Consider the following 223,240-nt stretch of genomic DNA (forward strand, 5'->3'; position numbering starts at 1 on the left):
GGGCGGGAGGAACGCCGGCGATCTCGTCGTAGATGGCTTTATAGGCGTCCGGCGTCGGTGCGATGCGGCGCGTTGCCAGGCGCCGGAAGGCTTCGCGGGCAATGTCGGCGGGATTCTGGCCGGTGCCGGCCGGCGGGGACGAGATGGACATGGCTGTCAAGACACGGAATGCTGGTGAGCGACATGATAAGCAGCTTCTTTGCCAACCATCAATTAAAAAACAGCAACAAACTGTGTTATTTCTGTACTTCTACAACAGATGTCATCCCACCAACCCGTTGCGGATGGCGTAATGGGTCAATTCCGCACTGTTCTTGAGCTTCATCTTCGCCAGCAGCCGGGCCCGGTATTCGCTCACCGTCTTCACCGACAGCGACAGTTGGCGCGCGATGTCGCTGACCGTCATCCCGGAGGCGATCATGGTCAGGGTCTGGTATTCGCGGTCGGACAAGGTGTCGTGCAGCGGCGCCTCGTGGTCTTCGCCGACCTGGGCCGCCAGGGTCTGGGCCAGCGCGGCGCTCACGTACTTCTGGCCGGCGGCCACCTGGCGGATTGCGGTGACCAGCTCGCGCGGGGCGCTCTGCTTGGTCATGTAACCGGCCGCGCCGGCCTTGAGCGAGCGGATCGCGTACTGGTCCTCGCGGTGCATCGACAGCATCAGCACCGCCAGCTCGGGCCGGTCCTTCTTGATCTGCTTGAGCACGTCGATCCCGTTGCGGTCGGGCAGGGAGATGTCGAGCAGCATCACGTGCGGCCGCGCCTTGCCGACCAGCTTGACGGCATCGAGCCCGGTTTCGGCCTCGCCCGCGACGATGATGTCGCGCTGCTCGGCCAGGATCTGCTTCAGGCCCTCGCGCACGATCGCATGGTCGTCGGCGATGAATACCCGGATTGTTGCCTTGTCACTCATTGTTCTGTTGCCAGCCTGGTCTTGATAGTCACCATCGTGCCACCTCCGGGCGCGGACGACAAGCTCAGCGTTCCCCCGAAAGCCTTGGCGCGCTCGCTCATGCTGTGCAGGCCGAAGGAATGCGGCTTGAGGCGGTCGGCCGGGTGGATGCCGCGTCCGTTGTCGCAGATCGTCAGGGTCAGGTGGGCGCGCTGGGGCCGCAGCGTCACCGTCACCCGGGTCGCGTGGGCATGCTTGGCGATGTTGGTCAGCGCTTCCTGGAAGATGCGGAACAGGGCGGTGGCGTGGTCGTCGTCGAGCAGGAGTTCCTCCCCCTCGTCCAGGGGGCCGCGGAAGATGCAGACGATGCCCATCTGCTTCTCGAATTCGCGCGCCTGCCACTCCAGCGCGGCCACGATGCCGAGGTCGAGCATCGTGGGACGCAGGTCGAGCGAGATGCGGTGCACCGCCTCGATCGTGCGGTCGACCAGGTCGTCGAGGTAGTCGGCCTTTTCCAGCAGGGCCGGCTGGTTGTCGGGCAGGCGCGCGGCCAGCATGGCCAGCGCCATCTTGATGGCCGTGAGGTTGCCGCCGAGGTCGTCGTGGATCTCGCGCGCGATGCGCGCCCGTTCCTGTTCCTTGACCTGCTCGATGTGGTCGGTCAGTTCGGCCAGCCGGGCGCGCGAACGCATGCTTGCTTCCTGTTCCTCCTTGCTGGCGCTGATGTTGGTCATGATGCCGTCCCACTGCACCGCGCCGCCGTCGACGGGATGCGGGGTGGCGCGCAGGTTGATCCACTTGACGTCCTTCCAGGCGTCGATCCAGATCCGGCCTTCCCAGTTCCAGGCGCTCATGGCGGCACTGGACGCCGCCATCGATTCCTGCCATCCCTTGCGGTCTTCAGGCAGGATCAGGCGCTCGAACAGGCTGGCGTCGCGCTGCAGCGCCAAGACGGACAGGCCGAGCAGGGCGGCGCAGCCCTCGCTCAGCCAGGGGAAATCCTGGCGCCCGTCCGGATGCAGCACGAACTGGAACACCAGTCCCGGGGTATTGCGCACGATGGCGTCGAAGCGCGCCTGCGACTGGGCCAGCGCCTGCGCGGACGCCTGTTCCAGGCTGAGGTCGTCGGCAATCGCCAGCAGCAGCGAACGGCCGTCGCGCACGATGCGCAGGAAACACAGCCGCACCGGATAGCTGCTGCCGTCGAGACGCCGCAAGCGGGTGCGCAGGCTGACCTGGGCGCCGACTTCCTCGCCCAGCCCGGCCAGCAGCTCGCCCAGCGTGGCGCGGTCGAGGCCGGGCGCCAGGGCGTAGGCGTCCATCGCCTGCAGCGTGGCCGCGTCCATGCCCAGATTCAGGCGCGCGGCCTGGTTGGCGTCGATCACCCGCAGGGTGACAGCGTCGAGCAAGTAGATTTCGGAAGCGGCCGCCTGCATTTCGGCGGCCAGGGCAAGGATGGGACTCATGGAAGTTCGGTCTCTGTCTTGTCTTGGCGGCGCGCCTGTTCGCGCGCCTGGAAGCGTGACCTGACGCGGGTCTTGAGGCGGCGCAGCACGCGCGCCAGGTGGCTGGGCTGGCGTCCGGCATGGCGCAGCAGCCGGCGCAGGCGGCGCCGCGCATCCGCCATGGCCGCGCGCACCCGGCGCCAGAAGCCGCTGGCGAGTAGCGCCGCCAGCAGGCGGTCTTTGAGCCGCAGGAAGCCGCCGTGCCAGCGCGCGAACCAGGCGAGGGTGAGCAGGGTGGGCAGGGTCAGCACGTAGATGCGCGCCACCACCACGGCGCCCCCCAGCTTGGCGGCCACGAAGCCGGCCAGGCCGGCCAGCGCATGGCCGTGGGCGATGGCGAACAGGGCGAGCAGCTTGACCGGCAGGAGCAGCAGTCCGGGCAGCACGAAGGCGCACAGGGCGGCCCAGGCCGGCAGGGCGCCCACGCGCGCCTCGAGCCGGCGCAGCGGCGGCCAGGCCGCCATGCGTGCGGCGGCACGGCTGCCGACATCCCAGGTCCAGGCCTCGGCGAGCAGCACCAGCGCCGCCAGCTGGACCAGGGGCGCGAGCAGCCGGGATCGTGCGTGTGCTCGTTTCATGGAGTACATGATACGGGAAGCGTGAGCCGGCGGCGGCGCTTGCCGTTACAATAAGCTGATGAATAAGGCATTCGTAAAAGAGTCCGACAACGACGATGACGACGCCGAGGCGTTGGCGCTGGCCCAGGCGATTCCCGCCGGGGCCAAGAACTACATCACCCCGGCCGGCTATGCGGCCATCAAGGACGAGCTGCTGCAGCTGATCGACGTCGACCGCCCCGAGGTGGTGAGGGTGGTGCACTGGGCCGCCTCGAACGGCGACCGCTCGGAGAACGGCGACTACATCTACGGCAAGCGCCGCCTGCGCGAGATCGACCGCCGCATCCGCTTCCTCACCAAGCGCATGGATTCGGCCTTCGTGGTCGACCCCAGCGTGCATCATGGCAACGACCAGGTCTTCTTCGGCGCCACCGTCACCTACCTCAACAGGGCGGGCGAGGAGCATACCGTGACCATCGTCGGGGTCGACGAGCTCGACCCGCTGCGCGGCAAGATCAGCTGGGTCTCGCCGGTGGCGCGTGCGCTGACCAAGGCGCGCGAGGGCGATGTCATCACGCTGCAGACGCCGCTCGGAACCGACGAGCTCGAGATTCTTTCAGTGGAATATCCGGAACCGGTAACCGACTAGGCCTTCTGAACTGGTAAGATGGACGATTCGCCGCTTTCCCAGCCTTCATGAACCGTTCCAACGATTCCGCGCGCGACACCGACGTACTGGCCGCGCTGCGGACTGCGACTGCCTCGCGGCACGAGCGGCTCGACAGCGGCCTGCCGCTGTCCGCACCCCTTCCTTCCCTCGACGATTACGCCGCGCACCTGCACATGCTGCGCGACTGGCTGGCGCCGCTCGAGCGCTGGCTGGCCGGCTTTGCCGACGGCCCCCAGGCCGAACCCACGCTCCCGCCAACCGGACGCCTGGCCCTGATCCAGGCCGACCTTGCCGAGCCGCGCATGCCCGAGGTCCGGCCCCTGCGTCCCGCCCCGGCCTGGCCGGCGGACGCCAGCGCCGCCTGGCGCTGGGGCGTCGCCTACGTGATCGAAGGCTCGCAGCTGGGCGGCGCGGTCCTGTACGGCAAGCTGGCCGGGCCGCTGGCCCCGCATCCGCTGCGCTATCTGCGCGGCGACGAGGACGGCCCGGGGCCGCGCTGGCGCGCCTTCATGGGAGCGCTGCGTGCGCATGTCACCGGCCCGGTGGAGATCGCCGAGGCCTGCGCCGGGGCGTGTGCGGCCTTCGATGCGATCCTTGAACTGGCCCAGCTGGAAAAAAATTAAAAAAATCCGGGCGGCGATGTCAATTGCCGGCCTTCCCGATCGTCGTAGTGTCAACAACCAACCCAAACGGAGGATGCGATGCGATTCATGATCTTGCTGAAGGCGGACAAACACAGTGAAGCGGGCGAAATGCCTGACGAGAAACTGCTCACTGACATGGGCAACTTCAACGACGAGCTGATCAAAGCCGGCGTGATGCTGGCCGGCGAAGGCCTGCACCCGTCCTCGCGCGGCGCACGCGTTCATTTCGATAAAAGTGGAAATGTCCGCGTGGTCGACGGCCCCTTTGCCGAAACCAAGGAATTGCTGGCCGGCTTCTGGATCTGGAACGTGAAATCGAAGGAAGAGGCGATCGCATGGGTCAAGCGGGTGCCGATGCCGATGGCGGGCGGCGAAGCCGAGATCGAGATCCGCCAGATCTTCGACATGGAAGACTTCGGCGAGGCCATGACCCCGGAACTGCGCGAGCAGGAAGAGCGCCAGCGCGCCGCGCTGGCCGGCTGAGCCTTTACTGTGCCTGGGGCTCCGTTGGGGGCTCCCACAGCTCGACCTTGTTGCCCTCCGGGTCGATGACCCAGCCGAACTTGCCGAATTCCGAGTTGTCGGTCTGGTCCATGACGTTGCAGCCTTCCTCGCGCAGAGCCTGCAGCAGTGCGTCCAGGTCGGCGACCCGGTAATTGATCATGAAGTTCGCCTTGCCCGGGGCGAAGTGCTCGTTGCCGGCCTGGCCGATCGACCAGATGGTGACCCCGCCGTCCGGCTTGCGCGCCGAATCGTCCCAGGTGAAGGCGGCGCCGCCCCATTCCAGCACGTCGACGCCCAGATGCCGCCCGTACCAGGCGCGCAGCGCCACCGGGTCTTGTGCGTGGAAAAAGATGCCGCCGATACCAGTAACCCGCTTCATGTACTCTCCGATCTGGGAACGCTGTGTGCGTGGGAAGGCCAACAGTAGCATCAGGTGCTTCCTGTTGGCAATGTGGCAGGCTCGATTCGTCTTGCACCGGAATACGTAAAATCCCTGAGTTGTGCAATTGCCGCATTGAACTGTAATTGCCCCTCGGCAATGTTATTCTCTGTCGTCGCGTCGCTGGCACCTTTGGTACCACCGCAAGCAAGGGCGCCCGGCCCACCTGTGTTCATCCCTTGACGGCACTCCGTCACCTCCAGAAGGATCCAGCAGTGAAAAACTTCAAGATCGGTGCCCGCCTCGGCATCGGGTTCGCCATCGTCCTGTCCCTGTTGCTCGTCGTGACGCTGACCGCGCTGGCGCGCATGCAGTCGGCGGGCGACCTGACGCATCGCCTGGTCAACACCAGCATCAAGAACCAGCGCAACGTGGCGGAGTGGGGCAAGCTCATCGAGCTGAACAGTGCACGGATCGAAACCGTGTTCGTGGCCACCGACCCGGCCGTGTACGCCGACATGGCGCAGCGCATGCAGGCCGTCTCGGTTCGCTCGAACGAACTACAGAACGCGATCGAAAGCTCGCTGCGCAACGAAGGCGTCAACGAACAGTTCAAGGTCGTCAAGCAGGAGCGTGTCGCCTACCTGGCCGCGCGCGACGCGCTGTTCAAGGCGAAGCTGGATGGGAACCACGAGCTCGCAGGCACGATCTACCGCGAGCACATGCTGCCCCATACGAAACGTTTCCAGGACGCCGTCGCCAAGCTCGCCCACATGCAGATCACCGCGGCCGACGGGGTCGCCAGTTCCATCCTCGATTCCTATGCGGGCACGCGCGTCCTGCTGGTCTCGCTGGGCATCGCCGCCATCGTCTTCGGCGTCGCCTGCGCCTGGCTGATCACCCGTTCGATCACCGTGCCGATCCGCGCCGCAGTGGCGGTGGCGGAGAAGGTCGCTGCCGGCGACCTGGCCAGCCGCATCACGGCCGGCAGCCGCGACGAAACCGGCCAGCTGATGCGGGCGCTGGGCGCGATGAACGACAGCCTGGCCGGCATCGTCGGCCGCGTGCGGGCCGGCACCGGCACCATCGCCGTGGCATCCGGCGAGATCGCGGCCGGCAACCAGGACCTGTCCGCGCGTACCGAACAACAGGCCAGCGCCCTGGAAGAGACCGCGGCCTCGATGGAAGAACTGACCTCGACCGTGAAGCAGAACGCGGACAACGCGCGCCAGGCCAATCGCCTGGCCGGCGAGGCCGCCATGATCGCCGGCCAGGGCGGCGAGATGGTGGCCGAGGTGGTCTCGACCATGGGCGCCATCAACGAATCCTCGCGCAAGATCGCCGACATCATCGGCGTCATCGACGGCATCGCCTTCCAGACCAATATCCTGGCGCTGAACGCGGCGGTGGAAGCGGCGCGCGCCGGCGAACAGGGCCGCGGCTTCGCGGTCGTGGCGACCGAGGTGCGCAACCTGGCCCACCGCTCGGCCAGCGCCGCCAAGGAAATCAAGGCGCTGATCGACGATTCGGTGTCGAAGGTGGCGGAAGGCAGCAGCCAGGTCGACCGCACCGGCGTGACCATGAACGAGATCGTGCGCAGCATTGGCCAGGTGACCGTCATCATGAACGAGATCGCCAACGCCAGCGAAGAACAGCGCGCCGGCATCGAGCAGGTGAACGGCGCGATCGTCGAGATGGACCGCGTGACCCAGCAGAACGCGGCGCTGGTCGAGGAGGCCGCCGCCGCCGCGGTGGCGATGCAGGAGCAGGCGGCCGAACTGGCGCAGGTGGTCGGCACCTTCCGGCTGGAGCGCGACGCGCATGCGGCGCGCCCGCAGTCCAGCGCGCGCGGGCAGCTTGCCCTGCCGGTGCAGGCCTGAACCCCGATCCCGCCGCGCACGACTCCCTTGCCGGGATTTGCCAAGCGATGTGGATTGCTCCACACTGGCGCCCAATGACAACGGTTTCGAAAGGACGCAGCACATGGGATTTTCCCTTGCCTGGATCGCGATACGCGGCAGATCGAAAGACGACATCCTTGCCCAGCTGTCGCTGGCCGACACGGGCGAGCCCGATGAGCTGAACGAGAGCCCGGTATCCGGCGCCGACCTGCCGGGCGGCGGCTACCTGCTGGTCTTCAACGACATGGCGCACCCGGCCACCCAGGCCGAGGGCATGGCCCGCCTGTCCGCAGGCTGCGAGGCGCTCGGCTGCCAGGTCGAGGAACACGTCATGGCCAGCGCCGCCTTCCAGTACAAGGATGGGACCAAGCTCTGGGACGTCGTCCACCTGTCCGAAGAAGGGCTGTACCACCTGGCGGTGGACGGCGCGCCGCCCGCGCTCCTCGCCACCATCCACGCCGAAATGAAGGCGACCCAGGACGAACAGGGCGGCGCCGATGCCGACGTGGACTGCCTGTTCGAAGTGCCGCTGATGCTGGCCACCGCGCTGTGCGGCTACCGCCACGACGAGGCGGCGCTCCTGTCCGGGGAAACGCTCGACTTTACCGAGCTGGTTCCCGCCGCGCCGGGCGCAGGCCGCCGGCACTGAGGCGGGGCTTCAGTCGCAGACGGCTTGGCCCGCCTGCGCCTGCGCGGCATCCGCCAGGATGCCGTCGAGCGCCGCGATATCGATCGGCTTGACGAAGTGGTGGTCGAAGCCGGCCGCGAAGGCCTTGTGCTGGTCGTGCATCTGGCCGTAGCCGGTCAGCGCGACCAGCACCGCGCCCGCGCTGCCGGGCGCAGCGCGCAGGCGGCGCGCCAGTTCGTAGCCGTCGATATCCGGCAGGCCGATGTCCAGGATGTAGAGCGACAGCGGCTTGCGCAGGCTTTCGTCGAGGGCGCTGTGGGCGTTGGCCATGACCGTGACATGGTGTCCCTTGGCCTCCAGCAGGTGGGCCAGCGAACGCGCCGCATCGACATTGTCGTCGACGATCATCAGGTGCACGGGCGCCGCGCCTCCCCGGGCGGCTTCGTGCGGCGCGCGCGCCTGGGTGGCGCGCTCGGCATGCAGCGGCAGGGTGAGGGTGAAGCAGGCGCCCTTGCCGATACCGTCGCTGTGCGCGCTCACCTGTCCATCGTGCATGGCCATGATGCTGCGCACCAGCGCCAGCCCCAGTCCCAGGCCGCCCTGCGAGCGGTCGGCCGAGCGCTCCGCCTGCCTGAACAGGTCGAATACATGGGGCAGCAGTTCCGGATCGATGCCGATGCCGTTGTCGGAGACGGCAAGGACCAGCTGCTCGCCCTGCGTTTCGACTGACAAGGCGATCCTGCCGCCCGGCGGCGTGTATTTCGCGGCATTGGTCAACAGGTTCGCGATGACCTGGACCAGGCGCTTCTTGTCCCCGAGGACGACCGCCCTGGACGAGCGCAGGTTCAGTGCGAGCGCATGCTTGCGCGAATCGATCAGGGGCTGCGCCTGTTCGATGGCGCTTCTGACGACTGCATCGATCTCGACCGCTTGCTGGTCGATCGATACCAGTCCCCGGGTCACGCGCGAGACGTCCAGCAGGTCGTGGATCAGCGACTTGAGGTGGTCGGCCTGGCGGATGATGATGTCGCCCGTACGCTGCACGCTCGCCTCGTCCCGTCCCGGGAGCTTGAGCATGTGCGCGGCCGCGACGATGGGCGCGAGCGGATTGCGCAGTTCGTGGGCCAGCATGGCCAGGAACTCGTCCTTGGCGTTGTTCTGGTTCTCGGCCGCGCGCCGTGCGTCCCGCTCGCTGCACAGCAGCTGCTCGCGTTCGCGCTCGAGCCGCCGCCGGGCCTCGTTCTCGGCTGCGAGCTTGGCGCCCGCATCGTGCAGGGCACGCTGCAGCACGTCGGCTTCGACCACCCCCGAAGGCTGGACGACCGGCATCTTGCCGAGTTCGAGGGACTTGGCGGCATCGAGGGCGAGGTCGAAGGACGCGCTGAGGCGCCGGGCGAACAGGACGATGCCGAGCAGGGCGCTGCCCAGGGCGAACAGCAGCACGCATCCCGCGATCAGGGTGGCGGTGCGCGCCGGCCGGTTGATTTCTTCCTCCGGCGCGGCGATGGCGACGGTCCAGTCGGCGCGGGTGGTGTGCGTGAAGGTGTTGTAGGCCCAGAATCCGTCGCGCGTCAGGTTGACCAGCCTGCCGCTGGCGCGCTCGCGCGAGGCCTTGTACAGCTCGCGCTTGACCGGCGTGCCGACGAAATCCTTCTCGCGCAGGTTGCGGGCGATCGAGATGCCGTCGTCGCCGAACACGCCCACCACCCAGTTCGGCGGCAGTTCCTGGCGGTGCAGCAGGGCGGTGATGTGGCTGACGTGGAAGGTGTGCGACAGCAGGAACTGGCGCCCGCCCGCGCTTTTCACGGGCAGGTTGACCGACACGACCTTCCACTTGCCGGCGCGGCCCTCGCGCAGGTTGGTCACGCTCGGCTTTTGCAGCGCGATCGCTTGCGGCACCCAGGTGTTCGGTCCCTCGTCGAAACTGGCGCCGTAGGGGTGGTGCGTGTGCATCAGCATGCTGCCGTCGGCGCCGTAGAGCACGGCCCAGGAATCCGGCGAGGTGATCGTTTTGCGCATGAGTTCGTACAGGGGCGAAAAATCTTCCCTGGACATCTGGTCGGTCTGGCCGATCACGCGCAAGGCGCCCTCGGCGCGCACCAGTTCCTTGTCGATCGACAGCGCGATCGAGCGCGCGCGCGCCTCGACCGTCAGCAGGCGCGCTTCCTTCTCCTCTTCCAGCAGGAGGTTCAGGCCCCAGGCGGACAGCGCCAGCAGCGGTACAAGGACGGTCAGGACGATCGCGGCAAGGTAGGTACGCGTCTTCATGCTGTTCTCTTGGTGTAAGCAAGGGATTCTAACAGGCAAGTGCCGGACTTGCCTTTGTCACGCGTCGGTTCCTGGCGCTATTCCCCCCGCTTGTCCAGCAAGGACTGCAGCAGGCGGTCGATCTCGGCCAGCCCCGCGGGCTTGGTCAGGTGCGCATCGAAGCCTGCGGCCCTGGCCCGGGCCTGGTCTTCTTCGGAGCCCCAGCCGGTCAGCGCGGCAAGGAAGGTATGCGCGCAGCCGGGACTTTGGCGCAATGCCGCCGCCACCTCGTAGCCGCTCAAGCCCGGCATCCCGATGTCGAGGATGGCGAGGTCGTAGCCGCCCGTCCGCGCCTGCTCGAGCGCCTGCCGGCCGTCGTGGACCACGTCGACCCGGTGGCCGCCGGTTTCCAGCAGGGCCATGAAGGTGCTGGCGGCGTCGACGTTGTCGTCGGCGACGAGGATCTTCAGCCTGCCCGTGTGGCGGATCGGCGCGCCGGCGGACGGCGCGGCGCACGAGGGAAGCTCCGCGCCGCTGCCGGAGGCCAGCGGCAGTTCCACGACGAAGGTGCTGCCCTTGCCCTCGCCGGCACTCTCCGCATGCACCGCTCCACCATGCATCTCGACGAGGCTGCGCACCAGGGACAGGCCGATGCCCAGGCCGCCTTGCGCACGTCCCATGTTGCGCGACACCTGGCTGAACATGTCGAAGACGCCGGGCAGGGCGTCCGTGGGGATGCCGATGCCGGTGTCGCTGACTGCGACGCGCACGCTTCTGTCGTCATGCTGCACCGTGATGCCAATCCTTCCGCCGCCGGGCGTGTACTTGGCCGCGTTGGCAAGCAGGTTGCTGAACACCTGCGCCAGGCGGACGGGGTCGGCGTGCAGCAGCAGCTCGTGGTCGGGGAGGGAGGCGTCGAGCTGGTGTCCTGCCGCCTCGATCACGGGCAGGGCGGTGTCGACCGCGTTCGCGATGGCGTCGCGCAGCACGATCCGTTCCCGCTTCAGCTGTACCTTGCCGCTGTTGATGCGGGCGATGTCCAGCAGGTCGTCGATCAGGTGCACCAGCTGGTGCAGCTGGCGGTCCATCATGTCGAACACCTTCGGCGGGGGCTTGCCTCCCGCAATCCGGATGAGCTCCAGGCCCGTGCGGAGCGGCGCCAGCGGGTTGCGCAGTTCATGCGCCAGGGTCGCGAGGAACTCGGTCTTGCGCCGGTTTTCGGTGGCCAGGTCGTTGGCCAGGCTGCGCAGGTCGTCGCGCGCGCGCCGGCTTTCGGTGACATCGCTGAACAGCACCGCCACCTTGCCCAGCTTCGGATCGCCCACGCGCGTTGCATAGATATTGAACCAGCGGCCGATCGGCGATCCCTCCTCGACCAGGCGCAGTGGCCTGCCCGTCAATGCCACGCTGCTGTACAGCTCGGCCCAATGGGTGTCGTCCGAGTCCGGCACCAGCTGGCGCACGCTCTTCCCGCGTGCGTTCTTCAGGCCGGTCTGGGCCTCGAAGGCGGGGTTGACGTCGAGGAAGCGGTAATCGATCGGCTTGCCGGTGTCGTCGTAGACGACGTCGACGATGCAGAAGCCGTCATCCATCGATGCGATCAGCGTGCTGTAGAGCTCAATCGCCGCACGCTGTTCTTCGCGGGCCTCGACCTGTCCGGTGATGTCGAGCATGTAGTGCAGCACGAAGATCAGCTGCCCGGCCGCGTCGAATACCGGTGCGTTGACCGCATTCCAGTAACGGTCTTCAAAGGCATCGCTGCCGTCGGCCTGCTTGACCTTGATCGGATAATGCTGCGCCGGCATGGTCTGCGGCTTGCCGGTCCGGATCGCCTGCATGATCGATTCCTGCAAGGCGGCGGCGGGGGCCTCCGGGGTTTCCCGGGGCGTGTCGAAGGCGGCGAACAGGCGCGTTCCCAGGAGCTCTTCGCGCGTACGCGTGCTGGTACGCAGGAAGGCGTCGTTGACCGCGACAAAGACCGGATCCTCGGACGGCGAGAACAGGGCGGTGGGAATCGTCGAACTGTTGAAGACGGCTTCGATGTGGTCCAACGAGAGCATAAGTACGGCTGCCTGGAGGGAAAGATGCCAGCATCATACAGGTTTCGGGGGCGCCGGAGCCGCCGAGGCGATTGCGAGACGCCCGCCACCCCGCGCAGCGTGCGGATCGGTGCGGGGTGTTGTCGGGCGCTCTTGCTCTTACTCGCGGTAGGTGATTTTGCCGCTCAGCTTGATGGTGCCGGCGCCGGTCAGGAGTGCCTGGCTGCCGGTGAAGTCGCCGCCGCCGGAAGCGCGGTGGTAGCGTCCGGTGCCGCCGGTAATCTGGAAGGTGGCATTGCTGAAGGCAACCTTGCCGTCGCCGGTCGGGACCGCCTGGCCGCTGTAGTTGGCGTAGATCATCTCGCCGCTCCCGGTAAGCAGGGTGATGCGGCCGTCGCTGAAGGTGAGCAGCGGGCCGTTGGGCGTGACGCAGTCCTTGCCCATGAAGGCGACCTGGCCGAGGGCCGGATCGCTGCCGTGCCCGACCAGCGTTCCGCCGAGCTTCGAGGCGCAGCGCAGCGACAGCCCCAGCACTTCATGGATGACGCCGCTAATGACCAGCGGCTTGGTGACCAGCGAAGCGGCCGAGGCCGCCGGGGCGGTGAAGCTTGCGCCCAGCAGCAGCGACGCGACGGCAAAACGGAGGGAGGAAGTGTTCATGTAAGCGCTCTCGTGGTGGATATTGTCCAAATATTAATATGGACAAGCTGCCAGTGAGCGCACGAATGGATGAGCTGTGTCGGCGCATGCAGGGTGCATGCGGGCGGCCGGGCGCCCGGCCGCCGTTACGGATCAGGAGCGCTCGCGCTCGACCCGGTTCACGCCCGCCACCCGCCGCAGGTTGCGGATCAGCTGCGCCAGGTGCACCCGGTCTTTCACCTGGATGGTGAAGCGCAGCTGCGTCATCAGGTGTTCGTCGTCCTCGTCCATGCCGACATAGGTGATGTTGGCGTCGGACTCGCCGATCTCGGCGGCCACGCGCGCCAGGATGCCCTTCTCGTTGTTGATGAGCAGGCGGATGCGGCAGTCGAAGCGGCGGTTGAGCTCCTCGCCCCACTGCACGGCGATCCAGCGGTCCGGTTCCTTGGAGCGGACCCGCGCCGCCGGCAGGCAGTCCTTGGTATGCACCACCAGCCCCTGGTCGCGGCGCAGCTGGCCGGTGATCTGGTCGCCCGGGATCGGCAGGCAGCAGGGCGCCAGCTGCACCGAGACCCCTTCGCTGCCGTAGATGGTGACCGGGTCGATGTCGCTGCTCGGCAGCGGCAGGTCGGACGGCTTGTGTTCCGGGTCCGCGTCCATCAGGCCGAAGATGTGGCGCGCCACCAGCTGCGGCATGCGCTTGCCGATGCCGATGTCGGCATACAGTTCTTCCATCGACTTGGCCGAGGATTCCGCCAGCAGCTTTTCGATGGTGCTCGGCGGCAGCTCGGCGCCGATGTTGCGGGCGGCCAGGGCGCCGGCCAGCAGTTCCTGGCCCAGCTCGACCGACTCGTTGACGTTCACCGTGCGCAGGTAGTGGCGGATCGCCGAACGCGCCTTGCCGGTACGGACGAACGACAGCCAGGTCGGGCTCGGACGCGATTCCGGATCGGTGACGATCTCGACGATGTCGCCGTTGTGCAGTTCGGTGCGCAGCGGCTGGGTCTCGTTGTTGATCTTGACCGCCACCGTGTGGTCGCCGATGCCGGTGTGGATCGAGTAGGCGAAGTCGAGCGCCGTGGCGCCGCGCGGCAGGGCGATGATCTTCGACTTCGGGGTGAACACGTAGACCGAATCCGGGAACAGGTCGACCTTGACGTGCTCGAGGAACTCGGCCGAGTCGCCGGTCTGCTGCTGGATGTCGAGCAGCGACTGCAGCCAGGCATGGGTGCGCTGCTGCAGGTCCGACATGTTCGAGTCGCCGGTCTTGTACAGCCAGTGCGCCGCCACGCCGCTTTCGGCGGTGCGGTGCATGTCCTGGGTGCGGATCTGGAATTCGACCGGGGTGCCGTAGGGGCCGATCAGTGTGGTGTGCAGCGACTGGTAGCCGTTGATCTTGCGGATCGCGATGTAGTCCTTGAACTTGCCGGGCATCGGCTTGTACAGGGCGTGCAGGGTGCCGAGCGCCACGTAACAGTTCGGCACCGTGTCGACCACCACGCGGAAGCCGTACACGTCCAGCACCTGCGAGAACGACAGGTGCTTGTTGCGCATCTTTTTATAGATGCCGTACAGGGTCTTTTCGCGGCCGTAGACCTCGGCCTGGATGCCGCTAGTTGCCAGCTGGTTCTTGACCGCCTCGAGGATCTTCTTGACGACTTCGCGGCGGTTGCCGCGCGCCGCCTTGATGGCCTTGGCCAGCGTGAAGTAGCGCAGCGGGTAGAGGTGGGCGAAGGACAGGTCCTGCAGCTCGCGGTAGATGTTGTTCAGGCCGAGGCGGTGCGCGATCGGCACATAGACTTCCATGGTCTCGCGCGAGATGCGGCGGCGCTTGGCCGGGACCATCACGCCCATGGTGCGCATGTTGTGCAGGCGGTCGGCGAGCTTGATCAGGATGACACGCACGTCCGAGGCCATGGCCAGCAGCATCTTGCGGAAGTTCTCGGCCTGGGCCTCGATCTGGCTCTGGAACTCGATCTTTTCGAGCTTGGACAGGCCGTCGACCATGTTGGCGACCTGGGCGCCGAAGCGCTCGATCAGCTCGTCCTTCTTGACGTCCTGGTCTTCGATCACGTCGTGCAGCAGCGCGGCCATGATGGCCTGGGCGTCGAGCTTCCACTCGGCGCAGATCTCCGCGACGGCGATCGGATGGGAAATGTAGGGCTCACCGGACTTGCGGACCTGGCCGAGATGCATCTCGTCGGAGAAGCGATAGGCTTCCTTGACCTTTTTCAGCTCGGCGGGGGTGAGGTAGTCGGACAGCTTGTTGATGAGCTGCGTGACCGAGGCGACGCCCGGGGCGGGCGCCGGTGCCTCGGCGTCTTGCGGTTTGCCCGGACGCTTGGTGCGGGCAGGGGTTCCTGGATGGGTCGAATCCGGGGAAGACAAACTCATATGTAATATCGATCAGCCAGTGTAGGCACAGAATAACAGAATATCGATATACCTAAACCTGCCATCCAGGATGGGTATTACATCGGGACCTTTTTCAGCATCTCGAGGCCGACCTTGCCGGCCGCGATTTCGCGCAGCGCGACGACGGTCGGCTTGTCCTTGGCTTCGACCTTCGGGGTGTGCCCCTGCAGCAGCTGGCGCGCGCGGTAGGTCGCGGCCAGGGTCAGCTGGAAGCGGTTCGGGACGTTCTTGAGGCAATCTTCGATGGTAATGCGGGCCATAGGTCACTCCTGAATTGGACAATGTGCGACGACCTTGCGGTGCCGCACGCTGCTAGATCACAAATTTGGTTGTTGCGCGTGGATTCCCAGCTGGGCAAACAAGTCGGCGTTGCGCGCCGCCTGCTGGGCGAAACGGCAACGTGTCGCTTTGACAATCGCCTGCAGTTCTGCGAGGGCGACGTTGAACTCTTCGTTGATGATAGCATATTCGAACTCCGGAGCGTGAGCCATCTCCCCCCCGGCGGCCAGCAGGCGGCGGGTGATGATGTGGGGCTCGTCGGTGCCGCGCTTGTGCAGGCGCTCCTCCAGGGCTTCGATCGACGGCGGCAAAATGAAGATGCCGGCGGCGTCGGGGAACTGCTTCTTCACCTGGCGCGCGCCCTGCCAGTCGATCTCCAGCAGGATGTCGGTGCCCAGCTTCATCTCCTGTTCCACGGTCAGGCGGCTGGTGCCGTAGTAGTTGCCGTGGACTTCCGCCCATTCCAGGAACTCACCGCGGTCGGCGCGCGAAACGAAGTCTTCCGCCGTCGTGAAGTGGTATTCGCGGCCGTCCTGCTCGCCCGGACGCGGCGGACGCGTGGTGGTCGAGATCGACAGCTTGATGCCCGGTTCCAGCTTCAGCAGGGCGTTGACCAGGGTCGATTTGCCGGCGCCGGATGGTGCGGCGACGACGAACAGGCTGCCGGAGAGGGCGGGAGTGATCATATTCAGTTCCTTGTTTGGTACGTGGTGTTCATCATAACGTTGAACGCGTGGGCAAGAAACTTGCCCACCCTACGAAAAGCATATCGCCGTTCGTAGGGTGGGCGGGTCTCCCGCCCACGCGTTCAAATGCACGTTGCACACTGTTGCGCAACGACAACATCTATCTCAAATTATTCGAGGTTCTGCACCTGCTCGCGCATCTGCTCGATCAGCAGCTTCAGCTCCATCGACGCATCCGCCAGCTCCTTGACCGAGGCCTTGGCGCCCAGCGTGTTCGCTTCGCGGTTCAGTTCCTGCATCATGAAGTCGAGGCGCTTGCCGACCTGGCCACCCCGCTTCAGGATGTGTCGCGTCTCGTTTAGATGGGCAGACAGCCTCGACAGTTCCTCCGAGACGTCGATGCGGATGCCGTACAGCGTCACTTCCTGGCGAATACGCTCCAGCACTTCCTGGCGCGTCAGGGTCGACGGGTTGCCGTGTCCGGCCAGGCCCAGCGCGTCCTGCATGCGCTCGATGGCCTTTTGCTGAAACTGCGCGATCACCTGCGGGATGAGCGGGGTGATGCGCTTGACGATCGCTTCCATCGCGTCGATCCGCGACAGCAGCATCGCTTCCAGTGCCGCTCCTTCGCGCCTGCGGCTGTCGACGAAAGCCGCCACGGTGGTGGCGGTGAGGGCGGCGACATCAAGCTGCAGCGACTCCTGGCCCACGGTCGACTCTTCGATCACGCCGGGCCAGCGCAGCAGTTCGGCCACCGTCATCTGCGCCGCCTGGGCGAAATGCTTGGTGACTTCAGCCTGCAGGCGCGCGAGGTCGGCCAGCAATTCCTGGTTGAGCACTTGCGAGCCGCCCGCGGTCTTGCGGCCGAAGGACAAGCGCACCTCGACCTTGCCGCGCGTGATGGCGGCCATGATGGCGGCGCGCAGGTCGGGTTCCAGCGCGCGCAGTTCGTCGTTGATGCGGAACTGGAGGTCGAGGAAGCGCGAATTGACGCTCTTGATCTCGATCGTGAGGGTGCCGGCAGCGCTTTCGCTGGTGGCAACCGCATAACCTGTCATGCTTGAAATGCTCAAAGATTTCCCCGTCTTTTTTATTCTTTAGATACCTCGAGAACCGTCAGGGGCTGATCGAGGTGGCCTTTACAAAGGCAACATTTATCCCACACAATCGCCCTGTTAAGCAAGGACTCTAATGGCCGCACAGAATAATGCCCCCCTGCCTGATGGCCTGGAAATTGCCGGATATCGCATTGTAAAGAAAATTGCGTCCGGTGGGTTCAGTATTGTTTATCTGGCATATGACGCCGAGGGCAACGCGGTCGCCATCAAGGAATACCTGCCCAGCCAGCTCGCCTTGCGCGCGCCCGGCGAGCTGATACCGGTCGTTTCCAGGCCCAATCTACCGGTATTCCGCATCGGCCTGAAGTGCTTCTTCGAAGAGGGGCGGGCGCTGGCCCGGATCGTCCATCCGAACGTGGTGCGGGTGGTGAACTTCTTCCGCGCCCACGAGACGGTCTACATGGTGATGGCCTACGAATCCGGCCACACCCTGCAGGACCACATCGCCCGCCTGCACGCCAGGGGCAGCCGCATGGGCGAAGCCTCGATCCGCCAGCTGTTCAACGGGGTGTGCGCCGGCGTGCGCGAAGTCCACGCCAACAAGCTGCTGCACCTCGACCTGAAACCGGCCAACATCTACCTGCGCGTAGATGGCTCGCCGCTGCTGCTCGACTTCGGCGCGGCGCGCCAGACCATCAACCTCGACGCGCCGATGCTGGCGCCGATGTACACCCCGGGCTTCGCGGCGCCCGAGCTGTACGGCAGGGCGGCCACGCTCGGGCCCTGGACCGACATCTACAGCATCGGCGCAGCCATGTATGCTTGCATGACGCGCAGCATGCCGCCCCCGGTCGAGGCGCGCAAGGACGAGGACAAGACCGAGGCGCAGTTCGCCAAGATCGCAGGCAGCTATTCGCCCGAGCTGGTCGAGATGGTGCGCGCGTGCATGGCGCTCGATCCCTTGAGCCGGCCGCAGAGCGTATTCTCGATGCAGAAGGTGCTGCAGGCGGCGCCGACGCTGGCGCCGCAGCCCGATGCCGCTGAAGAGGCGCCCGCGCGGGCAGGGGGCTGGCGCGGCCTGGTCGGGCGCTTCGGCAAGGTCGGCGGCAGGGCCGGCAATTAAGAACTTGGAGGCAGCATGCAGTTTTCCGTCTACCAGCAGACCCACATCGGCGGGCGCAAGGTCAACCAGGACCGGATGGGCTACAGCTTCACGCGCGACGCGCTGCTGCTGGTGCTGGCCGACGGCATGGGCGGCCACATGCGCGGTGAGATCGCCGCGACCATCGCGCTACAGACGCTGTCGATGATGTTCCGCATGCAGGCCAAGCCCTATGTGAAGAAGCCCGAGCGCTTCCTGGAAGAGGCCTTGAACCAGGCCCACTGGGACATCCTGGCCTATGCGGAGCGTCACAAGCTGCCGGAGACGCCGCGCACCACGGTGGTGGCCTGCCTGGTGCAGCACAACTGCGCCGTGTGGGCGCACTGCGGCGACTCGCGCCTGTACTGGGTGCGCCGCAACCAGGTGCTGGCGCGCACGCGCGACCATTCGCACCTGGAATACCTGATCGAGCGCGGCAGGGCGACTGAAGCCGAGCGCAATACCCATCCGGACCGCAACAAGCTGTACAACTGCCTCGGTGCGGGCCAGGCGCCGAAGATCGACATCTCGCGCCAGGCCAGCCTGGAGCCGGGCGATACGCTGCTGCTATGCTCCGATGGCCTGTGGGGCATGCTGCCCGAGACCGAGATCGTGCACCGGCTGTCCACCTCCACCATCGTGCAGGCGGTGCCGGACATGGTGGCAATGGCCGCCGCGATCGGCGGCGCCCGCGCCGACAACACGACGGCGCTGGCGATCACCTGGCAGGGCGCGGACGCCAAGGGCATCCTGTCGCCCGACGTGATCTCGACCCAGATGCTGCCGGAGGACGAGGTCAGCTCGACCATCACCGCCGGGCAGCCGCTGCCCGCCGGTGCGGATGCCTTCGACGAAGACGAAATCGAAAAAGCGATTGCCGAGATCCGCGAGGCGATCGAGAAATCCTCCCAATTACTTAAATAAGGATTCCCATGACGTTTGCACAACGCCCGAGCGGGCGCGCGGTCGACCAGCTGCGCAGCATCCGCATCACCCGCCAGTACACCAAACACGCCGAAGGCTCGGTGCTGATCGAGTGCGGCGACACCAAGGTGATCTGCACCGCCAGCATCGAAGAGAAGGTGCCGGGCTTCCTGAAGGGCAAAGGGCAGGGCTGGCTGACGGCGGAGTACGGCATGCTGCCGCGTTCGACGCACACGCGCATGGACCGCGAAGCCGCGCGCGGCAAGCAGACCGGCCGCACCCAGGAGATCCAGCGCCTGATCGGCCGCTCGCTGCGCGCCGCCTTCGACCTCGAAGCCTTTGGCGAGCGCACCCTGCACCTGGACTGCGACGTGATCCAGGCCGACGGCGGCACCCGCACCGCCTCGATCACCGGCGCGATGGTCGCAGCCTATGACGCCTTCAGTGCGCTGGCGGGGCAGGGCCTGGTCCCGGCGGTGCCGGTGAAGCACCTCGTGGCGGCGATCTCGGTCGGCGTGTACGGGGGAACGCCGGTGCTGGACCTGGACTACGTCGAGGATTCGGCTTGCGACACCGACATGAACATCGTGATGACGGACCAGGGGCATTTCATCGAGGTGCAGGGCACGGCGGAAGGCGCGGCCTTCGATCGCGTCGGCATGAACCGCCTGCTGGACCTGGGGCAGCTGGGGATTACGGAGTTGATCAAACTGCAGAAGCAGTCGTTGGGCTTGGTTGGCTAATCAGCCTAATCGACCTCGGTCTGAAAATTGGGTTCCCGCCTGCACGGGAACGACGTGCATGAGCTAGTGGTCAACTTTGAAACCGTCGTTCCGGCGAAGGCCGGAACCCAAGTTTGCAAGTGCAGCCACCGAAGCATTCTTTAGCCCAAAGCGCTAAAATACCCACCCTCCGCAGCAAACCTATCCCCGAGCCCTCCATGACCCAACGCCTGATCCTCGCCTCCAACAACGCCGGCAAACTGAAGGAATTCGCCCAGCTCCTCGAACCCATCGGTTTCGAGCTGCACCCGCAAGGCGAATTCAATGTCCCGGAAGCGGAAGAGCCTTTCGGCACCTTCGTGGAAAACGCGCTGGCCAAGGCCCGCCACGCTTCGCGCCTGACCGGCCTGCCGGCCCTGGCGGACGACTCGGGCGTGTGCGTCAACGCGCTCGGCGGCGCGCCGGGCGTCTACTCGGCCCGCTTCGCCGGCGAGCCGAAATCCGACGCCCGCAACAACGAGAAGCTGGTCGCCGACCTGGCCAGCCACGCCGACAAGTCGGCCTATTACTACTGCGTGCTGGTCTACGTGCGCCACGCCGACGACCCGCAGCCGGTCATCGCCGACGGCCAGTGGCACGGCGAGATCATCGAGACCGCGCGCGGCGTCAACGGCTTCGGCTACGACCCGCACTTCCTGATTCCTTCGCTCGGCAAGACCACCGCCGAGCTCGAACCAAGCGTGAAGAACGCCCACTCGCACCGCGGCCAGGCCCTGCGTGCACTGGTAGAAAAACTGAAATGATCCCCATTAAAGTCGCCGGTTCAGATCTTGGCAAAATCGCCGGCGAATCGCGCTCTCCCGCCGCCACCGCCCTGCAGTACCTGCAGCCGGGCGCGTTGAACCTCACGACGCTGCCGCCGCTCTCGCTCTACATCCACTTCCCGTGGTGCGTGCGCAAGTGCCCGTATTGCGACTTCAACTCGCACGAGGCCAAGGGCGAGCTGCCGGAAAAGGAATACCTCGACGCCGTGCGCCTCGACCTGGAGCAGTCACTGCCCATGATCTGGGGCCGCAAGATCCACACCATCTTCATCGGCGGCGGCACGCCCAGCCTGATGTCGGCCGCCGGGCTGGATCGCCTGATGTCCGACGTGCGCACCCTGCTGCCCCTGGCGCTGGACGCCGAGATCACGATGGAAGCCAACCCCGGCACCTTCGAGGCCGAGCGCTTCACCTCCTACCGGGAGAGCGGCATCAACCGCCTGTCGATCGGCATCCAGAGCTTCAACGGCGCCCACCTGAAGGCGCTGGGGCGCATCCACGACGAGCTTGAGGCCCTGCGCGCGGTGGAGATCGCGCGCTCGACGTTTGACAACTTCAACCTCGACCTGATGTTCGCGCTGCCGGGGCAGAGCCTCGACGAGGCGCGGCGCGACCTGGAGACGGCGCTGTCCTTCGCCCCGCCGCACCTGTCGATGTACCACCTGACGATGGAACCGAACACGGTCTTCGCGAAGTACCCACCGGTCCTGCCGGACGACGATCTAAGTGCCGACATGCAGGACATGATCCTGGAAGCGACGGCCGCGGCGGGATACCGGCACTACGAGGTCTCGGCCTACGCCAGGCAAGGGCGGCAGGCGAAGCACAACCTGAACTACTGGCAGTTCGGCGACTATCTCGGCATCGGCGCCGGCGCGCATTCGAAGATCTCCTTCCCGCACCGCGTGCTGCGCCAGGCGCGCTACAAGCAGCCGGGCTCCTTCATCGAGGCGGCCAGGCGCGGCAACCCGGTGCAGGAAGAGCACGAGATCGCACGCGGCGACATGGGCTTCGAGTTCATGCTCAACGCCTTGCGCCTGGTCGACGGCTTCGATCCGAACCTGTTCGCCGAGCGCACCGGCATGAGCATCAGCGCGATTGCCAAGGCGCTGAACGAGGCGGAAGGCAAGGGACTGCTCTACCGTGACCACAAGCTCATCAAGCCGACCGAGCTCGGGCAGCGTTTCCTGAACGACCTGCAGGAGATGTTCCTGGGGGCGTAGGGTGGGCGGCTCGTGATCCGGGCCACTGGCCCGGATCACCCCACGCGGTGATAGTTACCAGCAAGATCATCCCGCGCGAGATCGGAGCCCGCAGCGATCACCGCGTGGGCGTTCGTAATTCCGGGCATTGCCCGAAATTACCCCGCCCACCCTACGTGCGCGCAGCCCCTGCCAGTGATTCCATGGTCCGCGCCAGCCCCCTGACCACGCGCGCCATGCTCGCATAGTCCAGCTTATCCGGCGTGTCCTCCGCCGTGTGGTAATAGGGGTAACGCAGGAAGGCGGTGTCGGTGATCATCAGGGCCGGGTAGCCGTGCCGGTTGTACGAAGAATGGTCCGACAGCGTCACGCCCATCACGTGGGCCGGCGCCGCCAGGCCTTCGGCCGGGAAATCCGACTGGGCCTTGAAGGCCGCCAGGGCCTGGCGCACCAGGGCCGAGGATTCGAGCGTGCCCACGAAGGCGATGAAGTTGCCGGTGCTCGGGTAGTGCTTCTCCAGCCCGGGCGGCAGCTTCTGGCTGTTCTGCGCCTGCGAATACCAGCCGATCGTCTCCAGGATCAAGGCCCCTTCCACATTGTGTCCGTTCTTCTTGAGGTCGCGGGCATGCTGCATGCTGCCCATCTCTTCGCCCATGAACCAGGGCGGTTCCTCGTTGACGAAGAAGACGAACTTCACTTCGGTGCCGCGGCTCGGCTGCATGGTCTTGAGCAGGCGCGCCAGTTCCAGCACGGCGGCGGTGCCGCTGCCGTTGTCGTTGGCGCCGGGGGCGCCGCGCGCGGAATCGTAGTGGGCGCCGACGATGAAGATGCGCTCCGGTTTCGCACCCGGCGCGGTGTTCGATACCGAGACCTCGATGTTGCGCACCTTCTGGCCGCCGGCCTCGTACTCCTGGCGGCGCAGGCGGTAGCCGTAGCCCTCCAGCGTGGTTTCGATGTGGCGCGCGGCCTGTTCCAGTTCGCGCGGCGTGGCGGTATTGTGTTCTCGGGAAGCGATCGCCTCGACGTGCGTGCGCAGGCGGACGGAGAGGTCCGGGGCAGGGGCGGCGGAATCGGTTTCCAAGGTCAGTGTCGCCAGCGCGATCGCCAGCAGGATCGCGATGAGGATTTTCCAGTGTGAGCGAGCGAATTTGCGCATGGCAGTCGGGCGGCAAGCCCCCAAGCGTTCATGCGTTCAGTGTAGCCATTTGTGCAAACCGGCAGCGCTTCGATTCCGCGTTTCAATTCAAACCACGGGGTCAGGTCTGACAATCGGACACGGGCTGAACAATGCCGCAAGGTAATGCTCGAGTTCGTGTCCAAATGTCAGACCTGACCCCGGACGCAAACCCCGCCCGCAAAAAAAATCGGGCCGCGAAGGCCCGATCTTGAACGACGCAGGAAGCGCTCAGCGCGCCGCCACCGGCGTGGCCGGCTCGGTCCATCCGCCACCCAGCACGCTGTACAGCGTGACCTGGTTCTGCAGGCGCTGCAGGTTGGCCTGCACCGCCGCCTGCTGCGCCTGGAACAGCGCGCGCTGGGCATCGAGCAGCTCGAGGTAGCTGGCCGCGCCGTTACGGTAGCGCAGGTCCGCCAGGTTGAAGCGGTCGGCTTCCGCCTCGGCCACCGCGCGCTGCGCACGCAGCTGCTCGCTGAAGGTCGACTGCCCGGCCAGCGCGTCCGCCACTTCGCGGAACGCGGTCTGGATCGAGCGCTCGTACTGCGCCACCGCGATGTCGCGGCCGGCGCGGGCCGAGCCCAGCACCGCGGTGTTGCGGCCGTAGTCGAAGATCGGCAGGATCGCCTGCGGCGCGAAGCTCCAGCCGTAGGTGCCGGACTTGAACAGGCCCGACAGCTCGGTGCTGGCGCTGCCCACGCTGCCCGTCAGGGAAATGCGCGGGAAGAAGTTGGCGCGCGCCGCGCCGATGTTGGCGTTGGCGGCGATCAGCTGCTGCTCGGCCGCACGGATGTCCGGGCGGTTGGCCAGCAGGTCCGAAGGCAGGCCGGCCGGCAGGTCGGGCAGCTCGGTCGAGGCCAGGGTGGCGCCGGCGGCCGCGGTCGGCGGTACCGGGGTGCCCACCAGCAGCGTGAGCAGGTTCAGGTCCTGCGCGCGCTGGCGCTGCTGCGCCGCGAGCGTGGCCAGCGCGGTTTCCACCAGCGAGCGCGCCTGCTGCAGCTCGAAGCGCGAGGCCACGCCGTTGTCGAAGCGCAGCTGGGTCAGGCGCAGCGATTCCTGGCGTGTGCCCAGGGTCTGCTGGGTGATCGCCAGGAGCTCTTCGTCGGCCAGCAGCTGCAGGTAGACGTTGGCCACCGACGAGATCAGGCTGATCTGCGCGGACTTGCGCGCTTCTTCGGTTGCCAGGAACTGCGCCAGCGCGGCTTCCGACAGGTTGCGTACGCGGCCGAACAGGTCCAGCTCGAAGCTTGAAACCGAGAAGCCCGACTGGTACAGGCTGTTGATCGGCTGGTCTTCGCCGGTGGTCTGGCGTTGACCGCTGATGCCCAGCCCCACGGTCGGCAGGCGGTCGGCGCGGCTGATGCGGTACTGCGCACGTGCCTGCTCGATGTTGGCGATCGAGACGCGCAGGTCGCGGTTGTTGCTCAGTGCCTGCTCGATCAGGCCGCGCAGGCGCGCGTCCGGGAAGAAGCGCTGCCATGCGATGCTTGCGGGCGCCTCGTTCGCCACCTGGGCGGCCGGGGCGCTGGCCGGCTTGGCCAGTTCAGGGAAGGCCTCGGCCACCGGCGCCGCGGGGCGCTCGTACTTCGGCGCCAGCGACATGCAGCCTGCCAGCATCATTGCCAGTGCCAGCGGAGTCAGTTTTTTCATTGTTTGGATCATGGTTGTTTTCCTTCGACGACCGTGGCCGCGTCAGCATGGTGCGCGTACTTGTCCTGCTGGCGCTTGCTGCCCTTGAACAGCTTGCGCACCACGACGAAGAACAACGGCACGAACAGCACGCCCAGGGTGGAAGCCGTCATCATACCGCCCATCACGCCGGTACCGATCGCACGCTGCGATGCCGAGCCGGCGCCGCCCGCGATCACCAGCGGCAGCACGCCGAGGATGAAGGCCAGCGAGGTCATGATGATCGGGCGGAAGCGCAGGTGCGCCGCCTCGATCGCCGCTTCCATCGGCGACTTGCCCTGCGCCTGCAGGTCTTTCGCGAATTCGATGATCAGGACCGCGTTCTTCGCCGCCAGGCCGACGATGGTCACCAGGCCGATCTTGAAGTACACGTCGTTCGGGTAGCCGCGCATCATGGCAGCCAGCACCGCGCCCAGGATACCGAACGGCACCACCAGCAGCACCGACACCGGGATCGACCAGCTTTCATACAGCGCCGCCAGGGCCAGGAAGATCGCCAGCAGCGAGAAGGCCATCAGGATGCCCATGGTGCCGCTGGAGAGCTGTTCCTCGCGCGACTGGCCGGTCCATTCGAACGCGAAGCCCGCCGGCAGCTGGCCCGCCAGGCGCTCCATCTCGGCCAGCGCGTCGCCGGTCGAGTAGCCCGGCTTGGCGTCGCCCGAGATGCTCATCGCCGGGTAGCCGTTGTAGCGCAGGGTCTGCATCGGACCGGTCACCCACTTGGTGGTGGCAAACGAGGACAGCGGCACCGGCTGGCCCTGGACGTTGAGCGCGTTGATGCGCAGCAGGTCGTCCGGCTGCATGCGGTCCTTGGCGTCGGCCTGCACCACCACGCGCTGCAGGCGGCCGGCGTTCGGGAAGTCGTTCACGTAGGCCGAGCCCAGCGAAGTCGAGATCGCTGTGTTGATCGCGTCGAAGGTGACGCCCAGCGCCTGCGCCTTGTCGCGGTCGATGTCCAGGCGAACCTGCGGCGCGTCTTCCAGGCCTTCCGGGCGCACGCCGGTCAGGATCGGGCTCTGCGCGGCCATGCCGAGCAGCTGGTTGCGGGCCGCCAGCAGGGCCTCGTGGCCGTTGCCGCCGCGGTCCTGCAGGCGGAAGCTGAAGCCGGTGCCGCGGCCCAGTTCCGGGATCGGCGGCGGCGACAGCGCGAAGATGAAGGCGTCGCGGATGCCCGACAGGCCGCCGATGATGCGGTTGGCCACCGACTGGGCGTCCGAACCCGCGCCCTTGCGCTCGTCCCAGTCCTTCAGCGGAATGAAGGCCAGGGCCATGTTCTGGCCGGCGCCCGAGAACGAGAAGCCCAGCACGCTGACCATGTTGGCCACTTCCGGCTGCTTCATGATGAAGTTTTCGGCGGTGGCCATCACTTCGCTGGTGCGCTCCAGCGTCGCGCCCGGCGGCAGCTGGATGTTGGCGATGACGTAGCCCTGGTCTTCGTTCGGCAGGAAGGAATTCGGCATGCGGGTGAAGAACAGCGTCACCAGGCCGCAGACCAGCACGAAGGCCACCAGGCCGCGGCCCGAGTGGCGGATCAGCTTGCCGACCCAGCCTTCATAGCCCTTGGCGGTGGCGCCGAACTTGCGGTTGAACCAGCCGAAGAAGCCGCGCTTCTCGTGGTGATGGCCGGCCGCGACCGGTTTCAGGAAGTGCGCGCACAGCGCCGGCGTCAGGGACAGCGCCAGGAAGGCCGAGAAGGCGATCGAGGACACCATGACGACGGAGAACTGGCGGTAGATGTTGCCCACCGCGCCGCCGAAGAAGGCCAGCGGCACGAACACCGACATCAGGACGACGGTCACGCCGATGATGGCGCCGGAAATCTGGCCCATCGCCTTGCGGGTCGCTTCGAGTGGCGGCAGGCCTTCCTCGGACATGATGCGCTCGACGTTCTCGACGACCACGATGGCGTCGTCGACCACGATACCGATCACCAGCACCATGCCGAACATGGTCAGCACGTTGATCGAGTAGCCCAGCGCCAGCAGCGTGCCGAGCGAACCCAGCAGGGCGACCGGCACCACGATGGTCGGGATGATCGTGTAGCGGAAGTTTTGCAGGAACAGGTACATCACCAGGAACACCAGCACCAGCGCTTCGACCAGGGTATGCAGCACCTGCTCGATCGAGATGTCGATGAACTTCGAGCTGTCGAACGGCACGGTGGCCTTCACGCCGGGCGGGAAGAACTTCGACAGTTCATCCATGCGCTGCTTCACCAGGCGCGCGGTTTCCAGCGCGTTGCCGGATGGCGCCAGCTGCACGCCGATACCGGTGGACGGCTTGCCGTTCAGGCGCGCCGAGGTGCCATAGGCCTGGGCGCCGATTTCGATGCGGGCCACGTCCTTCAGGCGCACGGTCGAGCCGTCCGGGTTCGCGCGCAGCACGATGTTGCCGAACTGTTCGACGGTCGAGAGCTGGCCGGTGACGACCACGGTCGCGGTGATTTCCTGGCCTTTCGCCAGCGGCAGTTCGCCGATGGTGCCCGAAGCCACCTGGGCGTTCTGGCTGCGGATCGCGTTGTTCACGTCGCCAGGGCTCAGGCGGTAGCCCACCAGCTTGGCCGGGTCGATCCAGACGCGCATGGCGCGCTCGGTACCGAACAGCTGCGCGGTGCCGACGCCCTTGATGCGCTGGATTTCAGGCAGCACCGTGCGCGAGGCGTAGTCGCCCAGCGCGATCGGATCCCACTTCGGATCGTCCGACGAGAGGATGGTAAACAGCAGGAAGTTCGCGCGCACCTTGTCGACGCGCACGCCTTGCTGGTTCACCGCCGCCGGCAGGCGCGGGGCCGCGCGCGACAGGCGGTTCTGCACATCCACCTGCGCGAGCTCGGGGTTGGTGCCGGTTTCAAAGGTCAGGGTGATCGAGCCGCTGCCGTTGGCGGTGCTGCTCGATTCCATGTAGACGAGGCCTGGCGAACCGTTCATCTCGCGTTCGATGACGGAGATGACCGAGTCTTCCAGGGTCTGTGCCGAGGCGCCCGGATAGGCGGCATTGATCACGATCGATGGCGGAGCCACGTTCGGATACTGGGCGACCGGCAGCTGGGTGATCGAGACCGCGCCGATCACCATGATGAACAGCGCGATCACCCACGCGAAAATTGGGCGGTCAATGAAAAAACGTGCCATGAATTAGTCCTGTTCTTTTCCTGCAGCAGCTCAGTTACGCGTCGAGGCGGCTGCCGGCGCGGCGCCGGCGGTGGAGCCCGACGGGGCCGAAGCAGGCAGCTGGCGCGCGTTGTTGGCGGCGGCCTGGCCGGCATTGGCGGTGGCCGGCGCCGGCGCTGCGCCCGGCGCGGCCGCGGCCTGCCACGGCACTGCCTTGACCGGCGTACCCGGCGGCAGCATCTGCAGCTTCTGGAAACCGTCGACCATCACGCGTTCGCCTTCCTTCAGGCCGTCGGTGACGATCCAGTTGGAACCCTGCTGCGAGCCGATCTTGACGACGCGCTGGGCCGGCTTGTTGTCCGCGCCGACGACCATCAGGGTGTCGCCCTGCTGGCCGCCGCGGGTGACGGCCTGCTGCGGCACCACGATGCCGTTCGGGATTTCGGCCTGGGCCAGGCGTACGCGCACGTACTGGCCCGGCAGCAGGGCGTTATCGGGGTTGGGCACGGTTGCGCGCAGGGTGACCTGGCCGGTGCCCGGGTCGACGGTGATGTCCGAGAACTGCAGGCGGCCCTTGGTCGCCAGCTCGGTGCCGTCGTCGAGGATCACGCTGACCGCGGCGTCCCTGGCGTTGTTGCCGGCCTGCTTGCGCAGGCGCTGCAGTTCGCTGGCCGACTGGGTGATGTTCAGGTACATCGTGTCGGTCTGCTGGATCAGCGCCAGTTCGGTGGCCTGGGCCGCCGACACCAGCGCGCCCTCGGTCACCAGCGCGCGGCCGATGCGGCCCGAAATCGGGGCATAGACGTTGGCGTAGCTGGTATTGATCTGGGCGATGCGCACCTGGGCCTTGGCGGCCGCCACGGCCGCTTCCGCCTGCTTCTGGGCGGCGACGGCGTTGGTGTATTCCTGCTTGCTGATGGCATTGGCTTCCACCAGCGGCTTGTAGCGCTCGGCCTGGGCGGTGGCCTGGTTCAGGGTCGCCTGGGCGCTGCCGACGTCGGCCTGGGCCGCCGCGAGGCGCGCCTGGTAGGGCGCCGGGTCGATCTGGAACAGGGACTGGCCCTGCTTGACGATGCTGCCTTCGGTGAACAGGCGCTTGAGCACCACGCCGTCGACACGTGCACGGACCTGGGCGGTACGCACCGGCTCGGCGCGCGCCGGCAGTTCGGTCAGCAGCGCGACCGGTTCGTATTTGGTGGTGATGACGCCGACTTCCGGCGCCGGCATGCCGCCGCCCGGGGCACCGGCCGCCGGGGCATCTTTCTTGCCGCAGCCCGACAACAGGGCGATGGCCACCAGCGTGCCTGCGGCGATGCGGGTCAGGGAGTGGGAGGAGTGGTCTGAGCGCATTACGTATGCTTCCTTCTCATTGTTGTTTCGATATCCGGCGCACACCTTTCGATCACGCAGGAATTGTCGCTGGATTTTACGGACAGTTTTATATACTATCACGGCTGTATGTTTATTGCTGGAGAGCCCCTTCAAATGGGAGGGCGCAAAAAAAATGGCACGTGAAACCAAAGCGGAAGCTGCGGCAACCCGCGACAGCATCCTGGATGCTGCTGAAAGATTGTTTGCTGAACAAGGCGTTTCAAGAACGACTTTACAGCATATTGCGACCGCTGCGGGTGTGACGCGCGGTGCTATTTATTGGCATTTCCTGGACAAAGCCGCGCTGTTCAACGCCATGTTCGATCGCGCGAAACTGCCGATGGACGAGGCCTTGCAGCAGCTCGACCACGAACGCGACGTGAAGGATCCGCTGCAATGCCTGCGCGACGACATGTTGACCGTGCTGCGCATCGTGGTCGAAGACGAGAAGGCGCGCCGCGTGTTCGAGATCGCCACGCTGAAGACGGAATTCATCGACGAGGTGGACGCGGTGCGCGCGCGCCGGCGCGAGTCGATCGCCCTGTGGCAGGAGCGGATGGAAGGCCAGCTGAAACAGGCGCAGGAGAAGGGCATGCTGCGTCCCGGCGTCGGCACGCTGGCGGCCGCACAGGGCGGCTGGATCCTGGTCGACGGCCTGATCCGCAACTGGATCTTCGAGCCGACCCTGTTCGACCTGCGGGAACTGGGCGGGACGGTGATCGATACTTACCTGGCGGGGCTGCGCGCCGCCTGAGGCGCCTGAGCGGCGCCCCATGTAGAAAGCGCACCCTCGGGTGCGCTTTTGTTTTTACTTCCGCAGTTCTTCGATCATCTTCTTCAGCTTGATCGAATCCGCCACGAAGGCACGGATGCCTTCGGCCAGCTTCTCGGTCCCCATCGCGTCTTCGTTCAGCATGAAGCGGAAGGTCTTCTCGTCGATCGCGATCTTCTCGATGTCGGCGCCCGCGTCCGCGACCAGCTTGCGCTCGACCGGCGCTTCGGTATCGGCCAGCTTCTGCAGCAGGTCCGGCGAGATGGTCAGGAGGTCGCAGCCGGCCAGTTCCAGGATCTGCGAGGTGTTGCGGAAGCTCGCGCCCATCACTTCGGTCTGGTAGCCGAACTTGCGGTAGTACTGGTAGATGCGCTTGACCGACTGCACGCCCGGATCGTCCGCGCCGGTGTAGTCGGTGCCGGTCGACTTCTTGTACCAGTCGTAGATGCGGCCGACGAAGGGCGAGATCAGCTTGACGCCGGCTTCGGCGCAGGCAACGGCCTGGCACAGCGAGAACAGCAGGGTCAGGTTGCAGTGGATGCCTTCCTTTTCCAGGATCTCGGCGGCGCGGATGCCTTCCCAGGTCGAGGCGATCTTGATCAGGACGCGCTCGCGCGAGACGCCGTTCTTTTCGTACAGGGCGATCAGTTCGCGGCCCTTGGCGACGGTGGCTTCGGTATCGAAAGAAAGGGCGGCATCGATCTCGGTCGAGACGCGGCCCGGCACGTACTTCAGGATCTCGACGCCGAAGGCGATCAGGAGGCTGTCGACGATGGCGTCGACCGATGCGCCGTTGGCGTCGGCGACGGCCTTTTCCAGCAGCGGACGGTATTCCGGCTTCTGCACGGCCTTCAGGATCAGCGACGGGTTGGTGGTCGCGTCCTGCGGGGCATAGGCCTTGATCGACTGGAAGTCGCCGGTGTCGGCGACGACGGTGGTGTACTGCTTGAGTTGTTCGAGTTGGTTCATGGTGGGAGCCAAAGTAAAGAGTCAGGAGAAATCGGTGCCGTCCATGAAGGCGGCGAGCATGCGCTCGAGTCCTTCACGGTCTTCGTCGGAGAATCGGTTGAGTTGCGGGCTGTCGATATCGAATACGCCGACGACCTCGCCGTCCTTGACCAGCGGGATCACGATTTCCGAATTCGATGCCGAATCGCAGGCGATGTGGCCCGGGAAGGCATGCACGTCCGGCACGACGATGGTCTTGCGCTCGGCGGCGGAGGCGCCGCAGACGCCGCGGCCGAAGGGAATGCGGGCGCAGGCCGGCTTGCCCTGGAACGGGCCGACCAGCAGGTCATGGCCGTCGCCCTTGCGCGCCGGAACGGTAAAGTAGAAACCGGCCCAGTTCAGGTCGGCCAGGGTGTCGTAGACGAGGGCGGAAAACTGCGCGGCGTTCGCCATCAGGCTGCGTTCGCCTTCGAGGACGCTCTCGACCTGGCGCTCCAGCAGGGCGTAGTCGGGACGGGAGCTGCGTTCGGGATTGATGTGCATTGGCGTAGACCCGGGTTGCTATGGAAACCGGGTATTTTACACCTGTGGTGGCTTGGGTCAGCCTATGAACGAATCGAACTGCATGTCGAACTCCTGCAACGCCTTCTGCGCATTCTGCATCTTCTTGCGGAATTCCGGCCCGCGCTGCAGCGCCAGCCCCACCGCCAGCACGTCGATCACGACCAGGTAGGCCAGGCGCGCCGAGATCGGCGTGTAGGGGTCGATCGCGAACACCAGGTCGATCGGGATGAACAGCGTCGCGATCTCCGCCAGCGGCGTGCCCGAGGGCGCCAGCACGATCACGTCGGCCCCGCCGCGGCGCGCCAGCTTGGCCGAGCGGGTCAGGGCCGGATTGTTGCCGCGCTGCGAGATCGCCACCACCGCATCGCCTTCGCGCAGCAGGGCCGCGGCGATCGAGTGGATCGCCGGATCGGTGTAGGCCACCGTCGGCACGCCCGAGCGGAAGAACTTGTGCTGGGCGTCCGCGGCGACGAAGCCCGACGAGCCCTGGCCGTAGAACTCGATCTTGTTGGCGCGCGACAGGATGTCGAGCGCCTTCTGGACCAGTTCCGGCTTGAGGTTGTTGCGCAGGTCGAGCAGGGTATTGATCGAGCGGCTGCAGATTTTATTCACCAGGTCGGCCGCCAGGTCGTCCGGCGCCGGCTGCTCGTTCGCGCCCGGCAGGGCCAGCGCCAGGCCCTGGGCCAGCTTGAGCTTGAACTCGTGCCAGCCGTCGTAGCCGAGGGTGCGGCAGAAGCGCACCACGGTCGGTTCCGACACTTGCGCGCTCTTGGCCAGCGCCGTGATGTTCTGGCTCACCGTGTTCGATGGCGCCGCAAGCACGGCGAGCGCCACCTTGCGCTCGGATTTCGAGAGCGAGTCGAGCTGGGTGCGGATGGAGTCGAGCAGCATGATGGTGGCCGTCAGTCTTCAGGCAGCACTTCTTCGCGCCACTGCAGGCCGTCGCGGCCGATCAGCGCGCTCGAGGCGGCAGGGCCCCAGGTGCCCGAGGTGTAGGGCACCGGCGCGCTGTCGTTCTGTTCCCAGTATTCCAGGATCGGTTCGACCCATTCCCAGGCGGCTTCCAGTTCGTCGCCGCGCATGAACAGGGTCAGCTGGCCGCGCAGCACGTCGACCAGCAGGCGCTCGTAGGCTTCCATGCGCGGGCTGGTGAACTGCTCGCGGAAGTCGAGTTCGAGCTCGGCCTGCTTCAGGCGCATCGAGTCGCCCGGGGTCTTGGCCATCAGGTTCATCGACAGGCCTTCGTCCGGCTGCAGGCGGATCACCAGGCTGTTCGGCTGGAAGCTCGAGGTCGGCTGGTTGAAGATCGAATGCGGGATCTGCTTGAAGCGAACCACGATCTCGGCCAGGCGGTCGGCCATGCGCTTGCCGGTGCGCAGGTAGAAGGGCACGCCGGCCCAGCGCCAGGTGTCGATCTCGGCCTTCATGGCAACGAAGGTCTCGGTCCTGGACTGCTTGGGCGCGTCCGGCTCCTCGCGGTAGCCCGGCACCGCCTGGCCGTCGATGTGGCCGGAGCGGTACTGGCCGCGCACGATGTTCTGCGCCAGCGTGGTCGGGGTAAAGCGCTTCAAGGACCGTAATACCTGCAGCTTGGCGTCGCGCACGGCGTCCGGCGCGATCGAGGTGGGCGGTTCCATCGCCACGATGCACAGCAGCTGCAGCAGGTGGTTCTGCAGCATGTCGCGCAGCGCGCCCGAGGTATCGTAGTAGCCGAGGCGGTTGCCCACGCCGATCTTCTCGGCGATGGTGATCTGCACGTCCGAGATCCACTCGCGGCGCCACAGCGGCTCGAACAGGATGTTCCCGAAGCGCAGGGCCAGCAGGTTCTGCACGGTCTCCTTGCCCAGGTAGTGGTCGATCCGGTAGATCTGCGTCTCGAGGAAGACCTTGCCGACATCCAGGTTGATCTGCTTGGCCGAAGCCAGGTCGCGTCCCAGCGGCTTTTCCAGCACCACGCGCGAGTTCGGCGAGACCAGCCTGGTTTCGGCCAGGTTGTCGCAGATGGTCGCGAACAAATGCGGCGGCGTTGCGAGGTAGTAGACGCGGGTCAGCGCGTCGTCCTTGCGCAGTGCTTCCACCAGCGGGCCGAAGGTGGACACGTCGGTGGCGTTCAGCGCCACGTAGACGATGCGCTTGAGGAAGCGGACCCAGGTCTCGTCCTGCGGCGTTTCCTTGATGTGCGGCTTCGAATTCTTCTCGATGAACTGGAGGAAGTCTTCCTGCGAGAAGTCGTCGCGGCCCACGCAGATGATGCGGGCCGTGTCGGGCAGGTCGTTGCAGACGTCGCGCGCGTACATCGCGGGGAGCAGCTTGCGCATTGCAAGGTCTCCGCTGCCGCCAAAGAAAACGAGGTCGAAATCGGAAAGGGCCATGGAAATGTCTGGAAGGAGTGATCAGCGATGTGTAAATTTACTACACGGATATTCGCTTAGCAAGAAAATATACTACGAAAAAGCTTGTGGGGTGGGCGGCTCCACCGCTGCCTGTGAGCAGTGAAGCTGCATATGCCGCCCACGCGGTGATTGTTTGTAGCAAGATCATCCGGTAGGGAAGGTCGCCGCTAGCGATCACCGCGTGGGCGGCGCAAGTGCTATTGGCACATCTACCCACCCGGTACAGCCGCCCAGCCTACGGATCAGCGGTGAGCGTATTCCGGCTCTTCGCGTCCCGCCACGTCGACGCGGATGGAGAGCACCTTGCCGCTGAGCGGATAGCGCGCCAGTTCCTCGGCCGAGCGTCCGTGGCTGGCGCTGGTGATGTACAGCGTGCGCAAGTCCGGCCCGCCGAAGGCCAGCGAGGTCGGGCAGCGCAGCGGCAGCGCGATCTCGCGCAGGATCTCGCCCGACGGCGAGATGCGCAGCACGCGGCCGCCTTCGAACATCGCGACCCAGTAGGCCCCTTCGCTGTCGATCGTGGCCCCATCCGGGCGGCCGCCATAGTCGGCTGCCGACTTGTCCAGCGAGAAGGTCTTGATGGTGCGTGCGTTCGAATGCGTGCCGGTGGCCGGGTCGTAGTCGTAGCAGTCGATCCGGTGCGTAGTGGTGTCGGCATGGAACATCGTGCGGCCGTCCAGGCTCCAGGCCAGGCCGTTCGAGTTGGTCATGCCGCCAGCCCAGGCGCGGCGCAGCTGGCCGCGCTCGAGCACGTACATCTCGGCCACCGGCTTGTCGCGCGGCTCGTACATGGTGCCGATCCAGAAGCGGCCCGCCGGGTCCACGCGGCCGTCGTTGAAGCGGACGATGGACGTGTCGTAGGGCGCGTCGGCGATCGGCGTCTCCTTGCCGCTGGTCGTGTTCAGGCAGATCAGGCCGGAGCGCAGGGACACGATCAGGTTGTTGTCGCCGTCGACCGCCAGCGCCGAGGGCTCCGAGCCCATCTTCCAGTACGAATACTTGCCGCTGGCCGGATGCACGCGGTTGACCGTGTAGCCGTTGATGTCCACCCAGTACAGCGCCGACTCGACCTCGTGCCAGGTTGCCGCTTCGCCTACCAGCATCGGCGCGTCGTGCACCACTTCAAATTTATCGCTTGCCATGGTATGTCGTGATCAGGTTCAGAATGCGGCCTTGGCGCGGGCGATCAGGCCGTTGGTGGAGCTGTCGTGATTCGCCGGCTGCGGCTCGCCCGCCAGTTCGGCTTCGATCTTCTTCGCCAGCACCTTGCCGAGCTCAACGCCCCACTGGTCGAAACTGTTGACATTCCAGATCACGCCCTGCACGAAGGTCTTGTGCTCGTACAGCGCGATCAGGGCGCCCAGGGTGCTCGGGGTCAGGCGTTCCATCAGGATGGTGTTGCTCGGACGGTTGCCCGGGAAGGTCTTGTGCGGCGCCAGGCGTTCCACTTCCTCGGCGGCCAAGCCCTGCGCCTGCAGGTCGGCGCGCACCTCGTCGATGGTCTTGCCCTTCATGAAGGCTTCCGACTGGGCGAAGCAGTTCGCCAGCAGGGCCGTATGGTGGTGCTCCATCTCGTGCGCGGGACGCAGTGCGGCGATGAAGTCGATCGGCGTCAGGTCGGTGCCCTGGTGCAGCAGCTGGAAGTAGGCGTGCTGGCCGTTGGTGCCGGGCTCGCCCCAGATCGCCGGGCAGGTCGGGGTGTCGACCGGGTCGCCGTCGCGCGTGACGCACTTGCCGTTGCTCTCCATGTCGAGCTGCTGCAGGTAGGCCGGGAAGCGGTTCAGGTCCTGGTGGTAGGGCGCGATCGTGACCGAGTGCGCATCGAGGAATTCGCGGTTCCAGAAGCCGACCAGGGCCAGCAGCATCGGCATGTTCTGCTCGATCGGGGCAGTACGGAAATGCTGGTCCATCTCGTGGGCGCCGGCCAGGAAGTCGGCAAAGTAACCGTAACCCACCGCCAGCGCGACCGACAGGCCGATCGCCGACCACACCGAATAGCGCCCGCCCACCCAGTCCCAGAACGGGAACATGTTGGCCGGGTCGATGCCGAAGGTCTTGATCGCCTCGGTATTGGTGGAGACGGCGACGAAGTGCTTCGCCAGTGCTTCTTCCGGCGCACGCTCGAGGAACCAGCTGCGCGCGGTCTGCGCGTTCATCATGGTTTCGGCGGTGGTGAAGGTTTTGGAGGCAACGATGAACAGCGTGGTTTCCGGATCCACCTGGGACAGGGCGGCGTCCATGTCATGGGCGTCGACGTTGGACACGAAGTGCATGCGCAGACGCGGATGGGCGTAGTGGCGCAGGGCGAGCACGACCATCTTCGGGCCCAGGTCCGAGCCGCCGATGCCGATGTTGACGATGTCGGTGATCGGCTTGCCGGTGTGGCCCAGCCATTCGCCGCTGCGTACGGCATCGGTGAAGGTCCGGATGCGGTCGAGCACCGCGTGCACCTCAAGGTTGACGTCCTGTCCCTCGACCACCAGTTTGCTGTCGCGCGGGGCACGCAGGGCAGTGTGGAGGACGGCGCGGTTCTCGGTATTGTTGATGCGTTCGCCCGCGAACATGGCGTCGCGGCGCTCTTCCACGCCGCGCTCGCGCGCAAGCGCCGCCAGCAGTTCAAGCGTGCGCCCGTCGAGGCGATTTTTTGAATAGTCTAGGAACAGCCCTGCCGCTTCGACGGACATGCGCTCGAAGCGCTGGGGATCGGCGGCGAACAGGTCGCGCATCTCCCAGTCTTCTGCCGTGGCGGCGTGGTTTTCGAGGGCTTGGAAGCTGGGAGTGCTGGTGAGGGTTGGCTGGCGCATAAGGTCAGTGTCAATGAGCGGTGCCGATGGCACAATGTTGTCAATAGCAGATTAACGAATAATACAGGATGCGTGCGTAAATTCACTACATAAAAGAGTAGCAGCTTCACCACGCATCTCGCAGTCGGGCTCGTCGATGTTCGGACGAGCTCTCTCTACAGGCGGGCCAAAAATGGCTTGGCTGCGTCCCTTTCAAATCTGTAGTAAAATTTCAGATACCAAATTTACGAAGGAACGATCATGGCGCTGCACCCCGTAGTCGAACAGGTAACGAACCGGATCATCAAGCGAAGCCGCCCATCGCGCGCGGCCTACCTCGCGCATATGGAAGCCGCCCGCGTGCAGGGCGTGCAGCGCGGAGCGCTGTCGTGCACCAACCTCGCGCACGGCTTCGCCGCCTTCCCGGCCAACGACAAGCTCAAGCTGAAGGAATACAAGAAGCCGTCGGTAGCGATCGTCTCGTCCTACAACGACATGCTGTCGGCGCACCAGCCCTTCGAAACCTTCCCGGCGGTGATCAAGGACGCCGTGCGTGAAGTCGACGCCGTGGCCCAGTTCGCGGGCGGCGTGCCGGCCATGTGCGACGGCGTGACCCAGGGCCAGCCGGGCATGGAACTGTCGCTGTTCTCGCGCGACACCATCGCCATGGCGACCGCGGTGGCGATGTCGCACAACATGTTCGACGCGGCCCTCTACCTGGGCATCTGCGACAAGATCGTGCCGGGCCTCCTGATCGGCGCGCTGCACTTCGGCCACATCCCGGGCATCTTCGTCCCGGGCGGCCCGATGACCACCGGTATCTCGAACAAGGAAAAGGCGGCCGTCCGCCAGCGCTACGCCAAGGGCGAGGCCACCCGCGAGGAACTGCTGGAAAACGAATCGGCGTCCTACCATGGCGCGGGCACCTGTACCTTCTACGGCACCGCCAACAGCAATCAGATGCTGATGGAAATGATGGGCCTGCACATGCCGGGTTCCGCCTTCATCACCCCGGGCACGCCGCTGCGCGACGCGCTGACGAAAGCCGCGGCCCAGCAGGCCGTTGCGATTTCCCAGCAGGGCGGCCAGTACATGCCGATCGGGCACATCGTGGACGAGAAGAGCATCGTCAACGCCATCGTCGCGCTGCACGCGACCGGCGGCTCGACCAACCACACCCTGCACCTGATCGCCATCGCCCGCGCGGCAGGCATCGTGGTCGACTGGAACGACTTCGACGAGCTGTCGAAAGTCGTGCCTTCTCTGACCAGGATCTACCCGAACGGCGAAGCCGACGTGAACCACTTCCAGGCCGCCGGCGGCCCGGGCTTCGTGATCCGCGAGCTGCTCGACGCCGGCCTGGCGCACGAAGACGTCAACACCATCCTCGGCCGCGGCCTGCGCGCGCACTGCAAGGAGCCCTTCCTCGGCGAAGACGGCAAGGTCGTGTTCCGCGACGTGGCCGAAAAGAGTGGCGACGAAGCCGTGCTGCGCCCGGCCAGCAATCCGTTCGCCAACAACGGCGGCATGGTGCTGGTGCAGGGCAACCTGGGCCGCGCGGTGATGAAGATCTCGGCGGTCAAGCCCGAGTACCATGTGGTGGAAGCGCCGGCGATCACCTTCGATTCGCAGGAAGACTTCATGCAGCGCTACAAGGACGGCCTCTTGAACCGCGACTTCGTGGCCGTGATCCGCTTCCAGGGCCCGCGCGCCAACGGCATGCCCGAACTGCACGCGCTGACCCCGGCGCTGTCGAACCTGCAGGATGCCGGCTTCAAGGTGGCGATGGTCACCGACGGCCGCATGTCGGGCGCCTCCGGCAAGGTGCCGGCGGCGATCCACGTGTCCCCCGAGATCCTGGCCGGCGGCCCGCTCGGCCTGGTGCGCGACGGCGACATCATCCGCGTCGACGCCACTAGCGGCACCCTGGAAGCGCTGGTGAGCGACACCGTGTGGGCCGCGCGCGGCATGGCCAGCGCCGACCTGTCGAAGAGCCACATCGGCATGGGCCGCGAACTGTTCGCGATGTTCCGTTCCCATTCCAGCCCGGCGGAGGAGGGGGCGGCAACGTTCCCGCTGCCATCGCCGATCCAGACCACCGTGCCGCTGCACGACGGTATCCAGACCGATGAAGTGCAGCCCGGTTCCGACGAAGACTTTCTCTTTAGGACGCAGAAATGACTTTACTTGAAATCATGCGCTCGGCGAGCGTGATCCCTGTCATCGCCATCGACGATCCGGCCCACGCCGTGCCGCTGGCCAAGGCCCTGGTGGCAGGCGGCATCCGCGTGCTCGAAGTGACGCTGCGTACCGAACACGGCCTGCAGGCGATCCGCGACATGAGCACCGTCGAAGGCGCGATCGTCGGCGTCGGCACCCTGACCCAGCCTGAAGAATTTGCCGCGTCGCGCGACGCGGGCGCGGTGTTCGGCGTCTCGCCGGGCCTGACCGCGGCCATGATCGAGGCAGCGAAAAAGAGCGGCCTGCCGCTGCTGCCGGGCGTGATGACCCCGTCCGAAGTGATGGCTGCGCGCGAGCACGGTTTCAAGCAACTGAAGCTGTTCCCGGCGGTGCCGGCGGGCGGCGTCGGCATGCTCAACGCGATCGCCGGCCCGCTGCCTGACGTGACCTTCTGCCCGACCGGCGGCATCTCGATCGAGACCGCGCCGAAGTTCCTGGCCTGTAAGAACGTGGCCTGCGTGGGCGGTTCGTGGCTGACGCCGAAGGACCTGATCGCCAACGGCGACTGGGCCGGGATCACCGAACTGGCGAAGGCGGCTTCCGCGCTGCGTGCTGCCTGAACCTTCCATGCAACGCCCTCGTTCCCGGCCCTTGACCGAGAACGAGATCGCGATGGCGTCGCTGCTGTTCCGCGACGCCATCGACTACAGCCGCGTCCGTATTCACGGCCGGCGCTACATGCCCTTCCAGCCGAAGAACTGCTGCATGACGCCGAACGGCAGCATGTACTTTCACCGGTCCTGCTTTCTTCCCGATTACTCGCGCGGCGATCCTGGCGCCATCCACTGGTTCATGCACGAGATGGTGCATGTGTGGCAGCATCAGCTGGGGTACCCGGTGCGGATGCGCGGGGCGGTGCGTCTCGGGCTGTCGTATGCCTACTCGCTGCGCGAGGGCGCGACGCTGGCCGACTACAACATGGAGGCGCAGGGCGACCTGCTGGCCGATTACTTCGTGCTGAAATTCCTGCGCCGGCCCGGCGCCATGCGCCAGGAGCGTTATCGCGACAGCCTGGCGCTGTATGAGCGGGTGCTGGCGCCCTTCCTGGCCGATCCTTCCGATAGGCGCAGCCTGCACCGCGGGCTGGCCCGCTGGCTGGTGCCGGCCAGCCAGCGGACGAGCTAGCCTCAGGCGGCTGTCCGTTCGTAGTCCAGGGCCACAGGTGCGAGCAAGCGCGCGACGCCCGTCGGCGCCGGCGTCTTCACTACGTTGCTCGCTCCATCGCCGATATCGAAAGCGCGCACCAGTTCCGCCAGCGCCAGGGCCTGCTCCTGCATCGAGGCCGCCGCCGCGGCGGCTTGCTCGACCAGCGCGGCATTCTGCTGGGTCACGCCGTCCATCTGGACGATGGCGGCATTGACCTGCTCGATGCCGACCGTCTGCTCGGCGCTGGCGCCGGCGATCTCGGACATGATGTTGGTCACGCGCGCGATGCCGTCCACGATGTCCTGCATGGTGTCGCCGGCCTCGTCGACCAGGCGCCCGCCGGCGCCGACCTTGTCCACCGAATCGGCGATCAGGAGCCGGATTTCCTTGGCCGCCGCAGCCGAGCGCTGCGCCAGGTTGCGCACTTCGCTCGCCACCACCGCGAAACCGCGCCCCTGTTCGCCGGCGCGCGCCGCTTCGACCGCCGCGTTCAGCGCCAGGATGTTGGTCTGGAAGGCGATGCCGTCGATGACGCCGATGATGTCGGCGATCTTCTTCGAGGAGGCGCTGATCGAGGCCATGGTGCTCACCACCTGCGCCACCACCTCGCCGCCGCGGGTGGCCAGTTGCGACGCCTGCCGGGCCAGCAGGTTGGCCTCCTGCGCGTTGTCGGCGTTCAGGCGCACGGTGCCGGTCAGCTCCTCGATCGAGGAGGCGGTTTCCTCCAGCGACGCGGCCTGCTGCTCGGTGCGGCTTGATAAGTCGAGGTTGCCGGCGGCGATCTCCTGCGAGGCGCCGACGATGGTCTCGGTACCGGTGCGCACCGCGCTGACAGTTTTCAGCAGGCTGGCGTTCATGGCCTGCAGCGCTCCCATCAGCTCGCCGATCTCGTCGCGCGATTCGACCCGGATGTCGGCGCTCAGGTCGCCCGACGCGACGCGCCGCGCGACGCGCACGGCGCCTGCCAGCGGGTGCGTGATGCTGCGCGTGAGGACCCAGCCGAACAGTGCGGCGCTGATCAGCGCGAAGGCGCCGACGCCGAGCAGCACGCGTCGTCCTGTCACTTGCAGGGCGTCGATGTCGGCCTGGGCCCGTTCCGACAGCCCCGTCTGGTAGGTCACCATCTCTTCCACCGAGGCGATATAGGCTCGCATCTGGGGAGCGACCTTGTCCTTGAACAAGGCCTGGACCTCGGGATGCTCGCCGCCGAGCTCGGCCTTGCGTTCGAAGCCGGCGTCGCCCAGCGCATACCAGCTGCGGTCGTTCTCGAGCGCCCGCTCCAGCAGGGCCTTGCCCTCCGGCGTATCGACCATGGCCTGCAGTTGCTCCTGTACCTTTGCAACCTTGGCACGTGCGGTCCCGATCCGCTCGTCGTAGTACTGGTCGTCGCCCGGCACGTTGCTCCTGAGCTTGGCAACGAAGCGGACGCTGTTGGCGGAGACACCTTCGAGCCAGTCCTTGGCGAGCGTCGTCTGGCGGGCCGTCTGCGCCATGACGTCCTTGGCATGCGAGATGCGCTCGAGTTGCCACAGCATGCTGGCGAGCATGACCGCCATGAGGAGAATCACTGCTGCGAAAGCGCCACCCAGCCGGGTGCCGATCTTGAGATTGTTGATTTTCATGATGCCCTAGTCAGAAAACGTTTTAATTGTAGAATGAGTATTCCAGAACTGTACCTCAAAAATAAACGCTAAAGGACGGAGCGGGCGCACCAGGCATCAAATTATCTTGAACATTGTTGCATTGAGGAAACGAAAACTTCCCGATGAACTAAGTTTTCGCAGGGGTAGAACGGTGACGAGCGCAGCAGGAGCGGGCGGCAAGCCGGAGCGCCGCCGGACGTTCAATCCCCCTTGATCACTTCCTTGAGCGTGACGATGTCGAGCTTTCCCACAAAGGCGATCTGCGCCTTGCCTTCGCGGGCGATGGTGGCATCGTGCTTCAGCACCTGACAGGCGCCGTCGGGAATCGTCGTGGCCGGCCGGCCATCGACCTCGATGCGGCCGGGACCACCCAGGAAGCAGGCGCGCAAGGCGTTGTGGCCGTGGCGCCGGATCTCGCGCAGGTCGTAGCGGTAGGTGGGAATCTGTCTCTGGACGTAGCTGACTTCCTCGAGCGCCTTTGCGAACTCGGCGTACGAGAGCGTTTGCGTGGGCGCAACGCGGACCTTCCACGCGACGCTCATCTTGCCTTTCTGGGTCTGGGTGTTGAACATGATGGTGCCCAGTTCCAGCATTCCCAGCTTCACTTTCGGCAGCAGGAAGTAGCCGCCGCGGCGGACCGGTACGACCTGGTCGAGTTCGTCCCCGACGATGGCGACTGCCCAGGAGTCAGGCGCGAACAGATCCTTCTCCGCTTCGCTCTTGGCGACGAACTCGACCCGGCCCAGCAGGTCGATCGCGCGCGGTTCCGGCGGCAGCAGCGACTGCAGATAGGTCTGGATCAGGAAGAAGGGCTTGTAGGGCAGGTCGCCCCGGTTGGTCTTGCGATGGACGTGGACCGGCGCCTGCTCGTCCAGCTGCAGGCCGGCTGCCCCGGCCTTCCCCAAGGCACCTTCGCGGGCCATGGCCTGGGCCGGGACGGTGGCGAAGGCGGTGAACACCATCAATGCCGCCAGCGTCGCGACAGGCCGCGTGGCGGGATCGTACAACTTCTTCATGTCTACTCGTAGCGCAAGCAATCCACCGGCAGCAGGCGCGAAGCCCGGCGCGCCGGATAGAATCCAAAGAACACGCCCACGGCCGTGGCAAAGCCGCAGGCCACCAGCACGCCCTGGAAGGTCAGGTACACGTCGAACTTGCCGGTCGAGGTGATCGCCGCCGCACCGGCCGCCGCGATCGCCACGCCCACCAGGCCGCCGGCCACGCAGATCACCACCGACTCCGCCAGGAACTGCAGCAGCACCGCCCCCGGCCGCGCGCCGATCGCCATGCGGATGCCGATCTCGCGGGTCCGTTCGGTGACCGACACCAGCATGATGTTCATGATGCCGATGCCGCCCACCAGCAGCGAGATCGCGCCGATCAGGCCGAGCAGCAGGGCGACGCCGGCGCTGATCGTGTTGGCGGTCTCCGCGAACGAGGCCATGTTCTGCACCTTGAAGTCGTCCGGACTGTCGATGCGGATGCGGTGGCGCGCGCGCAGGGTTTCCTTGACGTCTTCTTCCGCCTCCTTGAGCGACATGTCGGGCCGTCCCTGGGCCGCGATGTAATGTACGTTCTGCGGGAAGGGCATCTTGATCAGGTTGGCGCTGGCCGCCGTGATCGGGATCAGCACGAATTCCGAGATGTCGGAGCCGTCGATCTGCTTGCCTTCGCCGGCCAGCACGCCGATCACCTGGAAGGCGACGTTCTCGATGCGGATGTACTGCCCCAGCGGATCGGTCTTGTAGAAGAACTGGTCCGCGATCTTCTGGCCGATCACTACCATGCGGCTCGATGCGCGCACGTCCGCTTCGCTGAATATGTTGCCCTGGTCGAGCTTCCAGTTGCGGATCTTGAACATGGCCGGGGTCACGCCGTGCACCTGGCTGTTCAGGTTCTCGTTGCCCGCGCTGAGCTTGAAGTTGCCCTGCAGCGCAGGCGCCGCGCCGACCAGGCTGGGCAGGTCGTTGAGCGCGGCCGCATCGTGGATCGACAGCGACGGCACCGCGCCGGCGCGGGCGCGCTGGGCGGTGGTGCGGTCGCCGCCCGGGAACACGTACAGCATGTTGGTGCCCAGCTGCTGCAGTTCCTTGCCGATGAAGCGCTGCATGCTGTCGCCGATCGCCAGCAGCAGGACCACGGAGGCAATGCCGATCACGATGCCGAGCATGGTCAGGGCCGTGCGCAGGCGGTTGGCCGCCATCGAGCGGAAGGATTCGATCAGTACCTGGATGAAGTTCATGCCGTCACCTCGGGTTTATCCATGTGCGCGGCGTTCAGCTGGCGCAGGCCCTCGGCCGCCGGGCCGTCGTACAGCACGCGGCCATCCTTCAGGCGCACCAGGCGGCGGCTGTAGGCGGCGACGTCGGCCTCGTGGGTGACGAGCACGATGGTGATGCCGCGCTCCTTGTTCAGTTGCTGGAAGCTGGACATGATGTCGTCGCTCGTTTGCGTATCGAGGTTGCCGGTCGGTTCGTCCGCCAGCAGCAGGGGCGGGTCGGTGGCCAGGGCGCGGGCGATCGCCACGCGCTGCTGCTGGCCGCCGGAGAGCTGGCTCGGGGTGCGCTTGGCCAGGCCGCCCAGTCCGACGCGCTCGAGCTCCTGCAGCGCGCGCGCATGCGCCTTGCCGCGGCCCCAGCCCCCGTAGATCAGCGGCAACGCCACGTTCTCGGCCACGCTCATCCGCTTGATCAGGTTAAAGCTCTGGAACACGAAGCCGATCGCGCGGTTGCGGATGTCGGCCAGTTGGGCGCGCGACAGCGAGCGCGTGTCGGCGCCGTCGAGCAGGTAGGTGCCGCCGGTGGCCTGGTCGAGGCAGCCGAGGATGTTCATCAGGGTCGACTTGCCGGAACCGGACTGGCCCATGATGGAAACGAAGTCGCCGCGCGCCACCTGCAGGTCGATCCCGTGCAGCACGCGGGTCTCGACGCTGCCGCTGACGTAGGTCTTGGTGACGCCGCGGATATCGATCAATGAAGAAGTCACGTCGGCGCTCACATGTCCTCTTTCGCCTGCGCCAGCGTGCGCGTGACGACCTGGTCGCCCGCCTTCAGGCCGCCCGACACCACTTCGGTATAGCGGAAGTTCGACAGGCCGACGCGGATGTCGACCGGCTGCGGCTGGTTTTTCGCATCCAGGCGGTAGACCTTGTACTGGCGTGCGGTCTCGCTGGCGGTGCGGAAGGCGAGGTCGTCGTCCTGGCTCGGTGGCGCGGCTTTTTGCGCCACCTGCTTGACGCTACCGTCCTTACCGGCCTTTTCCTGTTCCTGCTTGCGCAGCTTTTCCTGTTCCTCTTCCGGCAGCTGGAAGCGCAGCGCAGTGGTCGGGATGCGCAGCACGTTCGGGCGGTTGGCCACCACCAGGCGCACCTGCGCCGTCATGCCGGGTTTCAGCATTTCGTCCTGGTTGTCGACGTCGAGCACGACGTTGTAGGTGACGACGTTCTGCACCACGTTGGCGGCCAGGCGGAACTGGCGCATGGTGGCGTGGAATTCGCGGTCCGGATAGGCGTCGACCACGAAGCGCGCCGGCAGGCCGTCCTTCAGGGCGCCGACGTCGGCTTCCGACACGCTGGTGTCGATCTGCATCTTGGTGAGGTCGCGCGCGATCTGGAACAGGTTCGGCGTGTTGAACGAGGCCGCCACGGTCTGGCCCAGGTCGATGGTGCGCTTGATGATGACGCCGTCGATCGGCGAGCGGATCACGCTGTTGTTCAGGTCCGCACGTGCGCGGTCGAGCTGGGCCTGGGCCAGCTGCACGTTGGCGCGGGCCACGTCCATCTCGCGGCGGCTCTGGTCGAGCGCGGTGCTGGAGACGAAGCTTTGGGTGACCAGTTGCTGGTTGCGCTGGTAGTTGGCCTCGGCCAGCTTCAGGTTGGCCATCGCCGACGCGCGGCTGGCTTCGAACTGGCGGATCTGGGCGTTGAAGATGGTCGGGTCGAGCTTGAGCAGCACCTGGCCCTTGGTGACGCGATCGTTGAAGTCGGCGTTCAGCTCGACCACGGTGCCGGACACCTGCGAGCCGACGTTCACCAGCGCGACCGGGTTGATGGTGCCGGTGGCGGTGACGGTCTGGTTGATGGCGCCCATGTCGACCGCCGCGGTGCGGTATTTCGACGGCGGCACTGTCGGCTCGCCCTTCGGCATCATCCAGGCAGCGGCCGCGCCGACCACCACGATCACCCCGGCGGCGATCGCCACCCGCTTCTTCGTCAAGAGTTTCATTGTGCTGTTCTTTAACCTACGGAAAGACTTAGTGTGCTGTAAGGATATCAGCTTGGCAATGCGTGATGCATCGACTGGCCAAACCATGCGACGAAGCGTCGTTTTCGAGGGGTGGACGGAGCGATCCGCTAAAATGGCGGCTTCCTTTTACCTCACTGACAGCATCATGACCCAGGACGAACTCAAGCAAGCCGTGGCGCGCGCCGCGATCGATTACGTGGTGGACGGCGAAATCATCGGCGTCGGCACCGGCTCGACGGCCAACTTCTTCATCGACGAACTGGCCAGGATCAAGGACCGCATCAAGGGCACCGTGGCTTCGTCCGAAGCGACGGCAAGCCGCCTGCGCGGCCATGGCATCCCCGTGTTCGACCTGAACGAGGTCAGCTCGATGGCGGTCTACATCGACGGCGCGGACGAGATCACCGCCAGCGGCGCCATGATCAAGGGCGGCGGCGCGGCGCTGACCCGCGAGAAGATCGTGGCCTCGGTGTCGAAGAAATTCGTGTGCATCGCGGACGGTTCGAAACTTGTCGAAACGTTGGGCAAGTTCCCGCTGCCGGTGGAAGTGATCCCGATGGCGCGCGCTTCGGTGATGCGCCAGCTGGCGGCCTTGGGCGGCGAGCCGCGCCTGCGCACCAAGGCGGGTTCGGATGAAGCCTTCATCACCGACAACGGCGGCGAGATCATCGACGTGGTCGGCCTGTCCATTACCGATCCGGTGGCGCTGGAAGAGCGGATCAACCAGATCGTCGGCGTGATCGCCGTCGGCCTGTTCGCCAAGGCCGGCGCGAACGTCTGCCTGCTGGGCACGCCCGAAGGCGTGAAGACCCTGACTTTCTGAGCGGAGAACCGATGAAGCACGCGCTGCTGCTGGTCGCCGTCCTGCTGGGCGGCTGTACGCTGTTCAAGAGCAAGGTGGAACCGGCCCCGGCGCCTCTGGCGGCCGCCAAGCCGGCGGCTCCCGGCCTGGCCGACCCGAACGGCACGCCGATCGAGCGCGTGCCCTTCAGGATCGGCGTGTCGTCGGCGACGGTCGAGAAGCTGGCGAAACAGCAAGGCTGCACGAGCGCGCAGGGCGCCGGTCTGGTGACCGAGCCGGGACCGGTGGAGGTTTACCGGATGCGCTGCGAGGATGGGAAGGTGTTCATGGCGCGCTGTGAATTGCGCCAGTGCGTGAAGATGTGAGCGTGTCGAACCGAAATTTTGTTCACGCTACCGATGCACGTCATTCCGGCGAAGGCCGGAATCCAATTTTCGACGCGTACCACTAACGCGTGATGTCAGCGGCACGCACCAGAAATTAGGCTCCGGCCTGCGCCGGAGCGACGGTTTCGCAGCTAACGGCAGAAGTACTGCCGTGTCAGTTCAAGCAATCAGTTAAGCCGCCGGCGGCACGTAGCCCTGTGCCTGGTCGGCAGCGCCGTCACCGAAGAAGTGACGTTCCATCTGCGTCGCCAGGTACTTGCGCGCGCGGTCGTCCGCCAGGTTCAGGCGGTTTTCGTTGATCAGCATGGTCTGGTGCTTCAGCCATGCCTGCCAGGCCTCTTTCGAGACCGACTGGTACAGCTTCTTGCCCATTTCGCCTGGTACCGGCGGGAAGTCCAGTCCTTCGGCTTCCTTGTTCAGTTTGATGCATTGGACGGTGCGGGCCATGGTATTGCTCCTGTATCTGTTAAGTACGCGCTAATGCGGGTCAGACAGACATTATAGAGTCTTGATGAAAACCTGTGACCGGCGCTGCCAGTTGTACATGTGCTGGCGGTCCTTGGGCAGGTCGTCCACCGTGGCCGGCACGAAGCCGCGCTTCTTGAACCAGTGCGAGGTGCGGGTGGTCAGCACGAACAGCTTGGTCAGGCCGGCCGCACGGGCGCGGTTCTCGATGTGCTTGAGGATGCGCTCGCCGTCGCCCTGGGTCTGGGCGTCCGGGCTCACGGTCAGGCAGGCCATCTCGCCCATCTTCGCTTCCGGGAAGGGGTAGAGCGCGGCGCAGCCGAAGATCACGCCGTCGTGGTCGATCACCGAGAACTGGTCGATCTCGCGTTCGATTAGCTCGCGGCCGCGGTATACCAGGGTGCCGTCGGCTTCCAGCGGTTCGATGAGCTTGATAATCCCGCCGACGTCCTCAATTGTGGCCTGGCGGAGACTCTCGAGGTTCTCGTGGCTGATCATGGTGCCGACGCCGTCGTGGGTGAACAGTTCCAGCAGGGCGGAGCCGTCCATCTCGAAGGGCACGATGTGGGCGCGGTCCACGCCGCTGTTGCAGGCCTTGATGGCATGCCGCAGGTAGAAAGCGGAATCGGGCGGCAGGAAACCGGCCTGCAGCACGGCTTCGGCCTGGTGCGAGGACAGTTCGCGGATCTCGGTGCCGGCCGCGTCGCTCATCATGCCGGTCTCGGTAATGAAGATCAGCTTGTCGGCGTGCAGGGCGATCGCGGCCGAGGCGGCCACGTCTTCCATGGTCAGGTTGAAGATCTCGCCGGTGGGCGAGAAGCCCAGCGGCGACAGCAGCACCAGGCTGTCCTCGGTCTGCAGGATCGGCTGGATCTTCTCGGCGACGATCTTGCGGGTCACGCCGGTGAGCTCGAAGTCGACGCCGTCGATCACGCCCAGCGGACGGGCAACGACGAAGTTGCCGGAGACGATGCTGATCTGGGCATGCGACATCGGGGTGTTCGGCAGGCCCTGGCTGAAGGCGGCTTCGATGTCGAGACGCAATTCGCCGGCGGCTTCTTTCGCGCACTCGAGCGCGGCGGGGTCGGTGATCCGGACGCCGTTATGGAAGCGGCCTTCGACGTTACGCAGGGCGAGCTGCTCCGCTACCTGCGGACGCGAGCCGTGCACCAGCACCAGGCGGATGCCGAGTCCCAGCAGCAGGGACAGGTCCTGGGCCAGCACCGGCAGGGCGCCGGCTGCGACCAGTTCGCCCGGGAAGGCGACGACGAAAGTCTTGCCGCCGAAGGTGTGAATGTATGGCGCGACAGAGCGCAGCCACTGGACGAATTGGGTAGGATTTTCCATTTGCCGCATTATAATTCGCTGCGCGTTGTGCGCACCAAATACCTTGTAAAAATCAATGTCTGAACAGAGTAACAAGCCTTCGCCTCAGCAGGCGCGCGCCGCATCCCAGAACACTTCCGCCACCGAGCCGCGCAAACGCCCGGAGGGCGAGACACGCGTGCCGATGACGCAGACGCGCGATGGCGAACTGCAGACCAGGCAGCCGGGTAGCGCGGAACGCAGCGGACCGCGCCGCGCACCAGCGCCGCGCAACGACAATGGCCAGCGTCCGGCGAACGGGCAGGGCGGCGCCAAGCCGCCGCGCGAGCGTGCCGAGCGCCCTCCGCGTGAGGATGAGCGCATCCCATTCCGCAACCCGCTCCCGTCCATCACCTTCCCCGAAGACCTGCCGGTCTCGAGCCGCCGCGCCGAGATCGCGAAGGCGGTGAGCGAGAACCAGGTCGTGATCGTGTCGGGCGAAACCGGTTCCGGCAAAACCACCCAGCTGCCGAAGATCTGCCTGGAGCTGGGCCGCGGCCAGAAGGGCCTGATCGGCCACACCCAGCCGCGCCGTATCGCCGCATCGAGCACCGCCAAGCGCATCGCCCAGGAACTCGGCTCGCCGCTGGGCGAGCACGTGGGCTTCAAGGTGCGCTTCAACGACACGCTCTCGAAGGGCGCCTCGGTCAAGCTGATGACCGACGGTATCTTGCTGGCCGAAACGCAGACTGACCCGCTGCTGCGTGCCTACGACACGATCATCATCGACGAGGCGCACGAGCGCAGCCTGAACATCGACTTCCTGCTCGGCTACCTGAAGCAGCTGCTGCCGCGCCGCCCGGACCTGAAGGTGATCATCACCTCGGCGACCATCGACGCCGAGCGCTTCGCGCGCCACTTCGGCACGCCGGACAAGCCCGCGCCCGTCATCGAGGTTTCGGGCCGCCTGTACAAGGTGGAGGTGCGCTATCGTCCGGTGGACCGCGATCCGGTCACCGCAACCAATGCCAAACCGGGTGAGCCGGCGCCGAAGGCGCAAGTCGCGCGCGACAAGCGCGACCTGATGGAGGCGGTGGTCGACGCCGTCGATGAGCTGTGCCGCATCGGTTCGGGCGACGTGCTGGTGTTCCTGCCGGGCGAGCGCGAGATCCGCGACTGCGCGGAAAGTTTGCGCAAGCACCATCCGCCGCACGTCGAGATCCTGCCCCTGTTCGCCCGCCTGTCGGTGGAGGAACAGGACCGCGTGTTCAAGACCACCAATGCGCGCCGCATCGTGCTGGCCACCAACGTGGCCGAGACCTCGCTGACCGTGCCGGGCATCCGCTACGTGGTCGACACGGGCCTGGCGCGCGTCAAACGCTACAGCTTCCGCAACAAGGTCGAGCAGCTGCAGATCGAGCCGGTGGCGCAGTCCTCGGCCAACCAGCGCGCCGGCCGCTGCGGCCGCGTGGCCGACGGCGTCTGCATCCGTCTGTTCGAGGAGGACGATTTCAACAAGCGTCCGAAGTTCGCGGATCCGGAGATCCTGCGTTCCTCGCTGGCCTCGGTCATCCTGCGCATGAAGTCGCTGCACCTGACCGACGTCGAGACCTTCCCCTTCATCGAGCCGCCGCAGGGCCGCGCGATCGCCGACGGCTACCAGCTGCTGCAGGAAGTCGGCGCGGTCGACGATGCGAATGAGCTGACCCCGCTGGGCAAGAAGCAGGCCAAGCTGCCGCTCGACCCGCGCGTGGGCCGCATGATCCTGGCCGCGGTCGACAACGATTGCCTGACCGAGATGCTGATCGTGGCCTCGGCGCTGTCCACGCAAGATCCGCGCGACCGTCCGATCGAGTACCAGCAGCAGGCCGACGAGAAGCACAAGAAGTTCGCCGACGAGAAGTCCGAGTTCCTCAGCTACCTGAAGATCTGGGCCTGGTTCGAGGATGCCATCGCGCACAAGAAGTCGAACCGCCAGCTGCAGGAGAACTGCCGCGCCAACTTCCTGTCGCAGCTGCGCCTGCGCGAGTGGCGCGACGTGCATTCGCAGCTGCTCACCGTGGCGCGCGAGCAGGGCTGGCGCCTCAATGCCGCGCCGGCCACCTACGACCAGCTGCACATGGCGCTGCTCACCGGCCTGCTGGGGAACATCGGCTTCAAGGCCGAGGACGAGCCGGTGTTCCTGGGCGCGCGCGGCATCAAGTTCCACATCTGGCCGGGTTCCTACCTCGCCAAGAAGCCGGGACGCTGGGTGATGGCGGCCGAACTGGTCGAGACCGCGCGCCTGTACGCGCGCACCATCGCCCAGATCCAGCCGGAATGGGTGGAAAAGATCGGCGCGCACCTGCTCAAGAAATCCTGGGGCGAGCCGCGCTGGGAAAAGCGCCAGGCCCAGGTGACCGCAACCGAGCGCGCCACCCTGTACGGCATCGTCGTGTACAGCAACCGCCGCATCAACTACAGCCAGCACAACCCGCTTGAAGCGCGCGAGATCTTCATCCGCGACGCGCTGGTGGCGGGCGACTACGAGACGCGTGCGCCTTTCTATGCGCACAACCACAAGCTGGTGCGCGAGATCGAGAACCTCGAGCACAAGTCGCGGCGCCTCGACGTGCTGGTGGACGAGCAGCTGATCGCCGCCTTCTATGACAAGGAAATCCCGCACACGGTCGTGAACGGTGCGGGTTTCGAGAAGTGGTACAAGGACGCCTCGCGCGACAACCCGAAGCTCTTGTTCCTGGTTCGTGAAGAGTTGATGCGGCACGAGGCGGCCGGCGTCACCACCGAGCTGTTCCCGAAGACGATGAACGTCACCGGCATCGAGATGGCCCTGACCTATCACTTCGAACCGGGCAGCCCGCGCGACGGCGTGACCCTGGCGGTGCCGCTGTTCGCGCTGAACCAGATTCCCCAGGAGCGGGCGGGCTGGCTGGTGCCGGGCATGCTGAAGGAGAAGGTGCACCTGCTGCTGAAATCCCTGCCGCAGAAGCTGCGCCGCCATTGCGTGCCGCTGCCGGAGTACGCGGCCAAGTTCTTCGAGCGCCACCAGGACCCGCTGCGCTTCGCCAAGGGCGACCTGGTCGACGCCCTGATCGCCGACATCCACATGCACACCAGTGCGCGCGTACTCACGGGCGACTTCAAGCTCGAGACCCTGCCGGCGCACCTGTTCATGAACTTCAAGGTGATCGACGAGCACGGGCGCCAGCTCGACATGGGCCGCAACCTGGCGACCCTGCAGGCCGAGCTGGGCGGCCAGGCGCGCCAGAGCTTCCAGAAGATGGCGGAAGCCACGCCGACGGCCGCGCCTGCGAAGCTGCAGGCGGCGCCGGCCGCTCCTGTTCCGGCAAGGGGGAAGGGCAATGCGCCGGTCACGAAATCGGCTGGCCAGGCATCAGGCGCCGCGTCCGCTGCGCCGCCGCCGGGCGCGATCCAGCACACGGGTCTCACCACCTGGAGCTTCGGTGAGCTGCCGGAACTGCTGGAGATCACGCAGGGCAAGCTGACCCTGATCGGCTTCCCGGCGCTGGTGGACAAGAGCACGCACTGCGACCTGGAAGTGTTCGACGACCCGAACGTGGCGGCGCGCACCCACCGCATCGGCCTGCGCCGCCTGTTCGCGCTGCAGCTGAAGGACCAGCTGAAATTCGCCGAGAAGAACATCCCCGGCCTGCAGGGGATGGGCATGCAGTTCATGAGCGTGGGCACGCAGGAAGACCTGCGCGACCAGATCATCGCCAAGGCGATCGACATCGCCTGCCTGCAGGATCCGCTGCCGATCAACTCGGGAGAGTTCAACAAGCGCAAGGACGAAGGCAAGGGCCGGATCGGCCTCTTGATCAACGAGATCGCGCGCCTGGTGGGCTCGATCCTGGCGGAGTTCCACGGCATGCCGAAGCGCATCCAGAGCCTGCCGCCGGCGGTGCAGCAGGACATCCAGTCGCAGCTGCAGGGGCTGATCCACAAGCGCTTCATCGCGGACAACGAGTACAGCCAGCTGGCGCACTTCCCGCGCTACCTGAAGGCGATCAACGTGCGTATCGAGAAGCTGCGCGGCAATCCTTCGCGCGACGCCCAGCTGATGGCGGAGTGGCAGAACGCGGCCAGCCAGTTCCAGCGCACGCTTAAGAACCAGGCCGGCAAGAACAACGACCCGCGCATGACGGAATTCAGGTGGATGCTGGAGGAGCTGCGGGTGTCGCTGTTCGCGCAGGAACTGCGCACGCCGATGCCGGTGTCGGCCAAGCGCCTGCAGAAGGTGTGGGAGTCGATGATCCGTTGATGTTTGTCGGGCGGACGGCGAAGCTGACCACCCGACAGGATCATTGCTAGCCGATGTTGCTGCCGCGGATACGGCTCAGGTCCTTGTCGTCCCCATCATGCCCGGGCCGCGGATCGGCGCTGCCGCCGACGCCGTAGGAGTCGCCATGCACGCTCCCCGAGCCGACGCTGGCGCCCAGGCTGCTGCCGGCGCCGCCGGTGCTGCCGGCCGATCCGGCTCCCATGCTGGAACCCATGCCGCTGCCCATTGCGGAGCTGCTGCCGGCGCCGCCCACCATGCCGCCCATCGTCGTGCCCGGCCCCATGCTGGGTGCGCCGGAGCGCTGCGGATCGGTGCCGTAGAAGCTGTGGATGCCGCTGGCCCAGTTCAGGTCGCTCATGTCGGGCCAGGCGTTCTTGTCGAAGCCGGGCGCGTTCTTCAGCCTTTCCTTGTCCACGTTGAGCACCATGCGCTTGTTCGCGGTGTCCAGGTGCAGGGCCTGCCAGGGCACGGCGAACAGCTTCTCGCCCAGGCCGAGGAAGCCGCCGAAGCCCAGCACCGCATAGGCGACCTGGCCGGTCTGCATGTCGAGCATGATTTCCTTGATGTCGCCGAGGTCTTCCTCCTGCGCGTTGACGACGCTGTCTCCGATCAGCGTGTCGGCGCCCATCAGCGCAGGGCCGGGCCCGGTGCTGCGGGTGTCCTTGTACATGCCATATCTGTCACGATCTGCGTAGCTCATCTCGCACCTCCTGGTTCCTTGGTTGGCCACGAAGCAGGGGAGAACGCAGCCCTGCTGGTCGCATGATATGGCGCAATCGTGCGAGGGCGCGCGCGCCAGGCGACGGTCTCCCTGCGCGCTATGCGAGCTAGCGCACAGAACAGTATTTCCAGTGTGGTTATTGTGCCAAGTAATGTTTCGGAGAGAAAAGAAATGACCGTCAATTCGCGCTGCAACTACACCGGCCTGTTCAGCCAACGCATTCCGACCCGCTCGGCCACGAACACCGTCGCTTCCTTTTTCGCCCGCCTGAGCTGGTTCGGCCGCCGCTGAACCGGGGCACAGCGCGCGGGCTGGCCCCGGCCCGCGCGCCAGTCTCAGGGCCTCGTCAAGGGTTGCCGCCGCCGCCCGATACGCCGTAGACGTGCGCGGTGGTGTAGCTCGACTCGTCCGAGGCCAGGGTCACATAGGTGGCCGCCAGCTCGGCCGGCTGGCCCGGCCGCTTCATTGGCGTGTCGCCACCGAAGCTCTTCAGGTTCTCCTGCGTCTGGCCACCCGATACCTGCAAAGGCGTCCACACCGGCCCCGGCGCCACCGTATTCACCCGGATCCCTTTCGATGCCAGCTGCTTGGCCAGCGACTTGGTCATTGCCACCTCGGCCGCCTTCGTCATGGAATAGTCCAGCAGGTTCTCCGATGGATCGTAGGCCTGCTGCGAAGCGGTGTTGATGATGCAGCTGCCCGGCTTGAGATGCGGCAGCGCGGCCTTGGTGATCCAGAACATCGCATACACATTGGTCTTGAAGGTCCAGTCGAAATCGGCCGTCGAGATATCGAGGATCGAGTTGGCCGACTTCTGGCGCGAGGCGTTGTTGACCAGGATGTCGAGCCCGCCCAGCTGGCGCACGGCTTCGTCCACCAGTTTGCGGCAGAAGGTTTCGTCGCGGATGTCGCCGGGGATGGCGACCGCCTTGCGCCCCGCCTGCCGGATCAGCTGCACCACTTCCTGGGCATCCGGCTCCTCGGCCGGCAGGTAGTTGATGGCCACGTCCGCGCCTTCGCGCGCAAAGGCGATCACGGCGGCGCGGCCGATGCCCGAATCGCCGCCCGTCACCAGGGCCTTGCGTCCGGCCAGGCGTCCGCTGCCGCGGTAGGTGGTTTCGCCATGGTCCGGGCGCGGCGTCATCTTGCTGGCCAGGCCCGGCCAGGGCTGCTCCTGCTTGGGGAAGGGTGGGGCCGGGTAGCGCATCGCCGCTTCGCGGGCGCGCCCGGGCGGCGGCTGGTTGGCGCTCGACGTGGCTTGCTGGGCCATCGCGGGAACGGCGGCGGCGCCGGCCGCGAGGCCGGTGGCGACGGTGCTGACGAAGCGGCGGCGCGAAGGTTCCACGGTCTCGCCGTTCTGCTTGTTATCGGAATCCATTTTTTCTCCTGAAGATAAGGGTTGCACTCCTGCTGGTCTCGTCTGGCGGAACGATGGTAGCCATGATCGGCAAGACGGGGCATTCGCTAGCTCGATGGAAAGAAACAAAATGCCTTGCTGTTTCGCACACCTGTGCTAAAGTAAGGGCATGAATACCACAGCCAAAAGCGAAGCCACCTACGCGACGATCCTCGCGGCCGCCTACGACATGGCCGCTGGCGAGGGCATCGGCAAGGTGTCGCTGGGCGAACTGTCCAAGCGCACCGGCATCAGCAAGAGCGGCGTGTTCTCGCGCGTCGGCTCGCTCGAAGCCCTGCAGGACGCGGTGCTGGACGAATACGACCGCCGCTTCAGCGAGGAAGTGTTCGTGCCGGCGCTGCAGTCGCCGCGCGGCCTGCCGCGCCTGACGATGCAGGTCGAGCTGTGGCTGAAGAAGATCGGCAACGAGACCGCACGCGGAGGCTGCCTGTACACCGCCGGCGCCTTCGAGTTCGACGACGTGCCCGGACCGCTGCGCGACCGTATCGAGGCCGGGGTGACGCGCTGGCGCGCCTCGCTGCGCAAGACGGTGCTGCAGGCGATGGAGGCCGGCCACCTGCGGCCCGATACCGAACCCGAGCAGCTGGTGTTCGAGATCTACAGCCTGGCGATCGGGGTGATGCACGACGCGCGCTTCCTGCGCGCGAACGCGGTGCCGCGGCGGGCGCAGCGGGCGTTCAACCGCCTGATATCGACGTACAAGAGTTTCAACGATCTGGAGTGATGGGGTAGCGAAGCGGGACGGGCCGGGCCCGTCCCTTTTTTTGAATTAATTTAGCACAGGTGTGCGAAATCGAGCTGAGCTGAAGGAGTCGATCATGTCTGCGTTCTGGTTGCTGCTGGTTCCCGTTGCGGGGTTTGCGTGGTTCAGCGTACGTGCCGTGATGTGCGCGCTGCCGAAGTCGAACGAGGATTTCGTGTTTTGCTAGCGCAGCAGCTTGAGTCCCGGCGGCAGCGCATCGCCCAGCATGCGGGTCTCGACGGCCTGGTCGAGTTCGACCACCTCGCGGACCATGGCCGACCAGCTGGCCGGCGCGCCGCTGGACGACAGGCGCCGCAGCACCTCGTCGCGCACTGCCTGGCCGATGTCGCGCGAGCGGTCGCCGGTCATGCGGGCGATGTGGGCGGCGGCAAAACCGGCCGGCTCGATCTTTTTCCAGTCGAGCTGCAGGAGCTGGCCCAGCCAGCTTTCGGCGGAGGCGCTGGGCGCTACCTCGTGGGCGGCGCCGTGGAAGGATTGGCGTGCACCCACGCGTCCCAGGGCCCACAGGTAGCGTCCGTAGCGTGCCGCGGCGCGCGCATCGATCTTGGACCCCGGCGGCATCTCCATGATCTGCTGGACGAGCCAGTCGCCGATCTCGGCCTTGTAGGCGGACGGGATGCGCTCCAGCGAAGCGCCGACGCGCAGCATGTCGTCCTCGCTGCCGTCGACCAGCGTCACCGGACGGCGGCCGCGCTCGGATTCGTCGGCCTGCAGGTTGAAGGCGAAGTCGTCGAGCAGGCGTAGTTGGGCTTCGACGGAGAGGCCGCCGGCCACGCGCCGCCACAGCGTCCACCATTCGGCGCGCACCTGGCTGTCCTTGTGGTACTGGATCCCGGTCTCGAACATCGCCCACAGCTGCTCGATGCGCCATTCGTCGAGCGGATGGCCAAAGCCGGGACGCAGGCAGTAGCCGGCCAGGTTCAGCCACACGCGCTCGTGCTCGGCGGAGCGGCGGCGGCCCCTGGCGCGCGCCAGCAGGGCGTCGAACAGGCGGCGCAGCAGCGGCGTGGTCCAGCGTTCGCGTCCGCCCAGCAGGTGTTCGAGCGAGGCGCGCAGCTGGCGCACCTCGCGCGGGTCGACCTGCTGCGAACGGTTGCCGAAGATGCGGTCGATGCGTGCGATGGCGTCGTCCAGTTCCGGCGGCAGATTGAGGTCCTCCGTTGGCTCCTCATCTTGCGCACGCAGCTGGAACTCGAGGCGCCAGCGCTGGGTCGCGTCTTCCTCGGCCACGCAGAAGACCTCGAGCGTGCCTACCTCGGACAGTACCGTGGCCAGCTGCACAGGAATGTCGGTGCTGCGCTTGCTGCGCAGGACCGTCGAAATGGCGGGCAGGCGCACGATGTCGGCCGCCGGCAGGTCGAGCAAATCGCCCGGCTGCGGCAGTACGCCGCCCGGGTCGGCGGTCATTGAAACCAGGTGGAAGCGTACCGGCCGCCCCAGGCGCAGGGCGAAGCTGCGGCCCGCCAGGCGGACTTCTTCACCGGCGGGGCCGCCGCGTGGCAGCAGGCAGACCGCGCGCAGCGTGTCGCCGGATTGCTGCGCGTCGAGCAGCAGGTAGTAGTTGCGCGCCGAGCCGCTTTCGATCGACGGCGCCTGGCCGGTGCGCGCCAGCGAGTAGGCGACGCCGCCGCGTGCCACCGCCACATCCGGGTCCTCGTTGTGCAGCACCAGGACAGGCGCGCCGCGCCAGTGTGTCAGCACGTCCGCCAGGCGCTGGGCCAGCGCCGCGCCGCGGAACACGCCGCCGTTGAGCAGCAGGGTGTCCGGCACCGGCAGCGCGCCGTCATCCTCAGTGTCGTCCACCTTGCCGAGCGCTTCGCGCGCGGCCTGGGCATGCTGGCGCAGGAAACCGGCGAGGTGGCGCGTGATCGCCGGATCGCTCGCATACGGCAGGCCGAATTCGACGATGCCGGCTCTCGCCCGCTTGGCCGGCTCCTGCGCTTCGTTCGGCGGCAGGAAACCGTCGAGCACGATGCGCTGCGCGTCCTCGCGCGTGATGGTGGCCGAGCGGCTGCCGCCGATCAGGCGCGCGCCGCTGCCCAGCAGGGTCACGTTCACCTGTTCCGGCGCATCGGGTGCAAGCAGCTGTTCCTTCGCCGCGCGGCAGCGTTCCGTCAGCTGTGCAAGACGGCCGGCGGACAGGCGTTCGGGATTGCCCAGGCGCGATTCGGCCAGGTGCGCCAGCGCCAGGTCCATGTTGTCGCCGCCCAGGATCAAATGGTTGCCCACGCCGATGCGCGTGAGCCTGGGCTGGCCATCCTGTTCCAGTTCCACCTTGACCAGGCTGAAGTCGGTGGTGCCGCCGCCGACGTCGGCCACCAGCACCAGGCGCGTCTGGGCCAGGTCCTGGGCCAGGCTGGCGCGGTGGCGGTACAGCCAGTCGTAGAGGGCGGCCTGGGGTTCCTCCAGCAAGCGCAGCTCGGGCAGGCCGGCCATGCGCGCCGCTTCGAGCGTAAGCGCACGTGCGCCCTCGTCGAAGGAGGCGGGCACGGTGAGGACGATCTGCTGGGCTTCCAGCGGCGCGGTGGGAAAGCGCCGGTTCCAGGCCGCGCGCAGGTGCGCCAGGTAGCTGGCGCTGGCCGCGACCGGCGACACCTTCGCCACGTCCGCATCCTCGGCGCCCCAGGGCAGGATGGGCGCCATGCGGTCCACGCCCGCATGCGACAGCCAGCTCTTGGCACTGGCCACCAGCCGTCCGGGCGTTTGCGCGCCGAGCACGCGCGCCAGCCGGCCAACGGCGACGCGTTCGACGCCGGCCGGGTCCTGCTGGCTCCAGGGGAGCTGGAGTTCGCCGGGAGCGAGTTCGCCCTCGGCGGGGTGATAGCGCATCGAGGGCAGCAGCGGCGCCGCAGCGACTTCGCCGGGCGCCACCAGCTGCTCGATCGCCAGCAGATCGACCTCTGCCGCGCCGGGCAGGGCATAAGCGAGCACCGTATTCGTGGTGCCCAGGTCGATGCTGACGAGGTATTGCGTCACTGCGGCTTCACTGCTGGTCGGGCGCGTTGCGGACGTCGAACTCGATCTTCCAGCGCTGGCCTTCACGCGATACCGCAGCCAGTTCCAGGGTGCCGGTATCAAGCGCCAGCGCGTGCAGCTTGACCTGCACCACGTCGCCCGCGACACGGCCTTCCGCCGGCAGGGTCGCCTGGATTTCGTTCATCTCCTGCAGCTCGTCCGGACCCCAGAACTCGAGCACCTCGCCGATGCGGTCCTGGCGGCGCGTGGTGGAGCCGAAGAAGCGGAAGGTGACCGGCTCGCCCACCACCAGGCCGAATTCCTGGCCCGGCAGTTCGAGTTCGCTGCCTTCTTCCATGCCGAAGGGCGCCACGCACAGGGCTTCGATCGGCGGCTCCATGCCGGGGATCGCCGGCATGGAGGATTCCACGCCGACGTAGTAGGAACGGGCCGTGCCGCCGCGAATGCGCACGCCGCCGCCGCGCCGCGCGTAGCTGAAGTAGGCCGCGCCGCGCGCCACCGCCAGGTCGAGGTCGGCGCCTTCGAGCATGCGCGCCGGCTCGGCGCCTTCCATGTAGAGCCAGTCGTTGATGGTGTCCATCACGCGCTGGGCCAGGATGTTCGACTTGAACACGCCGCCGTTGAACAGCACCGCGCTCGGGTGCAGGAAAGTGTGTTCCGCGTTCACGCGGCCTGCGAAACCTTCCAGCTCCGCGGTGGCGCCGGCCTGGCGCGCCAGGAAGGCGGCCAGGTGCTTGGTGATCGCGGCGTCCTGCGCATAGGGCAGGCCGACCTGGGTCAGGCCGGCGCGCTGGCGCGTGGCCGGACGGCTTGCAGCCTCCACGCGCGGGAAGAAGCCCTCTAGGATGAAGGCGGACACTTCCTCGCGCGTGAGTTCGGTGCGGATCGAGCCGCCGATGAGTTTCGAGCCGCGGCTCGGCACCACGATTGGCCACACGGTGGCGTTGGCGTCGGCCAGCAAGTGTTCCTTGGCGCTGCGGCAGCCGTAGGTGAGGGCGCGCATCTGCCAGGAATCGAGCTGGGTGCCGTTCGCCTGGAGCTTGCGCGCCACGAAGTGGGCCAGGGCCAGGTCCATGTTGTCGCCGCCCAGCAGGATGTGGTCGCCCACCGCCACGCGGTGCGGTTCGAGCTTGCCTTCACGCTCGAGGATGGCGATCAGCGAGAAGTCGCTGGTGCCGCCGCCCACGTCCACGACCAGCACGATGTCGCCTGGCTTGACCTGCTTGCGCCAGGCGCCTTTGCTTCCCTGGATCCAGCTGTACAGGGCCGCCTGCGGCTCTTCCAGCAGGGTCGGAGCGAAGCCGGCGTTGCGGGCTGCCTCGGCGGTGAGTTCGCGCGCGCCCGGGTCGAACGAGGCCGGAATGGTGACGGTGACCTGCTGCTCTTCGAAACGCGCGTCCGGATGCGCGGCGTTCCAGGCCTGGCGCAGGTGCGCCAGGTAGCGGGTGGAGGCCTCCAGCGGCGAGACGCGCGTGACTTCTTCCGGCGCGTCGTGCGGCAGGATCGCGGCGCGCCGGTCCACGCTCGGGTGGCTCAGCCAGCTCTTGGCCGAGGACACCAGGCGGATCGGGGTGGTGGCGCCGCGGCTGCGCGCCATTTCGCCGGCGATGAAGCCTTCGCCGCCCGCACTCCAGGGCAGCGCCGTCTCGCCCGCGGCCAGTTCGTCCGGGTGCGGCAGGTAGAGGAAGGAGGGCAGCAGCGGCAGCGCCTCGACGGTGCCCGGCCCGCTCAGCTGCGGAACCGGCAGCACGCCGTCGACGGTCTTCTCGCCGTCGCTGGCCTGCAGGTCGACATACGAGAGGGCGCTGTGGGTGGTGCCGAGGTCGATGCCGATGGCATACCGGGCCAACTGAGGGGCATTCTGGACGTCGCTCACAGTTCCACCTCCGCCGGCGCCAGTAGGCGCGCGTCATGCTTCTCGGCCAACTGCGGCAGCTGGACCTTGGTAGCGCGCCAGCCGCGGTGGCTCAAGCTGCCCTTGAACGGCGCCTGGCCGACCACGTTGCCGGTCAGGCGCACGCTGGCCGCGTCGAAGCCTTCTTCCAGCGTGATGCGGCTGCCTTCGGCTTCGGCGCGCACCGGTTCGATGGTGAAGTGCTCGCGCAGCACGCGCGCGCAGCCTTCGTGCACGACGCGGGCGGCGGCGCCGATGTCGGCGTCGGAATAGGCGCTCAGGTTTTCCTGGGTGAAGTCGATCAGGCGGGCTTCGCGCTGTAGCAGGCTCAGCAGCTGCAGGGCCGACTCGGCGCTCGGGGCGCGCAGCGGCGCAGGAGTTGGCACAGGCGTCGGCGCCGGGGTAGGGGCCGGCGTCGGTGCAGCCGTCGGGGCAAGGGTCGGGGCAGGCGTCGGCGCCGGAGTGGGAACCACGGCAGGGCCTACCGCGTCATCGCGCACGCGCGCGGCGAACTCGGCATCGCCGAGCGATTTGAAGAAGCTGCCGAAGGCGATCGAAAGCCGGCCGAAGAAGCCAGGCAGTTGGGTCGGTGTGTTCATTCTTGATGTTCTGTAGGGTGGCGGACGGGCGCGCTGTCGGACAAAGTGCGGCCAGGGTCCGGAAAACGCGCATGATACCAGTTTGGCTACAGCCCGGGCACGCGCGTCCTCCAGCCCCTCCCCCGGGGCGGCTAGCGCGCCGCCATCTCGCGCATCTTGCGCCGCAGGGCGCGTTCGCGGCGTGCTTCTTCCTCCCAGTCGTCACGCAGCCCCAGCCACAGGGCGATGACCATCAGCACGATCACCAGTGCGAAGGGCAGGGCGAACAGGATGGTGGCGGTCTGCACGGCGTCGATCCCGCCCGCCAGCAGCAGGCTGATGGCGATGCCGGCGATCAGGGTGCCCCAGACCAGCTTGACGCGGGTGGTCGGGTTCGGGTTGCCGTCCTGGCTCATCATGCCCAGCACCAGCACGGCCGAGTCGCCCGAGGTGACGAAGAACACCACCACCAGCAGCGTGGCCACCACCGACATGATCTGGCCGAAAGGCATGGCGTCGAACAGAGCGAACAGCGCCGTGGCCAGGTCTGCCTTGACGGCTTCGGCCAGCGGAACGTGCTGCCAGATCTCCAGGTAGAGCGCGGTGCCGCCGAAGATCGAGAACCAGATGAAGGCCGCCAGCGAGGGCGCCAGCACGGTGCCGAGGATGAATTCGCGGATGGTGCGGCCGCGCGAGACGCGCGCGATGAACAGGCCGACGAACGGCGACCACGAGATCCACCAGGCCCAGTAGAAGATGGTCCAGTTGCCGACCCAGCTGCTGTCGCGGAAAGGCGTCGAGCGCAGGCTCATCCGGACCAGTTCGCTGGCATAGCTGCCCAGGGTATTGGTGAAGGTGTCGATGATCGCGACCGTCGGCCCGAGCAGGAACACGGCGACGGCCAGCAGCGCCGCCACGATCATGTTGGCATTCGACAGCAACTTGATGCCCTTCTCGACGCCGGAGATGGCCGAGGTGAGGAACATGGCGGCGGTCACGATGATGATGACGACTTGCGCGGTGGGGCTGATGGCGACGCCGAACACGGCATTCAGGCCGCTGTTGATCTGCAGCGCGCCGACGCCGAGCGAAGCGGCGACGCCGAAGGCCGTGGCCACGATCGCCAGGCCGTTGAACAGGCCCGACATGGCGCGGATCGGACGCCAGGGCAGCGAGCTGGTGACGGTGCTGATCAATGAATTGCCGCCGCGCCTGTACTGGAAGAAGGCGATCGCCAGCGCCACCACGCTGTACACGGCCCAGGGGTGGATGCCCCAGTGGAAGAACACGTAGCGCATGGCGGCGTTGGCCGCTTCCGGCGTGCCGGCCGTGACACCCGGCGGCGCAGTGACGTAGTGGGAAATCGGTTCGGCCACGCCCCAGAACACTAGGCCGATGCCCATGCCGGCGGCGAACAGCATGGAGAACCAGCTGCCCACCGTGAATTCCGGTTCGTCGTCCTCGCCGCCGAGCTTGAGGTCGCCGTAGCGGCTGAAGGCGACGAAGGCGGCGAACAGGACCAGGGCCAGCACGACCCACAGGTAGAACCAGCCGAAGTTGCGGGTGAGTGCCGCAAGCATCTCCGAGAAGACGGCGGCCATGTTGTCCGGGGCAATAATGCCCCATAGGACGATAAGAAAAATAAAGCCCGCAGAGCAGAGCAATTGCATGAGTTCTCCTTATTGATGCGTGCGGGCGCCGGCCAGCAGGAGGGCCGGGCGTAGCCGCAGGCAGGGTCGGTGAAGCAGTAGCCTGGGCATGGTTTGCCGGGCATGCACTGCCACCTTGACCTTGACGGATCGCCTGCATGACAGGCGTTCAGTATGGACCAATCGCTGCGAGACTGTCGCACCGCGCTATGGCCCTTACTGGCGAGAGGGATATTGACACTGGCCTTGACCAGCGAACTGGAGTGTAACACACAATGCATTTGCACAAATGTGTGAGCAAATAATCATGTGCGAGAGATAGTTGATTCATGAATGGCGATCATCATGGATCGCAATTTGATTTCTATCTGAAAGGGCGCATACTGGAGTTACTCCATAGCGATCTCAGGAAATAACATCATGGCCACCATCGTCAATTTCATCCGCAGCCTCTTCCTTACCCCGGCCCCCATCACGGCCCACAATAGCGGCGGCGACCTCTGGACCCTCTACCAGCTCAGCCGTGGCCGCGACTCGGTATCGCCCGCCGTGCTGCGCAAGCTGGCCGACGCCGCCAAGTAAGCCCTACCAGTTTCTGCAAAAAGCCCTGCTACGAGCAGGGCTTTTTGTTTCGTGCATACGTCGGGGTCAGGTCTGACATTTGGACACGGGCTGAGCAATACGGCAAGGTAACGCTCGAGTTCGTGTCTGAATGTCAGACCTGACCCTCATGTTTGGACGCCGCCAAGTAAGCCCTACCGGTTTCTGCAAAAAGCCCCGCTGCGAGCGGGGCTTTTTGTTGTGCGTGGCTGAAGAACCTGGATGGTGTTCAGTTCAGTGGAATGACGTCGTCGCCCGGCGCCGGCTCGCAGGCGGCGCCCAGCGGCTCCCAGCCGCGCCGCACCACGATGCGGTCCTGCGTATGGCACAGCTCGACGCGGCGCGCTTGCGGCGCCCGGCGGCGCACGAAGGCTTCGATCGAGGCCGGCACGCTCGTATGCATCGCAAGCGCGTGCAAGTCTTCGACCGGATGGTCGTTCATGTGCACCAAGGGCACGAACTGCCCGGCAAACATCAGCCAGTGCGAGGGAATCCGGACCGGGCCGGCGGTATAGCCCTGCGTGCGCAGCCAGCCCTGCGCGTCCTCGCGCGGGTGGGTGCCGGCGCCGCCATCCGCGCGCGCGCCCCAGGCGCTGGCGAGCAGTTCGGCCACCCAGCCGTTGCAGTTCTGGTAGCGGGTGCCGTAGGCATAGGCATTCGCGCTGTACTCTCCGCCCAGCAGGGCCAGGGCCAGGCGCTTGTCCAGCGCCGCGTCTTCGAGCAGGGCGGCGTCTTCGCCAGGCAGGAAGACCAGCGAGATATGGCCGCGCATGGGCGCGTCGGCGCCCAGCGCGAAGCCGGCCACGCCCTGGTCGAACAGGCGCGGGCGCGATTCGTCGCAGGCGTAATACAGCTGGCGCACGGCCCAGGGGCCGCCGGGATTGTCGCGCAGGGCGATGCCGGCGTGCGAATACAGCTGGCCGAAGCGGCTCAGGTCGAGGCCGGCGCGCGCGATGACGGCAACGCGCGCTCCCGAACGTTCCAGTTCGGTCTTGACCGCGCCGGCGAAGCGCAGCACGCGGTCCTGCTCGGCGGCGCTGATGTCGATCGACTGCTGGCAGAAGGCCGGCAGCCCGGCCTGCGCTGCCGCGCTCGCGCCCAGCAGGAGCGCGGCAGCGGCGAACTTGCTGAACATTGCTTAGATCGTGACCTTGCGCGAAGCCAGGTCGCGGTACCAGTCGTCCTGCAGCGCCAGGAAGAAGGAGCGCTTGGTGTCGGCGTGGGCGAAGTCGAAGCCGTACACGCGTTCGCTGACCTGCACCAGTTCGCCCTTGCCAACGCCGCGTTCGGCCAGCGCGCGGTTCGGGACGTCGAGGGTGAATTCGCGCACCGGGCCGGCAGCGACCGCGCGCAGGGTCATGCGGGTGGTATCCACCTTGCCCGGCGCCTGGGCGATGTCGATCACGCGGTATTCGCCCGCGGCCACGCGGTCTTCGCCGCTCGAGCTGTTGCTGGACGCGCCGATCGAGTCGGAGATGCTGCCCGACGAGGCCGAGCCCGCGCTGGAGGCGGACGAGGTGAAGCTGGTGGCGTGGACAGGAGCAGCGACGGCGGCAGCGAAGGCGGCCAGGCACAGCGCGCGGGACAGGGTGGTGAAGGTCATGGTGCTTTTCTAATGAAGAGTAATGAAACGGGAATGACGGCTATGGTACAAGTGCCGCGAACTGTTGAGAAGGCAGACGTCGTCGATTTCTGTAAGTTCTTGTAATCGTCGACGAGGATGTGGGCTTTGTGCCGAAGGCTTGTTTCGGAAAAATTTCCCGATCCGGCGTAGGATTGTCTGTTCCTTATTTTTTGGAGGATGCCGACGATGACACCAGCACGCAACCAGCGGGTCCTGCTCGCTTCACGTCCCGAGGGCCTGCCGCGGCCGGACAACTTCCGCATTGTAGAGGAGCCTTGCCCGGTTCCCGCCGATGGCCAGCTGCTGCTGGAAATCCTGTACCTGTCGCTCGACCCTTACATGCGCGGCAGGATGGACGATGCGAAATCGTATGCGGAGCCGGTCGCGCTCGGCGCCGTCATGGAAGGCGGCACCGTGGCGCGCGTCATCGCATCGCGCCACGCGCAGTATGCGGTGGGCGACATCGTGCTGTCGCACTCGGGCTGGCAGCGCTATGCGCTGTCCGATGGCCTTGGACTGCGCAAGCTCGACCCCGCGGCGGCGCCGCCCAGCACAGCGCTCGGCGTGCTAGGCATGCCCGGTTTTACGGCCTGGGCGGGCCTGCTGCAGATCGGCCGTCCCCGGCCGGGCGAGACCGTGGTGGTGGCCGCGGCGAGCGGCGCGGTGGGCTCGGCGGTGGGGCAGATCGCCCGCATCCAGGGTGCGCGTGCGGTCGGCATCGCGGGCGGTCCCGACAAATGCGCTTTCGTGCGCGACGAGCTGGGCTTCGACGCCGTGGTCGACCACCGCGCGCCCGATTTCGCGCAGCAGCTCGCAAGCGCCTGCCCGCAAGGCATCGACGTGTATTTCGAGAACGTCGGCGGCAAGGTGTGGGATGCGGTATTCCCGCTGCTGAACGACTTCGCCCGGGTGCCGGTGTGCGGCCTGATTGCCCAGTACAACGCCTTGCCGCAGGCTGCGCCCGGCGTCGACCGGCTGGCCCTGCTCATGCGCGACGTGCTGACGAAGAGCCTGAACATCCGCGGCTTCATCCAGCGCGAGTTTGCCGAGCTGCGGCCCGCCTTCCTGCAGGAAGCGCAGGGGTGGGTAGGGGATGGGCGCCTGCGCTACCGCGAGGACATCGTCGAAGGGCTGGACAAGGCGCCGGCAGCCTTCATCGACCTGCTGCAGGGACGCAATTTCGGCAAGTTGATCGTGAAGCTGACACAGTAGCCGACTTTTTCGGCAGTTTTGCCAATTTCCTCTCGGGCTCAAACAGACGGGACAAAAGTGCGACATCCCAGTAGAGCTCATGCTACGTTGTACATATGTAGCGTGGCTTACTGCCGACGCAGATGTTCACTGGGAGAGGGAAATTGAAGCCTCTTGCACACGTTTTCGCATGCCTGTTGCTGGGCTCCATATCGCAGCTCGTTCCGGCACAGAGCCGGAATGTGCCCACCGTGCCGTCGTCGGACGGGCAGGTCCCGGACACGATGGAAGCACGCGTGGCGGCTTGTGTCAGCTGCCACGGTGTTGCAGGGCGCGGCGTCCAGAATGTCTATTTCCCGCGCCTGGCCGGCAAGCCCGCAGGCTACCTCTACAACCAGCTGGTGGCCTTCCGGGACGGTCGCCGCAAGTACGTTCCGATGAACTACCTGCTGGCCTACCTGCCTGATGCCTATCTCTACAAGATGGCGGAATACTTCGCCGCCCAGAACCCGCCGCCGCTGGCGACGACGGGGCAGCCGCCATTACCGCAGCTGGTGCGGGATGGACAGCAGATCGTCACCGGCGGCGTGCCGGCGCGCCGCATTCCTGCCTGTGCCACTTGCCATGGCAGTGACCTGGCGGGACGTGAACCAGGCATTCCTGGCCTGCTGGGCTTGCGTGCCGACTACGTGAGCGCGCAGCTTGGCGCGTGGCGTTATGGCGTACGTACCGCGCTGGCTCCGGACTGCATGCAGGTAATCGCGTCGAGCCTGACCGAGACGGAGGTCGCCGCCGTGTCGGCCTACCTGAGTTCTCTGCCGGTGACCGATGTCCGGCCCGTGAAGGGGAATACGACGGCGCTGCCCATGCCCTGCGGCAGCCAGGTCCATTCGAAGTGAAAGGCATGCGTCCATGAGTACATCTGCCAAGTTCAAGCGAGCGACGATCTGGGGTCTTGCCGGCGGGGTGATCGTGCTTGGCGTGGCCCTGGCCCTGACGGTGGGCCGCGGGCTGCGGCCGCCGGAACTGCTGAACAGCAGGGCCGGGACCGAAGTCGACGGCATGGCGTCCGCCGAACTGATCGCGCGCGGCAAATACCTGGCGCAGGCGGGCGACTGCATCGCCTGTCATACGATTCCTGGTGGGAAAATTTTCTCGGGCAACCGCCCCATGCCCACGCCTTTCGGGACGCTGTATGCGCCGAACATCACGCCCGACCGTGAAACCGGCATCGGCGACTGGACGGCTACCGAGTTCTTCAACATGATGCGCACTGGTAAGTCGCGCAAGGGCGAGCTGCTCTATCCGGCCATGCCCTTCGCGAGCTATACCAAGGTGACGCGCGCCGACAGCGACGCGATCTTCGCCTACCTGCGCTCGGTGCCGGCGGTGCGCATGCAGACGCGCGAACACGACCTGCGCTTCCCCTACAACAACCGCTCGCTGCTGATCGGCTGGCGCACGCTCTATTTCCAGGAGGGTGAGTACCAGCCGGATCCGGGCAAGTCCGCCGAATGGAACCGTGGCGCCTACCTGGTCCAGGGCCTGGGCCACTGCGCCATGTGCCATACCCCGATCAACGCGCTGGGCGGCTCGTCGGAAGAGCAGGCCTTCCGAGGCGGCCTGATCCCGATGCAGAACTGGTACGCGCCCTCGCTCACCTCGAACAAGGAGGCCGGGCTGGGCAACTGGGAAATCCAGGACATCGTCGACCTGCTGCAAAAAGGGGTGTCGAACCGCGGCACCGTCTACGGACCAATGGCCGAGGTCACCTTCAACAGCCTGCAGTTCATGACCGACGCCGACGTGCGCGCGATGGCGGTTTACCTCAAGAGCCTGCCGGCGGACCAGCCGGTCAATACCGATCCCGACATGGCCCCCGCGCGCGCGCATGCCACCCAGCAGTTCGCGCAGGGCCGGCGCATCTATGACGCGCAATGCGCCAGCTGCCATGGCGAGCGCGGGCGTGGCAAGCTGCCGCACTATCCGCCGCTGGCGAACAACCAGTCGATCACCATGACTTCCGCCGTCAACCCGATCCGGATGGTGCTCAACGGCGGCTACCCGCCTGGCACGCGCCGCAATCCGATGCCCTACGGGATGCCGCCTTTCTTCCATGAGCTGTCGGACGACGACGTTGCGGCGGTGGTGACCTATATCCGGACCGCTTGGGGCAACCGCGGCGCGCCGGTGACGGCGCGCGAGGTGAGCGAACTGCGCGCGGCGACCGTCGAGTAATTCCTGGAAGGGCTGATTAACAAGGAGAATCCATGATCCTGGAACCGATGGACAGTGATGGCAGCGCCGACCAGCAGCGTGTGGACGCCATCGTGGCGCAGGGGCCGCGCGGCGCCTTCGCCGTGGCGGGGCTGGCGGTGGCGATCGTCATGGCAATCTGGCTGGCGTTCTACGTACTCGTGTACCTGGCGCGGGGAGGAGGCTAAGATGGCCAACACCACGCCGGACATTCCCCGTGGCGCCGACGGCGACGCGCTCGAACATGTCGCCCACGCGGCCGAGATGCGCTGGGCCTGGCTGGTCGGCGCCATCATCGTGTTCCTGGTCGGGATGATCGTTTACATGAGCGTGCACTGGGCCGCGATGCCGCCGGTGCGCACCGAGACCATCGATCCCAATACCCTGCACCTGTCGGGCGAGTTCGTGGAAGGCAACCTTGGTTCCGTGCTCGAGGATGACGGCAGCGTCACCGTGCGCGTGCTGGCCAACCAGTACTCCTTCACTCCTTCGTGCGTGCTGGTCCCGGCGAATACGCCGGTGCGCATTCGCGGGACCGCCGCCGACGTGGTGCACGGTTTCTCGATCGCCCAGGGCAACGTCAACGTGATGCTAATCCCGGGCTACATTTCGAACTTCAGCACGCAATTCGAGAAACCGGGAGAGCACGTGTTTCCCTGTCACGAATACTGCGGGGTCGGACACGCGGCCATGTGGGCACGCGTGAAGATCGTCGACCGGGCCGAGTTCATGCGCCAGGCCAGCGAGGGAAGGAGGGCGAGCTGTGTTCAGCAATGATTCCAGACGGCTGGTACTGGCCCATTTCTGGGTCGCCTTCGCCGCGTTCTTCGTCGCCCTGGTACTGGGCGAATGGCAGATGTACATCCGCAGCCCTCTGCGTGACTGGATCGGCAACCCCGAGCTGTACTACCGCGCCGTTACCGCGCACGGGTCGGCCATGGGCTATGTGTTCCCGACCCTGGTGGCAATGGGCTTCGGCTATGCGATCGTGGAACTGGCGCTCAAGCAGCCGCTGGTGGGACGGCGCTGGGCCTGGCTTGGGTTCTTCCTGGTGGTGATCGGCACGGTGACGGCGATGGTGCCGGTGTCGATGGGCCTGGCCACGGTGCTGTATACCTTTTACCCGCCCCTGATCGGGAATGCCTTCTACTACATTGGGGTGGTGCTGGTGGTCGTGGGTTCGTGGATCTGGGTGGCGCTGATGTCGATCAACCTCAAGGTGTGGAAGGCGGCCAACCCGGGCGCCACGGTACCGCTGCCGATGTTCGCCAACCTGGCCGGCGCCTACCTGTGGGCCTGGACCTCGCTCGGCGCGGCCATCGAGATCCTGTTCCTGATCCTGCCGGTGGCGCTTGGCTTCAAGAGCACCATCGACGCCGGCCTGGCGCGCGTGTTCTTTTCCTGGACCCTGCACGCGATCGTCTACTTCTGGCTGATGCCCGCCTACATCGCCTTCTACACGCTGGTGCCACGCGCCATCGGCGGGCGGCTCTACAGCGACAAGATGGCGCGCATTTCCTTCGTGCTGTTTCTGGTGTTTTCGATGCCGATCGGCGTGCACCACCTGTTCCAGGACCCGCAGGTTGGCTCGGGCGTGAAGTTCCTGCACGCCGTATTTACCGGCATGGTGTCGGTGCCGACCCTGCTGACCATCTTCACCATCACCGCCTCGGTCGAGATCGCGGGACGGCTGCGTGGCGGCACCGGGGCCTTCGGCTGGGTCAAACGCCTGCCATGGAAGAATCCGATGATGCTGGCGGTCGCCTTTTCCTTCATCCTGCTCGGCTTCGGCGGTGCGGGCGGCCTGATCAACATGAGCTACCAGCTCGACTTCGCCGTCCACAATACGCAGTGGATCACCGGCCACTTCCACCTGATCTTCGGGGGCGCCATCGTCATCATGTATTTCGCGCTGGCCTATGACCTGTGGCCGCACCTGACCGGCAAGCAGCTGGTGGCCGGACGCATGATGCGTGCCCAGCTCTGGCTATGGTTTGTTGGCATGATCGTGCTGACATTCCCCTGGCACATCACCGGCATTCTCGGCATGCCGCGCCGGATGGCCTATTTCGACTACAGCCATCCCGAGATCTCGGCCCAGGCGATCACGGTGATCATCACCTTCTTCGGCGGGCTGCTGCTGGTGATCTCTGGCCTGCTGTTCCTGCTGGTGCTGCTGCGCGGCCACCGCAGTGAGCGCGTCAGGCTGCCCGAATTCCGCTTCAGCCAGCCGGTGCATGCGGGCGGTCGGATGCCCGCCGCGCTCAACAGCTATGCGCTATGGCTGGCACTGATGATCGGGCTGTCGCTGGTGAATTACGGCTACCCGATCAGCCAGCTCATCGCACTAAAGCAGACCTCGGTGCCGGCGGTGCCGGTGGGAGCACAGCCATGAGCATGGAAAAGACCTTTTCATTCCGCAACCGCTGGTTCGCCTGGAGCGTCGCGATCCTGGCAGTGATCGCCTTCGCGGCCGCGCTGGTCGGCTTTGTCTGGGTGCCGAAAGCGCATGCCCGCGCCGCGATGGAAAGCCTGTGGGAATCGATCTGCAGGGCCGCGGGCGCGCCGGCACCTTATCAAAGCGCAGCACTGCCGGAGGATGAACGGAAATATCCGAGCAACGTGATCGTGAACGCCACTATGATGGGCGCCGCGGGAAATGTCTCGGTGGGCAGGGGGGCAACGCTGGCGATGGCCTGCACCATGTGTCATGGCGCGCGCGGGACCAGCCCGGCCGGGACGCCGCACCTGGCGGGGCAGCCGGCTTCGAGCACCTACAAGCAGCTGCGCGACTTCGCATCGGGCCACCGCCCGAGCGCCATCATGCGGCCGCTGGTGATGGAGCTGAGCGACCAGGACATGCGCGATCTGTCCGCCTATTACGCTTCGCTCGAGCGCGAGCGTATTGCCGCAGTGGAACAGGTGGCGCAGGCAAGTCCACGATTGGTGCGCAACGGCGACCCCATGCGTGCCATCGGTGCCTGTGCCTCGTGCCACAGCCCGCATGCCTCGCGTCCGGCCACACCGGTGCTGGAAGGATTATCGGAAAGCTATCTGCGTGACCAGCTCACGGCATTCCGTGGTGGCCGGCGCGCCAACGATATCAACCGCCAGATGCGCAATGCCGCGCATGGCCTGACAGATACGGAGATCGTGGAGCTCAGCCGGTACTACGCTGCCCGCTGATCTGCAGGCTTGGGGCCTGCGTTGCCTCAGCCGCAAAGCAGGAGGTACAGCCCGCCGTAGGCCAGCACGGCCACGACGATGCCCAGGAGGATGCCCAGCAGGGGATAGACGTTGAACCTCGAGCGGGATTTCACGCGTTCAAGGTGCTTCGCACCTTTGCCTGCTTTCTCTACGGGCTTGCTTAGGTTCATGACGGTATCCCTGCATGTCTAGTATTGAACATAAGTCTCGTCTGCAGGCTTTTCAAGCGGTTTGCGCAAACCTGCAGCAGCTCAAGGCAAGCATTTCTGTTTGATAAGGTGTTTTGGCATGGGCTGGTCTGCTTGCAGCGGATTATCTTGCCGCTTGTGCACGCTAGCGTACAGACGGCTGCGTTTGAAAGCGGACATACTGCAAGCCTCAGTTTTGTGATGAGTTACTTGCCGCCTTCGAGAGACCATGCTGCCGACTTTCGTAACCCTGGTTGCCGTGATCGTCCTCGCGACGCTGCTGCCCCTGTTGCGATGCACGGGGTGGTGGATACGCGACCTCGATTTTCCACGCCTTCAACTGGCCATCCTGTCGCTCGCCGTGCTGGTCGGGCAGTTCGTGTTCCTCGACTGGCGCGACAGCCATTTCCACCTGCTGCTGGTGGCGAATGCCGCCTGCCTCGCTTACCAAGTCTGGTGGATCATTCCATACACCAAGGCCTATCCGCACGAGGTGAAGAATGCGGTGGTTGGCGGGGCGAACCGTCAGTTCCGTATCCTGACGGCCAATGTGCTGATGCCGAACCGGAATGCCGAAGGCTTGATCGCGCTGATTCGCCAGCACCAACCCGACATCTTCGTCACGCTGGAAACGGATGCGTGGTGGCAGGAAAGGCTGGATGTGCTCGAGAAGGACTATCCCCATGCCATCAAGTGTCCGCTCGATAATCTGTATGGCATGCACGTCTATTCGCGGCTGCCGCTGGAAGACAGCGCAATCCAGTTCCTGGTCGAGGACGACATCCCGTCGATCCATACCCTGGTTATCCTGCCGTCCGGACACAAGGTGCGCATGCATTTCCTGCATCCGACGCCGCCCAGCCCGACGGAACACATGGAATCGACCCAGCGCGATGCCGAACTGCTGGTGGTTGCCAAGAGCGTGGACGAGGCCGGCCTGGAGACGCCGGTGATCGTCGCGGGCGACCTGAACGATGTGGCGTGGTCGACCACCACCCGGCTGTTCCGCAAGATCAGCGGCCTGCTCGATCCGCGCATCGGGCGCGGCATGTTCAATACCTTCCATGCCGGCTTCTGGTTCGCGCGCTGGCCGCTCGACCACCTGTTCCACAGCGAGCATTTCACGCTCTCGCACATCGAGCGCCTGCCGTCTTTCGGCTCGGACCATTTCCCGATGCTGGTCGAGCTCACCTATGACAGTGCGCGCGGCGCCGATCAGGAGGGCCTGGTGGCGGACGAGGAAGACCACGAGCTGGCGGACGAGAAGATCGCCGCCGAGGATGTGGAGGTATCAGATGTGCACGAGCCCCAGCCCTGATCAGGTGGTCGAGGCCCCGCTTACCAGGGCCTGGGCATACACCCCGAAATCGTCCAGCCCGCGCTTGATGATGGTCACCAGCGCCGGCAGCGGCGCTTCCTGGTAATCCCATTCGGCGCGGCAGAATTCGCCGGTGCGCTTGAGGTCCTCGGCCAGCGTGGGGGCGATCCAGCCGTGCTCGGCCAGCAGGGTGATCACTTCGCGTTCGTCGTGCGGCAGGCCGAGCCTGGCGTTGCCGATCACGTAGTCGCCCATTTCGATGGCGGCTTCCCAGGCGCGGATCACGTTGAGGGTGGCCGCATCCTGGCGCGTGAGGTCGGTGACAAAAGTGGTCGGGTCCTTTTCGTATTCCTCGCGCGCGCGCCGGCAGCAGCGTTCGATCGTCCCCGCTTTCTGTACCAGGATGCCGTCGTCCATATACCCTCCGCGCGCGTAACGCTTTTAAATTAGGAACATCACCGCCGCCACGCAGGTCGGCCCCAGCGCCCCCAGGAACAGCCCGCCCATGCCGATCGAACCATCCTCGAAGCCTTCGCGCAGCAGCGCGGCGCCGGCCGGGTTCGGCGCGTTGGCGATGACGGTCAGGCCGCCACCGGCGACCGCGCCGGCCACCAGCATGTACTTGGCGTGGTCCGATAAACCCTCGATCAGCGAACCGAGGTAGGTCAGTGCTGCATTATCGGTGATTGCCGTCAGGGCCAGCGCGCCGAAGAACAGCGCGGTCGGCTCCAGGCTCGACACCAGCGGCTGCAGCCACCATTGCTGCATGCCGCCCAGCACCACCAGCCCGGCCAGGAAGAAGCCGACCAGCAGGCCTTCTTTGATGATCAGGCGCGACTGGTGTTTCGGGTAGGCCTGGGTATAGCCGAGGAAGAGCAGGAACAGGCCGAGGAACAGCACCGGGTGATGCGCCAGCAGCACCACGCTCCCCAGGAGGACCAGGTGGACGATCGAGACGACCCAGGGCAGCTGCACGTCCTCGACCACGTTCCCCGGCCTCAGGTGGCGGCGCAGCAGCAGGGTGATGACGCTCGCGTTGAACACCACCGCCAGCGCGGCGCGCCAGCCGAAGGTGGAGGCCATGAAGGCGCTGTCCCAGCCCCAGGTGCCGGCCACCATCAGCACAGGTGGCGCGGCGTAGGAGGTGAGGGTGCCGCCGATCGATACATTCACGAACAGGACGCCGATCGCGCCGTACTTGAGCCATTCGGGAATGCCGGGCCGGAATACCTGCGGGGCCAGCATCAGGGCCGCCAGCGTCATCGCGGCCGGCTCGGTGATCAGGGAGCCGGACAGAGGCACCAGCGCCAGGCCGAGCCAGCACAGCGCCACCTCGGTGCGCACCGGGGCCAGCCGGGCCAGCAGGGCCAGCAGGTCGCGCACGGCGTCGAGCACCGGCTGCGAGGCCGCGATCACCATCACCACGAACACGAACAGCGGCTCGGTGTACTGGCGCGACTCGACATAAGCGATGGCCGTGGCGCCATCGGCCAGCAGGGCCATGGCCAGGATCAGCACGAAGGCCCAGAAGCCGAACACGACTTCGACTTCGCCCAGCAGGTGGAACAGCCCGGCATGGCGTGGGTGCCGCTTGGCTAGCGAGTGAAACAGCTTGGTGGAAAAGGTGTGGACGAGGGCGATCGCGAACAGGATGGCGCCGGTGAGCTGGAGCGTATTCAAGGATGGGCTCCGTGGCGTGCGTAAGACAGGTTGTTCATTGTCTGGCTATAAATGGACAGAGCGCCATTATTTCATGATTCGCCATGCTGGCGCGGTTTTCCAGGCAGTGCACACCTTTAAGTTCTGTCAATACCAATCGCCCAACTGGTATGGCTGAAATGAATACATCTTGCCAAATCCGGGCTCAACGAGTACTGTACGTTTATACAGTATTTGTTTGTCAACCCATATGAACTGCTCACCTACCGCAGGGGTTTCCCCTTTGGCTGCGCCGGAGGCTTTGCACCCTTCGCTCTGGCGCGCCTCGCAGCTGGCACGCTACGGCACGCGTTGCGTCGACACCGGGCATGCCGCACTCTCTTCTCAATTGCCCGGCGGCGGCTGGCCGGTCGGCACCCTGGTCGAGCTGCTGCAACAGCAGCCCGGCATCGGCGAAATGCGCCTGCTGCGCCCGGCCCTGCAGGCTTGCGCCGAGCGCCGCATCGTCCTGCTGCAGCCGCCCCATCCGCCCCAGGCCCTGGCGCTGGCCGCGCTGGGCCTGCCGCCCTCGCGACTGCTGTGGCTGCGTACCAGCCGCAGCGCCGACGCGCTGTGGGCGGCCGAACAGGTGCTGCGCAGCGGCAGTTGCGGCGCGCTGCTGTTCTGGGCCAACCACGCGCGCGGCGAAAGCCTGCGCCGCCTGCACCTGGCGGCCCAAGCCGGGGAAACCCTGTTCTTCATGCTGCGCCCGCTGGCCGCGGCGCAGGACGCTTCTCCCGCGCCCTTGCGCCTGGGCTTGCGGCCCGCGGCCGGCGGCATGCACGTCGATTTCGTCAAGCGCCGGGGGCCGCAGCGCGATGCACCGCTATTTTTACCCCTCGGCTTACCTCTCACTTCTTCTCTCCTGCAAAGACATGCGTTTGTGGATCGGCCTCTCCCTACCCCAGCTGGCGCTCGAAATCTTCAGCCCCAACTGGTGCAGTGACCCGGGCAGCGTCGTGCTCGAGCAGGACCGCGTGCTGGCGGTATCACCAGTAGCACGCGCGGCCGGCGTCGGGCGCGGCATGCGGCGCGGCGGTGTGCTCATGCTCATGCCCGAAGCGCGGCTGTACGAGCGCAATCCCGCGCGCGAAGCCGAGGCGCTCGATGCGGTCGCGCTGGCGATGCTGCAGTTCACGCCCCAAGTCGCGCTGCTTGAAGAGGCGACGCTGCTGCTCGACATCGGCGCCAGCCTGCGCCTGTTCGGCGGCATCCGTGCCCTGTGCGCCCGCGTGCGCGCCAGCCTGCGCGCGCTCGGCTTTAGCGCCTCGGTCAGCTGCGCACCGACGGCGCGCGCGGCCTGGCTGCTGGCGCGCGCGGGGGCGAATGCGATGGCGCACGGCAGCGGGCAGGGCGGCAGGCGCGTCCTCGGACGTTCCTTGCGCATGGCTTCGCTCGAGCGCCGCCTCGAGCGCCTGCCGGTGGCGCTGCTGCCGCCGGCCCGGCCCTATATGTCCTGGTTCGAAGGCATCGGCTGCGAGGCGCTGGGCCAGCTGCGGCGCCTGCCGCGCCCGGGGCTGCAGCGGCGCTGCGGACGCGAGCTGCTCGACATGCTCGACGCCGCCTACGGCATGTGTCCCGAGCTGTTCGACTGGGTCGCGCCGCCCGAGCATTTCCGGGCCCGGCTGGAATTGTTCGACCGCATCGAGCAGGCCGATCTGCTGCTGGCCGGCGCCCACCACCTGGTGCTGCAGCTGGTCGGCTGGCTGTGTGCGCGCCAGCTCGCGGTGGAGCGCTTCACCTTGCTGATGGAGCACGAGCGCGGACGGGTGGCGATGCCGCCGACGCCGCTCGAGATCGTCCTGGCCGAGCCCGCCTGGCGCGACGAGCACCTGGTGCGCCTGTTGAAGGAACGCCTGGCCCGGCAGGAGCTGCCGGGCCCGGTGATCGGGCTCGGGCTGGAAGCGCGGCAGGTGAGGGCGATGGCGCCGCCGACCGAATCGCTGTTCCCCGAGCCGGGAGGCACCGAGGAAGACCGCATGCGCATGCTGGAGCTGCTGGTGGCGCGGCTGGGACCGGAGAACGTGCTGCAGGCGCTGCCCCAGGCCGATTACCGGCCCGAGGTGGCCAACGAATGGGTGCCGGTGCAGCAAAAGACCGAGCGCACGGCGGCAGCTGCGGCGCGGCTGCCGCCGATTGTCACCAGCCTGCCGCGCCCGAGCTGGCTGCTGGCCAAGCCGATCGCACTGCTCATGCGCAACCACCGGCCCTTCTACGGTTCGCCGCTGATGGTGGCTTCGACACCCGAGCGCATCGAGGCCGGCTGGTGGAGCGAGGCCCAGACCCGCGACTACTTCATCGCCGAAGGGCAGGACCATACCTTGTACTGGATCTACCGCGAACGCATCGTCGGCGCCGGCGAGGATGCCGAGCCGCGCTGGTACCTGCACGGGCTGTTCGGCTAGCAGATACAAGGGAGGAGGAATTTCCGGGCAGACCGAAGGTCCTGCAAAGGCTTAACCGGGCGCTTCCTTCGGCGCGCTTGCGCGATACTGGCGCATGCGGCCCCTGGGGCCTGCTTTGGCTACCAACAATTTCACTCCATGGAGGACTGAGTGTCCGGCTTGATGAACAGCCGCTGGTGCAGTGAGAAGGGGCGGCCCGGATTCCCGCACGGCAATATGCAGGCGGATGGACAGGATGCGCGAGCACAGCTGGGAGAGGTGCGCAGGGTACTGGTCGTCGATGACGAGGCCGATGTCGCGGACCTGGCCGAGATGCTGCTGGCGGCCCACGGCATGGACGCCATGGTCGCCTATTCGGGCGCCGCGGCCCTCGAGATGCTGGCGGCCCACCCCGACATCGACGCCGTCATTTCCGATGTCATGATGCCCGGCATGAACGGGCTGGAGCTGGCCGAACGCATCGCCGGGAGCTATCCGGCGGTCAAGGTCATCCTCGCGTCCGGCTATATGGCGCCATCCATGTTCAATGGACAGGCGATGAAGCAGCTCTTCATTGCCAAACCCTACCGCATCGACCAGCTGCTCCGGCTGCTGCGCACCTGAGGCCGCACCGGCGCTTCAGGCCGGCATGACGCGCGTCAGGTGCAGCTGGCGGCGCAGCACGTAGCCCAGCGATTCGTACAGGGCGATCGCACCCAGGTTGCTGGGGTAGACGTGCAGGAAGGGCTGCAGGCCTCCCTCCATGATGCGAAGCGTGCGCTCGGCCAGCAGGTGGCGCGCATAGGCCTTGCCGCGATGCTCGGGGTGCACGCAGACCGCGCTGACCTCGACCGCGCCATGCGGACGCATCCGTTCCCCCGCCATCGCCGCCAGTCGGCCGCCATCCCGGATGCCGAGGAATTCACCCAGTTCGTGGGTACGCTCCGCGAACGGTCCCGGATTGGTCAGCCCGGCAAGCAGGCGCATCTCGCCGGCATCCGCCTCGCCCAGCACCGTGAACGGCAGCGTGCCGGGCCCTGGCGCGCGCGTGGCCACCATCTGCAGCACCGGATCGAGCGGCGTCAGTACCAGTCCGGAGTGCTGCGCGGCCGCCTGGCGCGGCGCCTCGGGCGTGACCAGCATGGCCGCCTCGCCGGGTTCGAGCAGGGCCGCCAGCGCCTCCCAGGCCGCGGGACTGTCGTCGGCCAGTGCCGCGAAGGGACCGATCTCGCGCGGATAGCGCCTGGCCAGCGGGCCGCCGCGGGCCAGGTGGCGGTGGCCGCCTTCGAGGGCCGACCATACCGGCCGGTCGAGGCTGGCGTGCAGGGCAGGGGACAGGGACATGGCGTGCATCCTCTCGGTTGTCGATACCGAAATGATAGCGCCGTCGCTCCGTATCGGCAGCAAGGCGGACCCGGGCGCGGCGGCCTAGACTCCCGGGCTACTCGCTGACCTTGCCGCGCAAGGACTTGACCCGCCCGCTGCGCGCCTTGGCATCGAGCCGGCGCAGCTGCGATCCGCGCGTCGGCCGGGTCGGGCGGCGTACATGGGCTACGACGCTGGCCTGGTCGACCAGGGCCTGCAGGCGCTGCAGCGCGTCCAGCTTGTTCTGTTCGAGGCTGCGCGAGGCCTGCGCCTTGAGAACGATCACGCCATCCTGCGTGATGCGGGCGTCGCGCAGGGCCAGCAGGCGCTCCTTGACGGCTGCCGGCAAGGACGAGGCGGCCACGTCGAAGCGCGCGTGCACCGCACACGACACCTTGTTCACGTTCTGCCCGCCCGGTCCCTGGGCCCGGATTGCGCTGAATTCGACTTCCGCCGGATCGATGACCGCCATGTCCCACCTGTCAAAGTTTCAGACGACATTGTAAGGGCAGGGCGCTTCCTTCCGCAGCGATCTTGCCGCACGACATAAGAGTTTCATGTGGCCGGGCATCGGTTGCTGCGCTATCATGTATTTACGTGTTCACTGCGTGCCGCGCGCACCGCTGCGCGGCCATCCCGGAGGAGCTTTGAACCTGTCGCCCCTGCCCCTTGCCGTGTTCGTCGTCGATGCGGCCGGCACCGTCACCAGCTGGAACAAGGCCTGCGAAAAACTGGCCGGCTACGGCGCCGGCGAGATCCAGGGCATGACCCTGGACCGCATCGTCGAGTTCGACGACCCCGCAGGCGCCAAACCGCGCATGGCCGCGCGCGCCGACGCCGAGAACGAGGGCACCCTGCATACGGCCGACGGCCGGCGCCTGCCGGTGCGCATCACGGTGGCGCCGCAGTCCTTCGACACCGAGACGCCTGGCACCTTCAGCGTCATCCTCATCCCTCGCTCTGGCCAGTTCCCGGCGCGCTATGCCCTGATCCAGGACCTGCCGGTGGCCGACATCCTCGAGTCGCTGCCCTGCGTGTTCTACGTGATCGACCAGAGCGGCCACCTGCTGCTGTGGAACCACCAGCTGGAAGAAGCGCTGGAGATGGATGCCGAGGAGCTGCCCACTTCCAACGTCAAGTTCTTCTTCGACGAAAAGGAACGGCCCCTCATCGTCGACAAGATCCTCGCCGCCTTCGATGGCGGCGGCTCCACGCACGAGGCGGAACTGGTCGGCAAGCACGGCAAGCGCACGCCCTACCTGTTCCGCTGTTCCCTGGCCCACCTGGGCAATGTCCCGGTCGTGTTCGGCACCGGCATGGACATCACGGCGCGCAAGCAGGCCGAAATCGGCCTGCGGGTGCGCGAGCGCGCCATCTACTCGAGCCTGAACGCCATCGTCATCACCCGCTGCGAAGAAGACGAGCACCGCATCGACTACGTCAACCCGGCCTTCGAGCGCATCACCGGCTACACGCTTTCCGAGATCCGGGGCCAGGATCCGCGCTTCATGGCCATCTCGGGCTGCGACGAGGACGAGCGCCAGCGCATCCGCGAAGCGCTCGCGCGCAAGGAAAGCGTGCGCGTGGTGCTGCGCAACAAGCGCAAGAACGGCGAGGTGTTCTGGAACGACCTGCGCATCGATCCGGTGTCCAACGGCGACGGCGAGATCACGCACTTCGTCGGGGTCATCAACGACATCACCGAGGCCCGCCACTACGAGCGCCGCCTGCACCACCTGGCCCACCACGACCCGCTCACCGGCCTGGCCAACCGCACGCTGCTGCAGGACCGGCTGCGCCAGGCCATCGACAGCGCGAAGCGCGGCGGCTTCATGGTGGCGCTGGCCTTCCTCGACCTCGACAACTTCAAGCACATCAACGACAACTTCGGCCACGATGCCGGCGATGCGGTGCTGCGCGAAATCGCCCAGCGCCTGCGCGGGAACGTGCGCGAGGAGGACACCATCGCGCGCATGGGCGGCGACGAATTCGTCCTCGTCATCTGCAACCCGGCCAGCCACGAACGCATCGCCGAACTGATCGAGCGCACCCGCCGCAGCGTCATGGCGAAGGTCGAGGTGAAGGGGCGGGACATCCTGCCCGGCACCAGCATCGGCGTCAGCATCTTCCCCGACGACGGCGACAGTCCCGAGAAGATCATGCGTGCGGCCGACGCCGCCATGTACCACGCCAAGACCCTCGGCAAGAACAACTTCCAGTTCTATTCCACCGACCTGAACCAGATCGTGCACGAACACCTGATGCTGGAGGCGAACCTGAGCCGCGCGATCCGCGAGCACGAAATGGTGCTCGATTACCAGCCAAAGGTCGACCTGCGCAGCGGCAAGGTGGTGGGCGCCGAGGCCCTGGTGCGCTGGCGCCACCCTGTCGAGGGGGTGATCCCGCCCGACCGCTTCATCCCGGTGGCCGAGGAAACCGGCCTGATCGTGCCGCTGGGCGACTGGGTCATCGACGAGGCCTGCGGCGCGCTCAAGGCCATGGAAGCGCTCGGCGTGAAGGATTTCGTCATCGCGGTCAACCTGTCGGCGCGCCAGCTGCGCCAGCGCCAGTTCGCCGAGCGCCTCGGCGCGACCCTGCGCCGCCACGGCGTCGACCCGCGTTCGCTCGAACTCGAGGTGACCGAGAGCCAGCTGATGGACCATCCCGACGAAGCGCTGGACGCGCTGGGCCAGCTCAAGGCTCTAGGGGTGCGCCTGTCGATCGACGATTTCGGCACCGGGTACTCGAGCCTGAGCCACCTGCAGAAATTCCCGGTCGATGTCATCAAGATCGACCGCTCCTTCCTGGGCGACGTCGGCCACGACGGCCACCTGGTCATCACGCGCGCCATCATCGCGCTCGGCCACAACCTCAAGCTCAAGGTGGTGGCCGAAGGCGTCGAGACGCGCGAGCAGATCGCCTTCCTGCGCGAACACGACTGCGACCAGATGCAGGGCTTTTACTTCAGCCCCGCGCTGCCGCGCGAGACGCTGCAGGAGATGCTTGCCAAGGACGCGCGCCTGCCCGATTGAGCCGCAAGAGAAAGGACCTCAGGCCTTGCCGCCGTCCCGTGCCTGCAGCAGCGCCCAGATCTGTTCCGCGTCGACTGGTTTGACCAGGTAATGGTCGAAACCCGACGCCTGGGCGGCTTCCCGGTCCTTTTCCTGGCCGTAGCCCGTCACCGCCACCAGCATCGATCCCGCGGTCTCGGGCAGGCGGCGCAGGCGGCTGGCCAGCTCGTTGCCGTCCATGTCGGGCAGGCCGATGTCGATCAGGCAGACTTCCGGCCGCTCCTGCCTGGCCCGCTCGATGGCGCGCAGGGAAGAATGTTCGACCGTGACCACGTACCCGAGCAGTTCGCACAAGGCTGCCAGCACCTCGGCGGCGTCGACGTTGTCGTCGACGACCATCACGCGCGCCTGTCGCGCGCGCGCGGCCGGCGGCGCCTGCGCCTGCGCGGGCGCGACGGTGGGCGCCGGGGCCTGCCGGTGGCGCGGCAGATGGATGCTGAATTTGCTGCCTTGTCCCAATCCCGCGCTATGCAGCGCGACCCGGCCGCCATGCAGCTCGACCAGGCTCTTGACCAGCGCCAGGCCGATGCCCAGGCCGCCCTGGGCGCGGTCCGGCGTGCGCTCGGCCTGGGCAAACAGCTCGAAGGCATGGGCCACCGTGTCGGGCGCCATGCCGATGCCGTTGTCCGTCACCGTGATCACCACCTGTTCCGCTTCGGTACGCAGGTGCAGCACGATGTTGCCGCCTTCCGGCGTGTACTTGGCAGCATTGTTCAGGACGTTCGCAACGCACTGGACCAGGCGTTTCAGGTCGCCCCACACATGCGCCGGCCCCGGCGCCACGTGGACTTCCAGGTGATGGCGGCGCAATTCGATCAGCGGCTTGACCTGCTCGACGGCCTCGCTGACGACGCTGCGGGCGTCGACCTCGCTCCGTTCCAGGCTCACCAGGCCGCGGGTGACGCGCGACACGTCCAGCAGGTCGTCGATGAGCCCGGTCATGTGCCTGACCTGGCGCGCGATGATGCCGCTGGTCTGGCGCACGCGTGTTTCGTCGAGCCGCCCGAGGCGCAGCAGGTCGGCCGCCGAGCTGATCGGGGCCAGCGGATTGCGCAGCTCATGCGCGAGCATGGCGAGGAATTCGTCCTTGCGCCGGTCGGCCTCGCGCAGCGCCAGCACCGCCCGCGCGCGCGCCACCGCATCCCAGGTGCGGGCCGCGGTCTGGCGCATCAGCTCGACGTCCTCGTCGCTCCAGGCGCGCGGCTGGTCGTGGTGGGCGAACATGAAGGCCACCGTCTTGCCGTCGCGCTGGATCGGGGCGGCCACCGAAGCGCGCGCGCCGATCTCCGCGTGGGCCGCGGCGGCTGCGCCGGCGGTGCGCGGATCGCTGGCCAGGTCACTGACGCGCATGACGCGTCCCGCGCGGATATCGGCTGCCAGGGCCAGGCCGTAGTCGTCGAGCCGCTCGACCCGGGCCGGCAGCTCCGGCACCCGGCGCACGTCGTTGTAGTTGTGCCCGACGACGCCGTACTCGACTGCCTCGTCCATGCTGACGTAGCCGACCCGCGGCACGCCGAGGATGCGCGCCAGCTCCCGGGTAGCCACGGTCATCATCATCGCCGGGTCGTCGGCGACGCCGCGCAGCTGCTCGTCCAGGTCGAGCAGCATGGTCTTGTGCGCCTCGGCCTTCTGCGCCGCCAGCACCGCCAGCTTGCGGGCGCTGACGTCGTCGAAGAATACGGCCAGGCCGTCTTCCAGCGAGGGATTGGCGCGGACATAGATCCAGGCCTGGCCCCCGCCCGGCAGGAGGCAGGCCTGCTCAGCCGACTCGGCCTTGCGGCCGGCGCGCACGCGCGCGAGCAGGGCGACGATCTCGGCGCCGGCCAGCGCCGGGAAGGCCTCGCGGTAGGGCTTGCCGACGATGGCTTCGCGCGGCAGCGCGGAAAAGCGCAGCGCCGCATCGTTCGCATAGCTCAGGGTGTCGTCCGCCGCCAGCAGCACCAGACCCTCGCTCAGGGTGTCGAAGATGTACTGGCTGCGGTCACGCTCCTGGCGCAGGGCGGCCTGCGCCAGGGCATTCTCGACCGCCGACCAGGTGCGCTCGGCCACGTCGCGCGTGACCAGGATGTCGTCGCCGGTCCAGCAGTAGGCATCCGGCTTGGCGACGTTCAGGTTGGCGGCCCAGCGCCCGTCCTTGAAGATCGGCACCGCCAGCAGCGCGCCGATCATGATGGCCCGGTAGCTGGCGACGAAGGCGGCGGTCCTGGCATCGGCAGCCATGTCGTCGACCACGAAGTCGCTTCCCCTGCCCAGCGTCGCCACCACCGCCGGCCCGAAGTCGTCGATGCGTCCGGAGCTGGGCATGGGCGGAATCCCGGCGTCGAACCATCCCGCGCGCGAGAAGAAGGTATGGCCGTCCGGGCCGACTTCGGTGTACCAGCAGTGCGAGGCGCCGAGATACCCGGCCAGAAGCCTGGTCGCGGTCTCGACGATGGCGGTGGGCGAGGACAGCGTCTTGAGCTGGTCGGCGAGCCGGAGCTGGAAGGCGCGCCAGCGGGCGTTCAGGGCGGACGGATCGACAGGATTCTCGGACATGGGTGCTCTTTCAGTGCGGCGCGCGCAGCGTCAGGCGAATGATCTCGCCCGGCTGCCACAGGCGCATGCGCGGGCCCCAGCTGCCGGCGCCGCGGGTCACGTACAGCATCATGCCATTGACGTCGTAGGCGCCGATGTATTTCGCGAAGCGCTTCTGTACCGCATAGCTGAAGGGCCAGATCTGGCCGCCGTGGGTGTGCCCGGACAGCATCAGGTCGACGCCGCGCGCGCTGGCTTCCTCGATGATGCCGGCGGCCGGGATGTGCGACATCAGGATGGTGGCGGCGCCGGTCGGCGCCGGGATGGTGCGCGCCAGGCCGCTCGTGATCTCGCGTTCATTGCGCATGGCGCGGCCGATGTCCTCGATCCCGGCCAGCACCAGGCCGGGGGCCAGCTCCACCTGGCGGTCGCGCAGCCAGCGCACGCCGCCTTCCTCGAATTCGCGCACGGTGGTTTCAAGGTCGCCGTAGAACTCGTGGTTGCCGGTCACCGCCCACACGCCCCACGGCGCGCGCAGCCCGCGCAGGGTCGGGGCCAGCTGCGGCTCGCCGATCGGATCGTCCTCGACCTGGTCGCCGAGCAGCAGGACCGCGGCCGGCTTCAATGCGTTGATCTGTTCGACGCGCGCCGCCAGCCATTCGGAGCGGCGCTGGGCGCCGAGGTGGATGTCGCTGACGGCGACGATGACGGTGCCGTCCAGCGCCTGCGGCAGGTCTTTCATGACGACTTCCTGGTCGACGATGACGGGGGCGCGCATGCCCTGGAAGATGGCGAAGCTTGCGAGCAGCACGCCGCCGATGGCGCCGACGGCGCGCAGCTTCTGGGTATGCGCGCGCCACCACAGGCCGAAGCCGCCCAGGATATCCGTCGCCAGCAGGCACAGCGACATGATGAAGGTGATGCCCAGCCAGGTCAGCGCGAACTGACCCGGCCACCAGCGCCAGTCGAGGGCCTGGTCGGCGATGCGCACGCCGGCGAAATACAGCAGCCAGACCAGGAAGGCGCCGATCCACCAGGCGCGCCGCGGGATGCGGTGCTTGACCGCGTCGAGCGAATACAGGCGGGCGGCGACGTACAGGTGGAAGAGGGTACCGACGATATTGAGGACGATCGAAAACATGATGCGGCTGCTGTGGCAAAGGTGCTTACCTTAACGCAAATTTGGCAAATTTGCGCACACGGAAAGGTGTAAATAATATTTGTAAAAATGCTTAAAAAACCATATTTCGTATGTCTTGAAACTGCCTTGGCATGGCACTAGATTGGAGTCACCGGATGCTCACGATGAGGTCCGGCAACTATATCGCTTAAACTTTACGAGGATATTTATCATGCGTACTTTCGACCTGACTCCCCTGTACCGTTCCGCCATCGGTTTCGATCGCCTGGCCAGCCTGCTCGAGCAGCGCGCCGAGCCGAGTTACCCGCCGTACAACATCGAACTGGTAAGCGAAGACAACTACCGCATCGTGATGGCCCTGGCCGGCTTCACCCGCGACGAAGTGGAAATCGTGACCGAGCGTGATACCCTGCATGTCACCGGCCGCAAGCAGAAGGACGAGACCCAGCGCACCTTCCTGCACCGTGGTATCGCCGCCCGCGATTTCGAGCAGCGCTTCCAGCTGGCGAACCATGTGAAGGTCACCAGCGCATCGTTCGACAACGGCATGCTCACCATCGAACTGGTGCGCGAAGTGCCGGAAGCGTTCAAGCCGCGCAAGATCGCCATCGGCGACGCCAACGGCAATGCCAATAACGTGCAGCAGCTGGAACAGCGCGCCGCCTAAGTACAGGTAGTCGCGTGAAAGAAGGGCGTCCCGTGGGGCGCCCTTTTTGACGATGGACTTGTGTTTTCCGTAGGGTGGGCGGCTCGTGTTCTGGCCCACTGGGCCAGAACACCCCACGCGGTGATAGTTAGCAGATGAATCGCCGCGCGGGCAGATTTAGCCAAGTTTGAACGCGTGGGCGGGAGACCCGCCCACTCTACGAAAGCGTCATCTTTAAGAGCGGTATAAGGCCAAAAGTTGCCTGCTTAAGCATGGTCTAAGCCAGCTTTGGGAAGATAAGCCCATCGATAAAGAACATCATCGGTCAACCATTTTCATCAGGAGCACATACATGCGTAACGAAGGTGCCGTCACTGCCATCACTGCCAAACGCCTCACGCTGGCCCTGTGTGCCGCGGGCGTCATCGGCGGAGCGGTCGGTGCGCTTGCCGTCAACCATAACAACGCGGCAGCCGAAGCCGCGGCCGCCGCAGAAGCGCCGGCGCCGGCGCCTGCGCAGCTGGCTGCAGCCCCGGCTCCCGCCGCCGCCCCGGCGCCGGCAGGCACCGTGACCCTCCCCGACTTCACCCGCATCGCCGCCCAGAACGGCAAGGCGGTGGTGAACATCCAGGTGGTCGGCAGCACCAAGACCGCCAGCCGCGGCAACGTGCCCCAGCTCGACCCGCGCCACCCGTTCTATGAATTCTTCCGACAGTTCCAGGACCCGCGCGGCAGTGGTCGTGGAGCGCCCGTTTTCGGCGCCGGATCGGGCTTCATCGTAAGCCCGGACGGCGTCATCCTGACCAATGCCCACGTCGTGCAAGGCGCCGACGAAGTCACCGTCAAGCTCCATGACCGCCGCGAATTCCGCGCCAAGGTCGTGGGCGCGGACGCGCGCACCGACGTGGCCGTGCTGAAGATCGACGCCAAGAACCTGCCGGTTGTGCCGCTCGGTAAATCGCGTTCGCTCGCCCCGGGCGAGTGGGTGCTGGCCATCGGCTCCCCGTATGGCCTCGAGAGCACCGTCACCGCCGGCGTGGTGAGCGCCACCGGCCGCAACCTGCCGGACGGCCAGGTGCCCTTCATCCAGACCGACGTGGCGGTCAACCCGGGCAACTCGGGCGGCCCGCTGTTCAACACCCGCGGCGAAGTGGTGGGCATCAACTCGCAGATCTACAGCCAGACCGGCGGCTACCAGGGCCTGTCCTTCTCGATCCCGATCGACATCGCGGTCAAGATCAAGGACCAGATCATGGCCACCGGCAAGGTGCAGCATGCCAAGCTGGGCGTGAACGTACAGCCGATCGACCAGGTCTTCGCCGACTCCTTCGGCCTGGATTCGCCCGAAGGCGTCCTGATCGCGAACGTCGAGCGCGGCGGTCCGGCCGAGCGCGCCGGCCTGAAGTCGGGCGACATCATCCGCCGCCTGAACGGCCAGACCATTGTGTCGCCAGGCGACCTGTCCAGCAGCGTCTCGCTGTCCAAGCCGGGCGAGCGCGTGGCGCTCGACGTCTGGCGCGACGGCAAGCTGGTGCGCGTCGACGCGGTCCTCGCCGACGCCAGCGAGAAAGCCAAGCGCGGTGCGCCGGAAGAGCTGGCTGCGAACGGCGGCGACAAGGGCGCCAAGCTGGGCCTGGTCCTGCGTCCGCTCGAGCCGATCGAGCGCCGCCAGAGCGGCATCGCCTCGGGCCTGCTGATCGAGGATGCGCGCGGCGCGGCCGCGAGCGCCGGCATCGAACCGGGCGACGTGCTGGTCTCGGTCAACGGCCGTGCGGTCAACTCGCTTGAGCAGGTTCGCGACGTGGTGGGCAAGGCCAGCAAGTCGGTGGCCTTGCTGATCCAGCGCGGAAGTGAAAGAATCTTCATTCCAGTGCGGATTGGCTAAGGAAGCGCAGCGTCCTCGACCGGCTGGTTACACGAACGGATAATTCATGCGGCTATTGCTGGTAGAAGACGATACGATGATCGGCGAAGTGGTGCTCGACCTCCTGCGGGCCGAGCACTACGCCGTCGATTGGGTCAAGGACGGCGAAATGGCCGACACGGCCCTGATGCAGAACCAGAACTACGACCTGGTCCTGCTCGACCTTGGCCTACCGCGCAAGGACGGGCTGGACGTGCTGCGCTCGATGCGCACCCGCAAGGACCGCACTCCCGTGCTGGTCGCCACCGCGCGCGATTCGGTGGCCCAGCGCATCGCCGGGCTGGACGCCGGCGCCGACGACTACGTCCTCAAGCCCTACGACCTCGACGAACTGCTGGCGCGCATCCGCGCGCTGCTGCGCCGCGCCGCCGGACGCGCCGAACCGATCTTCGAATACAAGAACATCTCGGTCAATCCCGCCACCCGTGAAGTGCTGGTCGACGGCACCCAGGTGGCCCTGTCGGCCCGCGAATGGGCGGTGCTGGAAGCCCTGGTGGCGCGGCCCGGCGCCGTGCTGTCGCGCGCCCAGCTGGAAGAAAAGCTGTACAGCTGGCGCGACGAAGTCTCCAGCAACGCGGTGGAAGTCTACATCCACGGCCTGCGCAAGAAGCTGGGCAGCGACCTGATCCAGAACGTGCGCGGCGTCGGCTACATGGTGCCCAAGGCATGAAATTCAGGTCAAAGGTCACGCACTCGCTGCGTGGGCGCCTGTTGTGGTACCTGCTGGCGGCGATCACCATCGCCGCCCTGGCGCAAGCCTCGATCGCCTACCGCACCTCCCTGCACGACGCCGACCAGATCTTCGACTACCACATGCAGCAGATGGCGCTGTCGCTGCGTTCGAGCACGCCGCTGTCGAACAGCGAGGCGCAGCAGCGCCTGCAGGCCAAGAACGAGGCCAGCCCGGGTGGCGCCGGCAACGACGACATGGTGGTGCAGATGTGGTCGCCCGACGGCGTGCAGGTCTTCCATAGCGTCTCGCGCGCGCGGCTGCCGCAGCGCGCGGTGCTGGGCTTCTCCAACGTCAAGGCCAACGGCACCGTCTACCGCGTGTTCTCGATCCAGAGCGAAAACCAGACCGTGCAGGTGGCCCAGGACCTCGCCGTGCGCCGCAACATGGCGGGCAACCTCGCGCTGCGCACCCTCGGCCCGATCGCCGTCATGATGCCGATCCTGATGCTGGTCGTGTGGTGGGTGGTGAGCGGCTCGCTCGAGCCGGTGGCGCGGGTGCGTTCGCAGGTGGCTTCGCGCCAGGCCGACGATCTGTCGCCGGTGTCCGACGCCGGCCTGCCGGACGAGGTGCAGCCGCTGGTGCAGGAGCTGAACCTGCTGTTCGGGCGCGTCAGGACCGCCTTCGACGCCCAGCAGTCGTTCGTTGCCGACGCCGCGCACGAACTGCGCACGCCGCTGGCGGCGCTGCGGCTGCAGGCCCAGAGCCTGGACCGCGCCGACACGCCGGAGGCGCGCAAGCTCGCCGTGCAGCGCCTGACGGCCGGCATCGACCGCGCCACCCGCCTGGTCGAGCAACTGCTGGTGCTGGCGCGCCAGGAAGCCACCGCCGCCGCCGGCACCGTCGCGCGCCCGGTCGACCTGGCCGACCTGGCGCGCCGCACCGTGGCCGACCTGGCCGGCGTGGCCGCCGCCAAGGGCGTGGACGTCGGCATCCACCACGCCGATCCGGCCACGGTGGAAGGGCAGCCGGATGCGCTCCACATCCTGCTGCGCAACCTGGTCGACAACGCCATCAAGTACACCCCGGCGGGCGGCACCGCCGACATCTCGGTGCGCAGCGACAGTGCAAAGGAAGGCTGCACGGTCACGGTCACGGTCGAGGACAGCGGCCCCGGCATCCCGCCGGAGGAACGCGAGCGCGTGTTCGACCGCTTCTACCGCGTCGCCGGCAGCGAGGCGGCCGGCAGCGGGCTGGGACTGGCGATCATCAAGGCGATCGCCGAACGCCACGGCGCCACCCTGGCGCTGGGCCAGTCGGAACGCCTGGGCGGCCTGTCGGCCACGGTCTGCTTCCAGGAAGCGTCAATGCGCTAGCCGCGCGTCGATCAATGCACGGACCTTGTAGGTCAGGGCGGTGATCTCGAACGGCTTCGTGATCACTTCCATGCCTGCTGCGAGCCGGCCGTTGCCGACTGCCGCCGTATCGGCATACCCCGTCACGAACAGCACCTTGAGGCCGGGGCGCTGCAGCCTTGCCGCATCGGCCACCTGGCGACCGTTCAGCCCTCCGGGCAGTCCCACATCCGTGACCAGCAGGTCCACCCGCGTGTCGGAGTTCAGTATTTGCAGGCCGGTTGGGCCATCCTGCGCCGTGAGCACGCGATAGCCGGCCTCGCGCAGCACTTCTTCGACGATGGCGCGCAGCGCGTGCTCGTCTTCGATGAGCACGATCGTCTCGCCCTGGCCCGAACTGGGGGGCGGAACGTCGGCCTTCGCCTCCGCCTGGGCGGCGCCGCAATAGCGCGGCACGTACAGGCACATGCTGGTCCCGTGCCCAGGCTCCGAGCGGACGCGTACCTGGCCGCCCGACTGGCGCACGAAGCCGTAGACCATCGACAGTCCCAGTCCGGTACCTTCGCCCAATGGCTTGGTGGTGTAGAAGGGGTCGAAGATGCGCGCGACCACCTCGGGAGGCATGCCGGTGCCGGTATCGGACACGCGCAGCGAAATGTACTGTCCCGGCGGCATATCGCCTCGCGCGTCGCGCTCGTCGATCGACTCGTTGGCCGTCACCAGCGTCAGTTTCCCGCCGTCGGGCATCATCGCATCGCGTGCATTGATGCACAGGTTGAGCAAGGCATTCTCGAGCTGGGACGGATCGACCTTGGTCAACCAGAGATCGTGCGCACCGAGCACTTCCAGTTCGATCATCGGGCCGACCGAATGGCGCACCAGCTCCTCCATTCCTGCGATCAGGCGGTTGATGTCGACCGGCTTGGGATCGAGCGTCTGCCGGCGCGAGAATGCCAGCAGCCGCTGCGTGAGCGAGGCGGCCCGGCGGACCGAGGATTCACCGATCTCGATGTAACGTTCCAGCCCGGCTACCTGGCCGCGATGTAGCTTGAGCTTGAGGACCTGCAGGCCGCCGCTGATCGAGGCGAGCAGGTTGTTGAAGTCGTGGGCGAGGCCGCCCGTGAGCTGACCCACCGCCTCCATCTTCTGCGACTGGCGCAAGGATTGCCGGGCCTGCTCGAGTTCGGCTTCGCGGGCCTTGTTCAGGCTGAGGTCACGCCCGATGGCGACGAAATTCTCGCCGTCGAGCTCCGGTGCGACGGTCCACTCGATGTGCTTCCAGCCGCCGTCCCGGGTGGCGATGCGGTTCTCGAAGCGGGCCGGCTGGTGCGTCTCGGCCATCCGCCCGATCGCCTCCAGCGTGGGCGGCATGTCCTCCGGATGCATGAGGCTGGCATAGGGGCGCGCCAGCAGTTCGGCTTCGCTCCAGCCCAGCACTTGCGTCCATGCGGGGCTGACGGCCGACATGGTCCCTTCGAAGTTGGCCCGGGCCAGCATGTCTTGGGACAGCTTCCAGAGCTGGTCGCGCTCGGCCGTGCGCTCGGCGACCTGGCTTGCCAGGCTATCGTTCAGTTCGCGGAGCCTGCGCTCCGCCAGCCTGCGCGCGCTTATGTCCTGGAAGATGACCGCTATCTGGCGCTTGGTGGCCGGCTCGATGCGCGAGCACGCCACTTCGAGGTAGCGGTCGGTGGTTTCGAGGACGCGCTCGAAGCGCACAGGCTGCCCGGTTTCCAGCACGCCCCGGATGATCGCCACCCAGGCGTCCGCCTCGCTCCGGCTCAGCAGGCTCCTGGCCGTCTTGCCGACGATGTCGGGAATGCCGGCATGGCGCATGTAGGCGGCGTTCGCTTCGACGTGCACGTAGTCGGACATCGGGCCGTGCGGGCCATCGATGAACTGGACCACGCAGAAGCCTTCGTCGATGGAATCGAACAGGGTGCGATAGCGCGCTTCGCTTTCGCTCAGTCTTTCCTCGGCTTGCCGCCTGTCGGTGACGTCGATCGACACGCCCGTCATCCGGAGCGGCCTGCCCTCGCTGTCGAAGTCGGGCTGCCCGCGAATGGCGATCCAGCGCAAATCGCCGCCCGGCGTCACGATCCGGTATTCGATGTCGTAATCCGCTCGGGACGCGACGCTGTGCTCGACGGCATCGGCCATCCGGACCTTGTCGTCGGGGTGAATGGCGGCGCGCAGTTCCGCGTAGCTGAACGGGGCGGCCGGATCGCGGCCGAAATTGCACCGGCAGACTTCCGATGTGCGCAGTTCGCCGGTCGCGATATCCAGGCTCCAGGTGCCGAGACGCCCGGCCTTGATCGCGAAGTGCAGCTCGCGCTCGCTCATCGCCGGCGCCGCCTCCGACGCTTCATGTCCAACACGCATACATCCTCTTAGATCAGCCGAAAGGCGTGGTTTATTTAACGTTTACAGAACCAAACCATAGCATAGTCGAGGACCGGAGTTTCACCCTCCGAGGATGGCTTTCAGCGCACCGGCATAGCGCTCGCTGACGGCTACCAGGTCGCCGTTGCGCAGGCTTAGCCAGTAGGTGCCGTCGCCGCGGGTTTCCATGCCGGCGATCTGGCTGCGCCGCACGATCGTGCCCCGGTGCACGCGCACGAATTCCCCTGGGGCCAGCAGGCTTTCGAGGCGGCTGAGCGTCATCCGGTGCAGGACCGTGCGTCCCGCCAGGCGCAGCTCCACATAATTGCCCGCCGATTCGATGCGCAGGATGTCGCCCACCTTGACCTGTTCGATGCGGCCGACCGAGCGCACGCTGATCGTGTCCAGGCTTTGCGCGCCATCGCCGTCGGCATCGACGAAGCCGCGCAGCGCCGCGCCATAGGCCTCGCGCTGGCGCTGGCGCAGCATGCTCGCCGCGCGCTCGACGGCCTGCGCCAGGCGCGCATCGTCGAGCGGCTTGAGCAGGTAGTCGAGGGCATGCACCTCGAAGGCCTCGATCGCGTGCTCGCTGTAGGCGGTCACGAACACGACCAGCGGCGGCTCGCGCAGGCGGCTCAGCTCACGCGCCAGCACCAGCCCGGACTGCCCCGGCATCTGGATGTCCAGGAACACCAGGTCGACGTCAATGCCCGCCAGCGCCGCGCGCGCCGACGCCGCTCCGCCGCATTCCCCGGCCAGCTGCCAGCCGGGATGGGCGGCCATGGCCAGGCGCAGATTCAGCCTGCTTGGCAGTTCATCGTCGACGATCAGGTAGCGGATCGCCATGGCGTCAATCCGCCTGCGCCAGCGGCAGGCGCACTTCGGCGACGAAGCGCTCGCCCTGCCGCCCGGCGAAGAGCGCGGCTTCCGGGTGCATCAGGCGCAGCCGGTCGCGGGTGTTGGCGAGCCCGAGGCCGGCGCCCGGATTGGCGGGGGTGTCGCAGCGCGCCGGATTGGTGACCCGCACCAGCAGTGCGTCGTGTTCGCGGATGAAGGACAGGTGGATGTCGCTCGGCCCTTCGCTGCAATCGAGGTCGTGGCGCAGCGCGTTCTCGACCAGCGGCTGCAGCAGCAGCGGCGGGCAGGCGATGTGTTCCAGCCCTTCGCCGGCGCCGTCGACCTGCATGCGCAGCCGCTCGCCGTAGCGCAGGCGCTGCAGGGCCAGGTAGTCCTGCACGAAGCGCAGCTCGGCGGCGACGCTGACGGTATGGCCGCTGCTGGCTGACAGCACGTAGCGCAGCAGCTCGCTCAGGCGTCCGATACCTTGCAGCGCCAGGCGCTTGTCGTCGCTGCGCACCAGGGCGCTGATCGCGTTCAGGGCGTTGAACAGGAAATGCGGTTCGAGCTGGGCGCGCAGGGCCAGCATGCGCTGCTCCTCGAGCGCCAGGCGCAGGTTGAGCATGTCGGTCTGCGAGCGTTGCCACGCCAGCTCGCGTTCCTTGGACTGGCGCCAGTAGAAGAAAGCCAGGATCGCGGCAAAAGTGCCGGTGGTCGAGAACCAGCCGACCAGCAGCATCCTCATCAAGAGCTGCCAGGCGTCCTCCAGGCTGGAGACCTGCAGCATTCCGCGCTGCCAGGCCATGTACATCCACTGGGCCGGCTGGAACAGCAGCACCAGGCACGCGAACATCGCCACCACATTGCACGGATGCGAGATCAGGGCCGGCCAGCGCGTCAGCGCGATGCACAGGATGCAGCTCAGGACGATCAGCGGCACGGCATACTCGACGAACCAGGTCGCCAGCAGCGCCGGATAGTGGCTGGATTGCCCGGCGCGCAGGTTGTCGCTGTAGGTCTGGAGCGCGCCGAGCACGCTGATGGCGGTCCACAGGACGACCATGGACAGCACGATCCTGGCGAAGGGCTGGATGCGATAGGGGGAGGAGCTCATCGGAAAAGTATAGCAGCGCGAAACGCCTGCCAAACCCGGGACTCCCGGGATGCCATCACACGGAAGCGGGCATTCGTCACATATCGGGTGGCGGCCGGCGAAAGGGTGCGCACAATGGCCAGGTCCATTGTTGAGCGCATCGAGAAACCACCATGCTCCTTCGCAGCCTTTGTTTGATCCTGGCCGTCTTCCTGGCGGCCTCGCATGCCGCCGCCATGCCTCCCGCGGTCGAGCAGGAACTGGCGCGGCAGGGCATCCTAGCCGGCGCACTGAGCTACCGGATCGAGGCCCTGGCAGGAATGCCGGTGCAGGGATTCGGCGAGCGCCGCGCGCTCAATCCGGCGTCGACCATGAAGCTGGTGACGACCCTGGCGGCCCTGGATACCCTGGGGCCCGCGCACCGCTGGACCACGGCCATGCTTGCCGACGCCAAGCCGGAGAACGGCGAGCTGAAAGGCGACCTGTACCTGCTGGGCGGGGGCGACCCCAACTTGAGCTGGGAGCGGCTGGGCGGCATGCTGCGCAGCCTGCGTAACAGCGGCATCGTCTCCATCGGCGGGGATCTGGTGCTGGACCGGACCCTGTTCCAGCCGACCCGGCTCGACATCGGCGCGCCGCCGTTCGACGACACGCCGGACGCCTCGTACAACGTCATCCCCGACGCACTGGCGCTGTCGGACTACCTGGTCACCTACACGCTGTCCTCGGATGCATCGACCGTGGCGGTGCAGGCCACGCCGCCGCTGTCCGGGGTGTCCGTGCTGAACCGGATGACGCTCAACGACTTGCCGTGCAAGGACTGGCGCGAGACCTGGCAGCAGCCAAGGGTAGAGGAACAGGGCGCTCTGGTGCGCATCGTCCTGAACGGCAGCTTTCCGCGCGACTGCAGCAAGACGGTCGACCTGCACACGCTCGACCGCGACCTCTACATCGAACGCCTGGTGCGCGCGTTGTGGGAAGAGATGGGCGGCCGGTGGCGCGGCCGCGCCCGCGAGGGCAAGGTCCCCGCTCGCGCGGCCGTGCTGGTCGAGCGCCAGTTCGAGACCCTGGCGGAGACGGTCCGCGCCATCAACAAGGACTCGCACGCCGTCAAGGCGCGCATGGTCTACCTGACGCTGGGCGCCACGGCGGGCGGGAGCGGCAGCCAGCCGACGCTCGAACGGGCGCGCCGGCGCGTCCTCGACTGGATCGCCGCCCAGGGCGTCGACTCGGGCGGCATCGTCATCGAGAACGGCTCCGGCCTGTCGCGCATCGAGCGCTTAAGTAGCGCACAGCTGTCCGCCTTGCTCAAGTCCGCCGCGGCGGGCCGCTGGTCTCCGGAATTTTCCGCCAGCCTGCCGATCGTGGCGCTGGACGGCACCATGAAGAACCGCCTGAAGACCGGCCCCGCGGCCGGCAATGCGCGCCTGAAGACCGGCACGCTGCGCGACGTCGCGGCGCTGGCCGGCTACGTGCGCGACCGGCGTGGACAGGACTGGATCGTGACGGCCTTCGTCAACGACCCGCAGGCCGGCGAGGGCAGGGGCAGGGCCGTGCTGGACCAGCTGATCCTCTGGGTCGCCGAAGGAAACGCCGCCGCAGCCGAACTACCTTCCATCCACCCACCTGACTGATTCCTACCATGCGAATGACCCGAACCGGCAGCGCAGGCGCGCTGCTGCTGGCGGCGCACGCCTGCGCATCCGCCCAGACCGCTGCTCAACAGCCCATCCAGCAGGTCGTCGTCAAGGCCGGCGCAACGAACAGCCGCGCGCAGTCGACCACCACCGCCATCGTGGTCGGGCGCGCCGAGATCCTGCGCCAGGGCGACGCCAGCCTGCTCGAGGTATTGAAACGCCAGCCCGGCATCACGCTCGAGGCCAGCCCGGGGAGGGAAGCAGCCATCCGCATGCGCGGCCTGGGCAGCGGCTATGTGGCGATCCTGCTGAACGGCGTGCCTGCGCCGGCCGGCTTCTCGCTCGAATCGATCAGTCCCGAGCTGATCGAACGCATCGAAATCCAGCGCGCCGCCACTGCCGAAACCAGCAGCCAGGCGGTGGCCGGCGCCATCAATATCGTCATGCGGCGCGCCGGCCCGGCAAAGAACGAGGACGCGAACGAGATCAAGGCGGGCAGCGCCTTCCAGCGTGGCCATGCGGCGCCGCAGCTGCTTGCCCAGCACAGCGGCCGCAGGGGCGCGTTCGCCTACACCGTGACCGCGACCGTCAAGCGCAACCTGAATCCGGTTGCGGCCCTCAGCACCGAGGCGGGATCGGATCCCGCGCTGCTGCGCCGCACGGCCTGGACCGACCACCAGATCGAAGACATCCTGGAACTGGCGCCGCTCCTGAGCTGGCAGCCGAACGCGGCCGACAGCATCAGCGCGCAGGGCTACCTGCGCAGGCGCCACATCGACAACGTCAAGCGCGAAAAGGAGTCGACCGAGATTGGCCAGCCAACGCCGTTCCCGCACGCCTACCAAAGCTTCGAGACCCGTCCGCTGCACGCCTACGCCGACCTGGCCTGGACGCGCAGGCTGGAGGGCGGCGCGCGCCTGAACGCCAAGCTGTCGGGCTTTCGGATGAAGCGCGAGGCCGGCTTCGTCTACCGGGGCATGGATGCGCAGGATCGCCCCCTCGAGTCCCATCTGGTTGCCTCCGGCCCGGTCGAGCGCGAATGGACCTTCAGCGGCAGCTGGCGCCGCCCGCTGTGGGGCAGCCACTCCCTGGCGGCCGGATGGGAGTTCGGCCGCAAGGGGCGCAGCGAATACCGGCGCGAACGGCATGTCGATCCCCGCGGCACGCTGCTGTTCTCCAGCGACGAGGATTACCGCGCCAGCGTGCTACGCAGCGCCTTCTTCATCCAGGACGAGTGGGACGTCAGCCCCGGCTGGTCCGCCTATGCCGGCCTGCGGCGCGAAGACTTGCGCACGACGGGCGAAGGCAATGCGGCTGCCCCGGTGGACGTCGACGCGGGCGCTTGGAGTCCCGTGTTCCAGACCCTGTTCAAGCCGCAGCGGGCGGAAGGCGACACCGGAGCGCGCGACGGCTTTCGCTTCGCGCTCAGCCCCACCTACAAGGCGCCGAACATCGTCCAGCTGCTGCCGCGCCGCTACACGGTCGACAACAACAACAGCGCCACCAATCCGGACCAGCAGGGCAACCCCAGGCTGCGGCCCGAACTCGCCCTGGCCGTCGACCTGGCCTGGGAGCGCTACTTCGGCGCGGCGGACATGGTGAGCGTGAGCCTGTTCCACAAGCGCATCCGCGACATCACGCTGACGCGCATCGGCGAGAGCGGCGGCGTGTGGACCGCCACCCCGGACAACGCGGGCAGCGCATCGGTGCGCGGCATCGAGTTCGAAGGCAAGCTGACGCGCGGCGCGCTGTCAGGACGCCTGAACCTGGCGCGCAACTGGTCGCGCCTGGACAGCGTGCCGGGGCCGGACAAGCGCATCGAAGGCCAGCCGGCCTACAGCGGCAATCTGGGGCTGGACTACGCGGCGCCAACCGGCCGCTTCGACCTGGGCGGCACCTGGACTTACCGGGGACGGGTGGCGAGCCGCGCGAGCGCGCTGGTCTTCAGCGAGGACGGCAGCCGGCGCCAGCTCGACCTGTATGCGGTATGGAAGCACGACGCCCGCTCGCGACTACGCCTGTCCGTGGCCAGCCTGGCGCAGCGCGACTACCTGGAACGCCTGGCGTACGAGGGGCACAGGCCGCTCGAACGCGCCACCGTCTACCAGCTGCGCCCGACCTGGCGCCTGGTGTGGGAACAATCGCTGTAGGGCCTAGGCGCGGCAGCCCAGCTTGCGGTAGCGCTTGCGCAGGCTGAGCAGATCCAGCTGCACCGATTCCATCATCGCGGCGCGCACGCGCCGCTCCGATTGTTCCGCTTCCAGGATGGCCGCGCGCAGGCGGCCGCATTCCGGCGCTTGCTTCGTGCCGCGGTGACGAGCGGCGGCGCAGGCCTTGCCGGCGCCGCAGCCGGCGGCGGGATGGGGTGACGCCGGCTGGCGTGCCGCGGCCGGGGCCAGCATGCAGGACAGCAGGATGCACGCCGCAAGGGAGGCGGCAGGTCGCGTGGCGAGGGTAGGAATGGTGGTCTCCGTGGTGCCGGAGGGTCGCTCGGCGCTGCCGGCCCCTCTCGTTCTTGTATCAGGCGCGCAGGATACCCGCGTTTTGGTCCTTGAATTCTCGCCAATTGTCACATTCGCCACGCGGGCGTTCGGCAGGCGCGGCACGGTAACGGTAGAATGGTCCCTTTGCTCACAGGGCAGCGGGCCCTGAGCGGATTTTAGAGGAATCGATGAAGAAGCAAGCAGTCCTGTTGGCCGGCCTGGCGGCAGCCGGCCTGGCCTCGGCCCAGGAAGTCGTTCGGATCGGCCACGCGGCCGCCGTGACCGGGCCGGTGGCCTACTTCGGCAAGGACACCGAGAACGGTGCGCGCATGGCTATCGAGGCGCTCAACGCCAAGGGCGTCAGCATCGGCGGCAAGAAGGTCCGCTTCGAGCTGGTGGCCGAGGACGACGCCGGCGAACCGAAACAGGCCACCGCCGTGGCGCAGAAACTGGTGGACGCGAAGATCAACGGCATGGTCGGCCACGAGACCTCGGGCACGACCATCCCGGCCTCGAAGATCTACCATGCTGCCGGCATCCCGCAGATCTCGCCCTCGTCGACCTCGCCGATGTACACCCGCCAGGGCTTCAACACCACCTTCCGGGTGGTCGCCAATGACGTGCAGCTGGGCCAGGCGCTGGGCCGCTACGCGACCGGCGCCATGAAGGCCAGGCGCGTGGCCGTGGTCGACGACCGCACCGCCTACGGCCAGGGCCTGGTCACCGAATTCGCGCGCAGCCTGCAGAGCCAGGGCGGCACCGTCGTCGCCAAGGAATTCACGCACGACAAGGCAACCGATTTTTCCGCCATCATCACCCGCATCCGCGCCACCAAGCCGGACCTGGTTTTCTTCGGCGGCATGAGCGCGACCGCCGGCCCCATGCTGCGCCAGATGAAGCAGCTCGGCATGAACGTGCGCATGATGGGCGGCGACGGCCTGTGCTCGGACGAGATTCACAAGCTCTCCGGCGGCACCATGGCGGACGGTCAGGTGGTGTGCGCGGAAGCGGGCGGCGTGCAGGGCGAAGCCCGCGCCGCCATGGACAAGTTCCGCGCCGATTATAAAAAGCGCTTCGGCATCGACGTCCAGATCAATGCGCCGTACGCCTACGACGCGGTGATGACCATGGCCGAGGCGATGGTGAAGGCCGGTTCGAGCCAGCCGGCGAAATACCTGCCGGTCCTCTCGAAGATCCAGCACAGGGGCGTGACCGGGCCGATCGCCTTCGACGCGCGCGGCGACATCAAGGACGGCACCATCACGCTGTATTCGTTCAAGGGCGGCAAGCGTTCGCTGCTCACCGTCACCAAATAAGGAGAACGTCGATGGCAGCAAGCGATTCCATCAAGCCGGATGCCTTCGCGGCGCTGCAGGCCCGCTTTGGCCAGCAGTCGCGCAAGGCGCAGGCTTATTACACGGTGATGCACGAAGTGCGCGGCATCGTCGGCAGCGATGACGCAGCGAGCACATGGATGACCGAGCCGCAGCCCGCGCTCGGCGGCAAGACTGCCGCCGAGGCGGTGGGAGAGGGGCGCGAGGACGAGGTCCTGGCCTACGTGCGTACGCTGAAGAAGTAAAGGCGCTTCAGAACACGCCGATCAGGAGCAGCACGATCAGCGTCAGCACGATCGAGACGGCGATGGAGCCGAGGCAGCCGAGTTTGTTCGAGAAGAATAAGAACATCTCAATCGCCCGGCCCTTCGCCCGGCATCGTATCGGCCATCAGCCTCAGCTCTTCCGGTGTCAGCTCTTCGGGCTTCTTGTCTGCCAGGCCATCTACGTCGTTCGCCTGCTGCTGGTTCTGGGGCTGTGCCTGTTGCTGTCCCTGTTCCTGCCCCTGTTGCTGGCCTTGCGGCGCGGCCTGCTTCTCGTGCGACTTCTGTTCCTTGCTCATGATGTTCTCCCCTGAAGGTGATGAACAAAGTGTGGCACAGAGTCGTTTTCGGCGGCGTCCAGCTCGATGAGGACTGCCGGCGCCGCTCAGTGAGGCCGTGCGGATGAGCCGCCGCGGCCGAGCGCACGCTCCACGCTGAGCGCCAGCTCGGCCAGCTGGAAGGGCTTGCGCAGCAGGATGTCGTCGCCCAGGACCTGGTCGATCGCATGCATGTCCGCATAGCCGGTGGCGATGATCATCGGTATGCCGGGGAAGACTTCGCGCGCGCGCCGCATGAGCTCGGCCCCGGTAATCCCCGGCATCAGGTAATCGGTGATGATCAGGTCCGGCCGCCCGCGTCCCAGTTCGCGCAGGGCGGCCGCGCCGTCCGCCGCCTGGGTCACCGCATGCCCGAAGGCTTCGAGCGACTGCACCATCGATTCGCGCACGAAGTTGTCGTCCTCGACCACCAGGATACGGGAACCCTGTCCGGCGGCCGGGACGGCGTCCGGCAGGGGCGCGGCGGCGGGGAGCTCGCCGCCGTCCCAGGCGCGCAGCCAGATTTCCACCGTGGTCCCACACCCCTGCTGGCTCAGGATGCGCGCCGCGCCGCCCGACTGCTGCGCCATGCCGTACACCTGGCTGAGGCCCAGGCCGGTGCCCTTGCCGACCGCCTTGGTCGTAAAGAAGGGCTCGAAGACCTTGGCCACGAGCTCGGGCGGCATGCCGGGGCCGTTGTCGGTGACGGCGATGCGCACGTACTCGCCGCTCGGCAGCAGCCCGGCGGGCGGCCGGGCATTCCCCGCATGGAAAGCCAGTTCTCCGCTGTCGCCCATGGCGTCGCGCGCATTGATGGCCAGGTTCAGCAGCGCCATCTCCATCTGGTTGGCGTCGGCGAACACGCGCGCGCAGCCTTCCTCGACCTCGAAGCGCAGATGGATGCGCGAGCCGAGCGAGGTCGCCACCAGTTCGCGCACCCCATCGAACAGGTCGCTCACCTCGGCGGGGCGCAGGTCGAGGTTCTGGTTGCGGGCGAAGGCCAGCAGCTGGCTGGTCAGCTTGCCGCCGCGCTGGCAGGCGCGGCGCGCGATCTCGGCGCGCTGCCTGGCCACCTCGTCCTTCGACAACAGCAGGATCAGGTCCATGCTGCCCTGGACCACGTTGAGCAGGTTGTTGAAGTCGTGGGCAATGCCGCCGGTGAGGCGGCCGACCGCTTCCATCTTCTGGAATTGCACCATCGCCTGCTGCACTCGTTCGCGCTCGATGACTTCGTTCATCAGGCGGTCGTTGGCCCCGGCCAGTGCGCGGGTGCGTTCCTCGATACGCGATTCGAGCGTCTCGTTGAGGGACAGGAGGTCCTGCCGGCTCTGCTGCAGGCTGGCGGCGTCGCGCTCGCGTTCGGCCAGCAGGTCGCGTGCCTGGTACTGGCGGCGCCGGGCGCGCAGGGCCGAGCTGGCGGCGCTGCGTAGGGTCTGGGCGTTGAGCGGGCGTTCGAGCAGGATGATGTTGCCCAGCTCTTCCAGCCGGGAGCGCGTGCCATTCTGCGGTATGCCGATGGCCTTGGCCAGCAGGATGACGAAAGGGAAGTCGGACCATGGTTGCTGCTGCGCCAGCCAGGTGTGCAGCGGTCCCAGGTCGATCCCGTGCAGGGCTTCTTCGGCGACGATGGCCATGCCCGCACCCGCCTTGATCGCGGCCGCCAGCGCAGGAAAGTCATGGACGATGTCGCAGGAAGCGCTGTCGCGCGCCAGTACCGAGCACATGACTTCGGCGTCGCGCCCGCGCGGCGCGAGGACCAGGATGCGTTCGTCGTGCTGGTCAGATGTCTTCATTCGGCAAGGAGGCCATCATCGGCGTCGTACCACGGTAGCTCGGCAGTCCGGTCAACACGCCTTCGAAGCCTTCCAGCGCATCGCCGACGCGGATGCCTTCGCGGTTCAGTTGCAGCTCGTGGATGGTGAGCGCGTGTTCCGAGGTGCGGCTCTTGACGACGGTGATGGCGCGGCGCAGGCGGCCATTCGATTCGAAGAAGCGCATCATCACCGTGCCGTCGCTCAGGTAGCTCAGGTCGACGTCCGAGCGCACTTCGCCGATCATGCCGTGCTGGCCGAGCACCATCACCGTGGTCACGCCCTGCTGGTTCAGGAAGGACAGCAGTTCGTGCATCTGCAGCAGCAGGAACTGCTCGCCCGGCATGGCCTGCAAGGAAGCGTTCAAGCTGTCGATGACGACGAAGTCCACTTCATCGCGATCGACCGCGTCGCGCAGCATCTGCGCGAACTGGCCAGGAGCCAGCTCGGCCGGGTCGATGTGGTGGATGCGCAGCTGGCTGTTGTCGGCGTAGGGACGCAGGTCCAGCCCGAGCGCCGAACTGCGCACGAAGAAGGTGCCGAGGCCTTCGTCGAACAGGTAGAACGCGGCCTTTTCGCCGCGTTCCAGCGAGGACAGCAGGCAGCGCGTGGCCAGCGTGGTCTTGCCGATCCCGGACGGGCCGACGACCAGGGTATTGGTGCCGCGCACCAGGCCGCCGCCGAGCAGGGCGTCCAGGCCATCGGAGCCGGTGGAGAATACCACCGGGGTGAAATCGCGGTTGTGTTCCGAGGCCACCAGGCGCGGGTACATCGTGATGCCGCCAGTGTCGAGCGTGTAGTCGTGGTAGCCGCCGCGGAAGCGGATGCCGCGCATCTTGATGATGTTCACGCGCCGGCGCTCCGTGCCGAATTCCTTGGCGATCTGCTCCAGGCTGATGACGCCGTGGGCGATGCTGTGCAGGTGCTGGTCCGACTGGCTGGTCTTGTCGTCGAGCAGCAGGACGGTACAGGCGCGCGCCGAGAAGAACTGCTTGAGAGAGAGGATCTGGCGGCGGTAGCGCAGCGGGTTCTGGGCCAGCAGGCGCATTTCCGACAGGCTGTCGAACACCACGCGCACCGGCTTGATCGCGTCGACCTTGTTCATGACATTGCGGGTCGTTTCGCCCAGCTCGACTTCCGAAGGATGGAAGATCGACTGTTCGGAATCGGGATCCAGCTCGGTGTCGCCGGCCAGTTCGAAGATCGACAGCGCATCGATGTTCCAGCCGTGGCTCGCTGCGACTGCCTTCAGCTCGTCGGCGGTCTCGGACAGGGTGATATACAGGCCGGCCTCGCCCCTGGCTGCCCCGTCGAGCAGGAACTGCAGGCCCAGCGTGGTCTTGCCGGAACCGGGCGAGCCTTCCACCAGGTAGACGCGCTGTGGAGTCAGGCCGCCGCCGAGGATGTCGTCGAGGCCGGCAACGCCGGTGGAGATGCGTGCGTTTGCAGCGGTATTCATTCTGGTACGGCCTATGCTGGTCGCGCCAGCCAGGCGCGACGGTGTGGAGGAAGACGTTGCTTACCGCCAACGCGCATTGATCAGGGCATTATACGCATTCGTCAACGCAAGCTTGGTTCAGTTGTAGCGATTGTGCATGCGGCGAACATTGTCTGATGATGCATAAAAAGGGTTCCATCGGGAACCCTTTTTCTGGACCGGATGACGGCCTTCAGAACCGGTGCGACAGCCGCGCGAACCAGGCCGCCCCATTCAGGCCGAACTGCACGCTCTCGTACTTGAAGCCGTTGTCGGTCTCGTTCGGATCCTGCGCGCTCGGCTTGACGTCGAAGATATTGGTGCCGCCGACGGTGAACTTGGTTTTCTCGGTAAACGCCCAGGTGAAGGACAGGTCGGCCGAGGTCTTCGGCTCGTAGTACTGGTTCGGCACCGGCGGACCCGAGAAGGTGCCCAGGGTCTGCGGGCCGAAGTGCACGATGCGCAGCGCGGTTTCCAGCTTGCCCCGGGTATGGTCGAAGCCCAGCGTGGCCTTGCGGCGCGGCGCGCCTTCCTCGATGAACAGGCGCTCGCGCTCGGACAGCAGCACGTCCTCGAAGCCCCTGAGGGCGCTCGGCGCATGCACGCCGGTCACTTCGGTCTTGCTGAAGTTCAGGGCCAGGAAGGCGTTCAGCTTGCCGGCGCCCAGGTCCATCCGGTGCGACAGGGTCACGTCCAGGCCCTGGGTCCTGGTGTCCACCGAGTTGACGAAGAACTGCGCCTGGCCCACGCCCAGCCCCTGCAGGGTGGCGCCCAGGGCAGGGTAGTTGTCGGCGTCGAAGCGGCCCGACAGCACGATGCGGTCGTCGATGCTGATGCGATACAGGTCGGCCGTCAGCGAGGTGGCCTGGCCGGGGGACCAGGTCAGGCCCAGGGTATAGCTCTTCGATTCCTCTTCCTTCAGTTGGGGGATGCCGGCGGCATTCGCTACGCGGCCGCCGTTCGGGGCCAGCACCACGTCGAGCGGCTGGCCGTTGACGAAGTCGGTGAAGGTCGACGAGAAGTAGACCTGCTGCAGCGAAGGCGCACGAAAGCCCGTGCTGGCCGAGCCGCGCAGCAGCACTGCCGGGTTGATCCGGTAGGCGGCCGCCAGCTTGCCGGTGGTGGTGGCGCCGAAGTCCGAGTAGCGCTCGTGGCGCAGCGCCGCCTGCAGCTTGAAGCCTTCGGCGAGGTCGGTCTCGAGGTCGAGGTAGGCGGCGTTCGAGTGGCGGTCGCTGTCGGTCACGTCGATCGGCTGGAAGCCCGGGAAGCCCTGGCTGCCGGCGTTGCCGCCCACGCCCACGCCGTCGGCGTCGATCCAGGAACCCGGCTCGCCGGCATTGATCTTGTAATTCTCGCGGCGGTGCTCGAAGCCGAAGGCCACGTTCATGCCCTTGCCGATGCCCTCGAAGAAGCGCGAGAAGTCCAGGTTGGTGGTGGCCTGGCGGAACGAGAAGCCGCCGGCGTCGAACATGCTGGCGCTCCTGCCCGGCCCGCCGCGCAGCAGGTCGAGGTTGGCGATCGACGCGTTGAGCGTGTTCGCGATGGTGTAGCGCATGCGGTTCTGGCCGAAGGTCTGCGAGAGGTCGGTGTTCCATTCGCCCAGGCGGAAGCGGTAGCCGAGGGTGCCGTAGTGGTCGTTGATGTCGCCGTTGATGAAGGGGACGAAGCCGTTCGGGTACATGGCGGCCGAGTTGCGCGAGGGGATGTCCTCGGAGCCCAGGCCTTCGCGCGCCCAGGCGGCCGACGAGGCGTCGCGGTTCTGGGCGCCGGCGGTGACGTACAGCTTGCCGTCGCCCGCCGGGAATTCGCCGTTCAGGTAGACGGTGCTGTTCTGCGACTTGGTGTCGCCGATGATGCGCGGACTGCCTTCCTCGGCGCGGTTGGAGCGGCCGCGGTCGTAGTATTCGCCGGTGATGCCCAGCACGCCGCCGCCCACGGCCACGCCGCAGTAGGCCGAGGCCAGGTAGTTGTCGCCGTCGCCCTCGGTGTACTGGCCGAACCCGGTCACCATCTCGCAACCGAGGTTCTTCTTCAGTTCGATGTTGAGCACGCCGGCGATGGCGTCCGAGCCGTACTGCGCGGCGGCGCCGTCGCGCAGCACCTGCACGTTACGGATCGCCATCAAGGGGATCGCGTTCATGTCGGTGCCGGTGTTGCCGCGGTTGCGTGCGCCGAACAGGTTGACCAGCGCGGTGGTGTGGCGGCGCTTGCCGTTGACCAGCACCAGGGTCTGGTCCGAACCCAGGCCGCGCAGGGCGGCCGAGTCGATCAGGTCGGCGCCGTCGGCGCCGGTCTGGCGCGTCGAGTTGAACGAAGGCGAGACGTTGTTCAGGACTTGCGCCAGGTCGAACTGGCCGCCCTGTTCGGTCGCCTTGGTCATCGGGATGAAGTCGACCGGGACCGGCGTGTCGATATCGGAGACGTTGCCGACGCGGCGCGAGCCGACGATGCTGACGCTCTGGATGCCGCTGCTACCCTTGCTGTCCGCAGCGGCCGGGGTGCCGGCGGCGACCGGGGTGGTGGACGGCTCCTGCGCAGTGCTGCTCTGGGCGAAGGCGCTTGGCGCCAGGGTAGCGAAAGCGGCGCCGCCATACAGGGCGAGCAGGACCGACTTGGGTAGACGTTTGAGTGTGAGCACTGGTTACTCCGACGGAAAATTAAATACTAAACAATCCCATCACGGAGCACCAAGGCGCTGTATCATTAACACAACGTTGTCAATATATAACCCGCATCTATCGTCTGGCCAGCGCCTTCCTGCGACGCCGGCGGTGCGGGCAGGCGCGTGGGGAAGCTGGCGCCGGACCGGTCTCGGGCGGGTCTTCGTGGCGCTCGGCGTGGCGCGCCATCGCTTCCGTGCACGATTTACCGAACTTGACTGCGATGGTGGCCAGCAGGCCCAGTATGCCGATCGTTGCCAGCAAGGCGTCCAGCATGGTTTCCTCCCGTAAGCATTCGCCTGAACCGATGTAAATGATGGTAGGCCAGTCTGCAGGCCTGCGCAATCTGGCAATTCCGGTGCTAGACTTCGGAGATTCCGAAAGTAGAGGGCTGTAGGATGCGTTTTGACCTGACCGACATGCGGCTGTTCCTGAGCGTCGTCGAATGCGGCAGCCTGACGTACGGCGCACGCGCGATGCACCTGGCGCTGGCATCGATCAGCGAACGCATCGCCGGCATGGAAGCGGCACTCGGCGCGCCCCTGCTGGAACGCAACCGCCGGGGCGTACGTCCGACCGCGGCCGGCGAGGCCCTGGTGCGGCATGCCCGCTCGATCCTGGGCCAGGTCGAACAGATGCGCGGCGAGCTGCGCACCTATGCGACCGGCCTCAAGGGCCGCATCCGCCTGCTCTCGAACACGGCGGCGATGGCCGCCTTCCTGCCGCCGCAACTGTGCCGCTTCCTGGCGGCGCACCCCGACCTGTCGATCGACCTGGAAGAGCGGCCCAGCACCGACATCGTCCAGGCGCTGGTGGACCTGCGCGCCGACCTGGGCGTCGTCGCCGACGTCACGGACATGCGCATGCTGCAGACGCACCTGGTGGCCAGCGACCAGCTGGTGGTGCTGGTGGGCCGTTCGCACCGCCTGGCCGGGCAGGCGCAGGTGAGCTTTGCCGATATCCTCGCCGAGCCGATCGTGGGCATGGCCGACACCGCGTTGGAGACGCACCTGGCGGAACGGGCGGCGCGCCTGGGCCGCCAGCTCGACTACCGCATCCAGTTGCGCAATACCGGGCAGGTGGCCAGGTACGTCGAGGCGGGCATCGGCATTTCGATCCTCTCCCGTGCCCTGGCCGCAACGATCGAACGCGACCTGGCCGTCCTGACCCTGTCCGAAGCCTGGGCGGCCAGGCAGCTCTACCTGTGCGCGCGCGACTTCTCCGCGCTGACCCCGCATGCCGGCCTGCTGGCGCGGCAACTGCTGGAGCAGGTGCCGGAATAATCGCCGAGCGCACCGGGCAGCCGCTGAGCCGGATCGAGAAGGATTCGGACCGCGACAATTTCATGTCGGCCGGGCAGGCGGCGGAGTATGGCTGATCGACCGGGTGCTGGACGAGCGCCCATGAAAAAACCGCGGCCCCGGTGTGGACCGGGGCCGCGGTTTCGTTCAAACAAACCTTACGGCTTCTTGGCCGCCGCTGTCGATTCCGCCCTCGCAGAATCGTCTTTCGGCCAGGCCACGCCGAGCCAGGACGCGTTCAGCGCCTTCTGCGCGCCGGTCGCCTTGTCCGCGACCTTCAGCTTGGCCTTGCCTTTCGGCTGCTGCAGCGGGGTGAGCTGCTTTTCCACCAGCTCGTCGCGGCGGAACAGGTGCACCTTGAACGGGGCGGTCTTCACCAGCGACATCTTGTCGCCGATGTCCTTGGCGGACACGCGCAGGCCGTTCACGGCCACCAGGGTGTCGCCCGAGACCACGCCGGCCTTCCATGCCGGGCTGTCGCGCTCGACGACGGTGACCACCGCCGGGTCGCTGCCGTCGCGCAGGGTCCAGCCGGCCCACCATTCGGTCTTCTGCTCCTGGTCCTTCGGCACGTCGGCGATCTTCTGCAGGCCGACCTGGGCCAGCAGGGTGTCGAACGGGATCTCTGTGGTGCCGTCCACGTACTGGGCCCACCAGCCGCTCCAGTCCTGGCCGCTCACGCTGCGCAATGCCGCCAGCACGGCCGGCACGTCGTAGCCGCCCTGGGCGGTCGAGTGCTTCTCGAACAGGATGCGGTGCATGTCCTCGAGGCCGCGCTTGCCGCCGGTCTGGCGGCGCAGCTCGATGTCCATCATCAGCGCCAGCACCTGGCCCTTGGAATAGATGTTGACCGAGGCGTTGCGTGCGCGCTCGCCGCCGACGGCGATCCACTCGTCGAAGCTGGCGTCGGCCGCGCTCTGCTGGAAGCGGCCCGGCTGGTGCAGGTAGTCGTCGATCAGCTTGGCGTAGCCTTCGAGGAACTCGTCGCGCTTCTGCAGGCCGGCGCGCAGGACGATCAGCTCGTCGTAGTAGGAGGTGTGGCCTTCGGCGACCCACAGCAGGCGATTGTAGTTCTCGTTCTGGTAGTCGTAGGGCACCATCTCCTTCGGACGGTAGGCCTTGACGTTCCAGGTGTGATAGAACTCGTGCGCGGCCACGCGCAGGAAGTTCAGGTAGTCCTTGCGCGGCGCGAAGGTCCAGCGGGATTTCTGGATGACGGTGGAATTGGCGTGCTCGGTGGCGCCGCCGACGCCGTCGGTGGCGTGGACGATGAACAGGTAGCGCTGGAACGGATACTGGTTGCCGTACATCTTCGCGGTCTCGACGACGATCTTCTTCAGGTCGGTCATCATCTGCTTGCCGTCGTGGTTGCCGCGGCCCCAGATCGCCAGCTCGATGCTGCGGCCATCCACCTTGTCGGTGTAGAACTCGTGGATGCCGGTCTCGATCGGCGCGTCGATCAGCACGTCGTAGTTCGGCGCCACGAAGCAGTGGTCGCAGTTGCCCGAATCCATGCCCGAACGCGACTTCCAGCCCTGCGGCACGTCCAGCTTGACCGCTACCTTCTCCTTGCGGAAGGGCGCGGCGTAGACGAACACGCCGCTGGCATCCAGGTAGGCGTGGGTGTCGTCGATGTGGCGGGTGCGCTCGCCCAGCAGGTTGGCGTACAGCTCGTACTGCACCGTCACCGCGTCGCCTGGGCGGGTAGAGACCTGCCAGGTGCCCTTGTCGGTCTTGGAGACCGGCAGCGGCTGGCCCTTGGCGTCGAAGGCCTTGAACAGGCGCACGCCGTTGGCGAGGTTGAGCATGTTGTAGCGGCCGGTGCGCCAGTTCGGCATTTGCACGTCGAGCGTGGTGCCGGTGGCTGCCGGGAAGGTGGCGCGCACTTCGGCCAGGTGCTGTGCCGCATCGGTAATGCGCAGCTGGTAATCGACGTCGGCGCGTGCGGTGGCACTGGCGCCGAGCAGGATCAAGGGGAGGGCGTAGGTCAGGAGTTGTGGTTTCATGTCCGCAGGATGGATGAGCTCCGGTAGAGCGTGCGCGGAAGTGTATACCAGCTCGCGGACGGGGGACAGCCCTTGCTGGCGGCGTCAATACGCCCTGGCCATGCGAAAAAAGGCCGCGCCCTGTTACAGGGCGCGGCCTTTCCGGGACTGATCCTGTGTCGTATCAGTTGCTCAGCAAGACCTGTGCGATCAGACCGGTGGCGATGGCGGCCAGGATGTAGTCGTTACCGGCGCGGACCCAGTGGTGGCCGCGCGGCGGCGCGCTCAGGTGGCGGTCGCGCCAGTCGGTGACGACGTAGCGGCTGTCGCGGTATTCCTTGCTCAGGTGCTGGCCGCGGCGCAGGTCGTGGCGCGGTCCGGCGCCGCGCCGGTCGTCGCGATGGAACTGGCGGGCGTCGTAGTAGCGATCATGATTGCGGTCGTTGGCGCGCTGGTTGGCGTTGCCGCGTGGGCCGTCATGGCGGTCATTGTCATAGCGGCCGTTGTCATGCTTGTCGCCACGGCGGCTGTCCTGCCCATAGGCGTTGCCGTTGCGGCCGTCGTGGCCATGGTCGCCGCGCTGGGCGAACGCGCTGCCGCTGGCAGTCAGGGTAAGGGCGATCAGTGCCGATGCGATCAAACGTGGTTTCATGCTGTTCTCCTGGTGACGCGGTGTGCTTTCGCGATGTGTCCATTACACCGCAAACCGGGCCGACAGGTGAAGCCAGGCAGTAAGGAATGCTACCAAACGTATCAGGGCCGCCCGGTCGATTCAATGAGCGCGGCCGGCTCCGTGCGGCCGCCGACCAGGATGGCCCCGTCTTCTGCCCGGGTCCTGATGATGCATGAATGGCCGGTGGCGCGTCCCTGTCTCAGTACGATGCCATGTCCCAGCAGCGCGGTGAGCGCACCCGCCGCCACGCCGGTGGCACTGTCTTCCAGGGCCGGGTCGAGATGGTTGAAGTTGCGGCCTTCGAAGCGGCCGTCGGGAAGGCGGCACCAGGCATAGATGCCGTTGATGCCGGCCTCCTTGCTCCATGCCGTGATCGCTTCCAGGTCCGGCCGCAGGCCAAGCAGCGTGGCGGAGTCCGGCACCTCGACCAGCAGCTTCGGGCTGCCGACCGAAGCGACGCGCGGCGGCGATGCCGGCACGAAGCCGGGCGCCGCGAGCAAGTGCTCCAGCAAGCCGCTTGCCAGCACCGGCTGCGCCACTTCCTGCGCCTGCAGGCGAACATAGAAGGCATGATCGCCGCGCAGCAGCGCGAGCCGCTGGCCGCGCATCGCCGTCGTCACCGAAAGCAGGGCGGCATCGGGATGGCGCCCGAACAGCACGTGCGCCACGGCCAGCGTGGCGTGCAGGCACAGCGGGCTGCGCATGTGCGGGTAATAGAAATCGACCACCTCGCCGTCGAGGAAGACGCAGGTGGTGTTGCGTGATTGCGCCAAGGCGCGGCGCGCTTCCTCGTTCGCTTGGCCGCCTTCGATCACGAGGGCCGGGTTGCCGTCGCCGGCATGTTCGCCAAAACAGCTCAGTGCACGAATCTGCATGCGTTTCTCCTTGTCGAGCGGGAAGTCTCGGTTATACTGTGTTTTTATACAGTATTGCCGGTTTGTCCAGCATTGTATCCCGTTCGCCCATACCCTGCCGATGACCGATCCGCTTTCTCCGCCACCACAGGTTTTGCCTCCGTATGCGGAGCTGTTCTGCCTGTCGAACTTCTCCTTCCTCGAAGGAGCCTCGCATGCGGAGGAACTGGTGGCGCGCGCGGTCCAACTCGATTATTTTGCCCTGGCACTGACCGACGAATGCTCGCTGGCCGGGGTGGTGCGCGCCCATGCCGAGGCCAAGAAGGCCGGCCTGCACCTGGTGATCGGCGCCCACTTCCACCTGAAGCACGCGGACGGCAGCCCGGCGCTGTCGCTGGTGCTGCTGGCCAAGAACCGTAACGGCTACGGCAACCTTGCGGAGCTGATCACCCTGGGCCGCACCCGCAGCGAGAAGGGGACCTACTTCCTCACCCCGGACGACCTGGCCCGGCCCGTGCCTGCGTACGCGCACCTGAAGCACATGCCCGACTGCCTGGCGATCCTGCTCCCCGCTTATCCCTCGCACGAAGCAGCGGACGTCGACCGCCTGCACGGGCAAGCCGCCTGGATGGCGAGCACCTTCCCGGGCCGCGCCTGGCTCGGTCTGGTCCTGCTGCACCGCGCCTTCGACGAACCGCACCGCGAGGCGGTGGAAGAGGTGGGCTGGCAGCACGGCCTGCCGATCACGGCGCTCGGCCACGTGGTGATGCACGTGCGCTCACGTAAACCCCTGCAGGACACGCTCACCGCCACCCGCCTGAAGAAGCCGGTGGCCGAATGCGGTTATGGCCTGGCCCAGAACGCCGAGCAGCACCTGCGGTCGCGCCTGCGCCTGGCCAACATCTACGGCCGCGAGGCATTGGCCGAGACGCTGCGCATCGCGCGCCTGTGCACCTTCTCGCTGGATGAGCTGCGCTACGAATATCCCGACGAAGTGATCCCGCCCGGCATGGATGCCACCAGCTTCCTGCGCCAGGAAACCTATGTCGGCGCGCACCGGCGCTTCCGCGAGGGCATTCCGGCCAAGGTGCAGGCGCAGGTCGAGCACGAACTGCAGCTCATCGCCGAGATGAAGTACGAACATTACTTCCTCACCGTATACGACATCGTGCGCTTCGCACGCTCGCAACATATCCTGTGCCAGGGGCGCGGCTCGGCCGCCAATTCCGCGGTGTGCTACTGCCTCGGCATCACCGAGGTCGACCCGGCGCGCGCCAGCCTGCTGTTCGAGCGCTTCATCTCGAAGGAGCGCAACGAGCCGCCCGATATCGACGTCGACTTCGAGCACCAGCGCCGCGAGGAAGTCATCCAGTACATCTATGCGAAATACGGGCGCGAGCGGGCGGCGCTGGCGGCGGTGGTGATCAGCTACCGTCCCAAGAGCGCATTGCGCGACAGCGGGCGTGCGCTCGGCATCGACCTGGCCATCGTCGAGAAGGTGGCCAAGACCCACCACTGGTTCGACAGCCGCGCCGACCTGCTGGGACGCCTGGCGGAGGCGGGACTGGACCCGGAGTCGCGCCTGGCGCAGCAGTGGGCCACCCTGGCCGACAAGCTGCTGAACTTCCCGCGCCACCTGTCGCAGCACCCGGGCGGCTTCGTCATCGCGCGCGGCAAGCTGTCGCGCCTGGTGCCGATCGAGAACGCCACCATGGCGGACCGCAGCGTCATCCAGTGGGACAAGAACGACCTGGAGGAACTCGGCCTGATGAAGGTCGACGTGCTGGCGCTGGGCATGCTGTCGATGATGCGGCGCGGCCTCGAACTGGTGGGCCAGCGCTACGGCAACCTGTTCGAGATGCAGGACATCCCGCCCGACGACAAGGCGACCTACGACATGATCTGCGCGGCCGACACCGTGGGTGTGTTCCAGATCGAGTCGCGCGCCCAGATGAGCATGCTGCCGCGCATGCGCCCGCGCCGCTTCTACGACCTGGTGATCGAGGTGGCCGTGGTGCGCCCCGGCCCGATCCAGGGCGGCATGGTGCATCCGTACCTGCGGCGCAGGCAGGGCCTGGAACCGATCCATTATCCGAGCTCCGAGATGAAAGTGGCGCTGGAGCGCACGCTGGGCGTGCCGATCTTCCAGGAGCAGGTGATGCAGGTGGCGATCCTGGGCGCCGGCTTCACGCCGGGCGAAGCCGACCAGCTACGCCGCGCGATGGCGGCCTGGAAGCGCAAGGGCGGGCTCGAAAAATACTACGACCGCATCGTGCGCGGCATGCTGGAACGCGGCTACACGCTGGCGTTCGCGGAAGCGATCTTCAGCCAGATCCAGGGCTTCGGCGAATACGGCTTCCCCGAATCGCACGCGGCCAGCTTCGCGCTGCTGGCCTATGCCAGTTCCTGGCTCAAGTGCCACGAGCCCGCGGCATTTCTCTGCGCGCTGCTCAACAGCCAGCCGATGGGCTTCTACAGCCCCTCGCAGCTGGTGCAGGACGCGCGCCGCCACGGCATCGAGGTGCGCCCTGGCGACGTCGCCATCAGCGGCTGGGACTCGACCCTGGAAGAGTTCGACCCGGTCGACCGGTCGCGCCAGCCCGCGGTGCGCCTGGGTCTTTGCTTGCTGCGCGGGCTGAAACAGGAAGTGGCCCTGCGCATCGAGATGGCGCGTGCGGTGCGCCCCTTCGAGAGCGTGGCCGACCTGGCGCGCCGCGCCCAGCTCGACCGCGGCGACCTGCAGGTGCTGGCCGGCGCCAATGCGCTGCAGTCGCTGGCCGGGCACCGGCGCGAAGCGCTGTGGCAGGCGGTAGGGGCGGTACCCGACCGCGACCTGCTGCGCCCGACCACGCCGCAGGAGGTACTGCCGCAGTTGGCGGCGCCGACCGAAGCCGACGAGATCGTGGGCGACTACCGCGCCCAGGGCCTGACACTGGGCCGCCATCCGCTGGCGCTGCTGCGTGAGCAGTTGCTGGCCAAGCGCTTCATGCCGGCCTCGGTTCTTGCCGACTATGCCGACGGCCAGCTGGCGCGCGCCTGCGGCCTGGTGACGGTGCGCCAGCGGCCCGGGACGGCCAAGGGCGTTCTGTTCATGACGCTCGAGGACGAGACCGGGAACATCAACGTGATCGTCTGGCCCACGCTGGTGGAGCAGCAGCGGCGCGAGGTGCTGGGTGCCCCGCTGCTGGGGGTGTACGGCATCTGGCAGAAGCAGGGCGAGGTGCGGCACCTGGTGGCCAAGCGGCTGGTGGACATGTCGCATTTGCTCGGGAAGCTGCGCGCGCCGAGCCGGGATTTTTGTTAACATCCCGGATGACATGCGCGCTCGCCAGGCCACCACCAGGACGTTTTGGGAACAGCGTCGACGTGTTATCGTGCGCCGGTAACACTGCGCTCCGGCGCATCCTGCTGTCGCGTTAACTGAAGAAAGGCTTGGTTTGGGTAGTAGAAAGCGCTCGGCGTTTCCCCGGAAGGAAAAAATCATCGGCTGGCTCCTCGTCCTGCTTGCCTTGCCTCTCGGGTTCTTCACCTTCACGAGGTGCATGGACAAGCTGGCCTCGACGTCGTGGCCGGTCGCGCATGCCGAAGTCTCGACAATCGATCTGCGCAAGCGGGTCAAGTCCGGCGCATGGTGTATCGAGTTGCGCTACCACTACCGCGTCGGTGAGCATCGTTTCTCGTCCACCAGATTGTCGTTGACGACCAGGGTAGCCTGTTATCGGGACAAGCAGGTCGCCGATGCCCTGTTCAGACGATTCCAGCCGGGCGCCGGCATTGCGATCCGCTACGATCCCTCTGACCCGGAAACATCGATCGTGTATCTTGATGATGTGGATTTTTCAGACTTTATTTTCTTGATACTGACGGCCGCTTTTCTGGGCGCCGGGATCATCTTGATCAAGGGCACTGCACGGAGATGAAGCACCTGATCCTGGTACAGCTATTCACCGCCGCTATCCTGTTCGCGGTCTCCGTCGGCGCCTACGCCGCCGGCCCGACGCACGCCGCATTGCGCGACAAACTATTGAACATGGCCGCCAGCGACCAGGAAGTCCGCCAGCTCGCGCGCAAGGGTGACTTCAGCCGCTGGACCGCCGTCGACGACGCCAACCGCTCGCGCCTGAAGCAGATCGTCGCGCAGCTTGGCTGGCCGACGGTCGCGATGGTCGGCCAGGACGGCGCCACGGCCGCCTGGCTGATCGCCCAGCACGCGGACCGGGACCAGGCCTTCCAGCGCGAGGTGCTGGCCTTGATGGAGCCCCTGGTGCGGCAAGGGCAGGCATCCGGGACGAATTTCGCCTACCTGTACGACCGTACCCACTATCCGCAACGCTTCGGCACCCAGGGCAGTTGCGTCAGCAGGACCGAGTGGCAGCCTTTCGAGATCGAGGATATCGCCAGGGTCGACGAGCGCCGGAGTGCGCTCGGCCTGCCGCCGCTTGCCGAGTATGCGAAACTGTTCAAGGAAGGCTGCGCCAATCCCCATATGAGCTTGCACAGCGCTTCGCACCCCAAGCGGACAGTCGCCATCCCCCAATGAACCAGGACGAACAGAGCACATGGATAAACGGACGGCATGGGTGGTGATGGGCGTCAGCGCCTGCGGCAAGAGCGACATCGGCACCCGGCTGGCGCAGGCGCTCGGTGCGCCCTTCATCGAGGGCGACCGCTTCCATCCGCCGGAGAACGTGGCCAAGATGTCGGCCGGGATCCCGCTCGACGACGAAGACCGGGGCGGCTGGCTGCAGGCATTGCGCGCCGAGATCGAGCGGGCATGGCAGACCGATCCGGTAGTCGTGCTGTCGTGCTCCGCGCTCAAGCGCGCCTACCGCGACGTGCTGCGCGGTGATGACGGCGACGTGCGCTTCGTGCACCTGCATGGCGATCGCGATCTCATTGCACAGCGCATGGCGGCGCGCAGCGGGCACTTCATGCCGGTATCGCTGCTCGACAGCCAGCTGCGCACCCTCGAACCGCTCCAGCCGGATGAACGCGGCGTCACGCTCGACGTGCGCGAGCCGCCGCAGCGCCTGGTGGAGCAGGTCATGGCCACACGCGGCGCTTCCTGAAACGTCTCGTTACACAGTCCTTGCTACGCCGTGGTTTTGTGATGGTTTTTGCCAGGCCACATCTGCTACGCTCGCGGAAATATTTCACTTTTGAAAGAGATTCCATGGCAATCAAGCAGCAGTGGACCATCCTCCTGGCACTGGCCGCATCCGGCGCATCCGCTGTCGAGGCGCCGATCCAGAGCGTCACCCTGTATCCGGGCAGCGCCACGGTGGAGCGCCTGGTCCAGGTAACGCCGGGCATGACCCAGGTCGAGATCACCGGCCTGCTGGCCAATTTCAATACCGACACCGTGCGCCTGCAGGCCGATCCGGGCATCCAGGTCGGGCAGGTGCTCACGCGCGACCAGCGCGCCGTCGACAGCCCGAGCCCGCGCGCAGCGGAACTGGAAGCAAAGATCCAGGCGCTGCAGGACCAGGTCGCGCTGGTCGATGCCGAGATCAAATCGTCCCAGATGGTGCAGGGCTACCTCGAGCGCCTCGGCGGCGGCGACAACGGGCCGGGACGTGCCGCGGGCGACCCCAAGGCATTGCTGGGGACCCTGGACGCGATCCGCAAGGGCGGCAGCGAAGCCCTGGCGCGCATGCACGAGGCCGAGGTGAAGAAGCGTGGGCTGACCAGGCAGCTGGAGGCCCTCAAGGGCGATCTCGCCAAGGTCCAGGCCAGCACGCGCGACAGCCGCAGCATGACGGTGGCGGTCGCGGTGCGCCAGCCCGGCAAGATCCTGCTGTCCTACCAGGTCAACCGCGCCGGCTGGAAGCCGACCTATCGCGCCACGCTGGACTCGAACACGTCCACGGTGGAGCTGGAGCGCATGGCGGCGATTTCGCAAAAGACCGGCGAGGACTGGAGCAAGGTCAGGCTGCGCCTGTCGACCGGCCAGCCGAACCTGACTGCCTATGCGCCCGATCCCTTCCCGTGGCTGCTGACCCACCGGCCGCCGCAGGACGTGCAGGCAGCGATCAACGTTCGACATGAATATGCCCGGCGCATCGCGCCGGCCGCACCGCCGCCGGCGCCGTCCCCTGTGATGGTCACCGGTTCGCGCGTCGCCGCCGACGACTACATCGCGCCGGTCATCGAGACGCAGGGCAGCTTCACGACCGAATTCGAGGTGCCTGCCCGGGTCGACCTGGCATCGGATGGCCGCGAGATCTCGGTCGGCCTGGCCAAGCAGAACCTGGCCGTCAAGCAGCTGGTGCGCATTGCCCCGCGCGACCACAAGGATACGGCGGTGCTGACCATCGATGCGGCGCGGCCCGACGGCGTCTGGCTGCCGGGCCAGGTGCAGCTGCGCCGCGACGGTTCCTACGTGGGCGCACTGCACTGGGATCCCCAGGCCAGCGAGCGCTTCAACATGGCCTTCGGGCGCGACCCGCTGGTGCGCGTGAGCACCGAGCGCGGCAACGAGAAATCGGGCGAAGCGGGCTTCTTCAACCGCGAGAACCAGAAGCGCATCGCCGACACCTATGTGGTGACGAACCTGCACCGCCAGCCGATCGATATCCTGGTGCTCGAGCCGACCCCGGTCAGCCAGTCGGACAAGATCAGCGCCAGGATCTCCCTGGATCCGGAACCGACCGTGAAGGACTGGCAGCAGCGGCGCGGCGTGGTCGGCTGGGAGCGCACGCTCAAGCCGAACGAGACCGCCCGCTTCAACGTCGACTACGTGATCGACTATCCGAAGGAGGGGACGGTACAGGGCCTTCCGTAAGGCGGCATGCACGATCCCCCCAGCCGTGGGGCTGCCATCGACCGCGAACCCCGGCTATCTTGTCGCCTATTGACAAGAAACAGCCGGCGCCCGCGCTACTCGCTGCATCATGGGTCGGCCATTATCGGGAACCGAGCACATGATCTCACCTCTTCACAAAGCCTGCGCCGCCGCCGTGCTGCTGGCCCTGGCCATGCCTGCCGTGCAGGCGGCACAGAACAATCCGCACCAGCCAGCGGCGAACGCCACGGCACAAGGCAAGTACATCGAGCGCGGGCGCTACCTGGTCAAGGTCGGCGGCTGCAACGACTGCCATACCGCCGGCTATGGCATGAGCGCCGGCAAGGTGCCCGAGAAGGACTGGCTGCAGGGCGACCAGCTGGGCTGGCGCGGCCCCTGGGGCACGACCTACCCGACCAACCTGCGCCTGTCGATGAATGCGCTCGGCGAGGACGAGTGGATCAGGATGGCGCAGACCATGCAGGCGCGCCCGCCGATGCCCTGGTTCACGCTGCACCAGATGGACAAGGAAGACCTGCGCGCGATCCACCGCTTCGTGCGCCATCTCGGCCCGGCCGGCAAGCCGGCGCCCGCCGCGCTCGCTCCGGGAGTGGCCCCGAAGGGTCCGGCGATCCTGTTCCCGGCGCCGCCAGGCAAATAAGCGATCACACGGCGGCGTGCCGGATACAAGCTCCGGCACCCGCCCTGCCTTGTTAAGGTGACTGCGGCGCCACAGGTGCAGCAGTGCCGTCCTCCACGGCCGGCGCCGGTTCGGCAAACTCCGCGTACACCCAGTCGCCGCCGGCGCGCACCACGCCCTCGGGCGGCGTGCGCTCGCGCTGCGGCGTCTTCGCCAGCGCCACGCGCATGTAGTCGACCCATACCGGCAAGGCCAGCGTGGAGCCGAATTCGTGACTCCCCAGCGAGCGCGGCTCGTCGTAGCCCATCCAGGCCACCGCCACCACATTGGCGCCATAGCCGGCGAACCAGCCGTCGATGGCGTTGCTGGTGGTGCCGGTCTTGCCCGCCAGGTCGGTGCGGTTCAAGAGACGCGAGGCCTGGGCGCCGGTGCCGAAGCGCGCCACGTCGCGCAGCATGCTGTCCGCGATGAAGGCATTGCGGGCATCCAGCACGCGCGCGCTCTCCTGGAGCGGGCGCGGCTTGCCGCTCTCGAATAGCAGCTTGCCGTCGCGGTTGTGGATCGTCATGCCCAGGCTGGGCTCGACCCGGTAGCCGCCGTTGGCCAGCACCGCGTAGGCGCCGGCCATCTGCAGCGGCGTCACCGCGCCGGTGCCGAGCGCCAGGGTCAGGTTGCTGGGATGACGCGCCATGTCGAAGCCGAAGCGCCCCAGGTGTTCGCGCGCATAGTCGACGTCGAGCGCGCGCAGCATGCGCACCGTCGGCACGTTGCGCGAGTGCGTGAGCGCATGGCGGATCGTCACCGGACCCTCGAACAGGCCGTCGTCGTTACGCGGCGACCAGTTGGCATAGGCCTTCTCGTTCGAAAAATCGAGCGGTTCGTCGAGGATGGTCGTGCCCGGGAAGAAGCCGCGCTCCAGCGCCGCTGAATACACGAAGGGCTTGATGCTCGATCCCGGCTGGCGCCAGGCCTGCGTCACGTGATTGAGTTTCTGCAGCTGGTAGTCGACCCCGCCCACCATGGCGCGCACCAGGCCGGTCTGGGCATCGAGCGCGACGAAGGCCGAGGCCACCTGCGGCAGCTGGGTGATGGCCCAGCCATCCTTGCCACTGGGGGCGATGCGCACTACCGCCCCCGGCGCCAGCTTGAGGCCGGCCTTGGCGGAAGGCAGGAGGGCAGGGGCGGCGAAGGCGAGCCCGCCGGCCTTGATCTCGATGGTGTCGCCGTCGCGGGTAACGACGCGCACCCGCTTGGGCGACGCCGCCAGCACCACGGCGGGCGTGAAGCCGCTGACCGCGGGGCGCTTCTGCAGGGCCTCGTTGACCGCCTCTTCGCGCTCTTGCTCCGCTTTCGGCAGCGTGATGCGCGCTTCCGGTCCGCGGTAGCCATGGCGGCGGTCGTAGGCGATGGCGTTGCGGCGCACCGCCTCGTAGGCCGCTAGCTGCTCGGCCGCGTTGATGCTGGTGGTGACCGTGTAGCCGTGCTCGTAGGCCGCCTGCCCGAAGCGTGCATGGGCGGCCTGGCGCGCCAGCTCGGCGACGTATTCGGCGCCCGCACCCGGGCCGCCGCCGTCGCGTCGCACGCGCAGCGGTTCGGCCAGCGCCTGGCGGTACTGCGCCTCGGTGATCTTCCCCAGCGCCAGCATGCGCTTGAGGACCACCTGCTGGCGCTGCTGCGCGCGCTCCGGATTGGCCACCGGGTTGTGGCGCGACGGGTTCTGCGGCAGGCCGGCCAGCATCGCGGCCTCGGCCAGGCTCAGGCTCGACAAGGGCTTGCCGAAATAGGTGCGCGCCGCGCTGGCGAAGCCGTAGGAACGCTGGCCCAGGTAGATCTGGTTCATGTAGACCTCGAGGATCTGGTCCTTGGACAGGGCCTGCTCGATCTTGTAGGCCAGGGCGACCTCGGTCAGCTTGCGCGGCAGGGTCTTGTCGCGCGACAGGAAGAAGTTGCGCGCCACCTGCATGGTGATGGTGGAGCCGCCCTGGCGGAAACTGCCGAGCGACGCCAGGTTGGCCTTGGCGGCGCCCAGCGCGCGGATCCAGTCGATGCCGCTGTGCTCATAGAAGCGAGAGTCCTCGATCGCCAGCACGGCGGCCTTCATCAGGGGAGGGATCTTTGCGATCGGCACGAAGTCGCGCCGTTCAAGGCCGAACTCGCCGATCAGGACCTTGTCGGCCGAGTACACCCGCAGCGGGATCTTCGGCCGGTAGTCGGTCACGGCGCTGATGTCGGGCAGCGGCACTTCGTCCAGGACACCGGCGCGCGCGGGCAGGGCGGCCGGCAGCAGCAGGGCGGCAAATACGGCGGCACGCGTCGTCGGGCGGAGCGGGAATGGCTGGTACATGGGGTTCGTCTGGGTTGGGTTGAAGGCGGCGCCGATCATAGCGCCCTTGCCTGGCGGGCGCATCTGCAACCGGGAAGGTAGCGCCGCCTGCCTTGGGTGGGCTCAGCTGGCGCTACCCTTGCCTGGTGCCGCGATCCGCGCCAGCATGCAGTCCAGCGCATGCCCATACTGTTCGCGCATGGCGTCCAGCTGTTGCCGGTCGCCGCGCGCCGCGCACAGGGCCAGGCCGCTGCCGTGCGTGTGGTCGACCAGGATGTCGCGCCACAGCAGGTAGTCCGGCGTGAGCGCCGACAGCAGCAGGGTGAGGCGCTCGGTGATCGCGCGGGTATTTCCGGCGAAGGCGGCCGGCTCGGCGAAGATGGCCAGGGTCAGCTGCGGATGCCGTGCGACGGCGTCGTGGTAGCGGGTGAGCAGGGCGCGGATCTCCGCAAGTCCGCCGGCCGGGGAGGGGGCGTGGTCAGGCACCGCGGCATAGACGTGGTCCGACAGGGCCTGCAGCAGCTTGCCGCGGTCGCCGACGTGGTGGTAGAGGCTCATCGGGGTGACGCCAAGCCGCGCCGCCAGCGCGCGCATGCCGAAGCCGGCGCCGTCCTCATCGAGCAGGGCGAGCGCGGCGGAAAGGATCTCGTCGCGCGTCACGCCTTCGCCACGGGCAGGGCGTCCACGTGGCCGCGTCATGGCAGGCTTATTTGACAAAGCGGTAGGTAGACTGGACCAGCCCCGAAGGGAAGCTGCGGCTGGCGACGAGGGCCAGGTCCAGGTCGCGCGGCAAGGCCCCGAACAGCGGCCGGCCGGCGCCGATCAGGACCGGCACGGTGCTGAGCACCATGTCCTCGACCAGCCCGGCGCGGATGAAGGACTGCACCAACTGCCCGCCATCGACATACACCCGATGTACACCCTGGGATGCGAGTTCCGCCATGGCCTGTGTCGGCGCGGCGTCCGAGAAGCGAACTTTTCCGCGCAGCGCCTCCGGTACCGGCGCGCCCGCCAACTGCTTCGACAGCACCAGCACCGGCCGGTCATAGGGCCAGGAATCGAAGCCCAGCACCTTCTCGTAACTGCCGCGTCCCATCACGATGACGTCCTTGTCGGCGATGAAGTCGCCGTAGCCATGGTCTTCGTCCGGGGCGTCGCGCTGCAGCAGCCAGCCGATGTCGCCGTCCGGACGCGCGATGTAGCCGTCGAGGCTGGTGGCAATGAAGACGTGTGCAGAGATCAAGGCAGACTCCTTATTTATACGGTGTATATATTAACCGAAAATCCGAAATGCCTTGTGTGCTCAGTCCAGCCCCAGCCACTTGCGGTAGGAGCCGTAGTGGTGCACCACGAAGCCTCCGAACGAGGGCATGCTGCCGACGGCAGCGCGGGTCTCGTCCAGTTCGCGCTCGAGGTCCGGCTCGCGCAGGTGGTGAAAGGACACTTTCTTGATTGCGTTGGGCATGGTCTCGACGCCGATCAGCACGCGGCGCCCTATGGTCTCGCCGTACTGCAGCTCGTCCATCGCATGGCTGACGATGCCGTCGCCGCCTTCGGCGCGGTCGCGGTAGTCCATCAGCGCTACGTAGTCGTAGGTGTCCTGCACGTGCTGGCTCACCGGCTTGCGCCTGCCTTTCCACTCCAGCTGGATGCCGTCCAGCCAGAATGGAATCGCCGGCCCGACCGGCAGCGACTGGCCGGAGGCACGTACGGTGCGCATCAGCGCGTCCGACATGTCGAGGAAACCGGCCAGCAATTCCATCTTGCGCGCCGACCATTCCGGCAGGATGTGCGGTTCGATGTCGACATTGACGCCGTCGAAGCGCTCTTCCGGCGCCGCCGTGCGGTTGTAGTCGAGGACGCGCTGCAGCATTGCCACCGCGTCCGCATGGTGCCTGGGCAGCACGTAGCGTTCGGTGTGCAGGTAGGCGGAGCCGAGCAGGGCGTAGACCCGCAGGCCCGAGGCATGCAGGCGCCGGACCAGGCGTCGGTACTGGGCCGGGTTCGACACGATCGGGTTGCCGCCACCGAAGGCGTCGGCATACAGGAACACGGTCTGCACCGACTTCGACTTCAGGAAGGCGATCGCGCGTTCCGCCGCGGCCGGCTGCTGCAGCATGGCGCTGCTGTCTTCTTCCCAGGTCCAGATCGCGCGCGGAGCGGCTGCATCGGAGGCATGGGCGGCACCGCCGGCGCAGGCCAGCATCAGCGCCAGGCAGGCGAGGGTATGCTTCACAGTTTCAGTTCCACGTGGTATTGACCGACGCCGATCGCGCGGCCGGTGTCGGGATGGGAGGGGATTACGGAAATGTAGTAGGTGCCGGACGGGAGGCGCGGCAGGTTCGCGCGCAGCGTGATCGAGGCCGACTCGCCTGCGCCCAGCCGGCGCGCCTCGCCGGTGGTTTCGCCGATCTCGACACCATGCGCGTCGGCGATGACGAGCAGCGGCGCAAAGGCGCGCGACTCGGTGGCGGCGCTGTTGCTGAAGGTGGCTTCGATCGCCAGGCGCTTGGCGTCGGGACGCGGGCGCAGGCCGCGCACGGCGACGTCACCGGCCTGCTGTACCAGCGGCGTGCCGTGCAGGCTGCGCTCGCCGCCCCAGCCGGCGAGCGCTCCGCCTTCGGGCGCCAGCGCCGTGCTGGTACCAGCCTGGCGATTCGCCTTCAGGAAGGCGTGGAACTGGGCCTGCGCCAGCGACAGCGCCGCCGGATTATCGGCGCGCTCGGTTTCCATGCCGTCGCCGAGCATGTACAGATTGCCTTGCGCGAGATAGGCCGTGCCGGAGATGAAGTCGCTCATCTCGGTCTTGGTCTGCTTGAGCGGGATCGCGTGCAGGTTGCGGAAGCTCTTCTCGGTGTCGAGCCCGGTGCCCAGCCAGGTGACCTGGCGCGGGGCCTTCAGGCCATAGTCCTTCGACAGCCAGGCCAGCAGCGAGGGAGCGATGTCGAACTGCGAGGACACCGACTTGACCGACCCTGGGGCCTTGAGCAGGGGGGAATGGATGATCAGCGGCACGTGGTAGCGCTCGATGCGGGTGTCCATCGGCAGCTCGGGCAGGCGGTGGTCGCCGGTGATGACGAACACGGTGTTGGCGTAGCCGGGCAGGGTCGAGGCCTTCTCGAAGAACAGGCGCAGCGCGTCATCGGTGTACAGGATGCTGGCGAACACCTCGCGCTGGGCGCGGTATTCCGGCCGCTCGCGCAGCCCCAGGCGCGCCACGTGCGCATCGACCCGCTGCAGGTAGGCGTCCTTGCCGGGGAAGGTGAAGGGCGTGTGCATGCTGGTGGTCTGGATGATGGTGGCGTAGGGCGTCGCCCTGGCTGCCGCTTCGCGGCGCAGCGCCATGTCCATCAGGTCGCGGTCGGCATAGCCCCAATCGTTGGCGCGCTCTGCATCCGGGCCGTAGTCCTTCTCGCTGACGATGCTGTCCACACCCTGGCGGCGCAGGAACAAACCTTCGTTGTCGAACTCCATGTTCGAGCCCGAGTAGAAGCGCAGGTCGTAGCCCTGTCCCTTCAGGATGGACAGGAGCGAATCGTGCCGCGGCATGCGCTCGCCCAGCGCGGCCAGGCCGTGTTCGCCGAAGGGCAGCGAACCGAAGATCGTGGTCAGCACGCCGAAAGTGCGGCCCTGGCCGGCCAGGAAGTTTTCGAAGTAGAGGCTGCGTCCTGCCAGCTCGTCGAGGAAGGGCGTGAAGCTGCCCAGGCGTGCCCCGGGACCGGAAAAGCTGCGGCCCAGGCCTTCGACGATCACGAACACCAGGTTCGGCGGCGCGTCGGCGCGGCGCAGCAGCGGTCCGAGGGTATCGGGTGTGCGCTCGGCACGCAGGAAGGGGTAGTGCGGGTCCTTGCCGTCCCACGGCGCCTGGCCCTGCAACGTCCCGTGGTCGCTGGCCTGCGTCGCCTGGCCGCGCAGGCCGGCCAGGTTGCTGTCGGCGAAAAAGGCGGCCTTGTTGATGACGAAGCCCAGGTCGGCGTCGGTGTGCACCACGGCCGGCACCATGCGCGCCGGCAATAAGGCGAAGGCCGCGAGGCTGGCCGCCAGCGCGATACCCGCCATGCGCCCGCTGGCGCGCGGCCACAGTTCATGCCGTGACAGCAGGAGCACGCCCCACAATACACCCAGGCCGAGCACCAGGGCGGCCAGCAGCAGCGGGCTGGCCTGCCAGCCGCTGGCCATGACGGTCGCGACTTCGTCGCCGCTGTAGGCGAACAGGTCGGCGCCGAGCGGCACGCCCGCCACCCAGTGGTACTGCAGCAGCGCCGCATCGGCGCACAGCAGCGCACTCCACAGTGTACCCAGGCAGGCGATGCGCAGGCGCTGCGAGGCGATGAAGGCCAGCGGCAGGGAGCCGAGCAGGAACACGAAGCCGTAGCGCAGCAGCGACAAGGTGTCGTTGCCGATGCCGACGCCAAACAGGGTCGAGTGCGGCACGCCGGCGGCTGCGGCATGGATGGCCTCGGCGATGCGCAGGCACAGCCAGGCCAGCATCAGCGCGGGCAGCGACGACAGGGTGAACGCGGCGGCGTCGAGGGCTGCTTCCAGTACGGCTTGCAGCCGCTGGCGGACAGGCAGGCCTTCCATGGCTTACCAGCGGCGATAGAGGCCGAGGCTCAGGCCGCGCTCGCGCGCCTCGCCGCTTCCGCTCTGGGCAAAGCTGGCGCCAACCCGCGTACCCCAGTCGCGCGACAGGTAGTGGACCCAGGTCAGGCTGCCGCCGCCCGAGCGCGCGCGGCCGCCGGTGAGCGACAGCGGGTCGTCGCTGCGGCCCCGATTGGCCGTCGCTTCGAGGTAGCTGTCGGCGTCGCCCGCGTAGTACCAGCGCGCCAGCAGGCGGTCGCCCGAGCTGTGCGAGCCTTGCGACACGATGTTCTGGTGACGCAGCTGCACGTAGAAGTTGCCGCTGTACTTGGCCAGGCTGACGCCATAGATGTTCACGCGCGAATCGAAGCCGAGCAGGTCGTCGCTCACCGAGGCTTCCCAACCGTTGCCGAGCGACTGATACAGCTCGATGCGGCCGGAATGGGCCGGGAAAAGGCGTTCGCTCGGCGCCCGCTGGTAGCGCAGGTTGGCATAGGCGCCTTGCCACAGGCTGGCATAGGCGTCGATGGCCCAGGCGCGCCCGGTCTGGTCGAAGCGGTGGGCGCGCAGCGCCTCGAAGCCGATCGAGCCGCGCTTCATGTAGTGGCGCACGCTCAGGGTCTGGTCGTTCCAGCGCGGGCCGTCGCCCACGTCCTGCCAGCTGCCGGACAGGCCGGCGGCCCAGGTGTAACCCGCGGCGATCGCGGCTTCAGGATTGCCGGTGAACGGCTGGGGCGACGGGTGCGGATGCGGCTGCAAGGCGCGCAGCGCCTGGGCATGCGCCGCCAGGGTGGCGGCATCGCCGGGACGCAGCGCGGCGGCGCGACCATAGGCCTCGGCGGCCTGCGCCGGCCGGTCCTGCCATTGGTACAGCCTGCCGAGCGCGAACCAGACGTCGGCATATTCCGGCGAGGCCTTGGCAGCGGCCGTCAGGTCGGCCTCGGCCTCGCTCCAGCGCTCCAGGCGGCTGAGCAGGATACCGCGCCCGAGCAGTACGTCCACGTTGCCCGGCGAGCGCGCTAGCAGGGCATTGTAAGCGGCCAGCGCCAGTTCGGGCTGGCCCGAGTTGGCGAGCCTGCGCGCCTCCTCGTACTGTTGTTCGAACGGGGCGGCGGCAGGCTGGACCTGGGCGACTTCGGCGGGAGGCTGCTGGTAATCGACGGGCATGGGGCGGTGAGGGAAACGGAAACGGACGGGGCCGCGGCAGGCAAAACTTTGCCCGAGCATGGATAGTGCGTCAAGGAAACAACAGGGGGGCTGCGCCCGAGTGTCGCGCAAAATCGTCAAATCATGGCCAATTTGACACGTGGATTTGCGAATTGGAAAGGATCGAAACGAAACGCCCGGCGCTTGGCCGGGCGTTTCATCATTTTTTTTACGGCAGACTCAGAAGGTTTCCCATTCCTCGGCTTCGGTATGCGCAGTGGCACGTGCACGTGCCGGCGCCGGCTTGGCCGGGCGCGCGGCGGGCTTGGCCGCCAGCGCCAGGGTGCGCGCCGGGGCGGTCGGGCTGGCGCTCGCGGTCGCGGTGCTCGCGGCCTGGGCGTCCAGCTTGAACACACCGACCACCTGGGCCAGGCGGGCCGCCTGGTCCTGCATCGAGGCCGCTGCCGCCGCCGACTCTTCGACCAGCGCTGCGTTCTGCTGGGTCACCTGGTCCATCTGGCCGATGGCCTGGTTGACCTGCTCGATGCCGCCGGTCTGTTCCTGACTGGCCGACGCAATCTCGGCCATGATGTCGGTGACGCGGCGGATCGAGGTGACTACTTGCTCCATGGTGTCGCCGGTCTGGTCCACCAGCCGGGTGCCGGCTTCGACCTTCTCGACCGAGTCGCCGATCAGGGTCTTGATCTCCTTCGCCGCGGCGGCGGAGCGCTGGGCCAGGGTACGTACTTCGGACGCCACCACCGCGAAGCCGCGGCCCTGCTCGCCGGCGCGCGCCGCTTCCACGGCCGCGTTCAGCGCCAGGATATTGGTCTGGAAGGCGATGCCGTCGATCACGCCGATGATGTCGACGATCTTCTTCGAGGAGTCGTTGATCGAGCCCATGGTGGTGATGACCTGGCCCACCACGTTGCCGGCATCGAGGGCCACGCTGGACGCAGTGATCGCCAGCTGGTTGGCCTGGCGCGCATTGTCGGCGTTCTGGCGCACCGTGGTGGTCAGTTCTTCCATCGACGCCGCGGTTTCCTCCAGCGCGCCGGCCTGCTGTTCGGTACGTGCCGACAGGTCGAAGTTGCCGGCCGAGATTTCCGCCGAGCCGGTGGCGATGGTGTCGGTGCCGCTGCGCACTTCGCTGACGATCTTCACCAGGCTGTCGTTCATGTTGCGCAGGGCGCGCAGCAGGGCGCCGGTTTCGTCCTTCGTGTCGGCTTTGATGTGGCCGGTCAGGTCGCCCGAGGCCACGGTCTCGGCGGCCTGCACGGCGGCATGGATCGGGCGGGTGATGCCGGTGGTGAGCAGCCACGACAGGGCGGCGCCGAGCAGCACCGCGCCGGCGGCCAGCACGCTGATGACGGTGCTGTTGTGGCGCGCGCTCTCGTCGATCGCCTTGGCGGTCTGGTCGATGCTGCTGCGCTGCATGAGCACCAGCTCGTGCAGCAAGTCCTGGTACTTCTGCGCCGCCGGCGTGAAGCCCTGCTCGAGGATGCGCGCGGCTTCCTCGGCATTGCCGTCGGCCTTGGCCTTGACCGCGCCGTCGCGCGAGGCGCTGTAGGTCTTGCGCTGTTCCAGGATCTTGGCGAACAGCGCCTTTTCCTTTTCGCCCGCGATCAGCGGCTCGATCTGCTTGAGCAGTTCGGCTGCCTTCTTGACCGAGGCGGCGGCATCTTCCTTGAAGTAGGGGCCGAGTTCCGGGTCGGCGCTCTTGACGATCGCGGCGGTGCGGCGGATCGAGGCGAAATTCAGGCTGTACCAGTCGGTGATCAGGCGCTCCTTGGTCAGGGGCGCCGCCATCATGTCGCGGGTCGACGCCGCCACGTCGTTCATGCGCGAGATGCCGGCCACGGCGATCAAGAGCGTCATCGCCAGGATCACGGCAAAGCCGAGACCGAGGCGTCGTCCAATGCGAATATTCGAGATGAAACCCATTACAGCGTCCTTGTGGTATTCGAGGGTGGCGTGAACGCCGGCGGCTGCAGGCGACGTTGAAGGCGTGGCACGTGCGGCGCGTAGGAATAGTCCGACATCACTTGAGGGGACGGATTTTACGTGTAAATCAATTCTCTGTAGAAATAAAAAATGAAAATGAGAAATTTTTACGACACTTTTGTTACGTAGAACTACCCATGTTAATTGTTAAATATTGCCGCATGGAAATGCGTCTGTTATGGTTCCGGCCCCGATGATTGCCAGTACAGTCCATCGGAGTCGCCTCCGTTCCCCCGTTTTTCGAGAAGATCCATGAAACAATCCGCCCGTCTCATCCGACAACTCCTGCTGGCCGGTGCCTTCGCCGCCAGTTCCGCCCACGCCGCCGGTCTGCCGCCGGAAATGCGCGCCCAGCTCGACAAGATGTTCCCGTCGGTCGAAGCCCTGTACCAGGACCTGCACCGCACGCCGGAACTGGCCTTCCAGGAACACCAGACCGCGAAGAAGCTCGCCGAGCGCGCCAAGGCGCTGGGCTTCGACGTGACCACCGGCGTCGGCGGCACCGGCGTGGTGGCGATCCTGAAGAACGGCCCCGGCCCGACCGTGATGCTGCGTACCGAAATGGACGGCCTGCCGGTCCAGGAAAAGACCGGCCTGCCGTTCGCCAGCGCCCACACCCAGAAGAACGCGGCCGGCGAAACCGTGTCGACCATGCACGCCTGCGGCCACGACGTCCACATGTCGGCCTGGTACGCGACCGCCAAGCTGATGGCGGACAACCGCAAGGCCTGGAGCGGCACCCTGATGCTGGTCGGCCAGCCGGCCGAAGAGCCGCTGACCGGCGCCCTCGCCATGCTCAAGGACGGCCTGTTCACGCGCTTCCCGAAGCCTGACTACGCGCTGTCGATGCACGACGAAGGCACGCTGCCGGCCGGCCACGTGGGCTACCGCGCCGGCCCGTTCCGCGCCTCGGCCGACACGGTCACCATCACCATCCACGGCCAGGGCGGCCACGGCGCCACCCCGCACGAGACGCGCGACCCGGTCGTGATGTCGGCGCGTATCGTGATGGCGCTGCAGACCCTGGTCTCGCGCGAGAACAACCCGGCCGACCCGGTCGTGATCACCGTCGGCAGCATCAACGGCGGCACCCAGGCCAACGTGGTGCCGGACCAGGTCAAGCTGATGCTGACGGTACGTACCTTCCGTCCGGAAGTGCGCCAGCGCGTGCTGGCCAGCATCGCCCGCGAAGTAAAGGGCGAAGCCATCGCGGCCGGCGCACCGAAGGAGCCGACCATCGACGTCAAGCCGGGCCCCTTCCCGGTGTTCAACGATCCGGAACTGACCGCGCGCGCCGTCGCCGCAATCAAGGGCTCCATCGGCGAGCAGAACGTGAGCGAGATGCCGGCCAAGATGACCTCGGAAGACTTCGCCCACTACGGCCAGGCCGGCGTCAAGGCCATCCTGCTGCACGTCGGCGCCGTCGAGCCGGGCAAGCTGGCCGCCGCGCGCCAGGCCGGCAAGTACCCGCCGGGCACCCACTCGCCGCAGTGGGCGCCGGACTTCAAGCCGACCGTGACTTCCTTCATCGCGGCCGAAACCGCGGTGCTGCTCGACCTGATGAAGCCGGGCGCAAAGTAATCCCTGCGTAGCAAATGAAAAGGCCGGGCCCTGTCATGCACAGGGCCCGGCCTTTTTTTACCTTTTTTACCAAATGGTCAGGAAATCAGCAGCTTTCCGATTCCTGCGCCGCCTGCGAGCGAACGGGGCGCCGCCGCCGGTGCGGCCGCCTGCGCATCGAGCCTGAACACGTTCACCATGCCGGCCAGGCGCGCGGCCTGGTCCTGCAGGGCGCTAGCTGCGGCAGCCGATTCCTCCACCAGCGCGGCGTTCTGCTGGGTCGATTCGTCCATCAGGCCGATGGCCTGGTTGACCTGCTCGATGCCGTGGATCTGTTCCTGACTGGCCGACGCAATCTCGGCCATGATGTCGGTGACGCGGCGGATCGAGGTGACTACTTGCTCCATGGTGTCGCCGGTCTGGTCCACCAGCCTGGTGCCGGCTTCGACCTTCTCGACCGAGGCGCCGATCAGGGTCTTGATCTCCTTGGCCGCCGCCGCCGAGCGCTGGGCCAGGGTGCGCACTTCGGACGCCACCACCGCGAAGCCGCGGCCCTGTTCGCCGGCGCGCGCCGCTTCCACGGCCGCGTTCAGGGCCAGGATATTGGTCTGGAAGGCGATGCCGTCGATCACGCCGATGATGTCGACGATCTTCTTCGAGGAGTCGTTGATCGAGCCCATGGTGGTGATGACCTGGCCCACCACGTTGCCGGCATCGAGGGCCACGCTGGACGCGGTGATCGCCAGCTGGTTGGCCTGGCGCGCGTTGTCGGCGTTCTGGCGCACGGTCCCCGTGAGCTCTTCCATCGAGGCCGCGGTCTCTTCCAGCGAAGCCGCCTGCTGTTCGGTGCGGCTCGACAAATCGAGGCTGCCGGCGCTGATCTCGCCGGATGCGGTGGCGATGGTGTCGGTGCCGCTGCGCACCTCGCTGACGATCTTGACCAGGCTGTCGTTCATGTGGCCGAGGGCGCGCAGCAGGGCGCCGGTCTCGTCCTTCGTGTCGGCGTCGATGCGGCTGCTCAGGTCACCCGCGGCCACGGTCTCGGCGGCCTGCACGGCGGCGCGGATCGGGCGCGTGATGCCGCGCGTGAGCATCCACGAGAACAGCGCGCCGAGCAGCACGGCGCCCGCCGTCAGGCCGGCGATGATCATCTGGCCGCGGGTGGCGGTCGCATCGATGCCGGCAGCGGTGGCGGTGATGTGGGCGCGCTGCATCGCGACCAGTTCATGGATCGATTCCTGGTAGGCCTTGGCGGCCGGAGTGAAGGACTGATCCAGGATCTGGTCGGCCAGTTCCTGGTTGCCCTCGGCCTTGGCCTTGATGGCGTTGTCGCGCGCGGCGCCGTACAGCTTGCGCTGTTCGGTGATGCGCTTGAACAGGGCGCTTTCCTGCTCGCCCGCGATCAGCGGTTCGATCTGCTTGACCAGGTCGGCGGAGGTCTTGGCGGTGGCGGCGGCGTCTTCCTTGAAATAGCCGGTCAACGAGGGATCGCTGCTCTTGACGATGGCAGCGGTGCGGCGCACGGCAGCGAAGATCTGGGTATGCCACTCGGTGATCAGCCGTTCCTTGGTGAGCGGCGCTGCCAGGGTGTCGCGGGCGGCGCTGGAGACCTGTTCGAGGCGCCACATGCCTGAGCCGGCGATCAGGACCGCCATGACCAGGGTGAGAGTAAAGCCGACGGCCAGGCGGATGCCGATGCCGAGATTGTTAAAAGTGCGCATAACTGACTCTGCCAAACATACCGATGGGAAACAACAATTATTGCCCATTTGTAACAGTAATGCATGCTTTATCTTTACGCCGCCGGCTTGTATAGATGATTTGCAACACCCGGGCTCAGTCTGCCTGGCTGCCTGGTGCCTTGCGCAGGCGCTGGCTGCGGGCGTCTCCGCCTGGATGACTGGACGCATAGGACATTGCCTGGCGCATGAACTTGGGCAACTTGCTGGCTCGCTCGTCGAGATGGAGGAACAGGTCTGCCAGCGGCGCTGCCGGGATGCCGTTTGCCTGCAGCGCACGGGCCGCATAGTCGTCGGCCGCCAGTTCCATCTCGCGTGAATATTCCATGTTGCTCAGTACGGCAGGCAGGCCGGCGGCGACGGCGCTGAAGTCGCCGAACAGCGTGGCGGACAGGGCTGCCGTCAGCGAGGAACGCGTGATCGTGCGCACACTGTGGCGCATCTCGATATGGCCGACCTCGTGCGCCAGCACGCCGGCCAGCGCGGCCGCTGCGTTCGAGTCCAGGTCGTTGCTATTGCCCATCACCATGCGCACCATGTCGTCGGTGAGGACGATGGTCCCGTCGGGGAAGGCCAGCGCATTCGGACCCAGCTGCGGCGCGGCATGGACCTGTAGCCGCAGCGGGATGCGCGGCGCGGCCGGCTGAACCCGTTGCAGGATGCCAGCGAGCGCCGTGATCCGGTCCTCGCTCAGGCGCGAGGTCTGCAGGATGCCTTGGCGCTGCAGCAGGGCGAGCGCGTTGCGGCCGAGGGCCAGGTCGGCCGGCGGCGGCACGGCGCGCGACAGACGCTCGGCGGCGGCCGGAACGCCCCAGTGCCAGGCGGCGGCGATCAGACCCACCAGCAGGACCAGGGCGGCCAGTGCGGCCACGGTGTGTTCCTGCCAGCGCACCACCCAGGATTTGCGGTAGCCCAGCGCGGCGGCCAGTACCGGACGCATGGCGGGGTCCGCGACTTCAGCATGGGTGCCGTCGTCGAAGTACAGGACTGCGGGGGCATGCTCGAAAGGTTCGGCCAGACGCGTAGCGGCCGTGCGGTAGCTGCGCGTCGTTTCGCAGTCGCGCAGGTGGATGGCGCCGTCGCCGGCGCTCAGTTCGACCACGTGCAGGCGTGCACTGCGGCCATCGAAATAGTGTGCTGCGCTCATGTGGGTGTGAAGTCCTTTGCCGAATGCGTTACCAGGAGAGGTCGATGCCGAAGCCGTCCGCGGCTCCGTCACCGGCCGCGCCGGCGCGAGTAGCCACGTGGGCCGCGGCCGCCTCGATGTCGCCGTCCACCTCGACGTGCAGGTGCGCCAGCCGATAGCGATAGACGCTGACCACGGCGAAGGGGCGGTACAGGCCAAGCGTGAGCACGGTGAGCAGGGCGTTCTTGGTCTGCAGGCTCATGAAGTCGTACGCCGGCAGCGTCGAGCGGAAGCGGATGCCGGGGAAGCTGGTATGTGACCAGGCCAGGTTCGATACCCTCACTACGAGGTAGGGGCCCATCAGCAGGTAGACCACGTAGGTCGCCACGGCGGTGACCGCCAGGCCGATGAGCATGACTGCAATGCGGCCGCTGCCGGTGACGGCACCGACGATTCCGGCCACGAATACGGCGCTGACGACTGATGCCAGAATCAGGGCGCCGGATACCAGGTAGAAGCGGTAGAAGCGGCGTGCCTTGACCTCATAGCGGGCATGCTGGTCGCCGAACAGCAGGTGGGCATGCTGGAAGCGGCGGATCCGTGCATGCATCAGTGGCCACAGCAGGTAGAACGGCAGCGGCAGCGCGGCCAGCCAGGGCTGGCCCGGATTCAGGGCCAGCAGCACGCCAGGCGCCAGGAAGGTGAAGGCGGGCGGCAGCCAGGTCAGGTAGGCCTGGCCCACCGTGCCGTCGAAGCCCAGGCGCAGGCCGCGGTAGCTGGTGTTCCCCAGGCGGAAGCGCAGCGCGCCGCGCATCAGGTAGGGGAAGGCGAGCAGCAGGCCGGCGATGGTCACGAGTCCGAAAGTGGTCGAAAAACCGAAGGCATAGTGGTAGGCCACCAGCAGCAAGACCGACAGCATGCGGCCCACCAGCACGGCCTTCGGATTGCCGTGGAAATCGAAGCTGGCCCCGGCCAGGATGGTGTTACGGTCGAAATACTGCAAGCGGCGCACCTTGGCCCAGGCCGAATAGATGCCGAAGGTGGCCAGGGTCAGGAACAGGTTGACGACCCAGATGCGGAAGTATTCCCGGCCGTCGCCGGTAAAGCTCAGCGCCAGGGTGCGCGGCGCGGCGCTGGCGGGCGCCTCCTTGGCGAAGTCGGCAGGCGGGTCGATAAGGGTATGCATGTGGGCCGGACAAAAAAGCCCAGTATAGGTGGGCACCCCGCCAGCCCGTCAATTGATGAGGCATATTCTTGCACGGCGCCGGAAGGGGCTCTACCGGGATCCCATGCAGATGCCATCTTTTTCTCCGGCAATCGCATCCAAACGCGCCTTTTGCCGTGAACTTGGCATGGTGACCAGAAGTATTTGCGCGGTTTAAGGTATAATTTCTATTTCCCGCGCGTGCCATTCGGCACCTTCAGTACAAATGACCAAATTCGTATTCGTCACTGGCGGCGTCGTGTCTTCCCTGGGCAAGGGGATCGCAGCCGCTTCCCTCGCCGCGATCCTCGAATCGCGCGGCCTCAAAGTCACCCTGCTCAAGCTCGACCCGTACATCAACGTGGACCCGGGCACCATGAGCCCCACCCAGCACGGCGAAGTGTTCGTCACCGACGACGGCGCCGAGACCGACCTGGACCTGGGCCACTACGAGCGCTTCATCAGCACCCGCATGAAGAAGGTGAACAACTTCACCACGGGCCAGATCTACGAGTCGGTGATTCGTAAAGAGCGCCGTGGCGAGTACCTCGGCAAGACCGTGCAGGTGATCCCGCACATCACCAATGAAATCCAGGACTACATCCGCCGCGGCGCCGAAGGCGTGGACGTGGCGCTGGTCGAGATCGGCGGCACCGTCGGCGACATCGAGTCGCTGCCTTTCCTGGAAGCCGCGCGCCAGCTGTCGCTGCGCTCGGGCCGCAAGGGCGCCGCGTTCGTGCACCTGACCCTGGTGCCCTGGATTGCCTCGGCCGGCGAACTGAAGACCAAGCCGACCCAGCACTCGGTGCAGAAGCTGCGCGAGATCGGCATCTCGCCGAACGCGCTGCTGTGCCGCGCCGACCGCCGCATCCCCGACGACGAGCGCGGCAAGATCTCGCTGTTCGCCAACGTGGAAGAGCAGGCCGTGATCTCGGTGTGGGACGTGGACACCATCTACAAGGTGCCGCAGGTGCTGCACGACCAGGGCCTGGACGACATCATCCTGGAAGCGCTCGGCCTGGAAGCGCCGAAAGCCGACCTGTCGATGTGGACCAAGCTGATCCACACCCTGGAAAACCCGAAGCACGAGATCACCATCGGCATGGTGGGCAAGTACGTCGACCTGATCGAATCGTACAAGTCGCTGACCGAGGCGCTGCGCCACGCCGGCATCCATACCGAGAGCCGTGTCAACATCGAATACCTCGACTCGGAAGAGATCGAAAGCAAGGGTTGCGACCACCTGGCCAAGTACGACGCCATCCTGGTCCCGGGCGGCTTCGGCAAGCGCGGCGTGGAAGGCAAGATCCTGGCCGCCCGCTACGCGCGCGAAAACAAGATCCCTTACCTCGGCATCTGCCTGGGCATGCAGGTCGCGCTGATCGAATACGCGCGCAACATGGCCGGCCTGGCGAACGCCAACTCGACCGAGTTCGATCCGGAAACCGACCAGCCGGTGGTCGCCCTGATCACCGAATGGCAGAACCATGACGGCAAGGTCGAGAAGCGCGACGTCAATTCCGACCTGGGCGGCACCATGCGCCTGGGCGCGCAGACCTGCGCCGTGAACCCGGGCACCCTGGCCGCCGAAATCTACGGCAACGTGGTGACCGAGCGCCATCGCCACCGCTACGAAGGCAACAACTACTACCTGCCGAAGATCGAAGCGGCCGGCCTGGTGGTATCGGCGCGCACCCCGAACGAAGACCTGCTGGAAATCATGGAACTGCCGCGCGAGGTGCACCCGTTCTACATCGGCGTGCAGTTCCACCCGGAGTTCAAGTCGACCCCGCGTAACGGCCACCCGCTGTTTACCTCGTTCATCCAGGCCGCCCTGAAGCACCAGGCGGGCAACACCAACGTGGCGGCGAACAGTTCGCCGGCACTGCAAGGAGACGCAGCATGAAACTCGCCGGATTCGACGTCGGCCTCGACAAGCCGATCTTCCTGATCGCCGGTACCTGCGTGATCGAATCGCGCCAGATGGCGCTCGACACCGCCGGTACGCTGAAGGAAATCACCAGCGCGCTGGGCATCCCCTTCATCTACAAGTCGTCCTTCGACAAGGCCAACCGTTCGTCCGGCAAGTCCTTCCGCGGCCCCGGCATGGAGAAGGGCCTGGAAATCCTGGCCGACGTGCGCAAGGAAATCGGCGTGCCGGTCCTGACCGATGTGCACGACGAAGAGATGATCCCGCAGGTCGCCAGCGTGGTCGACGTGCTGCAGACGCCGGCCTTCCTGTGCCGCCAGACCGACTTCATCAACGCCTGCGCGCGTTCGGGCAAGCCGGTCAATATCAAGAAGGGCCAGTTCCTGGCCCCGGGCGACATGAAGAACGTGATCGACAAGGCACGCGCCGCCGCGCGCGAAGCGGGCCTGCCGGAAGATAACTTCATGGCCTGCGAACGCGGCGTCTCGTTCGGCTACAACAACCTGGTCTCGGACATGCGTTCCCTGGCCATCATGCGCGAATCGAACTGCCCGGTGGTGTTCGACGCGACCCACTCGGTGCAGCTGCCGGGCGGCCAGGGCACCTCGTCCGGCGGCCAGCGCGAACACGTGCCGGTGCTGTCGCGTGCGGCCGTGGCGGCCGGCATCGCGGGCCTGTTCATGGAGACCCACCCGGACCCGGCCAACGCCATGTCGGACGGCCCGAACGCGGTCCCGCTCGGACGCATGAAGGAACTGCTGACGACCCTGGTCGAGCTCGACCGCATCGTCAAGAAGACCGGCTTCCTGGAAGCGGACTTCAAGTAAGCACGGCATCGGCAAAATGCGCGCGTGCGCCCGGCGATCGGGCGGACGCGCGCATTTGTTACAATGTCAAGCGATTTGGCTGCCAAGGGGTTGCCCAGCAGGCGGCTGCTACAGATTTTTACCTTTCCGGAGACTGAAAAACATGAGTGCTATCGTTGATATCATCGGCCGCGAAATCATTGATTCGCGCGGTAATCCGACCGTGGAATGCGACGTCCTGCTGGAATCGGGCGTGATGGGCCGCGCCGCCGTGCCTTCGGGCGCCTCGACCGGTTCGCGCGAAGCGATCGAACTGCGCGACGGCGACCCCAAGCGTTACTTCGGCAAGGGCGTGCTGCAGGCCTGCGAGAATATCAACACCGAGATCTCCGAAGCGATCATGGGCCTGGACGCCAACGAGCAAGCCTTCCTGGACCGCACCCTGATCGATCTCGACGGCACCGAAAACAAGAGCCGCCTGGGCGCCAACGCCATGCTGGCCGTGTCGATGGCCGTGGCCAAGGCAGCCGCCGAGGAAGCCGGCCTGCCGCTGTACCGCTACTTCGGCGGTTCGGGCGCAATGCAGCTGCCGGTCCCGATGATGAACGTCATCAACGGCGGCGCCCACGCCGACAACAACCTGGACATCCAGGAATTCATGATCATCCCGGTCGGCGCACCGTCGTTCAAGGAAGCGATCCGCTGGGGCGCCGAAGTGTTCCACACGCTCAAGAAGATCCTGCATTCCCAGGGCCTGAACACCGCCGTCGGCGACGAAGGCGGCTTCGCCCCGTCGGTTGCCAACCATGAAGAAGCGATCAAGCTGATCATGCAGGCGATCGAGCAGGCCGGCTACGTGGCCGGCCAGGACTTCGCGCTGGGCCTGGACTGCGCCGCGAGCGAATTCTACAAGGACGGCAAGTACGTGCTCGAAGGCGAGGGTGGCCTGGCACTCTCTAGCGCGGACTTCACCAACATGCTCGCCACCTGGTGCGACAAGTACCCGATCATCTCGATCGAGGACGCCATGGCCGAAGGCGACTGGGAAGGCTGGGCGACCCTGACCGCCGCCCTGGGCAAGCGGGTGCAGCTGGTGGGCGACGATTTGTTCGTCACCAACACCAAGATCCTGAAAGAGGGCATCCAGAAGGGCATCGCCAACTCGATCCTCATCAAGATCAATCAGATCGGCACCCTGACCGAGACCTTCGCCGCCATCGAGATGGCCAAGCGCGCCGGCTACACCGCCGTGATCTCGCACCGTTCGGGCGAAACCGAAGACTCGACCATCGCGGACATCGCGGTCGGCCTGAACGCCCTGCAGATCAAGACCGGCTCGATGTCGCGCTCGGACCGCATGGCCAAGTACAACCAGTTGCTGCGCATCGAGGAAGACCTGGGCGACGTCGCTTCCTACCCGGGCCGCGACGCGTTCTTTAATCTGAAGTAAACCCGAAGCAAGGGCCCCTGGCCGGACTGCCCCCGCGGGCAGTCCGGCCTCGTCTTTCGTCTCACTGCATTCATGCGACTCATCACCATCGCCCTCGCCGTCCTGCTGCTATTGATCCAGTACCCGCTGTGGCTGGGGAAGGGTGGCTGGCTGAACGTCGCCGACATGCGCGAGCAGGTCGACAAGACCCGCAACAAGACCGAGCTGCTGGAAGCGCGCAATGCCAAGCTGGAATCGGAAGTGCGCGACCTGCGCGACGGCACCGGCGCGGTGGAGGAGCGTGCCCGCTACGAACTGGGCATGATCAAGCAGAATGAAATCTTCGTGCAGGTGCTGCGCAAGGACGAACAGCCCGCGGTCTCGATGACCGTGCCGCCGCCCCCGCCGCCGGAGAAGGAAAAAAAGGGCGGCCGCTGATCTCCGCCTTTCCCGTACCAGCGGCAGCGCCCGGCGGCGCGTTCAGGCTTCGCTGCTACCCCGTGCCGGCATGTAGCCGGGTTGCAGCAGCCCCGTGATCGGCGCATCCCCTTCGAACAGCACGATTTCGCCCATGTTCTGCCGGCTCAGGGCGATCCGGTCGCCGTTCTCGACGTGGCTGCCGACCAACGCAACCGGCCGGTCGCCGAACGTGGACGCATTGCCCGCGCCGGAAACGATGATGCTTTCGCTGCCGTCGGGATAGCGGACCCGGTCGCCGACGCAGGCGATGCGGAAACCGTCCATGTGCACCACGTTATCGGCCACGACGACCTCCCCGCCTTGTACGGTACGCGACCCGATCGTCGCGATGGGATAACGGGCCGTGATTTTTCGGCGAGCCGGTACAGGATTGCATTCTTGATCGACCGACGCTGCTGCCGCTGCGGACATACGCTTCATTGACGCTCCTATGGATGTGACCGGCGAGTGATCCTTCCACGCTTGCCAGACGTGCTCGATGCGGTCTTACTCTCGATATGGCGAAGCGTATTGGAATGCATCAAGGCCGACCCATGGTTGACTTTCCGCAAACCAACATTCATGTAGGACTGGGACTGCACTAAACTTACCGGAAGGTGGGCGTCATGATGCGTACAGGGTAAGACCCTGGCAGTGTATGATCAGCAGAATGACTTCAAGGAACCCAGCATGAACCAGGAAAACACCCCTCTGAATCCCGCAGAGCTCGATTCGCTCGACGCCATTGCGGACTGTCTTGCCGATGCCTTCGAGGACGGCGACGGCGCCGTCATCACCGTGGCCATGCGGGCCGTGGCGCAGGCGCCCGGCCTCGGCGCGCTGGCGGCTGCCGTGGGCATGCCGCGCGACGCCTTGCACACCGCCCTGGTGGCGGAGGAATTCAACCTCGACCTGACGCTCGAGATCATGAAGGTGGTCGACCTGCACATGTCAGGTCGCGGTTGAATACCTGGAGCGTCCAGCTCCAGGCTTGATACGTGCCGCGGTCGGCGACCGCGGCCATTTTCACATCAATCCGACGAGGCGTCGCCCTGGCTCGCGCCAGCGCCTTGCTCCAGGAAGGAGCGCAGCATCCAGGCGTTCTTCTCGTGCACTTCCATGCGGGTGGTCAGCATGTCGGCGGTCGGGAAGTCGTCCAGGTCGTCGGCAACCTTGACGCCCTGGCGCATGGTGCGCACCAGGATTTCGTTGCCTTCGACCAGCTGGCGGATCATTTCCTTGGCCGACAGGACTTCCGGCTCTTCCTTGATGCTCGACAGTTCGACGTAGCGCTTGGAGGTGGCAGGGGCGAAATGGCCCAGGGCGCGGATGCGTTCGGCGATCTCGTCCAGCGCATTCCATTGCTCGGTGTACTGCTCCTCGAACATCACGTGCAGGGTCGAGAACATCGGCCCGGTGACGTTCCAGTGGAAGTTGTGGGTCTTCAGGTAAAGCATGAACGCGTCGCCCAGGACGGTCGAGAGCGAATCGACGATCTTGGCGCGGTCTTCGGTGCTGATTCCGGTATCCATGTGCATCGTTTTTCTCCTGTGGGTGAGTGCAGTGTTTGTAAGGAAATGACAACACTGTCAAAGATGCATCAGCTTAGCACCGCTGAAGAAAATACGTGTTTTGAGTGTCACGGTTCAAATGCGGGGCGTGAGAATGTGCGCACATTGGCAACCCTGCCGTCTTTACAATGCAGGCACCTCTTGCCGATGAAGGACCCTCATGAAGCGACTTTCCATCATCGCCGCCCTGCTGGCGATGGCCGCACCCGCATTTGCCCAGGACGGCACGCCGCCAGAAGCGCCGTCCACCGAAAAGGTCGAAGTCAGCAGCATCAAGGATCCCGAGCTGCTTCCCTACCGCCGCATGGTGCGCGGCCTCGACGCATGGGAAGAAAAGCGCGCGCTGGCGCCGAAGGCGGAGCTGCGCTTCGAACTGTGGACGAAGGACGGCAAGCCGGCCGTTACCGACGGCCTGCAGCTGCGCATCGCCGGCGATACGGTCGATATTGCGCTGCCGCTCGACGCGAGCGGCACCTTTGTTTTGCCGCGTAGCCGGGAAGCCTTCGACGATCAGGCCGATCTGGTTTCGAACCGCAAGAAGGCCGAGATCCGCTGGCGCCCGCACGTACGCACGCCCGGCGTGCCGGCGAATGCGCGGCGCCTGGGCGACCTGCGCCTCGAGTGCGAGGTCGGCGTGGCAGTGCGCAAGGAAGACATTCCACTGCTGTACCGCGCAGGGGCGGTGGCAGCAGGCGGTCTGTGCAGGTTGCCGATGGTGTCCTATCCCTACCGCGCACCGCGGCGTCTGGCCTCGGCCATGATCGTGTCGGGCGAGCGCAAGGCGGGGCTCCCGCTTCACCTGAACGGCGCCGCCTACATGGCGCCGCTGCGCGACAAGAGCTGGGACGACGACGCGCTGGTCGTGTATGAATTTGCCGAGGCGCCGCAGGCCCCTGCGCCGTAAACGACAAGTGGGCGGCAGCGCCGCCCACTTTCGCAAAGCGCCGCTACGACGCTCAGTTGATGCTGCCGCTGGCCGGCATCATGGTTTCCACCGGCGTATCGCTGGCGAACAGCTGGGCGCAATCGACCTTGTCGAATGCGTAGTGCTTGCCGCAGAAGTCGCAGTTGATGCCCAGTTCGCCCAGGTCGGCCAGCGCCGATTCCACTTCCGGCTGGCCCAGCATCTTGAGCATGTTGCCCACCTTTTCGCGGGTGCAGCTGCAGTGGAACTGCGGGTGCTGCGGATCGAAGACGCGGATCGTCTCTTCCCAGAACAGGCGCTTGAGCAGGGTCTCGATGTTCGTGCTCAGGAGTTCCTCGCGCTTGAGGGTCTGGCCCAGCATGACCGCGCGGTTCCAGGTTTCCAGGTCTTCCGCTTCCGAAGCCTGCTTCTGCTGGTCGTCCTTGCCGCTATGGCGCGGGAGCTTCTGCAGCAGCAGGCCGCGCGACACCTGGTCGTCGGCCGCTAGCCACAGGCGCGTGTCCATCTGCTCGGAACGCAGCATGTAGTTCTCGATCACGGTCGCCATGTCGTCACCGATCAGCGGCACCACGCCCTGGTAGGGCTGCTGGCCGGGCACCTTGTCGACCGGATCGAGCGTGATCACGAAGCGGCCCTTGCCGTGCGCATTGAACATCTGCTCCAGGGTCGCGTCGTCGGCCAGCTCGGCGTCCGGCGCCAGTTTCGCGGTGGCGCGGATGCGCAGCTGGGCGTCGCACTCGACCACCAGCAGGCGCACCGGGCCGTCGCCGAAGATCTGCATCACGATGGCGCCGTTGAACTTCAGGTTGGCCGACAGCAGGGCAGACGCGGCCACCATTTCGCCGAGGGCGGCGCGCACTGCCTTCGGGTAGGCATGCCGGGCCTGGATCTCGCGCCAGGTGTCGGAAATTTCGATCAGCTCGCCGCGCACGGCGGCGTTATCGAAGATGAATTTTTGGAGGGTGTCGCGAGTGTCTGTCATTCTGTTATCCGATTTGCTTGAGCTGCGCCTTGAACAGCTGGCCGCGCGCCACGTAGCTCGCGGCGCTGGCCTGCAGGCGCAGCATGTCTTCTTCCGTCAGGGTGCGCACGACCTTGGCAGGCGAACCGAGGATCAGCGAACCGTCCGGGAACTCTTTGCCTTCAGTAACCAGCGCGCCGGCGCCCACCAGGCAGCCCTTGCCGATCCGGGCGCCATTCAGGATGACGGCCTGGATGCCGATCAGCGAACCGTCGCCGACCGTGCAGCCATGCAGCATGGCCTGGTGGCCGACGGTCACGTTCTTGCCCAGCGTGAGCGGGAATCCCATATCGGTATGCATCACCGTGCCTTCCTGCACGTTGCTGTTTTCACCGATGGTGATGCGCTCGTTGTCGCCGCGCAGCGTCGCGCCGTACCACACCGAGGCGTTGGCCTCGAGCGTGACCTTGCCGATCAGGGTTGCCGAATCGGCCACGAAGCTTGAGGTGTCGATCTCGGGCGCATGCTCGCCCAGCTGGTAAATCGCCATGGATGTGCTCGCGGAAGATTGAAATGCCGCTATTGTAAACCCCCTGTCCGCCATCGTCCGGTCGATCGCAAATGGGGACGGGCAAGACGAAATCAAGATTGAAGCGGTATAATGCGAACGGTCGTACTTTTTTCCTCCTTTCGCTCACGCTTTTGCCTGACTTATGCAAGCATCCCGTTCCGAATTCCTCACCATCCGCGGCCTGCGCACCCATGTGCGCCACTGGGGCCGCGAAGGCGCCCCGAAGATCTTCATGCAGCACGGCTGGATGGACGTCGCCGCCTCGTTCCAGTTCGTGGTCGACGCACTCAAGGGCGACTGGCACGTGATTGCCTTCGACTGGCGCGGCTTCGGGCTGAGCGAGCGCTCGCACTCCGACACCTACTGGTTCCCGGACTACCTGGCCGACCTGGAAGCGGTGCTCGACCATTACGCGCCGGGCGAGGCCGTGAACCTGCTGGGCCACAGCATGGGCGGCAACATCGCCAGCCTGTATGCAGGCGTGCGCCCCGCGCGCATCGCCCGGCTGATCAACCTGGAAGGCTTCGGCCTGCCCGCGACCCGCCCCTCGCAGGCGCCGGGGCGTTTCGCCAAGTGGCTCGACGAATTGAAGGCCAAGCCGGAGATGCGCGGCTATGCCAGCCTGGACGAGGTGGCGGCGCGGCTGCAGAAGACCAATCCGCGTTTGTCCGGCGAGCGGGCCGCCTTCCTGGCGGGGCACTGGGCGGCTCGGGACGCGGACGGCCAGTGGCGCATCCTGGGCGACCCGGCGCACAAGATGACCGGCCCGCTGCTGTACCACGCCGACGAGGTGCTGGCCTGCTGGACCCAGATCACGGCGCCGGTGCTGTGGATCGAGGCGGAAGAAACCGAGATGTGGCGCTGGATGGGGCCGAAGGAGCAGGCGAGGGCGGAGATCGACCGGCGCCGCGAGCACTTGGCCAAGGTCACGGCGCGCATGATGCCGGGAGCGGGGCATATGCTGCATCACGATCAGCCGGAATTGCTGGCGCGGATGATCGAGGCGTTCTTGACCGGTTCTGAAGTTCCGGGTTGATCGAGCAAAATTGGATCCCGGCCTGCGCCGGGAGTCATGGGCGCCAGTGGCGCGCATGACGGCTCTACCGCTAGCTGCCAGCCCATGCACGTCGTTCCGGCGAAGGCCGGAACCCAAGTTCGTCGCACGCCGATAGCGTTGTTAGTACCCATCAGCACCCGTTGAGTTAATTGCCCCACGGAAACGCCTGTGCTACAGTCCCACCCGACCCGGCGCCCCGCGCGCCCTTCGACAGACTGACAGGACACACATGCGATTTCGAGCCGCCCTCGCGCTCTGCGGCGCCCTCCTGGCGGCGGGCTGCGCCATTCCCTACAGCCCGGCCCCGGTGGCCACCAACTTCCCCAGCACCCAGCAGGCCAAGCTGCAGGCGGCTGCGCACTGGGGCGTGATCGCACGCCACATGGCGGGCCAGCTCGCGCCCTCGCTGAAGGTGAATGCGAAACGCCCGCTGTACGTCAGCTCGCAGCAGTCGAGCGCCTTTGCCCAGGGCGTGAGCAGCCATCTGGTCTCGGCCCTGGTCAACGACGGCTACATCGTGGTCAAGGTGCCGGATGCGAACACCCTGCGCATCGAACTCGACACCCAGGTAGTCGCTTTCTCGGCCAAGCGTCCGCAGTACAAGTTCGCCGGCGAGCGCAGCCTGCTGGTGGCGGGCGCCTGGGTGCTGACCGAAATCGACCACACCGTCGAGTGGCTGGCCACCGCCGCCATCTTCGCCGAGGACGCCTATTCCTGGTTCCATTCCCAGTTCGCCACTGGTGACACGCCGAAGACCGAGATCATCGTCAACCTGTCGCTGGCCGACGACGCGCGCTACTACGCGCGCACCACCTCGGTGTACTACACCACCGACAGCGATCGCGCGCTGTACGACGCGGCGGCGCAGCCCACCAAGACCTTCGCGGTCCGCAACCATTAAGCACGGAGCACCGAGGCCATGAAGCGAACCCTGACCCTCCGCGCTGCGCTCCTCGCGCTGCCCCTGCTGCTGGGCGCCTGCTCGACGACCAAGGAAGACACCAACTACACCTCGGTCTCGGCGAATGCCTTCGTTGCCGCCAACTACCGCGCCGCCGACGCGCTGGCGCTGCAGCTGCGCGGCAAGCTGGGCGACGAGAAGCCCCTGATCATGGCCACCATCGTCAATATCGACGCGCTCGAGCAGACCTCGATGCTGGGCCGCCTGGTGTCGGAACAGCTCTCGACCCGCCTCGCGCAGGGCGGCATGAAGATGCTGGAGATGAAGCTGCGTAACAGCGTTTACCTCAAGCGCGGGCAGGGCGAGCTGATGCTCACCCGCGAGATCGGCGAGGTGGCCAGCGCCCACAACGCCCAGGCGGTGGTGGTGGGTTCGTATGCCGAGACCCGCGACGCCGTCTTCATCAACGTCAAGGTGATCCAGCCGAGCACCAACCTGGTGCTGGCCGGCCATGATTACGTGCTGGCGAAAGAGGGCACGGTGCGTTCCATGCTTCAATCCAACTGATCTGTTCTCGTAGCAGCACGGCAGGCCCATTGGCGCGTACAATGTTTCGCTCCATCGCCAATCAATCGCCACTACGCGCCGTGCCATGAAAGCCGATCTCCACTGCCATTCCAACGTCTCCGACGGCGTGCTCGCACCCGCCGCCGTCGCCGCCTATGCGCGCAAGGGCGGCGTCGACGTCTGGGCGCTGACCGACCACGACGAAATCGGCGGGATCAAGGCCGCGCGCCAGGCGGCCGGCGAGCTCGGCATGCGCTTCGTGGCCGGCGTCGAGATCTCGGTGACCTGGGCGAACGAGACCGTCCACATCGTCGGCCTGCAGGTCGACGAGGACAACCGGGCCCTCATCGACGGCCTGGCCGCCACCCGCAACGGCCGCCAGGCGCGCGCCAGGGAGATCGCGGCCCAGCTGGACACTGCCGGCATTCCCGGCGCCTATGAGGGCGCACTGCGCTACGTCGGCAACCCGGACCTGATCTCGCGCACCCACTTCGCCCGCTTCCTCGTCGAGATCGGCGCCTGCGGCTCGACCTCCGAAGTGTTCCGCAAGTTCCTCACCGAGGGCAAGCCGGGCTACGTGCCGCACCGCTGGGCCACGCTTGCGGACGCGGTCGGCTGGATCCGCGGCGCCGGCGGCATCCCGGTGATCGCGCATCCGGGCCGCTACCCGTTCAGCGACACGGCCGAAGGGGCGCTGTTCGACGAATTCCGCCAGCTGGGCGGCAATGCCATCGAAGTGGTCACCGGCAGCCATACGCCGGACCAGTACCAGACCTATGCCGAGCTTGCGCGGCGCTACGGCTTCCTGGCCTCGCGCGGGACGGATTTCCATGCGCCGGGAGAAGCGCGCGTCGAGTTTGCCGAACTGCCGCCGCTGCCGGCCGGGCTCACACCGGTCTGGCACGACTGGTTCTGAGACATGTGCAGGCTGGCAAGTTCTGCACGCGACAGGTAAATAAACCCGAAATCATTAGGTGGAACGGGAGAAGTCCTGTATCTTCAATCGGGCACAACATCAAGTCGTCGTTCTAGTTGGTCTCTTTCCCGTCTCGCCATCCGGCATTCCTGTTTGATTCCCTCCTGCTGCATTCTTCTTGCTTGCCTGTGCGTTCCGGCATTTTTGCCTCATCACATTCAAGGTTACACATGACTACTCAAACCGGCACCGTCAAATGGTTCAACGACTCCAAGGGCTTCGGCTTCATTACTCCTGACGCAGGCGGCGGCGACCTGTTCGCGCACTTCAAGGATATCCAGTCGGACGGCTTCAAGAGCCTCGCGGAAAACCAGCGCGTCTCCTTCATGCGCGCCAGCAGTCCGAAGGGCGACAAGGCGAGCGAGATCCGCGCCATCTAAGCCGTCGGGGCGGAAACCCGCCTCTCGGAACATGCCAAGCCCGCTCATGCGGGCTTTTTCTTTGGCTTGAAATTTTCGCTCGTCAGCCCAATCTTTGCAGCCTGACATCATCTTGTTGCCAGGAGGGCTGTCCATGAAACGCATCGTGTTGTTCCTTGCCACCAACCTCGCCGTGGTGCTGGTGGTGTCGCTCGTGCTCAACCTGCTCGGGGTGGGACGCGCCGTCACGGGGCAGGGGATCGATATCGGCAGCCTGGCCGTGTTCTCGCTGGTGGTCGGCTTCACCGGTTCCTTCATCTCGCTCCTGATGAGCAAACCGATGGCCAAGTGGTCCACCGGGGCGCGCGTCATCGAGACCCCCGCCAACGGCACCGAGCGCTGGCTGGTCGACACCGTGCGCAGGCTGTCCGAGCGCGCCGGCATCGGCATGCCGGAAGTCGCCGTCTACGAAGGCGAACCGAACGCCTTCGCCACCGGCGCCTTCAAGAATTCCGCGCTGGTCGCGGTGTCCACCGGGCTGCTGGCCAGCATGAACCAGGACGAGGTCGAGGCCGTGCTCGGCCACGAGGTGGCCCACATCGCCAATGGCGACATGGTCACGCTCACCCTGATCCAGGGCGTGGTCAACACCTTCGTCGTGTTCCTGGCGCGCGTGGTCGGCTATTTCGTCGACAAGGTGCTGTTTCGCAGCGAGGACCGTGGCCCCGGGATCGGCTACATGATCACCGTATTCGTGTGCGAGATCGCATTCGGCATCCTGGCCTCGATCATCGTCGCCTGGTTCTCGCGCAAGCGCGAGTTCCGCGCCGACGCCGGTTCGGCAAAGCTGCTGGGCAGCCCGGTGCCGATGCAGCATGCGCTGGCCCGCCTCGGCGGCCTGGCGCCGGGTGCGCTGCCCTCGTCGATGGCCGCCTCCGGCATCTCGGGCAGCGGTGGCGGCTGGGGCGCGTTGTTCTCGACCCACCCGCCGATGGAGCAGCGTATCGCGGCGCTGCAGGCAATCAGATAAAAAGAAAGGCAGCATCCAGATGGCCCAATACTTCCAGATCCACCACGAGAACCCGCAGCCGCGCCTGGTCAAGCAGGCGGCCCAGATCATCAGTTCGGGCGGCATCGTCGCCGCGCCGACCGACTCGGCCTATGCGCTGGTGTGCCGCCTCGACGACAAGGCCGCGGTCGAGAAGCTGCGCCGCATCCGCGGCGTCGACGACAAGCACCACCTGACGCTCCTGGTGCGCGACCTGTCCGCGATCGCGCACTTCGCGCGCGTCGACAACACCCAGTACCGCCTGCTCAAGGCGACCATGCCGGGCCCCTACACCGTGATCCTGGAGGCCACGCGCGAAGTGCCGCGCCGCCTGTCGCACCCGTCGCGCAAGACCATCGGCGTGCGGGTCCCGGAAAACCAGATCATGCTGGCGCTCATCGAGGAACTGGGCGAGCCCCTGATCGGCACCACGCTGCAGCTGCCGGGCGACGACCACATGCTGTCCGATCCCGACGAAGTGCTGGAGCGGCTCGGCAAGCAGATCGAGTTGGTGATCGACGGCGGGGCCGGCACGCTCGAGGCGACCACGGTCATCGACCTGACCGGGCCGGCGCCGGAACTGGTGCGCGAGGGCAGGGGCGATCCGGCCGCGTTCGGGCTGTAGGGCTTCAGTTTCTCCTAACAGCCGGGTCCTGCGGACCTGTTAGAATCGCGCACATGGATCCTGAACTGATACGCAACATTGCCGTCTACGCGCTGCCCGTCCTCTTTGCGATTACCCTGCACGAAGCCGCCCACGCCTACGTCGCTCGCTATTTCGGCGACAACACCGCCTATGCCGCCGGGCGCATGACGCTCAACCCGCTGGTGCACGTCGACATCTTCGGCACCATCGTCATCCCGATCGCGCTGTACCTCACCACCGGATTCGTGTTCGGCTATGCCAAGCCGGTGCCGGTCGACTTCAACCGCCTGCGCAACCCGAAGCGCGACATGGCCTGGGTGGCCCTCGCCGGTCCCGGCGCCAATTTCATCATGGCGCTGATGTGGCTGATCCTGGCCTTGCTGCTGGTGGCCTTCGGCGTGGGCGAGGAATTCCCGCACAAGGTGGCGCAGGCCGGCGTGTTCGCCAACCTCCTGATGTTCGCCTTCAACCTGCTGCCGATCCCGCCGCTGGACGGTGGCCGCGTGCTCACCAGCATGCTGCCGAACACCCTGGCCTACAAGTTCGCACGTATCGAGCCGTATGGATTCTTTATCGTATTGGGGCTGATCTTCTTCAACCTGCTGGCCTTCTGGGTGTGGCCGGTGATGAACCTCGGCCACATGCTGGTGGAGCTGATCGCTTCGCCGATCAGGCTGCTGCTGATATGAACATGATGAGCCTGCCGGTCTCGCCCTGGGTCGCACGCTTCGCGCCGCTGGCAAAGGCCGGCGAAGCGCTCGACCTGGCCTGCGGCAGCGGCCGCCACACGCGCCTGCTGGCGGCGCGCGGCATGCAGGTGCTGGCCCTGGACCGCAACGCCGAGCTCCTGGCTGCGCTCGCCGGCCCGAACGTGACGACGCTGCAGCACGACCTCGAGGCCGAGGGCGCCGTCTGGCCCTTCGAGCCGGGGCGCTTCGCGCTGATCGTCGTCACCAATTACCTGTACCGCCCATTGTTCCCGCAGCTGGCGGCCAGCCTGCTTCCGGACGGCATCCTCATTTATGAGACCTTCGCCCAGGGCAATCAGGTCTACGGCAAGCCCTCGAACCCGGATTTCCTGCTGGCCCCGGAAGAACTGCTGGGCCTGGCGCACGGGGGCGGCTTGCAGGTGCTGGCCTACGAGGATGGCCACGTCGACCGCCCCCACCCGGCACAGGTGCAGCGCCTGTGCGCGGCCGGTCCCGGCTTTGCCAAAACCGAGGCAAAGCTCGACCATAATGTGGGTACGAATGAACCATAGAGGCGGGCGATCCGCTACAATCAGACTTTTATTTACTTTCCGGCACGGCCAACGCATATGATTAAGGGCAGCATCGTAGCAATCGTCACCCCGATGTTCGAGGACGGCAGTCTTGACCGCGACTCTCTGCGCAAGCTGATCGACTGGCACATCGCGGAAGGCACCGACGGCATCGTCATCGTCGGCACCACGGGCGAATCGGCCACCGTCTCCCCCGAGGAGCACGCCGAACTGATCAAGATCGCGGTGGATCATACCGCCGGCCGCATCCCGGTGATCGCCGGCGCGGGCGGCAACTCCACCGTGGAAGCCATCGCACTGACCCAGCACGCGAAGGACGTCGGCGCCGACGCTTCGCTGCAGGTGGTCCCGTATTACAACCGTCCGACCCAGGAAGGCATGTACCGCCACTTCAAGGCCATCGCCGAAGCGGTCGACCTGCCGGTCATCCTGTACAACGTCCCGGGCCGCACCGTTGCCGACATGAGCAACGAGACCGTCGCGCGCCTGGCGCCGATCGACAACATCGTCGGCATCAAGGACGCCACCGGCAACATCGGCCGCGGCATCGAGCTGCTGCGCATGGTCGACAAGTCCTTCGGTGTGTACTCGGGCGACGACCCGACCGCGATGGCCCTGATGTTCTGCGGCGCCGTCGGCAACATCTCGGTGACCGCCAACGTGGCCCCGCGCGCGATGCACGAGCTGTGCGCCGCCGCCATGGCCGGCGACGTGGCGCGCGCGGTCGAGATCAACAACCGCGTGCTCGACCTGCATGCCAAGCTGTTCGTCGAACCGAACCCGGTGCCGGTCAAGTGGGCCCTGGCCGAAATGGGCCGGATCCCGACCGGCCTGCGCCTGCCGCTGGCGCCGCTGGGCTCGTCCTTCCACGATACCGTGCGTGGCGCACTGGCCCAGGCGGGCCTTCTCTCTGCCTGAACCCGTAAGGGTTCCGGTTCCTGGTAACTGATATCGAACGACATGACAAATCGCACTAATAAGACCCTCGCGACTCCTGGCGCCGCGCGCGTGCTGACGCTGACCGCGATCGCGCTGAGCCTCGCCGGCTGCACCACCATCTTCGAATCGGACAAGGTCGACTACCGTGGCGCCAAGAAGGCCGCCAACCTGGAAGTTCCGCCGGACCTGACCGCGCTGCAGCGCGACAACCGCTATGCCGTCCCGGACGGCAAGGGCGTGGCGACGGCATCCGGTTTCCAGCAGCAGATGGGCGCGCAGGGTGCGATGGCGCCGGTGGCCGGTTCGCTGCAGCCGATCGGCCCGGTCTCGACCGACGCCGTGAGCGTGCAGCGCAATGGCGACCAGCGCTGGCTGGTGGTCAAGCAGACCCCGGAACAACTGTGGCCGCAGCTGCGCCAGTTCTGGGAAAACCAGGGCTTCGCCATCGAGACCGAATCGGCCACGACCGGCACCATGGAAACCAACTGGGTCGAGAACCGTTCGAAGATCCCGCAGGACTTCATCCGCCGCTCGATCGGCAAGGTGTTCGACAGCGCCTACTCGACCGGCGAGCGTGACAAGTTCCGTACCCGCCTGGAGCGCCTGCCGGACGGCTCGACCGAGATCTGGATCAGCCACCGCGGCGCCGAGGAAGTGCTGCAGGGCGCCCAGAAGGAAACCACGATCTGGACCGTGCGTCCGAACGATCCGGGCCTGGAAGCGCAGTTCCTGGGTCGCCTGGTGGCCCAGCTGACCGGCGTCAAGGAAACCAAACCGGCCGAGACCATGGTCGCGAACGCGCCGGTGGCGCCGCAGCAGGCCACGCTGGTCGGCAATGCCGTGGAACTGAACGAAGGCTTCGACCGCGCATGGCGCCGCGTCGGCCTGGCGCTGGATCGCGTCGGCTTCACCGTGGAAGACCGCGACCGCGTGCAGGGCGTGTACTTCGTGCGCTACGTCGATCCGGATGCGGCCAACAAGGATGGCTTCTTCAAGAAGCTGTTCACCTTTGGCGCGGACGACAAGGCCAAGGAAGCCCAGCGTTACCGCGTGATCGTCAAGACGGAGCAGGGCGCCTCGACCAGCCAGGTCAGCGTGCAGACCAATGACGGCAAGCTTGAAACCGGCGAAACCGGCGCCAAGATCCTGAAGCTGCTGGCGGATGAGCTGAAATAATCGGAAACTTGACGATGTCGTCGAAACCGGCCCGAGCGGCCGGTTTTTTTATGCGCGGGTGGTTTGCACGCAAACAGTAGGGACGAAAAAAAACCGGCCCGCAGGCCGGTCTTGAATCAGATCGCGCTGATTACTTGGTTGCAGCAGCGTCAGCAGCTTGCGAAGCAGCGGTCGAAGCAGCAGCAGCAGCGTCAGCAGCGGTCGAAGCAGCAGCCGAAGCGGCAGCAGCAGCGTCAGCAGCCGGAGCAGCGGTGGTTGCGTCGGTAGCGGCCGGGGTAGCAGCAGCGTCGGTGGTAGCAGCAGGTGCTTCAACAGCAGCCGGAGCGACCGGAGCAGCTTCTTCTTTCTTGCTGCAAGCAGCCAGAGCAACAGCCATCAGGGAAACGATCAGCAGGGATTTTTTCATGATTTTCCTTAATATTTCAAAAGTAAGTACTGCTTGTTTGAATAATAATTACCGGTAATTATTGCTCAGAGGAATTTTCGTGCTTTCGTTAAAAGCAATACTGCCAGATAGGCAACGGAACCTTCCTGACCTGATATTATAGCCAAATTTACTGAATCGCAATAGCGAACTCATTCCTTGGCGAAAGTATTTTGCGGTTTAACAAGCTTCATATTGTTACAAGATGAAACGGCCAGGCCGCCAGCTGGTAGCAACAGGCTTATAACGTTCATAAGCCGGTTGTGGTTGACTGAAGGACAGAAAAAGATTCCGTCCAGATTGCGTCGAAGCGATGCCGCGGCAGCTCCACCGCTTGCGCGAGCGCGAAGCTGGCTTCGCCCCGCATGTGCGCACTGTGGAAGCGGCGCACCAGGTGCAGGTCGTCGGCGATGCAGAAGGAATCGGTAAGATTGCGCAGGCCTTTCGGCGTGCTGCGGCAACCGAGCAGGTGGCCGTAGTCGCGCAGCAGGCGCAGGAAACGCGGGTAATGGCCTTCGATGTGGGCCGGCGAGTGCATCGCCAGGCGCAGCACGCCGCCGCGTCTGAAAAATTCCCGCAAGCTTGCATCGACTTCGCTGCTTCCCAGCGGGAATACGGCGAAGTCGGGGTCGAACAGGTCGAGGCGGGTGCGCGCGGCAGCCAGGCAGGCGCGGAACTGGCTCTCGAATTCCGCCCGGGTGTCGAAACGAACCACTGCTTCCCTTACCGGCTCCTGCATGGCGCCTCCCGTTCAGCCCAGTTCCACCCAGCCGTCCTGGTACCAGGTGTACAGGGCTTCGAGCACGTCGTCGGTGGCGCTGCCCAGCAGTTCGCCGCCAATGCGGCGCTCGTTGGCCAGCACGTCCAGCACTGCCTTGTCGGCGCGGCTGACGGCGAAGGACTCGCCATTGATGAAGACGCTCTTGCCGCGATACAGCATCAAGGTCTTGCTCGACAGTTTCAAGCCCTTTTTCGCCGCGGTTTCCATGAAGCGGCCGACCGTCAGCGGCTTGGCCGGACCGGTGAAGTACACGTTGTGTTTCGGCTCGGACAGGTATTCGCCCAGGAATACCGAGACGTCTTCCTCGTCCCAGCGCACCTTGTTGAGTTCCTCGACGATGGTCGCGAGCATCTCGCGCGGGATCTCGGCCGGGTTCCTGGTCGGCTGCAGGTCGGGGTCGGCATAGCGTCCCGGCAGGTCGATCGAGTCGGCCATGAACTGCAGGAAGGCTTCGCCCATTTCCTGGAAGGAGGGCGAGCGGAAACCGATCGAATAGGTCATGCATTCGCCCTCGGCCACGCCGTCGTGCGCATAGTGCGGCGGCAGGTAGAGCATGTCGCCCGGCTCCAGGACGAATTCTTCCTCGGCCTCGAAGTTGGCGAGGATCTTGAGCGGCAGGCCTTCGACCAGGTCGAGGTCCTGCTGGGCGCTGATGCGCCAGCGGCGCTTGCCCTGCGCCTGCAGCAGGAACACGTCGTAGGAGTCGAAGTGCGGGCCGACGCCGCCGCCGTCGCTGGCGTAGCTCACCATCAGGTCGTCGAGGCGGGCGTCCGGCACGAAGCGGAACTGGCGCAGCAGTTCGTCGGCGCGCTCGTCGACCAGGTTGACGCCCTGGACCAGCATGGTCCACTCGCGTTCGCTGCGGGACGGCAGTTCTTCCAGCGGGCCGTGCTGCATGTCCCACTGGCCGCCGCGCAGGGTGACGAGGCGCGACTCGACGTCATTCCGGCGAGCGAGCTCGGCAAGTTTCTCGAATTTCAGGAGCGGCTTGAAGCCGGGGATGGCCTGGCGGATCAGGAGCGGTTTCTTGTGCCAGTAATCGCGCAGGAACTGGGCGGGAGTAATATTCCCGAGAAGCTGTAATTTTTTCATGCGCCATTATAACCAGCCAAATGAGCCAAACTGGCAAGTGCCATGGTTCGGTAAGGGTATAATCCGGGGCTTACAACGAAAGGATCTGCGATGAAGATTGCCAAGAATACGGTCGTGTCGGTCAACTACAAGCTGTCGGACGCCCAGAACAACCTGATCGAAGAGGGTTCCCAGCCGATGGTGTACCTGCACGGGGGCTATGAGAACACCCTGCCGAAGATCGAAGAAGAGCTCGACGGCAAGGAAACCGGCTATTCGTCGACGATCCAGGTCGAGCCGGAAGACGCCTTCGGCGACTACGATCCGGAGCTGGTCAAGGTCGAAGACCGCAAGCGCCTGCCGGAGCCGCTCGAAGTCGGCATGCAGTTCGAAGGCATGGCCGAAGGCGTGGACGACGAGCCGACCATCTTCACCGTGACCGACATCGCGGACGACAAGGTGGTCCTCGACGGCAACCACCCGCTGGCCGGCATGGCGCTGCGCTTCGACCTGTCGGTGATCGACGTGCGCGAAGCCACGGCGGAAGAAATCGCCCACGGCCACGTGCACGGTGCGCACGGCCACCATCATGAAGAGATGGAAGACAGCGAAGAGGGAGACCACTTCCGCAGCAAGCCGCTGTAATTCAGTTGGTTCGCGCCTGCGGTGCTCGGATGCGCTGCGGGACTGCGACGAACTTGGGTTCCCGCCTGCGCGGGAACGACGGTCTTGAGGCTAACGGTTAGATTGCACGCTAGCGTTTGCCATCGTTAGCATTAGCACGTCATCCCGGCAGAGGCCGGGATCCAATGTCTGCCTGCGCAGCCGCTAACGCAGCATTTCGCCCAGCGAAAACACATTCTCCCCCTTGCCCGTCACCCGCAGCTCCACCGCGTGGGCCCCGACGGACAGGTGACCCAGGTTCCCGCGCCACGCGATCGCCGGCCGCGCGTCCTTGGGCAGTCCCGCACTGTCGATCACCAGCACCCGCCCCTTGAACCCGGCTGCCCGCTGCTGCAGCTGGCGGCGCGTCTCGGCGAAACCGTCCTGGCCCGCCGGCGTACGCTGCAGCAGGGCGCGCAGTCCGTTGGCCGGCTGCAGCAGGGGCTGCATATTCCCTTCGGCGAACAGCACCACCGCATCGACCTTGTCCTGCTTGGCGATCGCGAACAGGCGGTTGAGCCAGAAGCGGTTGGCCACGGTCCGGTCCTCGTACTCGCTGTTGCGTCCCGCCGCCGCCAGGTAGTGGTTGTTGGCCGCAGGCAGGTTGATGGTGGCGTACAGCACCTTGCCGACCTGCCAGTGGGCGTTCTCGGCATAGCTGCGAAAGCGCGGACTGCTCGACAGGCGCGTCAAGGGAAGCTTGTCCTTGCCGAGCGACTCCGGCTCGCTGTAGAACAGCTCGCGCAGCCGGTTCAGGCGTTCGATGGCGTTGGTGCGGCCCGCCGAATTGCGGCAGCCGGTCCAGTCGTTGCCGCTCAAGGACAGGATCACCGGACGCCTGGCCTTGTCGAACAGGTCGCGCCGCTTCTGGTAAAGGCGGTCGCCGCAGGCTTCCCCGGCCCCCTTGATGCCGGTGACGACCAGGAAGGCAAGCTCCGGGTCCCTTGCGTCGAGCAGCAGCTCCTTCAGCGCCTCCTCGCCACCCTCGGCCGCGCGGTGGCCCGCGACGGCGAAGCGGTGCGCATGTTCATCCGTCTCTTTCTCTTTTTTCTTGTCGCGGGCGAAGGCAGGCGCCGCCGCCAGGGCCGCCGCGAGCAGGCTCGCCAGGAGGAAGGGACGGCGCGCCGGCATCAGGCGACGAGCCGTTTCAGCTCGTAGAGCCGTTCCAGCGCTTCACGCGGGCTCAGTGCGTCCGGGTCGATGGCCGCGAGGGCCTGCTGCAGCTCGTCGTTCGCGCCGCCCGCAGGCGGGGCGGCGCTCTCCGCTACGTCTTCCACCTCTTCGCTTGGCGCGGCGAACAGGTCGAGCTGGGGCGTCGTGTCCAGCGCCTGCGATTCGAGGCGCGCCAGGTGCTTGCGCGCGGCGCGGATCACGCCAGGGGGCACGCCCGCCAGCTGCGCCACCTGCAGGCCGTAGCTTTGCGAAGCGGGACCGTCCTGCACCGCGTGCAGGAACACGATGCTGTCCTTGTGCTCCACCGCCGACAGGTGCACGTTCACCGCGCTCGGGTGGGTTTCCGGCAGCTGGGTGAGCTCGAAGTAGTGGGTCGCGAACAGCGTGAAGCTGCGGCTGGTCTCGATCAGGTGGCGCGCGATCGCCCAGGCCAGCGCCAGGCCGTCGAAGGTCGAGGTGCCGCGGCCCACTTCGTCCATCAGCACCAGCGACTGCTCGGTGGCGCCGTTGAGGATGGCCGCCGATTCGGTCATCTCGACCATGAAGGTCGAGCGCCCGTTGGCCAGGTCGTCGCTGGCGCCGATGCGGGTGAAGATGCGGTCGATCGGGCCGATGGTGGCGCTAGTGGCGGGCACGTAGCTGCCCACGTAGGCCAGCAGCGTGATCAATGCCACCTGGCGCATGAAGGTCGATTTACCGCCCATGTTCGGACCGGTGATCAGCAGCATGCGGCGCTCGTTCGCCAGGCGGCAATCGTTGGCGATGAAGCGCTCGATCTGGTTTTCCACCACCGGGTGGCGGCCTTCGACGATGCTGAGGCAGGGCTCGTCCACGAGCTGGGGCGCGCACCAGTTGTTGCGCACCGCATGGCTGGTCAGGGCCACCAGGGTGTCGAGCTGGGCCAGGCCGCCGGCGATCGACTGCAGGCAGCCGATGAAAGGCGCCAGGTCGCCCAGCAGGGCGTCGTACAGCATCTTCTCGCGGGCGAGGGCGCGGTCCTGGGCCGACAGCGCCTTGTCCTCGAAGGCTTTCAGTTCCGGCGTGATGTAGCGCTCGCAGTTCTTCAGGGTCTGGCGGCGGCGGTAGTCTTCCGGCACCTTGTCGGCCTGGCCGTTGGTGACTTCGATGTAGAAGCCGTGCACCCGGTTGTACTCGACGCGCAGGTTGGCGATGCCGGTGCGGGCGCGCTCGCGCGCCTCGAGGTCGACCAGGAACTGGCCGGCGTTCTCGGACAGCGCGCGCAACTCGTCGAGCTCGGCGTCGAAGCCGCGCGCGAACACGCCGCCGTCGCGCACCATCACGCTCGGTTCTTCCATGATCGCACGCGTCAAGAGGTCGAGGCAGGCTTCCGGTGGGGAGAGCAGGTCGTGGACCTCGCGCAGCAGCGTGGTGTCGCCCGGGACGAAGCAGCGCGCCACCTGTTCGCGCAAGGCCGGCAGCTGCTTCAGGCCGTCGCGCAGGCAGGACAGGTCGCGCGGGCGCGCCGACAGCAGGGCGATGCGGGTGGTGATGCGTTCGATGTCGGGCACGTTGGCCAGGGTGCTGGACAAGCCGCGGGTCGCATCGAACTGGGCCAGCGCGGCAATCGCCTCGTGGCGCGAGCGCGCCACGCGCTGGTTGCGGCGCGCATGGTGCAGCCAGTGGCGCAGCATGCGCGAACCCATCGCGGTGCGGCAACCGTCGAGCAGCGAGAACAGGGTCGGGGATTCCTGGCCGCGGATGGTCTCGGTCAGCTCCAGGTTGCGGCGCGTCGCCGCGTCCAGGCCGATGTATTCATTTTCAAGCTCGCAAGCCAGGCTCTTGACGTGCTGCAGGCCGCGGCCCTGGGTCGACTGCGCATAGCGCAGCAGCGCGCCGGCCGCGCCGAAGGCGGCGCCCAGCCCGTCCGCGCCGAAGCCGGTGAGGGTGGCCACGCCCAGCTGGTCGAGCAGCGCTTGGTGGCCCTTGAGGACGTCGAAGTGCCATTCCGGCACGCGGTTGGTGTGCGCCACCGGCTCCGATTCAAACAGGTCGGCGCAATCGGCGCGCAGGATCTCGGCCGGCGCGATGCGCTCGAGTTCATGGGCCAGGCGCGACTCGACCGCACGCCCCTCGCCCGAGAATTCCATCAGGCGCAGCACGCCGCTGGCCAGCGACAGCCAGGCCAGGCCGACCGTGACGTTCTTGCGCTGGGGGAGCATGCACATGGCCAGCAGCGGGCGGTCGGCCTTTTCCGGCAGCAGGTCGCTGTCGGTCAGGGTGCCCGGAGTGACCACGCGCACCACCTTGCGCTCGACCGGACCCTTGGACAGGGCCGGGTCGCCGATCTGCTCGCAGATGGCGCAGGATTCGCCGATCTTGACCAGCTTGGCCAGGTAGCCGTCGAGCGAGTGGAAGGGCACGCCGCACATCTTGATCGGCTGGCCGTTCGAGGTGCCGCGCGCGGTCAGCGTAATGCCGAGCAGGCGCGCCGCTTTTTCCGCGTCGTCGTGGAACAACTCGTAGAAATCGCCCATGCGGTAGAAGACCAGCATGGTGGGGTAATCGGCCTTGATGCGCAGGTATTGCTGCATCATGGGAGTGACTTTTTCCGTCGCGCCGGTCTTCAGGGCGGCGGCATTGATTTCGTTGGGAGCGTTCATGTGGTCGTGATTCGGTACGGCAAGGCAGGTGTTGCCCGGGCTCGTCATTTTACCCCCGATCGGTCAAGCCGGCGCTGTAAAACGGACATCATGGCAGCGCGATGCTGCGGGCCGTCTCCTGCGGCGTGGCTCTGCCGCATATGTACAAGTCGTATCGAAAGTTGTCAAAAGTCTACAATTATCGGACAAAAAACCGTCTGGTTCGAGACATGCCAGACGCTTATCCTCGGTCACTTCCAAACCCCTGGAGGAATGCCGATGTTCATCAAAAAAACACTCGCCCTGGGCATGATCGGTTCTGCCTGCCTGCTCGCAGCATGTGGCGGCGACACGCTCGACGACGCACTGCCCCAGATCAGCACCAGCTTCGCCGCCTCGCTCGATGGCTGGGTGGGCGCGTTCGCCGACTATGAGGAGGCGACAGCGCCGACCGAGGTCGTGTGGGAGTTGCGCCCCTTGCCGGCGCCCTTGTCGGGCCAGGCCTACTACACGGGCGGGACCAATCGCAGCGACGACCTGTTTGTCTACAGCAGGAAAAAATTCAGCGGTTATGCGCCGTCGGCCTCCTACCTGTTGCGCTTTGAAATCGAGATCGCCACCAACCAGTCATCCGGTTGCGTCGGCGTCGGCGGCGCGCCGGGCGAAAGCGTCTACGTGGTCGCGGGGGCGGCGCCGACGGAGCCGAAGACCGTCCAGGTCAACGGCGAGTGGAGGGTCGACCTCGACCGCGGCAACCAGGCGACACCGGGCGCCGCCTCCCAGGTGCTCGGCAACGTCGCCAACGCCGTGCCGGACTGCGGTCCCCAGGTTTTCCAGACCAAGGTGCTCAAGAGTACGGCCCCCTTGGCGGTCACCAGCAATGCCAACGGTGACATCTGGGTCTTCTTCGGGATCGACTCCGGTTTCGAGGCAAGAAGTGCCGTGTTCTACAAGTCGATCAAGGTCGCTGTCGAGCCGGCGCGCAAGCAGTAAGGAGGTCCAGCGCCGTGCTCATGCGAGCGCGCAGTGGCCCGTGACTGCCGGCTTGCCGTCCGCTTCCACCACGAATCCGCCGGTCCCGGCAGCCGCACGCAGGATGACGGCGCTGCCCAGGGCCACGGGTGAGCGGAAACGGCATTCGATGCGGGCGGCGCTGCGGCCGCTCTTGTTTTCCAGTGCCGAGCAACACGATGCGAGCGTGTGCATGCCATGGATGATCGGCTTGCGCATGCCCATCAGGCGGGCGCTCCAGCGGGTGAGGTGGATCGGGTTCCAGTCCCCCGAAAGTCGGGCGTAGCGGCGGCCCGCTGCTGCGTCCAGCGTCCACTGCGCCAATGCCCGGCCGGACAGCTCGGGGCCAGCCTCGGGCGGCCTGGTCGCGCCGCGTTCGCCCCGCCGGATGAGGTAAGTACTGGAGCAGCTGAATACCGGCGACCCGGCCGCCATGCCGGTGGTCTCCAGTATGCAGCGCAGGGCGCCACTGGCCGATGGCGGCAGTATCCGCAACACGGTGCGTAGCAGCAGGGCCTGGCCGGGCGCGATCCTGCCGTGCTCCTCGAGCAGGTTGTCCATGTGGACGAGCCCCGCGATCCGGAAGGGAAATCGTGGGTCGAGCATCGTGGCCAGGTGGGCGCGCTGGGCCGGTAGGTACCACCAGGTCAGCGGAATACGGTCGCCCGCGAAACCGAAGGCCGCGCGGTAGCGCCCGATGTCGCCCAGCGGGAGGCTGTCGAGGCGATACTCGGTGACGAGTTCCGGCAGCAGGGCGGGGAGAGGGCGTTGCGGACGCTTGAGCAGCGCCCGCAGCAGGATGCCCGGCCCCATGGACGGCAGCGCCGGCACATGGGTAGCAGGAGCGGCAGGCATTACCCCTCGGCGACGCGTTGCTTGATGTGCGCCAGCGCCGCGTCCACCTGGTCGATCAGGATCAGGCACAGGTCACCGTTCTCGAGGCGCGACAGCGCGCGGTCGATCGCGACGAACTCGCCGTTGATTTCTTCCACGTGGCTGGTGCGGGTAGCGCCGCTCAAGCCCTTGCGCAGCAAGGCGACCACCTCGCCGTCGGCGCGGCCGCGCTGGCACTGGTCCTGGTACAGCAGCACCTCGTCAAAAGCCTTGCCGAGGATTTCGGTCTGCTGGGTGATGTCCTGGTCGCGGCGGTCGCCGGCGCCGCTGATCACCACCGAGCGGCGCTTGCCCGGCATGCCTTCCACCGCATTGACCAGCGCGGCGATCGCGTCCGGGTTGTGGCCGTAGTCGGCGATGACGGTGGCGCCGCGGTAGTCGAACACGTTGAAGCGGCCCGGCGCGTTGTCGCTCTCGCCGACAAAGGTCTTCAGGCCAAGGCGGATCTTGTCCCAGTCGGTGCCCACGGCCCAGGCCGCGGCCACCGAGGCCAGCACGTTCTCGACCTGGAAGCCGACGCTGCCGCCGCGGGTGATCGGGACCTCCGCCAGGGACACGCGGTGTTCGATATTGCCCTGGGCGGCGACAAGCTGGCCGTCTTCGACGAAGACGACGCGGCGGCCCTGGGCGCGGTGCATCGCCATGATCGGGTGGCCGACGTCGAGCGCGAAGAAGGTGACGTCGCCGCGGGTCACTTCGGCCATTGCCGCCACCGCAGGGTCGGCCGCGTTCAGCACGGCCATGCCCCCGACCGCGACGTTCTGGACGATCACGCGCTTGAGCACCGCGAGGTCTTCGAGCGTGGTGATGTAGTTCAGGCCGAGGTGGTCGCCGGCGCCGATGTTGGTCACCACCGCCACCTGGCAGCGGTCGAAGGCCAGGCCTTCGCGCAGCAGTCCGCCGCGCGCGGTCTCGAACACGGCCGCGTCGACGTCCGGGTGCAGCAGCACGTTGCGGGCGCTGCGCGGACCCGAGCAGTCGCCGCTGTCGATGCGGCGGCCTTCGATGTAGACGCCGTCGGTGTTGGTCATGCCGGTGCGCAGTCCCGAGGCCGTCAGCAGGTGCGCGATCAGGCGTACGGTGGTGGTCTTGCCGTTGGTGCCGGTCACGGCCACCACCGGGATGCGGCCGTCGTCGCCGGGCGCGAACAGGGTATCCATGATGGCTTCGCCGATCGGACGGGGCTTGCCGAACGAGGGCGACAAGTGCATGCGCAGTCCCGGCGCGGCGTTGACTTCGACGATGCCGCCGTGCTGTTCCTCGATGGGCCTCAAGACGCTGTCGCACACCAGGTCGACGCCGCAGATATCCAGGCCGACCATGTGGGCGGCGGCGATGCAGCGCTCCGCGACTTCCGGATGGACGTCGTCGGTCACGTCAGTGGCGGTGCCGCCGGTGGACAGGTTGGCGTTATTGCGCAGCACCACGCGCTGGCCCTTGTCGGGCACCGAGTCGGCATGCATGCCATGCTTGGCGAGCGTGGCCAGGGCGATGTCGTCGAAGCGGATCTTGGTCAGCGAGGTGGCGTGGCCGTCGCCGCGGCGCGGGTCCTTGTTGACCTGCTCGACCAGTTGGCGCACGCTGTGCACGCCGTCGCCCACCACTTGCGGCGGATCGCGGCGGGCGCAAGCCACCATCTTGTCGCCGATGACCAGCACGCGGTAGTCGTGGCCCGGCAGGTAGCGCTCGACCAGGATGTCGTCGCGAAACTCGGACGCGGTGTGGAAGCCCGCGGTCAGCTGCTCCTTGGTGGTGACGTTGACGGTCACGCCCTTGCCCTGGTTGCCGTCCTTCGGCTTGATCACGACCGGCAGGCCGATCTCGAGGGCGGCGGCCCAGGCGTCTTCCGGGTCGCTCACGCTGCGGCCCATCGGCACCGGCACGCCGGCGGCATCGAGCAGCTTCTTGGTCAGTTCCTTGTCCTGGGCGATGGTCTCCGCGATCGCGCCGGTGGCGTCGATCTCGGCGGCCTGGATGCGGCGCTGGCGGCTGCCCCAGCCGAACTGCACCAGGCTGCCTTCGGTCAGGCGGCGAAAGGGGATGTTGCGCGCGACGGCGGCATGCACGATGGCGCCGGTGGACGGGCCGAGGCGCACGTCCTCGTCGACTTCGCGCAGTTTCGCCAGGGCGCCCGCCAGGTCGAAGGCGGCGTCGTTGCGGGCGGCTTCGGCTAGTTCCTGCGCCAGCTCCAGGGCCAGGCGGCCGACGTCTTCCTCGCTGTACTCGACCACGACCTGGTAGATGCCGCGCTCGACGGTGGCGGTGGTGCGGCTGAAGGTGACCGGGCAGCCGGCTTCGGCCTGCAGGGCCAGGGCCACGCGTTCGAGCACCTGGGCCAGCGGCACGATGTCGTCGTGGCCGTAGGGCTGCAGTTCGCCTACCTGCGGAAAGCGCGCGCGCAGGCGCGTCTCGAAGCCGGCCAGGCCGCGGATCGATTCTTCGTCTGGCGTGCAGGAGACGATCGCCTCCACCGAGGTGTGATGACTCCACAGATTTGGGCCGCGCAGGGCCCGTACACGAGATACTTCCATAAACCTTCAGTCTTAAATTGAGTGGGTCGTCTTCTTCGGGGCGGCGTCGAAGGCGCGCAGGCCGCCGCAGATCAGGTCGGAGGGCACGCCCAGCGCCCAGGCCGCCGCCACGGCCGCCAGCACGCTGTCCGGGTGCTTCACCGTCGCCGGCGGGATCCTGGCCAGGTCGAGCAGCACGTCTTCCGTATCGAAGCCTTCGGCCAGCACGATGCGGTTGTCGCGCACGAACACCACGCGTTCGCCTTGCGCGCGATGGTTCGCCACCACCGGATTGTTTTCGTCGAGCGCGTAGAAGATCACGCGGCCGTCCGACAGTTCCGCCAGCGCGGCAACCGCATCAATGGCCGCGTTCAGCACCGCGGTCCCTTCCGACAGGACCACGTCGACCTGGCTGCGGATCACGTTGCGCAGCGCGTCCTGGTCATTGATGTGGAACTCGGCCACGTCCGCCAGGCCTTCCATGTCGGTGACGACGCCCACCAGGCAGCGGTCGTAGGGCAGGCCCGCCGACAGGATCGAGCGCGCGTTCGATTCGAACACGGCGGTCTGCACGGTGCGGTTGATCAGGAGGCGCTGGCCGGCCTCGAAGCCGGTCGAGTCGCGGTTTGAGACCTGGCGCGCGTCGAGGTACAGGCCTTCGCCGTTGGCCACGCCGACGTGCTTGCCGGTGATGTGGACCAGGCAGCCCACCAGGCGCGCGATCAGGCTGGTGCCGAGCGTGCCGGTGACGCCGACCACCGGGATGCGTCCGGTTTCCTCTTGCGCGAACAGGTGGTCGACGATGGCCTTGCCCACGTTGCGCGGCTGGCCGCTGGCCGGCTTGATATGGGCCAGCAGGCCCGGGCTCGAATTGACTTCGATGATGGCGCCGCGCTGTTCGGCCAAAGGACGCGAGATGTCCTCGCACACCAGGTCGATGCCGGCGATGTCCAGGCCGACGATGCGCGCCGCCAGCGCGGCGGCGTGGGCAACCGAAGGGTGCACCAGGTCGGTGACGTCGTCGGCGACGTTGCCGTTCACCTGGATCAGCACCTTCTGGCCGGCCTGCGGCCTTGACTCGGGCGTGAGGCCCTGGCGCTTCAGGTCCAGCATGATTTCGCTGTCGTGCGGGTTGACGCGGCCGAGCGGGTGTTCTTCGCTCTCGCCGCGGCGCGGATCGGTGTTGATCTGGCTGTCGCACAGCTGAAGCACGCTCGAGCTGCCGTCGCCCGTCACCCACAGCGATTCACCCCTGGCGGCGGCCACCACCTCGCGGCCGACCACCAGCAGGCGGTGCTCGTTGCCGGGGATGAAGCGCTCGACCAGGACCGCGCTGCTGTCGCCGGCTTCCGCGGCGATCGCATAGGCGGCCGTCACTTCCGCTTCGCTCATCAGGTTCAGCGTCACGCCGCGTCCATGGTTGCCGTCGACCGGCTTGACCACGACCGGCAGGCCGATGTCCTGGGCTTCTTCCCATGCCTCTTCGGCGCTCCGCACCAGGGCGCCTTCCGGCACCGGCACGCCGCAGGAGGAGAGCAGGGTCTTGGTCAGGTCCTTGTCGCTGGCGATGCCTTCGCCAATGGCGCTGGTGCGGTCGGTCTCGGCGGTCCAGATGCGGCGCTGGGCAGCGCCGTGGCCGAGCTGCACCAGGTTGCCTTCGGTGAGGCGGATCGAGGGGATGCGGCGGTCGGTGGCGGCATCGACGATGTGGGCGGTCGACGGGCCCAGGCACCAGCGGTCGACCAGCTCGGTCAGCGCCTGCACCGTGGCGGCCATGTCGAAGGGCGTGTCGTTGATGGCCGCCATGATCAGGCGGTGGCCGGCTTCGAGGGCGGCCCGGCCGACGATCTCGTCGCGGGTGCGGAACGCCATCTTGTAGACGCCGCGCTGGCCGGTCGAGCGGGTCTTGCCGAAGCCGGTCTTCATGCCGGCCATGTTCTGCAACTCGAGCACGATGTGCTCGAGGATGTGGCCGGCCCAGGTGCCGTCGCGCAGGCGTTCCAGGAAGCCGCCTTCGTAGCCGACGCCGCAATGGTGGACGGCCAGGCCCGGCAGCCAGGTGGTCAGGCGCTCGGTAAAGCCGGGCAGGGTGTTCGAGGGGAAGTCTTCGAGCTCCCCAATGTCGAGCCAGGCCTCGATCACCGGTCGGTAGGTCCAGATGTTCGGGCCGCGCAGGTGGGTCACGCGGAGGAACTTGATGTCGTTCTTCTTGTTCATGAAAAAATGTCTTTGCCAGTCGCGACTGTTGCGCGCAAGCTTGGCGTTACCTTAAATTACCTGCCTGCTGCTACGGTACCCAAAGCCGGTTTCCCGCAGCGCACTTCATGTATACTCGCCGGCCCGAAGCTTATCGGGTCGCTTCCTTTTCTGCCGGAACGCCACCTTCTGTCATCCAAAGGATACGCAGAAACGTTAAGCCTGTTTGTGGAACGCTTCACGCACGGGGGCATCCCGGCAATCCTGTGCCTTGCCAAGTCCCGCCGCTGTTTGTATCCCACCAGAACCAAATGCCTGATCTCGGGCGCAACACATGACAACTCAACAACCTGCTATTCCGTCGTCCCTGGCGGTCGCCGCCAATGTTTTGCCCGAACACTGGCAAAATGACGTTACGAAACAGCTTGCACCAGGGGAAAACGTTTTAAGCAGCGTCGAGGTTGACCTCGATGCGAAATTACATTTCCGGAAGGGGCTGGTAGTGGTCACCAGCCGCCGTTTGCTGGCGAGAAGCCCGGGCGAAGACGCCTGGCGCGACTGGACTTACCGGTCCGGCCTGCAGCTGCGCCACCACGACCATGCGGGTGTCGGCCATCTCGAACTGGTCGATCCAGAGGGCCGCCTGGGAGCCTGGCGCTTCACGCTGGGCCAGAACCTGGGTGCGATCCGGGTGGTCGACCATTTCAACGAACAGCTGAAAAGCGTCGTGACCGGCGTGCCGGTGACGCCGCCGGAACAGCACACCTGCCCGAGCTGCAAGGCCCCGCTCGAGGCCGACGACGCCGAATGCGCGGTGTGCGCCAAGGTGCTGCACACCCCGCCGTCGACCTGGACCCTGTTCCGTTTGTGGCGCTTTGCCCGGCCCTACAAGGGCCAGTTGCTGCTGGGCTTCCTGCTGATGGTGGGCTCGACCGGCGCGCACATGATCCCGCCGTACCTGACCAAGCCGCTGATGGACAACGTCCTGATCCCGTACCAGAACGGCCAAGTCATCGACACCTCGCTCGTCTATGTATATATGGGCGGCCTGTTCGGGGCGGCGCTGCTGGCCTGGGCGCTCGGCTGGGGCAAGACCTACGTGCTGGCGCTGGCCTCCGAGCGCATCAGCGCCGACCTGCGCTCGACCACCTATGAGCACCTGCTGCGCCTGTCGCTGGAATACTTCGGCGGCAAGCGCACCGGCGACCTGATGTCGCGCATCGGCAGCGGTTCCGACCGCATCAGTGTCTTCCTGTCGCTGCACCTGCTCGACTTCCTGTCGGACGTCCTCCTGATCATCATGACGGGTGTGATCCTGTTCAGCATGAATCCCTGGCTGGCGCTGGTGACGCTTGTTCCGCTTCCCTTCATCGCCTGGATGATCCACGTGGTGCGCGACAAGCTGCGCACCGGCTTCGAGAAGATCGACCGCGTGTGGGGCGAGGTGACCAACGTGCTGGCCGATACCATCCCGGGCATACGGGTCGTGAAGGCCTTCGCCCAGGAAAAGCGCGAAGCGGCGCGCTTCCGCGAAGCGAACAGGCACAACCTGGCCGTCAACGACAAATTGAACAAGGTCTGGTCGCTGTTCTCGCCGACCGTCTCGCTGCTGACCGAAATGGGGCTGCTGGTGATCTGGATCTTCGGCATCTGGCAGGTCTCGCGCGGCGACATCACGGTCGGCACCCTGACCGCCTTCATCGCCTACAGCGGCCGCTTCTACGTGAAGCTCGATTCCATGAGCCGCATCGTCTCGGTGACGCAAAAGTCGGCCTCGGCGGCCAAGCGCATCTTCGACATCCTCGACCACGTGTCGAGCGTGCCGGACCCGGTCAACCCGGTGAAGGTCGACAAGGTGGCCGGCAATATCGAGCTGCGCGAAGTCGGTTTCCGTTACGGCAACCGCGCGGTCAACCGCGGCATCTCGCTGAAGATCCGAGCCGGCGAGATGGTCGGCCTGGTCGGCCACTCGGGCTCGGGCAAGAGCACGCTGGTCAACCTGATCTGCCGCTTCTACGACGTGGCCGAGGGCGCGATCCTGCTCGATGGCCAGGATATCCGCACTTTCGCGGTCAGCGACTACCGCCGCCACATCGGCCTGGTGCTGCAGGAGCCTTTCCTGTTCTTCGGGACGATCGCCGAGAACATCGCCTACGGCAAGCCGGGCGCCACCCGCGAAGAGATCATCGCGGCGGCGCGCGCGGCCCACGCGCACGAGTTCATCCTGCGCCTGCCGCAGGGCTACGACTCGATGGTGGGCGAGCGCGGCCAGGGCCTGTCGGGCGGCGAGCGCCAGCGCATCTCGATCGCGCGCGCGCTGCTGATCGACCCGCCGATCCTGATCCTGGACGAAGCGACGTCCTCGGTGGACTCGGAAACCGAGAAAGAGATCCAGAAGGCGCTCGACAACCTCGTGCAGGGCCGCACCACGATCGCCATCGCCCACCGCCTGTCCACGCTGCACCGGGCCGACCGACTGGTGGTGCTGGACCGCGGCGTGGTGGTGGAAGAGGGCAGCCACGACGAGCTGATGGCGCGCGAGGGCGCCTACCACCGCCTCTACGAAGCGCAGGCGCGCAACGTGGACGGGGAACCGGACGATGATAACTAAATGCGGGAAGATAAAATGAGCAGTACTTTCCAACTACGGCGCGACAGCTTCGGCAAGCTGGTGCTCACCACCGCCGAAGGTGAAGAACACGTCGGCGTCATCCCGGTGCGCGCCTTCCCGATCCAGGCGCCGACGCGCGGCATTTCGCTGGTGCGCGAGGGCGGCAAGGAAGTGGCCTGGATCGATGACCTGGCCGAGATGCCGGAACAGGTCCGCGCCCTGATCCAGGAAGAGATCGAAGGCCGCGAATTCATTCCCGAGATCCTGACGATCAAGGATGTGTCGAGCTTCGCCACCCCCTGCACCTGGTTTGTGACGACCGACCGCGGCGACACCGAGTTCGTGCTGAAGGTGGACGAGGACATCCGCCGCATCGGCGAAGCCTCGCTGCTAATTGCGGACAACCACGGCATCAACTTCCTGGTACGCGACATGTTCCATATCGATAAGCACAGCCGCAAGATCCTGGACCGTTTCCTGTAAGACGACTCCATTCGTCCATCCGTGCTACCGTTTTTCCTTTGATACGGAAGGAAAACGGCAATGCAACGAACTGCACTGGTAGTAGGCGCTAGCGGGATCGGCGGGAACTACACGGCGAAAGCCCTGGTGGCGGACGGCTGGCGAGTCTACGGACTGGCGCGCCGTCCCGGCAATGATGTTCCGGGCGTGATCCCGGTCGCGGCCGACCTGCTCGACGAGGCAGGGCTGGCCGCCGCGCTGGCGGATATCGCGCCCACCCACGTCTTCATCACCACCTGGATGCGCCAGGCGACCGAGGCCGAGAACATCCGCGTCAACGCGGCCATGGTGCGCAACCTGCTCTCCAGCCTGTCGAGCAAGAAGTCGCTGCGCCACGTGGCCCTGGTCACCGGCCTGAAGCACTACCTCGGCCCTTTTGAGGCCTATGCCGCTTCCGGCACGCTGCCGGACACGCCGCTGCGCGAAAGCCAAGCGCGCCTGCCCGTCGAGAATTTTTATTACGCCCAGGAGGACGAGGTCTACGCAGCCGCCGAGCGCGACCGCTTCACCTGGACCGTCCACCGGCCACACTCGATCGTCGGCATGGCGGTCGGCAATGCGATGAACCTCGGCACCACGCTGGCCGTGTACGCCACCATCTGCAAGGAGACCGGACGTCCCTTCCAGTTCCCCGGCTCTGGCGCGCAGTGGAACGGCCTGTCCGACGTCACCGACGCGCGCATGCTGGCCAGGCAGCTGGTCTGGGCGGCCAATACCGACGCGGCACGCAACGAAGCCTTCAACATCGTCAACGGCGACGTGTTCCGCTGGAGCTGGCTATGGGGCCGCATCGCCGACTATTTTGGCGTGCAGGCCGCGGGTTTCAACGGCACGGTGCAGCCGCTGGAAAGCGCGATGGCGAACGACCATGCGCTGTGGCGTGACATCGCCGCGCGCCACGGATTGGTGGAAGCCGACCTCGATCGCCTGGCCTCGCCCTGGCATACCGACCTCGACCTCGGCCGCCCGATCGAGGTGATGACCGACATGGCGCGCAGCCGCAAGCTCGGCTTCACGGCTTGGCAGGCCACCGACGACTCCTTCTTCGACCTGTTCGGGCAACTGCGCGCGGCACGCCTGATTCCTTGAGCCTTGTCTCTATGTGGCCGGCGGGTGAGCTGTTGGCTGCGGTGCGGAATTGGAGTGAACAATGCCAGTGGCATTGTTCACGCCTTCGCCGGGATGACGGTCTTTGGGGCAACAGTAAAACAAAGCTGACGTTGTTCTTATAGTTTGCAGTGAGACCGTCGCCCCGGCGAAGGCCGGGGCCTAAGTTCAACTAACTGTTAAGGCATCGCGGCGACATGAGGTTGCGCCGCAAGCTGTACGGTGCTAAATTCGTTAACACGTTAACGAAATAGGCAATATCGCTGCCATGCAAGCCGAACATCTTTCGATTCCCGCCAGCAGGATCCCGGTCGAGGCCAGCTGCTGGTCGGCGCCCGGCGCCGCCGCCACCGTCATCCTGCACCCGGCGACCGCGGTCACCCAGGCCTACTACGCGCCTTTCGCGGCCTGGCTGGCGGAGCGCGGATTCAATGTCGTGACCTACGACTACCGTGGCACCGGGCGCTCGCGTCCGCACAGCCTGCGCGGCTTCAAGGCGAGCATGAGCGACTGGATCGACAAGGACGTCGCCGCCGTCACGCGCTGGGCGGAGGAGCGCTTCCCCGGCTCGCCGCTGCTGGCGGTGGGGCACAGCGTGGGCGGCCATGCGATCGGCCTGTCGCCCGAGACCGCGCGCCTGCGCGCCGCGGTGCTGGTGGCGTCCCATGCGGGCGCCAGCCGCACGGTGCGCGGCTTCGGCGAGCGCCTGCGCGTGCTGGCGCCGCTCCTGTGCGCGCTGTTCGGCTACATGCCGGGACGCCGCATCGGCCTGGGCGAAGACCTGCCGCGCGGCGTCATGCTGCAGTGGGCCCGGTGGACTGCGCTGCCGCGCTACTTCTTCGATGATCCGGCGCTCGACGCCGCGCGCCGCATGGCCCGGGTCGACATCCCGCTCTTGGTGCTGGGCTTCGACGACGATCCCTGGGCCAACCCGGTGGCGGTCGACATGCTGGTGTCGCACCTGAGTAATGCGCAGCTGGAGCGCCGCAACATCGACCCGCGTGCGGCGGGCGTGCCGGCGGCGGGGCACATGGGCTTCTTCCGGCGCCGCTGCGAAGCGGCGCTGTGGCCGCAGGTGGCCGACTGGCTGCACGCCCGGGCCGCGCAGGCGAGGGAGGTCGCGCATGGCGCCCGCTAAACCCCGTTTCGTCCAGCTGCTGAACCGTGCCCAGCGCGCGCTGCAGCGCTGGATCGAGGCGCGGCCCGAATCCTGGGAAGGGATCAGCGCGGCCCAGGTCGGCCTGCTGTTCGTGCTGCGCGCGCGCGGCGACGCCGCGGTGGGGGAGATCGCCACGGAACTGGGCGTGGCGCCGGCCGCCGTCACCAACCTGTCCAAGCGCATGCAGGCGGCCGGGATGGTCGAGCGCGTGACCGATGCGCACGACGCGCGCCTGACGCGCCTGCGGATGACCGGCAGCGGCCAGGAAGCGGGCACCCGCGCCGGCGAAGTGCTGGTCGAGCTGAATGCGCGCCTGAGCGAAGGCTTCACGCCGGAAGAATTGCAGACCGTGGCGCGCTGGCTGGCCCAGGCGGCGGCGCTGGAGCCGGGCGCGTCACAGGATTGACCGGCGTTTCGACCCTCAGTGTACGTCTGTTCACATACCCGCAAGCACATCGCGGGTAGAGTCCTCCTATCCGCTTACGCCTACCGGGAGACTTCATGGATTCGATCAACCGCAACCAGCCGGAACAGAACCGCCTCGACCTCAGCGGCGAGCAGGCCGTGCAGCGCCTCAAGGACATGGCCGACGACGCCGACAGCTGCTTCTTCGTCACCCAGGGCAGCAGCGGCCCGAGCCGTGGCGTGCGCCCGATGAGCGTGCGCGAGGTGGACGACGCCGGCCAGCTCTGGTTCCTGAGCGCCAACGATAGCCACAAGAACGCAGAAATCGCGGCGCACCCGGCCGTGAAGCTGTATTTCCAGCAGGGCGCGCATTCCGGCTTCCTCGAGCTCGAGGGCTATGCGGAAGTGATCACCGACCGCCAGCGCATCAAGGAATTGTGGAACTTCATGCTCAAGACCTGGTTCACTGAAGGCGAGGACGACCCGCGCATCACCGCTATCCGCGTGATCCCGCGCCAGGGCTACTACTGGGACAACAAGCATGGCGACGCGGTGGCCGGCGCCAAGGTCGTGGTCGGCGCGGTGCTCGGCAAGACGCTCGACGATTCGATCGAGGGCACGCTCAGCTTCTGACGGGCGGGCTTTCCGATGCCGCAGCTGCACTTCGTCGTCGTCACCATTGGCTCGGCCGGCGACCTGTTTCCCTTCATGCGCGTGGCGCTGGCGCTGCGCGAGGGCGGGCACCGGGTCAGCATGCTCGGGCCGGTGCAGCATGCGCCTTTCGTGGAGCCGACCGGCCTGGCCTTCCACGGCCTGCCGGCCGACGAAGCGGTGCTCGACCATCCCGACCTGTGGCACCCGACGCGCGGCCTGGCGGTGGTGTGGCGCGCCACGCGCCCGGCGATGGCGCAGATTCCCGCTATCGTGGCCGCGCTGCCGCAGGACGAGCAGGTCGTGCTGATGGCGCATCCGCTCGCGCTGCCGGAAGCGGACCTGTGCCGTGCGCAGCGGCCCGGCCTGAAAGTCGCGGCACTCTACCTGGCGCCATCCAATTTGCCGACCGTGCATGACCCGCTCATGCTCGGGCCGTATCCGGTGCCGCGCTGGGTGCCGCTGGGCGCGCGCCGCTGGCTGTGGCGGCGCATCGGCAAGGCCCTGATCGATCCGGTATCGCTGCCCGACGTGAATGCGGCGCGGGCCTCGCATGGGCTGGCGCCGGTCGCCAGCCTGATCGAGCACATCGTGCAGGTGCCCGACCTGTCGGTGACCCTGTTCCCCGACTGGTTTGCGCCGACCCAGCCAGACTGGCCGCAGCCTCTGGCGCGCGCCGGCTTTCCCTTGTTCGACCCATCGCCCCAGGCCGAGCTGTCGCCGCAGGTGGCGCGCTTCCTGCAGGAGGGGGCCAGGCCGGTGGTGTTCACGCCCGGCACCGGCAACCGCCAGGCGGCCCATTACTTCCGCTGCGCCCTGGACGCCTGCGCCCGGCGCGGCCTGCGCGCCATCCTGTTGACGCCGCACCGCGCGCAGCTGCCGGCCCAGCTGCCGACGCCGGTGTTGTGGCAGGATTACGTGCCGCTGCGCGCCTTGCTGCCGCACGTGGCGGCGCTGGTGCACCATGGCGGCATCGGCACCACGGCCGAAGCCCTGCGCGCCGGCACGCCGCAGCTGGTGGTGCCGCTGGCGCACGACCAGTTCGACAACGCGGCAAGGGTGAGGGCGCTGGGTGTGGGCGCCAGCCTGAACGCTGCCCGACTGACATCACGGCGGCTCGAGAAGCGGCTGGCAGAAGTTGTTGACAATGAAGATGTGAACGAAGCCTGCCGCAAGGTCGCCGCGCTATGCGGACCGGCGGACCTGGCGCCCATGTGCGAGCGCTTGGCCTCGCTTGTGCGCTGAACTGTTGCTAAACGCACGGACAATTTCTTGGACGTCGGCTGTAATACGGGATCGACCTCACGATGCCGGGGAAATCATGCGCGACAAGCCGACGGGCCACAAGCACGACCATTCTTCCACCGCGGGCGAAAGCCGCGCAGGCTACGTCCGGGTGCGCGGCGCCCGCGAACACAACCTGAAGAACGTCGACGTCGACATCCCGAGGGGCAGCCTGGTGGTGTTCACCGGCGTGTCCGGCTCGGGCAAGTCCTCGCTCGCCTTCGGCACCCTGTACGCGGAAGCCCAGCGCCGCTACCTGGAGTCGGTGTCGCCCTATGCGCGCCGCCTGTTCCACCAGATGCCGGTGCCCGAGGTCGACGAGATCGACGGCCTGCCGCCGGCGGTGGCCTTGCAGCAGCAGCGCGGTTCGCCCACTGCGCGTTCTTCGGTGGGGAGCGTGAGCACGCTGTCGAATTCCCTGCGCATGCTGTATTCGCGCGCCGGCGACTATCCGCCCGGGCAGGAACTCTTGTACGCGGAATCCTTTTCGCCGAACACGCCGGAAGGCGCCTGCCCGCAGTGCTCGGGCCTGGGCCGGGTCTACGAAGTGACGGAACAATCGCTGGTGCCGGACGATTCGCTCACCATCCGCGAGCGCGCGGTGGCGGCCTGGCCGCCGGCCTGGCATGGCCAGAACCTGCGCGACATCCTCGTCACCATGGGCTACGACGTCGATACCCCCTGGCGCGACTTGCCGAAGAAGGACCGCGACTGGATCCTGTTCACCGACGAGACCCCGACCGTGCCGGTCTACGCCGGCCTCACGCCCAAGGAAACGAAGGCGGCGCTCAAGCGCAAGGACACGCCCAGCTACCAGGGCACCTTCACCGGCGCGCGCCGCTACGTGCTGCAGACCTTCGCCAATACCGAAAGCGCCTCGATGAAGAAGCGCGTGGCGCGCTACATGGTCTCGACCGAATGCCCGCAGTGCCGCGGCAAGCGCCTGCGCCAGGAAGCGCTGTCGGTCACCTTTGCCGGCATCGACATCATGGAATTGTCGCGCATGCCGCTGGCGCGGCTCAGCGAGCTGTTGCAACCCTACGCGGCCGGCGAAGCGGCCAAGGACAAGACGCGCGCCAGGGAGCACCCCGAACAGATGATCGTCACCCAGCGCATCGCCCAGGACCTGTGCGCGCGCCTGCGCGTGCTGCTCGACCTGGGCCTGGGCTACCTGGCGCTGGACCGCAGCACGCCGACCCTGTCGCCGGGCGAGCTGCAGCGCCTGCGCCTCGCGACCCAGGTGCGTTCGAACCTGTTCGGCGTGGTCTACGTGCTGGACGAGCCTTCGGCCGGCCTGCACCCGGCCGATACCGAAGCCTTGCTCGATGCGCTCGCCCAGTTGAAGAGCGCGGGCAACTCGCTGTTCGTGGTCGAGCACGCGCTCGACGTGATCCGGCAGGCCGACTGGATCGTCGACGTCGGGCCGCAAGCGGGCGAGAAGGGCGGGCAGGTGCTGTACAGCGGCGAGCCCGACGGTTTGAAGAAGATCGCCGATTCGCAGACGCGGCGCTACCTGTTCAACGAAGCGCCACTGGAAAAACGCGCGCCGCGCCAACCGGTCGGCTGGCTGCGCCTGGAGGGCGTGCGCCGCAATAACCTCGACGGGGTCAAGGCCGACTTCCCGCTCGGCGTGCTGACGGCGGTCACCGGCGTGTCCGGTTCCGGCAAGTCGAGCCTGGTCAGTCAGGTGCTGGTGGAGCTGGTAAGCAGGGCCCTCGGCCAGGGCGCGCCGGAGGCCGATACCCCGGAGGCCGAAGAACCGGGCCTGGAACAGGAAGCCGCCTTGCCGCTCGAAGGGCGCATCGTCGCCGGCATGGAGGGAATACGGCGCATGGTGCGGGTCGACCAGAAGCCGATCGGCCGCACCCCGCGTTCCAACCTGGCCACCTATACCGGCCTGTTCGACCAGGTGCGCAAGCTGTTCGCCGCCACGCCGGACGCGAAGAAGCGCCGCTATGACGCCGGCCGCTTCTCCTTCAACGTGGCCAAGGGGCGCTGCGAGCACTGCGCCGGCGAGGGCTTCGTCATGGTCGAGCTGCTGTTCCTGCCCAGCGTGTATGCGCCATGCCCGACCTGCGAAGGCGCGCGCTACAACGCCAAGACCCTGGAGGTGCGCTACCGCGGCAAGAACATCGCCGAGGTGCTGGGCATGACGGTGGGCGACGCTATTCGCTTCTTCGAGGGCGAGCCGCTGGTCGAGCGCTCGCTCGAGGTGCTGCGCGAAGTCGGCCTGGACTACCTGCGCCTGGGCCAGCCGGCGACCGAACTGTCGGGCGGCGAGGCGCAGCGCATCAAGCTGGCGGCCGAGCTGCAGCGCGCCGGGCGCGGCAACACCCTGTACGTGCTGGACGAGCCGACCACCGGCCTGCACCCGCGTGATGCCGACCGCCTGGTGGCGCAATTGAACCGCCTGGTCGACGCCGGCAACACGGTGATCGTGGTCGAGCACACCATGCGCGTGGTGGCGGGCTGCGACTGGGTGATCGATGTCGGCCCGGGAGCGGGCGACGAGGGCGGGCAACTGATCTGCGCCGGGCCGCCGCAAGAGGTGGCGCGTTGCAAGACCAGCCGCACGGCGCCGTATCTTGCGATCCACCTCGCATAAAAAATTCGTTGGAATCTAATTTCCGTATTAACAATTGCGATGTCGATCATTCATCCAATTGTGTGACGGAAAATACGACCATGCATTACACTTGGGATATTTTTTTCCCAACTTTTCGTCACGCATGGCCGGCCCTTCCATCGATAATTCACAATTTCGCCGCATCCTGAGCCGCAACGTCGCCCTGCCGCTGGGAATGAGCGTCGTCACCGCGATCGTGTTCGTCGGCATCATCGCTTACCTGATCAATGTCCTGAACCGGGTCGAGCATTCCGAGCGCGTGATCGGCAGCACCCAGGAAACCAGCAAGCTGGTGGCCGAGATGGAAACCGGCATGCGCGGCTACCTGCTGGCCGGCGACGAGGCTTTCCTGTCTCCCTATCTGCTGGCGCTGCAGCGCGTGCAGAACGGCTTGCTGGGCGTGGCCGAGATGGTGTCCGATAATCCGCAGCAGGTCGAGCGGGTCAAGCGCATCCAGGCGGCGCAGACGCAATGGAAGGACTACGCGTCCGAGATGATCGAACGGCGCCGCCGCAACGATCCGGCCTACCTCGACGCGGTGCGCAGCGGCCGCGGCAAGATCCTGACCGACGAGATCCGCCGCACCTACGACGAATTCCTCGAGGTCGAGCGGCGCCTGCTGCGCGATCGCAACGACGAGGCGCGCCGTGTCACGACCTGGTCGGTGATCTCCTTCCTGCTTCTCAGCCTGCTGGTCGGCGGCGGCCTGGCCATGTTCGGGCGCCGCCAACTGGTCATGCTGTCGAATTCCTACCAGGAGACGCTGGAGCACGAGGCCGAGCACAACGCCCAGCTGCGCCACCAGGACTGGCTGCGTTCCGGCCAGACCGAGCTGGCCGCGCTGAGCGCCGGCATCCATTCGCTGGAACCGCTGGCCGACGCCGTGCTGGGCTACCTGATCCGCTACCTGGACGGTGCGGTTGCATCCATGTACGTGAACGGCGAGGACGGCGTCCTGCGCCGCATCGGCGCCTACGGCTTCGCCTTCGACAAGGCCGACGACGCCCAGGTGATCATGCCGGGCCATTCGCTGGCCAGCCGCGCGGCGATCGAGGGCCGCCTGCTGGTGCTGCAGGACCTGCCGGACGGTTACATCAAGGTCGCCTCGAGCCTGGGCGACGCGCCGCCGCGCGAACTCGTGATCTCGCCGGTGCACAACCACGGCAAGATCAAGGGCGTGATCGAGATCGGCTTCCTGCATCCCGTGACCGCGCGCGACCGCGAGTTCATGGAACTGATCGCCCCGGCGGTCGGCGCCTCGATGGCGGCGGTGCTGTACCGCCTGCGCCTGCAGCATGCGCTGGAAGAGACCCAGACCCTGAACGAGGAACTGCAGGTCCAGCAGGAAGAGCTGCGCACCGCCAACGAGGAGCTGGAAGAGCAGTCGCGCGCGCTGGAAGAATCGCAGACCGCGCTGGAAAACCAGCAGTCCGAGCTGCGCGCCACCAACGACCAGCTGGCCGAGCAGGCGCTGAACCTGGACATGAAGAACGCGGCCCTCACCGGCGCCCAGGACCAGCTGCGCCAGCGCGCGCTGGAGCTGGAGCGCGCCAGCCGCTACAAGTCCGAATTCCTGGCCAATATGTCGCACGAGCTGCGCACGCCGCTCAACAGCTCGCTGATCCTGGCCAAGCTGCTGGCCGACAACGCCAGCGGCAACCTCAATGACGAGCAGGTGCGCTTCGCCCAGACCATCTACTCGGCCGGCAACGACCTGCTGCACCTGATTAACGACATCCTCGACATCTCGAAGGTCGAGGCGGGCAAGCTCGAGCTGGTGCCGGAAGAGGTGCCGCTGCGCCGCATGGTCGAGGGCCTGGCGCGCACCTTCGAGCCGCTCGCACGCCAGAAAACGCTCGAGTTCAGCGTGACGATCGACCCGAACGTGCCGGCCGCCATCACCACCGACCGCCAGCGCGTCGAGCAGATCCTCAAGAACCTGCTGTCCAACGCGGTGAAGTTCACCGATCGCGGCGCCGTCCGCATGACGGTGGGCGTGACGCCCGAGGGCTGGGTGCAGTTCGGGGTGCGCGACTCCGGCATCGGTATCGCCCAGGACCAGCAGGACAAGATTTTCGACGCCTTCCACCAGGCCGACGGCACCACCAGCCGCCGCTTCGGCGGCACCGGCCTGGGCCTGTCGATCTCGCGCGACCTCACCAACCTGCTGGGCGGCACCCTGAGCGTGTCGAGCCAGCCGGGCGAGGGCAGCCTGTTCACCCTGAGCCTGCCGCGCAGCGGCGCGGTGGCGGCCACCCCGCCGGCGGCGCCGGCCCTGAATGCCCCGCAGCCGGCCCCGCTGGCGACGCCGGCGCCGACCAGTGCTCCGGCATCGATGGAGCCGGCCGCCAGCTTCGCGGACGACCGCGACCTGCCTGCCGCAGGCACCCGTACCGTGCTGGTGATCGAGGACGAACCCGAGTTCGCGCGCATCCTGTTCGACCTGGCGCACGAACTCGACTACCGCTGCCTGGTGGCGCTGAGCGCCGGCGAAGGCCTGGCGCTGGCCGCCAGCCAGAAGCCGGACGCGGTGCTGCTCGACATCCGCCTGCCGGACAGCTCCGGCCTGTCGGTGCTGCAGCAGCTGAAGGACAACCCGGCCACCCGCCACATCCCGGTGCACATCGTCTCGAGCATGGAAAACGGCGGCGAGGCCCTGCACCTGGGCGCGATCGGCTATGCGCTGAAACCCACCAGCCGCGAGCAGCTGGAAGAGGTGTTCCGCAAGCTGCAGGAAAAATCGAGCCAGAAGATCAAGCGCGTGCTGCTGGTCGAGGACGACGAGCGCCAGCGCGAGAGCGTGGTGCAGCTGATCGCCGACACCGATGTCGAGATCCGGGCGGTCGGCATGGGCGGCGACGCCCTGGCCCTGCTGAAGGAGCAGATCTTCGACTGCATGATCATCGACCTGAAACTGCCCGACATGCAGGGCGGCGAGCTGCTCGAGCGCATGGCCAGCGAGGAAGTCTGTTCCTTCCCGCCCGTGATCGTCTACACCGGCCGCAACCTGACCCGCGACGAAGAGGCCGAGCTGCTCAAGTATTCGCGCTCGATCATCATCAAGGGCGCGCGTTCGCCCGAGCGCCTGCTGGACGAGGTGACCCTGTTCCTGCACAAGGTGGAAAGCGAGCTCTCGTCCGAGCGCCAGACCATGCTCAAGGCCGTGCGTGGGCGCGACCGCGTGTTCGAAGGGCGTACCATCCTGCTGGTGGACGACGACGTGCGCAACGTGTTCGCGCTGACCAGCGCGCTCGAATCGCGCGGCGCCAAGGTCGAGGTGGGCCGGAATGGCTTCGAAGCCATCGCCAAGCTCGACGAGGTGCCGGGCATCGACCTGGTGCTGATGGACGTGATGATGCCGGGCATGGACGGGCTGGAAGCGACCCGCCGCATCCGCGCGGACGGCCGTTTCGACCGCCTGCCGATCATCGCGATCACGGCCAAGGCGATGAAGGACGACCAGGAGCAATGCCTGGCCGCCGGCGCCAACGATTACCTGGCCAAGCCGATCGACCTCTCCCGCCTGTACTCGCTGCTGCGGGTGTGGATGCCGACACTGGAGCGCATTTGAGCACGCCAATGAGCCCCATCGATCCGACCCCGCCGGACGACTTCGACATCGAGCTGAAGATGCTGGTGGAAGCCGTCTACCTGAAGTACAACTACGACTTCAGGGACTATACGGGTGCGTCGCAGAAGCGCCGCATCCTGGTGGCCATGCGCGAGATGGAGTGCGACACCGTGTCCGCGCTCCAGGCCAAGGTGATGCACGAGCCGGACGGCTTCGCCCAGCTGCTCCAGTACCTGACGATTCCGGTCACCGAGATGTTCCGCGACCCGGAATACTGGCTGGCGCTGCGCGAGCACGTGGTGCCTTTCCTGAAGACCTATCCCTCGCTGAAGGTATGGGTGGCCGGCTGCAGCACCGGCGAAGAGGTGTATTCGCTGGCCATCATGCTGCAGGAAGAAGGCCTGCTCGACCGCGCCATCATCTACGCCACCGACATCAACCCGGAATCGCTGGAGGCCGCGCGGCGCGGCGTGTTCAACCTCGAACGCATGCGCCTGTACACCGAGAACTACCAGAAGGCCGGTGGCAAGCGCGCTTTTTCCGACTACTACACGGCGGCCTACAGCGGGGCGCTGTTCGACCGCGCCCTGGTCGAGAACGTCACCTTCGCCGACCACAGCCTGGCCACCGATACCGTGTTCTCGGAAACCCATTTCGTCAGCTGCCGCAATGTGCTGATCTATTTCAACCGCAAGCTGCAGGACCGTGCGCTCGGGCTGTTCCACGAATCGCTGTGCCACCGCGGCTTCCTGGGCCTGGGCAGCAAAGAGAGCATCGATTTCTCCAGCTATGCCGACCGCTTCGACGTACTGGCCCGGCGCGAGCGCATCTACCGCAAGGGTGCGCTGTGAGCATCCCGGCGAGCGCCCTGGCGGACATTGGCGCGGCCCTGCGCGGTCGCCGCGTGGAGCTGGTCGTCATCGGCGGTTCGGCCGGCGGCGTCGATGCCCTGATTGGCCTGCTGCCCTCCATTCCGGCCACTTTCCGCGCTACCGTCGTGTGCATCCTGCACGTGCCGCCCGACCGCGACAGCCGCCTGGCCGAGCTGTTCGAGCTGCGCGCTGCGCTGCCGGTGCGCGAGGCGCGCGACAAGGAGCAGCTGGAACCCGGCGTGATCTATTTCGCCGGATCGGGCTATCATCTGTCGGTCGAGCGCGACCGCTGCTTCTCGCTCAGCTGCGAGCCGCCGGTGCAGTTCGCGCGCCCGGCGATCGATGTGCTGATGGAGTCAAGCGCCGACGCCTATGGCCCGGCGCTGGCCGGCATCCTGCTGACCGGCGCCAACCATGACGGCGCCGACGGCATGTGCCATATCCGCGAGCGCGGCGGGCTGACCGTCGTGCAGGACCCTGGAGAGGCCCAGGCCAGCGCCATGCCGATCGAGGCGATCCGGCGCTGCGCGCCCCATCTCGTGCTGCCGCTGTCCGGTATCCGGACACTGCTTCCCATGCTGAGGAACTTATGAGCCTGCAAGACCCTAGCAAACTTTTGATCGTCGACGACCTGCCGGAGAACCTGCGCGCCCTCGATGCCCTGATCCGCGGCGAAGGACGCCTCGTCTACCAGGCTTCCTCGGGCGAGGAAGCGCTGGCGCTGATGCTCGAGCACGACTTCGCGCTGGCCATCCTCGACGTCCAGATGCCGGGCATGGACGGCTTCGAACTGGCCGAGATGATGCGCTCCACGTCGCGCACCCGCGCCATCCCGATCGTGTTCGTGTCGGCCGCCGGCCGCGAGCTGAACTACGCCTTCAAGGGCTACGAGACCGGCGCCGTCGACTTCCTCTACAAGCCGCTCGACTCGGACGCGGTGCGCAGCAAGGTCAATGTGTTCGTCACGCTCGACCAGCAGCGCCGCCAGATGCAGCGCCAGATGGCCGCGATCGAGCGCAGCCGCCAGGAACAGGAAACCCTGCTGCGCGAACTGAACCAGACCCAGGAAGAGCTGCAGCGCTCGCTGCGCATGCGCGACGAATTCATGTCGCTGGTGGCGCACGAGCTGCGCACGCCGCTCAACACCCTGTTCCTGGAAGCGCAGATGCGCAGCCTGCAGCTCAAGCGCGGCACCTTGGCCACCATCAAGCCCGACCAGTTCGAAGCGATGATCAAGCGCGACGAGCGCCAGATCAAGGCCATGATCCGCCTGATCGACGACATGCTCGACGTATCGCGCATGCGCAGCGGCCAGCTGTCGATCCGCCCGGGGCAGGTACAGCTGATGGACCTGCTCGAGCGCGTGGTCAGCGACCTGTCGCTGCAGGCGGCGGCCACCGGCTGCAAGCTGTCCCTGCAGCCGCATCCGCCGGTGGAGGGCTGCTGGGACGAGTTCCGCATCGAGCAGGTGGTGGTCAACCTCTTGACCAATGCGCTGCGCTACGGCGGCGGGCAGCCGGTCGAGGTGAGCGTCCAGTACGCCGCCGACACGGTGCGGATCGACGTGCGCGACGAGGGCAAGGGCATCGCCCAGAGCGACCTGGAACGCATCTTCGAACCCTACGAGCGCGGCGCGCGCAACGGCGAGCCGAAGGGCCTGGGCCTGGGCCTGTACATCTCGCGCCAGCTGGCGATCTCGCACGGCGGCGAATTGCGCGTGAGCAGCAAGCCGGGGGAGGGCTCGACCTTCTCGCTGATCCTGCCGACCTGCGAGCAGACGGTGCAGGCAGCCACCACCGCTTGATCTCTTCTATATCGTGGGATGGGCGGCGTTGCCGCCCATCCCACGAAACCATCCTGTAACACGGCCCACGTATCCTCCTCAATCGAAGCGTGGGTTGCATCACGCTGTCGTTTCGTCCACACTCACAGATTGGGCTGGCTTGCCGGCTCGATAATCCCTTCAAGGGGAGAGCAATACTTGCTTGATAGTTAAAATCAATCGGCAGTATCGTATCAATCAATTTCACAAAAGACGCTCAGGTCGGTACACTGGCGTCTATCAAATCTTTTAACCACCCGAAAACAGGAGATTACATGTCCCTCATCAACACCCAGATCAAGCCGTTCAAAGCCACCGCTTACCACAACGGCAAGTTCATCGATCTGACGGAAGAGAACTTCAAGGGCACCTGGTCGGTTCTGATGTTCTACCCGGCTGACTTCACCTTCGTCTGCCCGACCGAACTGGAAGACCTGGCTGCCTTCCAGCCTGAATTCGAGAAGATGGGCGTGAACGTCTACGGCGTGTCGACCGACAGCCACTTCGCCCACAAGGCATGGCACGACACCTCGGACGCCATCAAGAAAGTGAACTACCCGCTGATCGGCGACCCGACCGGCACCCTGTCGCGCAACTTCGAAGTCATGATCGAAGAAGAAGGCATGGCACTGCGCGGCACCTTCGTGATCAATCCGGAAGGCCAGATCAAGGTCATGGAAGTGCACGACAACGGCATCGGCCGCGACGCGTCGGAACTGATGCGCAAAGTCAAGGCTGCCCAGTACGTCGCTTCGCACCCGGGTGAAGTGTGCCCGGCCAAGTGGACCGAAGGCGCAGAAACCCTGACCCCGTCGCTGGACCTGGTCGGCAAGATCTAATTTAGCAGCAAGGTAGTACTGTCCCGGGCCGCCCTGGCGGCCCGGTTCATTTCAGGGATCCGTTTTTGGTCCCGGGCATCGCTTTATATTAATAACGTCATAGTCAAGGAAAACATCATGCTGGACGCAACCCTCAAGAAGCAGTTGCAGGCCTATCTGGAAAAAGTGGTGCAGCCGATTGAGCTCGTTGCATCGCTGGATGATTCGCCGAAAGCGCGCGAAATGGATGAACTGCTCCGCGAAATCGCCGCGTTGAGCGACAAGATCACCGTGCGCACCGACGGCAGCAATGCCCGCAAGCCTTCGTTCTCGATCAAGCGCGTGGGCACCGATATCGCCGTGGATTTCGCCGGCATCCCGCTCGGCCACGAATTCAGCTCGCTGGTGCTGGCGCTGCTGCAGGTGGGCGGTCACACGATCAAGCTGGACCAGGCTGTCATCGACCAGATCAAGAACCTGGACGGCGACTACGTATTCGAAACCTTCATCTCGCTGAGCTGCCATAACTGCCCGGAAGTGGTGCAGGCCCTCAACGCGATGTCGGTCATCAACCCGCGCATCAAGGTCGTCGCCATCGACGGCGGCGTGTTCAAGAGCGAAGTCGAAGCGCGCCAGATCATGGCGGTACCGATGATGTTCCTGAATGGCCAGCACTTCGGCCAGGGCCGCACCAGCGTGGAAGAGATCCTGTCGAAGATCGACACCGGCGCCGGCGCCCGCAAGGCCGCCGAGCTGAACCAGAAAGACCCGTTCGACGTGCTGATCGTCGGCGGCGGTCCTGCCGGCGCGGCCGCGGCGATCTACGCCGCCCGCAAGGGCATCCGCACCGGCGTGCTGGCCGACCGCTTCGGCGGCCAGGTGCTGGACACGCTCGCCATCGAGAACTTCGTCTCGATGAAGGAAACCGACGGCCCGAAGTTCGCCGTCGCCCTGGAAGAGCACGTCAAGCACTACGAAGTCGACATCATGAACACCCAGCGCGCCAACAAGCTGGTCGAAGGCAAGATGATCGAGGTGCACACCGAAACCGGTGCGGTATTGAAGAGCAAGTCGGTGATCATCGCCACCGGCGCCCGCTGGCGCGAGATCAACGTGCCGGGCGAGCGCGAGTACCGCAACAAGGGCGTGGCCTACTGCCCGCACTGCGACGGCCCGCTGTTCAAGGGCAAGCGCGTGGCCGTGATCGGCGGCGGCAACTCGGGCGTGGAGGCGGCGATCGACCTGGCGGGCATCGTCAAGGAAGTGACCCTGATCGAGTTCGGCGCGGAACTGCGTGCCGATGCGGTCCTGCAGCGCAAGCTCTACTCGCTGAAGAACGTCACCGTGATCAAGTCGGCGCAGACCACCGAGATCCACGGCGACGGCAAGATCGTCAACGGCCTGTCCTACAAGGACCGCAACAGCGGCGAACTGAAGCGCGTCGACCTGGAAGGCGTGTTCGTCCAGATCGGCCTGGTGCCGAACGCCGAATGGCTGAAGGGCACGCTGGACCTGTCGGCGCACGGCGAAATCGAAGTCGACGCCAAGGGCCAGACCTCGATCCCGGGCGTGTTCGCGGCCGGTGACGTGACCACGGTGCCGTTCAAGCAGATTGTGATCGCGGTGGGCGAGGGCGCCAAGGCATCGCTGGCGGCCTTCGACTACCTGATGCGCCTGCCGGTGGAAGAAGAAAGCACTGCCGAGGAAGCCAAGGCAGCCTAAGCAACATCGGAACGCCATTCCCGTCACGGGGATGGCGTTTTTTTACGGCTGCGAAATCCAGTTTTCTGGATGATTGAATCCAGTATAATGGATTCATGGACATCAACGAACTGATCTCCCGCCGCGTGCGGATCCTGCGCGAGGAACGGGGCTATTCACTGGCCACCCTTGCCGAGCTGAGCGGGGTAGGCCGCTCGACCATCTCCCTGATCGAGCGCGGCGAGAGCAGCGCCACCGCCACCGTGCTCGACAAGCTGGCCACCGCCCTCGGCGTCCCGCTGGCGGCGCTGTTCGAGCAGGGCGGCGACGGCGATAGCGCGCCGTCACCGGTCTCCCGCGCCGCGGACCAGCTGGTGTGGACCGATCCCGTCAGCGGCTACCAGCGCCGCCACCTGTCTCCCGCGGCGCCTTCGCCCATCCAGCTGGTCGAGGTCGCATTCCCGGCCGGGCAGCGAGTGGCCTTCGACACCTCGATGCGCGACGCCGACATCCAGCAGCAGGTGTGGATGATCGACGGAGAAATGGACATCACGGTCGGCGACGCCCGCTGGCAGCTGGCGACCGGCGACTGCCTGGCGATGCGCGTGGACCGGCCGGTCAGCTTCCACAACCCCGGCAGCAAGGATGCGCGCTACCTGGTGGCGCTGGTGACGTCGAACAGGAGGACCCCATGAGCGACCACCTGATCGTGCGGCGCCTCGGCGGTAGGGAAGCCGCGGCTGCCGTCGAGGCGCTGGCGGACGTGCTCGTCGATTGCGTCGAAGGCGGCGCTTCCGTGAGCTTCATGCTGCCGCTGGCGCGCGAGAAGGCGCTGGCCTTCTGGCGTGGCGTGGCCGACGGCGTCGCACGCGGCGAGCGCGCCTTGCTGGTGGCCGAAGACACGCAAGGTGCGATCGTCGGCACCGTGCAGCTGGTGATGGCGATGCCCGACAACCAGCCGCACCGGGCCGACGTTGCCAAGATGCTCGTGCACCGCCGCGCGCGCCGCGCCGGGGTGGGGCGGCGGCTGCTGACGGCGCTCGATGAGGTGGCGAAAGAGGAGGCGAAAACCGTACTGGTGCTCGATACGGTCACCGGTGGCGACGCCGAGCGCCTGTACGAGCGGGCCGGATGGCAGCGCGCCGGCGTGGTGCCGAAGTTTGCGCTCATGCCCGACGGCGAACTTTGCGCGACGACCTTCTTCTACAAGCATCTTTGAAACCCTCATTCCTGTGAGAATTGAGGAGAATCGGTACAAAAAATCCTTGTAAGCTGGCCGCTCATCCATACGAGCACGACCATGATATCGACGCGTTTCGCTTTGTGCTGGGCTTTGCTCGGCATTTTCCGGCCGGATGCCGCGGCCCAATCGCAGCTTCCGGCGCCAAATCGCACGATCTATAAATGCCAGGTCAAGGGCACAGTCAGTTATTCGGACGAGCCATGCGTCGGCGCGCAGCGGCTTGATGTCGTGCCGACCCGGGGTGCGGACCGCTTGTCCGGATCGAGGAGGATCGGAAACGACGTCGCAAACGAGATCCGTTCCGAGCAATTTGCGCATGCCGTCAAACCGCTGACAGGCATGAGTCCGTCCCAATTCGCTACCGCGACCCGGCGTCATCACCTGGATGCTGCATCGCAGAGCGAATGCCGCCAGCTCGAAGCGGCCATCCTTACCTCCGAACAGGCGGAGCGGAGCGCTGGCGCCGGGATGATGGAATCGATTCGCCAGGATCTTTTCTCGCTTCGCAAGCGCTACAAAAAACTGAGATGTTAGGCTCCGGTATTACCTGATTTGACCCATGCAAAAGCTAACGAATTGTCACTCCGGGAAATAAAACAACAACAACTTAAGTTGCTTGTTGGAAATAATGGAGGGTGCCAGTATCATATGGTCTTTCCTGACCAGTGAAGTGCCATGAAAGACATTTTTGCTAAAACTTTCGGCGGTTTGACCAAGCAATACCTTGCGCGCCAACTCTTCTTCGGCGTTGCCATGGCCGCCTTGTTCATCACGATGATGCAGAACCAGCCGAACGGCATTGGCGTTGGTGGCATGTGCATGTTCGTACTGAATGCGGGACTATACCCATATTCCCGCTTCGTTTATGAAAGCATTATCGATTTCATCGTTGGCGAGAACTTTTTCCTCCTGCCTGCGATTCCAATGCTGCTTGCAAAATGCTTCACGATGCTGATGTGCTTCGCCGCGGCTCCGCTCATCGCGCCGCTCGGTCTCGCCTATCTGTATTTCCGTCATAGCCGCAGGTAATTCCCACAATCCTGCACTTTTTCGGCTCCTGGTTGCACTGACCAATCGATGCAATCAAGGGTTGGGACATCGGCATCGTCACGCTTGATGGTTCTCATCGCGAGATATCTCGACAACGAATCTAATTAGAAGAATTGACACAGCGCGCTGACACTTCGCTCCGCTGCTAAGGCGCCCCGAACTATTTTGCAACCGAGCGGAGTACGCTCAAGATATAGGATTTTCAAGCATGGCAAACGATTTAGATGAAGTGACCGGCCTCACCAACGAAGAGGGGCGCGACGTCAACGTCATCAGCAAGCAGATTCCCGTTCAGATCGGCATCGGCTCGCTGGTCTTTGAAATCGCCCTGTGGACGGTGCTTCCCATAATCGGGGCGCTGGCGCTGCTGACCGATGCGCTGCCACGAAACTACAGCCTTGGGCTCCTGGTGCTGGGTGCCCTGCCGGGCTTGATCTTCCAGTTCATGAAAGTGTCCGCTCTGGCGTACCTGCGCAAGCTGCAGCAGAAAATCCAGGCCGATGCCTCGCAGATCGACAATTACCTGGAGCAGCGCGTCGTCGTGTTGAACAACGTCGTCGGCCTCGTCGCGAAAGCGATCGATCTCGACAAGGACGTCATGAAATCCGTAGCGGCATTCCGGAGCGGACACAACGCCGATGTGGAACGCAATCAGGCTTCCCAGAAGATCGACGGTATTTTTTCCCGCATCAATTTTGCATGCGAGGCTTATCCGGACTTGAAGGCCCAAGCCGTCATCGCAGACGCCATGCGCCAGAACAGCTATCTTCAAAAGGAAATTACGGCAGCACGAACGCTGTATAACGATACCGTCGGCATGTGGAACCAGGACGTCTTTGCCTGGCCGACCAAGCAGATTGTCGCGGCGCGGGCAGGCTATACCACCCGCATTCCTTTCACTGCCTCGGCTGAAACGAAGGCTGCCGCCCGGAGCGTCTTCTTTTGATCGACGACGTCCATGAGCCGCTGGAGCAGTATTGCTCCCATTTCAAGACTGCTCACGTCAACAATACATCGGATTTTTTCGAAAACCTCGTGCGTCGCTCCGGGGTGGACGAGAACGCCAACACCAAGACAGTGCAGGAACTGCGCGAGCTCGAGAAGCAGGCTGCGGGCACTGGTTCCACCAACAAATGGTGGCGCTTCCTGCGCGGGGTCACCATCGCGTCGGCAGTGCTGGTGGCGCTCTATATTTACGCCCATTACTGGTGGCCATGGCTTACGGTTCCGGCGATCGTGTTGGTACCTGCGATGCTGTTTCTGAACCGCGTCATCAAGGACTCCGACGCGCGGTTGAAGCGGCTGCGGGAGGCCTGCGACGAGAAACGTGCCGTGGCGTGGGGCCAAATGGCGCCACTGAACCGCCTGTTCGACTGGGATATTGTAGCGAAGCTGATGCAAAGCACGGTGCCACGCATTGCATTCGACACGTATTTCAGCAATGGCCGCATGGAAGAGTTACGTAACAGCTTCGGATGGTCCGGCCATCTGGGCGACCCCCACTCCATCGTGTTCTCGCACAGCGGTGTACTGAACGGTAACCCGTTCATCCTTGCGCGAACGCTGTCGCACTGGATGGGCAGCAAGACCTACCATGGCTCCCTCGACATCACATGGACCGAACAGTACCGTGATTCACAAGGAAAATGGCAAACGAGAACCCGCCACGAGACTTTGCGCGCGTCGATCGAGCGTCCGTTTCCCGAGTATGAAAACCAGACGTTTATCGTCTATGGCAATGAAGCGGCGCCCGACCTTGTATTCAGCCGCAAGCCTTCGGCACTCTCCAAGCTGGACGACGGTTTGTTCGACAAATGGCGGACGAATCGCGCCATCAAGAAGCTGGAAGCGAAGTCCCGCGAGGTCGGCGAGGGAAAAACCTTCACGGTCATGGCCAACCGGGAGTTCGACGCATTATTCGATGCCACGAACCGCAATCACGAAGTGCAGTTCCGCCTGTTGTTCACGCCGCTGGCGCAGCAGGAAATGCTGAAGCTGCTCAAGGATAGCCAGGCCGGTTTTGGTGACAGCTTCGTGTTCGAAAAAACGCACATGATCAATATCGTGGAACCAGGGCATATGCGCCAGACCGATATTAGCGGCGATCCCGAAAAATTTCATGACTACGAACTTGCCCGCGCACGAAGGTTTTTCAACGGCTACCACAACGATTTCTTCAAATCGTTCTACTTCGGGATTGCGCCGCTGCTTGCCATCCCCTTGTATCAGCAGCATCGCCCGCATTCGGATATTTACAAGGACACTTATTCACACAAACCCTGCTTCTGGGAGCATGAAGCGATTGCCAATTACCACGGCGAGGCGGCATTCAATCATCCCGAGTGCGTTACCCGGAGCATCCTGAAGACATCCCTGCAACACGAGGCCGATGGATCACAGAAAGTGCGGGTAAAGGCCAGCGGCTTCGGAAGCGTCGAGCGTATCCACCATGTTTCGGTTCGCGGGGGAGACGGCCGCTCGCATCAGGTTCCGGTTCGCTGGGACGAGTATTTCGAGGTGGAGAACAGCGTCGACATGCTGGTGCAGGAAACGGCTCCCCCACGCGAAGCCTCAGGTGACGCTACCAGCGACAGCAATCAAGCCGCATTGCCACCGGCGTTTTCTCAGCGAGGCATCGATGCCGGCAGAGCCGTTCTGCGTCGGTCGATTGTTTCGGCGGTCTTGCCCGGATAAGGCAAGTAAATCAGTGGAAGGCCACGAGCAGGGCGCCGGTCAGCGCTTCGGTCTCGAGCAGCAGCCAGGTGGCCGCACTGGCCAGTGCCAGGTGGACTGCGGTCCAGGTCATTGGGTGACGGCGTGCCATGATGAGACTCCCTGATCGGTTGGATTCGTAGTGATGATGGTGTCATCTTAGTCACTCCTCTCGACGGTAACCATCGGCAAAACCTCCGTGGGTTTGTAGGAGTAAACCTTGTGACATTGTCACGATGAATTTTGTTATGCGACTTAGTTGAGCTCCTACGGGAGAGCTAGGCTGCGTCCTATAGGTGCGGTGATGCGGCGGGCATAGAGTAGCCTCCATCATGACCCGACACGAACCCACACTCCTGCACCGCGGCCTGCTCGCCGTGCGCCGCAATACCATCCGCCGCCTGCTGCGTTCCACCTTCGGAATCGAACAGCTGCGCGACGGCCAGCAACGCGTCATCGACAGCGTCCTCGACGGCAAGGACACGCTGGCGATCATGCCCACCGGCGGCGGCAAGTCGCTGTGCTACCAGATCCCTGCCAAGATGCTCGAGGGGATCACCATCGTCGTCTCGCCCCTGATTTCCCTGATGAAGGACCAGCTCGAAAAACTCGAGGAGCTGGGCATCCGTTCGGTCCAGGTCAACAGCAGCCTGAACGCCGAGGAAGAGGCGGCCGCGATCGAGGCGATCGCCAGCGAAGCCTGCGAGATCGTGTTCTGCACCCCGGAACGCCTGGTCTCGCCCGAATTCATCGCGGTCCTCCAGCAGGTCACGCTCGACATCGTCGTGGTCGACGAAGCCCACTGCATCTCGCAATGGGGCCATGATTTCCGCCCGGCTTACATCGGCCTTTCCGCCGCCCTCGACGCCCTCGGCAAGCCGCCGGTGCTGGCCCTGACGGCGACCGCGACCGACGAGGTCATGGCCGACATCGGCAAGCAGCTGGGCCGCAAGCTGAACGTCATCAATACCGGCATCTACCGGCCGAATTTGCACTACAGCGTGGTCCAGGTGACCAATCCCCAGGAAAAGCTGACGCAGGCACGCAAGCTGGTGCAGGAAACGGAAGGAACCGGCATCGTCTACGCCGCCACCGTCAAGATGGCCGAAGAGATGCTGGCGGTGCTGGAAGAGGCCGGCGAATCGGTCACGATCTACCACGGCAAGCTGTCCAGCGCCGAGCGCAAGCTGAACCAGGACCTGTTCATGGACGGCGAGCGGCGCGTGATGGTCGCCACCAATGCCTTCGGCATGGGCATCGACAAGAGCGATACCCGCTTCGTGATCCACCTGCAGATTCCGGCCAACCTCGAATCCTATTACCAGGAATCGGGCCGCGCCGGACGCGACGGGCTGGACGCCAGCTGCACGCTGTTGTTCCTGCAGGACGACAAGCGCATCCAGCAGTTCTTCCTGTGCAAGCACTATCCGGCGGCCGCCGAGCTGCAGACGGTCTACACCGTCGTGCGCGAGCTGGCGCAAGAGGCTCCCGTCACCACCGCGCGCCTGGAAGAAGCGTTGGAAGAGGCGGGCGAAGCCAAGCTCAAGGTGTGCATCAAGCTGTTGAAGGATGGCAAGCTGCTGCGCCAGAACCGCAAGCTCGAATACCTGCCGACCAAGGCGGAGCCTGACCCGCAAGTGTTCGGGCAATTGGCGGAGGTATATGTTCAGAAGGCTGAACGGGACCGCGAAGCGCTCGAGCAGATGGTAGGCTATGCGGTAAGCGGCTTCTGTCGCTGGAAGCTGTTGCTGGATTACTTTGGCGACGAAGTCGAGGGCTTCAAGAAGTGCTGCAAGTGCGACAACTGCCTGAACCCGCCGGCGCTGGCGCTCGACGAGATCGAGATCCGCGACGACGAGTTCGACCGCGAGCCGGCGCCCGAGCCTGCTGGACCGAAGTTCGAGGTCGGCAGCCGCGCCAAGGCGCCGAAGCATGGCGAAGGCGTGATCGTCGCCGTCGCAGGAAGCCAGGTGACACTGGAATTTCCCGACCAGGAAGAACCGCGAACCTTCCTGGCCGAGTTTCTCGAGCCGGCATAAACCGCGCATTTACTGTGAAGGGACCGCATGGGGGACATGGTCGTCGTCCGCAAGGAAGGTTTGTATTGCGTACCTGGAGGGTTCTACATCGACCCCTGGCGCCCGGTCGACCGGGCCGTGATCACGCATGCCCACGGCGACCATGCGCGCTACGGCCACGGGCATTACCTGGCAGCCGCGCCCGGCGTGGGCGTGCTCACATCGCGCCTGGGCGACATCCACGTGCAGGGCCTGGAATACGGCGAAAGCATTACCCATAATGGCGTCACCATCTCGCTGCACCCGGCCGGCCACGTGCTTGGCTCGGCGCAAATCCGCATGGAGTGCGGCGGCGAGGTCTGGGTCGCCTCCGGCGACTACAAGGTCGAGCCGGACAAGACCTGCGCGCCCTTCGAACCGGTGCGCTGCGACACCTTCATCACCGAATCCACCTTCGGCCTGCCGATCTACCGCTGGGACCCCGAGCAGCAGGTCATCGACGAGATGAACGCCTGGTGGCGCCGCAATGCCGAGGAGGGGCGCTGCAGCGTGGTGTTCGCCTATGCCTTCGGCAAGGCCCAGCGCATCCTGTCGCGCCTGGATCCTTCGATCGGGCCGATCGTCTGCCATGGGGCGGTGGAGCCGCTCAACCGGGTCTACCGCGCCGGCGGGGTCGAGCTGCCGGAGACCGTCATGGTCAGCGAGATCGAGAAAGCGGCCTTGCGGCGCGCGATCGTGATCGCGCCGCCGTCCGCCAGCGGCTCGCCCTGGATGAAGCGCTTCGGCGACTACAGCGATTCCTTCGCCAGCGGCTGGATGCTGCTGCGCGGCGCACGGCGGCGGCGCGGCGTCGACCGCGGCTTCGTGCTGTCCGACCATGCCGACTGGCCCGGCCTGATGAGCGCCATCAAGGCCACCGAAGCCCAGCAGATCATCGTCACCCACGGCTCGATTCCGACCATGGTGCGCTGGCTGTGCCAGAACGGGCTGGATGCCAAGGGTTTCGATACCGAATACGGCGACGAGGAAGAAGACGAGGCGACTGCGCCGGCCGGCGCGGCGGCGAACAAGGCGCCGCAGGAGGCGCAGGGAGAGCCCGATGCGTGAATTCGCCCGCCTCTACGCCGAACTCGACGAAACCACCTCCACCACCCGCAAGCTCGACGCCCTGCAGTCCTATTTCTCGCACGCCGCCCCCGAAAACGCGGCCTGGGCCGTGTACTTCTTGGCCGGAGGAAAACCCCGGCAAGCCGTACCAACGAAGTTGCTGCGCCAGTACGCGATCGAGTACGCGGGCCTAGACGAGTGGCTGTTCGACGAGTCCTACCATGCGGTGGGCGACATGGCCGAGACCATCGCCCACATCCTGCCGCCGCCAAGCCGGCGCAGCGACGTCGGCCTGGCCGAATGGATGGAGCAGCGGATCGGCCCGCTGCGCGGCGCCGACCCGGGCACGATCAAGGAGGCCTTGTACGCGGCCTGGGATGAACTCGACTGGCGCGAACGCTTCCTGTTCGTCAAATTGATCGGCGGGGGCTTCCGCGTCGGCGTATCGCGCCTTTTGGTCACGCGCGCGCTGGCGGCGATTGCCGCCGTCGACAGCAAGCTGATCGCCCAACGTTTGATGGGCTGGACCGACAACTCCGTTAGACCAACCGCCACCAGCTTCCTGCAGCTGATCGCCGCGCAGTCCGACGAGGAACACAAGCTGCGCGGCGGCCAGCCCTATCCCTTCTTCCTGGCGCACCAGCTGCAGGGCGAGCCTGCCGCTTTAGGCGAAATCGACGACTGGCAGGTGGAGTGGAAGTACGACGGCATCCGCGCCCAGCTGGTGCGCCGCGGCGGCCAGAACTTCCTATGGTCGCGCGGCGAAGACCTGATCACCGAGCGCTTTCCCGAGCTGGCCAATGTGCGCATCCCGGAAGGGACGGTGCTCGATGGCGAAGTCCTGATCTGGCAGCCCGGCGTCGATGCCCCCGCGCCCTTTGCCGACCTGCAGAAGCGCATCGGCCGCAAGACTTTAAGCGCCAAGCTCTTGAGCGAACTGCCGGCGGTGCTATGCTGCTACGACCTGCTCGAATTCGGCGGCGTCGACCTGCGCGCGCTGCCCCAGCACGAGCGGCGCGCGCTGATGGAAACCGAGGTGGCGGCGATCGACCTGCCGCAACTGCGCCTCTCGCCCGTGATCCGGGCCGACAGCTGGGAAGAGCTGGCCGGCTTGCGCAGCGAATCGCGCGCGCGCGGCGTCGAAGGCATGATGCTCAAGGCGAGGAGCGCCCAGTACGGCGTGGGCCGCACCAAGGACGTCGGCACCTGGTGGAAGTGGAAGATCGATCCCTACACGGTGGACGCGGTGCTGATCTACGCCCAGGCCGGCAGCGGCCGCCGCGCCTCGCTCTACACCGACTACACCTTCGCGGTGTGGGATGGGGAGGGCGGAGAACGCAAGCTGGTCCCCTTCGCCAAGGCCTATTCCGGGCTCACGGACGCCGAGATCCGGCAGGTCGACAATGCGGTGCGCAAGACCACCATCGAGAAATTCGGGCCGGTACGCTCGGTGAAGCCGACCATGGTGTTCGAGATCGGCTTCGAGGGCATCGCGCTGTCGACCCGCCACAAGGCCGGCATCGCGGTGCGCTTCCCGCGCATCCTGCGGCGCCGCTTCGACAAGCCGGTCGAGGAGGCCGATACCCTCGACACACTGAAAGGCCTGCTGGCCGCGGCTGGTGCATGAGCAAGAATCCTGTTACCGAACGCATCGACGCCTGGTTCGCCGCGCGCGGCTGGACCGTGTTCCCCTTCCAGCGCAAGGTGTGGACAGCGGCGCTGAAAGGCCAGTCCGGCCTGCTGCATGCGAATACCGGCGCCGGCAAGACCTTTGCCGTCTGGTTCGCGGCCCTGCAGCGCGCCGGCCTCAAGACCGGCCGTCACACGGCCGGCCTGCGCGTATTATGGATCACTCCGATGCGCGCCCTGGCCGCCGATACCATGCGCGCGCTGGAAGAGTCGGCTGCCCAGCTCATGCCCGAGTGGCAGGTGGGCGCGCGCACCGGCGACACCGGCTCGGCCGAGCGGGCGCGCCAGACGCGCAAGATGCCGGCCGCCCTGGTGACCACGCCCGAGAGCCTGTCGCTGATGCTCAGCCACGCTCAAGCCGCCGAGCAGTTCAAGCACCTGGACATGATCGTCATCGACGAATGGCATGAACTGATGGGCAGCAAGCGCGGCGTGCAGGTGCAGCTGGCGCTGGCGCGCCTGCGCCGCTGGCGCCCGGAACTGCTGGTGTGGGGCGTCTCGGCCACCATGGGCAACCTGGACCTGGCGCGCCAGGTGCTGCTCGGTGGTGACGAGGGCGTGCTGGTCGAAGGCGACCTGCGCAAGAGAATCGAGGTCGATTGCCTGATCCCCGAAAACGTGGCGCGCTTTCCATGGGGCGGCCACATGGGCCTGCAGATGCTCGGTCCCGTGATCCGCGAGATCGAGCAGCACGAAGCGACCCTGGTGTTTACCAATACCCGCGCCCAGTCCGAGATCTGGTACCAGAACATCATCGACGAGCGCCCCGATTGGGCCGGCATCGTCGCGCTGCACCACGGCTCGCTCGACCGCGAGGTGCGCGAATGGGTCGAGATGGGGCTCAAGAAGGGCGAGCTGAAGGCGGTCATCTGCACCGCCAGCCTGGACCTGGGCGTGGACTTCCTGCCGGTCGAGCGTGTGCTGCAGGTGGGCAGCGCCAAGGGCATCGCGCGCCTGCTGCAGCGCGCCGGGCGCAGCGGCCATGCGCCGGGGCGAGTCTCGCGCGTGACCCTGGTGCCGACCAACAGCCTGGAACTGCTGGAGGCGGCCGGCGCCAAGAAGGCGGTGGCGGCGCGGCGCATCGAGGGCCGCTACGTGCCCAACAAACCCTTCGACGTGCTGGTGCAGCACCTGGTCACGGTGGCGCTGGGCGGCGGTTTCATTTCCGGTGAGCTGTACCAGGAAGTCAGGCGCGCCTGGTCCTACCGCAACCTGGACGAGGAAGAATGGCAATGGGCGCTCGATTTCGTCGCGCGCGGCGGCCAGAGCCTGCTGGCCTATCCGGAATACCGGCGCGTGCTGCCGGACGAGGAGGGCGTCTACCGGGTGCCGGATACGGCGATCGGACGGCGCCACCGCATGGGCATCGGCACCATCGTGTCCGATTCCACCATCTCGGTGAAGTACATGAGCGGGGGCCGCATCGGCAGCGTCGAGGAATCCTTCATCTCGCGCATGAAGCCCGGCGACCACTTCCTGTTCGGCGGGCGCATCCTGGAATTCGTGCGCGTGCACGAGATGACGGCATTCGTCAAGCGCGCCACCAGCAACCGGGGGGCGATCGCGCGCTGGGGCGGGGCCAAGATGCCGATGTCCTCGGAGCTGGCCCATGCGGCGCTGGAGGAGCTGCGCCTGGCCTCGCAAGGCATTTACGACAGCCCGGAGATGGAGGCGATCCGGCCGCTGATCGAAATCCAGTGCCGCTGGTCGGCGCTCCCGACCAACGAGACCCTGGTACTGGAGAGCATGAAGAGCCGCGAAGGCTGGCACCTGTTCGTCTATCCCTTCGCGGGGCGTTCGGTGCACATGGGACTGGCCTCGCTGTTCGCCTATCGGATCGGGCGCATGCAGCCCTCGACCTTCTCGATTGCGATCAACGACTACGGGTTCGAACTGCTCACGCCCGAGCCGGTCAACTGGCAGCGGATCTTCGGGGCCGACATGGGCCTGGATGTGGACCTGTTCAGCACCGACTGCCTGCTGGAGGACGTGCTGGGCAGCCTGAATGCGACCCAGCTGTCGCAGCAGCGCTTCCGCGAGGTGGCGCGCATCGCCGGCCTGGTGTTCCAGGGCTATCCCGGCCAGCCGAAGTCGAACCGCCAGCTGCAGGCTTCGTCCTCGCTGTTCTTCGAGGTCTTTCGCAAGCACGATGCGGGCAACCTGCTGCTCACCCAGGCGCAGCGCGAAGTGCTGGAGCAGGAGCTGGAACTGACGCGCCTGCGCGAGACGCTGGTCGAACTGCACGGGCGCCGCGTCGCCTACCGCGAGGTCAAGCGCGCCACGCCCTTCGGTTTCGCCCTGATGGTCGAGCGCTTCCGCGAGAAGGTCAGCACCGAGAAGCTGTCCGACCGCGTCGCCCGTATGGTGCGCGAACTCGAAAAGGCGGCAGCGGCATGAGCAGCGTCTCGCTCCGTGTCGCCGGCGAGACGCTCCTGCTGCTGCCGGAAAAGGCGCTGTACTGGCCGCATGAAAAGATGCTGGTCATCGCCGACATCCACTTCGGCAAGGCGGCGGCCTTCCGCGCCCTCGGGGTGCCGGTGCCGCGCGGGACCACCACCGAGAACCTGGCAGGGCTGGACGCCCTCATCGGGGCGCATGGGGCGCGCCACGTTGTTTTCCTGGGCGACTTCCTGCATGCGCGCGCGGCCCATGCCAGCGCCACCCAGCAAGCCATGCTGGCCTGGCGCGAACGCCGCCGCGACTTGCAACTGACGCTGGTGCGCGGCAACCACGACCGCCACGCGGGCGACCCGGCCGCGGCGCTGCGCATCGACCTGGTGGACGAGCCGCACGCGCTCGGCCCCTTCGCCTTCTGCCACCACCCGGATCTCGCCACCCCGGGCTACGCCCTGGCCGGCCACATCCATCCGGTTTACGTGCTGGCGACCCGTTTCGATGCGCTGCGCCTGCCGTGCTTCGTGGTGGGGCAGGACCGCATGATCCTGCCATCCTTCGGCGCCTTCACCGGCGGCCATGCGATCCGCCCGGAACCGGGCGACAGCATCTACGTGACGTCGGGAGACGCCGTTCACTGCGTACGATAGCGTACCGACCCCCTGTCGTGCTGGGGCGACAATTCCCTGTAGATAAAGAGGTGATCCTGTACTGCCAATCGACAAGGGGGGCGAAGCCATGGTTTTCAGTAAGCTGCTGCAGGCCGCGTTCGCTGCGGCAATCATGCTTGGACCGGTCCTGACGGGTAGCGCTACCGCCCAGGCTCAGCAATCTCAGAGCCGCGCCTACGGGCCCGTCATCAACGGATTCAACGTGGAAGAAGTGCGCCGCCTGACGCCCGGCGTCGAGCTGCATTTCGACCTGTACGGCAGCCCCGGCGGCATCGCCACCCTGCGCATCGACGGCGCCACCCGCAACCTGAACCTGACCGAAGTCGAGCCTGGCCAGTACACCGGCACCTATACCATCGGCACCCACGACCGCATCCGTCCGGAAAGCGGCGTCACCGCCAACCTGCGCCTGGGCAACCAGGTTGCCACCAGCCTGCTGAGCGAGTCGCTGCTGCAGCCGAACGCGCCGCGCCAGCAGCGCGGCCAGCTGGCCAGTAACCTGGTGATCGAGCGCTTCAACGTGCAGGGGAGCCCAGACCTGAGCCCGGGCAATGAATTGCGCTTCACCGTGTTCGGCACGCCGGGCGGCCGTGCGGAAGTGTCGATTGCCGGCGCGCGCGGCGTGTTCTTCCTGCCGGAAGTGCGGCCGGGCGAGTACGACGGCGTGTACACCATCCGCAACGCCGACCGCATCGCCCCGGACAGCCGCGTGACCGCCACCATTCGCGCCGATGGCCGCTACACCACCTCGGTGCTGGGCCGTCCGCTGCTGGCGGGTGTGCGCGTCAGCGAACCGCGCCAGGCGCGCTACTGCACCAACTGCGCCACCGTGGAGGCGGTGAACGTAATCGAAGTGTCGGGTAATGGCAACTACCTGGGTACCGCGGGCGGCGCCGTCATCGGCGGCCTGCTCGGCAGCCAGGTCGGCAGCGGCAGCGGCCGTACCGCGGCCACGGTGGCCGGCGCAGTGGCCGGCGGCCTGGCAGGACGCAATGTCCAGCGCAACATGAACCGCAGCCAGCGCTACGAAGTCGTGGTGCGCTATGCGACCAGCGGGGCAACCCAGACGCTGCAGTTCGAGAACGATCCGGGCTTCCGCCAGGGGGATCGGGTGCGGGTGAACAATGGGGTGTTGTCGCGGGATCAGTGACCTACAGAAAAACGACACCAAAAAACACAAGGCCGGCGCCCCTGAGGGAACCGGCCTTGTTGTTTTTCAGCTACGAACTGTTCAGGCGGTGGCCAGGACTTGATCGTCACCCGGCTGCTCGCTCTCGGCCTTCTGCTTGGCGCCCCCCTTGGTGCGCGAGCGCGAGGGCGGCAGGCGGCGCAGGGTCTTGAGGGCTTCGGCGTCCTTGATGCCGATGGTGCGCTGATCGACGGTGATCAGGCCGATCTCGTTGAAGGCCGACAGGGTGCGGCTGACGGTTTCCAGGGTCAGCCCGAGGTAGCTGCCGATCTCGTGGCGGGTCATGCGCAGGTTGAACAGCTTGCTCGAGTAGCCCATCGCGGCGAAGCGGTCGGCCAGCGAGACCAGGAAGCGGGCCACGCGCGCTTCGGCCGAGAGGGCGCCGAGCATGCCGATCATGGTCTGCTCGCGCACCAGTTCGCGGCTCATGACGCCGTACATCATGTTCTCGAGCTCGGCGTGGACGCGGCCGAGAGCGGTGAGTTTCTTGAACGGCAGCAGGATCAGGTCGCAGTCGGACAGGGCCACCGCTTCCGAGGCGTAGTGGCGGGTGTGGATGCCGTCCACGCCCAGCATGTCGCCCTTCATCGGGAAGCTCAGCACCTGTTCGTTGCCGAACTCGTCGATGAGTACGGTTTTCAGGAAGCCCGAGTTGACGATGTACAGGGTGTCGAAGGCCTGGCCGATGGTGTGGACGCGCTGGCCGGTCTTGAACTGGACATGCTGGAACAGCAATTCTTCGGAGGTCACCGAGACGCTGGCCGGGATGCGGAGCAGGTCGCAGACTTCCTTGAGGTTGGACCAGAGGCGGCCCGGGCGCTGGCGGCCGGCTTCCATGGGGGAGTGCATGGTCGGCTGGGTGACGTTGCGTTGTTCTGACGTTGGCTGGGACTGCATGCTCATCTCCAGGTGAAAGACTCAGGGTTTCGGCGACCACGGGGCGGAGCATCTGGCTCACGCTGGGACTTGGATCGCAAGCAAGTCGAAACGCTGAATTCAGTATGCCAACACGAGTCCGGCACGGATATCAGCGATGGCTGAATATGTAGGTAGGAAGGCTGACAGGCTTGTAGGAATAATCTGACCCCTGATGTTGAACTACAGAGGAAGAGGTCAGCGAGGCGCTGTAGGAGGAGGGGTAGTGCGAGGCGCAGGCGGGCGCCCCCCTGGTGGGGGCCACCTGCGGCACAAAACCGCCGGTGGCGTGTCTAAGACTTCTTAATCCTAGGCTTTCATCGGGGACAACAGCCGGTGCGCCACGGCGTACTGGACCATTTCCGACAGCGAGCTCATGCCCATCTTCTGCATGATCCGGGTTTTGTGGGTACTGACCGTCTTGACCGACAGGTGCAGGCTGTTGGCGATCTCGGTGATCGACTTCCCACCGACGAGGTGCGAAAACACCTCGAATTCACGGTCCGACAGCTGTTTATGCAACAGCTGTTCGTTCGGCGCCATGATATTGAGCGCCAACTGCTCGGCCACTTCGGTACTGATATAAGGACGTCCCGACGCCACCTTGCGGATCGCGCCCACCAGCTGGGTGCCCGCGCTTTCCTTGGTGAGGTAGCCCTGGGCGCCGGCGCGGATCGCCCGCACCGCGTACTGTTCTTCCTCGTGCATGGTCAGGATCAGGATCGCCAGCTTGGGGGCCTCGCTGCGTACCTGGCGGATCAGGTCGACGCCGCTGCGGCCCGGCATCGACAGGTCGAGCAGCAGCAGGTCGAAGCCGCCCTGGCGTACCTGGGCCAGCACCTCAAAGCCGTTGGTCGCCTCCCCGGTGATCTCGATATCCGGCGCACCATCGAGGATGCGCTTGAGTCCTTCGCGCATGATCGTGTGGTCGTCGGCAATGACGATGCGAATCATAAAACCATCCTTCTCGGTGAAAGCAACGATGACCGGTGCAGGCTAACACAGGACGGCACCGGCATATGTCGTACTTTCTTCACGCCGGCTCCGGGCACTTCGAGAAGATTCTCGAGGCGCCCTCTTGTCATGCGGGTGCGGGCTCACTGATCAGGCGGTGCACCAGCACCGGCTTGGTCGTGTGCGACAACACCTTGTTGGTGACGCTGCCGAGCAACAGCTGGCCCCAGCCGCTGCGGCCGTGCGATCCCATGAAGATCAGGTCGCAGCCTTCCTGCTCGGCGACGTCGACGATCTTGAGGGCCGCGGTGTCGGAAAACGCGGTCATGCAACTGTGCTTCAGGCCGGCGCCGGCGCAGGAGCGCATGATTCTCCCCATGTACTCCTCGCCCATGCGGCGCATCTGCGCGATATATTCTTCTTCGCTCGGATAGGAGGGCGGAATGATCTCCACGTACACGGGATACTGATAATCGGGCGCGACGAACAGGGCCAGTACCTCGGCGCCCATCTTTTGCGCAAATTTGACGCCGGCGCAGGCCGTATGCTGCGACACGGCCGAGCCGTCGGTAGTGATCAGGATTTTGCGGTACATGATGACTCCTCCAATGGCCACGCCATTCTGGGGCGTACCGGGCGCGGCGGCGATTGCAAGAACGCAAACTGTTGAGCTTGATCAAACTTCGGGTTCTTATTATTCAGCAACTGCATGGCCGTGATAAGAAGAACCATCGAGTTACGAAAAACAACACCTCCTTGTGTAAACATTCAGGAACTGTGCCATTTAATTGTCGCGGAATTAAGTTTCGATGTCCATTTTGTTGCGTCTCCGTCGCCGAGATTTACCTGTGGCAACTACGCTGCTACACTCGCATACAGACTTTGGACCATCCCGGATGGTCGCAGTAAACACTACTGAATACCGCTGATTGCGAACTTATACACCATGGAGAAGCAGGGATTATGACCGACGCCGCTGACGATTTCGACGCACTATTCGAGGAAGTGGCGGCGCAGCGCGCCAACGCTCCTACCCCGGCGCCGGCGGCCGAGCCCGCACCGGCCCCGGCTGCGGCAGCTGTCGCAGACGAAGACGACCTCGACTCCCTGTTCGACCAGGTATCGGCGGCAAGCGCGCCGGCGATCGCCGCCGCCGCTCCGGTAGCGGCCGCGGCAGCTGCGCCGGCTGCGGCGTCCGTGCCGGCCGTGGCCAGCGACGGCGAGCACGCCATGTTCGAACGTCTCGGCGGCATCGTGCGCCTGCTGCACGATTCGCTGCGCGAGCTCGGCTACGACAAGGCGCTGACCGAGGCGTCCTCGGCCATCGTCGACGCCCAGGACCGCCTGGAATACGTCGCCACCCTGACCGAACAGGCCGCCAACAAGGTGCTGAACACCCTGGACGACGGCATGCCGGCGCAGGACCTGCTGTCGAAGCAGGCCAAGGACATGGAAAACCGCTGGGCCGACCTGTTCTCGGGCAAGCTGAGCCTGGACGAATTCAAGGCCCTGGCCGGCGATTCGCGCCAGTTCGCCACCGCCGTGAACGAAGCGACCGAAGCCGAGAAGGCGCGCCTGCTCGAGATCATGATGGCCCAGGACTTCCAGGACATCACCGGCCAGCTGATCAAGAAAGTGGTCAAGATTACCCAGACGGTGGAAGCCGAGCTGGCGCAGCTGCTGCGCGACAGCGCGCCGGCCGACCTGAAGGAAAAGCTGGCGAAGAAAGAAGTGCCGGCCGCGCCCGCGCCGCTGATGCAGGGCCCGTCGGTGCCGGATACGGCGCTGAACCAGGATAGCGTTGACGATCTTCTGGCCGATCTGGGGTTCTAATGGACGATATGCTCAAGGACTTCGTCGTCGAGGCGATGGACCTTGCGGTGAATGTTGAAGAACATTTGCTGCGCCTCGAACGCGATCCGGACAACAAGGAAACACTGAATGCGGTGTTCCGTTCCTTCCACACAATCAAGGGCGGCGCCGGCTTCATGGGCCTGCCCGCGCTGGTCGCCGCCTGCCACCTGACCGAGAACCTGTTCGACGCCCTGCGCACCGGCGCCGCGCCGGTGACGCCGCTGGCGATCGAAGCCGCACTCGAGGCCTCGGGCTTCGTGGCGGACCAGCTCAACGACCTGAACAACGGCACCCCGCCGGAAGGCCTGGCGCAAATGCCGGAAACGCTCGAACGCATCCTGAAGGACGCGATCGAAGGCAAGGGCGCGACCAGCGCACCGGCCGCCGCGCCGGCGCCTGTGGCTGCACCGGCACCCGCCGTGGCCGCCCCGGTTGCGGCAGCGCCGGCCGCCGTCCCGGCTCCGGTTCCGGCCGCTGCCGGCGAAGATGGCCTGGACTGGGTCGGCATGTACAACGCCGTGGTGCCTGCGGGCTCCGCGATTGCGGCGGGGTCGGCGCCCGCCGCAGTCCCTGCCGCTGCCGCGCCGGTTGCCGCCGCTGCCCCTGAGGCCGCGCCGGCCGCCAAGCAGGGCGGCTGGGACGGCGTCGACCGCCGCCAGAACGACAAGGTCGCCGATGCGCGCGCCGCCGCGGCCCCGGCCAAGGACGAAAGCATCCGTATCGATGCGGTCAAGCTCGACGCGCTGCTGGAAGTGGCGGGCGAGTCGGTGCAGGCCGCCAACCAGGCCGCCGTGCTGCTCGAGCGCCTGCAGCAGTTCAAGTTCGAAGGTCCGGCCGCCGCCCTGATGGCGACGCTCACCGAGACCCTGGAGCGCGCCTCGCGCTACTCGGCCGAACTGCAGCGCGCCACGCTGGCCACCCGCATGCAGCCGGTGGGCCGCCTGTTCCAGAAGTTCCCGCGCCTGGTGCGCGAACTGGCCAAGGACCTCGGCAAGGATGTCGAACTGACCATCGAAGGCGCCGAGACCGAAGTCGACCGCGTCGTGGTGGACAGCCTGTACGATCCGCTGGTGCACATGCTCCGTAACGCGCTCGACCACGGCGTCGAGTCGCCGGAAGAGCGCGTCGCCGCCGGCAAGCCGGCCAAGGCCTTCATCCTGCTGAAGGCCTGGCAGGAAGCCAACAGCGTCATGATCGTGCTGCAGGACGACGGCAAGGGCATGGACCCGGTCAAGCTGCGCCGCAAGGCGATCGACAAGGGCCTGATCGGCGAGAACGGCGCCCCCAACGACGACGACGCCTACCAGCTGGTGTTCCTGCCGGGCTTCTCGACCAAGGAAGTGGCTTCCTCGGTGTCGGGCCGCGGCGTGGGCATGGACGTGGTCAAGACGGCGGTCGAGAAGAACCGCGGCGCGATCCGCATCGAATCGCAGCTGGGCGCCGGCACGCGCTTCGCGATCCGCCTGCCGATCGAGCTGTCGATCGTCCCGACCATGCTGGTGTCGACCTCGAGCGCGTCGCTGGCGCTGCCGATGGCCGTCGTCGAGCGCGTGGTCGAGCTGCCGGAAGAGTTCCAGTGCGTGGGCGGCGCTCCGGTGCTGAAGGACCAGGGACGCCCGCTGCCGGTGCGTTCGCTGGCCCTGGCGCTGGGCTACGAAGCCTGCTCGGAACGCGTCGGCATCGTCATCAACGCCCCACAGCCCTACATCCTGGCGGTGGAAGCGGTGGACGGCACGGCCGACCTGGTGATCAAGCCGATGACCGCGCTGTCGGTCGAGGGCATCACCGGTACCGCGCGTTCGGCCGAGGGCGAACTGGTGCTGGTGGTCGGCCTGTCCTTCCTGATGGACGGCTGCCGTTCGAATGTGCGCCTGGCCGCGTAGGGTGGGCGGATTCCGCCCACGCGGTGATTGCTGGCAGCTCCGCTCTCGTACCGGATGATCTCGCTGCTATCCATCACCGCGTGGGCGTAGTTCAGGCCACTGGCCTGAACTACCCCGCCCACCCTACACAAAATCGCATACAAAAGCCTGAGCTTCCCCGCTCAGGCTTTTTTTATTTGCATGGCGAGTTGTCTATGCAAATAATATTTGCATACTTTCGGCTTGATTAGCAGAAAAATGCGTTGCCCCTGCTTGGTGCGGCAGTGCACAATTATGGCATAATCAAAAACCGTCCCCGCATAAGGGGTACCGCGTTCACCGGATAGACCATGCAAAAAACGCTCTACGACAAACTCTGGGATTCCCATGTCGTGCGTGCCGACGCCGATGGCACCACAGTCCTCTACATCGACCGCCACCTGGTGCACGAAGTCACCAGTCCGCAAGCCTTCGAAGGCCTGCGCGAAGCAGGGCGCGGACTATGGCGTACCTCGGCCAACCTGGCCGTGGCCGACCACAACGTGCCGACCACCGACCGTGCCCACGGCATCGCCGACCCGACCTCGCGCCTGCAGGTCGAAACCCTTGACGGCAACGCCAGGAGCTTCGGCCTGACCTACTTCGACATGAACGACAAGCGCCAGGGCATCGTGCACGTGATCGGCCCGGAGCAGGGCGCCACGCTGCCCGGCATGACCGTGGTCTGCGGCGACTCGCACACCAGCACCCACGGCGCCTTCGGCTGCCTGGCGCACGGCATCGGCACCTCCGAAGTCGAGCACGTGCTGGCCACCCAGACCCTGCTGGCCAAGAAATCGAAATCGATGCTGGTGCGGGTCGAGGGAGAACTGCTTGCGGGCGTGACCGCCAAGGACATCGTGCTGGCCGTGATCGGCAAGATCGGCACCGCCGGCGGCACCGGCTACGCCATCGAATTCGGCGGCTCGACCATCCGCGCCCTGTCGATGGAAGGCCGCATGACGGTCTGTAACATGGCGATCGAAGCGGGCGCGCGCGCCGGCATGGTCGCGGTGGACGACACCACCATCGACTACGTCAAGGGCCGCCCGTTCTCGCCCAAGGGCGAGCAGTGGGAGCAGGCCGTCGCCTACTGGCGCACCCTGCACTCGGACGAAGGCGCCGTGTTCGACACGGTCGTGGAGCTCGACGCAGCGGAGATCCTCCCGCAGGTCACCTGGGGCACCTCGCCCGAGATGGTGGTATCCGTGGACGGCCGCGTGCCCGATCCGCGCGAGGAAAGCGACGCCGTGCGCCGCGGCGCCATCGAAAAAGCGCTGGTCTACATGGACCTCCAGCCGAACACCCCGATCGACCAGATCAAGATCGACAAGGTCTTCATCGGCTCCTGCACCAACTCGCGCATCGAAGACCTGCGCGCCGCCGCCGATGTGGTGCGCGGCCGCCGGCGCGCCGCCAACGTCAAGCTGGCGATGGTGGTGCCGGGCTCGGGCCTGGTGAAGGAGCAGGCCGAGCGCGAAGGCCTCGACCGCATCTTCAAGGAAGCCGGCTTCGAATGGCGCGAGCCGGGCTGCTCGATGTGCCTGGCCATGAACGCCGACCGCCTGGAGCCGGGCGAGCGCTGCGCCTCGACCTCGAACCGCAACTTCGAGGGACGCCAGGGGCAGGGCGGCCGCACCCACCTGGTCTCGCCGGCCATGGCCGCCGCCGCGGGAATCGCCGGCCACTTTGTCGACGTACGCGCCTTCTAGCGCGTTAATACCGTTTTAACCGTAACAGGAACATCATGAAGAAAGTAATCGCACTCGCCCTGACCGCCATCGTCCTCGCCGGCTGCAACACCATCTCGGGCATCGGCAAGGACGTGCAGAAGGTCGGCCAGGTCGTCACCAGCGCCGGCGGCAAATAACAATCTAGAAAAGGGAGCCGGAGCGGCCATGGATAAATTCACCGTACACGAAGGCGTGGTGGCGCCGCTGGATCGCGCCAACGTCGACACCGACGCCATCATTCCGAAGCAGTTCCTGAAATCGATCCGCCGCACCGGCTTCGGCCCGAACCTGTTCGACGAGTGGCGCTACCTGGACCACGGCGAGCCGGGCCAGGACTGCAGCAACCGCCCGGTGAATCCGGACTTCGTGCTGAACCAGCCGCGCTATGCGGGCGCCTCGATCCTGCTGGCGCGCAAGAACTTCGGTTGCGGCTCCTCGCGCGAGCATGCGCCCTGGGCCCTGCAGCAGTATGGCTTCCGCGCCATCGTGGCGCCGAGCTTCGCCGACATCTTCTTCAACAACTGCTACAAGAGCGGCCTGCTGCCGATCGTCCTGTCGGAAGAGGAGGTCGACGGCCTGTTCAAGGCAGTGGAGGCGAATCCGGGCTTCACGCTGGTGGTGGACCTCGAGAAGCAACGCATCGGCACGCAGGACGGCAGCATCTCGTACGGCTTCGCCATCGACGACTTCCGCAAGTACTGCCTGCTGAACGGCCTGGACGACATCGGCCTGACCCTGCGCCATGCCGACGACATCCGCGCCTTCGAGCAAGGCCACCTGGCAGCCCAGCCGTGGCTGGCCAACACGATTTGATAAAGAGAGACCGCATGAAAATCGCAATCCTGCCGGGTGACGGCATCGGCCCGGAGATCATGGACCAGGCGGTCAAGGTCCTGAACGCCCTTGGCGAGCCCTTCGAGATGGAAACCGCCCAGGTCGGCGGCGCCGGCTATGCGGCCCACGGCCACCCGCTGCCGGAAGGCACGCTGAAGCTGGCCAAGGAAGCCGACGCGGTGCTGTTCGGCGCCGTCGGCGACTACAAGTACGACACGCTCGAGCGCGCGCTGCGCCCCGAGCAGGCCATCCTCGGCCTGCGCCGCGAACTCGGCCTGTTCGCCAACCTGCGTCCGGCCATCCTGTACCCGGAACTCGCGGGCGCCTCGACGCTCAAACCAGAGGTCGTCTCGGGCCTGGACATCCTGATCATCCGCGAGCTCACCGGCGACATCTATTTCGGCAAGCCGCGCGGCGTGCGCGAATGCCCGGACGGACCGTTCGCCGGCCAGCGCGAGGGCTTCGACACCATGCGCTATGCCGAAGGCGAGATCCGCCGCATCGCCCACGTGGCCTTCCAGGCCGCGCGCAAGCGCGACCGCCGCGTGACCAGCGTCGACAAGGCCAACGTGCTGGAGACCTTCCAGTTCTGGCGCGACATCGTCACCGAGGTGCACCGGGAATACCAGGACGTCGAGCTCGAGCACATGTATGTCGACAACGCGGCCATGCAGCTGGTGCGCGCGCCGAAGAAGTTCGACGTCATCGTGACCGGCAACATGTTCGGCGATATCCTGTCGGATGCCGCCGCCATGCTGACCGGTTCGATCGGCATGCTGCCCTCGGCCTCGCTCGACGCCAACAACAAGGGCCTGTACGAGCCCTCGCACGGCTCGGCGCCGGACATCGCCGGCCAGGGCGTGGCCAATCCGCTGGCGACCATCCTGTCCGCCGCGATGATGCTGCGCTTCAGCTTCGGCCGGCTTGAGGCGGCCGACCGCATCGAGAACGCGGTCAAGCGCGTGCTGGCCCAGGGCCTGCGCACCCCCGACATTTACGAAGCAGGTACCAGGAAGGTCGGTACCGAAGACATGGGCAACGCGGTCGTCGCGGCCCTCCAATAATTCACATTCCAAGGAAAGCAAAATGAAACTAGTAGGCCTGGTTGGCTGGCGCGGCATGGTGGGCTCGGTCCTGATGCAGCGCATGCAGGAAGAGGGCGATTTCGACCACATCGAGCCGGCGTTCTTCACCACCTCGAACCCGGGCGGCGCGGCGCCGAAGATGGCGAAGAACGAAACCACCCTGAAAAGCGCGACCGACATCGCCGAACTCTCGAAGTGCGAGATCATCATCTCCTGCCAGGGCGGCGACTACACCAGCGACGTGTTCCCGAAGCTGCGCGCCAGCGGCTGGAACGGCTACTGGATCGACGCCGCCTCGACCCTGCGCATGAACGACGACGCCGTCATCGTGCTCGACCCGGTCAACAAGGAAGTCATCAAGAACGCCATGTCGCGCGGCGTGAAGAACTTCATCGGCGGTAACTGCACCGTGTCGTGCATGCTGATCGGCCTGGGCGGCCTGTTCGAGCAGGGCCTGGTCGAGTGGATGAGCTCCATGACCTACCAGGCGGCATCGGGCGGCGGCGCCCAGCACATGCGCGAGCTGCTGACCCAGTTCGGCACCATCAACGGCGCCGTCAAGCCGCTGCTGGACGACCCGGCCTCGGCCATCCTCGAGATCGACCGCACGGTGCTGGCGACCCAGCATGGCCTGTCGGCTGAGGAAACCAAACAGTTCGGCGTGCCGCTGGCCGGCAACCTGATTCCGTGGATCGACAAGGACCTGGGCAACGGCCAGTCGAAGGAAGAATGGAAGGCCGGCGCCGAGACCAACAAGATCCTCGGCCGCGGCGAAGGTTTTGGTTCCAGGGCGATTCCGGTGGACGGCCTGTGCGTGCGCATCGGCGCGATGCGCTGCCACTCGCAGGCCCTGACCATCAAGCTGACCAAGGACGTGCCGCTCGATGAGATCAACGACATCATCGCCTCGCACAACCAGTGGGTGAAGGTGGTGCCGAACACCCGCGAAGCCTCGATGCGCGACCTGTCGCCGGCCGCGGTCACCGGTGGACTGGGCATCCCGGTCGGCCGCTTGCGCAAGATGTCGATGGGTAATGATTACCTGTCGGCCTTCACCGTCGGCGACCAGCTGCTGTGGGGCGCGGCCGAGCCGCTGCGCCGCATGCTGCGCATTGTGCTGGACAAGTAACAAGCAAGAAAGCCTGCAGGGCCGATCCTCGATTGGCCCTGCGTATCGTGTTGGCAGCCTTGCCACACCTGCTGTAATAGTGCTAAGCGCTTGTAATCAAACGCTATCAAACACGCCCCGCATCGGTCATTCTGGCCACATATCTCCAGCTCCCTCGACGAGCTTGTGCGCTGGGAGCTTGCATGCTCCAGAGCATGATGATATGTTGAGACTCCTGGGAAATCGTCTTTCCTGTGGCCAACTTTCTCTCACTGCCGATTATGCATTTTCCTCACCGTCCTCCGCTCATGGCATTTGCGCTGAAATCAGTCACCGCGGCCGTGGCAAGTGCCGTGCTCCTGTCGTCTGCGGCCTCGGCTGCGGGCCTCGGGAAGCTGACGGTGCTGTCGGCACTCGGCCAGCCGCTGCGTGCCGAAATCGAACTGACGACGACCGCCGGCGAGGATGCATCGAGCCTGGCAGTGAAGCTGGCCTCGCCGGAAGCCTTCCGCGCGGCCAATATCGAATTCAACCCGGCCCTGCTGTCGCTGCGCTTCAATGTCGAGCAGCGCGCCGGCCGCCAGTTCATCCGCGTTTCCTCGAGCCAGCCGCTGAACGAGCCCTTCGTCGACATGCTGATCGAGCTGTCGTGGAACAGCGGCCGCCTGGTGCGCGAGTACACCTTCCTGCTCGACCCGGCCGAACTGCGTAACACCCAGCCGGCCCAGGCGGCGGCCGAGACCCGCCCGGCGGTGGCCCAGCCGTCCGCGCCGCTCCCTCAGCCGCGTCCAGCGGTGCCGCAGCCGGCAGCGCCGGTCGCGCAACAGCCGCAGCCGCCGCAGCAGGCCCAAGCGCCGCGCGCGGCCGCGCCTGCAGCCGCCGCGGCCGAGACCCCTTCGAGCTACCGCGTGCGCCAGGGCGACACCCTGGGCAAGATCGCCGCCAAGCTCAAGCCGGCCGACATCTCGCTCGACATGATGCTGGTGGCGCTGTACCGCGCCAATCCGGACGCCTTCATCGGCAACAACATGAACCGCCTGAAGTCGGGCCAGATCCTGTCGGTGCCGGATTCCGGCGCGATCCGAGGAAGCGGCAGCGGCGACGCCGAAGCGCGCGGCATCGTGGTCGCGCACGCGGCCGACTTCAACGCCTACCGCAACAAGCTGGCAGGGCAGGTGGCCAACGCCGCCCCGCAGCGTACGCCGCAGGCCGGCCAGAGCGCGGCCGGCAAGATTACCGCCAAGGTCGAGGAACGCCCGACCGCCGCCAACGAATCGCAGGACCAGCTGCGCCTGTCGAAAGCCACCCAGGCGGCCACCGGCGCGCAAGGAGCCGCCATTGCGAGCGCCGAAGACAGCATCGCGCGCGAGCGCGAACTGGAGCAGGCCCAGGCCCGCGTCAAGGAACTCGAGAAGAATGTCAACGAGCTGGAACAGCTGATGACGGTGAAGAGCCGCTCCGGCAGCGAGGTGCAGAACGCCGCCGCGGCGGGCGCCGGCGCCGGCGCCCCCACCGCCCCGCCCGCCGCACCGGCAGCCAAGCCGGCAGCGCCGGCCGAGCGCAAGCCGGCCGAGAAGGGCTTCGCCGATACCCTGATGGACAACATCAATGTCGTCGCCGCCGGCGCCGCCATCCTGCTGCTCGGCGCGCTGGGCATCTCGCAGCGCCGCCGGAAAAAGCAGGACGGCGCCAAGGCGGTCGTCGCCGAGCCCTCGGTGCTGGGCGTGCCGACCCAGGGGGCGCACTCGCTGTTCGCGGAAGCGGGCGGCCAGAGCGTCGACACCAGCAACAGCGTGTTCAATTCCAGCTTCGCCCCGTCGGCCTCGCAGCTCGACACCAATGAAGTCGACCCGGTCGCGGAAGCCGACGTCTACATCGCCTACGGCCGCGACGCCCAGGCCGAGGAGATCCTGAAGGAAGCGCTGCGCACCCATCCGGAACGCCATGCCGTGCGCCTGAAGCTGCTCGAGATCTATGCCGCCCGCAAGGACCTGCGCGCCTTCGAGACCCAGGCCAGCGAGCTGTACAGCATGACGCGCGGCATGGGTGACGAGTGGGCCCAGGCGGCCGCGCTGGGCCTGAGTATCGACCCGTCCAATCCGCTGTATGCCGCTGCCGCCGGCGCGGCGCCGGTCGCACCAAACCCGAGCCCGCAGGAGCGCGACCAGCAGTCGCTGCTGTCGCAGCAGCTCGAAGCCTCGTTCCGCGGTGGGGCCCCGATGGCGGCCCTCGGCGCAGGCGCCATGGCCGGTGCGGCCTACGCTGCGATGGACCACGACGAGCAGCAGGACGCGACTGCCGTGCCGGAATCCGATGTGCTCGCCGCTCCGGTGGCCGAGCAGCGCCTCGATGACAACTCGCTCGATTTCGACCTCGGCGGCCTGAGCTTCGAACCGGTCGCCAGCACCGAACCGATCGCCATGGCCGGCCCCGGCCGCGACGCTGCGCTTGACGACACCGCCGTGCCAGAGCTCGACTTCGCGCTCGATCCGATCACGCCGCCCGACCTCACCGCCGCGCCTGCACCCGCCGGCGAAGAGCCCTTCGACCTCGCCTTCGACATGAGCTTCGGCGAGCCGGAAACCGCCGCAGCCGTCCCGGGCTCCACGGACCGCGACGCCGCAGTGGCGAACCACGACATGGCCGGCCTGGCCGCCGAATTCGACCTGCCGCCGCTGCCCGCGGTCGACGAAGACGAGGTGCCGGCGCTGGCCACGGCCGCCGCCGAAGAGGACCCGCTGTTCGACCTGGATACCATGGACTTCGGCCTGCCGCCTGCCGCAGTGGCGCCTGCCGCCGTGGCCGAGGCGACCCCGTTCCACGAAGAAGTGCCCGCCATCCTCGGCGCAACGGCGACCTCGAACGGTGCGGACGATCCGCTGTTCGACCTCGATACCATGGACTTCGGCAGCCCGGCCGTGCCGAGCCCCGCGCCGAGCCTGTCCCAGCCTGCGGTCGAGCCCTTCGAATTCGACGCGCCGCCGGCAGCTGCAGCCAGCCCGGCCGCCGACGAAGACCCGTTCGCCCTGGACGAGTTCCCGGCGGCCGCGCCTGCCGCCGCACCAAGCGAGCCGAGCTTCGACCTGGCCGACATCGACCTCGAGCTGCCGTCCTTCGAGCAGCCCGCAGTGAGCGCGGCAGACCTGCCGGTGCCGGGCGAGGCTCTGGAGCCGGCCGCGCTGTCGCCGGAACACATGGAAATGGAAACCAAGCTCGATCTCGCGATCGCCTACCAGGAAATCGGCGACAAGGAAGGTGCGCGCGAGCTGCTCGATGAAGTCATCAAGGGTGGCAGCAGCGAACAGGTGAGCAAGGCCAGCGCAATGCGCTCCCTGCTCGCGTGAGGCGCATCGCACTGGGTGTCCAGTATGTAGGCACCGCCTGGAACGGCTACCAGAAGCAGCCGGCGCGCAATACGGTCCAGGACCAGCTCGAGATCGCCCTCGAGAAGTTCGCCTGTACTTTCCTTGGCACGACCTGCGCCGGCCGCACCGACGCCGGCGTGCACGGCATCGAGCAGGTGGTCCACTTCGACACCGAGCTCGACCGCGCCATGCAGAGCTGGGTGCGCGGCGTGAACGCCTTCCTGCCCGACTCGATCGTGGTGCGCTGGGCGCACGAGGTCAAGCCGGATGCCGAGGGTAACGAGTTCCACGCGCGCTTCTCGGCGCGCTCGCGCACCTATCACTACGTGCTGTACAACAACCCGAATCCCTCGGCGCTGCTGGCGGACCGGGCCGGGTGGGTATTCCGTCCGCTCGACGTGGAGCGCATGCGCGAAGCCGGCCAGTACCTGATCGGCGAGCACGATTTCTCGGCCTTCCGCGCCTCGGGCTGCCAGGCCAATTCGCCGGTCAAGCAAATGCACGAGGTGAGCATCCAGCGCTATGGCGACGTGCTCGTGTTCACGGTGCGCGCCAGCGCCTTCCTTCACCACATGGTGCGCAACATCGTCGGCTCGCTCATCTATGTGGGCACGGGCCGCAACGAACCCGGCTGGATGAAGGAAGTGCTGGAGAGCCGCTCGCGCGACGTGGCCGCGCCTACGTTCATGCCGGACGGCCTGTACCTGGCAAAAATCGATTACGATCCCAAGTGGGGATTGCCGCAGGAGCCAGCACATCCACTCCCGTGGCTCTGAGCCACTACCTGGACATCGACATGCAACGCACCCGTATCAAAATTTGCGGCATCACGCGCGCGGAAGACCTGCGCGCGGCCGTCAGTGCCGGCGCCGACGCGCTGGGTTTCGTCTTTTATCCGAAGAGTCCGCGCTACGTCACGCCGGAACAGGCGGCCGAGCTGTGCCGGGCGCTGCCGCCTTATATCAGCGCGGTGGCGCTGTTCGTCAACGCGACGGTGGACGAGGTGAGGGCGGTCGCCGAACGGGCGCCGCTGTCGCTGATCCAGTTCCACGGCGACGAGACGGTCGAGCAGTGCGCGGCGCTGGCCGCGGACGTCGCGCGGCCCTTCGTGAAAGCCTTCCGCGTCCGGCCGGACACAAGCCCGGACGAACTGCTAGAATACGAAGGTATATACCGCGCCGCCAGCCCCTGGTTCTCCGGCCTGTTGCTGGATACCTGGGTGGACGCCTACGGCGGCGCAGGAAAGGTCTTCGATTGGTCTCTCGTCCCAAAAGAGCTCGCGCCTCGGGTCGTTTTGAGTGGTGGGTTGAACGCACACAACGCGACTGACGCGGTGCTACGTGTTCGTCCCTTCGCGGTCGACGTCAGCAGTGGCGTCGAAGCGCAGAAGGGCATCAAGGATGCCTGCAAGCTTGCCGATTTCATCGGCGCAGTGCGGGCCGCCGACGCCATCCCATCGAGTGAGAACCATCATGAAAGATCGTCCTAGCGGCAACACGCCGCTGTTCCAGACCCCGGATTACCAGCTGCCCGACCAGACCGGGCACTTCGGCCCCTACGGCGGCAGCTTCGTCGCCGAGACCCTGTCGCATGCGCTGGCCGAATTGAACGAGGCCTACGCGCGCTTCTCGAACGACCCCGAATTCCTCGAGGAATTCCGCTACGAACTGGCCCACTTCGTCGGCCGTCCCTCGCCGGTCTACCACGCCAAGCGCTGGTCCGAACAGGTGGGCGGCGCCCAGATCTTCTTCAAGCGCGAAGACCTGAACCATACGGGCGCGCACAAGATCAACAACGTGATCGGCCAGGCCCTGCTGGCGCGCCGCATGGGCAAGAAGCGCATCATCGCCGAGACCGGCGCGGGGCAGCACGGCGTGGCCACCGCCACCATCTGCGCGCGCTTCGGCATGGAATGCGTGGTCTACATGGGCAGCGAGGACGTCAAGCGCCAGGCGCAGAACGTCTACCGCATGAAACTGCTGGGCGCGACCGTCGTGCCGGTGGAGTCGGGCTCCAAGACCCTGAAGGACGCGCTCAACGAAGCAATGCGCGACTGGGTCACCAACATCGAGAGCACCTTCTACATCATCGGCACCGTCGCGGGGCCGCACCCGTATCCGATGATGGTGCGCGACTTCCAGTCCGTGATCGGCGAGGAATGCCGCGTGCAGATGCCGGCCATGACCGGCCGCCAGCCGGACTACGTGCTGGCCTGCGTCGGCGGCGGTTCGAACGCGATGGGCATCTTCTATCCCTACATCGACGAGCCGGGCGTGAAGCTGGTCGGCGTCGAGCCGGCGGGCGAGGGCCTGGAGACGGGCAAGCATGCGGCGTCCCTGAGCGCCGGCATCCCGGGCGTGTTGCACGGTAACCGCACCTACCTGCTGCAGGACGAGAACGGGCAGATCATCGAGACGCATTCGGTGTCGGCCGGCCTGGATTACCCGGGCGTGGGGCCGGAGCACGCCTGGCTGAAGGACATCAAGCGCGCCGAGTACGTGAGCATCACGGACGAGGAAGCCTTGCAGGCCTTCCACGACTGCTGCCGCATCGAGGGGATCATCCCAGCGCTCGAGTCCTCGCACGCGATCGCCTATGCGACCAAGCTGGCGGCCACGCTGCCGAAGGACCAGCTCATCCTGGTCAACCTGTCGGGCCGCGGCGACAAGGACATGCACACGGTGGCGCAGAGGATGGGGCTGGATTTCAGCTGACCGTCTTCCCGCACCCTCGTGAACCTTTAACAGAAAGAACAGCATGTCCCGTATCGAATCGACCTTTGCCGCCCTCAAGGCGCAAAATAAAACCGGCCTCGTCACCTTCATCACGGCCGGCGACCCCGGTCCCGAACTGACCGTGCCGCTGATGCACGCCCTGGTGGAGGGCGGCGCCGACGTCCTGGAGCTGGGCGTCCCGTTTTCCGACCCGATGGCCGAAGGCCCGGTGATCCAGCGCGCCTGCGAGCGCGCGCTCAAGTTCAACGTCGGCCTGCAGGACGTCTTCGGTTTCGTGCGCGAATTCCGCAAGACGAATGCGGCGACGCCGGTGGTCCTGATGGGCTACGCCAACCCGATCGAGCGCATCGGCCCCGACAACTTCATTCGCTGCGCGAAGGAAGCGGGTGCGGACGGCGCGATCGTGGTCGACTATCCGCCGGAAGAGTGCGCTTCGTTCGCCGAAGCGATGAGGGCGAACGACCTCGACCTGATCTTCCTGCTGGCGCCGACCTCGACCACGGAGCGGGTGCAGCAGGTGGCACAGTACGGCAGCGGCTTCAGCTACTACGTCTCGCTCAAGGGCGTGACCGGGGCGGGCAGTATCGACACGGCCGACGTGGCGCGCCGTGTGGCGTCGATCCGCGAGCACGTCAAGCTGCCGATCGGCGTCGGTTTCGGCATCCGCGACGGCGCTACCGCCCGGGCTGTGGCGGAAGTAGCGGACGCGGTGGTGATCGGCAGCCGCATCATCCAGGAACTGGAGTCGGTGCCGAAGGAGCAGGCGGTGGACGCGGTGCGCAGTTTCACCTCGGGTATCCGCAGCGCGCTGGACGCCTGAATAAAGGTTGCCTTCACGCAAGACGCGGTTTGTGCTGCCGCGTCTTGCCCTGTAAATCATCGCAGTACAGTGGATCCGTTGTTCCCCTAAACAATTCTTGGATCCCGCGATGAAAATACAGATTGTTAACGTATCGGTAGCTCAGTCAGCTAAAGTACTGGCCGTGCTTTACGCAGTAATGTCGCTGCCCATCATGCTGTTCGTAACAGCAGCCGGCTTCGTCGGCGGCGGTCTTGGCGCAGGCATTGGTGTAGCCATTATGACGCTGTTGATTGCCCCTCTTGTTTATGGCCTGATGACGTTCCTATGCACCGGCCTGGTGGCCTGGCTTTACAACCTCGTGGCGCGGCGTGTCGGCGGCTTGGAATACAGTGTCGCCGAGATGCCCGGCGTCGGAGCCAAGACCTGACGCGGCAACCGCGGCGGCATGGGGGCGCCACGATGGCGCCCTTTTTTATTTGATGTCGGAATGGCAATTGGCAGGCCGACATGATTCGACAAGCGGCACGCTTGCGGCTACACTACCGCCACTTCGAAGACTTGCCGCAAGGAGAAAAGATGAGTTGGCTAGAAAAACTGCTGCCCCCACGGATCCAGCGCTCCGATGCCGCCAAGAGTAAGACCATGCCCGAAGGGCTGTGGGTCAAGTGCCCGTCGTGCGAATCGGTCCTGTACCGCGCCGACCTGGAATCGAACCAGCACGTCTGCCCCAAGTGCGACCACCACATGCGCATCCGCGCCCGCGAGCGCCTCGATGCGCTGCTCGACGAGGGTGGCCGCTATGACATCGGCCAGGAAACCCTGCCGGTCGACACCCTGAAGTTCAAGGACAGCAAGAAGTACCCGGACCGCCTCAAGCAGGCCATGGACGCTACCGGCGAGACCGATGCCCTGATCGTGCAGGGCGGTTCGATCATGAGCCTGCCGGTCGTCGTCGCCTGCTTCGAATTCGAATTCATGGGCGGCTCGATGGGTTCGGTCGTCGGCGAACGCTTCGTGCGCGGCGCCCAGGTGGCGCTGGAGCAGAAGGTGCCCTTCATCTGCATCACCGCCACCGGCGGCGCCCGCATGCAGGAAGGCCTGTTGTCGCTGATGCAGATGGCCAAGACCACCGCCATGCTGACTAAGCTGTCCGAAAAGAAGCTGCCGTTCATCTCCGTGCTGACCGACCCGACCATGGGCGGTGTCTCGGCTTCGTTCGCCTTCATGGGCGACGTCGTCATCGCCGAACCGAAGGCCCTGATCGGCTTCGCCGGTCCGCGCGTGATCGAGAATACCGTGCGCGAAAAGCTGCCGGAAGGCTTCCAGCGCGCCGAGTTCCTGGTGCAGAAGGGCGCCGTCGACATGATCGTCGACCGCCGCAAGATGCGCGAAGAAATCGCCCGCCTGCTGGCGCTGCTGCAAAACCAGGCCGCCGACGCGCTGGCCTGATCCCGTCCCGGTGCGGGCGCCCAGGCGTCCGCACCAGCGCCCCCGCGCGCACTCACCGAAGTCCATCCAATGTCCACTCTTCCGACCACCTTGCCCGACTGGCTGGCGCTGCTCGAGTCGCGCCATGCCGAAACCCACATCGACATGGGCCTCGACCGTGTCCGCACCGTCAAGGAACGCATGGGGCTCGCCTTCAGCTGTCCCGTGATCATGGTGGCCGGCACCAACGGCAAGGGCTCGACCTGCGCGATGCTGGAAGCCGTGCTGCTGCAGTCCGGCTACCGCGTGGGCCTGTACATCAAGCCGCACTTCCTCGACTTCAACGAGCGCGCCCGCATCAACGGCGAGATGGCGTCGGATGAGGCGCTGATCCAGGCGTTCAATGCGGTCGAAGCCGTGCGCGGCGAAGTCTCGCTGACCTACTTCGAATTCACCACGCTGGCGATCATGAACCTGATTTCGCAGGCCGGCGTGGACGTCGCCATCCTTGAGGTCGGCCTGGGCGGGCGCCTCGATGCCGTCAACGTGGTCGACGCCGACGTGGCGATCGTCACCAGCGTCGACATCGACCATACCGACTACCTGGGCGACACCCGCGAGAAGATCGGCTTTGAAAAGGCCGGCATCTTCCGTCCGGGCAAGGCCGCGATCTGCAGCGATCCGGTGCCACCGCAATCGCTCATCGATCACGCGGAAAGCATCGGCGCCGACCTGTGGCTGCTAGGGCGCGACTTCAACTACCAGGGCGACCAGCAGCAATGGAGCTATGGCGGCCGCGGACAGCGCCGCAATTCGCTGGCCTATCCGGCCCTGCGCGGCGCCAACCAGCTGCTCAACGCCTCGGCCGCGCTGGCCGCCCTCGAGGTGCTGCGCATGCAGCTGCCCTGCGGCGCGCAGGAAGTGCGTGCCGGCCTGGCCATGGTCGAGCTGCCGGGACGCTTCCAGGTGCTGCCCGGCCGTCCGACCCAGGTGCTGGACGTGGCCCACAACCCGCACGCAGCGGCGGCCCTCGCGCACAACCTCGGCAACATGGGCTTTCACCGCTACACCTATGCGGTGTTCGGCATCATGGAAGACAAGGACATCGAGGCCGTGATCGCGCCCTTGAAGGGCATCGTCGACCACTGGTGCGTCACCGCGCTGCCGTCGCCGCGCTCGGCGCAGCCGGAACAACTGGCCGAAAAGCTCGCGGCAATCGGGCCCGCGGGCGCGAAAGAGGGTGATTTTTCGGTCACCACTTTCGCCACGCCGCTTGACGCCTATGCGAATGCCGTGAGCCGGGCTGGGGAGAATGATAGAATTGTGGTCTTTGGCTCGTTCTACACGGTCGCCGGCGTCATGGCGGCCCGCAAAAACTCACTACACTGATTCTAGATACGCATGGGCTTGTTCTCGTTCGGTAGCAAAAACAAGCAAGACACTGTCCGGGACAGCGGCCACTTCGTCAAGGACGACGCCGCCGCCTATGGGCAGCAGGCCCGCGCCAAGCGCGCGTCCAACGCCGGCGAAGGCGCCACCCGCGGCCGTGGCCGCGCCGGCGCCGATCCGATCCTCCCCGAGAAGAAGCGCGCGCGCCGCCGCCTGGTAGGCGCGATCGCGCTGGCCCTCGCCGCTGCGGTCGGCCTGCCGATGCTGCTCGATTCCGAGCCCAAGCCGCTCGGCGCCGACATCGCCATCAATATCCCGTCGAAGGACAAGGCGGCGGCCTTGCCGGTACCCGCCGCGGCGAGCGTCGACAGCGGCGAGGAAATCGTCGAGCCGACGGACGAGGCGCCGCTCGAGACGGCCCAGCCGCCGGCGCCCGCAGCCAGGGTGGCGACGGCGCCGGCCGATCCGCCGCCGGTTCGCACCCTCGACACCGCCCGCACCGAGCCGGCCAGGGCCGAACCGAAGCCGGAACCGGTCAAGCCGGAGCCCAAGCGCGAGCCGAAGTTTGAAGCGCACCCGAAGGTCGCCGACCTGGAGCCGAAGAAGCTCGAGAAACCTGCCGAGAAGCCGCCGGTCAAGCCGGTCGAGGTGAAGCCGGTCCCGGTTCAGAACGACGCCGCGCGCGCCATGGCCATCCTGGAGGGCAAGCCTGTCGTGAAGGCCACCGGCCCGTCGCAGAAGTACGTGGTGCAGGTGGCCGCGCTGGCGACCCAGCAAAAGGTCGATGAGCTGCAGGGCCGCCTGCGCGCCGCCGGCGTGTCTTCCTTCACCGAGCGGTCCGGTGACCTGATCCGCGTGCGCGTGGGTCCGTACAGCAAGGAAGAGGGCGAGAAGATCCGCTCCAAGCTCATCGCCATGGGCCTGTCCGGCACCATGGTGCCGCTCTGATCCACGGTAGCAGGCAAGGGCTGGCGGCGTGACGATTTTCGATTACCTGGTCTTGTTCGTTCTGGTATCGTCGGTCATCATTTCCACCCTGCGCGGGCTGGTCAAGGAGATCCTGTCGCTGCTGGGCTGGATCGTGGCCTTCGTGGTGGCGAACGCCTACGGGGCGACACTGGCGCCGATGCTGCCCGAGTTGCTTCCCGGCGAGACCGCGCGCCTGATCATGGCCTTCGTGCTGCTGTTCCTCGGCGTGCGCATCCTGATGGGTCTGCTGTCGCTGGCGATCGGGGCCCTGATCACGGCCACCGGCCTGAGCCTCGCGGACCGCGGCCTGGGTGGATTATTTGGATTGGCGCGCGGCATTGTAATCGTGCTGGCCGCCGTCATATTGTGTGGGATGACGTCCATCCCGCAACAGGATTTCTGGAGGAACGCGCTGCTCTCGCCGATGGCGGAAACCGGAGCGCGCACCGTCAAACCATTTCTCCCTGCTGCCCTGGCGCAGCACGTGAACTACTAATCTTTTGTAATCAGCAATCCAGTTTTAGGAGCGCACCATGTGTGGCATCGTCGGCGTCGTCTCGAACAATCCCGTCAACCAGCTTCTGTATGACGCCTTGCTGCTGCTGCAGCATCGCGGCCAGGACGCGGCGGGTATTGCAACCAATCACAGCAGCATGTTCTCGATGTACAAGGCCAATGGCTTGGTGCGCGACGTGTTCCGTACCCGTAACATGCGTACGCTGCAGGGCAACACCGGTATCGGCCACTGCCGCTATCCGACCGCCGGCTCCTCAAGCGAGGAAGAAGCGCAGCCCTTCTACGTCAACGCCCCGTTCGGCATCACCCTGGCCCACAACGGCAACCTGACCAACCAGGCCCAGCTCAAGGAAGAGCTGTTCAAGAACGACCGCCGCCACATCAACACCGACTCCGATTCGGAAGTGCTGCTGAACGTGCTGGCCCACGAGATCCAGGAAGCGGCCGACGGCTACAATCTGGACACCGACGCCATCTTCAAGGCGGTGGCCGCGGTGCACCGCCGCGTGCGCGGGGCCTACGCCGTCGTGGCGCAGATCGCCGGCCACGGCATGCTGTCCTTCCGCGACCCGTTCGGCATTCGTCCGCTGTGCCTGGGCGTGAACGAGGGCGAGCACGGCCTTGAGTACCTGGTGGCGAGCGAATCGGTGGCGCTGGAAGGCCTGGGCTTCCGCTTCGTGCGCGATATCGCGCCGGGCGAGGCGGTGTTCATCACCAACGACGGCCAGCTGCACGAGCGCCAGTGCGCCGAGAATCCGTCGCTGAATCCCTGCGCCTTCGAATACGTTTACCTGGCCCGTCCGGACTCGGTGATCGACGGCGCCTCGGTCTACGCGACCCGCCTGCGCATGGGCGAATACCTGGCCGACAAGATCCGCAAGGAGATCCCGGTCGACGAGATCGACGTCGTGATGCCGATCCCCGATTCCTCGCGTCCGGCCGCGATCCAGCTGGCCCTGAAGCTCGGCGTCGAGTACCGCGAAGGCTTCATCAAGAACCGCTACATCGGCCGCACCTTCATCATGCCGGGCCAGAACATGCGCAAGAAGTCGGTGCGCCAGAAGCTCAACGCGATCGCCTCCGAATTCAAGGACAAGAACGTGCTGCTGGTCGACGATTCGATCGTGCGCGGCACCACCAGCCGTGAAATCGTGCAGATGGCGCGCGACGCCGGCGCCCGCAAGGTGTTCTTCGCCTCGGCCGCGCCGCCGGTGCTGTACCCGAACGTGTACGGCATCGACATGCCGACCCGCGACGAGCTGATCGCCCATGGCCGCACCAATGAGGAAATCTGCGCGGAGATCACCGCCGACCGCCTGGTCTACCAGGACGTGGATGCGCTCAAGAAGGCGATCTCGGACGTCAATCCGGCGCTGAAGAATTTCGAGGCCTCCTGCTTCGACGGCGTCTATGTGACCGGCGACGTGACGCCGGAATACCTGGATCGCCAGGAATCCGCGCGCCACAAGGGCGGCAGCAAGGGCGTCGAGGATGCGGCCACCAACCAGCTCAATCTCAACCGTCCGGCCACGGCGGAGTAAGACCATGAGCGAGCAGAAGTACGGTTTCACCACCACCATCCTGCACAACGACCGCAGGAAGAGCATCGAACAGGGCTCGCTGCACAAGCCGGTGCATACCTCGGTGGCTTTCGGCTACAACGATGCGCGCCAGCTGGCCTCGGTCTTCCAGGGCAAGGAACCGGGCTTCCGCTACGGCCGCCAGGGCAACCCGACCGTCGCCGCGCTCGAGGACAAGATCAGCAAGATGGAAGACGGCGTCGGCACGATCTGTTTCGCGACCGGCATGGGCGCCATCGGCGCGCTGTTCCAGGGCCTGCTGAGGGCGGGAGACCACATCGTCTCGTCGTCCTTCCTGTTCGGGAACACCAACAGCCTGTGGCAGACGGTGGCAGCCCAGGGCGTGGCGGTGGACTTCGTCGATGCGACCGATGTCGCCAACGTGGAAGCGGTGCTGCGGCCCGATACCCGCATGGTGTTCGTCGAGACCATCGCCAACCCGCGCACCCAGGTGGCGGACCTGGCGCGCATCGGCCAGCTGTGCCGTGAACGCGGCATCCTGTACGTGGTCGACAACACCATGACCACGCCCTGGCTGTTCCGCCCGAAGGCGGTGGGGGCGGGCCTGGTTGTCAATTCGCTGACCAAGTCGATCGGCGGCCACGGCATCGCGCTGGGCGGCGCCTTGACCGATACCGGCTTGTTCGACTGGAGCGCCTACCCGCACATCGCGGCCAACTTCCGCAAGCAGCCGGCCGCCAACCAGGGCCTGGCCCAGCTGCGCGCCAAGGCACTGCGCGACTTCGGCGCGGCCCTCGGGCCGGAAGCGGCGCACCACATCGCGGTGGGCGCCGAGACGCTGGCGCTGCGCATGGAACGCACCAGCGCGAACGCGCTGGCGCTGGCGCAGATGCTGGAAGCCGATGAGCGCGTGGCGGCTGTGCACTACCCGGGACTGGCCTCGCATCCGCAGAACGGCATCACGAAAGAGCTGTTCCGTGCCGGCGGTTCCCTGATGAGCTTCGAGCTGCGCGAGGATATCGATTGCTTCGACTACCTGAACCGCCTGAAGCTCGGCATCCCGGCCAGCAACCTGGGAGATACCCGCACCCTGGTGATCCCGGTGGCGCACACGATCTTCTTCGAGATGGGCGCGGAGCGGCGCGCCAGCATGGGCATTGCCGAGTCCCTGATCCGCGTCTCCGTGGGCATCGAGGATACCGAGGACCTGCTGGCGGACTTCCGTCAGGCGCTCGAGGCGTAACAACAACGGCAACCTTCGGGTTGCCGTTTTTCGTAGGGTGTGTTAGGGCAAAGTTGTAATGTCCGGATCTAGCAAAGTTGAAATGTCCGCTTTTTGCTAGATGACTCATGCTGTCGACTCCGAATCGTTTGGAGTCCAGTGTGAGCAAATCCGGGAGCATTACGATG

General features: G+C 66.3%; 190 protein-coding genes and 2 pseudogenes. 113 read left to right on the forward strand and 79 right to left on the reverse strand.

Translation table 11 applies throughout. The features are described 5' to 3' along the window. Nucleotides 1-262 precede the first annotated feature (262 nt). The 3 genes from FG94_RS16890 to FG94_RS16900 are packed head-to-tail and all read right to left on the reverse strand — an operon-like array spanning nt 263 to nt 2,972. Nucleotides 263-910 (reverse strand): response regulator transcription factor, encoded by a 648-nt coding sequence (locus tag FG94_RS16890; RefSeq protein ID WP_036214103.1) that lies wholly within the window; start codon nt 908-910, stop codon nt 263-265. Further along, nucleotides 907-2,355 carry an ATP-binding protein gene (locus FG94_RS16895; protein WP_229445972.1) on the reverse strand — a complete coding sequence of 483 codons (1,449 nt, stop codon included), beginning with the start codon at nt 2,353-2,355 and terminating at the stop codon, nt 907-909. The genes FG94_RS16890 and FG94_RS16895 overlap by 4 nt, the downstream gene beginning before the upstream one ends. Further along, complete coding sequence (locus FG94_RS16900) at nt 2,352-2,972, reverse strand: hypothetical protein (RefSeq protein WP_051996892.1); 621 nt, start codon at nt 2,970-2,972, stop codon at nt 2,352-2,354. Before FG94_RS16900 ends, FG94_RS16895 begins: the two co-directional genes overlap by 4 nt. A 58-nt stretch (nt 2,973-3,030) precedes the next feature. Between FG94_RS16900 and greB the strand changes: the two genes are divergently transcribed. The 3 genes from greB to FG94_RS16915 all read left to right on the forward strand — a co-directional run bounded on the left by greB (nt 3,031) and on the right by FG94_RS16915 (nt 4,748). Further along, nucleotides 3,031-3,600 (forward strand): transcription elongation factor GreB, encoded by a 570-nt coding sequence (gene greB, locus FG94_RS16905; protein ID WP_036214105.1) that lies wholly within the window; start codon nt 3,031-3,033, stop codon nt 3,598-3,600. A 47-nt stretch (nt 3,601-3,647) separates the two neighbouring features. After that, entirely contained in the window at nt 3,648-4,244 is a 597-nt protein-coding gene (locus tag FG94_RS16910) for a biliverdin-producing heme oxygenase (protein WP_036214107.1), read from the forward strand. Nucleotides 4,245-4,322: 78 nt separating this feature from the next. After that, entirely contained in the window at nt 4,323-4,748 is a 426-nt protein-coding gene (locus FG94_RS16915; RefSeq protein WP_036214108.1) for a YciI family protein, read from the forward strand. A 4-nt stretch (nt 4,749-4,752) separates the two neighbouring features. Here FG94_RS16915 and FG94_RS16920 read toward each other — a convergent pair whose 3' ends face one another. Beyond that, a complete protein-coding gene (locus tag FG94_RS16920) occupies nt 4,753-5,148 on the reverse strand; it encodes a VOC family protein (protein ID WP_036214110.1) in 396 nt (131 codons plus the stop codon). A gap of 275 nt (nt 5,149-5,423) precedes the next feature. Here FG94_RS16920 and FG94_RS16925 point away from each other — a divergent pair, with 275 nt between their 5' ends. Together FG94_RS16925 and FG94_RS16930 are read left to right on the forward strand one after the other, a co-directional pair. Continuing rightward, a complete protein-coding gene (locus FG94_RS16925) occupies nt 5,424-7,028 on the forward strand; it encodes a methyl-accepting chemotaxis protein (protein WP_036214112.1) in 1,605 nt (534 codons plus the stop codon). A gap of 103 nt (nt 7,029-7,131) precedes the next feature. Further along, nucleotides 7,132-7,698, forward strand: coding sequence for a hypothetical protein (locus FG94_RS16930; protein WP_036214113.1), 567 nt, complete (start codon nt 7,132-7,134; stop codon nt 7,696-7,698). A 9-nt stretch (nt 7,699-7,707) separates the two neighbouring features. Here FG94_RS16930 and FG94_RS16935 read toward each other — a convergent pair whose 3' ends face one another. From FG94_RS16935 to FG94_RS16965, 7 genes are all read right to left on the reverse strand, one after another. Next, complete coding sequence (locus tag FG94_RS16935; RefSeq protein WP_051996867.1) at nt 7,708-9,945, reverse strand: ATP-binding protein; 2,238 nt, start codon at nt 9,943-9,945, stop codon at nt 7,708-7,710. 77 nt (nt 9,946-10,022) lie between these two features. Further along, a complete protein-coding gene (locus tag FG94_RS26110; RefSeq protein WP_051996869.1) occupies nt 10,023-11,984 on the reverse strand; it encodes an ATP-binding protein in 1,962 nt (653 codons plus the stop codon). A 138-nt stretch (nt 11,985-12,122) separates the two neighbouring features. Beyond that, complete coding sequence (locus FG94_RS16945) at nt 12,123-12,623, reverse strand: hypothetical protein (protein ID WP_036214115.1); 501 nt, start codon at nt 12,621-12,623, stop codon at nt 12,123-12,125. Between the two features lie 132 nt (nt 12,624-12,755). Then, nucleotides 12,756-14,996, reverse strand: coding sequence for a bifunctional (p)ppGpp synthetase/guanosine-3',5'-bis(diphosphate) 3'-pyrophosphohydrolase (locus FG94_RS16950; protein WP_036214116.1), 2,241 nt, complete (start codon nt 14,994-14,996; stop codon nt 12,756-12,758). Between the two features lie 77 nt (nt 14,997-15,073). Continuing rightward, nucleotides 15,074-15,277: a DNA-directed RNA polymerase subunit omega gene (rpoZ, locus tag FG94_RS16955; protein ID WP_005665923.1), complete on the reverse strand. Its 204-nt coding sequence runs from the start codon at nt 15,275-15,277 to the stop codon at nt 15,074-15,076. A 57-nt stretch (nt 15,278-15,334) separates the two neighbouring features. Beyond that, the gene (gene gmk, locus FG94_RS16960; RefSeq protein ID WP_027864404.1) at nt 15,335-15,982 is read right to left on the reverse strand and encodes a guanylate kinase; all 648 of its coding nucleotides are present in this window, start codon (nt 15,980-15,982) and stop codon (nt 15,335-15,337) included. Nucleotides 15,983-16,152: 170 nt separating this feature from the next. Continuing rightward, a complete protein-coding gene (locus FG94_RS16965) occupies nt 16,153-17,040 on the reverse strand; it encodes a YicC/YloC family endoribonuclease (RefSeq protein WP_036214118.1) in 888 nt (295 codons plus the stop codon). A 133-nt stretch (nt 17,041-17,173) separates the two neighbouring features. Between FG94_RS16965 and FG94_RS16970 the strand changes: the two genes are divergently transcribed. The 5 genes from FG94_RS16970 (at nt 17,174) to hemW (ending at nt 21,874) form a co-directional block, all read left to right on the forward strand. Next, on the forward strand, nt 17,174-18,163 hold the full coding sequence (locus FG94_RS16970; RefSeq protein WP_036214120.1) for a serine/threonine-protein kinase: 990 nt from the start codon (nt 17,174-17,176) through the stop codon (nt 18,161-18,163). Between the two features lie 15 nt (nt 18,164-18,178). Further along, nucleotides 18,179-19,105, forward strand: a complete 927-nt coding sequence (locus tag FG94_RS16975) for a PP2C family serine/threonine-protein phosphatase (RefSeq protein WP_036214122.1) — start codon at nt 18,179-18,181, stop codon at nt 19,103-19,105. A gap of 8 nt (nt 19,106-19,113) precedes the next feature. Continuing rightward, on the forward strand, nt 19,114-19,848 hold the full coding sequence (gene rph, locus FG94_RS16980) for a ribonuclease PH (protein WP_036214124.1): 735 nt from the start codon (nt 19,114-19,116) through the stop codon (nt 19,846-19,848). 197 nt (nt 19,849-20,045) lie between these two features. Next, on the forward strand, nt 20,046-20,630 hold the full coding sequence (gene rdgB, locus FG94_RS16985) for an RdgB/HAM1 family non-canonical purine NTP pyrophosphatase (protein ID WP_036214125.1): 585 nt from the start codon (nt 20,046-20,048) through the stop codon (nt 20,628-20,630). Beyond that, on the forward strand, nt 20,627-21,874 hold the full coding sequence (gene hemW, locus FG94_RS16990; RefSeq protein WP_036214127.1) for a radical SAM family heme chaperone HemW: 1,248 nt from the start codon (nt 20,627-20,629) through the stop codon (nt 21,872-21,874). The genes rdgB and hemW overlap by 4 nt, the downstream gene beginning before the upstream one ends. A gap of 151 nt (nt 21,875-22,025) precedes the next feature. Here the strand turns inward: hemW and FG94_RS16995 are convergent, their stop codons facing one another. The 4 genes from FG94_RS16995 to FG94_RS17010 form a co-directional block, all read right to left on the reverse strand. Beyond that, complete coding sequence (locus tag FG94_RS16995) at nt 22,026-23,009, reverse strand: M28 family peptidase (RefSeq protein ID WP_051996870.1); 984 nt, start codon at nt 23,007-23,009, stop codon at nt 22,026-22,028. Between the two features lie 249 nt (nt 23,010-23,258). Then, on the reverse strand, nt 23,259-24,677 hold the full coding sequence (locus FG94_RS17000) for an efflux transporter outer membrane subunit (protein WP_036214129.1): 1,419 nt from the start codon (nt 24,675-24,677) through the stop codon (nt 23,259-23,261). 8 nt (nt 24,678-24,685) lie between these two features. Further along, on the reverse strand, nt 24,686-27,847 hold the full coding sequence (locus tag FG94_RS17005; protein ID WP_036214131.1) for an efflux RND transporter permease subunit: 3,162 nt from the start codon (nt 27,845-27,847) through the stop codon (nt 24,686-24,688). Nucleotides 27,848-27,877: 30 nt separating this feature from the next. Next, nucleotides 27,878-29,176, reverse strand: a complete 1,299-nt coding sequence (locus tag FG94_RS17010) for an efflux RND transporter periplasmic adaptor subunit (RefSeq protein WP_036214133.1) — start codon at nt 29,174-29,176, stop codon at nt 27,878-27,880. 154 nt (nt 29,177-29,330) lie between these two features. On the opposite strand from FG94_RS17010, the pseudogene FG94_RS28285 reads away from it, so the two are divergent. Beyond that, a pseudogene (locus FG94_RS28285) lies at nt 29,331-29,456 on the forward strand (TetR family transcriptional regulator); the annotation flags it as partial. Nucleotides 29,457-29,513: 57 nt separating this feature from the next. After that, on the forward strand, nt 29,514-29,951 hold the full coding sequence (locus FG94_RS17015; RefSeq protein WP_229445980.1) for a hypothetical protein: 438 nt from the start codon (nt 29,514-29,516) through the stop codon (nt 29,949-29,951). A gap of 54 nt (nt 29,952-30,005) precedes the next feature. Here FG94_RS17015 and tal read toward each other — a convergent pair whose 3' ends face one another. The 6 genes from tal to pgi all read right to left on the reverse strand — a co-directional run bounded on the left by tal (nt 30,006) and on the right by pgi (nt 36,678). Then, nucleotides 30,006-30,938, reverse strand: a complete 933-nt coding sequence (gene tal, locus FG94_RS17020) for a transaldolase (protein WP_036214137.1) — start codon at nt 30,936-30,938, stop codon at nt 30,006-30,008. A 21-nt stretch (nt 30,939-30,959) separates the two neighbouring features. Next, nucleotides 30,960-31,460, reverse strand: a complete 501-nt coding sequence (locus tag FG94_RS17025) for a GAF domain-containing protein (protein ID WP_051996872.1) — start codon at nt 31,458-31,460, stop codon at nt 30,960-30,962. Between the two features lie 57 nt (nt 31,461-31,517). Further along, entirely contained in the window at nt 31,518-32,372 is an 855-nt protein-coding gene (locus FG94_RS17030) for an SIS domain-containing protein (protein ID WP_027864391.1), read from the reverse strand. 11 nt (nt 32,373-32,383) lie between these two features. Continuing rightward, on the reverse strand, nt 32,384-33,853 hold the full coding sequence (gene zwf, locus FG94_RS17035) for a glucose-6-phosphate dehydrogenase (protein ID WP_036214139.1): 1,470 nt from the start codon (nt 33,851-33,853) through the stop codon (nt 32,384-32,386). 263 nt (nt 33,854-34,116) lie between these two features. Continuing rightward, complete coding sequence (locus FG94_RS17040) at nt 34,117-35,016, reverse strand: SMP-30/gluconolactonase/LRE family protein (protein ID WP_036214141.1); 900 nt, start codon at nt 35,014-35,016, stop codon at nt 34,117-34,119. Between the two features lie 18 nt (nt 35,017-35,034). Then, nucleotides 35,035-36,678 (reverse strand): glucose-6-phosphate isomerase, encoded by a 1,644-nt coding sequence (gene pgi, locus FG94_RS17045; protein WP_036214143.1) that lies wholly within the window; start codon nt 36,676-36,678, stop codon nt 35,035-35,037. Between the two features lie 240 nt (nt 36,679-36,918). On the opposite strand from pgi, the gene edd reads away from it, so the two are divergent. The 3 genes from edd to FG94_RS17060 are packed head-to-tail and all read left to right on the forward strand — an operon-like array spanning nt 36,919 to nt 40,023. After that, complete coding sequence (edd, locus tag FG94_RS17050; protein ID WP_036214144.1) at nt 36,919-38,838, forward strand: phosphogluconate dehydratase; 1,920 nt, start codon at nt 36,919-36,921, stop codon at nt 38,836-38,838. Continuing rightward, on the forward strand, nt 38,835-39,458 hold the full coding sequence (gene eda, locus FG94_RS17055; protein WP_027864386.1) for a bifunctional 4-hydroxy-2-oxoglutarate aldolase/2-dehydro-3-deoxy-phosphogluconate aldolase: 624 nt from the start codon (nt 38,835-38,837) through the stop codon (nt 39,456-39,458). The genes edd and eda overlap by 4 nt, the downstream gene beginning before the upstream one ends. A 7-nt stretch (nt 39,459-39,465) precedes the next feature. Next, on the forward strand, nt 39,466-40,023 hold the full coding sequence (locus tag FG94_RS17060; RefSeq protein ID WP_036214146.1) for a hypothetical protein: 558 nt from the start codon (nt 39,466-39,468) through the stop codon (nt 40,021-40,023). A 2-nt stretch (nt 40,024-40,025) separates the two neighbouring features. On the opposite strand, the gene FG94_RS28575 is transcribed toward FG94_RS17060, so the two are convergent. The 5 genes from FG94_RS28575 to FG94_RS17085 form a co-directional block, all read right to left on the reverse strand. Continuing rightward, complete coding sequence (locus FG94_RS28575) at nt 40,026-41,666, reverse strand: methyl-accepting chemotaxis protein (protein ID WP_036214148.1); 1,641 nt, start codon at nt 41,664-41,666, stop codon at nt 40,026-40,028. A gap of 221 nt (nt 41,667-41,887) precedes the next feature. Beyond that, on the reverse strand, nt 41,888-42,703 hold the full coding sequence (locus tag FG94_RS17070) for a hypothetical protein (protein ID WP_036214150.1): 816 nt from the start codon (nt 42,701-42,703) through the stop codon (nt 41,888-41,890). A 2-nt stretch (nt 42,704-42,705) separates the two neighbouring features. Then, the gene (locus tag FG94_RS17075; RefSeq protein ID WP_036214152.1) at nt 42,706-43,929 is read right to left on the reverse strand and encodes an ABC transporter permease; all 1,224 of its coding nucleotides are present in this window, start codon (nt 43,927-43,929) and stop codon (nt 42,706-42,708) included. Continuing rightward, the gene (locus tag FG94_RS17080) at nt 43,926-44,672 is read right to left on the reverse strand and encodes an ABC transporter ATP-binding protein (protein WP_036214347.1); all 747 of its coding nucleotides are present in this window, start codon (nt 44,670-44,672) and stop codon (nt 43,926-43,928) included. Before FG94_RS17080 ends, FG94_RS17075 begins: the two co-directional genes overlap by 4 nt. Nucleotides 44,673-44,680: 8 nt before the next feature. After that, a complete protein-coding gene (locus FG94_RS17085; protein ID WP_036214154.1) occupies nt 44,681-45,910 on the reverse strand; it encodes an efflux RND transporter periplasmic adaptor subunit in 1,230 nt (409 codons plus the stop codon). A gap of 166 nt (nt 45,911-46,076) precedes the next feature. Between FG94_RS17085 and rpiA the strand changes: the two genes are divergently transcribed. Both rpiA and FG94_RS17095 read left to right on the forward strand, forming a co-directional pair. After that, on the forward strand, nt 46,077-46,754 hold the full coding sequence (rpiA, locus tag FG94_RS17090; RefSeq protein WP_036214349.1) for a ribose-5-phosphate isomerase RpiA: 678 nt from the start codon (nt 46,077-46,079) through the stop codon (nt 46,752-46,754). Nucleotides 46,755-46,765: 11 nt separating this feature from the next. Then, nucleotides 46,766-47,098: a hypothetical protein gene (locus FG94_RS17095; RefSeq protein ID WP_036214156.1), complete on the forward strand. Its 333-nt coding sequence runs from the start codon at nt 46,766-46,768 to the stop codon at nt 47,096-47,098. A 192-nt stretch (nt 47,099-47,290) separates the two neighbouring features. Here FG94_RS17095 and FG94_RS17100 read toward each other — a convergent pair whose 3' ends face one another. Both FG94_RS17100 and argA read right to left on the reverse strand, forming a co-directional pair. Further along, complete coding sequence (locus tag FG94_RS17100; RefSeq protein WP_027864371.1) at nt 47,291-47,566, reverse strand: oxidative damage protection protein; 276 nt, start codon at nt 47,564-47,566, stop codon at nt 47,291-47,293. 51 nt (nt 47,567-47,617) lie between these two features. Continuing rightward, nucleotides 47,618-48,931, reverse strand: coding sequence for an amino-acid N-acetyltransferase (gene argA, locus FG94_RS17105; protein WP_027864370.1), 1,314 nt, complete (start codon nt 48,929-48,931; stop codon nt 47,618-47,620). A 55-nt stretch (nt 48,932-48,986) separates the two neighbouring features. Here argA and hrpA point away from each other — a divergent pair, with 55 nt between their 5' ends. Then, nucleotides 48,987-53,171 carry an ATP-dependent RNA helicase HrpA gene (gene hrpA, locus FG94_RS17110; RefSeq protein ID WP_229445973.1) on the forward strand — a complete coding sequence of 1,395 codons (4,185 nt, stop codon included), beginning with the start codon at nt 48,987-48,989 and terminating at the stop codon, nt 53,169-53,171. Nucleotides 53,172-53,217: 46 nt separating this feature from the next. On the opposite strand, the gene FG94_RS17115 is transcribed toward hrpA, so the two are convergent. Both FG94_RS17115 and FG94_RS17120 read right to left on the reverse strand, forming a co-directional pair. Continuing rightward, entirely contained in the window at nt 53,218-53,892 is a 675-nt protein-coding gene (locus tag FG94_RS17115) for a PRC-barrel domain-containing protein (RefSeq protein WP_036214160.1), read from the reverse strand. Between the two features lie 367 nt (nt 53,893-54,259). Next, nucleotides 54,260-55,291, reverse strand: coding sequence for an SDR family oxidoreductase (locus tag FG94_RS17120; protein ID WP_036214162.1), 1,032 nt, complete (start codon nt 55,289-55,291; stop codon nt 54,260-54,262). Between the two features lie 148 nt (nt 55,292-55,439). Here FG94_RS17120 and FG94_RS17125 point away from each other — a divergent pair, with 148 nt between their 5' ends. Further along, nucleotides 55,440-56,054: a TetR/AcrR family transcriptional regulator gene (locus tag FG94_RS17125; protein WP_036214164.1), complete on the forward strand. Its 615-nt coding sequence runs from the start codon at nt 55,440-55,442 to the stop codon at nt 56,052-56,054. Nucleotides 56,055-56,255: 201 nt separating this feature from the next. On the opposite strand, the gene FG94_RS17130 is transcribed toward FG94_RS17125, so the two are convergent. From FG94_RS17130 to FG94_RS17145, 4 genes are all read right to left on the reverse strand, one after another. Further along, complete coding sequence (locus FG94_RS17130; RefSeq protein WP_036214166.1) at nt 56,256-59,069, reverse strand: Hsp70 family protein; 2,814 nt, start codon at nt 59,067-59,069, stop codon at nt 56,256-56,258. Between the two features lie 7 nt (nt 59,070-59,076). Then, a complete protein-coding gene (locus FG94_RS17135; RefSeq protein WP_036214168.1) occupies nt 59,077-60,945 on the reverse strand; it encodes an Hsp70 family protein in 1,869 nt (622 codons plus the stop codon). Beyond that, entirely contained in the window at nt 60,942-61,562 is a 621-nt protein-coding gene (locus FG94_RS17140; RefSeq protein WP_036214170.1) for a DUF2760 domain-containing protein, read from the reverse strand. Before FG94_RS17140 ends, FG94_RS17135 begins: the two co-directional genes overlap by 4 nt. Before the next feature lie 131 nt (nt 61,563-61,693). Continuing rightward, nucleotides 61,694-63,211: a BCCT family transporter gene (locus FG94_RS17145; protein ID WP_036214172.1), complete on the reverse strand. Its 1,518-nt coding sequence runs from the start codon at nt 63,209-63,211 to the stop codon at nt 61,694-61,696. A gap of 399 nt (nt 63,212-63,610) precedes the next feature. On the opposite strand from FG94_RS17145, the gene FG94_RS27690 reads away from it, so the two are divergent. Then, entirely contained in the window at nt 63,611-63,772 is a 162-nt protein-coding gene (locus tag FG94_RS27690) for a hypothetical protein (protein ID WP_161783976.1), read from the forward strand. 247 nt (nt 63,773-64,019) lie between these two features. On the opposite strand, the gene FG94_RS17150 is transcribed toward FG94_RS27690, so the two are convergent. Beyond that, nucleotides 64,020-64,925, reverse strand: a complete 906-nt coding sequence (locus FG94_RS17150) for a DUF2145 domain-containing protein (protein WP_036214173.1) — start codon at nt 64,923-64,925, stop codon at nt 64,020-64,022. A 3-nt stretch (nt 64,926-64,928) separates the two neighbouring features. Further along, nucleotides 64,929-65,393 (reverse strand): hypothetical protein, encoded by a 465-nt coding sequence (locus tag FG94_RS17155; RefSeq protein WP_036214174.1) that lies wholly within the window; start codon nt 65,391-65,393, stop codon nt 64,929-64,931. A gap of 207 nt (nt 65,394-65,600) precedes the next feature. On the opposite strand from FG94_RS17155, the gene FG94_RS17160 reads away from it, so the two are divergent. The 8 genes from FG94_RS17160 to FG94_RS17190 all read left to right on the forward strand — a co-directional run bounded on the left by FG94_RS17160 (nt 65,601) and on the right by FG94_RS17190 (nt 73,574). After that, nucleotides 65,601-66,626: an NADP-dependent oxidoreductase gene (locus tag FG94_RS17160; protein ID WP_036214175.1), complete on the forward strand. Its 1,026-nt coding sequence runs from the start codon at nt 65,601-65,603 to the stop codon at nt 66,624-66,626. A gap of 263 nt (nt 66,627-66,889) precedes the next feature. Then, entirely contained in the window at nt 66,890-67,504 is a 615-nt protein-coding gene (locus FG94_RS17165) for a c-type cytochrome (protein ID WP_152571027.1), read from the forward strand. Nucleotides 67,505-67,517: 13 nt separating this feature from the next. Continuing rightward, on the forward strand, nt 67,518-68,843 hold the full coding sequence (locus tag FG94_RS17170) for a cytochrome c (RefSeq protein WP_081926047.1): 1,326 nt from the start codon (nt 67,518-67,520) through the stop codon (nt 68,841-68,843). A gap of 32 nt (nt 68,844-68,875) precedes the next feature. After that, nucleotides 68,876-69,049, forward strand: coding sequence for a hypothetical protein (locus tag FG94_RS27945; protein WP_169728088.1), 174 nt, complete (start codon nt 68,876-68,878; stop codon nt 69,047-69,049). A gap of 22 nt (nt 69,050-69,071) precedes the next feature. Beyond that, nucleotides 69,072-69,638, forward strand: a complete 567-nt coding sequence (locus FG94_RS17175) for a cytochrome C oxidase subunit II (protein ID WP_371846084.1) — start codon at nt 69,072-69,074, stop codon at nt 69,636-69,638. Next, a complete protein-coding gene (locus FG94_RS17180; protein ID WP_027864355.1) occupies nt 69,625-71,256 on the forward strand; it encodes a cbb3-type cytochrome c oxidase subunit I in 1,632 nt (543 codons plus the stop codon). The genes FG94_RS17175 and FG94_RS17180 overlap by 14 nt, the downstream gene beginning before the upstream one ends. Further along, complete coding sequence (locus tag FG94_RS17185; RefSeq protein WP_036214176.1) at nt 71,253-72,047, forward strand: c-type cytochrome; 795 nt, start codon at nt 71,253-71,255, stop codon at nt 72,045-72,047. Before FG94_RS17180 ends, FG94_RS17185 begins: the two co-directional genes overlap by 4 nt. Before the next feature lie 438 nt (nt 72,048-72,485). Continuing rightward, on the forward strand, nt 72,486-73,574 hold the full coding sequence (locus FG94_RS17190) for an endonuclease/exonuclease/phosphatase family protein (protein ID WP_036214177.1): 1,089 nt from the start codon (nt 72,486-72,488) through the stop codon (nt 73,572-73,574). Here the strand turns inward: FG94_RS17190 and FG94_RS17195 are convergent, their stop codons facing one another. After that, nucleotides 73,575-73,991: a DUF86 domain-containing protein gene (locus FG94_RS17195; protein ID WP_036214178.1), complete on the reverse strand. Its 417-nt coding sequence runs from the start codon at nt 73,989-73,991 to the stop codon at nt 73,575-73,577. It abuts the gene before it with no gap. 24 nt (nt 73,992-74,015) lie between these two features. Then, complete coding sequence (locus FG94_RS17200) at nt 74,016-75,254, reverse strand: putative Na+/H+ antiporter (protein WP_036214179.1); 1,239 nt, start codon at nt 75,252-75,254, stop codon at nt 74,016-74,018. Between the two features lie 229 nt (nt 75,255-75,483). Here FG94_RS17200 and imuA point away from each other — a divergent pair, with 229 nt between their 5' ends. The 3 genes from imuA (at nt 75,484) to FG94_RS17215 (ending at nt 78,280) form a co-directional block, all read left to right on the forward strand. Then, nucleotides 75,484-76,218 (forward strand): translesion DNA synthesis-associated protein ImuA, encoded by a 735-nt coding sequence (gene imuA, locus FG94_RS17205; protein ID WP_036214180.1) that lies wholly within the window; start codon nt 75,484-75,486, stop codon nt 76,216-76,218. Next, the gene (locus tag FG94_RS17210; RefSeq protein WP_051996873.1) at nt 76,148-77,677 is read left to right on the forward strand and encodes a DNA polymerase Y family protein; all 1,530 of its coding nucleotides are present in this window, start codon (nt 76,148-76,150) and stop codon (nt 77,675-77,677) included. The genes imuA and FG94_RS17210 overlap by 71 nt, the downstream gene beginning before the upstream one ends. 150 nt (nt 77,678-77,827) lie before the next feature. Beyond that, nucleotides 77,828-78,280: a response regulator gene (locus tag FG94_RS17215; protein WP_229445974.1), complete on the forward strand. Its 453-nt coding sequence runs from the start codon at nt 77,828-77,830 to the stop codon at nt 78,278-78,280. A gap of 15 nt (nt 78,281-78,295) precedes the next feature. Here FG94_RS17215 and FG94_RS17220 read toward each other — a convergent pair whose 3' ends face one another. Further along, entirely contained in the window at nt 78,296-79,000 is a 705-nt protein-coding gene (locus tag FG94_RS17220) for a GNAT family N-acetyltransferase (RefSeq protein WP_036214183.1), read from the reverse strand. A 97-nt stretch (nt 79,001-79,097) separates the two neighbouring features. Then, nucleotides 79,098-79,493, reverse strand: coding sequence for an alternative ribosome rescue aminoacyl-tRNA hydrolase ArfB (gene arfB, locus FG94_RS17225; protein WP_036214184.1), 396 nt, complete (start codon nt 79,491-79,493; stop codon nt 79,098-79,100). Nucleotides 79,494-79,668: 175 nt separating this feature from the next. Between arfB and FG94_RS17230 the strand changes: the two genes are divergently transcribed. Continuing rightward, complete coding sequence (locus tag FG94_RS17230; protein ID WP_036214186.1) at nt 79,669-82,053, forward strand: EAL domain-containing protein; 2,385 nt, start codon at nt 79,669-79,671, stop codon at nt 82,051-82,053. A gap of 18 nt (nt 82,054-82,071) precedes the next feature. Here the strand turns inward: FG94_RS17230 and FG94_RS26115 are convergent, their stop codons facing one another. Beyond that, the gene (locus tag FG94_RS26115) at nt 82,072-84,627 is read right to left on the reverse strand and encodes an ATP-binding protein (RefSeq protein ID WP_051996875.1); all 2,556 of its coding nucleotides are present in this window, start codon (nt 84,625-84,627) and stop codon (nt 82,072-82,074) included. Between the two features lie 10 nt (nt 84,628-84,637). After that, the gene (locus FG94_RS17240; RefSeq protein ID WP_036214188.1) at nt 84,638-85,747 is read right to left on the reverse strand and encodes a metallophosphoesterase; all 1,110 of its coding nucleotides are present in this window, start codon (nt 85,745-85,747) and stop codon (nt 84,638-84,640) included. A 211-nt stretch (nt 85,748-85,958) separates the two neighbouring features. On the opposite strand from FG94_RS17240, the gene FG94_RS17245 reads away from it, so the two are divergent. The 4 genes from FG94_RS17245 to FG94_RS17260 all read left to right on the forward strand — a co-directional run bounded on the left by FG94_RS17245 (nt 85,959) and on the right by FG94_RS17260 (nt 90,363). After that, complete coding sequence (locus tag FG94_RS17245) at nt 85,959-86,414, forward strand: Hsp20 family protein (protein ID WP_036214190.1); 456 nt, start codon at nt 85,959-85,961, stop codon at nt 86,412-86,414. A 331-nt stretch (nt 86,415-86,745) separates the two neighbouring features. Then, on the forward strand, nt 86,746-88,278 hold the full coding sequence (locus tag FG94_RS17250) for a Do family serine endopeptidase (RefSeq protein WP_036214191.1): 1,533 nt from the start codon (nt 86,746-86,748) through the stop codon (nt 88,276-88,278). A gap of 46 nt (nt 88,279-88,324) precedes the next feature. Beyond that, nucleotides 88,325-88,987, forward strand: a complete 663-nt coding sequence (locus FG94_RS17255; protein ID WP_036214193.1) for a response regulator transcription factor — start codon at nt 88,325-88,327, stop codon at nt 88,985-88,987. Further along, nucleotides 88,984-90,363, forward strand: coding sequence for an ATP-binding protein (locus FG94_RS17260; RefSeq protein ID WP_036214195.1), 1,380 nt, complete (start codon nt 88,984-88,986; stop codon nt 90,361-90,363). Before FG94_RS17255 ends, FG94_RS17260 begins: the two co-directional genes overlap by 4 nt. Here FG94_RS17260 and FG94_RS17265 read toward each other — a convergent pair. The 3 genes from FG94_RS17265 to FG94_RS17275 all read right to left on the reverse strand — a co-directional run bounded on the left by FG94_RS17265 (nt 90,352) and on the right by FG94_RS17275 (nt 94,672). Beyond that, nucleotides 90,352-92,721: a PAS domain-containing sensor histidine kinase gene (locus FG94_RS17265; RefSeq protein ID WP_081926050.1), complete on the reverse strand. Its 2,370-nt coding sequence runs from the start codon at nt 92,719-92,721 to the stop codon at nt 90,352-90,354. The two genes, FG94_RS17260 and FG94_RS17265, sit on opposite strands and share 12 nt — an antisense overlap. An 81-nt stretch (nt 92,722-92,802) precedes the next feature. Then, nucleotides 92,803-93,567: a LytTR family DNA-binding domain-containing protein gene (locus FG94_RS17270; protein ID WP_036214196.1), complete on the reverse strand. Its 765-nt coding sequence runs from the start codon at nt 93,565-93,567 to the stop codon at nt 92,803-92,805. 4 nt (nt 93,568-93,571) lie between these two features. Beyond that, nucleotides 93,572-94,672 carry a sensor histidine kinase gene (locus FG94_RS17275; RefSeq protein ID WP_229445975.1) on the reverse strand — a complete coding sequence of 367 codons (1,101 nt, stop codon included), beginning with the start codon at nt 94,670-94,672 and terminating at the stop codon, nt 93,572-93,574. 152 nt (nt 94,673-94,824) lie between these two features. Here FG94_RS17275 and dacB point away from each other — a divergent pair, with 152 nt between their 5' ends. Beyond that, nucleotides 94,825-96,285 (forward strand): D-alanyl-D-alanine carboxypeptidase/D-alanyl-D-alanine-endopeptidase, encoded by a 1,461-nt coding sequence (gene dacB / locus FG94_RS17280; RefSeq protein WP_036214198.1) that lies wholly within the window; start codon nt 94,825-94,827, stop codon nt 96,283-96,285. Nucleotides 96,286-96,293: 8 nt separating this feature from the next. Then, nucleotides 96,294-98,438 (forward strand): TonB-dependent siderophore receptor, encoded by a 2,145-nt coding sequence (locus tag FG94_RS17285; protein WP_081926051.1) that lies wholly within the window; start codon nt 96,294-96,296, stop codon nt 98,436-98,438. 3 nt (nt 98,439-98,441) lie between these two features. Here FG94_RS17285 and FG94_RS17290 read toward each other — a convergent pair whose 3' ends face one another. Beyond that, complete coding sequence (locus FG94_RS17290) at nt 98,442-98,690, reverse strand: hypothetical protein (RefSeq protein ID WP_036214200.1); 249 nt, start codon at nt 98,688-98,690, stop codon at nt 98,442-98,444. Nucleotides 98,691-98,959: 269 nt separating this feature from the next. Here FG94_RS17290 and FG94_RS17295 point away from each other — a divergent pair, with 269 nt between their 5' ends. Together FG94_RS17295 and FG94_RS17300 are read left to right on the forward strand one after the other, a co-directional pair. Further along, the gene (locus FG94_RS17295; RefSeq protein ID WP_036214201.1) at nt 98,960-100,087 is read left to right on the forward strand and encodes a branched-chain amino acid ABC transporter substrate-binding protein; all 1,128 of its coding nucleotides are present in this window, start codon (nt 98,960-98,962) and stop codon (nt 100,085-100,087) included. Between the two features lie 11 nt (nt 100,088-100,098). Continuing rightward, entirely contained in the window at nt 100,099-100,350 is a 252-nt protein-coding gene (locus FG94_RS17300; RefSeq protein ID WP_036214203.1) for an MbcA/ParS/Xre antitoxin family protein, read from the forward strand. A 107-nt stretch (nt 100,351-100,457) separates the two neighbouring features. On the opposite strand, the gene FG94_RS26120 is transcribed toward FG94_RS17300, so the two are convergent. The 5 genes from FG94_RS26120 to FG94_RS17325 all read right to left on the reverse strand — a co-directional run bounded on the left by FG94_RS26120 (nt 100,458) and on the right by FG94_RS17325 (nt 106,909). Further along, complete coding sequence (locus tag FG94_RS26120) at nt 100,458-100,667, reverse strand: hypothetical protein (RefSeq protein ID WP_051996878.1); 210 nt, start codon at nt 100,665-100,667, stop codon at nt 100,458-100,460. Between the two features lie 86 nt (nt 100,668-100,753). After that, complete coding sequence (locus FG94_RS17310) at nt 100,754-102,478, reverse strand: response regulator (protein ID WP_036214206.1); 1,725 nt, start codon at nt 102,476-102,478, stop codon at nt 100,754-100,756. Further along, entirely contained in the window at nt 102,465-103,955 is a 1,491-nt protein-coding gene (locus tag FG94_RS17315; protein ID WP_036214208.1) for an ATPase domain-containing protein, read from the reverse strand. The genes FG94_RS17310 and FG94_RS17315 overlap by 14 nt, the downstream gene beginning before the upstream one ends. Nucleotides 103,956-104,166: 211 nt before the next feature. Then, entirely contained in the window at nt 104,167-106,611 is a 2,445-nt protein-coding gene (locus FG94_RS17320; protein WP_036214209.1) for a TonB-dependent siderophore receptor, read from the reverse strand. Between the two features lie 97 nt (nt 106,612-106,708). Next, the gene (locus FG94_RS17325) at nt 106,709-106,909 is read right to left on the reverse strand and encodes a hypothetical protein (RefSeq protein ID WP_036214211.1); all 201 of its coding nucleotides are present in this window, start codon (nt 106,907-106,909) and stop codon (nt 106,709-106,711) included. 122 nt (nt 106,910-107,031) lie between these two features. Here FG94_RS17325 and FG94_RS17330 point away from each other — a divergent pair, with 122 nt between their 5' ends. Together FG94_RS17330 and FG94_RS28635 are read left to right on the forward strand one after the other, a co-directional pair. Then, complete coding sequence (locus FG94_RS17330) at nt 107,032-107,916, forward strand: LysR substrate-binding domain-containing protein (protein WP_036214213.1); 885 nt, start codon at nt 107,032-107,034, stop codon at nt 107,914-107,916. After that, nucleotides 107,910-108,040, forward strand: a pseudogene (locus tag FG94_RS28635) (ATP-dependent Clp protease proteolytic subunit); the annotation flags it as partial. The gene FG94_RS17330 and the pseudogene FG94_RS28635, both read left to right, overlap by 7 nt. 52 nt (nt 108,041-108,092) lie before the next feature. On the opposite strand, the gene FG94_RS17335 reads toward FG94_RS28635, so the two are convergent. The 3 genes from FG94_RS17335 to FG94_RS17345 all read right to left on the reverse strand — a co-directional run bounded on the left by FG94_RS17335 (nt 108,093) and on the right by FG94_RS17345 (nt 111,467). Next, nucleotides 108,093-109,940: a M61 family metallopeptidase gene (locus FG94_RS17335; protein WP_036214215.1), complete on the reverse strand. Its 1,848-nt coding sequence runs from the start codon at nt 109,938-109,940 to the stop codon at nt 108,093-108,095. Nucleotides 109,941-110,103: 163 nt separating this feature from the next. Beyond that, nucleotides 110,104-110,571: an RcnB family protein gene (locus FG94_RS17340; RefSeq protein WP_036214217.1), complete on the reverse strand. Its 468-nt coding sequence runs from the start codon at nt 110,569-110,571 to the stop codon at nt 110,104-110,106. Nucleotides 110,572-110,672: 101 nt separating this feature from the next. Next, nucleotides 110,673-111,467 (reverse strand): PhzF family phenazine biosynthesis protein, encoded by a 795-nt coding sequence (locus tag FG94_RS17345; protein ID WP_036214218.1) that lies wholly within the window; start codon nt 111,465-111,467, stop codon nt 110,673-110,675. A 100-nt stretch (nt 111,468-111,567) separates the two neighbouring features. Here FG94_RS17345 and FG94_RS17350 point away from each other — a divergent pair, with 100 nt between their 5' ends. From FG94_RS17350 to FG94_RS17375, 6 genes are all read left to right on the forward strand, one after another. Beyond that, nucleotides 111,568-114,750 (forward strand): error-prone DNA polymerase, encoded by a 3,183-nt coding sequence (locus FG94_RS17350; protein WP_036214220.1) that lies wholly within the window; start codon nt 111,568-111,570, stop codon nt 114,748-114,750. 133 nt (nt 114,751-114,883) lie between these two features. Continuing rightward, entirely contained in the window at nt 114,884-115,366 is a 483-nt protein-coding gene (locus FG94_RS17355) for a DUF3592 domain-containing protein (RefSeq protein WP_036214221.1), read from the forward strand. Further along, nucleotides 115,363-115,986: a DUF6624 domain-containing protein gene (locus FG94_RS26125; protein ID WP_051996881.1), complete on the forward strand. Its 624-nt coding sequence runs from the start codon at nt 115,363-115,365 to the stop codon at nt 115,984-115,986. The genes FG94_RS17355 and FG94_RS26125 overlap by 4 nt, the downstream gene beginning before the upstream one ends. 19 nt (nt 115,987-116,005) lie before the next feature. Next, nucleotides 116,006-116,515, forward strand: coding sequence for a gluconokinase (locus FG94_RS17365; RefSeq protein WP_229445977.1), 510 nt, complete (start codon nt 116,006-116,008; stop codon nt 116,513-116,515). Between the two features lie 104 nt (nt 116,516-116,619). Continuing rightward, a complete protein-coding gene (locus FG94_RS17370) occupies nt 116,620-118,230 on the forward strand; it encodes a mucoidy inhibitor MuiA family protein (protein ID WP_036214223.1) in 1,611 nt (536 codons plus the stop codon). Between the two features lie 139 nt (nt 118,231-118,369). Then, nucleotides 118,370-118,891, forward strand: a complete 522-nt coding sequence (locus FG94_RS17375) for a cytochrome c (protein ID WP_036214225.1) — start codon at nt 118,370-118,372, stop codon at nt 118,889-118,891. 52 nt (nt 118,892-118,943) lie between these two features. On the opposite strand, the gene FG94_RS17380 is transcribed toward FG94_RS17375, so the two are convergent. The 7 genes from FG94_RS17380 to FG94_RS17410 form a co-directional block, all read right to left on the reverse strand. Further along, nucleotides 118,944-121,214, reverse strand: a complete 2,271-nt coding sequence (locus tag FG94_RS17380) for a penicillin-binding protein 1A (protein ID WP_051996895.1) — start codon at nt 121,212-121,214, stop codon at nt 118,944-118,946. 102 nt (nt 121,215-121,316) lie between these two features. Continuing rightward, the gene (locus FG94_RS17385) at nt 121,317-121,892 is read right to left on the reverse strand and encodes a TetR/AcrR family transcriptional regulator (RefSeq protein ID WP_036214226.1); all 576 of its coding nucleotides are present in this window, start codon (nt 121,890-121,892) and stop codon (nt 121,317-121,319) included. A 7-nt stretch (nt 121,893-121,899) separates the two neighbouring features. Beyond that, nucleotides 121,900-122,436, reverse strand: coding sequence for a dihydrofolate reductase family protein (locus FG94_RS17390; RefSeq protein WP_036214228.1), 537 nt, complete (start codon nt 122,434-122,436; stop codon nt 121,900-121,902). A 60-nt stretch (nt 122,437-122,496) separates the two neighbouring features. Continuing rightward, nucleotides 122,497-123,429, reverse strand: a complete 933-nt coding sequence (locus tag FG94_RS17395) for a hypothetical protein (protein ID WP_036214229.1) — start codon at nt 123,427-123,429, stop codon at nt 122,497-122,499. After that, a complete protein-coding gene (locus FG94_RS17400) occupies nt 123,426-125,777 on the reverse strand; it encodes an LTA synthase family protein (RefSeq protein ID WP_051996882.1) in 2,352 nt (783 codons plus the stop codon). Before FG94_RS17400 ends, FG94_RS17395 begins: the two co-directional genes overlap by 4 nt. A 3-nt stretch (nt 125,778-125,780) precedes the next feature. Further along, the gene (locus FG94_RS17405; RefSeq protein WP_036214231.1) at nt 125,781-126,941 is read right to left on the reverse strand and encodes a YaiO family outer membrane beta-barrel protein; all 1,161 of its coding nucleotides are present in this window, start codon (nt 126,939-126,941) and stop codon (nt 125,781-125,783) included. 219 nt (nt 126,942-127,160) lie between these two features. Then, entirely contained in the window at nt 127,161-128,864 is a 1,704-nt protein-coding gene (locus FG94_RS17410; RefSeq protein ID WP_036214233.1) for a methyl-accepting chemotaxis protein, read from the reverse strand. A 312-nt stretch (nt 128,865-129,176) separates the two neighbouring features. Between FG94_RS17410 and FG94_RS17415 the strand changes: the two genes are divergently transcribed. Further along, entirely contained in the window at nt 129,177-130,505 is a 1,329-nt protein-coding gene (locus FG94_RS17415; protein WP_036214235.1) for an amidohydrolase, read from the forward strand. A gap of 77 nt (nt 130,506-130,582) precedes the next feature. On the opposite strand, the gene FG94_RS17420 is transcribed toward FG94_RS17415, so the two are convergent. The 3 genes from FG94_RS17420 to FG94_RS17430 form a co-directional block, all read right to left on the reverse strand. Then, nucleotides 130,583-132,205, reverse strand: coding sequence for a methyl-accepting chemotaxis protein (locus FG94_RS17420; protein WP_051996883.1), 1,623 nt, complete (start codon nt 132,203-132,205; stop codon nt 130,583-130,585). 115 nt (nt 132,206-132,320) lie between these two features. Next, nucleotides 132,321-133,370, reverse strand: a complete 1,050-nt coding sequence (locus tag FG94_RS26130; protein ID WP_051996884.1) for a M48 family metallopeptidase — start codon at nt 133,368-133,370, stop codon at nt 132,321-132,323. A 28-nt stretch (nt 133,371-133,398) separates the two neighbouring features. After that, nucleotides 133,399-134,535 carry a YjgN family protein gene (locus tag FG94_RS17430; protein ID WP_051996885.1) on the reverse strand — a complete coding sequence of 379 codons (1,137 nt, stop codon included), beginning with the start codon at nt 134,533-134,535 and terminating at the stop codon, nt 133,399-133,401. Between the two features lie 244 nt (nt 134,536-134,779). Here FG94_RS17430 and FG94_RS17435 point away from each other — a divergent pair, with 244 nt between their 5' ends. The 4 genes from FG94_RS17435 to ftsB all read left to right on the forward strand — a co-directional run bounded on the left by FG94_RS17435 (nt 134,780) and on the right by ftsB (nt 139,156). Continuing rightward, the gene (locus tag FG94_RS17435; RefSeq protein WP_036214237.1) at nt 134,780-136,459 is read left to right on the forward strand and encodes a CTP synthase; all 1,680 of its coding nucleotides are present in this window, start codon (nt 134,780-134,782) and stop codon (nt 136,457-136,459) included. Then, nucleotides 136,456-137,310: a 3-deoxy-8-phosphooctulonate synthase gene (gene kdsA, locus FG94_RS17440; RefSeq protein WP_027864311.1), complete on the forward strand. Its 855-nt coding sequence runs from the start codon at nt 136,456-136,458 to the stop codon at nt 137,308-137,310. The genes FG94_RS17435 and kdsA overlap by 4 nt, the downstream gene beginning before the upstream one ends. 142 nt (nt 137,311-137,452) lie before the next feature. Then, the gene (gene eno / locus FG94_RS17445) at nt 137,453-138,739 is read left to right on the forward strand and encodes a phosphopyruvate hydratase (RefSeq protein ID WP_036214238.1); all 1,287 of its coding nucleotides are present in this window, start codon (nt 137,453-137,455) and stop codon (nt 138,737-138,739) included. Between the two features lie 72 nt (nt 138,740-138,811). After that, nucleotides 138,812-139,156, forward strand: a complete 345-nt coding sequence (gene ftsB / locus FG94_RS17450; protein WP_036214240.1) for a cell division protein FtsB — start codon at nt 138,812-138,814, stop codon at nt 139,154-139,156. A gap of 42 nt (nt 139,157-139,198) precedes the next feature. Here ftsB and FG94_RS26725 read toward each other — a convergent pair whose 3' ends face one another. Beyond that, entirely contained in the window at nt 139,199-139,618 is a 420-nt protein-coding gene (locus tag FG94_RS26725) for a PAAR domain-containing protein (RefSeq protein WP_229445978.1), read from the reverse strand. 249 nt (nt 139,619-139,867) lie between these two features. Here FG94_RS26725 and FG94_RS17460 point away from each other — a divergent pair, with 249 nt between their 5' ends. After that, nucleotides 139,868-140,143 (forward strand): hypothetical protein, encoded by a 276-nt coding sequence (locus FG94_RS17460; protein ID WP_036214242.1) that lies wholly within the window; start codon nt 139,868-139,870, stop codon nt 140,141-140,143. Between the two features lie 65 nt (nt 140,144-140,208). Here FG94_RS17460 and FG94_RS17465 read toward each other — a convergent pair whose 3' ends face one another. After that, a complete protein-coding gene (locus FG94_RS17465; RefSeq protein ID WP_036214244.1) occupies nt 140,209-140,715 on the reverse strand; it encodes a Dps family protein in 507 nt (168 codons plus the stop codon). Nucleotides 140,716-140,908: 193 nt separating this feature from the next. Between FG94_RS17465 and FG94_RS17470 the strand changes: the two genes are divergently transcribed. Continuing rightward, nucleotides 140,909-141,652 carry a hypothetical protein gene (locus FG94_RS17470; protein WP_036214246.1) on the forward strand — a complete coding sequence of 248 codons (744 nt, stop codon included), beginning with the start codon at nt 140,909-140,911 and terminating at the stop codon, nt 141,650-141,652. Between the two features lie 52 nt (nt 141,653-141,704). Here FG94_RS17470 and hslO read toward each other — a convergent pair whose 3' ends face one another. Then, the gene (gene hslO / locus FG94_RS17475) at nt 141,705-142,655 is read right to left on the reverse strand and encodes an Hsp33 family molecular chaperone HslO (protein ID WP_036214248.1); all 951 of its coding nucleotides are present in this window, start codon (nt 142,653-142,655) and stop codon (nt 141,705-141,707) included. Between the two features lie 4 nt (nt 142,656-142,659). Beyond that, nucleotides 142,660-143,184: a gamma carbonic anhydrase family protein gene (locus FG94_RS17480; RefSeq protein ID WP_036214250.1), complete on the reverse strand. Its 525-nt coding sequence runs from the start codon at nt 143,182-143,184 to the stop codon at nt 142,660-142,662. Between the two features lie 163 nt (nt 143,185-143,347). Here FG94_RS17480 and FG94_RS17485 point away from each other — a divergent pair, with 163 nt between their 5' ends. From FG94_RS17485 to bamC, 11 genes are all read left to right on the forward strand, one after another. Further along, entirely contained in the window at nt 143,348-144,241 is an 894-nt protein-coding gene (locus FG94_RS17485) for an alpha/beta fold hydrolase (RefSeq protein WP_036214252.1), read from the forward strand. Between the two features lie 250 nt (nt 144,242-144,491). Then, on the forward strand, nt 144,492-145,163 hold the full coding sequence (locus tag FG94_RS17490) for a hypothetical protein (protein ID WP_036214254.1): 672 nt from the start codon (nt 144,492-144,494) through the stop codon (nt 145,161-145,163). Between the two features lie 18 nt (nt 145,164-145,181). Continuing rightward, the gene (locus tag FG94_RS17495; RefSeq protein WP_036214256.1) at nt 145,182-145,730 is read left to right on the forward strand and encodes a FlgO family outer membrane protein; all 549 of its coding nucleotides are present in this window, start codon (nt 145,182-145,184) and stop codon (nt 145,728-145,730) included. Between the two features lie 85 nt (nt 145,731-145,815). Continuing rightward, complete coding sequence (locus FG94_RS17500) at nt 145,816-146,646, forward strand: 3',5'-nucleoside bisphosphate phosphatase (RefSeq protein WP_036214258.1); 831 nt, start codon at nt 145,816-145,818, stop codon at nt 146,644-146,646. A 230-nt stretch (nt 146,647-146,876) separates the two neighbouring features. Continuing rightward, nucleotides 146,877-147,086 (forward strand): cold-shock protein, encoded by a 210-nt coding sequence (locus FG94_RS17505; protein WP_036214260.1) that lies wholly within the window; start codon nt 146,877-146,879, stop codon nt 147,084-147,086. 133 nt (nt 147,087-147,219) lie between these two features. Continuing rightward, entirely contained in the window at nt 147,220-148,095 is an 876-nt protein-coding gene (htpX, locus tag FG94_RS17510; RefSeq protein ID WP_036214262.1) for a protease HtpX, read from the forward strand. Between the two features lie 19 nt (nt 148,096-148,114). Continuing rightward, nucleotides 148,115-148,738 (forward strand): L-threonylcarbamoyladenylate synthase, encoded by a 624-nt coding sequence (locus FG94_RS17515; RefSeq protein WP_036214264.1) that lies wholly within the window; start codon nt 148,115-148,117, stop codon nt 148,736-148,738. A 53-nt stretch (nt 148,739-148,791) separates the two neighbouring features. Then, nucleotides 148,792-149,448: a site-2 protease family protein gene (locus tag FG94_RS17520; RefSeq protein ID WP_036214266.1), complete on the forward strand. Its 657-nt coding sequence runs from the start codon at nt 148,792-148,794 to the stop codon at nt 149,446-149,448. Further along, the gene (locus tag FG94_RS17525) at nt 149,445-150,020 is read left to right on the forward strand and encodes a class I SAM-dependent methyltransferase (RefSeq protein WP_373965304.1); all 576 of its coding nucleotides are present in this window, start codon (nt 149,445-149,447) and stop codon (nt 150,018-150,020) included. Before FG94_RS17520 ends, FG94_RS17525 begins: the two co-directional genes overlap by 4 nt. Before the next feature lie 57 nt (nt 150,021-150,077). Continuing rightward, complete coding sequence (gene dapA / locus FG94_RS17530) at nt 150,078-150,959, forward strand: 4-hydroxy-tetrahydrodipicolinate synthase (RefSeq protein WP_036214268.1); 882 nt, start codon at nt 150,078-150,080, stop codon at nt 150,957-150,959. 42 nt (nt 150,960-151,001) lie between these two features. Then, nucleotides 151,002-152,156, forward strand: coding sequence for an outer membrane protein assembly factor BamC (gene bamC / locus FG94_RS17535; RefSeq protein ID WP_036214270.1), 1,155 nt, complete (start codon nt 151,002-151,004; stop codon nt 152,154-152,156). A gap of 130 nt (nt 152,157-152,286) precedes the next feature. On the opposite strand, the gene FG94_RS26730 is transcribed toward bamC, so the two are convergent. The 3 genes from FG94_RS26730 to FG94_RS17550 all read right to left on the reverse strand — a co-directional run bounded on the left by FG94_RS26730 (nt 152,287) and on the right by FG94_RS17550 (nt 154,453). Beyond that, the gene (locus tag FG94_RS26730; protein WP_036214272.1) at nt 152,287-152,562 is read right to left on the reverse strand and encodes a hypothetical protein; all 276 of its coding nucleotides are present in this window, start codon (nt 152,560-152,562) and stop codon (nt 152,287-152,289) included. A 268-nt stretch (nt 152,563-152,830) separates the two neighbouring features. Next, entirely contained in the window at nt 152,831-153,319 is a 489-nt protein-coding gene (locus FG94_RS17545) for a hypothetical protein (RefSeq protein ID WP_036214273.1), read from the reverse strand. 12 nt (nt 153,320-153,331) lie between these two features. Continuing rightward, a complete protein-coding gene (locus FG94_RS17550; protein ID WP_036214274.1) occupies nt 153,332-154,453 on the reverse strand; it encodes a cupin domain-containing protein in 1,122 nt (373 codons plus the stop codon). 90 nt (nt 154,454-154,543) lie between these two features. On the opposite strand from FG94_RS17550, the gene FG94_RS17555 reads away from it, so the two are divergent. Next, on the forward strand, nt 154,544-155,077 hold the full coding sequence (locus FG94_RS17555) for a peptidylprolyl isomerase (protein ID WP_036214275.1): 534 nt from the start codon (nt 154,544-154,546) through the stop codon (nt 155,075-155,077). Nucleotides 155,078-155,260: 183 nt separating this feature from the next. Here the strand turns inward: FG94_RS17555 and FG94_RS17560 are convergent, their stop codons facing one another. After that, nucleotides 155,261-156,226 carry a hypothetical protein gene (locus FG94_RS17560; RefSeq protein ID WP_036214276.1) on the reverse strand — a complete coding sequence of 322 codons (966 nt, stop codon included), beginning with the start codon at nt 156,224-156,226 and terminating at the stop codon, nt 155,261-155,263. After that, on the reverse strand, nt 156,226-158,889 hold the full coding sequence (mutS, locus tag FG94_RS17565) for a DNA mismatch repair protein MutS (protein ID WP_036214368.1): 2,664 nt from the start codon (nt 158,887-158,889) through the stop codon (nt 156,226-156,228). Before mutS ends, FG94_RS17560 begins: the two co-directional genes overlap by 1 nt. Nucleotides 158,890-159,147: 258 nt before the next feature. On the opposite strand from mutS, the gene FG94_RS17570 reads away from it, so the two are divergent. Further along, nucleotides 159,148-159,861: a hypothetical protein gene (locus FG94_RS17570; protein ID WP_051996886.1), complete on the forward strand. Its 714-nt coding sequence runs from the start codon at nt 159,148-159,150 to the stop codon at nt 159,859-159,861. A gap of 18 nt (nt 159,862-159,879) precedes the next feature. Here the strand turns inward: FG94_RS17570 and FG94_RS17575 are convergent, their stop codons facing one another. From FG94_RS17575 to cphA (FG94_RS17585), 3 genes are read right to left on the reverse strand one after another with little or no spacing between them, the layout of a single operon-like run. Next, the gene (locus FG94_RS17575; RefSeq protein ID WP_152571022.1) at nt 159,880-160,734 is read right to left on the reverse strand and encodes a MaoC/PaaZ C-terminal domain-containing protein; all 855 of its coding nucleotides are present in this window, start codon (nt 160,732-160,734) and stop codon (nt 159,880-159,882) included. Continuing rightward, a complete protein-coding gene (gene cphA / locus FG94_RS17580) occupies nt 160,734-163,304 on the reverse strand; it encodes a cyanophycin synthetase (RefSeq protein ID WP_036214278.1) in 2,571 nt (856 codons plus the stop codon). The genes FG94_RS17575 and cphA (FG94_RS17580) overlap by 1 nt, the downstream gene beginning before the upstream one ends. Before the next feature lie 12 nt (nt 163,305-163,316). Continuing rightward, nucleotides 163,317-165,500 (reverse strand): cyanophycin synthetase, encoded by a 2,184-nt coding sequence (cphA, locus tag FG94_RS17585; RefSeq protein ID WP_036214279.1) that lies wholly within the window; start codon nt 165,498-165,500, stop codon nt 163,317-163,319. Between the two features lie 313 nt (nt 165,501-165,813). Here cphA (FG94_RS17585) and FG94_RS17590 point away from each other — a divergent pair, with 313 nt between their 5' ends. The 26 genes from FG94_RS17590 to FG94_RS26140 all read left to right on the forward strand — a co-directional run bounded on the left by FG94_RS17590 (nt 165,814) and on the right by FG94_RS26140 (nt 198,662). Next, a complete protein-coding gene (locus FG94_RS17590; RefSeq protein WP_081926055.1) occupies nt 165,814-168,090 on the forward strand; it encodes an ABC transporter ATP-binding protein in 2,277 nt (758 codons plus the stop codon). A 15-nt stretch (nt 168,091-168,105) separates the two neighbouring features. Further along, nucleotides 168,106-168,573: a DUF1854 domain-containing protein gene (locus FG94_RS17595; protein WP_036214374.1), complete on the forward strand. Its 468-nt coding sequence runs from the start codon at nt 168,106-168,108 to the stop codon at nt 168,571-168,573. A gap of 60 nt (nt 168,574-168,633) precedes the next feature. Beyond that, nucleotides 168,634-169,701 carry an SDR family oxidoreductase gene (locus tag FG94_RS17600; protein WP_036214280.1) on the forward strand — a complete coding sequence of 356 codons (1,068 nt, stop codon included), beginning with the start codon at nt 168,634-168,636 and terminating at the stop codon, nt 169,699-169,701. A 286-nt stretch (nt 169,702-169,987) separates the two neighbouring features. Continuing rightward, on the forward strand, nt 169,988-170,857 hold the full coding sequence (locus FG94_RS17605; RefSeq protein ID WP_036214281.1) for an alpha/beta fold hydrolase: 870 nt from the start codon (nt 169,988-169,990) through the stop codon (nt 170,855-170,857). Beyond that, nucleotides 170,844-171,284, forward strand: a complete 441-nt coding sequence (locus tag FG94_RS17610) for a MarR family winged helix-turn-helix transcriptional regulator (protein ID WP_036214282.1) — start codon at nt 170,844-170,846, stop codon at nt 171,282-171,284. Before FG94_RS17605 ends, FG94_RS17610 begins: the two co-directional genes overlap by 14 nt. A gap of 95 nt (nt 171,285-171,379) precedes the next feature. After that, on the forward strand, nt 171,380-171,916 hold the full coding sequence (locus FG94_RS17615) for a pyridoxamine 5'-phosphate oxidase family protein (protein WP_036214283.1): 537 nt from the start codon (nt 171,380-171,382) through the stop codon (nt 171,914-171,916). A 15-nt stretch (nt 171,917-171,931) separates the two neighbouring features. Continuing rightward, on the forward strand, nt 171,932-173,179 hold the full coding sequence (locus FG94_RS17620) for a glycosyltransferase (RefSeq protein ID WP_036214284.1): 1,248 nt from the start codon (nt 171,932-171,934) through the stop codon (nt 173,177-173,179). 76 nt (nt 173,180-173,255) lie between these two features. Continuing rightward, the gene (gene uvrA / locus FG94_RS17625; RefSeq protein ID WP_036214285.1) at nt 173,256-175,823 is read left to right on the forward strand and encodes an excinuclease ABC subunit UvrA; all 2,568 of its coding nucleotides are present in this window, start codon (nt 173,256-173,258) and stop codon (nt 175,821-175,823) included. A gap of 124 nt (nt 175,824-175,947) precedes the next feature. Next, nucleotides 175,948-179,415 (forward strand): response regulator, encoded by a 3,468-nt coding sequence (locus tag FG94_RS17630; protein WP_036214287.1) that lies wholly within the window; start codon nt 175,948-175,950, stop codon nt 179,413-179,415. 8 nt (nt 179,416-179,423) lie between these two features. Beyond that, nucleotides 179,424-180,266 (forward strand): protein-glutamate O-methyltransferase CheR, encoded by an 843-nt coding sequence (locus FG94_RS17635; RefSeq protein WP_036214288.1) that lies wholly within the window; start codon nt 179,424-179,426, stop codon nt 180,264-180,266. Continuing rightward, nucleotides 180,263-180,880 (forward strand): chemotaxis protein CheB, encoded by a 618-nt coding sequence (locus FG94_RS17640; protein ID WP_152571023.1) that lies wholly within the window; start codon nt 180,263-180,265, stop codon nt 180,878-180,880. The genes FG94_RS17635 and FG94_RS17640 overlap by 4 nt, the downstream gene beginning before the upstream one ends. Beyond that, on the forward strand, nt 180,877-182,091 hold the full coding sequence (locus tag FG94_RS17645) for a hybrid sensor histidine kinase/response regulator (RefSeq protein ID WP_036214289.1): 1,215 nt from the start codon (nt 180,877-180,879) through the stop codon (nt 182,089-182,091). Before FG94_RS17640 ends, FG94_RS17645 begins: the two co-directional genes overlap by 4 nt. A 293-nt stretch (nt 182,092-182,384) precedes the next feature. Beyond that, nucleotides 182,385-182,948, forward strand: coding sequence for an alkyl hydroperoxide reductase subunit C (gene ahpC / locus FG94_RS17650; RefSeq protein WP_027864232.1), 564 nt, complete (start codon nt 182,385-182,387; stop codon nt 182,946-182,948). 117 nt (nt 182,949-183,065) lie between these two features. Then, the gene (ahpF, locus tag FG94_RS17655) at nt 183,066-184,649 is read left to right on the forward strand and encodes an alkyl hydroperoxide reductase subunit F (protein WP_036214291.1); all 1,584 of its coding nucleotides are present in this window, start codon (nt 183,066-183,068) and stop codon (nt 184,647-184,649) included. Nucleotides 184,650-184,744: 95 nt separating this feature from the next. After that, the gene (locus FG94_RS17660; RefSeq protein ID WP_036214293.1) at nt 184,745-185,323 is read left to right on the forward strand and encodes an XRE family transcriptional regulator; all 579 of its coding nucleotides are present in this window, start codon (nt 184,745-184,747) and stop codon (nt 185,321-185,323) included. Continuing rightward, complete coding sequence (locus FG94_RS17665) at nt 185,320-185,847, forward strand: GNAT family N-acetyltransferase (protein WP_036214295.1); 528 nt, start codon at nt 185,320-185,322, stop codon at nt 185,845-185,847. The genes FG94_RS17660 and FG94_RS17665 overlap by 4 nt, the downstream gene beginning before the upstream one ends. An 81-nt stretch (nt 185,848-185,928) precedes the next feature. Then, complete coding sequence (locus FG94_RS26135) at nt 185,929-186,405, forward strand: hypothetical protein (RefSeq protein WP_051996887.1); 477 nt, start codon at nt 185,929-185,931, stop codon at nt 186,403-186,405. A 141-nt stretch (nt 186,406-186,546) separates the two neighbouring features. Further along, nucleotides 186,547-186,900, forward strand: coding sequence for a hypothetical protein (locus FG94_RS17675; RefSeq protein WP_036214297.1), 354 nt, complete (start codon nt 186,547-186,549; stop codon nt 186,898-186,900). Nucleotides 186,901-187,129: 229 nt separating this feature from the next. After that, nucleotides 187,130-187,867: a LemA family protein gene (locus FG94_RS17680; RefSeq protein ID WP_036214298.1), complete on the forward strand. Its 738-nt coding sequence runs from the start codon at nt 187,130-187,132 to the stop codon at nt 187,865-187,867. After that, on the forward strand, nt 187,864-189,615 hold the full coding sequence (locus FG94_RS17685; protein WP_051996888.1) for an MAG1210 family protein: 1,752 nt from the start codon (nt 187,864-187,866) through the stop codon (nt 189,613-189,615). Before FG94_RS17680 ends, FG94_RS17685 begins: the two co-directional genes overlap by 4 nt. A gap of 350 nt (nt 189,616-189,965) precedes the next feature. Then, entirely contained in the window at nt 189,966-191,672 is a 1,707-nt protein-coding gene (locus FG94_RS17690) for an ATP-dependent DNA helicase RecQ (RefSeq protein ID WP_036214299.1), read from the forward strand. Between the two features lie 27 nt (nt 191,673-191,699). Next, the gene (locus FG94_RS17695) at nt 191,700-192,758 is read left to right on the forward strand and encodes a ligase-associated DNA damage response exonuclease (protein WP_036214300.1); all 1,059 of its coding nucleotides are present in this window, start codon (nt 191,700-191,702) and stop codon (nt 192,756-192,758) included. Continuing rightward, on the forward strand, nt 192,751-194,385 hold the full coding sequence (locus FG94_RS17700; protein WP_051996889.1) for an ATP-dependent DNA ligase: 1,635 nt from the start codon (nt 192,751-192,753) through the stop codon (nt 194,383-194,385). Before FG94_RS17695 ends, FG94_RS17700 begins: the two co-directional genes overlap by 8 nt. Next, entirely contained in the window at nt 194,382-196,844 is a 2,463-nt protein-coding gene (locus FG94_RS17705) for a ligase-associated DNA damage response DEXH box helicase (RefSeq protein WP_036214302.1), read from the forward strand. The genes FG94_RS17700 and FG94_RS17705 overlap by 4 nt, the downstream gene beginning before the upstream one ends. Continuing rightward, entirely contained in the window at nt 196,841-197,491 is a 651-nt protein-coding gene (gene pdeM, locus FG94_RS17710) for a ligase-associated DNA damage response endonuclease PdeM (RefSeq protein WP_036214303.1), read from the forward strand. The genes FG94_RS17705 and pdeM overlap by 4 nt, the downstream gene beginning before the upstream one ends. A gap of 88 nt (nt 197,492-197,579) precedes the next feature. Then, a complete protein-coding gene (locus FG94_RS26140; RefSeq protein ID WP_051996890.1) occupies nt 197,580-198,662 on the forward strand; it encodes a glycine zipper 2TM domain-containing protein in 1,083 nt (360 codons plus the stop codon). 81 nt (nt 198,663-198,743) lie between these two features. On the opposite strand, the gene FG94_RS17720 is transcribed toward FG94_RS26140, so the two are convergent. The 3 genes from FG94_RS17720 to FG94_RS17730 all read right to left on the reverse strand — a co-directional run bounded on the left by FG94_RS17720 (nt 198,744) and on the right by FG94_RS17730 (nt 201,165). Further along, nucleotides 198,744-199,538, reverse strand: a complete 795-nt coding sequence (locus FG94_RS17720) for a Crp/Fnr family transcriptional regulator (protein WP_036214305.1) — start codon at nt 199,536-199,538, stop codon at nt 198,744-198,746. Nucleotides 199,539-199,925: 387 nt separating this feature from the next. Continuing rightward, nucleotides 199,926-200,570: a response regulator transcription factor gene (locus FG94_RS17725; RefSeq protein WP_036214306.1), complete on the reverse strand. Its 645-nt coding sequence runs from the start codon at nt 200,568-200,570 to the stop codon at nt 199,926-199,928. A gap of 127 nt (nt 200,571-200,697) precedes the next feature. Then, nucleotides 200,698-201,165: a universal stress protein gene (locus FG94_RS17730; RefSeq protein WP_036214308.1), complete on the reverse strand. Its 468-nt coding sequence runs from the start codon at nt 201,163-201,165 to the stop codon at nt 200,698-200,700. Nucleotides 201,166-201,533: 368 nt separating this feature from the next. Between FG94_RS17730 and FG94_RS17735 the strand changes: the two genes are divergently transcribed. The 19 genes from FG94_RS17735 (at nt 201,534) to FG94_RS17820 (ending at nt 223,073) form a co-directional block, all read left to right on the forward strand. Continuing rightward, nucleotides 201,534-202,403, forward strand: a complete 870-nt coding sequence (locus tag FG94_RS17735; RefSeq protein WP_036214310.1) for a protein phosphatase CheZ — start codon at nt 201,534-201,536, stop codon at nt 202,401-202,403. Continuing rightward, nucleotides 202,403-204,307 (forward strand): chemotaxis protein CheA, encoded by a 1,905-nt coding sequence (locus FG94_RS17740; protein ID WP_036214311.1) that lies wholly within the window; start codon nt 202,403-202,405, stop codon nt 204,305-204,307. Before FG94_RS17735 ends, FG94_RS17740 begins: the two co-directional genes overlap by 1 nt. A 329-nt stretch (nt 204,308-204,636) precedes the next feature. Beyond that, nucleotides 204,637-206,037 (forward strand): 3-isopropylmalate dehydratase large subunit, encoded by a 1,401-nt coding sequence (leuC, locus tag FG94_RS17745; RefSeq protein WP_036214313.1) that lies wholly within the window; start codon nt 204,637-204,639, stop codon nt 206,035-206,037. A gap of 35 nt (nt 206,038-206,072) precedes the next feature. Beyond that, nucleotides 206,073-206,195 carry an entericidin A/B family lipoprotein gene (locus FG94_RS26735; protein ID WP_081926056.1) on the forward strand — a complete coding sequence of 41 codons (123 nt, stop codon included), beginning with the start codon at nt 206,073-206,075 and terminating at the stop codon, nt 206,193-206,195. A gap of 28 nt (nt 206,196-206,223) precedes the next feature. Beyond that, nucleotides 206,224-206,871, forward strand: coding sequence for a 3-isopropylmalate dehydratase small subunit (gene leuD / locus FG94_RS17750; protein WP_036214314.1), 648 nt, complete (start codon nt 206,224-206,226; stop codon nt 206,869-206,871). A 14-nt stretch (nt 206,872-206,885) separates the two neighbouring features. Beyond that, entirely contained in the window at nt 206,886-207,956 is a 1,071-nt protein-coding gene (gene leuB / locus FG94_RS17755) for a 3-isopropylmalate dehydrogenase (RefSeq protein WP_036214315.1), read from the forward strand. Nucleotides 207,957-207,978: 22 nt separating this feature from the next. Continuing rightward, nucleotides 207,979-209,106, forward strand: a complete 1,128-nt coding sequence (gene asd / locus FG94_RS17760; RefSeq protein WP_081926057.1) for an aspartate-semialdehyde dehydrogenase — start codon at nt 207,979-207,981, stop codon at nt 209,104-209,106. A 332-nt stretch (nt 209,107-209,438) separates the two neighbouring features. Further along, the gene (locus tag FG94_RS17765) at nt 209,439-212,429 is read left to right on the forward strand and encodes a FimV/HubP family polar landmark protein (protein ID WP_229445979.1); all 2,991 of its coding nucleotides are present in this window, start codon (nt 209,439-209,441) and stop codon (nt 212,427-212,429) included. Beyond that, nucleotides 212,426-213,226, forward strand: a complete 801-nt coding sequence (gene truA / locus FG94_RS17770; RefSeq protein ID WP_036214319.1) for a tRNA pseudouridine(38-40) synthase TruA — start codon at nt 212,426-212,428, stop codon at nt 213,224-213,226. Before FG94_RS17765 ends, truA begins: the two co-directional genes overlap by 4 nt. Nucleotides 213,227-213,246: 20 nt before the next feature. Beyond that, nucleotides 213,247-213,939 (forward strand): phosphoribosylanthranilate isomerase, encoded by a 693-nt coding sequence (locus FG94_RS17775; protein WP_036214385.1) that lies wholly within the window; start codon nt 213,247-213,249, stop codon nt 213,937-213,939. Beyond that, entirely contained in the window at nt 213,923-215,164 is a 1,242-nt protein-coding gene (gene trpB, locus FG94_RS17780; RefSeq protein WP_036214321.1) for a tryptophan synthase subunit beta, read from the forward strand. The genes FG94_RS17775 and trpB overlap by 17 nt, the downstream gene beginning before the upstream one ends. 43 nt (nt 215,165-215,207) lie before the next feature. Then, a complete protein-coding gene (trpA, locus tag FG94_RS17785) occupies nt 215,208-216,005 on the forward strand; it encodes a tryptophan synthase subunit alpha (RefSeq protein ID WP_036214323.1) in 798 nt (265 codons plus the stop codon). Between the two features lie 109 nt (nt 216,006-216,114). Continuing rightward, entirely contained in the window at nt 216,115-216,414 is a 300-nt protein-coding gene (locus tag FG94_RS17790; protein WP_036214325.1) for a hypothetical protein, read from the forward strand. A gap of 149 nt (nt 216,415-216,563) precedes the next feature. Beyond that, nucleotides 216,564-217,436, forward strand: coding sequence for an acetyl-CoA carboxylase, carboxyltransferase subunit beta (accD, locus tag FG94_RS17795; protein ID WP_027866740.1), 873 nt, complete (start codon nt 216,564-216,566; stop codon nt 217,434-217,436). A 69-nt stretch (nt 217,437-217,505) separates the two neighbouring features. Continuing rightward, complete coding sequence (gene folC / locus FG94_RS17800; protein ID WP_036214327.1) at nt 217,506-218,804, forward strand: bifunctional tetrahydrofolate synthase/dihydrofolate synthase; 1,299 nt, start codon at nt 217,506-217,508, stop codon at nt 218,802-218,804. A gap of 12 nt (nt 218,805-218,816) precedes the next feature. Then, the gene (locus tag FG94_RS17805) at nt 218,817-219,752 is read left to right on the forward strand and encodes an SPOR domain-containing protein (RefSeq protein WP_036214330.1); all 936 of its coding nucleotides are present in this window, start codon (nt 218,817-218,819) and stop codon (nt 219,750-219,752) included. 28 nt (nt 219,753-219,780) lie between these two features. Beyond that, complete coding sequence (locus FG94_RS17810; protein ID WP_027866743.1) at nt 219,781-220,269, forward strand: CvpA family protein; 489 nt, start codon at nt 219,781-219,783, stop codon at nt 220,267-220,269. 37 nt (nt 220,270-220,306) lie between these two features. Further along, entirely contained in the window at nt 220,307-221,830 is a 1,524-nt protein-coding gene (purF, locus tag FG94_RS17815) for an amidophosphoribosyltransferase (RefSeq protein ID WP_036214332.1), read from the forward strand. Between the two features lie 4 nt (nt 221,831-221,834). Then, on the forward strand, nt 221,835-223,073 hold the full coding sequence (locus FG94_RS17820; protein WP_036214334.1) for a cystathionine gamma-synthase family protein: 1,239 nt from the start codon (nt 221,835-221,837) through the stop codon (nt 223,071-223,073). Nucleotides 223,074-223,240 lie beyond the last annotated feature (167 nt).

This window comes from Massilia sp. LC238 (genome assembly GCF_000735635.1).
GTDB lineage: Bacteria > Pseudomonadota > Gammaproteobacteria > Burkholderiales > Burkholderiaceae_D > Telluria > Telluria varians.

Bases quoted from the DNA above. Each gene is read 5' to 3' on its own strand.
- FG94_RS16890 (WP_036214103.1), bottom strand. From the start codon at position 910: ATGAGTGACAAGGCAACAATCCGGGTATTCATCGCCGACGACCATGCG.
- FG94_RS16895 (WP_229445972.1), bottom strand. From the start codon at position 2,355: ATGAGTCCCATCCTTGCCCTGGCCGCCGAAATGCAGGCGGCCGCTTCC.
- FG94_RS16900 (WP_051996892.1), bottom strand. From the start codon at position 2,972: ATGAAACGAGCACACGCACGATCCCGGCTGCTCGCGCCCCTGGTCCAG.
- greB (WP_036214105.1), top strand. From the start codon at position 3,031: ATGAATAAGGCATTCGTAAAAGAGTCCGACAACGACGATGACGACGCC.
- FG94_RS16910 (WP_036214107.1), top strand. From the start codon at position 3,648: ATGAACCGTTCCAACGATTCCGCGCGCGACACCGACGTACTGGCCGCG.
- FG94_RS16915 (WP_036214108.1), top strand. From the start codon at position 4,323: ATGCGATTCATGATCTTGCTGAAGGCGGACAAACACAGTGAAGCGGGC.
- FG94_RS16920 (WP_036214110.1), bottom strand. From the start codon at position 5,148: ATGAAGCGGGTTACTGGTATCGGCGGCATCTTTTTCCACGCACAAGAC.
- FG94_RS16930 (WP_036214113.1), top strand. From the start codon at position 7,132: ATGGGATTTTCCCTTGCCTGGATCGCGATACGCGGCAGATCGAAAGAC.
- FG94_RS16935 (WP_051996867.1), bottom strand. From the start codon at position 9,945: ATGAAGACGCGTACCTACCTTGCCGCGATCGTCCTGACCGTCCTTGTA.
- FG94_RS26110 (WP_051996869.1), bottom strand. From the start codon at position 11,984: ATGCTCTCGTTGGACCACATCGAAGCCGTCTTCAACAGTTCGACGATT.
- FG94_RS16945 (WP_036214115.1), bottom strand. From the start codon at position 12,623: ATGAACACTTCCTCCCTCCGTTTTGCCGTCGCGTCGCTGCTGCTGGGC.
- FG94_RS16950 (WP_036214116.1), bottom strand. From the start codon at position 14,996: ATGAGTTTGTCTTCCCCGGATTCGACCCATCCAGGAACCCCTGCCCGC.
- rpoZ (WP_005665923.1), bottom strand. From the start codon at position 15,277: ATGGCCCGCATTACCATCGAAGATTGCCTCAAGAACGTCCCGAACCGC.
- gmk (WP_027864404.1), bottom strand. From the start codon at position 15,982: ATGATCACTCCCGCCCTCTCCGGCAGCCTGTTCGTCGTCGCCGCACCA.
- FG94_RS16965 (WP_036214118.1), bottom strand. From the start codon at position 17,040: ATGACAGGTTATGCGGTTGCCACCAGCGAAAGCGCTGCCGGCACCCTC.
- FG94_RS16970 (WP_036214120.1), top strand. From the start codon at position 17,174: ATGGCCGCACAGAATAATGCCCCCCTGCCTGATGGCCTGGAAATTGCC.
- FG94_RS16975 (WP_036214122.1), top strand. From the start codon at position 18,179: ATGCAGTTTTCCGTCTACCAGCAGACCCACATCGGCGGGCGCAAGGTC.
- rph (WP_036214124.1), top strand. From the start codon at position 19,114: ATGACGTTTGCACAACGCCCGAGCGGGCGCGCGGTCGACCAGCTGCGC.
- rdgB (WP_036214125.1), top strand. From the start codon at position 20,046: ATGACCCAACGCCTGATCCTCGCCTCCAACAACGCCGGCAAACTGAAG.
- hemW (WP_036214127.1), top strand. From the start codon at position 20,627: ATGATCCCCATTAAAGTCGCCGGTTCAGATCTTGGCAAAATCGCCGGC.
- FG94_RS16995 (WP_051996870.1), bottom strand. From the start codon at position 23,009: ATGCGCAAATTCGCTCGCTCACACTGGAAAATCCTCATCGCGATCCTG.
- FG94_RS17000 (WP_036214129.1), bottom strand. From the start codon at position 24,677: ATGAAAAAACTGACTCCGCTGGCACTGGCAATGATGCTGGCAGGCTGC.
- FG94_RS17005 (WP_036214131.1), bottom strand. From the start codon at position 27,847: ATGGCACGTTTTTTCATTGACCGCCCAATTTTCGCGTGGGTGATCGCG.
- FG94_RS17010 (WP_036214133.1), bottom strand. From the start codon at position 29,176: ATGCGCTCAGACCACTCCTCCCACTCCCTGACCCGCATCGCCGCAGGC.
- FG94_RS17015 (WP_229445980.1), top strand. From the start codon at position 29,514: ATGTTCGATCGCGCGAAACTGCCGATGGACGAGGCCTTGCAGCAGCTC.
- tal (WP_036214137.1), bottom strand. From the start codon at position 30,938: ATGAACCAACTCGAACAACTCAAGCAGTACACCACCGTCGTCGCCGAC.
- FG94_RS17025 (WP_051996872.1), bottom strand. From the start codon at position 31,460: ATGCACATCAATCCCGAACGCAGCTCCCGTCCCGACTACGCCCTGCTG.
- FG94_RS17030 (WP_027864391.1), bottom strand. From the start codon at position 32,372: ATGCTGCTCGACTCCATCCGCACCCAGCTCGACTCGCTCTCGAAATCC.
- zwf (WP_036214139.1), bottom strand. From the start codon at position 33,853: ATGGCCCTTTCCGATTTCGACCTCGTTTTCTTTGGCGGCAGCGGAGAC.
- FG94_RS17040 (WP_036214141.1), bottom strand. From the start codon at position 35,016: ATGGCAAGCGATAAATTTGAAGTGGTGCACGACGCGCCGATGCTGGTA.
- pgi (WP_036214143.1), bottom strand. From the start codon at position 36,678: ATGCGCCAGCCAACCCTCACCAGCACTCCCAGCTTCCAAGCCCTCGAA.
- edd (WP_036214144.1), top strand. From the start codon at position 36,919: ATGGCGCTGCACCCCGTAGTCGAACAGGTAACGAACCGGATCATCAAG.
- eda (WP_027864386.1), top strand. From the start codon at position 38,835: ATGACTTTACTTGAAATCATGCGCTCGGCGAGCGTGATCCCTGTCATC.
- FG94_RS17060 (WP_036214146.1), top strand. From the start codon at position 39,466: ATGCAACGCCCTCGTTCCCGGCCCTTGACCGAGAACGAGATCGCGATG.
- FG94_RS28575 (WP_036214148.1), bottom strand. From the start codon at position 41,666: ATGAAAATCAACAATCTCAAGATCGGCACCCGGCTGGGTGGCGCTTTC.
- FG94_RS17070 (WP_036214150.1), bottom strand. From the start codon at position 42,703: ATGAAGAAGTTGTACGATCCCGCCACGCGGCCTGTCGCGACGCTGGCG.
- FG94_RS17075 (WP_036214152.1), bottom strand. From the start codon at position 43,929: ATGAACTTCATCCAGGTACTGATCGAATCCTTCCGCTCGATGGCGGCC.
- FG94_RS17085 (WP_036214154.1), bottom strand. From the start codon at position 45,910: ATGAAACTCTTGACGAAGAAGCGGGTGGCGATCGCCGCCGGGGTGATC.
- rpiA (WP_036214349.1), top strand. From the start codon at position 46,077: ATGACCCAGGACGAACTCAAGCAAGCCGTGGCGCGCGCCGCGATCGAT.
- FG94_RS17095 (WP_036214156.1), top strand. From the start codon at position 46,766: ATGAAGCACGCGCTGCTGCTGGTCGCCGTCCTGCTGGGCGGCTGTACG.
- FG94_RS17100 (WP_027864371.1), bottom strand. From the start codon at position 47,566: ATGGCCCGCACCGTCCAATGCATCAAACTGAACAAGGAAGCCGAAGGA.
- argA (WP_027864370.1), bottom strand. From the start codon at position 48,931: ATGGAAAATCCTACCCAATTCGTCCAGTGGCTGCGCTCTGTCGCGCCA.
- hrpA (WP_229445973.1), top strand. From the start codon at position 48,987: ATGTCTGAACAGAGTAACAAGCCTTCGCCTCAGCAGGCGCGCGCCGCA.
- FG94_RS17115 (WP_036214160.1), bottom strand. From the start codon at position 53,892: ATGAGCTACGCAGATCGTGACAGATATGGCATGTACAAGGACACCCGC.
- FG94_RS17120 (WP_036214162.1), bottom strand. From the start codon at position 55,291: ATGGATTCCGATAACAAGCAGAACGGCGAGACCGTGGAACCTTCGCGC.
- FG94_RS17125 (WP_036214164.1), top strand. From the start codon at position 55,440: ATGAATACCACAGCCAAAAGCGAAGCCACCTACGCGACGATCCTCGCG.
- FG94_RS17140 (WP_036214170.1), bottom strand. From the start codon at position 61,562: ATGAACACACCGACCCAACTGCCTGGCTTCTTCGGCCGGCTTTCGATC.
- FG94_RS17145 (WP_036214172.1), bottom strand. From the start codon at position 63,211: ATGCAATTGCTCTGCTCTGCGGGCTTTATTTTTCTTATCGTCCTATGG.
- FG94_RS27690 (WP_161783976.1), top strand. From the start codon at position 63,611: ATGGCCACCATCGTCAATTTCATCCGCAGCCTCTTCCTTACCCCGGCC.
- FG94_RS17150 (WP_036214173.1), bottom strand. From the start codon at position 64,925: ATGTTCAGCAAGTTCGCCGCTGCCGCGCTCCTGCTGGGCGCGAGCGCG.
- FG94_RS17155 (WP_036214174.1), bottom strand. From the start codon at position 65,393: ATGACCTTCACCACCCTGTCCCGCGCGCTGTGCCTGGCCGCCTTCGCT.
- FG94_RS17160 (WP_036214175.1), top strand. From the start codon at position 65,601: ATGACACCAGCACGCAACCAGCGGGTCCTGCTCGCTTCACGTCCCGAG.
- FG94_RS17165 (WP_152571027.1), top strand. From the start codon at position 66,890: ATGGAAGCACGCGTGGCGGCTTGTGTCAGCTGCCACGGTGTTGCAGGG.
- FG94_RS17170 (WP_081926047.1), top strand. From the start codon at position 67,518: ATGAGTACATCTGCCAAGTTCAAGCGAGCGACGATCTGGGGTCTTGCC.
- FG94_RS27945 (WP_169728088.1), top strand. From the start codon at position 68,876: ATGATCCTGGAACCGATGGACAGTGATGGCAGCGCCGACCAGCAGCGT.
- FG94_RS17185 (WP_036214176.1), top strand. From the start codon at position 71,253: ATGAGCATGGAAAAGACCTTTTCATTCCGCAACCGCTGGTTCGCCTGG.
- FG94_RS17190 (WP_036214177.1), top strand. From the start codon at position 72,486: ATGCTGCCGACTTTCGTAACCCTGGTTGCCGTGATCGTCCTCGCGACG.
- FG94_RS17195 (WP_036214178.1), bottom strand. From the start codon at position 73,991: ATGGACGACGGCATCCTGGTACAGAAAGCGGGGACGATCGAACGCTGC.
- imuA (WP_036214180.1), top strand. From the start codon at position 75,484: ATGAACTGCTCACCTACCGCAGGGGTTTCCCCTTTGGCTGCGCCGGAG.
- FG94_RS17210 (WP_051996873.1), top strand. From the start codon at position 76,148: ATGCGTTTGTGGATCGGCCTCTCCCTACCCCAGCTGGCGCTCGAAATC.
- FG94_RS17220 (WP_036214183.1), bottom strand. From the start codon at position 79,000: ATGTCCCTGTCCCCTGCCCTGCACGCCAGCCTCGACCGGCCGGTATGG.
- arfB (WP_036214184.1), bottom strand. From the start codon at position 79,493: ATGGCGGTCATCGATCCGGCGGAAGTCGAATTCAGCGCAATCCGGGCC.
- FG94_RS26115 (WP_051996875.1), bottom strand. From the start codon at position 84,627: ATGTCCGAGAATCCTGTCGATCCGTCCGCCCTGAACGCCCGCTGGCGC.
- FG94_RS17240 (WP_036214188.1), bottom strand. From the start codon at position 85,747: ATGTTTTCGATCGTCCTCAATATCGTCGGTACCCTCTTCCACCTGTAC.
- FG94_RS17245 (WP_036214190.1), top strand. From the start codon at position 85,959: ATGCGTACTTTCGACCTGACTCCCCTGTACCGTTCCGCCATCGGTTTC.
- FG94_RS17250 (WP_036214191.1), top strand. From the start codon at position 86,746: ATGCGTAACGAAGGTGCCGTCACTGCCATCACTGCCAAACGCCTCACG.
- FG94_RS17255 (WP_036214193.1), top strand. From the start codon at position 88,325: ATGCGGCTATTGCTGGTAGAAGACGATACGATGATCGGCGAAGTGGTG.
- FG94_RS17260 (WP_036214195.1), top strand. From the start codon at position 88,984: ATGAAATTCAGGTCAAAGGTCACGCACTCGCTGCGTGGGCGCCTGTTG.
- FG94_RS17265 (WP_081926050.1), bottom strand. From the start codon at position 92,721: ATGCGTGTTGGACATGAAGCGTCGGAGGCGGCGCCGGCGATGAGCGAG.
- FG94_RS17270 (WP_036214196.1), bottom strand. From the start codon at position 93,567: ATGGCGATCCGCTACCTGATCGTCGACGATGAACTGCCAAGCAGGCTG.
- FG94_RS17275 (WP_229445975.1), bottom strand. From the start codon at position 94,672: ATGAGCTCCTCCCCCTATCGCATCCAGCCCTTCGCCAGGATCGTGCTG.
- dacB (WP_036214198.1), top strand. From the start codon at position 94,825: ATGCTCCTTCGCAGCCTTTGTTTGATCCTGGCCGTCTTCCTGGCGGCC.
- FG94_RS17285 (WP_081926051.1), top strand. From the start codon at position 96,294: ATGCGAATGACCCGAACCGGCAGCGCAGGCGCGCTGCTGCTGGCGGCG.
- FG94_RS17290 (WP_036214200.1), bottom strand. From the start codon at position 98,690: ATGCTGGCCCCGGCCGCGGCACGCCAGCCGGCGTCACCCCATCCCGCC.
- FG94_RS17295 (WP_036214201.1), top strand. From the start codon at position 98,960: ATGAAGAAGCAAGCAGTCCTGTTGGCCGGCCTGGCGGCAGCCGGCCTG.
- FG94_RS17300 (WP_036214203.1), top strand. From the start codon at position 100,099: ATGGCAGCAAGCGATTCCATCAAGCCGGATGCCTTCGCGGCGCTGCAG.
- FG94_RS26120 (WP_051996878.1), bottom strand. From the start codon at position 100,667: ATGAGCAAGGAACAGAAGTCGCACGAGAAGCAGGCCGCGCCGCAAGGC.
- FG94_RS17310 (WP_036214206.1), bottom strand. From the start codon at position 102,478: ATGAAGACATCTGACCAGCACGACGAACGCATCCTGGTCCTCGCGCCG.
- FG94_RS17315 (WP_036214208.1), bottom strand. From the start codon at position 103,955: ATGAATACCGCTGCAAACGCACGCATCTCCACCGGCGTTGCCGGCCTC.
- FG94_RS17325 (WP_036214211.1), bottom strand. From the start codon at position 106,909: ATGCTGGACGCCTTGCTGGCAACGATCGGCATACTGGGCCTGCTGGCC.
- FG94_RS17330 (WP_036214213.1), top strand. From the start codon at position 107,032: ATGCGTTTTGACCTGACCGACATGCGGCTGTTCCTGAGCGTCGTCGAA.
- FG94_RS17335 (WP_036214215.1), bottom strand. From the start codon at position 109,940: ATGAAACCACAACTCCTGACCTACGCCCTCCCCTTGATCCTGCTCGGC.
- FG94_RS17340 (WP_036214217.1), bottom strand. From the start codon at position 110,571: ATGAAACCACGTTTGATCGCATCGGCACTGATCGCCCTTACCCTGACT.
- FG94_RS17345 (WP_036214218.1), bottom strand. From the start codon at position 111,467: ATGCAGATTCGTGCACTGAGCTGTTTTGGCGAACATGCCGGCGACGGC.
- FG94_RS17350 (WP_036214220.1), top strand. From the start codon at position 111,568: ATGACCGATCCGCTTTCTCCGCCACCACAGGTTTTGCCTCCGTATGCG.
- FG94_RS26125 (WP_051996881.1), top strand. From the start codon at position 115,363: ATGAAGCACCTGATCCTGGTACAGCTATTCACCGCCGCTATCCTGTTC.
- FG94_RS17365 (WP_229445977.1), top strand. From the start codon at position 116,006: ATGGATAAACGGACGGCATGGGTGGTGATGGGCGTCAGCGCCTGCGGC.
- FG94_RS17370 (WP_036214223.1), top strand. From the start codon at position 116,620: ATGGCAATCAAGCAGCAGTGGACCATCCTCCTGGCACTGGCCGCATCC.
- FG94_RS17375 (WP_036214225.1), top strand. From the start codon at position 118,370: ATGATCTCACCTCTTCACAAAGCCTGCGCCGCCGCCGTGCTGCTGGCC.
- FG94_RS17380 (WP_051996895.1), bottom strand. From the start codon at position 121,214: ATGTACCAGCCATTCCCGCTCCGCCCGACGACGCGTGCCGCCGTATTT.
- FG94_RS17385 (WP_036214226.1), bottom strand. From the start codon at position 121,892: ATGACGCGGCCACGTGGACGCCCTGCCCGTGGCGAAGGCGTGACGCGC.
- FG94_RS17400 (WP_051996882.1), bottom strand. From the start codon at position 125,777: ATGGAAGGCCTGCCTGTCCGCCAGCGGCTGCAAGCCGTACTGGAAGCA.
- FG94_RS17405 (WP_036214231.1), bottom strand. From the start codon at position 126,941: ATGCCCGTCGATTACCAGCAGCCTCCCGCCGAAGTCGCCCAGGTCCAG.
- FG94_RS17410 (WP_036214233.1), bottom strand. From the start codon at position 128,864: ATGGGTTTCATCTCGAATATTCGCATTGGACGACGCCTCGGTCTCGGC.
- FG94_RS17415 (WP_036214235.1), top strand. From the start codon at position 129,177: ATGAAACAATCCGCCCGTCTCATCCGACAACTCCTGCTGGCCGGTGCC.
- FG94_RS17420 (WP_051996883.1), bottom strand. From the start codon at position 132,205: ATGCGCACTTTTAACAATCTCGGCATCGGCATCCGCCTGGCCGTCGGC.
- FG94_RS26130 (WP_051996884.1), bottom strand. From the start codon at position 133,370: ATGAGCGCAGCACACTATTTCGATGGCCGCAGTGCACGCCTGCACGTG.
- FG94_RS17430 (WP_051996885.1), bottom strand. From the start codon at position 134,535: ATGCATACCCTTATCGACCCGCCTGCCGACTTCGCCAAGGAGGCGCCC.
- FG94_RS17435 (WP_036214237.1), top strand. From the start codon at position 134,780: ATGACCAAATTCGTATTCGTCACTGGCGGCGTCGTGTCTTCCCTGGGC.
- kdsA (WP_027864311.1), top strand. From the start codon at position 136,456: ATGAAACTCGCCGGATTCGACGTCGGCCTCGACAAGCCGATCTTCCTG.
- eno (WP_036214238.1), top strand. From the start codon at position 137,453: ATGAGTGCTATCGTTGATATCATCGGCCGCGAAATCATTGATTCGCGC.
- ftsB (WP_036214240.1), top strand. From the start codon at position 138,812: ATGCGACTCATCACCATCGCCCTCGCCGTCCTGCTGCTATTGATCCAG.
- FG94_RS26725 (WP_229445978.1), bottom strand. From the start codon at position 139,618: ATGAAGCGTATGTCCGCAGCGGCAGCAGCGTCGGTCGATCAAGAATGC.
- FG94_RS17460 (WP_036214242.1), top strand. From the start codon at position 139,868: ATGAACCAGGAAAACACCCCTCTGAATCCCGCAGAGCTCGATTCGCTC.
- FG94_RS17465 (WP_036214244.1), bottom strand. From the start codon at position 140,715: ATGCACATGGATACCGGAATCAGCACCGAAGACCGCGCCAAGATCGTC.
- FG94_RS17470 (WP_036214246.1), top strand. From the start codon at position 140,909: ATGAAGCGACTTTCCATCATCGCCGCCCTGCTGGCGATGGCCGCACCC.
- hslO (WP_036214248.1), bottom strand. From the start codon at position 142,655: ATGACAGACACTCGCGACACCCTCCAAAAATTCATCTTCGATAACGCC.
- FG94_RS17480 (WP_036214250.1), bottom strand. From the start codon at position 143,184: ATGGCGATTTACCAGCTGGGCGAGCATGCGCCCGAGATCGACACCTCA.
- FG94_RS17485 (WP_036214252.1), top strand. From the start codon at position 143,348: ATGCAAGCATCCCGTTCCGAATTCCTCACCATCCGCGGCCTGCGCACC.
- FG94_RS17490 (WP_036214254.1), top strand. From the start codon at position 144,492: ATGCGATTTCGAGCCGCCCTCGCGCTCTGCGGCGCCCTCCTGGCGGCG.
- FG94_RS17495 (WP_036214256.1), top strand. From the start codon at position 145,182: ATGAAGCGAACCCTGACCCTCCGCGCTGCGCTCCTCGCGCTGCCCCTG.
- FG94_RS17500 (WP_036214258.1), top strand. From the start codon at position 145,816: ATGAAAGCCGATCTCCACTGCCATTCCAACGTCTCCGACGGCGTGCTC.
- FG94_RS17505 (WP_036214260.1), top strand. From the start codon at position 146,877: ATGACTACTCAAACCGGCACCGTCAAATGGTTCAACGACTCCAAGGGC.
- htpX (WP_036214262.1), top strand. From the start codon at position 147,220: ATGAAACGCATCGTGTTGTTCCTTGCCACCAACCTCGCCGTGGTGCTG.
- FG94_RS17515 (WP_036214264.1), top strand. From the start codon at position 148,115: ATGGCCCAATACTTCCAGATCCACCACGAGAACCCGCAGCCGCGCCTG.
- FG94_RS17520 (WP_036214266.1), top strand. From the start codon at position 148,792: ATGGATCCTGAACTGATACGCAACATTGCCGTCTACGCGCTGCCCGTC.
- FG94_RS17525 (WP_373965304.1), top strand. From the start codon at position 149,445: ATGAACATGATGAGCCTGCCGGTCTCGCCCTGGGTCGCACGCTTCGCG.
- dapA (WP_036214268.1), top strand. From the start codon at position 150,078: ATGATTAAGGGCAGCATCGTAGCAATCGTCACCCCGATGTTCGAGGAC.
- bamC (WP_036214270.1), top strand. From the start codon at position 151,002: ATGACAAATCGCACTAATAAGACCCTCGCGACTCCTGGCGCCGCGCGC.
- FG94_RS26730 (WP_036214272.1), bottom strand. From the start codon at position 152,562: ATGAAAAAATCCCTGCTGATCGTTTCCCTGATGGCTGTTGCTCTGGCT.
- FG94_RS17545 (WP_036214273.1), bottom strand. From the start codon at position 153,319: ATGCAGGAGCCGGTAAGGGAAGCAGTGGTTCGTTTCGACACCCGGGCG.
- FG94_RS17550 (WP_036214274.1), bottom strand. From the start codon at position 154,453: ATGAAAAAATTACAGCTTCTCGGGAATATTACTCCCGCCCAGTTCCTG.
- FG94_RS17555 (WP_036214275.1), top strand. From the start codon at position 154,544: ATGAAGATTGCCAAGAATACGGTCGTGTCGGTCAACTACAAGCTGTCG.
- FG94_RS17560 (WP_036214276.1), bottom strand. From the start codon at position 156,226: ATGCCGGCGCGCCGTCCCTTCCTCCTGGCGAGCCTGCTCGCGGCGGCC.
- mutS (WP_036214368.1), bottom strand. From the start codon at position 158,889: ATGAACGCTCCCAACGAAATCAATGCCGCCGCCCTGAAGACCGGCGCG.
- FG94_RS17570 (WP_051996886.1), top strand. From the start codon at position 159,148: ATGTTCATCAAAAAAACACTCGCCCTGGGCATGATCGGTTCTGCCTGC.
- FG94_RS17575 (WP_152571022.1), bottom strand. From the start codon at position 160,734: ATGCCTGCCGCTCCTGCTACCCATGTGCCGGCGCTGCCGTCCATGGGG.
- cphA (WP_036214278.1), bottom strand. From the start codon at position 163,304: ATGGAAGTATCTCGTGTACGGGCCCTGCGCGGCCCAAATCTGTGGAGT.
- cphA (WP_036214279.1), bottom strand. From the start codon at position 165,500: ATGAACAAGAAGAACGACATCAAGTTCCTCCGCGTGACCCACCTGCGC.
- FG94_RS17590 (WP_081926055.1), top strand. From the start codon at position 165,814: ATGACAACTCAACAACCTGCTATTCCGTCGTCCCTGGCGGTCGCCGCC.
- FG94_RS17595 (WP_036214374.1), top strand. From the start codon at position 168,106: ATGAGCAGTACTTTCCAACTACGGCGCGACAGCTTCGGCAAGCTGGTG.
- FG94_RS17600 (WP_036214280.1), top strand. From the start codon at position 168,634: ATGCAACGAACTGCACTGGTAGTAGGCGCTAGCGGGATCGGCGGGAAC.
- FG94_RS17605 (WP_036214281.1), top strand. From the start codon at position 169,988: ATGCAAGCCGAACATCTTTCGATTCCCGCCAGCAGGATCCCGGTCGAG.
- FG94_RS17610 (WP_036214282.1), top strand. From the start codon at position 170,844: ATGGCGCCCGCTAAACCCCGTTTCGTCCAGCTGCTGAACCGTGCCCAG.
- FG94_RS17615 (WP_036214283.1), top strand. From the start codon at position 171,380: ATGGATTCGATCAACCGCAACCAGCCGGAACAGAACCGCCTCGACCTC.
- FG94_RS17620 (WP_036214284.1), top strand. From the start codon at position 171,932: ATGCCGCAGCTGCACTTCGTCGTCGTCACCATTGGCTCGGCCGGCGAC.
- uvrA (WP_036214285.1), top strand. From the start codon at position 173,256: ATGCGCGACAAGCCGACGGGCCACAAGCACGACCATTCTTCCACCGCG.
- FG94_RS17630 (WP_036214287.1), top strand. From the start codon at position 175,948: ATGGCCGGCCCTTCCATCGATAATTCACAATTTCGCCGCATCCTGAGC.
- FG94_RS17635 (WP_036214288.1), top strand. From the start codon at position 179,424: ATGAGCCCCATCGATCCGACCCCGCCGGACGACTTCGACATCGAGCTG.
- FG94_RS17645 (WP_036214289.1), top strand. From the start codon at position 180,877: ATGAGCCTGCAAGACCCTAGCAAACTTTTGATCGTCGACGACCTGCCG.
- ahpC (WP_027864232.1), top strand. From the start codon at position 182,385: ATGTCCCTCATCAACACCCAGATCAAGCCGTTCAAAGCCACCGCTTAC.
- ahpF (WP_036214291.1), top strand. From the start codon at position 183,066: ATGCTGGACGCAACCCTCAAGAAGCAGTTGCAGGCCTATCTGGAAAAA.
- FG94_RS17660 (WP_036214293.1), top strand. From the start codon at position 184,745: ATGGACATCAACGAACTGATCTCCCGCCGCGTGCGGATCCTGCGCGAG.
- FG94_RS17665 (WP_036214295.1), top strand. From the start codon at position 185,320: ATGAGCGACCACCTGATCGTGCGGCGCCTCGGCGGTAGGGAAGCCGCG.
- FG94_RS26135 (WP_051996887.1), top strand. From the start codon at position 185,929: ATGATATCGACGCGTTTCGCTTTGTGCTGGGCTTTGCTCGGCATTTTC.
- FG94_RS17675 (WP_036214297.1), top strand. From the start codon at position 186,547: ATGAAAGACATTTTTGCTAAAACTTTCGGCGGTTTGACCAAGCAATAC.
- FG94_RS17680 (WP_036214298.1), top strand. From the start codon at position 187,130: ATGGCAAACGATTTAGATGAAGTGACCGGCCTCACCAACGAAGAGGGG.
- FG94_RS17690 (WP_036214299.1), top strand. From the start codon at position 189,966: ATGACCCGACACGAACCCACACTCCTGCACCGCGGCCTGCTCGCCGTG.
- FG94_RS17695 (WP_036214300.1), top strand. From the start codon at position 191,700: ATGGGGGACATGGTCGTCGTCCGCAAGGAAGGTTTGTATTGCGTACCT.
- FG94_RS17700 (WP_051996889.1), top strand. From the start codon at position 192,751: ATGCGTGAATTCGCCCGCCTCTACGCCGAACTCGACGAAACCACCTCC.
- FG94_RS17705 (WP_036214302.1), top strand. From the start codon at position 194,382: ATGAGCAAGAATCCTGTTACCGAACGCATCGACGCCTGGTTCGCCGCG.
- pdeM (WP_036214303.1), top strand. From the start codon at position 196,841: ATGAGCAGCGTCTCGCTCCGTGTCGCCGGCGAGACGCTCCTGCTGCTG.
- FG94_RS26140 (WP_051996890.1), top strand. From the start codon at position 197,580: ATGGTTTTCAGTAAGCTGCTGCAGGCCGCGTTCGCTGCGGCAATCATG.
- FG94_RS17720 (WP_036214305.1), bottom strand. From the start codon at position 199,538: ATGGAAGCCGGCCGCCAGCGCCCGGGCCGCCTCTGGTCCAACCTCAAG.
- FG94_RS17725 (WP_036214306.1), bottom strand. From the start codon at position 200,570: ATGATTCGCATCGTCATTGCCGACGACCACACGATCATGCGCGAAGGA.
- FG94_RS17730 (WP_036214308.1), bottom strand. From the start codon at position 201,165: ATGTACCGCAAAATCCTGATCACTACCGACGGCTCGGCCGTGTCGCAG.
- FG94_RS17735 (WP_036214310.1), top strand. From the start codon at position 201,534: ATGACCGACGCCGCTGACGATTTCGACGCACTATTCGAGGAAGTGGCG.
- FG94_RS17740 (WP_036214311.1), top strand. From the start codon at position 202,403: ATGGACGATATGCTCAAGGACTTCGTCGTCGAGGCGATGGACCTTGCG.
- leuC (WP_036214313.1), top strand. From the start codon at position 204,637: ATGCAAAAAACGCTCTACGACAAACTCTGGGATTCCCATGTCGTGCGT.
- FG94_RS26735 (WP_081926056.1), top strand. From the start codon at position 206,073: ATGAAGAAAGTAATCGCACTCGCCCTGACCGCCATCGTCCTCGCCGGC.
- leuD (WP_036214314.1), top strand. From the start codon at position 206,224: ATGGATAAATTCACCGTACACGAAGGCGTGGTGGCGCCGCTGGATCGC.
- leuB (WP_036214315.1), top strand. From the start codon at position 206,886: ATGAAAATCGCAATCCTGCCGGGTGACGGCATCGGCCCGGAGATCATG.
- asd (WP_081926057.1), top strand. From the start codon at position 207,979: ATGAAACTAGTAGGCCTGGTTGGCTGGCGCGGCATGGTGGGCTCGGTC.
- FG94_RS17775 (WP_036214385.1), top strand. From the start codon at position 213,247: ATGCAACGCACCCGTATCAAAATTTGCGGCATCACGCGCGCGGAAGAC.
- trpB (WP_036214321.1), top strand. From the start codon at position 213,923: ATGAAAGATCGTCCTAGCGGCAACACGCCGCTGTTCCAGACCCCGGAT.
- trpA (WP_036214323.1), top strand. From the start codon at position 215,208: ATGTCCCGTATCGAATCGACCTTTGCCGCCCTCAAGGCGCAAAATAAA.
- FG94_RS17790 (WP_036214325.1), top strand. From the start codon at position 216,115: ATGAAAATACAGATTGTTAACGTATCGGTAGCTCAGTCAGCTAAAGTA.
- accD (WP_027866740.1), top strand. From the start codon at position 216,564: ATGAGTTGGCTAGAAAAACTGCTGCCCCCACGGATCCAGCGCTCCGAT.
- folC (WP_036214327.1), top strand. From the start codon at position 217,506: ATGTCCACTCTTCCGACCACCTTGCCCGACTGGCTGGCGCTGCTCGAG.
- FG94_RS17805 (WP_036214330.1), top strand. From the start codon at position 218,817: ATGGGCTTGTTCTCGTTCGGTAGCAAAAACAAGCAAGACACTGTCCGG.
- purF (WP_036214332.1), top strand. From the start codon at position 220,307: ATGTGTGGCATCGTCGGCGTCGTCTCGAACAATCCCGTCAACCAGCTT.
- FG94_RS17820 (WP_036214334.1), top strand. From the start codon at position 221,835: ATGAGCGAGCAGAAGTACGGTTTCACCACCACCATCCTGCACAACGAC.